This window comes from Microbacterium telephonicum, from assembly GCF_003651225.1.
Lineage (GTDB): Bacteria > Actinomycetota > Actinomycetes > Actinomycetales > Microbacteriaceae > Microbacterium > Microbacterium telephonicum.
The window spans coordinates 571302-801254 of sequence record NZ_RCDB01000002.1 but is presented as its reverse complement, the minus strand read 5'-3'; the positions used below and the strand labels follow the sequence as shown (position 1 = coordinate 801254).

Sequence of the window (229953 nt, the reverse complement as noted above, 5' to 3'; positions counted from 1 at the left end):
CGAGGCCCGGCACACGACGACCGTCATGAGCTTCGGCTTCAAGTACGGCATGCCGCCGGACGCCGACCTCGTCGCCGACATGCGCTTCCTGCCGAACCCGTTCTGGGTTCCCGAACTGCGCGCGCACACCGGCGAAGCCCCCGAAGTGCGCGACTACGTGCTGGCGCAGAACGGCGCGACGGAGTTCATCGACGCGTACGCCGCCGCGCTGCGACCGGTGCTGCTGGGCTACCAGAGCGAGAACAAGCGCCACTCCGTCATCGCGGTGGGCTGCACCGGAGGCAAGCACCGGTCGGTCGTGACGGCGCTCGAGCTCGCCACACGGCTGCGGGAGGTGCCCGGGGTCGCCGTCAACGTGAAGCATCGCGACCTCGGCCGCGAGTAGGCTGGGATCTTCCCCCTCCACCCGACAGAAGGATCGCTGTGTCGCTGACCGCCGACGTGAAGACGGAGCTGGCAGCCCTCCGCGACCCCCGCCCCTCGGCCCGGATCGCCGAGGTGACCGCGCTCCTGCGGTTCTCCGGCGGACTGCACTCCATCGCCGGCCGCGTCGCCGTCGAAGCCGAAGTGGAGACCGACGTCCTGGCCCGTCGCGTGGCGCGCGACCTCGTCGAGATCTACGGGGTTCGCCCTGAGATCGCGCACGTGCAGGCCTCCGGCGGCCGTGCCGGCGGGCACTACGCCGTCCGCGTGATCGACGGCGGCGAGACGCTCGCGCGGCAGACGGGTCTGCTCGACCAGCGTCGACGCCCCGTCCGCGGGCTCCCCAACAAGCTCACCACGGGCGCCCGGCATGACCTCGCCGCCATCTGGCGCGGCGCGTTCCTCGCCGCCGGCACCCTCAGCGACCCGGGTCGTTCCGCCGCGCTCGAGATCGCCTGCCCGTCCGGCGAAGCAGCGATGGCCCTCGTCGGGGCGGCACATCGCCTCGGCGTCGCCGCGAAGGCCCGCGAGGTGCGCGGTGCGCCCCGCGTGGTCGTACGCGACGGCGAGGCGATCCGCGCCGCGCTCGCGGAGATGGGCGCCGCCCGCACCGCCGGCGCCTGGGAGCAGCTGCGTCAGCGACGCGAAGTGCGCGCCGGCGTCAACCGGCTCGTGAACTTCGACGATGCAAACCTCCGCCGCTCCGCGCAGGCGGCCGTCGCCGCGTGTGCGCGCGTCGAGCGCGCCCTCGAGATCCTGGGCGACGAGGTGCCCCCGCACCTCAAGCAGGCGGGCGATCTGCGCCTCGCGCACCGCGACGCGAGCCTCGACGAGCTCGGGCACCACGCCGACCCGCCGCTGACCAAGGATGCCGTCGCCGGCCGCATCCGCCGACTGCTCGCGATGGCCGACAAGAAGGCCGCCGTGGACGGCATCCCCGACACCGAGTCGGCGGTCCCCGCGGGCCTCGAGGACTGAGCCGGCAGCGGCGGCAGCCCGATTCATCGACTCTTCACGTCATCCGGGAAGTCAACCCCTGGCGTGCGCGTTGCACGTCAATAGGATGAAAACGTCGTGCACGTGCGCGACGCCGAAAGGAAGAAGAGAACATGGCGAAGTACACGCTCCCGGAACTCCCGTACGACTACGCGGCCCTCGAGCCGTCGATCAGCGGCAAGATCATGGAGCTGCACCACTCGAAGCACCACCAGGCGTACGTGACGGGTGCGAACACCGCGCTCGAGCAGCTCGCCGAGGCGCGCGAGTCGGGCAACCTCGCGAACGTCAACAAGCTCGAGAAGGACTTGGCCTTCAACCTCGGCGGCCACGTCAACCACTCCATCTTCTGGACCAACCTGGCCCCGGCGGGCAACGGTGGCGGCGGTGAGCCCGAGGGCGAGCTCCGCGCGGCGATCGATGAGTTCTTCGGCGGGTTCGAGAAGTTCCAGGCGCACTTCACGGCCGCGGCGACCGGCATCCAGGGCTCGGGCTGGGCAGTGCTCAGCTGGGACCCGATCGGCGCGCAGCTGATCATCCAGCAGCTGTTCGACCAGCAGTCCAACACGGCTCAGGGCACGGTGCCGATCTTCCAGCTCGACATGTGGGAGCACGCGTTCTACCTGGACTACCTCAACGTGAAGGCGGACTACGTCAAGGCGGCCTGGAACATCGCCAACTGGCAGAACGTCGCTCAGCGCTTTGAAACGGCTCGTGAGAAGACCTCGGGGCTGCTGGTACTGTCATGATCGAGACGGCCGCCCGGTCTCGGGCGGCCACTCTGGACGCCGTTGTCCAAGTCTGAAACCGCAATAACCGCGCACTCGCGCACGACACACTCAGGAGAATTTCCGTGGCTGTCAAGATCGGAATCAACGGCTTCGGCCGCATCGGACGCAACTTCCTCCGCGCCGCCCTCGAACAGGGCGCGGACCTCGAGATCGTGGCGGTGAACGACCTCACCGACAACAAGACCCTCGCCCACCTCCTCAAGTACGACTCCGTGGGCGGCCGTCTCGACGCCGAGGTCTCGTACGACGCCGACTCGATCACGGTCGACGGCAAGGCCATCAAGGTCTTCGAAGAGCGCGACCCCGCCAACCTGCCCTGGGGCGACCTGGGCGTCGACATCGTCATCGAGTCGACCGGTCGGTTCACCAAGGCGGTCGATGCCAAGAAGCACATCGCCGGCGGCGCCAAGAAGGTCATCATCTCCGCGCCCGGCACCGACGTCGACGGCACGTTCGTCATGGGCGTCAACGACGGCGACTACGACTCGGAGACGATGCACGTCATCTCCAACGCGTCCTGCACGACGAACTGCCTCGCGCCCCTCGCCAAGGTCTTCAACGACAACTTCGGCATCGAGCGCGGCTTCATGATGACGGCGCACGCCTACACGGCCGACCAGAACCTGCAGGACGGTCCCCACAGCGACCTGCACCGCGCCCGCGCGGCCGCGCTGAACATCGTCCCCGCCTCGACCGGCGCCGCCAAGGCGATCGGCCTCGTGCTGCCCGAGCTCAACGGCAAGCTCTCGGGCTCGTCGTACCGCGTCCCGGTTCCCACCGGCTCGATCGTGGACCTCACGATCATCACGCCGACCGAGGGCCTCACCAAGGAGGTCATCAACGAGGCGTACAAGAAGGCTGCGGCCGAGGGTGAGCTCGTGGGCTACCTGAAGTACAACGAGGACGCCATCGTCTCGACCGACATCCAGCTCGACCCGCACTCGTCGGTCTTCGACGCGGGCCAGACCAACGTCTCGGGCAACCTCGTCAAGGTGTCGTCCTGGTACGACAACGAGTGGGGCTACTCGAACCGTCTCGTCGACCTCACCGAGCTCGTCGCCGAAAAGCTCTGAGGTAGACCCATGGCTTTGCGCACCCTCGATTCGCTGGGTTCGCTGGCCGGTAAGCGCGTCATCGTCCGTGTTGACTTCAATGTCCCTCTCAAAGAGGGCGTCATCACGGACGATGGTCGTGTCCGGGCAGCACTTCCGACCCTGAACCACCTCATCAACCAGGGCGCCCGCGTCATCGCGTGCTCCCACCTCGGCCGCCCCGACGGCGAGCCGAACCCGAAGTACAGCCTCGAGCCTGTCGCCCAGCGACTGTCCGAGCTGCTCGGCAAGCCGGTCGCGTTCGCGTCCGACACCGTCGGCACCTCCGCTCAGGAGGCCGCCGCAGCGCTCGAGGACGGCGAGGTCGCGGTCATCGAGAACCTCCGCTTCAACGCGGGCGAGACGGCCAAGGACGCGGGGGAGCGCCGCGCGTTCGCGGAGCAGCTCGCCGCGCTCGGCGACGCGCTCGTCTCCGACGGGTTCGGTGTCGTGCACCGCAAGCAGGCGTCGGTGTACGAACTGGCCGAGATCCTGCCGTCCGCCGCCGGCTTCCTCATCGAGAAAGAGGTCGACGTCCTCGACCGCCTCACCGAGAACCCGGAGCGGCCCTACGCCGTCGTCCTCGGCGGCTCGAAGGTCAGCGACAAGCTGGGCGTCATCGAGCACCTCCTTCCGCGCGCCGACAAGATCCTCGTCGGCGGCGGGATGCTGTTCACCTTCCTCGCCGCACAGGGCCACAAGGTCGGCAAGAGCCTGCTCGAGGCCGACCAGATCGACACGGTCAAGGGCTACATCGCGACGGCCGCCGAGCGCGGCGTCGAGCTCGTGCTCCCCGTCGACGCGGTCATGGCCTCCGGGTTCGCCGCCGACGCCGACCACGTCGTCGCAGCCGCCGACGCGCTGGAGGACACCGCCTTCGGCGCCGACGGCATGGGCCTGGACATCGGGCCCGAGACGGCGAAGATCTTCGCCGCCGCGATCCGCGACTCGAAGACCGTGTTCTGGAACGGCCCCATGGGCGTGTTCGAGATGCCGGCGTTCGCGGCGGGTACGAAGGCCGTCGCGCAGGCGCTCACCGAGGTCGACGGTCTGTCGGTCGTCGGCGGCGGCGACTCCGCTGCGGCCGTGCGTCAGCTCGGCTTCGCAGACGACCGGTTCGGGCACATCTCCACCGGTGGTGGCGCGAGCCTGGAGTTCCTGGAGGGCAAGAAGCTGCCCGGTCTCGAGATCCTGGGATGGGAGAACTGATGGCGCGCACACCGCTCATCGCCGGCAACTGGAAGATGAACCTCGACCACCTGCAGGCGGTCGCGTTCGTCCAGAAGCTGCACTGGACGCTGAAGGACGCCGGTCACGAGGACGGCTCCGTCGAGGTCGCGGTCTTCCCGCCGTTCACCGACATCCGCACCGTGCAGACTCTCATCGACGCCGACAAGATCCCGTTCGCCCTGGGCGCGCAGGACCTGTCGACGAAGGATGCCGGCGCGTACACGGGGGAGATCTCCGGCGCGTTCTTGAAGAAGCTCGACTGCGGCTACGTCATCATCGGCCACTCGGAGCGTCGCGACTACCACGGTGAGACCGACGAGATCGTCGCCGCCAAGGTGCAGGCCGCGCTGAAGCACGGGCTCGTCCCCGTCATCTGCGTGGGCGAGACGCTCGAGCAGCGCGAAGAGTCCGGTCCGACCGCGGTCTCGGTCGCGCAGCTCACCGTCGCGCTGGAGGGCGTGCCCGCCGACGCCGAGTTCGTCGTCGCGTACGAGCCGGTCTGGGCGATCGGCACCGGACAGGTCGCTTCGCCCGAGCAGGCGCAGGAGGTCTGCGCCGCGCTGCGCGCCGTCATCGCCGACACGCTCGGTGCCGACGCCGCCGAGCGCACCCGCGTGCTCTACGGCGGATCGGTGAAGTCCGGCAACATCGCGAGCTTCATGCGCGAGCCCGACGTCGACGGTGCACTCGTCGGCGGCGCGAGCCTCGTCGCCGAGGAGTTCGCGGCGATCATCCGCTACCAGAAGCACGTCGGCGTCTGACGCACGTGTGATGCCGTCGGCGCGGCGCGGGCCTGAGGGACCGCGCCGCGCCGGCCGGTATACTCGAACCTTGTGCGCCGCAGTCGGCGCCGCGAAAGGCTTTCATCCACCGTGGACATCCTCGAGCTCGTGCTGCAGGTGCTGCTGGGCATCACCAGCCTCCTGCTGACCCTCCTGATCCTCCTGCACAAGGGCCGCGGTGGTGGCCTGTCCGACATGTTCGGCGGCGGCATGAGCTCCGCCATGGGCTCGTCGGGCCTGGCCGAGCGCAACCTCAACCGTTTCACGATCGTGCTCGCGCTGGTGTGGTTCGTCGCCATCGTCGCGCTCGGTCTGATCACCAAGTTCCAGGGGATCTGATGGCCACCGGAGGAAACGCGATCCGCGGCACCCGCGTCGGTGCCGGCCCGATGGGCGAGCAGGACCACGGTCACCACGCGGACCGCGTCGCGATCTCGTACTGGGACGCCCTCGGCAACGAGACGGTGCGCTACTTCGCCGCCGGCATCGCCGAGGAGGAGATCCCCGAGACGATCGACTCCCCGCACTCCGGCCTGCCCGCCGGCCGCGACAAGGACAACCCGCCGGCCGTCGCCAAGACCGAGCCGTACAAGACGCACCTCGCCTACGTGAAGGAGCGCCGCACCGACGACGAGGCCGAGCAGCTCCTCGACGACGCGCTGCAGCAGCTGCGCGAACGTCGCGGTCAGGCCTGACCCGTCGCATCGCAGACACAAGAAAGAGGGCGCCCCGAGGGGGCGCCCTCTTCTGCATTTCGGCGCGGTCAGTACTCCTGGTCGATGAGCTCTTCCGGAACCTTCGCCGCGGCATCCTGGTCGACGAAGAGGATCGTGCGCTTGCGTCCCTTCGCGCCGGCGGCGGGCACGCTGTCGTAGCTGGCACCGGCGAGGGCGAGCCCGAGCGCGCCCGCCTTGTCGACGCCGGAGACGACCATCCACACCCGCTTCGACGAGTTGAGCACCGGCCGGGTCAGTGTGATCCGCTCCGACGGCGGCTTCGGCGAGTTGCGCACCGGCACGACGGCGCGGTCGCGCACCTGGATCTCGGGCCGGTCGGGGAACAGTGAGGCGATGTGGGCGTCGGGTCCGACTCCCAGGAAGCACACGTCGAACGACGGCCAGGCGGTGTCGCCCTTGGCGAAGCGTGCGAGCTCGGCGGCATACGCCTCCGCGGCCTCCTCCATCGTGAGGCCGTCGTCGGACGACGCGATCGTGTGGATGTTCGCCTCGGGCACGGCGATGCGCGACAGCAGCGCCTCGCGTGCGCCGCGCTCGTTGCGCTCGTCGCTTTCCCGCGGCACGAACCTCTCGTCGCCCCACCAGAAGTGCACCCGCGACCAGTCCACGCCCTCGCGTGCCGGGTCGGCGCCGATCGCGCGCAGCACCTCGGTGCCGATGACGCCGCCCGTCAGGGCGATGTGCGCCTTCTTGCCCTCGGACAGACGACTCGTCACGCGCTCGAGGAAGCGTCGGGCGACGGATGCGGTGAGCGTGTCGGCGTCGGGACTGACGACGACCCGCTTCTCGGTCCAGAACTCGGCCATCGCGCCATCGCCTCCTAGGACACGTGCGGGCCGAGGAGCTTCCAACCCTCCGTGATGACTCGACCATACAGGAGGTCCGGATCAAGCCTGCGCAGCTCCTCCGCAAGGCACTCCCGCAGCGTGCGGCGGGGCAGGACGACGTCGTGCGACGGCTGCCCGGGCTGCGTCAGCGTCGCGTTGACGTCGTCGCGACGGGCGAGCTCGATGACCCCCGAGGCGCGCGTGAGCCGCACGAGCTGGATGCCGTGCGCCCAATCGGCGGGGTCGGCGTAGCGCCAGGTCACCGGCACCTCGAGCTTGAGGCGCAGCCACGCCGCCAGCAGCGCGGTCGACGGGGAGGTGCCGCTGCCGATGACCTCGACGGCGGTGATCTCCTCGTACGGCGGCTGGTCGAGCACGGCCGCCAGCTGCTCGCGCCAGTGCGTGAGACGCGTCCACGCCAGATCGGTGTCGCCGGGGGCGTAGGTCTGGCCGAGCAGGCTCAGCCGGTCCTTCTGATACGGCTTCGTGGCGGCATCCGTGATGCGCCGCGCCGCGATCGCGCCGATGGGCGAGGTCGACGGGTCGGCCGGCGGGAAGTCGGGCCACCATGCGACGACGGGGGCGTCGGGCAGCAGCAGACCGGTGATGAGGCCCTCCGCATTGCCGGCGGCCGCGCCGCTCGCGCGCAGCACGATGACCTCGCTCGCGCCGGCGTCGCCGCCGACGCGGATCTGCGCGTCGAGCTTGGCGTCGCCCTCGCCGTTGGCGATCAGCACGATCACGCGCATCGGATGCTCGCGCGACGCGTCGTTGGCGGCCTCGATGGCCTCCTCCTCGAGCCCGTGCGTCGTCGCGATGACGAGGGTGAGGACGCGTCCGAGGGCGACCGCGCCGCCCTCCTCGCGCACGCTCACGAGGGAGCGGGCGATCTTGGACACGGTGGTGTCGGGCAGATCGACGATCACGGGCGCCTCCAGACGCGGCCGTCGCGGGCCAGGAGCTCATCGGCGGACGGGGGACCCCACGATCCGGGGGAGTACTGCTCGAGCGGTCCGCCCTGGGCGCTCCAGTACTGCTCGATCGGGTCGAGGATCCGCCAGGACAGCTCGACCTCCTCGTGGCGCGGGAACAGCGGCGGGTCGCCCAGCAGCACGTCGAGGATGAGACGTTCGTACGCCTCCGGGCTCGATTCGGTGAAGGCGTGCCCGTAGCCGAAGTCCATCGTGACGTCGCGCACCTCGGTGGCCGCGCCCGGCACCTTCGAGCCGAAGCGGATCGTGACGCCCTCATCGGGCTGGATGCGGATCACGAGCGCGTTCTGGCCCAGCTCGTGCGTCTGCGTGCGCAGGAACAAGTGCTGCGGCGTGCGCTTGAAGACGACGGCGATCTCGGTGACGCGGCGGCCGAGACGCTTGCCGGTGCGCAGGTAGAACGGCACGCCGGCCCAGCGGCGCGTCGCGATGTCGAGCTTGACGGCCGCGTAGGTCTCGGTCGTCGAGTCGGCCTTCATGCCGTCTTCGTCGAGGAAGCCGGTGACCTCTTCGCCGCCCTGCCAGCCGCCCGCGTACTGCCCGCGCGCCTGCGCGGTGGCGAGGTCCTCGGGCAGCCGGACGGCGGCGAGCACCTTCTCCTTCTCGGCGCGCAGGTGGGTCGCGTCGAGCGAGATCGGCTCCTCCATGGCGGTGAGGGCGAGCAGCTGCAACAGGTGGTTCTGGATGACGTCGCGCGCAGCGCCGATGCCGTCGTAGTAGCCCGCACGACCGCCGACGCCGATGTCCTCGGCCATCGTGATCTGCACGTGGTCGACGTAGTTCGCGTTCCAGATCGGCTCGAACATCTCGTTCGCGAAGCGCAGCGCGAGGATGTTCTGCACCGTCTCCTTGCCGAGATAGTGGTCGATGCGGAAGATCGAGTCGGCGGGGAAGGCCACTTCGAGGGCGGCGTTGAGCTCGCGGGCCGACTGCAGGTCGTGGCCGAACGGCTTTTCGATGACCACGCGGCGCCAGCAGTCCGGGTCGTCGCTCTCGCCGACGAGGCCCGAGTCCTTCAGCTGCTTCGCGACGATCGGGAAGTCCTTCGGCGGGATCGACAGGTAGAACGCGTGGTTGCCCATCGTGCCGCGGTCGCGGTCGAGTTCCTCGACGGTCGCGCGCAGGCGCGCGAACGCGTCGGCGTCGCCGAACTCGCCGGAGACGAACCGGATGCCCTGCAGCAGCTGCTTCCAGGTCTCCTCGCGGAACGGGGTGCGCGCGTGCGCGCGGACCGCGTCGTGCACGACCTGGGCGAAGTCCTGGTCCTCCCAGTCGCGGCGGGCGAACCCGACGAGCGCGAAACCGGGTGGCAGGAGGCCGCGGTTGGCCAGGTCGTACACCGCGGGCATGAGCTTCTTGCGGGACAGGTCGCCGGTCACACCGAAGATCACGAGGGCGCTGGGCCCGGCGATGCGGTTGAGGCGGCGGTCGTCCGGGTCGCGCAGCGGGTTGCGGGCGCGCGAGATCTCGGCGGTCATCAGACGGGTGCTCCTATTGGGCGGCTTCGAAGACGGTGAGGACGTCTGCGGCCGGGTCGGGAAGGACGAAGGTCACCACGGGGCGACCGTGGGCGGCGAGCACCTGGGCGTCGCCGCTGGCCTGCGCGGCGATCAGCGCGCCGAACGTGAACGGCAGGCCGGGGATCTCGAGATCCGTCTCGGTGGCCTCGACCAGCTGCAGGAACACCCCGGTGGCGGGGCCTCCCTTGTGGTACTGCCCGGTCGAGTGGAGGAAACGCGGTCCCCAGCCGAACGTGACCGGGCGGCCGGCCTCGGCGGCGACGAGCTCGCGCAGACCCGCCAACTGTGGGACGACGGTGCGGTCGACGTACGCCTGGATGGCGAGGTACCCGTCGGCCGGGACCGCGGCCTCGATCGCGGCGAACACGCCGGACAGCGTGCCGGAGGCGACGAGGGCGGGGTCCGTGGAGCGCACCCCGATGCCGTCCTCGGTGAACGCGACGGGGGAGGGTTCGGGGCGCGCGTCGAGCAGTCCGCGCGCCGCGGCCTTGGCCGCCTCGACGTCGGGCTGGTCGAACGGGTTGATGCCGAGCATCCGGCCGGCGATCGCGGTGGCGAACTCCCAGACGACGAACTGGGCGCCGAGCGAGCCGCTCACGAGGATCTCGCCGGGATTCTGCTCGAGCAGGCGGAAGTGCTCGGCGTCGTCGACGAGACGCAGCACCTGCACATCGGGCAGGTCGGCGTCGAGCTCTGCCGACAGCGGCTGCACGACGACCGGCAGGATGCCGGTGCCGAGCTTGCCGGTCGATTCGGCGACGAGCTGCTCGATCCAGTCGGGCAGCCCCACGATGTGGGTGCCGTCGCTGACGAGCGCGAGCTTGTCGCGGCGCGGCGATCCGCCGGCGATCGCGGCGGCCAGCACGAGGGCCGGGTTGCGCGGGTCGTCGATGGCGACTTCGAGCAGCGTCGCCTCGGCTTCGTCGAGCAGCTCGGCGATGTCGGCGCCGGCGAGGCCCGCCGGGACGAGTCCGAACGCGGTGAGGGCGGAGTAGCGGCCGCCCACGGTCGGGTCGGCCGACACGACGCGGTAGCCCGCCTCGCGGGCGGCGGCGTCCAGCGGCGACCCGGGGTCGGTCACGACGACGATGTGCTGGGCGGGGTCGATGCCCAGGTCGGTCCAGGCGGCCTCGAACGCGCGGCGCGCGGCATCCGTCTCGACCGTCGAGCCCGACTTGGAGGCGACGACGAGGACCGTCTCGGCGAGGCCGCCGGTCTCGTCGCCGTCGATCGCCGCGAGCACCTGGCTCGGGGCCGTCGAGTCGAGGATGACCAGCGGCACGCCGGCGGTCTGCGCGATGACCTCCGGCGCGAGCGACGAGCCGCCCATGCCGGCGAGGACGACGCGGGTCACGCCGCGGGCGGCGAAGTCGCCGCGCAGCGCCTCGACCTCGGCGACGAGCGGCCGCGAGACGGCGACGGCCTGCGTCCAGCCGAGGCGCCGGGACGCCTCATCCGCGGCGTCCGGCCCCCACAGGTCGGCGTCGCCGGCGGTGATGCCGCTGGCGACGAGGCTGTCGACGAGCCCCGGGAGCGTGTCGCGGACGACGTCCGCGACACGACCCGAGACGTGGATCTCGAAGCTCACCGGGTGGTCTCCGGTGCGGCGGCGAGGGCGGTGTCGACGGTGGCTTTGAGGTCCTGCCAGGAGGCGATGAACTTCTCGACGCCTTCGTCTTCGAGCAGCTGGGTGACGTCGGCGAGGTCGATGCCTGCGGCGGCGAGGTCGTCGAAGACCTGGTGCGCGTCGGCGTAGTTCCCGGTGATGGTGTCGCCGGTGATGACGCCGTGGTCGAAGGTGGCCTGGAGGGTTTTCTCGGGCATCGTGTTGACGGTGCCGCCGGCGACGAGCTCGGTGACGTAGAGCGTGTCGGGCAGGGCCGGGTCCTTGACACCGGTCGAGGCCCACAGCGGACGCTGCACGTTCGCGCCGGCGGCGATCAGCTCCACGGCGGTCTGCGACGCGAAGCGCTGCTCGAACAGCTCGTAGGCGAGGCGGGCGTTGGCGACGCCGGCCTTGGACTTCAGGCCGGTCGCGGCGGGGGTGCCGAGGGCGGTGAGGCGCTTGTCGACCTCGGTGTCCACGCGGGAGACGAAGAACGACGCGACGGAGTGGATCGTGGCGAGGTCGTGCCCGTTGCCCTTGGCCTGGGCGAGACCGGCCAGGTAGGCGTCGATGACCTCGCCGTAGCGCTCGAGCGAGAAGATCAGCGTGACGTTGACGCTGATGCCCTCCGCGATGACCGCGGTGATCGCGGGCAGGCCCGCCTTGGTCGCGGGGATCTTGATGAGCGTGTTGGGGCGGTCGACCTTGGCCCACAGCTTGACCGCTTCGGCGATCGTGGCGTCGGTGTCGTGGGCGAGGTCGGGGGAGACCTCGATCGACACGCGCCCGTCGACGCCGCCGGTCGCGTCGTAGATGGGCCGGAAGATGTCGGCCGCGTCGCGCACGTCGGTCGTGGTGATCTCGAAGATCGCCGTGTCGACGTCGGCGCCGGCCGTGGCCAGGGCGGCGAGTGGGGCGTCGTACGAGTCGTCGTCCTTGTTGCCGATCGCGGCCTGGAAGATCGACGGGTTCGTCGTCACGCCGACGACGCCCCGGGTGTCGATGAGTTCCTGCAGGTTGCCGGTCTCGATGCGGGTGCGGGACAGGTCGTCGAGCCAGATGCTGACGCCGGCGGCGGACAGGTCCTCGGTGGGGGTGGTCATGCGTTCTCCTTGATGGTCTCGCGCGCCGCTTCGACGACGTGGTCGGCGGTCACGCCGAACTTCTCGAACAGGGTCTTGTAGTCGGCGGACGCGCCGAAGTGGTCGATGCCGACGGTGCGGCCGCGGTCGCCGACGATCGTGCGCCACAGCGGCGTCGATCCCGCTTCCACCGAGACACGGGCGGTCACGGATGCGGGGAGCACGGACTCGCGGTAGTCGGCATCCTGCTCGGCGAACCACTCCAGCGACGGGGCGGAGACGACGCGCGCCTGCACACCGTCGGCGGCGAGGGTCTCACGGGCGGCGACCGCCAGCTGCACCTCGGACCCGGTAGCGATGAGGATGACGTCCGGGGCGCCGTTCTCGGCGTCGATGAGCACGTACGCGCCCTTGGCGACACCGTCGGTCGTGGCGAAGCCCTGCTCGCCACGCGGGAAGACCGGGATGTTCTGACGGGTCAGCGCGATACCGACCGGGCCGCCCGAAGTGCGGCGGACGATCTCGGCCCAAGCGGCGCTGGTCTCGTTCGCGTCGGCGGGACGGACGACGGTGAAGTTCGGGATCAGACGCAGCGTGGACAGCTGCTCGATGGGCTGGTGGGTGGGGCCGTCCTCACCGAGCGCGACGGAGTCGTGGGTCCACACGAACACCGACGGAATGTCCATCAGCGCGGCCAGACGCACCGCGGGACGCATGTAGTCGGAGAAGATGAGGAACGTTCCGCCGAACGGGCGGGTCGGACCGTGCAGCTTGATGCCGTTGACGATCGCGCCCATCGCGTGCTCGCGGATGCCGAAGTGCAGCACCCGACCGTACGGGTCACCCGACCACTCGTGTGTCGACCACTGCACGGGGATGAACGACTTCGCGTCCTTGATCGTGGTCAGGTTCGACTCGGCGAGGTCGGCCGACCCGCCCCACAGCTCGGGGAGCTGGGCGGCGAGGGCGTTGATGACCTGACCCGACGCGGCACGCGTGGACACGTCCTTGCCCGCCTCGAACGACGGAACCGCGAGGTCCTCGGGCAGCTGCCCCGCCTCGAGACGGTCCAGCAGCGCCTTGCGCTCCGGGTTCGCCGCCGCCCACGCGTCGAAGTCCGCCTGCCAGGCCGCCTTCGCCTCCGCGGCACGGTCGGCGAGGCTACGGGTGTGGGCGATCACGTCATCGGCGACCACGAAAGAGGCCTCCGGGTCGAAACCGAGCACCTTCTTCGTCGCGGCCAGCTCATCGCCACCGAGCGCGGAACCGTGGATCTTGCCCGTGTTCTGCTTCCCGGGCGAGGGCCACCCGATGATCGTCTTCAAGATGATCAGCGACGGCTTGTCGGTCTCGCCCTTCGCCGCCTCCACCGCGGCGAACAGCGCCGGAACGTCCTCGACGTACTCGCCCGTCGACTTCCAGTCCACCGTCTGCACGTGCCAGCCGTACGCCTCGTACCGCTTCGCGACGTCCTCGGTGAACGCGACGTTCGTGTCGTCCTCGATGGAGATCTGGTTGCTGTCGTAGATCGCGATCAGGTTCCCGAGCCCCTGGTGGCCGGCCAGCGACCCCGCCTCCGACGTCACACCCTCCTGCAGGTCGCCGTCACCGGCGATCACATACACGAAGTGGTCGAACGGCGACGTGCCCGCGGCAGCATCCGGGTCGAACAGGCCCCGCTCATACCGGGCCGCGTACGCGAACCCGACCGCGGACGCCAGACCCTGACCCAACGGACCCGTCGTGATCTCCACACCCTTCGTGTGGCCGTACTCCGGGTGACCCGGCGTCAACGACCCCCACGTGCGCAGCGCCTTCAGATCGTCCAGCTCCAGACCGAACCCGCCCAGGTACAGCTGCACGTACTGCGTCAGCGACGAGTGACCCGCCGACAGGATGAAACGGTCGCGACCGAGCCAATCGACATCCGACGGGTCGTGACGCAGCACCCGCTGGTACAGCAGATACGCCGCCGGAGCAAGGCTCATCGCCGTGCCCGGGTGGCCGTTGCCCACCTTCTCCACGGCATCCGCCGCAAGTACGCGAGCGGTGTCCACCGCGCGCCGATCGATCTCATCCCAGCGAAGTTCAGCCACGCGGCAGCCTTTCTCATGAAGAGCGCCCGACCGGCCGTGCCGCAGCCTTGTCCGGTGGTGGAGAAGGGGGGTCGGCTCGGACGCACGTATGGGTCCCAGCATAGTGCCGACGCCCCGACCGCAGGCGGCGCGGTGGCCCTGTGTGACACGAGTATGACGACCCCCGTCGCGGCGGAGGTGTCGGTGCGGTGTCGCCCGTGTCACCCGCCGCTCACCGCGCACCCCCGCCGAATGTGAGGCGTTCCACCGGGCCCGCGACCGGCCGTGCCGTAGACTGGGCCGGTCCGTGACGCGGGTGATTGTGGGGGAGATGGACACGACGACGACGGCCGGTGCCGAATCCGGAGTCCGTGCCTCCGCCGACCGCTCCTTCGGGCGCACCGTCCGGGCGTACGTGCAGCTGACCAAGCCGCGCGTCATGGAGCTGCTGCTGGTGACGACCGTCCCGGTCATGATCCTCGCGCAGGGCGGGATGCCGAACCTGTGGCTCGTGCTGGCGACGGTGATCGGCGGCGCGATGAGCGCCGGCTCGGCGGCGACGTTCAACATGTACATCGACCGCGACATCGACGCGCACATGCACCGCACCGAGAACCGTCCGCTCGTGACCGGCGAGGTCTCGCCCCGCGGCGCACTGATCTTCGCCTGGACGCTCGCGGTGCTCTCGACGGTGTGGCTGCTCGCCACGACCAACTGGGTCGCCGCGGCCTTCAGCGTCGTCGCCATCTTCTTCTACGTCGTGATCTACACGATGATCCTCAAGCGCCGCACCGAGCAGAACATCGTGTGGGGCGGCATCGCCGGCTGCTTCCCCGTGCTCATCGGCTGGACCGCCGTGACCGGCACGCTCGCGTGGGAGCCGCTGATCTTGTTCGTGCTGGTCTTCCTGTGGACGCCGCCGCACTACTGGCCGCTGTCGATGAAGTACAAGGGCGACTACGTCGAGGCCGACGTGCCCATGCTCGGCGCGACCCGCAACGGCACCCAGGTCGGCCTGCAGGTCATCCTCTACGCCTGGGCGACGGTCGCCTGCTCGCTGCTGCTGATCCCGGTCGGCGACATGGGGCTGGTCTACACCGTCTCGGCTCTCGTGTTCGGCGGCTGGTTCGTGTTCGAGTCGCACGTGCTCTACAACCGGGCCGTGCGCGGCGAGGGGGCGAAGCCGATGCGCGTCTTCCACGCCTCGATCACCTACCTGACGCTGCTGTTCGTCGCGATCGCCGTCGACCCGCTGCTCCCGTTCTGACGCGCTGATCTGCCGCGCGCTGCGGTGGCGCCGCATCCACTGCGGTTCTTCGGACATCCGCAGTTCTTCGGACCGTGCCGGGCGCGTGCGTCCGAAGATGTGCTGATCTCTGGAGAACGGATGCCACGACCTGCGTAGACCGGTTGTCCTCCCCAGCGTGGTGAACTGACGCATGCGTCCACGGATGCCGGGGGCGAAGGCCCGCGGTGAGGCTCCGCGTGGCACGGTGGCCGGCATGGATGCGCGCACAGTGGGGGAGTCGGTGGTCGCGGCGACCACGAGGCACGGTGGGGTCGCCCGGGTGTCGACGCTGCTCGCCGAGGGCTTCTCGCGACATCATCTCGACCGCACCCGTGCCGACGGGCGCCTCCTTCGCGTCCGTCGCGACTGGGTCGCCGTTCCGGGCGCCGATCCCGAATTGATCGCGGCGGCCCGTGCCGGCGTGGTGCTCTCGTGCGTCACCCTCGCGCGGCGACTCGGCCTCTGGGTGCTGCACGAACAGCATCCGCATGTCGCGGCGGATCCCGGCGGAGCTGGCGGGAAGCCCGCCGGCGTGCACGTGCATTGGGCGCGACCCCTGGTTCCGCGCGTTCCCGACGCGCTCGAAGACCGGACCGAGAACGCCCTCGCGCTCGTCGCCGCCTGCCGTCCGTTCGAGCAGGCCGTCGCCGTGTGGGACTCGGCGGTGCGACAGGGACGCGCGAGCCTGACCGAGATGCGCAGGCTGACGCTGTCGTCATCCGCCGTCGCCGTGCTCGACGCCGTCGACCCGTTCGCCGACTCGGGTCTCGAGAGCCTGTTCCGGGTGCGGCTGCGGTGGCTGCGGGTGCGCATCCTGTCGCAGGTGTGGGTCGAGGGGCGGCGCGTGGACTTCCTCATCGGGCGGCGCCTGATCGTGCAGCTCGACGGCGGCCACCACGTCGGGGCGCAGCGCGCCGACGACATCGCCCACGATGCGCGCCTCATGCTCCTGGGCTATCGCGTGCTGCGGTTCACGTACGCCCAGGTCGTCGACGATTGGCCGGCCGTGCAGGACGCGATCGCCCGCGCCGTCGGGCAGCGCCTCCACGAGGTGCCGTGAGCACGGCGCCCCCGCGCAACGACGGAGATCCGCGGTTCTTCGGAGCCCGCGGGAGCGGGTGGTCCGAAGAACCGCGGATCTCCGAAGAACTGCGGGAGCCGGATGCGCGGGGCGGGTGGCTCCTCGCGCGGGGGCGGTTCAGCGCGTGGGGGCGTCCTCGCGCGAGCGGCTGTGGCCGAGGTCGACGCCGTCGCCGTTGGTGTCGGTCGACTCGTGCGCGTCGGATGCGGCGGGCCCGGCATCCGGGGTCGCGTCGGCGATCTCGTCGGTGACCTCGTCGTCGGCGAACGCCGGCGCCTCGACGACCTCGGGGGCCTCGGCGGGACGGGCGGCGAAGGTCTTGAGCGACGCGACGGTCAGGGCGAGCAGCAGACCGACGATGCCGGCGCCGACGAGGATCGCGCCGAACACGCCCCAGATCTGGCCGACGTACACGTCGTTGCTCGTGGCCGAGCCGTCGGTGAGGCGCGCGTCCATGCCGCCGAGCTTGTCGAGCAGCAGCGCGGCGCCGGCCCCGGCGGAGGCGACCGAGCCGACGATGAGGCCCCAGAACGGGATGCTGCGGGTCAGACGGGGACGGGTGGTCATGCGGATGCTCCAGTGATCGGGTTCGCCGCATCCGGTCGGACGGGGCGCGCCCCACTCTCGCCCGTGCGGATCGGAGACCGCGATGCCTCGGCTATGAACCTGCTGTGTGCGCGGCGGGCGCCTTGAGTCGCAGGACGACGACGGTCATCGCGGCGGCGGTGAGCGCCGCCAGCACCATGTGCACGCCGACGGCCAGTTCGGGCAGCCCGTTGCGGGCCTGGTAGATCCCCACGGCGATCTGCACGAGCTCGACGCCCAGCAGCGCGGTGATCCACGGCCGCGTCGGCAGCGACGAGCGCCAGGCGACGACGGTCAGCACCACGGTGAGCGCGAGCAGGATGTACCCGGGCCAGGCGTGCACGTGCTCGAGCACCTCGGCGTCGAAGCCGTTGCGGCCGACCGCCGCGTCGCCCGAGTGGGGCCCTGCGCCGGTGGTGAGCACACCGAAGACGATCGTCACGGCCAGCACGAGCGTCGTCACGTGCGTCGCGATCGCGTACCAGCGTGGCACGGCGCGCACGCGCGGTCCCGGCTCGGTGTGCAGACGCACGAGCAGTGCGGCGGTGACGCAGACCAGCGTGAGGGAGGCGACGTAGTGGAAGCCGACGATGAAGGGGTTCAGGCCCGTCCACACCGTGATGCCGCCGACGAGGGCCTGGGCCAGGATGCCGCCCATGATGATCCAGCTGAGCACGAACACGTCGCGTCGCGCGGTGCGCAGGCGCCACACGAGCACGAGCAGCGCGAGGGCGAGCAGGCCCAGCACGGGGCTCATGAGGCGGTTGCCGAACTCGATGATCGAGTGGTAGCTCAGCTCTTCGGTCGGGACGAGCGAGTCGGGGGTGCAGGTCGGCCAGGTCGGGCAGCCGAGGCCCGAGCCGGTCAGGCGCACGGCGCCGCCCGTCGCGATGATCACGACGTTGCCGACGAAGTTCGCCCACGCCAGTGCGCGCACGCGCCCGTAGATCCGGGTCGGCAGCCAACCGCGCGCGGGGGCGACGGTGTCGGTCGTAGACGATGCGGACATGCGGCGGCTCCTGGCGGCGTCGGGTTGTCACGGCGCCGTGGTGCAGCGCCTCGGTCACGCCGGGTGTAGGGCGTTGCCTGTAGACTTGACGGGTTGTGACGGCCGGGCGCCGAGCGCCGGGCATCCACTCGAGTCTAGGCGCGGAGCACACCCGCACCGGACCGTGAAGCAAGCGACCCCCACAGCGACACGACGCCTCCCGCGGCCTCCAGCAGGCCGAGACGGGGACGGGAATGTCGGGACGGCTGACACCGTTTCGGGGTGCGAAGGAGGAATTGCGATGTCGGATGTGCTGATCGACCGCCCGGAGCTCGAAGGACTCGGTGTCTACGAGTTCGGATGGCATGACCCCGACGCCGCCGGCGCCAGCGCGAAGCGCGGCCTCAGCGAAGCCGTCGTGCGCGACATCTCGGCCCTCAAGGCCGAGCCGGAATGGATGCTGAAGACCCGTCTGAAGGGCCTTCAGCTCTTCGGCCGCAAGCCGATGCCGACGTGGGGCGCCGACCTCAGCGACATCGACTTCGACAACATCAAGTACTTCGTGCGCTCCACCGAGAAGCAGGCGCAGTCGTGGGAGGACCTCCCCGAGGACATCCGCAACACGTACGAGAAGCTCGGCATCCCCGAGGCCGAGCGCCAGCGCCTCGTCGCCGGCGTCGCCGCGCAGTACGAGTCCGAGGTCGTCTACCACCAGATCCGCGAGGACCTGGAAGAGCAGGGCGTCATCTTCATGGACACCGACACCGCCCTGCGCGAGCACCCCGAGTTCTTCGAGGAGTACTTCGGCACGGTCATCCCCGCCGGTGACAACAAGTTCGCGGCCCTCAACACGGCCGTGTGGTCGGGCGGATCGTTCGTGTACGTCCCGAAGGGCGTGCACGTCGAGATCCCGCTGCAGGCCTACTTCCGCATCAACACGGAGAACATGGGCCAGTTCGAGCGGACGCTGATCATCGCCGACGAGGACAGCTACGTCCACTACATCGAGGGCTGCACGGCGCCGATCTACAAGAGCGACTCGCTGCACTCGGCCGTCGTCGAGATCATCGTCAAGAAGAACGCCCGCGTGCGCTACACGACGATCCAGAACTGGTCGAACAACGTCTACAACCTCGTCACCAAGCGCGCCGTCGCCCACGAGGGCGCGACGATGGAGTGGGTCGACGGCAACATCGGCTCCAAGGTGACGATGAAGTACCCGTCGATCTTCCTCATGGGCGAGCACGCCAAGGGCGAGACCCTGTCGGTCGCCTTCGCCGGGCCCGGTCAGCACCAGGACGCCGGCGCGAAGATGATCCACATGGCGCCGTACACGCAGTCCTCGATCGTCTCCAAGTCGATCGCCCGCGGCGGCGGCCGCGCCGGCTACCGCGGCGAGGTCCGTGTCGACGCGAACGCGCACCACTCCGCCAACACGGTGCGCTGCGACGCGCTCCTGGTCGACACGATCTCCCGCTCCGACACGTACCCCGCGATCGACATCCGCGTCGACGACGTGCAGCTCGGCCACGAGGCGACCGTCTCGAAGGTCAGCGAGGAGCAGCTGTTCTACCTCATGAGCCGCGGCATGCCCGAAGACGAGGCCATGGCGATGATCGTGCGCGGCTTCATCGAGCCGATCGCCCGCGAACTGCCCATGGAGTACGCCCTCGAGCTGAACAAGCTCATCGAGATGGGCATGGAAGGATCCGTCGGCTGATGACGACAGCGACACAGGCCCCCGCCACCCGCGGCGAGGGTCACATCGACCCTGCCGCCGCGTTCGTTCCGGTGCAGACGCGCTCCGAGCGTCTCACCTCGTTCGACGCCGCCGACTTCGGGGTGCCGACCGGCCGCGAGGTCAACTGGAAGCACACCCCGGTCGACCGCGTGCGCGCGCTCCTGGCCGACGAGGCGGCGCCCCACGGCGTCATCGCCGTGGAGGTGTCCGCGCCGGACGCCGTCGAGCAGCGCCGCCTGGCCCCGGGCGAGGCGCCGCGGGGCGAGGTCTTCCGCCCCGAAGACGCGCCGGCCGCGATCGCCTGGACGCAGGAGGCCGAAGCCCCCCTCATCCGCATCCCCGCCGGGGTGGAGCTCGACGAGCCCGTCGTCGTCACCCTCACCGGAACCGGCGGCGTCGCGCACGCGCACGTCGTCATCGAGGCGCAGGCGAACGCCCGCGGCGTCGTACTGCTGCGCCACGAGGGCACCGCGCAGCAGGCGCAGAACGTCGAGATCATCGCCCGCGACGGCTCGGCGCTCACCGTCATCTCGCTGCAGCGCTGGGACGACGACGCCGTGCACCTCGCGTCGCATCAGGCGCGCGTCGACCGCGACGCGTCGCTCACCCACATCGTCGTCACCCTCGGCGGCGGCGTCGTGCGCGTGAACCCCTCGGTCGAACTCGCCGGCGCCGGCGCCGACGGCAAGCTCTACGGCCTGTCGTTCGCCGATGCCGGTCAGCACTTCGAGAGCCAGGTCTACCTGCACCACAAGGGGCCGCACACGACCGGAGACGTCCTGTACAAGGGCGCCCTGCAGGGCGAGAGCGCGCGCAGCGTCTGGATCGGCGACGTGCTCATCGGCCCGGATGCCGTGGGCACCGACTCCTACGAGGCCAACCGCAACCTGGTGCTCACCGATGGCGCCCGCGCCGACTCGATCCCGAACCTCGAGATCCAGACCGGCGACATCCTGGGCGCCGGGCACGCCAGCGCGACCGGACGTTTCGACGACGAGCAGCTCTTCTACCTGCAGGCGCGCGGCATCGCCGAGGACGAGGCGCGACGTCTCGTCGTGCTCGGCTTCCTCGCCGAGATCGTGCAGAAGACCGGGATCCCCGCCCTCGAGGACGAGCTCATCGCCGCCATCGAGACCGAACTGGCCGAAGGGAACCGCGCATGAGCGCGAAGAAAGTGCTGAGCCTGAGCGACCTGGAGCAGGACACCGCGGTGCGCGTCGAGATCGACGGTGTGCCGATGGCCGTGGTCCTCGACTCCAACGGCGAGGTGCACGCGATCGGTGACACCTGCACCCACGGCGACATCTCGCTGTCGGACGGCTTCGTCGAGGGGGAGACCCTTGAATGCTGGGCGCACGGTTCCGCGTTCTCGCTGCGCACCGGCCGTCCCCTGAACCTGCCGGCCTACGAGCCGGTCCCCGTGTACGAGGTCACCATCGACGGGGACGACGTCCTCATCGACCCCGCCGTGACCAAAGAAGTGAACTGAGGAATCCCGCATGACCGTTCTGGAGATCCGCGACCTGCACGTCACCGTCGAGACCGAGGCCGGCACGACCCCGATCCTCAACGGCGTCGACCTCACGGTGCGCACCGGTGAGACGCACGCCATCATGGGCCCCAACGGCTCCGGCAAGTCGACCCTGGCCTACACGATCGCCGGCCACCCGAAGTACACCGTCACGAGCGGCTCGATCACACTCGACGGCGAGGACGTGCTGGCGATGTCGGTCGACGAGCGCGCCCGCGCCGGACTGTTCCTCGCGATGCAGTACCCCGTCGAGATCCCCGGCGTCACCGTCACCAACTTCCTGCGCACCGCCAAGACCGCCGTCGACGGCGAGGCCCCCGGCATCCGCACGTGGACGAAGGACGTCAAGGAGGCCATGAAGAACCTCCGCATGGACCCGAAGTTCGCCCAGCGCAACGTCAACGAGGGCTTCTCGGGCGGCGAGAAGAAGCGCCACGAGATCCTGCAGCTCGAACTGCTGAAGCCGCAGATCGCGGTGCTCGACGAGACCGACTCGGGTCTGGACGTCGACGCGCTGAAGATCGTGTCGGAGGGTGTGAACCGCGCCAAGGAGGCCACCGGCCTCGGCGTGCTGCTCATCACGCACTACACCCGCATCCTGCGCTACATCCAGCCCGACTTCGTGCACGTCATGGTCGCCGGCCGCATCGCCGAGGAGGGGGGCCCGGAGCTGGCCGCACGCCTCGAGGACGAGGGGTACGACCGCTACCTGCAGGGCGAGCAGGAGCCCGCCGCTCCCGTCGAGGCTTAAGATCGAGCCATGACCGCGACTCTCACACCCGAGAAGTACGACGACGTCACGGAGGCCCTGAAAGACGTCATGGATCCCGAGCTCGGGATCAACGTCGTCGACCTCGGTCTGATCTACGACCTCAGCTGGGATGACGAGAACGACGCCCTCGTCATCCACATGACGCTCACTTCCGCCGGCTGCCCGCTGACCGATGTGCTCGAGGAGCAGACGGCGCAGGCGCTGGACGACGTCGTCGACCGGTTCCGCATCAACTGGGTGTGGATGCCGCCGTGGGGTCCCGAGCGCATCACCGACGACGGCCGCGACATGATGCGAGCCCTCGGGTTCGCGATTTGAGCCGAGCCGGAGCAATGCCGCGAAGCGGCGTTGATGCGGCTGCGGCTCAAGGTTGAGCGAGCGCAGCGAGTCGAAACCCGCGTTCGAGCGCAGTCGAGTCGAAACCTTCGTTCGCGCGCAGTCGACTCGACGCCCGACGTCATCCTGGCCGGCCCGCCCGCTCGGCGTCGATAGGCTCGACGGGTGAGCGTCACCCCCCTGGAAGCCCTGCCGCTGGAGACCCTTCGTCGCCGTTCGAGCACCAAGTGGCGCTCGTATCCCGAGGACGTGCTCCCGCTGTTCGTCGCCGAGACGGACTTCCCGCTCGCCGAGCCGATCCGTGCCGCGCTGGCGGATGCCGTCGAGATCGGCGACACCGGGTACACACCGCCGGACCCGGGCCTGCGCGACGCCTACGCGGCCTTCGCGCGACGTCGTTTCGGATGGGAGGTCGACCCCGCGCGGGTGAACTGGACGGGCGATGTCATGATGGGCGTCGTCGAACTGCTGCGGGCGACGGTCGCGCCGGGGGAGCGGGTCGTGATCACCCCGCCGGTGTACCCGCCGTTCTACATCTGCATCGAGGAAGCCGGTGGCGCCCCGCACGAGGTGCCGCTGCTCGAGGACGGGGCCGGCTGGTCGCTCGACCTGGACGGGATCGAGGCGGCCCTGGCCGCCGGGGCACGCGCCGTGCTGCTGTGCAACCCGCACAACCCGACCGGAACCGCGCACTCCCGCGAGAGCCTCGCCGCCCTCGCCGCGATCGCCCGACGCCACGGCGCCGTGGTCATCAGCGACGAGATCCACGCCCCGCTGGCCCAGCCGGGCGGCGGGTTCACGCCGTTCCTGGCCGTGTCGGAGGACGCCGCCGCCGTCGGCTTCGCCGTCACGAGCGCGTCGAAGGCCTTCAACCTGGCCGGTCTCAAGTGCGCGCTGCTGCTCACCGCCGCCGACGCGACCACCGCCGTCGTGCGGGCGCTGCCACGGGAGGTCGAGTGGCGCACCGGGCTGTTCGGCGCGATCGCGGCCGTCGCCGCGTTCGACGCCTCTTCCGACTCGTGGCTGGACAGCCTCCTCGCCCGACTCGACGCCAATCGCCGCCTGCTGGCGGGCCTCCTCGCCGAGCAGCTACCCCTCGCGCGCTACACGATCCCGGATGCCGGCTTCCTCGCGTGGATCGATCTGTCCGCGTACGGGTGGGGGGACGACCCGGCACGGACCGTGCTGACGCAAGCGCGCGTCGCATTGCATCACGGGCCCGAGTTCGGCGCCGGTGGCGCCGGACACGTGCGGCTCAACTTCGGCTGCGCGCCGGAGGTGATCACCGAGGCTGTCACCCGCATGGGCGCCCTGGCGCGGTCGTGACCGACGGCGGCATCTGGAGCGCCGGCCGCGGCTGGGTGACCGCGGGCGCGATCGCGCTGATCTTCCTCGCGGCGATGCAGTCGCTGGCCGTCACGACGGTCATGCCGGTCGTCAGTGCCGAACTCGACGGCGACGCGCTCTACGCGGTCGCCTTCGCCGGCACGCTCGCGACGAGCGTCATCGGCATGGTCGCCGTCGGCGCGTGGAGCGACCGCTCCGACCCGGTCTGGCCGTTGACGGTCGCCGTCGCCCTGTTCGTCGCCGGTCTGCTGGTGGCAGGCCTCGCCCCGTCGATGCCCGTGCTCGTCGCAGGCCGGCTCATCCAGGGACTCGGCACGGGCGGCCAGACGGTCGCCCTATACGTCGTCGTGGCCCGGGTGTACCCGGGTGCGCTGCACGGGCGCGTGTTCGCTGCGTTCTCGGCGGCCTGGGTGGTGCCCTCGCTCGTCGGCCCGTTCCTGGCGGGCGCGGTGACGGAGTACCTGCATTGGCGCTGGGTCTTCCTCGGCGTCGCCGTCCTCACCGTCGTCGCGTTCACCCTGGTCGCGGTGCGGCTGTGGGGGACGCCGCTGGCCACCGAGCATCCGTCGACCGCCCCCGTCGCGGCCCGCCTCGGATGCGCGGCCGCGGTCGCCGCCGGCGCGCTCGGCCTGAGCCTCGCCGGTGAGGCGGGAGGATGGGCGCCGGTCGTCATCGGCGCCTCGGTACTGCTCGTGGCGGTCGCGGTGCGCCCGCTGCTGCCGCCGTGCACCCTGCGCGCCGCGCGTGGCCTGCCCAGCGTCGTGCTCATGCGCGGGCTCATCGCGGCGGCGCTGTTCGGCGCGGAGATCTACGTCCCGTACCTGCTCATCGACGACTACGGGTTCTCGCCGGTGTGGGCCGGGATCGGCCTCACGGCGGCCGCCCTGACCTGGGCGGCTGGGTCGGCGGTGCAGGGAAGCCACGGCGACCGCATCGGGAACACCCGCATCACCCTCATCGGCTCGACGCTGCTCATCGCCGCGACGCTCGTCGCCGCGGCGACCGCGCTCTGGCACCTGCCGGCGGTCGTGCTGATCGCCGGCTGGTCGCTCGCCGGCGCCGGGATGGGCCTCATGTACCCGCGCCTGACCGTGCTGACGCTGGCCTACTCCAGCACGCGCGACCAGGGCTTCAACTCGTCGGCCCTCTCGATCTCCGAGAACGTCGGCTCGGCGGCAGCCATCGCCGTCATGGGTCTCGTCTTCACGGGCCTCGCGGGGGCGGATGCCGGATTCCCGGCGGTGTTCGCCCTCGCCGCCGCCCTCGCGATCGTCGCGCTCGTGCCCGGACTGCGGCTGGGACGGGCGAGGACGGCGACGGAGGCCTGACGCGAAGGATCAGACCTCGGCCTTGCCCAGTCGCCAGTAGCCCATGAAGGCGACCGCGCGACGGTCGACACCGTGACCGGTGACCAGATCACGGCGCAGGGTCTTGATCGCGCCCGCCTCGCCGGCCAGCCAGGCGTACAGCGGCGCCTTCTTCAGCGCTGCGCCGCCCTTCGCGGTGCGCGGCACCTCCCACAGGATGTCGGTGTCGATGTCGATCTCCTCGACGTCGGCGCCGCGTCCCGCCGGCACCAGCCGCGCGGCGGTGCGCTCGACGGCGGCGACGAGGTGCGCGTGCCGATCCCGGCCGGTGCGTGCCGAGACGTGGAACTCGAATCCCGGGTGGTCGGGCAGGTAGGCGGCGTCGGCCGCGTCGGGCACCTCGAGCACGACGACGCCGCGCGCGTCCCGCGGCAGCTGCTCGAGGATGACCGCGATGGCGGGGGCGGCGGTCTCGTCGCCGGCGAGGAGGATGTCGTCGGTCTCGGCGGGCGGGACGAAGTCGATGCCGTAGCTCACGCCGGTGTGGGCGGTCGTCGGCGCGTAGATCAGCACCTCGTCGCCGACCCGAGCCCGCTCGATCCACGCCGAGGCGGGACCGACGACGTCGTGGGCGACCATGTCGACGTCGACCTCCGACAGGTCGCGGCGCACGTACCGGGTCGTGTAGGTGCGGAACGGGGGACGACGGTCCTCGTCCATCTCCCGCCACTGGGTCCACCAGTCCTCACCCATCGGCATCGCGTCGATCGGGGTGCTCTCGGTGGGGAACACGATCTTGATGCGCTGGTCGAGCCCGGGGTCGCCGTAGTCGGCGAGGTCGTCGCCGCCGAACGTGAACCGCCGGAAGCTCGGCGTGAGGTCGGCGATCGCGGTGACGCGGGCGCGGAAGAAGCGGCTCGGCGGGCGCTCGTCGGTCATCGGTCGGCTCCTGTCGTGTCGGGAACGGGGGAGGGGACGGATGCCGGAGGGCCGGCATCCGGGGTCGGACGCACGTGGTGACGGCCGCGCGGGAGCACCATCGGAGATCCCGACACGGGGTCGGGGAGCACGACGGAGTCGAGGTCGAACACGTCGCGGATGAGCTCGCTCGTGACCACCTCGGCGGGCGCGCCGCTCGCGATCAGCGTGCCGCGGCGCAGCGCGAACAGATGGTCGGCGTAGCGCGCGGCGAGGTTGATGTCGTGCAGCACCATGACGATCGTCGTGCCGCGGGAGCGGTTCAGGTCGGTGAGCAGATCGAGAACCTCGATCTGGTGGGAGACGTCGAGGAACGTCGTCGGCTCGTCGAGCAGCAGCACATCGGTCTGCTGGGCGAGGGCCATCGCGATCCACACCCGCTGGCGCTGTCCGCCCGACAGCTCGTCGACGGCGCGGTCGGAGAGCTCGAGCACGCCGGTCGCCGCGAGCGCCTCGGCGACGGCGCGGTCGTCGGCGGCAGTCCAGGACCGGAACAGCTTCTGGTGGGGGTGGCGGCCGCGACCGACGAGGTCGGCGACGGCGATGCCCTCGGGCGCGACCGGCTGCTGCGGCAGGAGTCCGAGCGTGCGGGCGAGCTCCTTCGTCGGGATCTGGTCGATGCGGGTGCCGTCGAGCACGACGGTGCCGCGCTGGGCGGGGATGAGGCGGGCGAGGGTCTTCAGCAGCGTCGACTTGCCGCACGCGTTCGCGCCGACGATGACGCTGATGCTCCCGGCGGGGACGGTGAGGTCGATCCCGTCGACGACCGTGACCCCGCCGTATCCGGAGACGAGCCCCTCGGCGAGCAGGGTGTGCTGTGCGGTCATGACGATCCTCCGCGGCGGCTGGTCCGGATGAGCAGGTAGACGAGGTACGGCGCGCCCAGGATGCCGGTGATGACGCCGACGGGGAACTTGGTGCCGAACGCGAACTGACCGATGAGATCGGCCCCCATGACCAGGGTCGCCCCCGTCAGCGCGGCCGGGAGGATGACCGACGTGCCGGGGCCGACGATCCGCGCCGCAATGGGACCGGCCAGGAACGCGACGAACGCGATCGGCCCCGTCGTCGCGGTCGCGAAGCAGGCGAGGGCGACGGCGGCGACGACCAGCAGGATGCGGGTGCGGTCCACGCGCACGCCGAGCGCCGTCGCCCACGCGTCGCCGAGCTCGAGCGCGCCGAGATCGCGGGCGAGCACGAGCACGAGCGGGACGAGCACCACCACGGCCAGCAGCAGCGGGAGCACGTCCTCCATGCGGGAGCCGTTGAGGCTGCCGGTCATCCACCGGGCGGCGACGGTCACGTCGTACACGTTGGCGCGGACGATGAGGAACGCGACGACGGCGTCGAGCATGGCGCCGACGCCGATGCCGATGAGGATGAGCCGGCCGCCCGTCGACTCCCCGCCCCGCGCGGCCAGGTAGATGACGACGGCGGTGACGATGCCCGCGGCCAGCGCGAGCGCCATGGTCGCCGTGCTCGACCAGTGCAGGATGATGAGCGAGAGGATGGCGGCGGCGCTCGCCCCGGAGGTGATCCCGATGACGTCGGGGCTCGCGAGGGGGTTGCGCAGCATCGTCTGGAACGTCGAGCCCGCGACGCCGAACGCGATCCCGGCGAGCACCGCGACGATCGCGCGGGGGAGGCGGAGCGAACCGACGCTGAACGAGGCGCCCGGCACCTGCTGTCCGGCCAGGACGGCGAGCACGTCGGAGACCGGGTAGATCGTGTTGCCGAGCATGAGCATGGCGGCGAACAGCACCACGGTGAGCGAGGCGAGGACGGCGAGGGCGATCGTGCGCCGGCGACTGCGGCGCTGCCGGCCGGTGCGCACGCGGGCGAGCTGCGGCTCGGCGAGCGGGGGAAGAGCGGTGACGGTCATCACATCGCCTTCAATCGGGTGCGCCGAGCGATGGCGATCAGGACGGGGGCGCCGAGGAAGGCGGTGATGATGCCGGCTTCGACCTCGCCGGGGGAGCCGATGACCCGGCCGATGGTGTCGGCGAGGACGAGGAGGATCGCACCGCCGAGCGCCGAAAGCGGCAGCAGCCAGCGCTGGTCGGATCCGGCGAGCTGGCGCACGGCGTGCGGGATCATGAGCCCGACGAATCCGATGGGACCGGCGACGGCCGTGACGGCGGCGCACAGCGCGACGCCGGCGACGGCGGCGACGATGCGGATGCGACCGACCCGCACGCCCAGCCCGACGGCGACGTCGTCGCCGAGTCCGAGCGCGTTCAGCGACGAGGCGCACAGCAGCGCGACGACGGTGCCGATGACGAGCACCGGGGCGATGACGGCCATCGTGTCCCAGTCGGCGCGGCCCACGTTGCCGACCTGCCAGTAGCGGAACTCGTCCATGACGTTCTGGCGGGGCAGGAGGATCGCCGAGACGACGGAGCTGAGGGCGGCCGTGGTGGCGGCGCCGGCGAGGGCGAGCTTGATCGGTGTCGTTCCGCCGGGGCCGACCGAGCCGACGAAGTAGACGAAGAAGGCGGTGACGAACGCGCCGACGAGGGCCAGGCCCAGGTAGCCGAAGCCGCTCGAGACGCCGAGGAAGGCGATGCCGATGACGACGGCGAGGGCGGCGCCGGTGTTGACGCCGAGGATGCCGGGATCGGCGAGGGGGTTGCGGGTGATCGCCTGCATCAGCGCGCCGGAGAGGGCCAGGGCGGCGCCGGCGAGGAGGGCGAGCACGGTGCGGGGCACACGGCTCTGTACGGCGAGGGCTCCGATGTCACTGGCCGTCTCGCCGCGCAGCCACAGGCCGATGCCGTCGACGATCTCGGGGATCGACACCGGACGGGAACCGAACGAGAGCGAGATCACGATCGAGACGACGACGGCGGCGATCAGCCCGACGAGGACGACGACGCGGCGCCGCGCGCCCACCGGTGCGGTGGACGCGCGGCGCTGTGCGATCGGGGTGTCGGTCACTGCACCTTCGCGGCGGCCGCGTCGAGGTCGCCGACGTAGCGCTCGAGCACCCACGGGATGGACAGCGCGGTGGGGCTCACGGCGGCGCTGTACGCGTCGCCCATGCCGACCTCGATGACGGCGCCGTTCTTGACGGCGGGGATGGTGCTCCACAGCGGGTCGGCCTGGAGAGCGGCCAGGACGCTGCCGTCGCCGTAGGTGACGAGCACGTCGACGTCGGAGAGCCGGTCGGCGTTCTCGGCGCTGAAGTCCTCGTAGAAGGAGCCCGACTCGGCGCCCTCGGACGCGGCCTGCGGCATGTCGAAGCCGAGGTCGCCGAGGAACGCGGTGCGCGCGTCGCCGGACGTGTACAGCGAGACCGAGGAGAGGTCGGCCGGGCTGATCGAGAAGAACGCGGCGGTCTTGCCCGCGAAGTCGGAGTCGGCGGTGGCGTCGGCGATCTGCGCCTCGAGGTCGGCGACGAGCTGTTCGCCCTCGGCCTTCAGGCCCAGGCCTTCGGCGTTGAGCGTGATCGTGTCGCGCCACGAGGTGAACCAGGCGACGTCAGGGTAGGCGACGACGGGGGCGATCTCGCTGAGGGTCGCGTAGCTCTCCTCGTCGAGGCCGGACTGGGCGGCGAGGATGACATCCGGGGTGGTGTCGGCGATCGCCTCGAAGTCGGTGCCGGCCGACGTCGTGAACAGGGCCGGCTCGTCGCCGCCGAGCTCGTCGATCTTGTCCTGGCTCCACTCGTACAGACCCGGGTCCGCGTCGCCGGTCCAGTTCCACACCTGCGTGTCGGTGCCCACCGGGACGATGCCGAGGGCGAGCGCGACGTCCTGGTTGCTCCATCCGACGGTCGCGACGCGCTCGGGCTGGGCCTTGATGGTCGTCTCGCCGAGGGCGTGGGTGATCGTGATCGGGAACGCGCCGTCTCCCGCCGCGCCGGACGCGGAGGACTCGGGGGCGCTGCCGGACGAGGCGCAGCCGGTGAGCAGGAGCGCGGCGGCCGCGGTGAGGGCGGCCGCGGAGCGGAATCGGGACACAGGGTTCCTCCGTTGCTGTGGAAGTGGGGGTGCGCCTGAAGTAAGGGCAGGCTTACATTACGTCGCCGACCGCGTCGGATGCCAACTTCGCTGCAGTCCGCCTGAAGGTTTTCCGTCACATACGGAGACGGCCCCGCACCCGCCGTCGGGCGGATGCGGGGCCGTCGGATCGAGTGCGATCAGGCGTTCTTGGTGCGGTCCACCGCACGCACGCCCGCCCAGGCCAGCGGGAGCAGCGCGCCCGCGATCAGGGCCTTCACGACGTCGCCCAGCAGGAAGGGCAGGAGGCCGGCCTGCAGCGTCGCGCCGAACAGGGCAGAACCTTCCGCGACGCCGAGGGTCGACAGTACGGCGGCGAGCCAGGGCAGCCCGACGGCGTAGACGACGGCGGAACCCGCGGCGAAGGCGACGACGGCGCGCGGCACCGTGCGGTCCCAGCGCAGTTCGCACAGGCGTCCGACGACAAGCGCGGCGAGGATGAAGCCGGCGACGTAGCCGAACGACGGGGTGGCCAGCAGCGCGAGTCCCGTGATGTGGCCGCCGTCCGGCTGCGGTGCCATCACCGGCAGGCCCACGAGGCCCAGCGCCGCGTACAGCGCGAGGGAGGAGGCGCCGCGCACGGCGCCGAGGCTCGCGCCGACGAGCAGCACGCCGAGGGTCTGGCCGGTGATCGGGACGGGCCACATCGGCACGACGACCTGGGCGAGCACCGCCACGATCCCGGCGCCGACGGCGACGAGGGCGGCATCGGCGGCCAGGGCGCGGATGCGGGTGGACGGGCGCACGAGCGCGTCGGCGAGGACGCGCGGAGCGGGGGCGGCGATCGACATGCGGATCTCCTTCAGGGGTGTCGTTCCGGCACGTGCCGGTCGGGCGTTGCGCTCAGCCTATGGGCGGCATCCACGCCGCGCATGTGTGGACCTGCGACCAAGGATCCGTCGGAACGCTGTGCGGGCTCTACGACACGGGCGGCCGACGGTGCGCGGGCCGGATCTATACTGGGAGGCTGGCCCTTCGGCCCATTCCCATCCCTGCAGAGAACGGACGTCCGCTGTGCTCGCCGTGCACGACCTCGAGATCCGCGTGGGCGCCCGCACGCTCATGTCGGAGGTGTCGTTCCGCGTCTCCGACGGCGACAAGATCGGCCTCGTCGGCCGCAACGGCGCCGGCAAGACGACCCTGACGAAGGTGCTCGCGGGCGACCTGATCCCCGCCGACGGTCGCGTCGACCGCTCCGGTGAGCTCGGCTACCTGCCCCAGGACCCCCGCACGGGAGACCCGGAGATGCTCGCGCGCACGCGCATCCTCGACGCACGCGGCCTCGGCACCCTCGCCCTGCAGATGCACGAGGCGTCGCTGGCGATGGGCGATGCCGACACGAAGGTCGCCGACAAGGCGATGCGCCGTTACGGGAACCTCACCGAGCGCTTCGAGGCGCTCGGAGGCTACGCCGCCGAGGCCGAGGCGGCCTCGATCGCGCACAACCTGTCGCTGCCCGACCGCATCCTCGACCAGCCGCTGAAGACCCTCTCGGGCGGTCAGCGCCGCCGCATCGAGCTCGCCCGCATCCTGTTCTCGGACGCGGAGACGATGATCCTCGACGAGCCCACGAACCACCTCGACGCCGACAGCGTCGTCTGGCTGCGCGAGTTCCTGAAGAACTACAAGGGCGGGCTGATCGTGATCAGCCACGACGTCGAACTCGTCGGCGAGACCGTGAACCGCGTCTTCTACCTCGACGCGATGCGCCAGGTCATCGACGTCTACAACATGAACTGGAAGAACTACCTGCGTCAGCGGGTGGCCGATGAGGAGCGCCGCAAGAAGGAGCGCGTCAACATCGAGAAGAAGGCGACCGCGCTGCAGTTGCAGGCGGCCCGCTTCGGCGCCAAGGCGTCCAAGGCCGCGGCGGCCCACCAGATGGTCGCGCGCGCCGAGAAGATGCTGTCGGGCCTCGAAGAGGTGCGCCAGGAGGACCGTGTCGCGAAGCTGCGGTTCCCCAAGCCCGCCCCGTGCGGGAAGACGCCGCTCATGGCCTCCGGACTGTCGAAGTCGTACGGTTCGCTGGAGATCTTCACCGACGTCGACCTCGCGATCGACCGGGGCTCGAAGGTCGTCGTCCTCGGCCTCAACGGTGCGGGCAAGACGACGCTGCTGCGCATCCTCGCGGGCGTCGACAAGCCCGACACCGGGCAGCTCGAACCCGGCCACGGTCTCAAGATCGGCTACTACGCGCAGGAGCACGAGAACCTCGACGTGGGCCGCTCGGTGCTCGAGAACATGATGTCGGCCGCGCCCGACATCAACGCGACCGAGGCGCGGAAGGTGCTCGGCTCGTTCCTGTTCACGGGCGACGACGTGCTCAAGCCCGCGGGCGTGCTCTCGGGCGGCGAGAAGACCCGGCTGTCGCTGGCGACGCTCGTGGTGTCGTCGGCGAACATGCTGCTGTTGGATGAGCCGACCAACAACCTCGACCCCGCCAGCCGCGAGGAGATCCTCGGGGCGCTCGCGCACTACGAGGGTGCCGTCGTGCTCGTCTCGCACGATTCCGGCGCCGTCGAGGCACTGAACCCGGAGCGCGTGCTGATCCTGCCCGACGGCGTCGAGGACATCTGGGGTCGCGACTACGTCGACCTCATCGAACTGGCCTGACCGCAGGCCGGACTAGCGTCCGGCGTCGACGAGTTCGTCCTCTTCCTCCGCGTCGCGGTCGCGGCGCCGGCGCGTGCGCACCCGCGGCGCGGGAGTCTCGCCGGCGGCGACGGTCGCGGCATCCTCGGCGTCCTCCCGGCGGTGCCGGATCTCGGTGCGGATCATGTACCAGATGAACACGAAGCCCATGACGGCGAAGAGGATCCACTGGATCGCGTACGACAGGTGCGGTCCCGGATCGTCGGACGGGGCCTCGAGGGGCTGCGGGGAGGCGGCCGGCGCGGGGTCTTCCGACACCAGCAGACCGTAAGCGCCCGCAAGCACGTCGTCGCCGGCGTCGATCGCCTCGGCGATGAGCGGCACGTTGATGGTCGGCACCTGCCCCTCGGGCGCACTGCGCCCCGACGAGGGGAGCGGCTCGCCCGTCTTCAACCGGACCACGACGGTCGTTTCGCCGCTCGGCGGGGCCGGGATCTCGTCGGGCAGTGCCTGGTCGGCGCCGGGCGGGATCCAGCCGCGGTCGACGACGACGACGCGTCCGTCGTCGGTGCGGAACGGCACGAGCACTTCGAAGGCGCTCGTGCCGCCGTGGGCGCGGTTGCGCGCCAGCAGCGTGTCGTCGGGGAGGTACTCGCCGACGAGGGTCACCGGGTGCCACTGCAGACCGGGGGAGTACTCGTCGCCGGGCGGGATGAGCTCGTCCAGCGCCACAGCGTCGGCGTCGTAGTTGGTCGCGATGAGGCTGAGTTGCTCCTCACGACCGGCGTTGCGGTCGAACTGCCAGTGCGAGAGCCACGCGCACGCGATCGCGAAGACGACGGCGAACGCGACGTAGCCGCCCCAGCGCAGCGCGGTGCGGCGGTTCACGAGGCGGCCTCGTCGGCGAAGGCGACGACCTCGACGGGGAAATCGCGCGCGGCGAGGTAGCCCTGCAGATAGTCGACGTGGGCGTCGCAGGCGAGCCAGATCTTGCGGCGCTCTGGGCCGTGGATGCGGGGATTGCGCCAGACGACCTGCCACGCGGCGTCGTCCCGGCATCCGGCGCGCGAGCACATCCGTTCGCTCACGACGCGTCCGGCTTCGTGTCGGGCCGTGCGGCGTCGCCCTCCTGGATGCGGATGACGCCCGTCTCGGCGGCGGACGGCGGGGTGTCTGCGGCCGCGGCGGGGAGGGCGCGCTCGGGCGAGACGGCTCGTTCGGGGCGCCCGTCGACGCCGACGTTGGCGATGACGACCGCGATGTAGGGGAGGAAGACGGCACCGATCGCGAGCACGAACGTGTACCAGCCGTACGGGGTGATGACGACCATGAGCACGAAGCACACGACACGCACGCTCATCATGAGGAAGTACTTCGACATGCGCGTGTGGGCCTCGTCGCGCGGGGCGCGCGGCAACGAGGTCGCCGACTGGGCGGGGGTGTGCTTCACAGTGCTTCCAGCGTACGCGCGACCGGAGTGCCGCGGTCGCCGGTCATGTGTACGACGAGACCGATCCGACGGCGAACAGCATCGCGAAGGCGAGCACTGCGAGCACGCCGAAGCCGATCCCGACCCAGCCCACGATGACCCCGGCCAGGGCCATACCGCGCCCGGCCTCGCCGGTGCGCTTGATCTGTGCGAGCGCGAGGTGTCCCGTGATGACGCCCACGACGATCCCGACCGCGAGCACCCAGGTCCACGCCAGCACGAATCCGGCGACCGAGGAGATGAGGGAGACGACGGCCAGCACGTTGGTGCGGCGGGCGGGAGTGCCGTACGGCGGCTGCCCGTAGACCGGCTGCTGCCCGTACGCCGGGGCCTGCGCGCCGTACGCCGGCGGCTGCGCTCCGTATGCGGGGGGTTGCGCGCCGTATGCCGGAGGCTGTGCGCCGTAGGGAGGCTGTCCGTAGGACGGCGTCCCATAGGCGGGAGGCTGCGCTCCGTAGGCGGGAGGCTGGGCGCCGTACGCCGGCGGCTGCGCGTCGTATCCGGGCGGTCGTCCGTACGGCGATGCGGGCGGGGGCGTGAGGTCGGGGGAGGCCGGATGCGGCGGCAGCGGCTCGGTCGGCTGCGTGGCCGACGGGTCGTGGGTGTTCGAATCCGACACGGTGTCCTCCCCGGAGTGCGAGAGTCCAGGCTATCGGGTGCGCGGCGGACGCCCCGGCTAGGCTGGACCGGTTCCGCTCGTCGTCCCCGGGAGTTGTCATGTCCACCGAACGCGTCGTCCTCGTCACCGGCGGCAACCGCGGCATCGGCCGCGCCATCGCCGAGCGCTTCGTCGCCGCCGGCTACCGCACGGCCGTGACCGCCCGCTCCGGCGAGGGGCCGGAAGGCACGCTCACCGTCCGCGCCGACGTGACGGATGCGGCCTCGTTGGATGCCGCCTTCACCGAGGTCGAGAAGACGCTCGGTCCCGTCGAGGTGCTTGTGGCCAACGCCGGCATCACGAAGGACACGCTGCTGCTGCGCATGACCGAGGACGACTTCGACTCCGTCGTCTCGACGAACCTCGGCGGCACGTTCCGCGTCGTCAAGCGCGCCTCGAAGGGCATGCTGCGCGCGAAGTGGGGCCGCGTCATCCTCATCTCCAGCGTCGTGGGGCTCTACGGCTCGGCGGGTCAGATCAACTACTCGTCGTCGAAGGCGGCCCTCGTCGGGTTCGCCCGCTCGCTCACCCGCGAACTCGGCGCCCGCGGGATCACGGCCAACGTCGTCGCCCCCGGCTTCATCGAGACCGACATGACCGCCGCGCTCCCCGAGGAGACGCAGGCGGAGTACAAGCGCAACATCCCCGCCGGCCGCTTCGCCTCGGCCGACGAGGTCGCGGGCGTCGTGACGTGGCTCGCCTCGGATGACGCCGCCTACATCTCGGGTGCCGTCATCCCGGTCGACGGCGGCCTCGGCATGGGCCACTGACGCCGATCGGCCACCCACGCCGAAGGGCCTGCGCGCTCGGGCACTGAACGATCAGCCGGCGACGCGCGGCGTCAGTGCGACACGGCTTCGACGAGCGCGGTGGCGAGACGCTCCGGCTGCGTGAACTGCGGCCAGTGCGCGGTGTCGAGCTTGACCACCTCGGCGTCGGCGATCGCACCGAACTCGTCGCCGTACGCCCCCCACTTCGCGACCAGGTCGCGGAACGTGGGCTCGTCCAGCGGTCCCATCAACAGGGTCACCGGTACGGCATGCCGACGGGGATCGGTCAGCGCGACCTCGTCGGTGGGGACCCGCGCCGGCACGCTGCGGGTGAGGGGCAGCGTGCGCTCCCGGGTCTCGGCGTCGATGTCCCAGGTGTCCTCCTCGTCGAAGAAGTCCCACCCCGGGAACGGGATCACGCCGTCGACGACGTCGAACTCGGAGATCTGACCGCCCGGGTGCGGTGGGATCGTGTCGACGAACACGACGCGGGCGACGCGGTCGGGTCGGCGATCGGCCGCGCCCCAGACGACGTTGCCCCCGCCGGAATGCCCGACCAGCACGACCTCGCCCTCGCGCGCATCGATCTCGGCGACGACGGCGTCGACCCAGTCGGCGATGCCGATGTCGGCGCTCTCGGCGGCGGGTGCGCCGAGGCCCGGCATCGTCAGCGGATGCGGGGAGTGCCCCGCATCCCGCAGGGCCGGCAGCACCGGATCCCAGGAGGAGGCGTCGAGCCAGAGGCCGGGAGCGAGGATGATGTCCATCCCGTCACGCTACGCCGGGCCGCCGACATCCGGCAGGGCCGTCGTCAGGGGAGGACGGCGATGAGCTCGGCGAGGTCGACGGGGCCGACGACGATGTCGGCCTGCGCGCGCACGGCCGGCTTGGCGTTGAACGCGACGCCGAGGCCGGCGGCGGCCATCATGGCCAGGTCGTTGGCGCCGTCGCCGACCGCGATCGTGCGTCGTGTCGGCACGCCGTACTCGGCGGCCCACCGGCGGAGCGCGGCGGCTTTCCCCGCCGCATCCACGATGTCACCGTCGACGACGCCGGTCAGCGCACCGTCTTCGGCGACGAGGCGGTTCGCGTGCCAGACGTCCACGCCCAGTGACGGCGCCACCGTGTCGAGGATCTCGTGGAACCCTCCGGAGACGACGGCGGCGATCCCGCCGCGGTCGTGGATCGCGGCGATGAGTTCGCGCACGCCGGGCGTCGGCTCGACGCGCGCCAGCACGCGGGTGAAGCCCGTCACGGGGATGCCGCGCAGCTCGCCGACGCGGGAGCGCAGGCTCGTCGCGAAGTCGACCTCGCCGCGCATCGCGGCCTCGGTGGCCGCGGCCACTTCGGCGCCGCGTCCCGCCTCGTCGGCGATCAGCTCGATGACCTCGTTGCGGATCAGCGTGGAATCGGCGTCGAACACGACGAGGAAACGGGCGTCAGGCACCCCCCGAGCGTAACGGGCGCGCCGGCGTCGGCCTCACCGTGTGACGTGCGCGTTCTTCCCGACGACGGTGATCCCGCTGTCGGTCACGGTGTAGCCGCGCGCGAGATCCCGCTCGCGGTCGACTCCGACGGTGGCGCCGGCATCCAGTACGACGTTCTTGTCGAGGATCGCCCGGTGCACCCGGGCGCCCGCACCGACCGAGACGTGGTCGAACAGCACCGAGTCGGTGATGGTCGATCCGCCGCCCGACAGGGTCCACGGTCCGACCACGCTGCGCTCGAGATGCGTCCCCGAGAGCACCGACCCGAGCGAGACGATCGAGTCGATCGCGTTGCCGATGCGCCCCACGCCGTCGCGCACGAACTTCGCCGGCGGCGAGTTCAGCGCCTGGGAGTGGATCTGCCAGTCGGTGTTGTAGAGGTTGAACACCGGGAGGGTCGAGATCAGATCCATGTGGGCGTCGAAGAACGAGTCGATCGTCCCCACGTCGCGCCAGTAGTCGCGGTCGCGTTCGGTTGACCCCGGCACGTCGTTGCGCTTGAAGTCGTAGACGGCGGCCTCGCCGCGGCCCACGAAGTAGGGGATGATGTCGCCGCCCATGTCGTGGTTCGAGGTCGGCAGCTCGCCGTCGCTGTGAACCGCCTCGATGAGCGCGTCGGCGTCGAAGATGTAGTTGCCCATCGAAGCGAGGACCTCGTTCGGGTTGTCGGAGAGCCCGTTCGGGTTCTGCGGCTTCTCGAGGAACTCGCGGATTGTGACGTTGTCGGTGGGGTCGACGTCGATGACGCCGAACTGGTTGGCCAGCGAGATGGGCTGGCGGATGCCGGCGACCGTCGCCTTCGCCCCCGACTCGATGTGCGCGTCGAGCATCTGCTGGAAGTCCATGCGGTACACGTGGTCGGCGCCGATGACCATGACGATGTCGGGCTTCTCGTCGTGGATGAGGTTCAGCGACTGCAGGATCGCGTCGGCGGAGCCGGAGAACCACCGCTTGCCCAGCCGCTGCTGGGCGGGCACCGACGTGACGTACGCGCCGAGGAGGGCCGACATGCGCCACGTCTGCGAGATATGGCGGTCGAGGCTGTGCGACTTGTACTGGGTCAGCACGACGATCTGGCGCAGCCCCGAGTTGATGAGGTTCGAGATGGCGAAGTCGATCAGCCGGTACTGCCCGCCGAACGGCACCGCGGGCTTGGCCCGGTCGATCGTGAGGGGCATCAGGCGCTTGCCCTCTCCACCGGCGAGGACGATTCCGAACACCTTCGGCGCTGCTGGCATGGCACCACACTATGCCGGTTCCGGCACGTGTACTAGCGTTCGAGGCATGCGAGTCGACATCGTCACGAAGGAGTACCCGCCCGAGGTCTACGGCGGCGCGGGTGTGCATGTCACCGAACTCGTGAAGGCCCTCCGCACCGACCTCGAGGTGCAGGTGCGCGCATTCGGCGCCGAGCGGGACGAGACCGACACCACCGCCTACCGCACTCCCGCCGAACTCGAGGCCGCCAACGCCGCGATCCAGACCCTCGGCACGGATCTGGAGATCGTCGGCGACGTCGCCGGGGCCGACGTCGTGCACAGCCACACCTGGTACGCCAACTTCGCGGGTCACCTCGCGTCTCTGCTGCACGGCATCCCGCACGTCATCACGGCGCACTCGCTCGAGCCGCTGCGGCCGTGGAAGGCCGAGCAGCTCGGCGGCGGGTACGCCGTGTCGAGCTACATCGAGAAGACCGCGTACGAGGGGGCGGCGGCCATCGTCGCCGTCAGCGAGGGGATGCGCCAGGACATCCTGCGCAGCTACCCGGCGCTCGACCCCGACAAGGTGCGCGTCATCTACAACGGCATCGACGTCGAGGCGTGGCGGCCCGTCGAGAACCCCGACCTGCTCGCCCGGTACGGGATCGACCCGTCGCGTCCCTCGGTCGTGTTCGTCGGCCGGATCACGCGCCAGAAGGGTCTGCCGTACTTCCTCCGTGCCGCCGAGCGGCTTCCCGCCGAGGTGCAGTTGATCCTGTGCGCCGGCGCCCCCGACACCCCGCAGATCATGGACGAGGTCCGCGGGCTCGTCTCGGGCCTGCAGGCCGGTCGCGAGGGCGTCGTCTGGATCGAGGAGTTCCTCCAGCGCGACGAGCTGTGCGCCATCCTCGCGCAGGCGACGACCTTCGTATGCCCATCGGTGTACGAACCCCTCGGCATCGTGAACCTGGAGGCGATGGCCTGCGGCGCCGCAGTGGTGGGGACCGCCACCGGCGGGATCCCCGAGGTCGTCGTCGACGGCGTCACGGGGCGCCTCGTGCCCATCGAGCAGGTGCAGGACGGCACTGGCACGCCGCTGGACCCCGAAACCTTCATCGCCGACCTCGCCGCGGTGCTGACCGAGGTCGTGAGCGACCCCGAGAAGGCACGCGCCTACGGCGCCGCGGGACGCGAGCGCGCCGCCACCTCCTTCAGCTGGCGGGCGATCGCCGACGACACGGCCGCGCTGTACCGCGAGGTCGCCGGCGCCTGAGCGTCGCGGCGGTGAGGCCGACATCCACCGATAGGGTGGAGGGCATGCCGCAGGTCGTCTCGTTCGCCGATGTCGTCGTCCGTCGCAACACCCGGAACATCCTCGACCACATCGACTGGACCGTCGACGACGACCAGCGCTGGGTCGTGCTCGGGCCCAACGGCGCCGGCAAGACGACCATCCTCCAGCTCGCCGCGACGCTGCTGCATCCCACCAGCGGCACGGTGACCGTGCTCGACGAGCGCCTCGGCCGCACCGACGTGTTCGAGCTGCGTCCGCGCATCGGCTTCGCGTCGTCGGCGATGGCCCGCCGCGTGCCGCCGGAGGAGACGGTCATCGACGTCGTGCTCACCGCCGCGTTCTCCGTGCTCGGCCGCTGGAACGAGCAGTACGAGTCGATCGACGAGCGCCGCGCCCGCCGCGTGCTGTCGGCGTGGAAGCTCGACCACCTCGCGGAGCGCACCTTCGGGACCCTGTCGGACGGCGAGCAGAAGCGCGTGCAGATCGCCCGCGCGGTCATGACCGATCCCGAGCTGCTGCTGCTGGACGAGCCGACCGCGAGCCTCGACCTCGGCGCGCGCGAAGAACTGCTTCAGCTGCTCAGCGGCTACGCGTCGGAGCCGACCACGCCCGCGATGATCATGGTCACCCACCACGTCGAGGAGATACCGGTCGGCTTCACCCATGTGCTGCTGCTGAACGACGGCGGCGTCGTCGCGCAGGGGCCCATCGCCGAGACGCTCACCGCCGACGCGCTGAGCCGCACGTTCGGCCTGCCGATCGCGCTGGACGTCGTCGAGGGCCGGTACGCGGCACGAGCCGCATCCGTCTGATAGAATCGCTCTTTGGTGCGCTCGCACCGCAGACTTCCCTCGCCCTGGCAAAATCCAGGGCACCACGTAAGGAACCCCATGAAGACTGACATCCACCCCGAGTACCAGGCGGTCGTGTTCCGCGACCTCGGCTCCGGCGAGACCTTCCTCACCCGTTCGACGGTGGGCAGCGACAAGACGATCGAGCTCGACGGCGTGACCTACCCCGTCATCGACGTCGAGATCTCCTCCGCCTCGCACCCGTTCTACACGGGCAAGCAGCGCATCATGGACTCGGCCGGTCGCGTCGAGAAGTTCAACCAGCGCTTCAAGAACTTCGGCAGCAAGTAAGCAGCCGCACGCGAAGGCCCCGCTACGGCGGGGCCTTCGTCGTTGCGCGGGAGCGAAAGGACGAAGGCTGGTCCCTGAGCCTGTCGAAGGGTCGTCGTTGCGCGGGACGCGTCAGCGGATGGGCCAGCTGCCGTCGACGGGGTCGGCCGGGTCGATACGGCCGATGCGCACGAAGTACTCCGTGAGGCTCTCGGCCTGCGTGCGGGCCCAGCCGATCTGCTGCGTGTGCAGCTCCTCGAGCGGCTGCGTGAGGGCGAACCGCGCCGCGAGCGCCTGTGCGACGCGCCCCGCGGCGATCGCGTCGGCGGCGGCGTCGTGCGCACCGGTGAGCGTGACGGCGTAGTGGGCCGCGACGACCTCGAGCGTGCGCTTGCCCTTGCGGTAGCGGTCGTGGGCCTTGTCGAGCACGAGTGGGTCGATGACGGGAGCCGGCGCGGCGATCGGCTCGACCCCGTGGCGCAGGGCCTCGTGCTTGAGCAGTGAGAAGTCGTAGGGGGCGTTGTACGCGACGACGGGGATGCCGGCCGCGAAGAGGCCGCGCAACGCCGCGACGATCTCGGCGGTCACCTCCGCGGCCGGGCGGCCTTCGGCCCGCGCGCGCTCGGTCGTGATGCCGTGCACCGCCGTCGCCCCGGCCGGGATGTCGACACCGGGATCGGCCATCCAGCTGCGCGACTCGATCACGGTGCCGTCGGCATCCAGCACGCCGACGTGGGCGGTGACGATCCGGTCGGTCGTCACGTCGACCCCGGTCGTCTCCAGGTCGAACACGCCGACGCGGGCGGTCCACCCGGAGGCGTGCGGTGCGGGCGATGCAGGCGCGGGGGCGGGTGCCGTCGCGACCGGCGGACGGACCGGCGCGGTCGCGGGGGCGTTGTCGAAGAACGACTCGTCCCAGAGCGGAAGCGGCTCGGCCTGCCAGCGGTCCATGCCTTCGACGGTACGCGGCCCCGCCGACATCGCCCGGGTGCGGCGCGCCGCACTCGTAGACTCGACGGGTGAGTGCTCCCCATCCCTACGCCGACCGTCTCGCCCCGATCCCGGTCGAGCGCCGCGAGGCGCAGGTGCTGGGCGGGACGACCGCGTACTGGGTGTACGGGCCCGCAGATGCCGAGACCACGATCCTCGCCGCGCACGGATTCCGTGGCGAGCATCATGGACTCGAGCCCGTCGTCGCCTTCCTCCCCGGCATCAGCGTGATCATGCCCGACCTGCCGGGATTCGGCGAGACGGCCCCTATCGCGGGGCGCACGCACGACATCGACCTCTACGCACAGTGGCTCACCGATTTCGCGGCCGCCGTCGCCCCCGGAGCGGTGGTGCTGGGCCACTCGTTCGGCTCGATCGTCGCGTCGGTCGCGGTCGCGCGCGGTCTGCCGACGCCGAAGCTCATCCTCGTGAACCCGATCGGTGCGCCCGCGCTGGAAGGTCCCCGCGGCGTCCTCACCCGGCTCGCCGTCTTCTACTACTGGGCCGGCGCGAAGCTGCCGCGCCGGCTCGGCGAAGCGGTGCTGCGCAGCCGCCTCGTGGTCCGCGTCATGAGCGCGTCGATGGCGAAGACCCGCGATGCGCAGTTGCGTGCGTTCGTGCACGACCAGCACGACACCTACTTCTCGCGCTTCGCCGACCGCGACGTGTTGCACGACGCGTTCGTCGCGTCGGTGTCGAACGACGTGCGCGCCTCCGCCCCCGCGATCACGGTTCCGACCCTGCTCGTGGCCGCCCAGCTCGACGACATCACCCCGATCGAGGCCGAGCGGCACCTGCGCACCCTGTTCCCCGATGCCGATCTCGTCGAGATCCCCGCGGTCGGCCACCTCATCCACTACGAGACGCCGGCGGTGGCCGCCGAGGCGATCAGTCGGTTCCTTCGGCCTTTCGGCGCCGATACGCGTTGACGTTCATGCGGTTGCCGCAGTTGCCGGTGTCGCAGTAGCGCTTCGACCCGTTCTTGGAGAAGTCGATGTAGACGGCGTCGCAGTCGTCGGCCTCGCACACGCGCACGCGGTCCCACTGGTCGGAGCGGATGATGTCGACGAACGCCATCGCCGCCTCGACGAGCATGCGGGTCGCCAGCGGCGCGGAGGCCTCGGTGGCGTGGATGTGCCAGTCGTAGTCGTCGTGGATGACCAGTTGGGGGAGCGCGTGCCCGTCGCGGAGCATCGCGTTCACGAGCGGGACCGCCTCCTCGCGGGACACCGCCCAGAGCCCCCGCAGGCGCGGACGGATGGCGCGCAGCGAGGACAGCTCCGCGTCGTCGCGGTCGAAGGCCCCCGTGTAGGGGAACTCGGTGAAGAAGGCGTCGGCATCCGCCTGCGAGGAGAGCCGGTCGACGTCGTCGAGGCCGACGGTCGGCAGGGTGTTCACGAGCGCGGCGGCGGCCCGCAGCGACAATTCCGTGTCACGGATGAAAACCATCTTGACTCCTGACGGCTCGGGGCGTTACCGTCACCAGTGTAAGCAACTGTCACTCCTGACAGGGCACCTCTCCGACATCGAGGACCGCCGGTGACGCACACCGCCGCAGCGCCCGTGATCCCGGCCGGGATCCGGGTTCGCCCCGCTCCCTCCCACCGCACTGCCGGCATCGTCATGGCGGTCGTCTCCGCCCTCGCATTCTCCTCCAGCGGGCCGCTCGTGAAACCCCTTCTGGAGGCGGGCTGGTCGCTGTCGGCCGCCCTCGTCGTGCGCATGGGGCTCGCGGGGCTCATCCTCTCGCCCGCCCTTTTGCGTGCCGTGCGGCGCGAGCGCGGCTTCCTGCGGCGACACTGGCCCTCGCTCCTCGCGTTCGGCCTCATCCCCGTCGCGGGCTGTCAGCTGCTCTTCTTCTCGGCGATGCAGCGGATGCCGGTGGCCGTCGCCCTGCTCATCCAATACCTCGCCCCCGTGTTCCTCGTCGCGTTCGTGTGGCTGCGCACCAAGCGCGCCCCCGGCCCGCTCGTCCTCGCGGGGTCCGTCGTCGCGATCGCCGGCCTCGTGCTCGTCGTCGACATCTCCGGCGCCCGCTTCGACCTGCTCGGCACGCTCCTGGCGCTTGCCGCCGCCGTCACCGTCTGCGTCTACTTCGTCATGTCCGAGCGCACCGGCGACGACCTGCCTCCGCTCGCCCTCGCGTCGGGCGGGCTGCTCATCGGCGCCGTCTTCACGCTGCTGCTCGGGGTGAGCGGCATCCTGCCCCTGGCGGCGCCCGAGGTGAGCGTCGTCTTCCGCGGCGTCGAGGTGCCCGGATGGCTGCCGCTGCTGTGGGTCGGCGCGGTCGGCACGACGGTCGGCTATGCGCTGGGTGTCATGGCCGTGCCGCGCGTGGGCGCGCGGCTGGCCTCGTTCATCGGGCTGTCCGAGGTGCTCTTCGCGCTGATGTTCGCCTGGCTGCTGCTCGGCGAGACCCCCGCACCGATCCATTTCGCCGGCGGCGCGCTCATCCTCGTGGGGGTCGTGCTCGTGCGGCTCGCCCCTGCCGAGCAGGCCGGCGTCGGCGTCACGATTCCCGTCGAGCCGCTTCCAGCAGGGGACGCACCCGCGACCCGATGACCTCGCCCATCACGAGCGAGGTCTCGGTGCGCTCGACGCCCTCGATCCCGAGGATCCGCGCGTCGATCGCGAACAGGTGCTGGGTGTCGCGCGCCGCGACGCGCACGAGCAGATCCACCTGGCCGCTGAGACCGTGCGCCTGCAGCACCTCGGGGATGAGGGCGAGTTCTGCGGTGATGCGAGGCAGATCCGCCTGGCGCACGACGACGCTGACCATCGCCTCGATCGGGAAGCCCAGGGCCCGCGGCGACATCGCGCGGTCGAACGAGAGGAAGACGCCCGAGCGCTCGAGCTTCATCATCCGCGCCTGGACGGTGTTGCGCGAGAGGCCGAGGCGCTCGGCGATCGCGACGACTGTCGCGCGGTGATCCTCGGCGAGCACGCTCAGCAGTTCGAGGTCGACGTGGTCGAGAGGTCCCATAGTGCTGAACCATAGCAGTCGATGCCGCCTCTGATTGAGCAAGATGACTCACGGATGCCGGAATGCTTGAGCGAGGTGCCGTGTCGTCGTAGCCTCGCCCCATCGGCGACGAGGCCGATGACGACACCCCGCGTCGGCCGCGCCACAAGCGCCCCGGCGCCGTGGAGGGAGCGACGATGACGTCCACCGTGAACGAGGCGGCCGCGGCCGTGCAGGCCGAGCCCGTGCAGTTGCTGACACCGGATGGGGAACGTCGCACCGACCACCCTCTCGCCGCGAGCGTCGCCGACATCGATGATCACGCCCTCGCGCGGCTCTACCGTGACATGGTGCTCGTGCGCCGCATCGACGCGGAGGGTGTCGCGTTGCAGCGCCAAGGGCAGTTGGGGCTCTGGGCGCCGGCGGAGGGCCAGGAGGCGATCCAGACCGCGATGGTCCGCGCCTGTAACGACGACGACTTCTTCTTCACGAGCTACCGCGAACTCGGTGTGCTCGTCGCGCGCGGGGCGGAGCCGGCCCAGCTCGTGCTCGGCTGGCGCGGCGAGGTGTTCGGCACGTTCGACCCGCACGATCTGCACGTCGCGACGCCGCAGATCATCATCGGCGCGCAGACACTCCACGCCGTCGGCTACGCAATGGGCGTGCAGCGCGACGGCGGGGACCAGGTCGCCGTCGCGTGCTTCGGCGACGGCGCGACCAGCCAGGGCGACGTCAACGAGGCGATGGTGTTCGCCGCGTCCTTCGGCGCGCCCGTCGTGTTCGTCTGCTCGAACAACCAGTGGGCCATCTCGGAACCCGTCGGGCTGCAGGCGCATCGGCCGCTCGCCGACCGGGCGCCGGGGTTCGGCATCCCGAGCCTGCGCGTGGACGGCAACGACGTGCTCGCGTGTACGGCGGCGATGCGCTGGGCGCTCGAGCGCGCCCGCAGCGGCGAAGGCCCCGCCTACATCGAGGCGGTGACCTATCGATTGGGGCCGCACACGACCAGCGACGATCCCACCCGCTACCGCACCGCCGAGGAGGTGGCGCTGTGGCGCACCCGCGATCCGCTGCTGCGCGTCGCGGCCCTGCTGCGGGGGCGCGGTCTGCTCGAGCAGGCCGATGCCGAGGCGGATGCCGCGGCGGCCGAGTTCACCGCCGGGATGCGCCGCGCGGCCGTCGGTGCGACGACCCGGCCGCCGCTGGCGATTCTCGACCACGTCTACGCGGAGCCGCACACCGGCCTCGACCGGCAGCGCGAACAGTTCGCCGCGTACCTGGCCGGCTTCGACGAGGAGGCGGGGGCATGACCGAGCTCACGATGGGCAAGGCGCTCAATGCGGGACTGGCGCGGGCGCTCGCCGACGACGACCGCGTCGTCGTCATGGGGGAGGACATCGGCACGCTCGGCGGGGTGTTCCGCATCACCGACGGGCTGCAGAGCCGCTTCGGCGCGCAGCGCGTCGTCGACACGCCGCTGGCGGAGTCCGCGATCGTCGGCACCGCCGTCGGCCTGGCCTTCCGCGGCTTCCGGCCGGTGGTCGAGATCCAATTCGACGGGTTCGTATACCCCGCCTTCGACCAGATCGTGTGCCAGGTGGCGAAACTGCACTACCGCACCCGCGGCGCCGTGCGCATGCCGATCACGATCCGCATCCCGTGGGCGGGCGGTGTCGGTGCCGCCGAGCATCACTCCGAGTCGCCCGAGGCGTACTTCGTGCACACCGCGGGACTGCGGGTGGTCGCGGTGTCGAACCCGCAGGACGCGTACACGATGCTGCGTCAGGCGATCGCGAGCGACGACCCCGTCGTCTTCTTCGAGCCGAAACGGCTCTACCACGCGAAGGGCGAGGTCGACCTCGACGCCGACATCGCCGACGCCGCCCCGATGGGTGTGGCGCGCGTGGCCCGCCCCGGCACCGATGTCACGCTCGTCACCTACGGCGCCCAGGTACAGGTCGCGCTCGACGCGGCGACCGCGGCCGAGGACGAAGGCGTCTCGATCGAGGTCATCGACCTGCGCTCGCTGTCACCGGTCGACTACCGCACGGTGACGGCATCCGTCCGCGCCACCGGCCGGCTCGTCGTCGCCCACGAGGCGGCGCGGGAAGCAGGGGTCGGCGCGGAGATCGTCGCGAGCATCGCCGAGCAGTGCTTCGAGTACCTCGAGGCGGCGCCGCAGCGGGTCACCGGCTTCGACATCCCGTATCCGCCCGCGAAGCTGGAGCGGCACCACCTGCCCGATCTCGACCGGATGCTGGACGCCGTCGACCGCGTGCTCGGACGCGGCCACCGCGCGGAGGTGGACGCATGATCGCCGAATTCCGCCTGCCCGACCTGGGCGAGGGGCTGCCGGAGGCCGAGATCGTGAGCTGGCACGTCGCCGAGGGCGACACGGTCGCGCTCAACCAGACCATCGCCGACGTCGAGACCGCCAAGGCGATCGTCGAGATCCCGTCGCCGTACGCCGGCACCGTGACCGCACTGCGGCACGCCGAGGGGGACGTCGTGCCGGTCGGTGAGGTGATCCTCGCCGTCGAGGTCGCCGCCGGCGACGACGACGTGCTTCCCAATCTCGTGGGCTACGGCGCGGCGCCCCGGTCCGATGCGCGCCCGCGTCGTCGCGCACGCGGCGCCGGGGCGGCGACCGCTGTCGTGGAGGCGGGCTCCCGCGCCCCGCACGACGACCTGCCCCCTGACGCGTCGCCGCTCACCGGCCCCGTCGAGCGTCCGCGTTCGACGCCGCCGGTGCGCACGCTCGCCCGCGAGCTCGGCGTCGACCTCGCTGCGGTGGCCGGCACGGGGCCGGACGGCCTCATCGTGCGCGCCGACGTGGAGCGCGCCGCCGCGGCTGCGACGCCGGTGCGGACATCCGGTCCGGACTCCGTTGCCGGATCCGAGGTCGCGGCATCCGCTCGCTCGGAGCGCGAGGTACCCGTGGGGCCCGACGTGCGGGAGGTGCGCATCCCGGTGCGGGGCGTGCGCAAGCAGACGGCCGCCGCGATGGTCGCCTCGGCGTTCACCGCACCGCATGTGACGTGCTTCCTCGACGTCGACGTCACCGGGTCGCTGCGGCTGCTCGACGAGCTGCGCGCCGACCCGGCGCTGGAGGGGAGGCGCCTCGGCATCCTCGCGTTGGCCGCGCGGGCGACGTGTCTCGCGCTCGGCCGGCACGGCGACCTCAACGCGCGGTTCGAGGTGGAGGCGTCCGAGATCGTGCAGTACCGACACGTCGACCTCGGCATCGCGGTGGCCACCGAGCGGGGACTGATCGTCCCGCACATCCCCGATGCGCAGCGGCTCGGTCTCGTCGAGCTCTCCGATGCCCTCGGATCCCTCGCCGAACGTGCCCGAGCCGGTCGGTCCGGCGTCGCGGAGCTCAGCGGCGGCACGTTCTCGATCACGAACTTCGGCGTCTTCGGGGTCGACTCCGGCACGCCGATCCTGCCGCCGGGACAGTCCGGCATCCTGGGCCTCGGCGCCGTGCGGCGCCGGCCGTGGGAGCACGAGGGCGAACTGGCCCTGCGCGACGTCATGACGCTGAGCCTGTCGTTCGACCACCGCGTCGCCGACGGCGCCGAGGGGTCGAGGCTGCTCGCGGCGATCGGCGGGCTGCTGCGCGACCCCGCCCGCGCGCTCCTGTACGGCTGAGGCGGCGGCGGCGGCGCGCGCGTGTCACGCGAACGGTCGGCTTTCGGCCTCGGGGAGCGCCGTTCGTGTGACCCGGGCTGGGGGCATGTCACACGAGGTGTGCCCTGGGGCGGCTCGCACCGGCGCATCGTGGGACACGTCGGTGGCGGTGGCTTCTGGGGATGGCTGGCGGTGCCGTCTTGGGAGAGACCGCAGCTTGTGCGGCCAGCATCCGCGAAGAGCGCCTCGACGGCACCACGGATTCGAGGATCGGGTGCGGGGTTGTCCGGCGACGCGGGGTGACCATGTCACACGAACGGCACCTTCCGCGGGTCGTTGAGTGCACTCTCCGTGACACGGGCGAGAGGCGCGTCACACGAAGTGCGCCCCGGCACCGGCGGGACGCACCATTCGTGTGACACGGATGCGGGGCGTGTCACGGGTTGTGCCGTGCGGAGCCGGCGGGACGCACCATCCGCGTGACACGGGCCGGGCGCGGAGCGCCGAGGCCGGGGTCAGACGGTGAGGGCGGCGAGGGCCATCTCGCCGAGCACGGGGCGGGCGACCGCGGTGTCCACGCCCGTGTGCGGCGTCGAGTTCATGAGGCCGAACGCGGCGTGCGCGCGCACCCGGAGGTCCTCGCGCGTGCGCTGCGGGTCGCGGCGGGCCAGGACGTCGACCCACATGTCGACGTACTCGCGCTGCAGCCGCCGCACGGCGTGACGGTTGTCGTCGGCGAGGCTCGCGAGGTCGCGGTCCTGCACGCGGATGACGTCGGCCGCCGACACGGCGAAGTCGATGTGGAACGCGATGAGCGCACGCAGCTGCGCGTCGGCGTCGCTCTCGCCGGCGAGCACCGCGGCGCCGCCGTCGTGCAGGTGCCGGCTCGCGCCGAGCAGGATCTCGGCGAGCACGGCCTGCTTGCCGGCGAAGTGACGGTAGACGGCGGGCCCGGAGACGCCGACGGCGGCGCCGAGCTCTTCGAGGCTCACGCCCGCGAACCCGCGTTCGGCGAACAGGCGCGCGGCCTCCCGCACGAGGTCGTCGTGCCGTCGGGCCTTCGCGCGGTCGCGGGGGGTCGTGCCGCTTGTCATTCCAGTTAATCCTCGCTAACCTGAACGGGACTTCGGTTAGTGAACACTAACTGGTGGATCGGTGTCCGGCGGGCTCTCCGCGGGCCACCGTGACGAGATCGTGACGTCGAGGAGGACGGGCATGACGACGACGGCGCCCCCCGCACCGCACACCACACCAGGTGCCGAACCGGAGACGAACGGCGACGCGCAGCGGCGACTGGCGGCGCAGCTGCGCGAGCGCCTGGGCGTCGCGGCGCAGGGCGGCAGCGCGCGGGCACGCGAGCGTCACGTGGCGCGCGGCAAGCTGCTGCCGCGTGAGCGCATCACCCGCCTGCTCGACGAGGACAGCGCGTTCCTCGAGGTCGCCCCGCTCGCCGCCGACGGTGTGTACGACGACGAGGCACCCGGCGCGGGAGTCGTCGCGGGGGTCGGCCTGGTGCACGGACGCCACGTGATGGTGGTCAGCAACGACGCGACCGTCAAGGGTGGCACCTACTACCCGCTGACCGTCAAGAAGCACCTGCGCGCGCAGGAGATCGCGTTCGAGAACCGGCTGCCGTGCGTGTACCTCGTCGATTCCGGCGGCGCCTTCCTGCCCATGCAGGACGAGGTGTTCCCCGACCGCGATCACTTCGGGCGCATCTTCTTCCAGCAGGCGCGTCTGTCGGCCGCCGGCATCCCGCAGCTCGCGGCCGTGCTCGGCTCCTGCACCGCCGGCGGCGCGTACGTGCCGGCGATGTGCGACGAGACCGTCATCGTGCGCGGGCAGGGCACCATCTTCCTGGGCGGACCGCCGCTGGTGAAGGCGGCGATCGGCGAGGAGGTCACCGCCGAGGAGCTCGGCGGGGGAGAGCTGCACGCGCGCACGTCGGGCGTCGTCGACCATCTCGCCGACGACGACGCGCACGCGCTCGAGATCCTCCGCGACATCATCGCCACCCTGCCTCCGCCCGCATCCCCGGTCTGGGAGGTGCTCGCGTCCCGCCCGCCGGTGGCGGACCCGGCCGAGCTGTACGACCTCGTCCCCGTCGACCTCACCCGCCCGTACGACGTGCGCGAGGTCATCGCGCGTCTCGTCGACGCGAGCGCGTTCCACGAGTTCAAACGCGAGTACGGCGACACGCTCGTCACCGGCTTCGCGCGACTGCACGGTCACCCGATCGGCATCGTCGCGAACAACGGCATCCTGTTCCGCGAGTCGGCGCTGAAGGGCGCGCACTTCATCGAGCTGTGCGACCAGCGCGGCATCCCGCTCGTGTTCCTGCAGAACATCACCGGGTTCATGGTGGGTCGCGACGCCGAGGCCGGCGGCATCGCGAAGGACGGCGCCAAGATGGTCACCGCCGTCGCCACCACGCGGGTGCCGAAGTTCACCGTGATCGTCGGCGGGTCGTTCGGCGCCGGCAACTACTCGATGTGCGGCCGCGCCTACTCGCCCCGGTTCCTGTGGACGTGGCCCGCCAGCCGTATCTCGGTCATGGGCGGTCCGCAGGCGGCCGCCGTGCTCGCGACCGTCCGCGAAGACCAGCTCGCCGCCGCCGGAACCCCGTGGGACGACACCGAGCGCACCGCGTTCGAAGCGCCGATCCGGGAGCGCTTCGAGCGGCAGGGCGACCCGTACTACGCCACCGCCCGCCTCTGGGACGACGGCATCCTCGACCCCCTCGACACGCGCGACGCGTTGGGGTTGGCGTTGGACCTCGCCTCCCGCACACCGCTGCCCGAGCCGCGCTTCGGCCTCTTCCGGATGTGACCGTGACCGCCTCCCTGCACACCGTGCTCGTCGCCAACCGCGGCGAGATCGCCCGTCGCGTCATCCGCACCGTGCACCGCATGGGGCTGCGCGCCGTCGCCGTCTACAGCGACGCGGATGCCGACGCCCCGCACGTGCGCGAAGCCGACGCGGCCGTCCGCCTGGGGCCGGCATCCGCCGCCCGGTCGTACCTCGACGCCGACGCCGTGCTGCGCGCCGCCCGCGAGAGCGGCGCGGATGCCGTGCACCCCGGATACGGGTTCCTCTCCGAGAACGCCGCCTTCGCGCGGGCGTGCGCGGCCGCGGGCATCGTCTTCGTCGGTCCAGGGGAGGAGGCCCTGGCCGTCATGGGCGACAAGATCCACGCGAAGGCGCACGTCGCCGCCCACGGCGTGCCCACCGTTCCGGGCTTCAGTGCCGCCGGGATGGACGACGACGAGATCGCGGCGGCCGCCTCCCGCACCGGCTTCCCGCTGCTCGTGAAGCCGTCCGCCGGCGGCGGGGGCAAGGGGATGCAGGTCGTGCGGAGAGCCGACGAACTGCCGGCCGCGCTGGCCACCGCCCGCCGCATCGCCCGTGCCGCCTTCGGCGACGACACCCTGCTGCTCGAGCGCCTGCTCGAGCGCCCGCGCCACATCGAGGTGCAGGTGCTCGCCGACGCGCACGGGACGACCCTGCACCTCGGCGAGCGCGAGTGCACGCTGCAGCGTCGGCACCAGAAGGTCATCGAAGAGGCGCCGTCGCCGATCGTCGACGCGGCGCTGCGGGAGCGGCTCGGCGCCGCCGCATGCCGGGCGGCGGCCTCGGTCGGCTACGTCGGTGCCGGTACGGTCGAGTTCCTCGTGGCGGCCGCCCGTCCCGACGAGTTCTTCTTCATCGAGATGAACACGCGCCTGCAGGTCGAGCATCCCGTCACCGAACTCGTCACCGGCGTCGACCTCGTCGAGCAGCAGCTGCGCATCGCGGCGGGCGAGCCGCTGCGCATCCGGCAGGACGACGTGCGCCTGTCGGGCCACGCTGTCGAAGCGCGGGTGTACGCGGAGAGCCCGGCGACCGGGTTCCTCCCGGCCACGGGAACCGTGCGCGTGTGGCGCGCGGCGCCCGGGGTGCGCACGGATGCGGCGGTCGAGAGCGGATCGGTCGTCACCGCCGACTACGACCCCATGATCGCCAAGGTCATCGCGCACGCGCCCGAGCGGGAGGCCGCGCTCGCCGCACTCGACCGCGCGCTCGCCGACACCGTCGTGCTCGGCGTCGAGACCAACATCCCGTTCCTGCGCACCCTCGTGCAGGACGACGATGTGGTCCGCGGCGATCTGGACACCGGCCTCATCGAACGGATGCCGGCGCCGACCGTCGACGCGCCGACGCCCACGCAGCTGCGCCTCGCGGCCGCCGCGCTGCGGGCGGGCGGGGCACCGGGGGGCGCGGCGGGCGGAGTCTGGCCCGCGCTCGCGGGGCGCCGGTTCGGACGGCGCGACGCCGTCGTCGCCGTCCACCTGGAGGGCGCCGACGGCCACGTCCACCTCGTCACCTCCGATGACGCCCCCGACCCCACACCGGCCTCTCCCGACAGCGACGCCGACACCGAGGCCGCCGCTGTCGTCGAGGACGGCGTCGTGTGGGTGCACGCCGACGGAGCCACGGCATCCTTCGTCCCCCTCACGCGGCGGGCGGCGTGGGAGTGCGCGCACGCCGCGCGCGGACGCGACGCCGGTGCCGCGGCGCCGGAGCTCCCCGCACCCATGCCGGGGGCCGTCATCGCCGTCCACGTCGCCGACGGAGACGACGTCGTCGCGGGCGAGCGCATCCTCACCATCGAGGCCATGAAGATGGAGCACGCCGTCACCGCCCCCCACCCGGGGACGGTGCGGCTGCGGGTCGCCGCCGGTGCGCAGGTGCGCCGCGGCGACGTGGTGGCCGTCGTCGATCCGACCCCCACGGCTCCCGAGACCCGGGAGCCCACCGCATCCGGAGGAACCGCATGACCATCGACCTGTCCACTTACGACCTCGCCGACGAGCAGCTCGAGCTCGCGCGGATCGTGCGCACCTTCGCCGACGAGGTCGTCGCCCCGCGCGCCTACGAAGCCGACCGCACCAAGACCCTCCCGATGGACGTCGTGGCCGGAATGGGGGAGCTCGGTCTGTTCGGACTGCCCTTCCCCGAGGAGGTCGGCGGCCAGGGCGGCGATTACGTCGCACTGTGCCTCGCGATCGAAGCCCTCGGACGCGTCGACCAGTCGATCGCGATCACCCTGGAGGCGGCGGTCGGTCTCGGAGCGATGCCGCTGCATCTGTTCGGCAGCGACGCACAGCGGGCGGAGCACCTGCCCGATCTGCTCGCCGGCCGCGCGCTCGCCGCGTTCGGGCTCACCGAACCCGAAGCCGGGTCGGATGCCGGAGCCACCCGCACGACGGCGCGCCTCGACGGCGACGAGTGGGTGGTCGACGGTGCGAAGCAGTTCATCACCAACTCGGGCACGCCCATCACCCGGTTCGTCACGGTGACCGCGGTGACGGGGCGCGGCGAGAAGGGCCCGGAACTCTCGGCGATCCTCGTGCCGCACGGCACGCCCGGGTTCACGGTCGGACCGGCCTACGACAAGGTCGGCTGGCACGCCTCCGACACCCACCCGCTGACCTTCGACGGCGTGCGGGTGCCCGCCGAGAACCTCGTCGGGCAGCGTGGTCGCGGTTACGCGAACTTCCTCCACGTGCTCGACGAGGGACGCATCGCGATCGCCGCGCTCGCGACCGGCGCGGCCGAGGGATGCCTCGAAGCGGCGGTGGACTATGCGCGCAGCCGCACCGTGTTCGGCGCGTCGCTCGCGTCGCGCCAGAGCGCCCAGTTCCTGCTCGCGCGGATGCAGCTGCGTGTGCACGTGGCCCGGGTCGCGTGGCTGCACGCGGCGCGGCTGCGCGACGCCGGGCGTCCCTTCAAGACCGAGGCGGCGATCGCCAAGCTCACCGCGAGCGACGCCGCGATGGACAACGCCCGTGATGCGACCCAGGTCTTCGGCGGCAACGGCTTCATGAACGAGTACGCCGTGGGGCGGCACTTCCGCGACTCGAAGATCCTCGAGATCGGCGAGGGGACCAACGAGGTGCAGCTGCTCGTGGTGGCCCGGGCGTTGGGTGTGGCGTGAACGGTAGCGTGGCATCCGTGACCGAGATCGAGCAGCGCGGCCTTTGGTTCGAGGAGTTCGAGGCGGGCGCCGTGTTCGCGCACCGGCCGGGACGCACCGTCACCGAGGCCGACAACGTGATGTTCAGTGCCCTGACGATGAACTCGCAGGCGCTGCATCTGGATGCCGCGTATGCGCAGACCCAGCCGTTCGGGCAGCGCCTCATGAACTCGATGTGGACGCTTGCGACGATGGTCGGACTGTCGGTGACGCAGCTCACGCAGGGCACGCTCGTCGCCCAGCTCGGCCTCACTGACGTGCGTTTCCCGGCGCCCCTGTTCCACGGCGACACGCTCACGGTCTCGACGGAGATCGTCGAGACGCGACCGTCGGCGTCGCGGCCCGGCGAGGGCATCGTGACGATGCGCCACACCGGGCGCAATCAGCACGGCGAGACGGTCGCGGTCGCGACCCGCGCCGTGCTGATGCGCCGCCGGCCGACGGGGGAGGAGGCCGCATGAGTGCGTTCGGGTTCGGTCCCGCGCTGCTGTTCTGTCCGGCCGACCGCCCCGACCGGTTCGCGAAGGCGGCGGACCGGGCGGATGCCGTCATCCTCGACCTGGAGGACGCCGTCGCCGCGGACGCCAAGGTCGCCGCGCGCGGCAACGTCATCGACGCGCATCTCGACCCGGCGCGCACGATCGTGCGGGTGAACCCCACCGACTCCGCGGCGTTCGCCGCCGACATGGCGACGCTCTCGCAGACCGACTACCGCACCGTCATGGTCGCCAAGGCGGAATCGGCGAAGCAGCTCGCCCGCCTCGATCCGCGGTTCCGCATCATCGCGATCTGCGAGACCGCGCGCGGGGTGGCCGCCGCCGAGAAGATCGCCGCCGTCGAGGCCGTCATCGGTCTCATGTGGGGGTCGGAGGACCTCATCGCCTCGCTCGGCGGCACCTCGAGTCGCAAACCGCGCAGGCGGGATTCCGATCGCAGCGGCGAACCGGGACGATACCGCGACGTCGTGCGGTACGCCCGCTCCCGGGTGCTGCTGGCCGCCGGGGCACGGGGCAAGGCGGCGATCGACGCCGTGCACCTGGACATCGCCGACGTGAGGGGACTGCGCCGGGAGGCGACCGACGCCGCTGCGAGCGGCTTCGCCGCGACCGGCTGCATCCACCCTTCGCAGGTCGAGGTCGTGCGCGAGGCCTACCGCCCCGACCCGCAGACGGTCGCGTGGGCGCGGCGCCTGCTGGAGGCCGCCGACGGCGCGCCGGGCGTGTTCGCGTTCGAAGGGCGCATGATCGACGAGCCGCTGCTGCGGCACGCCCGCACCGTGCTGCGACGCGCCTGACCGTCGCCGGTGGCGGGGCTCAGCCCGCGACGGGGCTCAGCCGCTGATCGGGGCGTAGTCCAGCAGCCGCAGGCGCTCGCGCTCGAGCACGAACGTGTGGGTCGAGCCGTTCGCGAGGCGCTCGCCCGGAGCCGGGAACGCGCCGCCGGTCGCATGGCGGATGAGCTCGCGGATGAGCGCGCCGTGTGCGACGACGACGAGGGACGGCGCCGTCGGCGCGGTGCGGCGCCGCGCGTCGCGGACGGCGAGGCGCAGACCCGTGACCGCACGCGTGCGCACGTCCTCCCACGCTTCGGCGTCCGGCACCTCGGCGGTCGCCCACTCGCCCCAGCGAGCCGAGAACTGGTCGATCGTGGCGCCCTCCGCCTCCCCGTATCCGCGCTCGCGCAGTTCGGGATAGGTCTCCGGCTCGGCGGCGCCGAGTTCGGCCGCGATGATGCGGGCCGTCTCGTGGGCGCGGGACAGGTCGCTGGAGGCGACCAGCAGCGGCTCCTGGCCGGCGAGCTCGGTCCGCAACCTGCGGCCGGTCTCGAGCGCCTGGGCGCGGCCGGTGTCGTTGAGCGGGATGTCGGTGGAGCCCTGGATACGGCGGCTCTTGTTCCAGTCGGTCTCGCCGTGGCGCACGAGGGTGAGGGTCGTCACCCTTCGAGCCTACGTCGCGAGTGCGGCGGTGAGCGCCTGCAGCACCTCGGAGGTGCCGGCGTCGATCTTCACGGTCGCCTTCTTGTCCGCGCGCGTCTGCCCGCGGTTGACGATGACGATCGGCATCCGTGCGCGGCGTGCGCGCTCCACCAGCCGCACGCCCGAGTTGACGACGAGTGAGGACCCCGCCACGAGCAGCGCGTCGCTGCCGCGCACGAGCTGCTCCGCCTCGGCGAACTTGTCGACCGGGATGTACTCGCCGAAGAAGACGACGTCGGGCTTGAGCATGCCGTCGCACACACTGCAGGTCGGCACGACGAAGCCGTCGGAGCTGGCCGGCAGCACGTCGCCGTCGGGGCCGAGCTCGACGTTGTCGGGAACCGCGATCCAGGGATTGTCGGATTCGACGCGGGCTGCGAGGTCGCGGCGGTCGAACACCTGGCCGCAGTGGGTGCAGAACACGCGGCGCATCGTGCCGTGCAGCTCCACGACGCGGCGGCTGCCCGCGCGCAGGTGGAGGCCGTCGACGTTCTGCGTGATGACCCCGGTCGCGACGCCGCCCCGCTCGAGCGCGGCGAGCGCCTCGTGGCCGGGGTTGGGGTCGGCGGCGGCGAACGCCTTCCAACCGAGATGGCTGCCGACCCAGTAGCGCCGGCGCGCGGCATCCGAGTCGAGGAACTGTTGCGCGGTCATCGGCGTGCGCGTCGGCGCCCCCTTGCCGCGGTAGTCCGGAATGCCCGAGTCGGTCGACACGCCCGCCCCCGTGAGCACGGCGACCCGCCGCCCCGCGAGGGCGTCGACGGCGCGTCCGACGAGGGCCGTCGTGGCCTGATCGAACTGCAGCACCGTCGTCATGTCCCCTCGGTTCCTCTTCCCGGGCAGAGCCTACGCCTCCCGGTTTACCGGCTTGTTACGGGGTGCGTGGGAGAGTGGGGGCATGAGCGTCATCCGGATCGACGACCCCGCCGACCCCCGGCTCGCCGACTACCGCGACCTCACCGACGTGACGCTGCGCCGGGTGCTGGAACCGGCCGGCGGCCTGTACATCGCCGAATCGGCGAAGGTCATCGCGCGCGCCGTCGCCGCCGGTCACCGGCCGCGGTCGGTGCTCGTGCAGGAGAAGTGGCTCGCCGAGGTCGAGCTGCTGGCGGGGGAGGCGCCCGTCTACGTCGTGACGGATGCCGTCGCGGAGCGTCTCACCGGCTACACGGTGCACCGGGGCGCGCTGGCCGCGATGCACCGGCCGGTGCTGCCGGGCGTGGCCGAGGTCGTGGCGGGGGCACGGACCGTGCTGATCCTCGAGGACATCGTCGACCACACCAACGTCGGCGCAGCCTTCCGCGGCGCGGCCGGGCTCGGGGCGGACGCCGTGCTCGTCACACCGCGCTGCGCCGACCCGCTGTACCGACGGAGCGTGCGGGTGAGCATGGGCACGGTCTTCCAGGTGCCGTGGACCCGTCTGCCGGAGTGGCCCGAGGCCCGCGGCGTGCTGCACGAGGCGGGGCTGCATCTGGCGGCCCTCGCGCTCGCCGACGACGCCGTGCCGCTCGACGCGTTCGTCGCCGATCGTCCAGCCCGCGTCGGCCTGCTGCTCGGTGCCGAGGGCGACGGGCTGTCGCGGCGCGCGCTGGAGGCGGCCGACACGGTCGTGACGATCCCGATGGCCGGCGGCGTCGACTCGCTCAACGTGGCCGCCGCCAGCGCCGTCGCCCTCTGGGCCCTGCGCTGACGCGAGCCGCGTTCGGCGCGCTCGGCCCGGCGAACCTGCGCGACTTCGCCGCTGCGGTCGCGACCTCGCCGGCGAACTCGGCGCGTGACCGGCGAACTCGGCGCGGGACCGGCGAACTCGGCGCGTGACCGGCGAACTCGGCGCGTGACCGGCGAACTCGGCGCGGCCGCGTCGGTCAGGCCGGGTGGCCGGGGTCGGCGGCGCGGTCGGCGCCGGGCGCCTCGATGAAGACGGGCAGCGCGTCGGGGCGCTTCGCCGTGACGTGGTCGCCCGAGGACTGGTGGCGCACGCGGCGCAGCACCCACGGCACGAGGTACTCGCGCGCCCACACCAGGTCCCCGGCACGGGCCGCGCGCCACGTGCGCAGCGGCAGCGGATCGGGCTGCATCGGCTGCAGGTCGTTGGGCACGTTCAGGGTGCGCAGCACCATCCGGGCGATCTCGTGGTGCCCGAGCGTGTTGTAGTGCAGGCGGTCGTCGTCGAAGAAGCGCATGTCCTGCACCTCCTTGAGCGCCCACTGATCGGCGACGATGCAGTCGTAGCGGTCGGCGATCGCGCGGATGTTCTCGTTGTAGATCGCGACCCGGCCCCGGATGCCGCGGAACACCGGCGTGAAGTTCGTGTCAATCCCGGTGAACACGACGAGCGTCGCGCCCTGCGACGACAGGCGCACGACGGCGTCCTCGAACTGCTGGGCGACGTCATCCGGATCGGCGCCGGGGCGGATGACGTCGTTGCCGCCGGCGGAGAAGGTGACGAGGTCGGGCTGGAGGGCCAGCGCCGGCTCGATCTGGTCGGCGGTGATCTGTCCGATGAGCTTGCCGCGCACGGCGAGGTTCGCGTAGGCGAAGTCGTCGACCTGGCTCGCCAGCACCTCGGCGACGCGGTCCGCCCAGCCGCGCAGGCCGTTCGGGGCGTTCGGGTCGGGGTCGCCCACCCCCTCGGTGAACGAGTCGCCGAGGGAGACCATCCGGCGCCACGGATGGGCGGCGGCGTTGGGGACGTACGGCGAACGCCGGTCGTCGTGGGAGGGTTCGTTCCTGCGCATGATGCTCCTCGCCGTTGACACTGCCCTCCGAGGCTACCGTCCCGCGCCGACGGCGGCGCCGGTGTCGTCGGGAGCGTTTAGGGTGGTCACTCGTGACAGCGCCGGAGAGGGGGGACCAGAGCGTGGAGCAGACGCCGGAACAGCCCCACTTCGGAAGCTTCGCCGCCGAGCACCTCTCGCCCTCGTTCCCGCAGCGCGCGCCGTGGGGAACCGCCCAGAACCTGCGTGCCTGGCAGGCCGAGGCGCTCGAGGCGTACTTCGAGGCCGACGGACCCGACGGGCCCGGCGGCGGACCGCGTGACTTCCTCGCCGCCGCGACCCCCGGCGCCGGCAAGACGACCTTCGCGCTGCGTCTGGCCTCCGAGCTGCTGCGCCGTCATGTGGTCGAGCGCATCGTCGTCGTGGCCCCCACCGAGCACCTGAAGACGCAGTGGGCCGACGCCGCCGCCCGCGTCGGGATCCGGCTCGACCCCCGCTTCAGCAACCGGCACGGCGTGCCCTCCCGGCAGTATCACGGGGTCGCGGTGACGTACGCGCAGGTGGCGGTCAAAGCGTCGGTGCACACGCACATCACCGACAGCGCGCGCACGCTCGTGATCCTCGACGAGGTGCATCACGGCGGCGACGCGCTCAGCTGGGGCGACGCGCTGCGCGAGGCCTACGGCCGTGCGACCCGGCGCCTGCTGTTGTCGGGCACCCCGTTCCGCTCCGACACGGCGCCCATCCCGTTCGTCGAGTACCACCCGAACGAGAAGGGCATCCGCCTCTCGCGCACCGACTACAACTACGGCTACGGTCGGGCGCTCGCCGACGGCGTCGTGCGTCCCGTGCTGTTCCTCGTGTACGCCGGCAAGATGCGCTGGCGCACGAAGGCGGGCGACGAGTACGAGGCGCACCTCGGCCAGGACAACACGAAGGACATCAACGCGCAGGCGTGGCGCACGGCGCTCGACCCGGAGGGCGACTGGATCCCGGCGGTGCTCGCCTCGGCCGACAAGCGCCTCAGCGAGGTGCGGCAGGACGTGCCGGATGCCGGAGGTCTCGTCATCGCGACCGACCAGACCGCGGCACGCGCGTACGCGGCGATCCTGCGCGGGATCACCGGGGAGGCGCCCACCGTCGTCCTCTCCGACGACAAGGCCGCCTCGGGGCGGATCGAGCAGTTCGCCGGGGCCACGACCCGTTGGATGGTCGCGGTGCGCATGGTGTCGGAGGGCGTCGACGTGCCGCGGCTCGCGGTCGGCGTGTACGCCACGAGCGCCTCGACGCCGCTGTTCTTCGCGCAGGCGATCGGCCGCTACGTGCGCGCCCGGCGCCGCGGTGAGACGGCATCCGTCTTCCTGCCGCACGTGCCGCAGCTGATGAGCCTCGCCGGCGAGATGGAGCGTCAGCGCGACCACGCCCTCGACCGGGAGAGCGGTGACGACGACGGCCTCGAAGACACCCTGCTGGCCGAGGCGGAGCGCGAGGAGAAGGCCTCCGACGAGCTCACCGAGGAGTTCAGCTACCAGGCGCTCGGCTCGGTCGCCCACTTCGACCGCGTGCTGTTCGACGGCAAGGAGTTCGGCCAGCTCGCCGTGCCCGGCACGCCCGAGGAGGAGGAGTTCCTCGGCATCCCGGGGCTGCTCGAGCCTGAGCACGTGCATGAGCTGCTCATGCAGCGCCAATCCCGGCAGTCCCGGCACCGGCGCGCCCGCGAGGCCCGCGAGGGCGAGAGCGACGCGCCGATGGCGACGCCGGAGACCGGCATACCCGCCCCGTTGCACCGCACGTTGCGCGAGCAGCGGCAGCTGCTGAACAGCCTCGTCGGGCTCTACGCGCGGCAGTCGGGCGAGCCGCACGGGTCGGTCCACTCCGAGCTGCGACGCATCTGCGGCGGCCCCGAGGTGGCCCGCGCCACCGTCGCCCAGCTGCAGTCGCGCATCGATGTGATGCGCTCCCGCGTTCGCGCCTGACCCGCGTCCGCCCGCGCGGGAGGCCTCGCGCCCGTCGTCGCCGCGCGGGGCGGTTCGGAATCCCGAAATGCTGGCAATTCCGGCATCTGGGCCGTCCGCGGCGCGGCGCGCGGATACCGTAAGACGTCCCCCGAACCCCGCCGCAGGAGCATCGCCGTGATCGCCATCGCCCCCACCGAGCCGACGAGCCGCGACCGGCGTCGCTGGGCGCAGTACCTCGTCGACGAGCGCTCCGAGGCGCGCGTCTACCGTCAGCTCGCCGCGCGCCGCTCCGGCGAGGAGCGGGAGATCCTGCTGGCGCTCGCCGAGGCGGAGGGGCGCCATGAGGCGCACTGGCTCGAGCTGCTGGGTGAGGAGCCGGCGCGCCTGCCGCGCGCGAGCGCCGGCTCGGCTGTGCTCGGCTGGATGGCACGCCGGTTCGGCTCGATCTTCGTGCTCGCCCTCGCCCAGAACGCCGAGGGGCGCTCCCCGTACGACGACGAACCGTACGCGACGGCGCGGATGGCGGCCGACGAGAAGGTGCACCGCGAAGTGGTGCGGGGCCTCGCCGCCCGGGGGCGCCGGCGCCTGTCGGGCACGTTCCGGGCGGCGGTGTTCGGGGCCAATGACGGGCTCGTCTCCAACCTCGCCCTCGTGATGGGCATCGGCGCGACCGGGGTCGCCCCGCTGTTCGTGCTGTTCAGCGGTGTGGCAGGCCTGCTGGCGGGCGCCCTGTCGATGGGTGCGGGGGAGTACGTCTCGGTGCGCTCGCAGCGCGAGCTGCTCGATGCGACCGAACCCAGCAACTACGCTGACGCGGCCCTGCCCGACCTCGACCTCGACGCGAACGAGCTGGCGCTGGTCTACCGCACGCGCGGGATTCCGGCCGCCCAGGCGGAGGAGCGGGCGCGCGCCGTCGTCGCCCAGGCCCGCGCGTCCGACCGCACGACGCCGTACGCGCTTCCCGAGGCCGAGCGCGGCGACCACGAGACGGTCGGCAGCGCCCTGGGGGCAGCCGGCTCCAGCTTCCTGTTCTTCGCGTCGGGCGCGATCATCCCGGTGCTCCCGTGGCTGTTCGGCCTGCAGGGCCTGCCGGCCGTGCTGCTCGCGCTCGTGCTGGTGGGCCTCTCGCTGCTGGGGACCGGCGCCACCGTCGGGCTGCTCTCGGGGGCGCCGCCGCTGCGCCGCGGGCTGCGTCAGCTGGCGATCGGCTTCGGCGCCGCCGCCGTCACCTACGTGCTCGGCCTCGTCTTCGGCGTGTCGCTCGGCTGACGCCGTCCGGCGACGCGCCCGGGCGCCCGTCGCCGATTCGGGGTTGCGGCGCGGACGTGGTATCGTCGATCCTCGGTTGCGAAACCGGAAACACCACCTGCGCGGGTGGCGGAATAGGTAGACGCGCTAGCTTGAGGTGCTAGTGCCCGTATAGGGCGTGGGGGTTCAAGTCCCCCCTCGCGCACAGAAGAAAAGGGCCCCGTCAGGGGCCCTTTTCCTGTTTCTCCGGCGGATGCTGCGGCGGCGCCCCGGTACCGTTGAGGGCATGTCCGACGAGTCCTCCGTCCACCCCGAGGTCGTGCGCGTCGCGCGCGACCTCATCCGGTTCGACACCACCAACTGGGGCGAGGGGCGCTCCCGCGGCGAGCGCGAGGCGGCCGAGTACGTCGGCGCCTACCTCGAAGAGCTCGGACTGCCGGTCGAGTACTACGAGCCGGTGCCGCGGCGTACGAACCTCGTGACCCGCATCCCGGGGCGCAACCCCGACAAGCCCGCGCTCGTGCTGCACGGCCATCTCGACGTGGTCCCCGCCGTCGCCGAGGACTGGTCGGTCGACCCGTTCGAGGGTGTCATCCGCGACGGGCTGCTGTGGGGGCGCGGCGCCGTCGACATGAAGGACATGGACGCCATGATCCTCGCCTCCGTCGCCGAGCTGCTGCGCGCCGGCGAGCGGCCCGAGCGTGACATCGTGGTCGCCTTCTTCGCGGATGAGGAGAACGGCGGCGTGGAGGGGTCTCAGCTCGTCGTCCGGGATCGGCCGCACTGGTTCGCCGGGGCGACCGAGGCCGTCAGCGAGGTCGGCGGCTACTCGATCCCCGTCGGCGACCGCCGGGCCTACCTGCTGCAAGTGGGGGAGAAGGCGCTCGTGTGGCTGCGGCTGCGTGCCCGCGGCATCGCCGGGCACGGCAGCCGCTTCCACCCCGACAACGCCGTCACCCGCCTCGCCGAGGCCGTCGCCGCCCTCGGCCGCACCGAGTGGCCGATCGAGCTGACCGCCACGACGCGTCAGACCGTCGCGGGGCTCGCGGCGCTGTGCGGCGCCGACGCCGCCGACCCGGATGCCGTCGCCGAGGCGACCGGGCCGGCATCCGGATTCCTGCGCTCCACGTTCCGCACGACGACCAACCCTACCGGGCTCACCGCCGGCTACAAGCACAACGTCATCCCGGATGCGGCGAGCGCGACGATCGACGTGCGCACGCTGCCGGGCCAGGAAGACGCGGTGCTCGCCGAGATCCAGCGGATCGTCGGAGACGACGTCGTCGTCGAGATCAGCCACCGCGACATCGGCCTCGAGGTGCCGTTCGCCGGCGACCTCGTCGACGCCGTGGTCGGCGCCCTCGGCCGTCACGACCCGGGCGTGCCGGTGCTGCCGTACCTCATGGGCGGCGGCACCGACAACAAGGCCCTCGCCGAGCTCGGCATCGCCGGATACGGGTTCGCGCCGCTGCGCCTCCCCGACGGACTCGACTTCACCGGTATGTTCCACGGGGTGGACGAGCGCGTGCCGCTGGACGCGCTCGTCTTCGGGCAGCGCGTGCTGACCGACCTGCTGCGCACGTACTGACGCCCCGCACGACCCGAGCCCGGAAGGCCGCCATGCTGTTCGAAGCCATCATCCTCGGGATCGTCCAGGGACTCACCGAGTTCCTGCCGATCTCGTCGAGCGCGCACCTGCGTATCGTCGGCGAGTTCCTGCCCGCGGCGACCGACCCGGGCGCGACGTTCACGGCGATCACGCAGATCGGCACGGAACTCGCGGTGCTCGTGTATTTCTTCAAGAAGATCGTGCGCATCATCGGCCGCTGGTTCCGCTCGCTTACCGGCGCGGTACCGCGGAACGACCCCGACGCGCGCATGGGCTGGATCGTCATCATCGGCACGATCCCCATCGGCGTGCTGGGCTTCCTCTTCCAGGACGTCATCCGCGACACGTTCCGCAACCTCTGGCTCGTGGCGATCGTGCTGATCGTGTTCGGCCTCATCCTCGGCGCCGCCGACGCGCTCGGGCGCCGCACGCGCAACGAAGAAGACCTCACCTACAAGCACGGCCTGGCCCTGGGCTTCGCGCAGGCTCTGGCGCTCATCCCCGGCGTGTCACGCTCGGGGGCGACCACGACCATGGGGCTCGCACTCGGCTACACGCGGCCCGTCGCCGCCGAGGTCGCGTTCCTCCTCGCGGTGCCCGCCGTCTTCGGCAGCGGCTTCTACGAGCTGTACCACGCCATCAAGGAGCCGGGCTCGGCGGTGTTCACGATGGTCGAGACCGCCGTCGCCACCGCGATCGCGTTCGGCGTGGGGCTGGCCGTCATCGCGTTCCTCATGCAGTACCTCAAGCGCGGCAGCTTCCTGCCGTTCGTGATCTACCGGGTCGTGCTCGGCATCGCGCTCATCGTGCTGCTGAGCATGGGCGTGCTGCAGGCGTACTGACCCGCGCTCAGCCGCGCACGTCGACGCCGAAGGCGACGGCGAACGCGGCGGCATGCTGTTCCGCCTGGCGCAGATCCAGCGTCGCGCCGCGCAGCCCCCGCGGGTCGGTGAACGACACGGCCTCCAGCCCCCGAAGGTCGACGTCGGAGCACCGCAGCTCGCGGGTGTCGACCTCGTCGACGCGGGTGGACTCGAACCGCACGCGCGTCAGCCGTGCGTCGGGCAGATCGAGCGTGCCGATCTCGCAGTCGGTGAACGTGACGTCGTTCAGCCGCGCCGACGCGAGGGAGAGGTAGTCGACGCGCAGGCCTCGCAGCGCGACGCCGTCCCACTCCGCGCGCACCGCGTCGAGGGTCGCGATGCGCCCGCCGGCGACGACGCTCTCGCGCCAGGCGCCGTCGCGGGCGACGAGCTCCACCGCGCGGATGCCGGACACCACGGCGTCGACGAGGGTGGCGCCGGTGAGGTCGAACCGGTCGACGGATGCGGTCTCGACGCGCACCTCCACGAGACGCGCGTGCGCCGCATCCACATCGCCGGCGAGCGAGCCGAGTCGCGCCGCCTGCACGTCCGCGCGGGCGCGCAGCCCGGTCTCCTCCGCGAGGACGGCGGGGATGTCGGGCGCCACGGTGCGCGGCGGCTTCGGGGAGGAGGCGGGACGGGGCATACCGGCCAGCCTACGGCGCGGGTATCATGGAGCATCCAGCGTCGATCCGGCCATCACCGGGGAGCTCTCGGAAGAACGCCCCGGTCCGCCGGGGTCATTAGAACCGAGCGGGGCAGGCCCGTCACAGCCGCAGGAGAGAGGCCGTCGATCCTCACGAGGGAGCGGCGGCAAGCGGGGTGGTACCGCGGTCGACAGATCGTCCTCGCAGGAAGCATCGCAACCTGCTGGAGTGACAGATGGTCTACCCCCGAACCGACACCGGCCCCGTGGTCCCGAGCCCGCGCTTTCCCGACGTGGAGCGCGACGTCCTCGCCTTCTGGCAGCAGGACGACACGTTCCGCGCGTCGATCGCGCAGCGCGAGGGCGCCGAGGAATGGGTGTTCTACGACGGGCCGCCGTTCGCGAACGGCCTGCCGCACTACGGCCACCTGCTCACCGGGTACGCGAAGGACCTGTTCCCGCGTTTCCAGACGATGTGCGGCAAGAAGGTCGACCGCGTCTTCGGATGGGACACGCACGGCCTGCCCGCCGAGCTCGAGGCGATGAAGCAGCTCGGTCTCACCGAGAAGAGCGAGATCGTCGAAATGGGCATCGACGCGTTCAACGCGAAGGCCCGCGAGTCGGTGCTGGCCTACACGCACGAGTGGGAGGACTACGTCACCCGACAGGCGCGCTGGGTCGACTTCGAGCGCGGCTACAAGACGCTCGACACCGGGTTCATGGAGTCGGTGCTGTGGGCGTTCAAGGAGCTGTGGGACAAGGGCCTGGCCTACGAAGGCCACCGCGTGCTGCCCTACTGCTGGCGCGACGAGACGCCGCTGAGCAACCACGAGCTGCGCATGGACGACGACGTCTACAAGATGCGCCAGGACCCGTCGGTGACCGTCACCTTCCCGCTCGTGGGGGCCAAGGCCGAGGCGCTCGGGCTCACCGGAGTGCGCGCGCTCGCGTGGACGACGACGCCGTGGACCCTGCCGACCAACCTCGCCCTCGCCGTCGGGCCCGACATCTCCTACGTCGTCGTGCCGGGCGGTCCGAACGGCGCCGCCGACGTGCCCGCGGGCGGCGACGCCGAGGGCGCGACCGCGCACCGCTACCTGCTCGCGGCGGAACTGCTGGGAGGCCACGCGAAGGAGCTCGGCTACGACGACGCCGCCGCGGCGCAGGCCGCCGTGGAGCGCACGGTCGTCGGCGCCGAGCTCGCCGACGTCCACTACGACCGCCTGTTCGACTACTACGCGGATGCCGACACGTGGGGCACCGGCACCTCGTGGCGCATCCTCGTCGACGACTACGTCACCACGAGCGACGGCACCGGCATCGTGCACCAGGCCCCCGCCTACGGTGAGGACGACCAGCGCGTCACCGAGGCCGCCGGCATCCCGCTCATCATGAGCCTCGACGACGGCGGCCGCTTCCTGCCGCAGGCCACCGACGTCGCCGGCGAGCTGTGGATGGACGCCAACCGTCCGCTCATCCGCCTGTTGAAGGCGCAGGGGCGCCTGCTGCGCGAGGCCAGCTACGAGCACTCGTATCCGCACTGCTGGCGCTGCCGGAACCCCCTCATCTACAAGGCCGTCTCGAGCTGGTTCGTGCGTGTGACGCAGATCAAGGACCGCCTGATCGAGCTCAACGAGCAGATCACGTGGGCGCCCGAGAACGTCAAGCACGGGCAGTTCGGCAAGTGGCTCGAGGGTGCGCGCGACTGGTCGATCAGCCGCAACCGGTTCTGGGGCTCGCCGATCCCGGTGTGGAAGAGCGACGACCCCGAATACCCGCGCGTCGACGTGTACGGGTCGCTCGCCGACCTCGAGCGCGACTTCGGCCGCCTCCCCGTGAACGACGCCGGCGAGGTCGACCTCCACCGGCCCTACATCGACGACCTCACGCGGCCGAACCCGGACGACCCGACGGGGCGCTCCACGATGCGCCGCATCGAGGACGTCTTCGACGTGTGGTTCGACTCCGGATCGATGCCGTACGCCCAGGTGCACTACCCGTTCGAGAACCGGGAGTGGTTCGACTCGCACGCGCCCGCCGACTTCATCGTCGAGTACATCGGGCAAACCCGTGGCTGGTTCTACGTGATGCACGTGCTCTCCGGCGCGCTCTTCGACCGGCCGGCGTTCGCCGGTGTCGCCTGTCACGGCATCGTGCTCGGCAGCGACGGGCAGAAGATGTCGAAGTCGCTGCGCAACTACCCCGATGTCAGCGAGGTGTTCGACCGCGACGGTTCCGACGCGATGCGCTGGTTCCTCATGGCCTCGTCGGTGCTGCGCGGCGGCAACCTCATCGTCACGGAGGAGGGCATCCGCGCGGGCGTGCGGGAGTTCCTGTTGCCGCTGTGGAGCGCGTGGTACTTCTTCTCGACGTACGCCAACGCGGCGGGCGGAGCGGGCTGCGCGGGCTACACCGCGCGGTGGCGCACCGACTCGACGAACGTGCTCGACCGGTACATCCTCGCCCTCACCGGCGATCTCGTGCGCGGCGTCGCCGCCGACCTCGAGGCGCTGGACTCGACGACGGCCGCGGCCAAGCTCCGCGACTTCGCCGAGGCGTTGACCAACTGGTACATCCGCCGCTCCCGCGACCGGTTCTGGGGCAACGTCACCGACGACCCGGCATCCACCGAGGCGTTCGACACGCTCTACACCGTGCTCGAGACGCTCACCCGCGTCGCCGCGCCCCTCATCCCGCTGGTGGGCGAGCGGATCTGGCAGGGTCTCACCGGTGGGCGCAGCGTGCACCTGACCGACTGGCCCGACGCGGGAGCGTTCCCCGCCGCCACCGACATCCGCACGGCGATGGATGCCGTCCGCGAGGTGTCCAGCGTCGCCAACGCGCTGCGCAAGAAGGAGGGCAAGCGCGTGCGCCTGCCGTTGCCGCAGCTGACCGTGGCGGTGCCGGATGCGGCCGCGCTCGCGCAGTTCGAGGCGATCATCGCCGACGAGCTCAACGTCAAGCGCGTGAGCCTCGTCGAGTCGACCGAGGGCCTCGCCGAGCAGTACGGCATCAGCCAGCGCCTCGCCGTCAACGCGCGCGCCGCGGGCCCGCGCCTCGGCAAGCAGGTGCAGCACGTGATCGCCGGCGCCAAGGCAGGTCTGTGGACCGAGACCGACGGGGTCGTGGTCGTCGACGGCATCGCCCTCGAGCCGGGCGAGTACGACCTCACGCTCGAGGCGGGCGGGGTCGCCGAGGGCACCGCGATCGCGCTGCTGTCCGGCGGCGGCTTCCTGCTGCTGGACACCGCGACGACGCCCGAGCTCGAGGCCGAAGGGCTCGCCCGCGACGCCATCCGCGTCGTGCAGGAAGCGCGTCGCAGCGCCGGGCTCGAGGTGGGCGACCGCATCGTGCTCGCGCTCAACGTGACCCCCGCGGTCGCCGCGGCCATCGAGGCGCACGGGTCGCTGATCGCGGAGGAGACCCTCGCGGTCGCGTTCGCGGTGCAGGCCACCGACGACCTCGACGCGCTCGTCGACGAGGTCTCCTCGCCCGGCGACGGCGTGTTCCGCTCGGGGGCGCGCGCGCTCGGCACCGACAAGTCGCCGATCGTCGTGACGATCGACGGCAACGTGATCGCCGGGGGTGCCGTATGAGCGACCGCAGTCGCGCCGACGCCGTCTACGACGCACTCCTGGCCCGCGCCGGCGAGCGCTGGGTGCAGCCCCGCAAGGAGCGCACCGCGCGCCTGCTGGAGTACCTCGACGACCCGCAGCGCACCTACCGTGTGATCCATGTGACCGGGACCAACGGGAAGACGTCGACGAGCCGCCTCGCCGAGTCGATCGTGCGCGCCCACGGTCTGCGCACCGGACTGTTCACGAGCCCTCACCTGGAGCGGTTCACCGAGCGGATCATTATCGACGGCGAGCCGATCGACGACGCCGCCGTGAGCGCGGCGTGGGAGGAGATCGAGCCGTTCGTCGGCCTCGTCGACGGCGAGCTGGAGGCCGCCGGCGACGAGCCGCTCACGTTCTTCGAGCTGCTCACCGTGCTCGCCTTCGTCGCGTTCGCCGACGCGCCCGTCGACGTCGCCGTGATCGAGGTCGGCATGGGCGGAGCGTGGGATTCCACGAACACCGCCGACGGCGACGTCGCGGTGTTCGCCCCGATCGACATCGACCACGCCGACCGGCTCGGCGAGACGATCGCCGAGATCGCCGCGGTCAAGGCGGGGATCGTCAAGGACGGTGCGATCGCCGTCTCGGCGCGGCAGCACCCCGACGCCCTCGCGGCGCTGCGGGATGCGGCATCCGCGCGGCACGCGACCCTCGCCGTCGAGCCGGACGGCTTCGCGGTGACGGCCCAGCGCCTCGCGGTGGGCGGCCAGCAGCTCAGCGTGCGGGGGCTCGCGGGCACGTACGACGACCTCTACCTGCCGCTGTACGGCGCGCACCAGGGTCACAACGCCGCCCTCGCGATCGCGGCCGTCGAGGCCCTCATCGGCGGGGGAGCGCAGGCGCTCGCGCCCGACGTCGTCGCCGAAGGGCTCGCGCAGGTGACCTCGCCCGGACGCCTGCAGCTGCTCGGCGTCGCGCCGACCGTGCTCGTCGACGCGGCCCACAACCCGCACGGTGCGCGGTCGCTCGCGGCCGCCCTGCGGGAGTCGTTCGACTTCGACGAGTGGGGGCTCGTGCTCGGCGTCTTCGCCGACAAGGATGCCGACGGCATCGTCGCCGAACTCGCCGGCACCGCGACGCACGTCTTCGCGACGCAGCTGCAGTCCGATCGCGCCGAGTCCGCCGACCGCATCGCCGACCTCGTGGAGGAGCACGGCACCCCCGTCACGGTGCACGGCGACCTCGACGAGGCGGCCGAGGCCGCGCGCGCCTGGGCGGCTGCCGCCGACCGCAGGGCCGTCGTGATCGCCGGCAGCGTCGTGCTCGCCGGCGAGGCGATCCAGCTGGCGGGCGCGCAGACGTGGAAGGACGGGTGGCGTGATGAGTGAGGCTCGCGCGCCCCGGCAGCGACGCCGCCGCGGCGCCGCCGAGTCGCTCGCGTCGATCGTGCTCGGGTTCGAGTCGATCATCGTCTTCCTCGGCGGTCTCGTGCTGTTCGGCCTGAAGGCGACCCCGGCGGGGATCGAGCCGTGGTGGGGGATCGTCGCCGGTAGCGTGCTGGCGGTGCTGCTGGTGCTCACCTCCGGCGTCCTCCGGCACACGTGGGGGATCGCGCTCGGCTGGTTCTGGCAGCTGCTGATCGTGCTCGGCGGCCTGCTCGAGCCGGGGCTCGCCGTCGTCGGGCTCATTTTCGGTGCCATGTACGCGTATGCCACCATCAAGGGGGCGTCGCTGGACCGCCTGAACGCCCAGCGGGCGGAGCAGGCCCAGGATGCCGCGGACCACACGAACGGAGACTGACATGCCCACCGAAGAGACTCTCGTCCTCGTCAAGCCGGACGGCGTCGCGCGCGGGCTGACCGGCGCGATCCTCGCCCGCATCGAGGCGAAGGGGTACGCGCTCGTCGACATCCGCCTCGTCGAGCCCGACCGCGAGCTGCTCGAGCAGCACTACGCCGAGCACGCCGGCAAGCCGTTCTTCGAGCCGCTCGTCGAGTTCATGCTCTCTGGCCCGTCGGTCGCGATCCGCCTCGCCGGCAACCGCGTCATCGAGGGCTTCCGCTCGCTCGCCGGCACCACCGACCCGACGACCGCCGCGCCCGGTACCATCCGCGGTGACTTCGGCCGCGACTGGGGCCTGAAGGTGCAGCAGAACCTGGTGCACGGCTCCGACAGCCCCGAGTCCGCCCAGCGCGAGCTCGCCCTCTGGTTCTGAGCCAACGGCCTCGGCTGAAGGTCGGGTAGCCCGCGCCGCCGCGCCCGGTGGTCGAGTAGCGCGCGCAGCGCGCGTATCGAAACCTCCCGAATCCGGCATCGGATGGCGCCACTGTATCGGGTCGGGTTCTCCACAGGCCTCTCGGACTTTCGAATCAATGTCCGAGGCCGGTGGGAGAATCGGGGCATGTCGAAGTTCACGAAGATCATGACCCTGGAGGACGATCTCACCGTCCTGGGTGAGATGGTCGCGGGCTTCGAGTCGAACGCGGTGGAGTTGCGTCGGGCACAGATCGCGGAGGTGCGGCTGCTGGCGCGTGCCGGTCAGTTCGCCGACGCGCAGACCGCCGGTTCCCCTCTGCGGGTGCGGGAGCACGACATGGCGTTGCGGTCGATCGCGGCGGAGATCGGCGGTGTGTTGCATGTGACCGATCGGACGGTGCAGGCACGCATCGGGGATGCGCGGACGCTGGTGGAGATGTACCCGCTGACACTTCAGGCATGGGAGGCGGGTCGGATCACGAGGGGTCAGGTGCAGGTGATCACGGATGCCGGTGACGTCGTGCCGACGTCGCGACGCCCGGAGTTCGAGGCGGAAGCGATCATCCAGTGCGAGGGGCGCACCCCGAACCGGCTCCGCCCGATCCTGCAGCTCCTCGCGGAACGGTTCACCGACCGCAGCTTCACGGAACGCCATCAAGATGCGGCCGCCGGGCGGTGTGTGCGGGTGTTTCCGGGGAGGGATGGGATGTGCGATGTGGTCGCGACGGTGCCGACGGTGATCGGCGACGGGATCCTCGACCGCCTGACCCAGCAAGCGCAGGCCGTGATCGACGCGCGCGACCCGGGCGACGACGACGAACGCGGCATCGACGCGGTCCGCACCGACGTGCTCACCGACCTCCTCCTCGCCGGCGCCCCGGCTTTGGATCCGACTGCGACCGGTGACCAGCCCGGGACGTTGGGTGCGATTCGCGCGCAGGTGCAGGTGGTCGTCCCGGCGCTCACGTTGGTGGGTGCGGATGAGGGTCCCGCGGATCTGGTGGGTCGTTCCCCGATCGATGCCGACACGGCTCGGTGTCTTGCCTCACAGTCCCCGTCGTTGACGCGATTGCTCACCGATCCGGTGCGTGGGTCGGTGATCGCGATCGACGCGTACCGTCCCGCTTGGTCGCAGCGTCGGTTCCTGCGGGCGAGGGATCAGCATTGCCGGTTCCCGGGATGCCGGAGGGCGGCGATCCGCTGCGAGATCGACCACACCATCGACCACGCCCTCGGCGGCCCCACCACGTTGGGTAACCTCGCTCACCTGTGCCAACGGCATCACTCGATGAAGCAGTTCACCCGCTGGCGGGTCCGACAACTCCCGGGTGGCGTCCTGGAATGGACTTCACCCCTCGGCAGAACCTACCGCGAAGACACCTCACAACCCCCGGTCGCCTTCACCCCTGCCACCCCACCCGCCCCCGCCGAGTCCCTCGAGCCGGCACCCTTCTGACGCCCCGCACCCACCGGTGGTTGAGTAGCGCGCACAGCGCGCGTATCGAACCCGCGCACCCACCAACACCGCCGAGGCCCGGCGCGTTTCGACTCGTCGCGGAGCTCCTCACTCAACGACCGGAACTTCCCGGTGGTTGAGTAGCCGGCGGAGCCGGCGTATCGAAACCCGCGCACCCTCCATCGGCTGACGTGCTCGGGGCGTTTCGACTCGTCGCGTTGCTCCTCGCTCAACGACCGGGGGTCACCGCACCGCACACCCCCGGTGGTTGAGTAGCGCGCGCAGCGCGCTTATCGAAACCCGCGCACCCGCCGTCGACTGAGGAGCCCGGCGAGTTTCGACTCGTCGCTGCGCTCCTCACTCGACGACCGGAAGGTGTCGGGGGAGCGGTCAGAAGAGGATGCCGAGCAGCTGCGGCACCGCATCCAGACGCAGCTGCGCGAGCAGCAGCACGACGCCGTAGGTGACCAACGCCATGAGCGGCACCCACGCCATGAGCGCCGAGCCGACGGAGCGCACCCGCTGCGACGGAGAGACGACGCCCGCCCGCGCGAGGTGCACCCACACGGCGTAGGACGTCGGGATCGTCACGAGCCACGTCACCATGCACCACGGGCACAGCGTGCCGAGCACGAAGATGCTCTGGCCGATGAGCCACCACACGAACCCGTACGCGAAGGTGATCCCGGCCGCGAAGCACCACCAGAACCAGCGGGCGAACCTGGCCCCCGCCAGCAGTGCCATGCCCACGACGATCGGGGCGACCCAGCCGGTCAGGCCGAGGATCGGATTGGGGAAGCCGAACGCCGAACCCTGCGGCGAGTCGAGGTTCGCCGAGCACTGGACGATCACGCTGAAGTCGCAGGATGCCGCATCGCCGGGGTTCGTGAGGGCGTGGAACTTCTCGATCGTCAACGCGAACGCGGCGATCCAGCCGATCACGCCGGCGATTACCAGCCAGATCGCGAAGACGGTCGGACGGGGCTCGGCGGGGCGGGTCGACACCTCGTGATTATCGCATCGGCGCGTATGCGTCGACGCGGAGGGGCGCCGCATCCGCGCAATCGACACGCCGCGTGCGATAATGGTCCCCGACGTCTCCGCGGCCGCGCCGCGATCCACGTCACAGAAGACTTCGGGCGACGACAGCCCAGCGCGATGCGCACCCAGCCCTGGAGCGGGTCCATCGCAGACCGAGTGAATTCGCGGCTCCTCCGAACGGAGCAGCGCCGCCAGAGGTGAGCGGGACGGCACGCGGAGCCGTACCCGTGAGGATTGGGCCAGCGATGGCAGATGTACACGAACCGAACGACAGCACGGCCGCTGGGATCCCCGAGGAGCTCGACCTCCCGGTGGACGAGGCGCTGAGCACGCCCGCGCCGGCGGCGGATGACGCCCCGGTCGCCGACGAATCGGCCGTCGCCGAGGAGGCTCCGGTCGTGGACGAGGTCCCGGCCGAAGAGGCCCCCGTCTCGGAGGAGGCCCCCGTCTCGGTGGAGGCCCCCGTCTCGGTGGAAGCCCCCGTCGCGGAGGAAGCCCCCGTCGCGGAGGAAGCCCCCGTCTCGGAGGAAGCTTCCGTCGCCGAGGAGCCTCCGGTCGCCGAGGCCGCCGAGGAGGCGCCGACCGCTCCCGAGGCCCCCGCGGAGCAGACCCCCGCAGAGCAGACCCCCGCCGAGGAGGCGCCGCTCACCGCGGTGGCGCTCGGCCTGCTTCCCGAGGTTTTCGTCTCGCAGGTCACGACGCAGCTGCACTTCTACGCGCCGGAGGTCACCTTCCTCCCCGCCCTGCCGGGCGCCGCGTTCGACGACGAGCCCGCCGACGACGCGCAGCCGGCATCCGGCAGCAGCCGTCGGCGCAACCGTCGCCGCGGCGGACAGGCATCGGGCGAGGGCGACGACGCCGGCACCGCGCAGCCGCAGGGACGCCGTCGCGCCGTCGAGCTCATCACCGAGCCGCAGCGCATCAAGGGCTCCACGCGTCTCGAGGCCAAGAAGCAGCGCCGCCGTGACGGCCGCGAGGCCGGCCGCCGCCGCGCCGTCGTGACCGAGGCGGAGTTCCTCGCCCGACGCGAGGCCGTCGACCGCGTCATGATCGTGCGCTCCAAGAACGGTCGCATCCAGATCGCCGTGCTCGAGGACGGCGTACTCGTCGAGCATTACGTCGCCCGCAATCAGGACGCGTCGCTCATCGGCAACGTCTACCTCGGCCGTGTGCAGAATGTGCTGCCCAGCATGGAGGCCGCCTTCGTCGACATCGGCCGCGGCCGCAATGCCGTGCTGTACTCCGGCGAGGTCGACTGGGACGCCGTCGAGACCGGCAACCAGCCGCGCCGCATCGAGCTCGCGCTGAAGTCGGGCGACAAGGTGCTCGTGCAGGTCACGAAGGACCCGGTCGGGCACAAGGGCGCGCGGCTCACGAGCCAGATCTCCCTCCCGGGCCGCTACCTCGTGTACGTGCCCGGCGGCGCCATGAACGGCATCTCCCGCAAGCTGCCCGACACCGAGCGCGCGCGTCTGAAGAAGATCCTCAAGGAGGTGCTCCCGGAATCGTCCGGCGTCATCGTGCGCACGGCGGCCGAGGGCGCGACCGAGGACCAGCTGACCCGCGACGTGCAGCGTCTCACCAACCAGTGGGAGCACATCTCCACGCAGGTCTCCGCGATGCAGGCCCCCGCGCTGCTGCACTCCGAGCCCGACCTGCTCGTCAAGATCGTCCGTGACGTGTTCAACGAGGACTTCTCCCGGATGCTGATCCAGGGCGAAGAGGCGCACCACACGATCAGCCAGTACCTGACGGGTGTGGCCCCCGACCTGCTCGAGCGCGTCGAGCGTTACGAGGGCGACCACGACCCGTTCGACGAGTTCCGCATCACGGAGCAGATCGAGAAGGCGCTCGACCGCAAGGTGTGGCTGCCCTCCGGCGGGTCGCTCGTCATCGACCGCACCGAGGCGATGACGGTCGTCGACGTCAACACGGGCAAGTTCGTCGGCTCCGGCGGCAACCTGGAAGAGACCGTCACCAAGAACAACCTCGAGGCGGCCGAGGAGATCGTCCGTCAGCTGCGCCTCCGCGACATCGGCGGCATCATCGTCGTCGACTTCATCGACATGGTGCTCGAGTCCAACCGCGACCTCGTGCTGCGCCGCCTCGTCGAGTGCTTGAGCCGTGACCGCACGAAGCACCAGGTCGCCGAGGTCACCTCGCTCGGACTCGTGCAGATGACCCGCAAGAAGCTGGGCCTGGGCCTGTTGGAGACCTTCAGCGAGGCGTGCGAGGTGTGCGCGGGCCGCGGCGTCATCGTGCACCACGACCCCGTCGTGAAGCACCGCGCCCCGCAGCAGCAGGGCTCGTCCAACCGGCGCTCGCGCGGGAACGGCGGCGGCAACGCGAACGGCAACGGCAACGGCAACGGCGCGTCCGCCTCGACGGCACCCGGCGGCGGCACCCACACCATCACCGAGGGGGTGAAGTCGGCCCTCGCCCAGATCGCCGCCTCCACCATCCACCCGTCGCACGAGGATGCCGCCCCCGCCGTCGAGCCCGTCATCGAGCTCCCGGCCGCGCCGGCCGCGGAGGAGGCCCGTCCGCCCAAGGCGGAGCGCGCCTCGAAGCCGCGCCGCCGCAAGAGCGAGGCGGCGGCGCCGAAGACCGAGAAGGACATGCTGCTCGACTCGGTGCTCAACGCCCTCCCGGAGCCGAAGGCACCGGGCCAGGGCCGCGCGCGCCGTCGCGTCACGACCGCCGCGCTCAGCGGCACTCCGGTCGCCGCCACCCCCGAGGACTGAGCCCGAACCGCCCGGGTCAGCGGCCGCGCCGCTCCCGGGCGGTGACGCGCAGGCCCGACGCGATGAGCCGGCGCACCAGGTCGCGACCGGACACGTGCTCGGCGCCCGCCGCGATCAGACGGGCGACGGAGTCTTCGGGGACGTCGTAGTGGTCGCGGTCGAATCCGCGGCGCGGGATGCCGGCCGCCTCAGCGAAAGCGTGCAGCTCGTCGAGTGACGTGTCGCTCACGAGGTGCGCCCACAGCCGCCCGTGCGCCGGCCACCGGGCGTCGTCGATGAGGATGGCCATCCGCCGATCCTAGGCCGGGGGAGCGCGGTCGGCGCGCGGATCGGGGCGCTTTTGCCAGGACCGCCCCCCATCGGGTAAACTCGATCCTTGGTGCGTCGAGGTTCCGCCTCCGCATCGGACATTCTTCGGGACCACCGGTCCCATGAGACAACCGGAGCCGTGCGCTCCACTGAAGAAAACAGGTGTGAAGTGGTTTACGCAGTTGTGCGCGCCGGCGGCCGTCAGGAGAAGGTGGAGGTCGGCACGATCGTCGTCCTCGACCGTCAGCAGGCCAAGGTCGGCGACTCGATCGAGCTGCCCGCCGTGCTGTTCGTCGACGGCGACGCCGTGACGACCGACGCCGACAAGCTCGCGAAGGTCAAGGTCACCGCCGAGGTCCTCGGCGAGGAGCGCGGCCCGAAGATCGTCATCCAGAAGTTCAAGAACAAGACCGGTTACAAGAAGCGCCAGGGCCACCGCCAGGACCTCACGCGCGTCAAGGTCACCGGCATCAAGTAAAGCCAGGGAGAAACGCGAGATGGCACACAAAAAGGGCGCAAGCTCCACCCGCAACGGTCGTGACTCCAACGCACAGCGCCTCGGCGTGAAGCGTTTCGGCGGCCAGACCGTCAACGCCGGCGAGATCCTCGTCCGCCAGCGTGGCACGCACTTCCACCCCGGCGCCAACGTCGGCCGTGGTGGCGACGACACCCTGTTCGCCCTCGCCGCCGGTGCGGTCGAGTTCGGCCAGAAGGGCGGCCGCAAGGTCGTCAACATCGTGGCGGCTGCGGAGTAATCCACACCGAGCTGTGACAGCGAGGGGCGGGCGTGAGCCCGCCCCTCGCTTCATTCATCCCCCGAACCCGAGGAGACCGACATGGTGACCTTCGTCGACCGCGTCACGCTGCATCTGCGTGCCGGTAAGGGCGGCAACGGCTGCGTGTCGGTGCGTCGCGAGAAGTTCAAGCCGCTCGCCGGACCCGACGGCGGCAACGGCGGTCACGGCGGCGACGTCGTGCTCGTCGCCGATCCGCAGGTGACGACGCTGCTGTCCTACCACCACTCGCCGCACCGCTCGGCCGGCAACGGCGGGTTCGGCATGGGCGACAACCGCTCCGGCGCGGCGGGCGAGATCCTGGAGCTGCCGGTGCCCGTGGGCACGGTCGTGAAGGATGCCGAGGGCGAGGTGCTCGCCGACATGCTCACCCCGGGCATGCGCTACGTCGCCGCCCCCGGCGGTCTCGGCGGCCTCGGCAACGCCGCGCTCGCCAACCCCAAGCGCAAGGCGCCCGGCTTCGCCCTGCTCGGCACGCCCGGCTTCGAGGGCGACGTGTTCCTCGAGCTCAAGACCGTCGCCGACGTCGCCCTCGTCGGCTTCCCGTCGGCGGGCAAGTCGAGCCTCATCGCCGCGATCTCCGCCGCACGCCCGAAGATCGCCGACTACCCGTTCACGACGCTGCACCCGAACCTCGGCGTCGTGCAGGCCGGCGACGTGCGCTTCACCGTCGCCGACGTGCCGGGCCTCATCGAGGGCGCCAGCGAGGGCAAGGGCCTCGGGCTCGAGTTCCTCCGCCATGTCGAGCGCTGCACGGCCCTCGTGCACGTGCTCGACTGCGCGACCCTCGAACCCGGCCGTGACCCGCTGAGCGACCTCGACGTCATCCTGGCAGAGCTCGCCGCATACCCGGTGCCGGAGGGGCAGACTCCGCTGCTGGAGCGTCCGCAGCTGATCGCCCTCAACAAGGTCGACGTGCCCGAGGCGCGCGAGCTCGCCGAGTTCGTGCGCCCCGACCTCGAGGCCCGCGGGTTCGGCGTCTTCGAGATCTCCACCGTCAGCCACGACGGACTGCGCCCGCTCACCTTCGCACTCGGCGACATCGTCGCCCAGCACCGCGCCGCGCAGGCGGCCGCCCCCGCACCCGAGCGCGTCGTCATCCGCCCCGCCGGATCGCAGCGCGAGTTCGAGATCCGCGTCGAGGGCGGCACCTACGGCAACGTGTACCGCATTCTCGGCGCGAAGCCGGTGCGCTGGGTGCAGCAGACCGACTTCCAGAACGAAGAGGCCGTGGGCTTCCTCGCCGACCGCCTCGAGAAGCTCGGCGTCGAAGACGAGCTGTTCCGTCTCGGCGCGGTCGCCGGCTCCACGGTCGTCATCGGCCCCGGCGACGGCATCGTCTTCGACTGGCACCCGTCGCTGTCTTCCGCCGCGGAGCTCATGACGGCCCCGCGCGGCACCGACCCGCGTCTCGACCTCAACCCGCGCCGCACCACGTCGCAGCGTCGTGAGCGCTACCACGAGCGGATGGACGCGAAGGCCGAGGCCCGCGCCGAACTCGAGGCCGAGCGTCGCACCGAGCAGTCGTGGGACGAGGAGGACGAGGCGTGACCCTCGCCGGCCGCCACGAGCTCCCCGGGGCGCGGCGGCTCGTCGTGAAGGTCGGCTCCTCGTCGATCAGCGGCGATGGCGCCCACCGCATCGCGCCGCTCGTCGACGCCCTCGCCACCGCGCACGCGCGCGGCACGGAGGTCGTGCTCGTCTCCTCCGGTGCGATCGCGACCGGGATGCCGTACCTCGCGCTCGACGAACGCCCGACCGATCTGGCGACGCAGCAGGCCGCGGCGGCGGTGGGGCAGAACGTGCTCATCTACCGCTACCAGGAGGCGCTGCGGCAGTACGCGATCGTGGCCGGGCAGGTGCTGCTGACCGCCGGCGACCTCGAGAACCCGACGCACCGCTCCAACGCGCGCCGCGCGATGGAGCGTCTACTGGGCCTGCGGATCCTCCCGATCGTCAACGAGAACGACACGGTCGCCACGCACGAGATCCGCTTCGGCGACAACGATCGACTCGCCGCGCTCGTCGCGCAGCTGATCGGCGCCGACGCGCTCGTGCTGCTCTCCGACATCGAGAGCCTCTACACGCGCCCGCCCGGCGAGCCCGGGGCGCGCCCCATCCGTGACGTCGCACACGGTGACGACCTGTCGGGCTACGAGTTCGGATCGGTCGTCGTCAACAGCGTCGGCACCGGCGGGGCGGCCACGAAGGCCTCGGCCGCCAAGCTCGCGGCGGATGCCGGGGTCGGCGTGCTCGTCACGAGCGCCGACCTCGTCTCCGACGCGCTCGACGGCGCCGACGTCGGCACCTGGTTCGCGCCCAACCCGGCGCCCGCGCCGTCGGGGTTCACGGGTGCCGTCCGCACCGGCGTCGCGCACTGAGCCTCGGTAGACTGGCGCGATGAGCACGATCGCCGCCTCCCCCGTCACCGCCGAGGAGCGTGTCGCGGCCGCGCGCGAGCGCATGCTGCGGGCGAAGGAGGCCTCCCGGCAGGTCGCCCTGCTCGGCGACGACGCCAAGGCGGCACTGCTGACGGCCATCGCCGACGCGATCGACGCGGCATCCGCCGACATCGTCGAGGCCAACGCCGACGACCTCTCCCGCGGCGCCGTCGAAGGTCTGTCCACCGGACTCCTCGACCGGCTCCGACTCGACGACGCACGCGTGCACGCCCTCGCCGAGGCCGTCCGCGCCGTCGCCGCCCTGCCCGACCCGGTCGGGCGCGTGCTCGACGAGCGCACCCTCGACAACGGCCTGCGGCTGCAGAAGGTCGCCGTGCCGTTCGGCGTGGTCGGCTCGATCTACGAGGCGCGTCCCAACGTGACCGTCGACATCGCCGCGCTCGCGCTGCGCTCCGGCAACGCCGTCGTGCTCCGCGGCGGCACCGCGGCGGCATCCAGCAACGCGGCCCTCGTCGCCATCATGCGCGGCGCCCTCGCGGCCGCCGGCGTCGACCCCGAGGCGGTGCAGACCGTCGACGACTTCGGTCGCGACGGGGCCGCCGCGCTCATGCAGGCGCGTGGGATCGTCGACGTGCTCGTGCCGCGGGGGAGCGCACAGCTGATCGAAACCGTCGTCACGACCTCGCAGGTGCCCGTCATCGAGACCGGAGCCGGTGTCGTGCACATCGTGCTCGACGCGTCGGCGCCCACCGACTGGGCGCGCGAGATCGTCGTCAACGCGAAGGCGCAGCGCCCGAGCGTCTGCAACGCCGTCGAGACCGTCCTCGTCCATCGCGATGCCGCCGCGCACCTCGTTCCCGAACTCGGCGCCGCCCTCGCCGCCGCCGGCGTCACCGTCCACGCCGACGAGCGCGTGCGTACGCTGCTGCCGGATGCCGTCCCCGCGACCGAGGCCGACTGGGCCACCGAGCACATGAGCCTCGACCTGTCGATGCGCGTCGTCGACGACCTCGACGACGCGCTCGCCCACATCCGCACGTATTCGACCCACCACACCGAGTCGATCATCACGACCGACGACGCGAACGCCGAACGGTTCCTCGCCGAGGTCGACTCGGCGGTGGTCATGGTCAACGCCTCGACGCGTTTCACCGACGGCGGCGAGTTCGGCTTCGGCGCAGAGGTCGGCATCTCGACGCAGAAGCTGCACGCCCGCGGCCCCATGGGCCTGCCCGAACTCACCAGCACCAAGTGGCTCGCCCGCGGTGCCGGGCAGATCCGCCGCTGACCGCCTAAACTGGCCTCTGCGCACCCGAACCGAACGGAGTCCGAATGACCCTCGCCACCATCGTCGCCCTCGCCGGCGCGACGGAGCATCACGGCAACGCCCAGGCCGAGACCTTCCCGTTCTTCGTGATCGCCATCGTGGTCTTCCTCGCGCTGGGTCTGGTGACCCTCTCGTACCGCAACGTGGCCAACCGTCACGCGCACAAGGCCCAGGCCTACGCCGAGGCTCACCCCGTCGACCTGTCGCAGGCGGGCCACGGCCACCACTGAGGCTCCGATGACGACGGAGCGGACCCCGCGCATCGGGGTCATGGGTGGGACGTTCGATCCCATCCACCACGGACACCTCGTCGCGGCCAGTGAGGTCGCGCAGTCGTTCGACCTCGACGAGGTCGTGTTCGTGCCCACCGGGCGCCCCTGGCAGAAGCAGGAGGTCAGCCCGAGCGAGCACCGCTATCTGATGACGGTGATCGCGACGGCGTCGAACCCCCGCTTCACGGTGAGCAGGGTCGACATCGACCGCACCGGGCCCACCTACACGATCGACACGCTGCGCGACCTCAAGGCGCAGCGTCCGGATGCCGATCTGTTCTTCATCACCGGTGCCGACGCGATCGCGCAGATCCTCGGCTGGCGCGACCACGCCGAGCTGTGGGACCTCGCGCATTTCGTCGCGGTCTCGCGCCCGGGGCACGTCCTCAGCACCGCGGGCCTGCCCGACAAGAACGTCAGCCAACTCGAGGTGCCCGCGCTCGCCATCTCTTCCACGGACTGCCGCACCCGCGTACAGAGCGGATTGCCGGTGTGGTACCTCGTGCCCGACGGGGTCGTCCAATACATTGCGAAGCACCATCTGTATCGGAGCACGCCATGAGCACACCCGACCAGCCCGACCAGCCCGATGCGCCGCAGCTGACCCGACGTCAGCTGCGTGAACTGCGCAACACGGCCTCGACGCCGATCATCACGCCCGAGGAGGCCGCCGCGGCCGCCACCGAAGCGGAACCCGCCCCCGCGCCGGTCGCGCCGCTGCCGCGCGCCGCCGAACCGGTCGAACTGCCCGACGCCCCCACGGTCCCCGACGGGCCCGCCTCCGGCGCGGGCGACGCCGACGAAGGCCCCGTCCTCACCCGCCGACAGGTGCGCGACCGGGAGCGGCTGCGGACGGCATCCGTCCCGGTCATCGACGATGTCGAGGCGCAGGGCGAGCCCGAAGCCGCGGCGGAGGATGCGCCGGCGGACGAGGAGATCGTCGAACTCGACGTCGTCGACGTGGTCGATGACGAGGCGAGCGCCGATGACGCCGCGGTCGATGCGGTCGAAGCCGCCGAGCTCGCCGACGACGCCGCCGCCGAGACGGAGCCATCCGGTGACGTCGAGGACGAGGCTGCGGACACGGCGGAGGACGAGCCCGTCGAACTCGTGGCGCTGCCCGCCGACGAGACCTCGGGCGAGCCGGCCGACGACACCACGGACGAAGTCGCAGACGACACCGTGGACGAGGGTGCCGGCGAGTCGGATGCCGACGCCGATGACTCCGCACCGGTCGCCGCACCCGCGCCCGCGCGCGCCGAGGTGTCTTCGGCCTTCGGCGCCGGCCTGCTCGCCGGCGACGCCGTCGAGATCGACCTGCCGCCGTCGTTCGACCAGGTGCTCGGTCGCGGCAGCGGCGGCACGTCGTCGCCGGCGACCTCGAACGCCCTCATCCTGTCGCAGACGCCCGAGACCGGGGCGTTCACCGCGCCCGTCACGGCCACGGGGGAGGTGCTCGTGACCGGGACGTTCCTGCTGCCCGACTCGTACGGCTCCACCGGGTCCGCGCCCGGCACCGCCGACGGCAAGGACATCGACGCCGTGCTCGTCGACGGCGAACTGCCGGCGACGTCCTCGCCCACCCCGATCGCCGCGAGCTCGGCGATCAGCACCATCAAGGCCGCCGAGGACATCATCAAACCGCCCGCACCCGAGAAGGGGAGCCGGCTCATGATGGTGCTGGCGATCACGGCGGGCGTGCTCGCCGTCGCCCTCGCCGGTGTCCTCATCCTCGCTTTCGCCACTGGAGTCCTCTGATGACCGCCGCAGACACCACCCGCATCCTCGTCCAGCAGGCCGCCGATGCCGCCGCCGGGAAGGGCGGTGAGGATCTCGTCGCCTTCGACGTGTCCGAGCCGCTGCCGCTCGTCGACGCCTTCCTGCTCGTCACCGGCAACAGCGAGCGCAACGTCGCCGCCATCGCCGACGCGATCGAGGAGACGATGCTCGAGCAGGGCGTCAAGCGTCTGCGCCGCGAGGGCCGCGCCGAGTCACGCTGGGTGCTGCTGGACTTCGGCGACCTCGTCGTGCACGTCTTCCACTCCGAGGAGCGGGCCTTCTACAGCCTCGAGCGACTCTGGAAGGACTGCCCCGTCATCCGCATCGAGGCGCCCGTGGTTCAGAGCACGCCGGGAGATGTAGTAAGCTGAACAAGTTGCCGGAAACGGCGACGGAGGGCCTGTGGCGCAGCTGGTAGCGCACCTGCATGGCATGCAGGGGGTCAGGGGTTCGAGTCCCCTCAGGTCCACCAAAAACCCCCGGTCAACCCGGGGGTTTTTCCATTCCCGGTGGTGGTTTCCGGTCGTTGAGCGAGGAGCGCAGCGACGAGTCGCAACGCGCCGAGCTCGTCAGCCGACGGTGGGTGCACGGGTTTCGATACGCCGGCTGCGCCGGCTACTCAACCACCGGGAAGTTGCGGTCGTTGAGCGAGGAGCGCAGCGACGAGTCGAAATGCGCCGGACCTGGCAGCGATGGTGAGTGAGCGGGCTTCCGGGAAGAGCGGGCGATAACTATTTGTTAACCGTCCTGCGTTTCATCTGGCGAAAGCTGAGCGGACGCTGGGAAGGGGGAGTAGCGTACGACCGACCCGTACCCACGGGCGACCTCTCTCGGGTTGGAGTCCCTCATGAAGTTCTTCCAGAGGCTCGGCAGATCGATCATGCTCCCGGTGGCCGTGCTGCCGGTCGCCGCGATCCTGTCCGGCATCTCGTACTGGATCCAATCCGCCGCCGGCGGAGCGAACGTCGTCTCGACGTTCCTCGGCGCGGCCGGTGGGGCGCTGCTCGACAACATGCCGTTGCTGTTCGCGATCGGTGTGTCGATCGGCATGGCCAACAAGACCGACGGCACGTCCGCCCTCGCCGGCCTCGTGTCGTGGCTGACGATCACGACGCTGCTGAGCCCCGCGAAGGTGCAGGGGCTGTTCGGCATCGCCGACGTCGCCGACGTGAACCCCGCGTTCGGCAAGATCCAGAACGTCTTCGTCGGCATCATCGCCGGCCTCATCGGCGCCTGGTGCTACAACAGGTTCAAGGACACCAAGCTCCCCGACTTCCTGTCGTTCTTCTCCGGCAAGCGCTCCGTCGCGATCGTCACGGCGGGACTGTCCCTCGTCGTGGCCGTCGTGCTGTTGTTCGTCTGGCCGGTCATCTACACGGGCCTCGTGACCTTCGGCGAGTGGATCGCCACGATGGGGCCGTTCGGTGCGGGCCTGTACGGCTTCTTCAACCGCCTGCTCATCCCGACAGGCCTCCACCACGCGCTCAACTCGGTGTTCTGGTTCGACGTGGCCGGCATCAACGACCTGACGAACTTCCTCAACGGCACCAACGGCGACGGCGTCTACGGCGTCACCGGCCAGTACATGGCCGGCTTCTTCCCGGTGATGATGTTCGGTCTGCCCGGCGCCGCCCTGGCGATGTTCCTCACCGCCAAGACGACGCGCCGCAAGGTCACCTACGGCATCATGCTGTCGGCGGCCGTCGCCTCGTTCTTCGTCGGCGTCACCGAGCCGCTCGAGTTCTCGTTCATGTTCGTCGCGCCGTGGCTGTACCTCATCCACGCCGTCTTCATGGGCATCTCGGTGGGCGTCGCGGCGTTCCTGCCGACGCGACTGGGCTTCGGCTTCTCCGGCGGTTTCATCGACATGGTGCTGCAGTGGGCCAACCCCCTCGCGCAGAACCCGTGGATCCTGCTGCTGATGGGCGTCGCCTGGTTCTTCATCTACTTCTTCACGTTCTACTTCCTCATCAAGCGCTTCAACCTGAAGACGCCGGGACGTGAAGACGAGCTCGACACGCAGGATGCCGACAACATCGAGACGAGCCTCACCGGCTACCACGGCACCGCAGAGAAGTTCATCGCGGCCCTGGGCGGCAAGGACAACATCATCGACGTCGACAACTGCGCGACCCGCCTGCGCATGGAGATCGAGAACCCGGCCGTCATCGACGAGCACGCCCTCAAGCGTGCCGGCGCGGCCGGTGTCATCAAGCCGGGCGGCAAGTCCGTGCAGGTCGTCTACGGCCTGAACGTGCAGTTCGTCAAGGACGCGATGGAGGACATCATCAACGACCGGATGCCGCAGATCGAGGCGTTCGGACGTGCGACCGGTGTCGAGCCGCCACTGGCGACACAGACCGTGGCGACGGCGATCGCCTCGGCGACCGTCGTGCTGCGTCAGCCCGTCGCCGGCGCCGTCGTCCCCCTGTCCGAGGTGCCCGACCCGATGTTCGCCGAGGGCACGATGGGCCCGGGCATCGCGGTCGACCCGACCGGTGACACGATCGTGGCGCCGGCGGACGGCACCGTGGCGTCGGTGTTCCCCACCGGTCACGCCATCGGGCTCGCCCTGGCCGACGGCACGGAACTGCTCATCCACGTCGGGATCGACACCGTCAGCCTCAAGGGCGACGGCTTCGAAACGCTCGTGGCGGCCGGTCAGCAGGTGACGGCGGGGACGCCGCTGCTGCGCTTCGACGCCGCGAAGATCCGGGCGGCCGGCCTCTCGCCGATCACCCCGGTGATCGTGCTCAACAACGAGTCGGCGACCGTCTCGTTCCAGTGAGAACCGGGTGACGAACGAAGGGCCGGGGCGCACGCCGCCCCGGCCCTTCGTTCTCCCGTGCAGAAGGTCAGCCGACCCGCTCGATGAGCTGTGGGCCGTTGTTGCGCACGTTGCCGACGGCCCGGTCGACGACATACGCCTCCAGCGTGTCGGCGAGGGCGGGGGCCGCGTCGATCGCGGCGTCGAGCACGTCGCCCACGTTGTCGGTCGTCGGGTCGAGCCACGCGTCGGCGAAGTCCGGGTCGAGGAACAGCGGCATCCGGTCGTGGATCGAGCCGAGGCCGCCCACCGCGTCGCGCGTCATGATCGTGAAGCTCAGCATCCAGCGGGTCGGGTCTTCCTCCGCCTTCGACGGGTCCTTCCACCATTCGTACAGCCCCGCGAACAGCAGCGGTGAACCGTCGGCGGGACGGATGAAGTGGGGCGTCTTCACCCCGTCTTCGGTCTTCCACTCGTAGTAGCCGGTCGAGGGGACCACGGCGCGCCGCTTGATGAGCGCCTGCCGGAACATCGGCTTGTCCTCGACCTCTTCGGAGCGGGCGTTGAAGGCCCGCACGCCGATGCCGGGATCCTTCGCCCACGCCGGCACGAGGCCCCAGCGGGCCGCCTCGAGTCGTCGCGTCGGCGGCTCGGTCTTGGCGGAATCGAGCACGATCGCGACCCGGTCGGTCGGCGCGATGTTGAAGGAGGGCTCGGGGAGGTCGTCGCCGACGACGTCGACGCGCAGCACCCCCACGAGCTCGGACCCGGACTCGGCCACCACGAAACGCCCGCACATGCGTCACACCCTACGCGGGGGCACCCACACTCTTCGTGCGGATGCCGTCGCTCGGCGCCTCAGTCCTCGGCGATCACGCCGATCTCGGCGAGCCGGTCGAGCAGTCCCGCGCCGTCGACGTCGGTGACCCACGGGACCGCGGCGGCAGCGTGGTCGTTGACGGCCGTCCGACCGCCGGCGAGGACGGCCTCGGTCGGCGAGAGCTTGCGGATGGCGACCGCCGTCACCCGGTCGGGGAACTCGTCGGTGAAGGCCGTGTAGAGCTCGTCGTCGTGCTGGCCGTCGTCGCCGAGCAGCATCCACTTCACGTCGGGGAACTCCCGTGCCAGGCGTCGGAGGTTCTCCTCCTTGTGTGCCTTGCCGCTGCGGAACCAGCGGTCGTGCGTCGGTCCCCAGTCGGTGAGCAGGAGCGAGCCCGGCGGGAACAGGTGGCGGCGCAGGAACCGCACCAGCGTGGGCGCCACGTTCCAGGCGCCGGTCGAGAGGTAGATCACCGGTGCGCCGGGGTGGTCGCGCACGAGTCGTTCGAGCAGCACCGCCATCCCCGGCACGGGCTGGCGTGCGTGCTCGTTGAGCACGAACGAGTTCCAGAACGCCACGAACGGCCTCGGCAGGGCGGTCACCATGACGGTGTCGTCGATGTCGGAGATGACGCCGAAGCGTGTCCCGGCCGCCACGATGAACACGCGGGTCTCGATGGGTGCCGATCCCTCGACGGTCATCGTGACCGTCTGCCAGCCGGGGGACAGGCGCGCGGGGAGAACTGTGTCGAGCACGCCGCCCTGATCGGCGACCACGTCGTGCGCGACCCCGTCGATCGTGACGGTGACCGTCGCATGGGCGACCGCGACGGCCGCGAAGCTGCGCCATCCGCGCACTCCGGCGAACTCGCTGCGCTGACGGCGCTTGGACATCTTCGGGACGATGAGCACGCGGCCGAGGATGCGCACCCAGTCCTCACCGCCGTAGCCGGGGAAGGCGGCCACGGTCGGGCGCTGCCCGCGGGCGCGGGCGCGACGCTCGCGCCAGGCATGGAATCCGTGCTCCAGCCGCGCGAGCCAGAGCACCTTCGTCGGCGGCGTTTCGGGGGACGTCATCCGTTCCAGTCTTTCATGCCCCGCGCTCGACCGCCCAGGGAGCGAAGATCCGGGTCAGCCGGCCTCGTCTTCGAGGTGCAGATGGCGCGCCTCGCGGCGGTGGATGAGGCGCTTGACGACGAAGACGCCGACGAGGAACAGCACAATCACGCCGACGAAGACGTAGCCGGCGTAGTGCAATTGATCGCTCAGCTCGCGGTAGGTGCCCGCCGCCGCCGCCGTGACGCTCACATAGAGCGCCGCCCACACGACGCACGCCGGCGCCGTCCAGGCGAGGAAGCGCTTGTACGAGTACCCGCTCATCCCGACCGTCAGCGGCACGAGCGAGTGCAGCACGGGGAGGAAGCGCGACAGGAAGATCGCCGGTCCGCCGCGCCGTCGCAGGTACAGCTCCGCGCGCGTCCAGTTGTGTTCGCCGACCTTGCGGCCCACCCACGAGAACCGGATCTTCGGGCCCAGCCAGCGGCCCAGCCAGAACCCGATGCTCTCGCCCAGCAGTGCCCCGACCACCACGACGGCGGCGAGCACGATACCCTCCACCGGGGTCGCGACCGCGGTGCCGGCGATGATCACGATCGTGTCGCCCGGCACGATCAGGCCGACGAGCACGCTCGTCTCCAGCATGATCGCGACGCCGGCGAGCACCGTCCGCAGCACCGGGTCGACACTCTGCACGGTGTCGAGCAGCCACGTGAGGAACTCGTTCACGGTCTCAGACTAGGACGGCGTCCCCCTCTAGCCTGGGAGAGTGCCCGAACCCCTCGCCGCGCGCGCGCTGACGCGCTGGGTCGACCCCGCCGAGCGCTTCGCCGCGGGCACCGCCTCGGCCCCGGCCGCGTTCTGGCTCGACGCGGGACCGGACGCCCGGGACGGCTGGAGCTGGCTCGGCACCGGGGAGGCCGGAGCGGTCGTCCCGCGCGATCTCGCGTGCGCCGAGACGCCCGCAGTGCGCGAGTGGGGCCCCTTCGCCGGCGGCTGGATCGGCTGGCTCTCGTACGACGCCGCCGCCGGCCGCGCCGGGGCGCCCTGGCAGGGCGACGGTGCAGGCGCGGATGCCGGCATGCGCGTGGATCGGTTCGTCGCCATCGACCACGCCCGACGCCGACAATGGGCGGTCGCGCCGGCATCCGAGATCGACGCGTTCGCCGCCGAGGCCTCATCCTGGTGCGGCGCATCGCCGCTCGCGCCGGATCCCGCCCCGACCACCGCGGTCGCGCGGGATTCCGCACCGCACTACGCCGCGCTCATCGAGAGGTGCCGCGACGCCATCCGCGAGGGCGACGCCTATCAGCTGTGCCTCACGACACGGTTCGAGGTCGCCGGGGCGGTCGACGCGTTCGCGGCCTACCTGCGCCTGCGGGCGCAGTCACCGTCCCACCACGGCGGATTCCTGCGGCTCGGCGAGCGGGCGCTCGCCTCGTCGACCCCCGAACGCTTCCTCGAGATCGGCGGCGGCACCGTGCGCACCCGCCCGATCAAGGGCACGCGCCCCCGCGGGACGGATGCCGCCTCGGATGCCGGGCTCGCGCGCGAGCTGCGCGAGAGCGTCAAAGAGCAGGCCGAGAACGTGATGATCGTCGACCTCATGCGCAACGACCTGCAGCGCGTGTGCCGCCCCGGCACCGTCACCGCGGAGCGTCTGCTCGAGGTCGAGAGCTACCCCGCCGTGCACCAGCTCGTCAGCACCGTGGCCGGGCGCCTCAGCCCCGGCATCCGCATCGGCGACGTGCTCGACGCGGCCTTCCCGGCGGGGAGCATGACGGGAGCGCCGAAACTGTCGGCGATGACGATCCTGCACGAGCTCGAGAACGCCCCGCGCGGACTGTTCGCCGGCTGCTTCGGCTGGATCGGGGACGACGGGGCCGCCGACCTCGCGATGGTGATCCGCTCGATCGTCACCCACCCGGGAGGCGCCTACGTCGGCGCCGGGGGAGGGATCACCTGGCGCTCCGAGGCTGCCGCCGAAGTCGCCGAAGTCGCCCTCAAAGCGGCCCGTCCGCTCGCGGCGGTCGGGGCGCGGCTGCCGCCCGGCTGGTGAGGAGGCCGGTCCGGTAGTCTGGAAAGACACGCGCCCGCGCGCGTCCCCCGACTTTCCGCACGATTGGTTCCACCTCTCCATGAGCACTCCCGTCGACGACGCGCCCGCGCGCGGCACCTTCGATACCTACGCGATCCAGCAGAAGTGGCAGGAGCGCTGGGAGGCCGCCGACCCGTTCCGCGCCGGCGGCGCCGAGGACACACGCCCCCGCAAATACGTGCTCGGCATGTTCCCGTACCCGTCGGGCGACCTGCACATGGGCCACGCCGAGAGCTACGCGTACGTCGACATCGTCGCCCGCTTCTGGCGCCACCGCGGCTACAACGTGCTCAACCCGATCGGCTGGGACTCGTTCGGCCTCCCCGCCGAGAACGCCGCCATCCAGCGCGGCGCCGACCCGCGCGAGTGGACCTACGCGAACATCGCGCAGCACAAGAAGAGCTTCCGTCAGTACGGCTCCTCGTACGACTGGTCCCGCATCCTGCACACGAGCGACCCGGAGTACTACCGCTGGAACCAGTGGCTGTTCCAGAAGCTGTTCGAACGGGACCTGGCGTACCGCAAGGAGAGCCCGGTCAACTGGTGCCCCAACGACCAGACCGTGCTCGCGAACGAGCAGGTCGTCGACGGCCGCTGCGAGCGCTGCGGCGCCGAAGTCGTCAAGAAGAAGCTCACCCAGTGGTACTTCAAGATCACCGACTACGCCGACCGCCTGCTCGACGACCTGAACCAGCTCGAGGGCTTCTGGCCGCACAAGGTGCTGCAGATGCAGCGCAACTGGATCGGACGGTCGATCGGCGCCGACGTCGACTTCGAGATCGAGGGTCGTGACGGCAAGGTGACGGTCTTCACGACCCGTCCCGACACGCTGCACGGCGCGACCTTCATGGTCGTCGCCCCCGACTCCGACCTGGCGGCGGAACTGGCCGCCGGCGCGTCGGCCGAGGTGCGGATGCGGTTCCAGGACTACCTGGAGCAGGTGCAGAAGACGAGCGAGATCGACCGGCAGACCACCGACCGGCCGAAGACCGGCGTCTTCCTCGAGCGCTACGCCGTCAACCCCATCAACGGCGACCGCCTGCCGGTGTGGGCCGCGGACTACGTGCTCGCCGACTACGGCCACGGCGCCGTCATGGCCGTGCCCGCCCACGACCAGCGCGACCTCGACTTCGCCCGCGCCTTCGCCCTGCCGGTCAAGGTCGTCGTCGACACGACGGCCCCCGTCACCGGCGCCATCCCGGTCATCGAGGTCGACGAGCAGGGGGTGCCGATCGATCCGGGCAACCCGCAGCTCGACGAGCTCGACCCCGCCACGACGGGCGTCGCCCTGTCGGGCGACGGACGCATGGTCAACTCCGGTTCGCTCGACGGCCTCAGCAAGCGCAACGCGATCGCCCGCGCGATCGAGGAGCTCACGGCGTCCGGCACCGGACGGGCGGCGAAGACCTACCGCCTGCGCGACTGGCTCATCTCCCGTCAGCGCTTCTGGGGCACGCCGATCCCCATGATCCACACCGAGGACGGGCGCATCGTTCCCGTCCCCGCCGACCAGCTCCCGCTGACGCTGCCCGACGCGAAGGGCCTCGACCTCGCGCCGAAGGGTACGTCGCCGCTCGGCGGTGCGACCGACTGGATGCGCACCGTCGACCCCGAAACCGGCGAGCCGGCGCTGCGCGACCCCGACACGATGGACACCTTCGTCGACAGCTCGTGGTACTTCCTGCGCTTCCTCGCACCGCACGACGCCACCGAGGCGTTCCCGCGCGCCGAGGCAGACCGCTGGGCGCCCGTCGACTCGTATATCGGCGGCGTCGAGCATGCTATCCTGCACCTGCTGTACGCGCGCTTCATCACGAAGGTGCTGTTCGACCTCGGCGAGATCGACTTCACCGAGCCGTTCTCGAACCTCATCAACCAGGGCATGGTGCTGCTGGGCGGCTCGAAGATGTCCAAGAGCAAGGGCAACCTCGTCGAGTTCGAGGCGAGCATGGTCGACCCCGGCGCCGACGCGGTGCGCGTCGCGATCGCCTTCGCCGGCCCCGTCGAAGACGACATCGAATGGGAGGACGTCTCCACCACGGGCGCGCAGAAGTTCCTCGCCCGCGCCCTGCGGGTCGCCGCCGACGTCACGAGCGCGCCCGAGGTCGTGTGGGCCGACGGTGACACGGCGCTGCGCCGCGTGACCCACCGCCTCCTCGCCGATGCGCCGGGACTGGTCGAGCAGACCAAGTTCAACGTCGTCGTGGCGCGCCTCATGGAGCTCGTCAACGCGACCCGCAAGACGATCGACGCGGGCGCCGGTGCGGCCGACCCCGCCGTCCGCGAGGCGGCGGAGGCCGTCGCGATGATCCTCGACCTGTTCGCCCCGCACACCGCGGAGGAGATGTGGGAGATGCTCGGGTACGAGCCGTTCGTCGGCCTCGTGCCGTGGCGGCAGCCCGACCCGACGCTCCTCGTCGAGGAGTCGGTCACCGCGGTCGTGCAGATCGACGGCAAGGTGCGCGGCACCCTCACCGTGCCCGCGCGCATCACCCCCGATGAGCTCGAGGCGCTCGCCCGCGCCGACGAGAAGGTGCGCCGCTCGCTCGGGGACCGGCAGATCGTGCGCGCCGTCGTGCGCGCGCCGAAGGTCGTGAGCTTCACGACCGCCTGACCGGCACTTTTCCTCCACCTCGGGCCGGATGCGGCGAATCCTCCACGGATCGCCGCACCCGGCCCGAGGTCGAGGACGCCGTGGGCGTCATCCTGCCAGGGTCGTCGGGTGGAGACGGACGGACGGCGGCGCCGCACCCGCCTGGGGGCGGGTGCCGTGATCGTGCTCGTGCTCGCCGTCAGCGCGGTGACCGTGGCCGTCGGCGTCGTGCGGACACTCGCGGCGCCGACCGTGTCGGTGCAGCGGTCGGATGCCGGAGGTGGCGGCGACGAGGCCGGCTCCGGCACGGGAGCGGAGGGTTTGGAGGACGCGGGCGCTGCGGGCGGAGCGGCATCCGGGTCGGCCGACATCGAGGTGTCGGCGGGCACGCTGTACGTCCACGTCGCCGGCGCGGTCATGCGGCCCGGGCTGTACCGACTCGCGGCGGGTGCGCGCGTCGTCGACGGCGTTGCCGCCGCCGGCGGACTCGCGCCCGACGCGGATGCAGCTGCAATCAACCTCGCCCGCACGCTCGACGACGGCGAGCAGCTGCTCGTCCCACGTGTGGGGGAGGCGCCGCCGCCCGCATCCGGAACGGCCGCCGGCGGGGCCGGCGCGGCGGCAGGCGGGAAGATCGACCTCAACACGGCGGATGCGGCCGCGCTGGAGACGCTGCCGCGCATCGGCCCCGCGCTGGCCGAACGGATTCTGCAGTGGCGCGAGGACAACGGCCGGTTCACGAGCGTCGACGACCTGCTGTCCGTGCCCGGGATCGGCGACAAACTGCTCGCGGGACTGCGCGACCTGGTGCGTGTGTGAGCACGCGGTCGGTGCGCCGACGCGACCTGCGTCTGGTCCCGGTCGCCGCGGCCGCCTGGGCCGCGGCGGTGCTGGCGACCCTGGCGCCCGATGCAGCCGGTGGCGTCGCGGCGGGAGCGGGGGCGATGACGGTCGCGGGGCTGGTCGTCGTGTGCCTCGCGGCGCGCCGGGGCGGGCTCGTGGGTGCCGGGGTGGCACGCCGGGCGAGTCCGGGGAGGGCGCGCGTCGTCGCGGCCGCGGCACCCGTGCTGGCGGTCGTCGCCGTCGCCTGCGCGGCGATGACAGGCGTCGCCGTCCACGTCGCAGTGGCCGCGCCCGCCCGGGACGCGCTCGCGGCGCTGCCGGTCGACGGGGGGAGGTCGATCGTCTTCGACGCCCTCGTCGTCGGCAAAGCGGAGGGGGGAGCGATCGGCATCCGCTTCGATGCGATCGTGACACGGGCGACCGTCGGCACGCAGCCCCGCGAGGTCTCCGGACCGGTCCTGGTGCGCGCCGACCGCGTCCCCGCAGGCCTCGACGTCGGGGCGGACATCGAGCTGCGCGGCACCGCGTTCGCCGCCGACGCGGGCGAACGGGCCGTGCTGGTCGTGGACGCGACCGAGGTGTCGGTTCGCGCCCCTCCCGCCGGGGCGCTCGCGGCGGCCGCCGCGCTGAGACGTGGGCTCCACGACGTCGTCGACGGCCTCCCGCAGCCGGGCGCGGGACTCGTCGCGGGCCTCGCGGTCGGCGACACCGCGGGCGTCTCCGTCGACCTCGACGCGCAGATGAAGGCGTCCTCGCTGTCGCACCTGACGGCGGTGTCGGGCGCGAACTGCGCGCTCGTGGTGGGCCTGGCCTTCGCCGCGGCGGCGCTGTGCGGTGCGCGGCGCGGCGTGCGGGTCGCGGTCGCACTCGGTGCGCTCATCGGCTTCACCGTTCTCGTCACTCCGGAGCCGAGCGTCGTCCGCGCCTCCGCGATGGCCGCGATCGCGATGCTGGGACTGCTGCTGGGGCGCGTCGGCGCGGGACTGTCGCTGCTCACGGTGGCGGTGACGGTCATCCTGCTCCTCGATCCGTGGTTGTGCCTGTCGCTCGGCTTCGCCCTGTCGACGGCGGCGACCGCGGCCCTGCTGCTGCTCGCCGGCCCGCTGGCCGACGGACTGGCCCGGTGGATGCCGGCGCCGGTCGCGCTCGTCGTCGCGGTGCCGCTGTCGGCCCAGCTCGCCTGTGGGCCGTTGATCGTGCTCATCGCGCCGACGCTGCCGCTGCAGGGTGTGCTCGCGAACCTGCTCGCCGGCCCGGCCGCGCCCGCGGCGACGGTGCTGGGACTCGCGGCGTGCCTCACCGCGGGGATCCCGGTTCTCGGTGCGGGCCTCGCGGGCCTGGCCTGGCTCCCCGCCGCCTGGATCGCGGGCACCGCGCAGACCCTCGCCGCCGTCGCGGTGGTGCCGTGGCCGGAGGGCCCGTGGGGCGCGATGCTGCTGGCGGTGGTCGGCGCCGCCGTCGCGGTGTCGGTGATCGCCGTGCGGGGGCGGGTGCGCACGGCATCCGTCGTCTTCGTCTGCGCGGCCGCCGGGCTTCTGCTGGGGGTGGGACCGGGCGCCGTGGTCTCCGGACGCCTCACCGCGCCGACGTCGTGGGCGATCCTCGCGTGCGAGGTCGGTCAGGGAGACGCCGTGCTCGTGCGCAGTGCCGGGCGGGTGATGCTCGTCGACACCGGACCCGCGCCCGAGCCGCTCGCCGCGTGCCTCGACCGCTACGGCGTCGACCGGATCGACGTGCTCGTGCTCACCCACTTCGACCTCGATCATCGCGGCGGCATCGACGCCGTCGTCGGTCGCATCGGCGTCCTGGTGCACGGACCGCCCGCGGATGCCGCCGACGCGGAACTCCTCGCGCGCGTCGCCGCCTCGGGCGCAGACACCCGCGCGGTCGTGGCCGGCGCCTCGGGGATGCTGGGAGACGCGCACTGGCGGGTGCTCTGGCCGCGCCGCGGCGCGACGCCCGGCAACGACGCGAGTGTCGTCGTCGACGTCGCCGGGGGAGCGGTGCCCGCGACGCTGCTGCTCGGCGACCTGTCCGAGGAGCCGCAGCGCCTTCTCGCCGCCGGCGGTGCGCTGCGACCGCGCTACGACGTCGTCAAGGTCGCCCATCACGGCAGCGCCGACCAGTCCGCCGGCCTGTACCAGGCCACGCATCCGCGCATCGCACTCGTGACGGTCGGCGAGAACGACTACGGGCATCCGCGGGCCTCGATCCTCGCGACCCTCGACGCGGTGGGAGCCGTGACGGCGCGCACCGACCGCGGCGGCGATGCGCTGGTGTGGCTCGAGGACGACGCCCTGAAGGTGTGGCGGCCCCGCGCCGACGAGGTCGGACCCGATGGCTAGGCTGGATGCATGACCCCCGCCCCGCGCCGCACGGCTTCCCGCACGCCCGCGCGCTCGGCGATCCCGCAGGTCTCCTGGCGCGCCCCGCAGCCGGCGCCGATCGTGCTGGTGTCCGGACCCGAAGAGGTCTGCGCCGAGCGTGCGACCGCCGGCATCCGCGACTTCCTGCGCGCCGAGGACGCGAGTCTCGAAGTCAGCGACCTGCGCGCCGACGACTACGCCCCAGGCACCCTGCTGGCGATGACCTCGCCGAGCCTGTTCGGCGAGCCGCGTCTCGTGCGGGTCGGCGGCGTCGAGAAGTGCAGCGACGCGTTCCTCCTCGAGGCGATCGCCTACCTCGATTCCCCGCAGGACGGAGCGACGGTCGTGCTGCGCCACACCGGCGCCAGCGTGCGCGGCAAGAAGCTGCTCGACGCGATCCGCGCCGGTACCGGCGGCGGAATCGAGATCGCGTGCCCTGCGGTCAAGCGTGACTCCGACCGCTTCGACTTCGCGGCGGGGGAGTTTCAGGCGGCTCAGCGACGCATCGCGCCCGCCGCGCTGCGTTCGCTCGTCGGTGCGTTCACCGACGACCTGACCGAACTCGCGGCGGCCTGTCAGCAGCTCATCGCCGACGTCCCCGGTGACATCACCGAGCAGATCGTCGAGCGCTACTACGGCGGCCGGGTCGAGACGACGGCTTTCACCGTCGCCGACACCGCGATCGCCGGACGCTACGGCGACGCCCTGGTGGCCCTGCGGCACGCGCTCACCAGCGGTGCGGATCCGGTGCCGCTCGTCGCGGCGATCGCGTCGAAGCTGCGCACCATGGCGCGCGTGGCCGGTTCCCGCGAGCCTGCCGCGGCGCTGGCCGCCCGGCTGGGGATGAAGGATTGGCAGGTCGATCGGGCCCGCCGCGACCTCTCCGGCTGGAACGAGACGTCGCTCGGAATGGCGATCCAGGCCGCGGCCCGCGCCGACGCCGAGGTGAAGGGCGCGTCCCGCGATGCCGTGTTCGCGGTGGAGCGCCTCGTCACCGTCATCGCCACCCGCGCCCCCTACGGCCACTGACCCCCGCGGCGTGGTTCGGGCGGGCCCGCGATGGGGTTCCGCTGGCATCCGATGTGCGTGTGCAACGGGCGATCAGGTGGGCCGGTGCTCACCGCCAGGCATGTCACATGGACGGTCTGTCTCAGCGCGGATGGATGACCGTTCGTGTGACATGCGCGCGGGGCGTGTCACGCGAATGGCGGGTGCGAATCCTTCGGGACAGCCGTTCGTGTGACATGCGCGCCGGCGCCATGCGCGCCGACCCACCCGGCGAAACGACGAAGGCCCGCCCCAGAGGGGACGGGCCTTCGGAAGATCCGGTGGATCAGAGCGCGGCGACCTGCTTGGCAATCGACGACTTGCGGTTCGCGGCCTGGTTCTCGTGGATGACGCCCTTGCTCACGGCCTTGTCGAGCTTCTTGGACGCCTTGGCGAGGGCCTTCTCGGCGGCGGCCTTGTCGCCGGCGGCGATGGCCTCGCGGGTGCGACGCACCTCGGTCTTCAGCTCGCTCTTGACGGCCTTGTTGCGCTCGCGCGCCTTCTCGTTGGTCTTGTTGCGCTTGATCTGCGACTTGATGTTCGCCACGTTCGACGTATCTTTCGTTCGGAGTTATCGGTTGGATGTGCCGGGTGGGCGGTAGAGGGGCGCCTCCGGCGGTCGCACGGTGTGGGAACCGTACGCGCAAGCCAAACAGTGAGTCTACCAGGTTCCGGCGCGTCGCATCGAACGTCGCGGGCCGTCGCCGCGCGCTGCGGCATGATCATGCCATGCGCGTCGGCCTCCGCTGGTTCCTCCTGTTCACCCTCGCCTGGCTCGCCCTGTGGACAGTGCAGCTCACGCCGCTGCAGCTGCTGATCCCGCTGCAGCTCGATACCCCCGACGATGCGGACGGCTGGGTGTCGGGCGTCGTCTGGTCGGGCCTCATTCTCGCCGTCGGCGGCCTCGCCGGTGTCGTCGCGGCGCCCGTCGCCGGCGGGCTGTCCGACCGCACCCGCGGCGGGTTCGGTCGCCGTCGCCCCTGGGCGCTGGGCGGAACGGTGCTGGCGGCGGTCTCCCTCGTCGGCATCGCCACCGCGGAGGGACCGTGGGCGGTCGGTCTCGCCTGGATCGGCGTCTCGGTCGGCACGGCCGTGGCCTCCGCGGCGTTCACCGCACTCATCGCCGACCAGCTCACCGACCAGCGCGGGACGGCATCGGCGGTCGTGTCCTCGTCGCAGGCGCTCGGCATCGTGCTGGGGGTCGGGGCGATCGTCGTGTTCGGTCTCTCCGTGGCCGCCGGATACTGGCTGCTCGCCGGATTCCTCGTCGTCGCCGGCGCCGCGGCGGCCCTGCTCCTGCCCGACCCGCCCGAGCAGGCCGCCTCCCAGCGCGCCCGCTCGCCACGGCGCCTCGGCGAGCGGCTCGCGGCGCTGCGTGACCGCGACTTCGCGTGGCTGCTGGCGGGCCGGCTCATCGTCAACATCGGCAACGCGCTCGGCACGGGGCTGCTGCTGTTCTTCCTGCTCTACGGACTGGGCCTGGACGCCCAGTCCGCCGAAGAGGACCTGCTGCTGCTGATCGTCGTCTACACCGTGTTCGTCGTGGTCTCGTCGATCGTCGCCGGCGCGGTGTCGGACCGCACCGGGCGCCGCCGCGGCATCGTGCTGTGGGCGGCGATCGTGCAGGGTGGCGCGGCCCTGCTGCTGGCGGCCGTGCCGTCGCTCCCGATGGCGTTCGTCGCCGCCGCGCTGCTCGGCGTCGGTTACGGCGCCTACATGGCCGTCGGTCTCGCGCTCGGGACCGACCTGCTGCCCCACCCCGATGACCACGCGCGCGACCTCGGCTTCGTCAACGTCTCGGCGAGCCTCGGTCAGCTCCTCGGCCCGCTCGTCGGCGCCGGACTCGTCGCGGCCGTCGGAGGGTTCGCGCTCATGTTCGCCGTCGGCGGCGTGCTCTCGATCGTGGGCGGGGTGATGACGCTCGCCATCCGCCCGCGCGCCGTCAGCGCGGATCCGTCTCCCGCTCCAGCGTGAGCAGCGCGAGCTCGAGGAGCTTGTCGAACACTGCCGGCCGCATCGCGGTCACGAGGTGGCTCGTGCGCGGCACGACGTAGAGCTCCGACTGCGGCACGGCGGCCGCGAACATCTTCTCGTTGATGCGCAGCTGATCGAACTCGCCGTTGATGAACCACACCGGCACCTGGATGCGGTGCAGGGAGGCGAGCAGGTCGAGCGTCGACAGGGAAGCGAGCGCGACGTCCTGCGCGTCGTACGCGTACCCACCGGCGCCGAAGTCGGCGCGCGTCTCGGGCGGCAGCGTACGGTCGAGCACCCGGTCGGCGAGCCACTGACCCCGGTCGGGCAGGGCGTCGAAGCGCCGCGCGAGCAGTCGGTAGGCGGCGAGGGCGAGTCCGCGCGGGAAGGCCGTGCACGATGCGGCCACGAACCCGTCGACCGGCGGCGGATCGTCCCCGCCGACGTAGGACGTCGAGATCAGGCCGCCCATCGAGTGGGCCGCCAGCAGCACCTTGCCGCGGGTGGCCGCCTCACGCACGGCCGTGTCGATCGTCTCGAGCGCCCCCTCGAGGGTGAACGTCTCCGCCATGCGGGCACCGTGCCCCGGCAGGTCGAGCGCGACCGCATCCGTACCACGCGCGGCGAGGTACTCCAGCTGCGATCGCCACATCGTCGCCGATGTGCGGATGCCGTGCACGAAGACGACGGAGACCGACATGGCCCCAGCCTCTCAGAGAACCGGTGCGCCGCACCTGTGTGTTCTGCCGAGCGGCCGGGGCCGTGTCGATGGGGTCGGGGATCAGCGCAGCGCGTACACGCTCACCGCGCCGCTGACCGAGCCGGCGACGGTCGTGGGGTCGTCGGGCACGAAGACCGCCGTGTACGTGTGCGTCCCGCGGCTGAGGTTCCCCAGTCGCAGGGTCGCGATGCCGCGGCGCACCTCGGCGGTGCCGACGAGCGTGCCGCCCTCGCCGTTCTCGCGGAACTCGACGACGCCGTTCGGGCGGCCGCCGTCCTGCGTCACCGAGGCGAGCAGGGTCGTCGGCAGCAGGCGGTTGAGGTGCACGGGCAGCAGTGCGATCAGGCGCGTCGAGGTCTCGGCCTTCGGCGTCTGCTGTTCGACGGTGATCGGCACCTGCACCGTCGTCCCCGACGGCGCCGCGGTGAGGGTCAGCACCGCCGCGCCGGCCGGCGTTCCCGCGGGGAGCGTCACCGACACGGATGCCGCACCGCCCGTGACCGCGACCTCGCCGAGCGTCTGCTCCCCGAGCGAGACCGTCAGCGCGGTGTTCTCCGGGGCGCCGCGGCTGGTCAGGTTGAGGCCGGCGACCGAGAACGACACATTCCCGCCCGGCGCGACGGTCTCGGGCACTCCGGAGACCTGCACGGCGTGCTTGGCGTAGTCGGGGGCGACGGGGGAGCCGTCGGCGAGGTGGTCGATCCACTGCTCGTAGTCGAGCAGCCCGGTGTCGACGTAGTCGGTGCCCTCCGTGAAGATCCGGAAGTTGTCGCCGCCTGTCGCGAGGAACGAGAACGTGCCGACGCGGTACGACGCGTCCGGGTCGAGCGGGGCGCCGTCGATCGTCACCGACGTGATCCGCGAACCCTCGGGCAGAGCCGGGTCGTACGTGTACGACACGTTGTCCGAGAGCCCCAGCTGCAGGTACGGCCGTGAGGGCACGTTGCCGGCGGCGTCGCGCTGCCACTGCTGCTCGAGCATCGTCGTGAACTGCGCCCCGGTGAGGGTGACCAGCGCGAGCGTGTTGTTGAACGGCAGCACGGCGTTGGCCTGCGAGTACGAGATCGTGCCGTCGGGCATGCCCGGCACGGCGTTCGCCCCGAACTCCGCCTGCGTGTCCCACAGATCCGACCGGAGGCCGCCCGGGTTGGTGACGCCGATCTGCGCGCCGTTCGGCAGGGCCGACAGCGAGTCGCGCAACATCGTGCCGACCGCGTTGCCCAGGGCCGACTCGCTCGCGCGGTCGTCACGCGTGCCGCCGGTGTAGACGCCGTTCTGGTACGAACCGCCGCTGAAGGCCGTCGTGATGTCGCCCGAGACCTCCGCCACCGCGGTGTTGCCGATCTCGGCGGCCGCGGCGAGTGCGTCGGCGACGATCTGCCTCACCTCGGCCACGCGCGGGTAGGCCGCGACGAGGTCGGCGTCGGGAGTCGTCGTGCGCGCGATGTTCTCCTCGGTGTGCGCCGTCACCTCGCCGGAGGCGGGGTCGACGGAGAGCGTGATCTTCCCGAGGTTCGCGCCGTACGAGCCGGTCTGCACGACGGGGCGAGTGCGGTCGGTGCCGGGGACCGGGGCCGACCACGCGTACTCCTTGTGCGTGTGGCCGGTGAAGATCGCGTCGACGTCGGGCGTCGTGTCGTTCACGATGGCCGCGAACGCGCCGCCGGCGGCGAGCTCCTCGTCGAGGGTCGCGCCGTCGGGCGTGCCGGCCCCTGCACCCTCGTGGTAGAGGGCCACGAGCACGTCGGCCTCGCCGTTGGACGGGTCGCCGTCGCTCAGCTGCGCCGCGACGCGGTTGACGGCCTCCACGGGGTCGCCGAAGTCGAGGTCGGCGATGCCGGCGGGGGAGACGAGCGTCGGGGTCTCCTCGGTGACGGCGCCGATGACGCCGACGGTGAGGTCGCCGGCATCCAGCAGGGCGTACTCGTCGAGCGCGGGGGTCGTGGTGCCCTTCTCGTACACGTTGGCGCCGAGCTGCGGATAGTCGGATGCGTCGCTCACGCGCCCGGCGAGGTCGGCGAAGCCGCGGTCGAACTCGTGGTTGCCGACGGCCGTGGCCTGCAGACCGAGGGCGTTCAGCACGTCGATCGTGGGCTGGTCCTGCGCGACGGACGACGGGAACAGCGAGGCGCCGATGTTGTCTCCCGCCGACAGGAACAGGAGGGGTCCGGATGCCGCCTCGCGCTGCTGCTCGACGGTGCCGGCGAACTTCACCGTGTTGGCGTCGATGCGCCCGTGGAAGTCGTTGATCCCCAGCAGAGTGAGCTCGACGGGCGCGGCCTCGGCCGACAGCCCCACCACGACCGGGTCGTGGTCGCTGGAGCGGTAGGCGTCGGGGGCGTAGAACTCGGTGCCGTGGTAGCGGAACCGGCTGTACTCCAGCGCGAGCGACTCACCCGAGTTGATGTTCCAGATGTCGGCGCCGGTCGCCCGGGCGAGTGCCGCGTCGTTGAGCAGCACGTGGTCGAGCGATCCCGACAGGCCCTGGAAGCTGTACGACTGCGTGTCGACGCCCAGCGCCGACTCGACGTTCGTGTAGCCGGCGTCGTAGAGCACGCGCAGCGGGTCCTCCTGCGTGTAGGAGTTGAAGTCGCCGACGAGCGCGACGGCGTCGACGTCTCCGCGCACCTCGTCGACCCAGTCGCGCAGCGCCGTCGCCTGACGCACCCGCGACTCGTTCGAGGCGCCCTGCCCGTCGCCGGTGTCGGCGTCGCCGGGCCAGGGGCCCGCGGAGCCCTTCGACTTGAAGTGGTTGACCACGAACAGCAGCGGCGCGCCGCCGTCGGCGGGCTCGAAGACCTGCGCGATCGGCTCGCGGGCGTTGCCGAACGCCTGGTCGTCGCCGCTCTGGTCGCCGAGCGCGCGCGAGGCGCCGACGGGGGTGGCGGCATCCGCGCGGTAGATGATCGCGTTGGTGATGACGTCCTGACCGGATGCCGGCGGCAGGTCGCTCGAGGACGGCACGAAGGCCCACTCGTCGGTGCCGGCGGCGTCGTTGAGCGCTGCGACGAGGGTGGCGGTCGCCTCGTCGGGCTGTTCGCCGAGCGCGGCCGAGTTCTCGATCTCCATGAGCCCGACGACGTCGGCGTCCAGTGCCGAGATGGCCGCGACGATCTTGTCCTGCTGGCGCTGCAGGTCGGCGGCGTCCCAGGCGCCGCGCTGGTCGCAGCCCTCGCGCACGGTCACGCCGTCGCCGAAGCGGTCGGTGTAGGCGACGCAGGAGGCGGTGTCGGTGCCGAGCGTCGTGAAGTAGTTCAGCACGTTGAACGACGCGACGCTCAGGTCGCCGCCGACCGCGGCGGGCGCGTCGGTGCGGGTGTCGGCGAAGACGGCGGCGTCGGCGCCCGTGCCGTCGCCGACGAGGGCGGCGGTCGGGTTGAGCTTCCACGCGTTGTTGCGGTAGTCGACGATGAGCGGCGCGGTGAACGCGACGCCGGCGCCGACGATGATCGGCTCGGTCTGCGAGACGTATGCGGGGGTGAGCGCGGAGTTCGCGCCGGAGAGGAAGTTGGTCGATGCGCCGTCGTCGAGGACGACTGCGCGGGCGGCGTTGTCGGCGGCGGTCGCGGCGGCCTCCGCGGAGCCGGGGGCGCCGACGTCGGTGGGCTGGCGCAGCGGCGTCGACCCGGCGGCGAGGCCCACTTCGCCGTACTGGTTCGTGGAGTAGGTGTTCGACACCGTGAACGGACCGGTCGGGGCGACCAGCATCGATTCGAGCGACTCGCGGGCGGCGTCGGTCGTCGGCCACGCGACGGTCGCCGGGACCGGCGCGGCGGCGTCTGCGACGACGGTCGCGCCGCCGCTGCGCACGGTCAGCTGCGTCAGGCCGTAGTACTCCGAGACGACGCCGGTGACCTCGACGGTGTCGCCGGGGGCGACGTCGCCGACGAGACCCGGGGCGTAGACGAAGATCGCGTCGGAGGCGGTGTGCGTCGCGGGATCGAGCGCGCCCCCGGTGCCGGGCGTCTGGATGACGTAGCCGTTGAACCCGCCGGTGGGGTAGTGCGCCGTGACGACACCGGTCGTGGTGACGGTCTGACCGGCCAGCGGAGAGGTGTCACCGGTGCCCTGGATCTCGGCGATCGGGACGACCGCCGGTGTCGTCGGGGTGGGCGTCGGGGTAGGCGTCGGCGTCGCGGTCGCCGTCGGGGTGGGTGTGGGCGTTCCGCCGCCGAGTCCCTGCGGGGTGGGCGCCCCGACCGTGAAGTCCGCGGCGTTGTCGGCGGTGTTCGCCGCCGCCGCGTCGCGCGACACGCTCGTGGCGTTGGTCGTGGCCGGAGCGGGAGCCGTGCCCGCGTACGCGTTCGCGGCGCCCCAGCCGACGAGGTCGACGACGGCGGGGAGTTCGGCGATGCCGGTCGCTCCCGACAGCGCGGCGGTGCCCTGCACCAGGGCGACCTTGCCTCCGGTCCCGCTCATCGCGACGGTGCCGGTCACGTCGGCGGCGATGGCCGGCAGCGTCGTGTTCGATCCGAACGCCTGGCCGATCAGCAGGCGGCCCCCGGCGGGCAGTTCGATGTCGCCGAGTGCCGTGACCTGCCAGCTCGTCCCGCCCGCCGACGCGTACTGAACGCTGTAGTCGGTCAGCACAGCCGGGGCGTCGCCGACGTTCGCGAGCTCGATGAAGTCCTGGTTGAACGCGGCGCCGTTGTTGCCGCCGCCGCCGTAGACCTCGCTGATGACGAGGTCGGCATCCGCCGAGACGGCCGCCGAGGCCGGCAGCGGGGCGAGCGCGACGCCGGCGAGCGCCGTGACCGCGACGGTCACGGCGGCGATCGCACGGCGACGGGACCGCTGCGGGAGGAGGGGGGATTCGGGCAGGGCGGCGGGGCTGTGCGTCACGATGCGTCTCCGGGAGCGGTTCGGGCGCGACTGGGGGTTTCGCGCAGAAGCCGACCGCACCATTGAGCATTCGGTCTGATCCACCCCGCCGACAAGGGGCAGAACGGTTAACTCTTTCTCATGGAGTGCCGCTCTGGCGCGTCGCTGAGGTGGTCGGCTATTATTCCGCGCCGCCGTCGGCACCGGCGGTCGACGGGCTGCTTCGCCGGTAGACTTCCGGGGACATGTCCCCACGCGCCCTGAAGCCTCTCGAGCCGTCCGCGACCCCTCCAGAGCAGATCCGCAACTTCTGCATCATCGCCCACATCGACCACGGCAAATCGACCCTGGCCGACCGGATGCTGCAGATCACCGGCGTGGTCGCCGACCGCGACATGCGCGCGCAGTACCTCGACCGCATGGACATCGAGCGCGAGCGCGGCATCACGATCAAGTCGCAGGCGGTGCGGATGCCGTGGGCGGTTTCGACGGGCTCGACCAACGATCAGGTGTTCGCGCTCAACATGATCGACACCCCCGGACACGTCGACTTCACGTACGAGGTGTCGCGGTCGCTCGCCGCCTGCGAGGGCGCGATCCTGCTCGTCGACGCCGCCCAGGGGATCGAGGCGCAGACCCTCGCGAACCTGTACCTCGCCCTCGAGAACGACCTGCAGATCATCCCGGTCCTCAACAAGATCGACCTGCCGGCCGCCGACCCCGAGAAGTACGCCGCCGAACTCGCGAACCTCATCGGCGGCAGCCCTGACGACGTGCTGCGCGTGAGCGGCAAGACGGGCATGGGCGTCGAAGGCCTGCTCGACCGCATCGTGGAGCAGATCCCGGCACCGCGCGGCGACGCCGACGCTCCCGCCCGCGCCATGATCTTCGACTCCGTCTACGACTCCTACCGCGGCGTGGTCACCTACGTGCGCATGGTCGACGGCAAGCTCGAGCCCCGCGAGCGCATCCAGATGATGTCGACGCGCGCGCAGCACGACCTGCTCGAGATCGGCGTGTCCAGCCCGGAGCCGGTGCCCACCAAGGGCCTGGGTGTCGGCGAGGTCGGCTACCTCATCACGGGCGTGAAGGACGTGCGGCAGTCGAAGGTCGGCGACACGATCACCAACCACCGCAAGCCCGCCTCCGACGCGCTCGCCGGGTACACCGACCCGAAGCCCATGGTCTTCTCGGGCATCTACCCGATCGACGGCAGCGACTACGCCGTCCTGCGCGAGGCGCTGGACAAGCTCAAGCTGTCGGACGCATCGCTGCAGTACGAGCCGGAGACCTCGGTCGCTCTCGGCTTCGGGTTCCGCTGCGGGTTCCTGGGCCTGCTGCACCTCGAGATCATCACCGAGCGGCTCGCGCGCGAGTTCGACCTCGACCTCATCACGACGGCGCCCTCGGTGACCTACGAGGTCACGACCGACACCGGCGACACGGTCACCGTCACGAACCCGAGCGAGTACCCCGACGGCCGCGTCGCGGAGGTCTCCGAGCCGGTGGTCAAGGTCGGCATCCTGCTGCCGAAGGACTACGTCGGCACCGTCATGGAGCTGTGCCAGTCGCGGCGCGGAACACTGCTGGGCATGGAGTACCTCAGCGAGGACCGCGTCGAGCTGCGCTACAACATGCCGCTCGGCGAGATCGTGTTCGACTTCTTCGACCACCTGAAGTCGAAGACGCAGGGCTACGCGAGCCTGGACTACGAGCCCGCGGGATCGCAGACGGCCGACCTCGTGAAGGTCGACATCCTGCTGCAGGGTGAGAAGGTCGACGCGTTCAGCTCGATCGTCCACCGCGACAAGGCGTACGCCTACGGCACGATGATGGCCGAGCGGCTGCGCAAGCTCATCCCGCGTCAGCAGTTCGAGGTGCCCATCCAGGCCGCGATCGGCGCGCGGATCATCGCGCGCGAGACCATCCGCGCCATCCGCAAGGACGTGCTCGCGAAGTGCTACGGCGGTGACATCACCCGCAAGCGCAAGCTCCTCGAGAAGCAGAAAGAGGGCAAGAAGCGCATGAAGATGGTCGGCCGCGTCGAGGTGCCGCAGGAGGCGTTCATCGCCGCCCTGTCGGGCGACGTCGACGGCAAGGACAAGAAGTAATCACCACGGTTAGGCTGGAATCCATGCGCCGCGGAAGCTTCCAGGAGGGCACGGTCGACTACGCCGCGGTCGGCGCGACCCAGGCCGCCGACCTCATGGGCTACCCGCCCGAGAAGAGTCGTCCGGCCGAGCAGTCGTGGCGGATCGGCAGCGGTGAGGACCGCTTCGCCGCCGCCGCCGACGCCCTGCTGGCGTGGGGCGCGCTGCGCGGCGCCGGCCTCAGCGTGAGCGACGTGCGACCGGCATCCGGCCCGATGTACTCGGGGGTGAGCTTCGACGCCGAGGGCAACGCCGTGGCGCCCTCGCGCCTGGAGTCCGAGCAGCGCTTCGACGCCGACGGCGTGCCCTACGTCGGCGCCGGCAGCTCGGCAAGGCTGAGCGGTCGGGTCAAGGGGCTCAGCGCCGACGCGTCGGTGCGGGTCATCTTCGTCGTCGAGGAGCCGCGACGCGTCGGCTTCGCCCTGGGCACGATCGGCGACTCCGTCGTCTCGGGCGAGGAATCGTTCATGATCGAGTGGCACGACACCGACGAGGTGTGGTTCACGGTGCGCGCGTTCGACCGCCCCGTCGCGGCCCTCTACCGCCTGCTGCCGCCGCTGGTGACGCGCCGTCGGCGCGAACTCTTCCAGGGGTACCTGCGGGCGATCTCCCCGCTGTACACGACGACGGCCTGATGGGTTCCGCACTCCCGCTCGGCGATCCCGCACCGGCCGACGGCGCACTGCCGCACGACGTGCGCACCGATGCCGGCACCGACTTCGGCGTCTACCTGCACGTGCCGTTCTGCCGTGTACGGTGCGGCTACTGCGACTTCAACACCTACACCGCGACCGAGCTTCGCGGCGCCCGACAGGACGCCTACGCCGACGAGGTGCTGCGCGAGATCGCGCTCTCGCGCGCGGTGCTGGCGGACGCCGGTCCCCTGCGCCCCGCCGCGACCGTCTTCTTCGGCGGCGGCACGCCCACGCTCCTGCCCCCGGGCGACCTCGCGCGGATGCTCGCCGGCGTCCGCGACACCTTCGGTCTGACGCCCGGCGCCGAGGTCACCGTCGAGGCCAACCCCGACACCGTGACGGATGCCGTGGCCGCGAGTCTGGCCGAAGCCGGCGTGACACGGCTGTCGATCGGGATGCAGTCGGCCGTGCCGCACGTGCTGGCCGCCCTCGACCGCACGCACGACCCCGACCGTGTCGCCTCGGCCGTCGCCGCGGCGCGCCGGGCCGGACTCGACGTGAGCGTCGACCTCATCTACGGTGCGCCGGGCGAGTCCCTCGAGGACTGGCGCACGTCGCTGCGGTCGGCGATCGCGCTCGCGCCCGACCACATCTCGGCCTACGCGCTGATCATCGAGGACGGCACGGCGCTGGAGCGCCGCATCCGCCGCGGCGAGGTCGACGCGCCCGACGACGACCTGCAGGCCGACATGTACGAGCTCGCCGACGCGCTGCTGGGGGAGGCGGGCTACTCCTGGTACGAAGTGTCGAACTGGTCGCGCGGTGACGCGCACCGCTCGCGGCACAACCTCGCCTACTGGCGGGGGACCGACTGGTGGGGCTACGGTCCCGGCGCGCACAGTCACGTCGCGGGGCTGCGCTGGTGGAACGTGAAGCATCCCGCCGCCTACGCGCAGCGCCTGGACGCCGGGCAGTCGCCCGCCGCGGGACGCGAGCGTCCCGACGCGGAGGCCCGGCGGTTGGAGGGCGTACTGCTGCGCTCGCGCATCGTCGACGGACTCGCGATCGGCGACCTGCCCGAAGCCGCTCGACGCGCCGTCGCCGGCCTCATCGCCGACGGCCTCGTCGACCCGGCGGCCGCGCTGCGGGGCCGTCTCGTGCTCACCCTGAAGGGGCGTCTGCTCGCAGATGCCGTCGTCCGCGCCCTCACTGAGTAGAATTGGCACTCAGGGCTGACGAGTGCCAGTCGAAGCGGATGCGGTGAGGAGGGGTCATGGTCTCGGAACGCGGTCTGCAGGTGCTGCGGGCGATCGTGCAGGACTACGTCGACACCCGCGAGCCCGTCGGCAGCAAGTCGATCGTCGACCGCCACCATTTCGGGGTGTCGGCCGCGACCATCCGCAACGACATGGCGCTGCTCGAGGACGAAGACCTCATCGCCGCGCCCCACACCTCGTCGGGGCGCATCCCGACCGACAAGGGGTACCGGGTCTTCGTCGACCACCTCGCCGAGGTGCGGCCGCTGTCGCCGGCGCAGCGCGCGGCGATCACGTCGTTCCTCGACGAGCCCGCCGACCTGGACGACCTGCTCGTGCGCACCGTGCGGTCGCTGTCGCGCCTGACCGGCCAGGTCGCCCTCGTGCAGTATCCGTCGTTCGCGCGGGCGAACGTGTCGCACGTCGAGTTCGTGCATCTGGGCGGCGGCCGGATCGTCGTGATCGTCGTCACCGACACCGGACGCGTGTCGCAGCGCATGGGATTCCTGCAGGGCGACCTCGACGAGGCCGACGTCGCCCACGTCAAGGCCGCCATCGCGGGCCTGGTCACCGGGGCGAGCGTGCGCGACGGCCTGCAGGCGATCGGCGCGTTCCTCGCGGCGCCGGGGGACGGCGGCCGCGTCGACGCCGCCGTGCGCGGCGTCGCCCGCATCCTCGCCGAAGAGCTCGAGGAGTTCCGCCAGGACCGCCTCGTCATGGCAGGGACCGCCACCCTCGCCCGCAGCGAGGCCGACTTCCGCGGCAGCATCTACCCGGTCCTCGAGGCGATCGAGGAGCAGGTGACGCTGCTGCGCCTCATGAGCGAGATGGTCGCCGACGAGCAGGGGCTCGCGGCGAGCATCGGACGCGAGAACGAGCCGTTCGGCCTCGCCGAGGCGTCGGTGCTCACGAGCGACTACGACCCCGCCGGGTCGCCCGCACGCGTCGGCGTGCTGGGCCCGACCCGCATGGACTACCCGACGAATCTGGCGGCGGTGCGAGCCGTCGCCCACTATCTCGGCCGGCTGCTCGACGAAGACGAGCGGGCCCGCTGACATCGACCGCACCCCGGTGAGGGGTGGGAGAGGCGAAAGTGGCAGACCACTACGAGGTACTCGGCGTGTCGCGCGACGCGACCCCCGACGAGATCAAGAAGGCGTACCGCCGGCTCGCGCGAGAGCTGCACCCGGACGTGAACCCGGGCGAGGAGGCGTCGGAGCGCTTCAAGCTCGTGACGCACGCCTACGACGTGCTGAGCGACCCCGAGCAGCGTCAGCGCTACGACATGGGCGGCGACGGCGGGGCCTTCGGCGGCGCCGGGGGCTTCGGCGGCTTCGGCGACATCTTCGAGACGTTCTTCGGTGGCGGCGGCGGGCGGGGATCGCGCCCCCGCGACCGCCGCGAGCGCGGTCAGGACGCCCTCGTGCGGGTGACCCTCGATCTCGCCGACGTCGTGTTCGGTGCCCACCGCGACATCGAGGTCGACACCGCGGTGCTGTGCGAGAGCTGCCAGGGCTCGTGCTGTCAGCCGGGAACCCAGCCCGTGACCTGCGACATCTGCCACGGCGCGGGAAACGTGCAGCGCACCGTGCGGAGCCTGCTCGGCAACGTCGTCACCTCGCAGCCGTGCACGACGTGCCAGGGCTACGGCACGACCATCCCGTACCCGTGCACCACGTGCGCCGGGCAGGGTCGCGTGCGCGCGCGCCGCACCGTGTCGGTCGACATCCCCGCCGGCGTCGAGACGGGGCTGCGCCTGCAGATGCCGGGTTCCGGCGAGGTGGGCCCGGCCGGCGGACCGAACGGCGACCTCTACCTCGAAGTGACCGTCGCGCCGAACGAGGCGTTCAGCCGGGAAGGCGACGACCTGCTGGCCACCCTCGAGGTGTCGATGCCGGATGCCATCCTCGGCGCGTCGGCGACGATCACGTCCCTGGACGGCGACGTCGACCTCGACGTGAAGGCCGGCGCCCAGTCGGGCGACGTGCTGACCGTGAAGGGCCGCGGCATCACGCCGCTGCGCGGTGGCCAGCGCGGCGACCTGCGTGTCGGCATCCAGGTCGTGACCCCGACGCGGCTCGACGGCAAGGAGCGCGCCCTCATCGAGGAGTTCGCCAAGCGCACGAAGGCACCCGCCCCGCGCCTGGCCGAGTTCCACCAGGGCCTGTTCGCGAAGCTGCGCGACCGCTTCCGGGGCTGAGATGGCGCTGCACTTCCTCGCCGACGACGCCGCGACGCTCGCGCGCGCCGGTGTCCCCGACGCCGTGGCGGCGGAGGATGCCCTGCGCGGCACCGTCTCCGACGCGCGCGTCGGCGACGCGGTCGTGCTCACGGGGGCCGAGGCGCACCACGCCGTGGCGGTGCGCCGCGTGCGGGTGGGCGAGGAGGTGACCGTCGGCGACGGACGCGGCGCCTGGCTGTCGGGCGTCGTGGAGGAGCCGGTCGCTCCCAAGCGGCTCGTGGTGCGCATCACCGCGCGCCGTGATGAACCGGCATCCGTGCCGCGACTCGTGCTGGTGCAGGCCCTCGCCAAGGGCGACCGTGACGAACTGGCGATCCAGGCCGCGACCGAGCTCGGCGTCGACGAGATCGTGCCCTGGCAGGCGGCCCGCTCGGTGTCGCGCTGGGACGCGGCCAAGGCGGCCAAGGGTGTCGCCCGGTGGCAGACGATCGTGCGCGAGGCCGCCAAGCAGGCCCACCGCGCGTGGGTGCCCGAGGTGGCTCAGCCGGTGACGACGGCGCAGCTCGCGGCGCGGTGCGCCGACGCCGACGTGCTGCTGCTGGAGCCGACGGCATCCGTCGCGCTGTCCTCGCTCGTCCCCGACCTCGCCCGCGATCTCGTGCTCGTCGTCGGGCCCGAGGGTGGCATCGCCGCCGAAGAGCTCGACCGGCTCGCCGACGCGGGTGCCCGCGCGGTGCGCCTCGGCGACACCGTGCTGCGCACCTCGACGGCCGGCCCCGCGGCCCTCGCGCTCGTCAACGCCCGCCTCGGACGCTGGTGAAGCCCCGCCCCGTCGGCGCCCACCCCGGCGTCGAGGCCGGTCGATAGACTGGGGCGATGAGCGAACCGTCGGTCTTCACGCGCATCTACAACGGCGAGATCCCGTCCGAGATCATCGCCGAGACCGAGAACGCGTTCGCCATCCGCGACATCGCGCCCAAGGCGCCCGTGCACCTGCTCGTGATCCCCAAGACGCAGGACTACCGCGACGTCGTCGAGCTCGCCGCGGGCGATCCGGCGCTGCTGGCCGAGATGGTGGGGCTGGCCAACACGCTCGCGCACGAGCAGACCGGCGGCGACTTCCGTCTGGTCTTCAACACCGGCGCCGACGCCGGCCAGACGGTGTTCCACGTGCATGCGCACGTGCTCGGCGGCGGCCTCTCCGAGGGGAGTCTCGGTGCCTGACGGCGCGGAGCCGGTCACCCGGCGCATCTACGCCGACGGCATCGCGATGGTGCAGCTGCTCGGGCCGCAGGACCGCCTGCTGCGCGTCGTCGAGCGCGAGCATCCCGCCGTGCAGGTGCACGTGCGCGGCAACGAGATCACCCTGACCGGCGACGAGGATGCCGTCGCCGCCGCGAACGGTCTCGTCGACGAGCTGATCGCCCTCGCGCGGTCGGGCCAGGGGCTCGATCCCGCCGACGTGCACGCGTCCTCGCGCATCATCGACGCCGGGATGCGGCCCTCCGAGGTGCTCGGCGAGTCGATCCTCTCCTCGCGCGGCAAGGTCATCCGGCCCAAGACCGTGGGGCAGAAGGCGTACGTCGACGCGATCGAAGAGAACACGATCGTCTTCGGCATCGGGCCGGCCGGCACCGGCAAGACCTACCTCGCGATGGCCAAGGCCGTGCAGGCCCTGCAGCGCCGCGAGGTCAGCCGCATCATCCTCACCCGGCCGGCGGTCGAGGCGGGGGAGCGTCTCGGGTTCCTGCCCGGCACGCTCACCGACAAGATCGACCCGTACCTGCGCCCGCTCTACGACGCGCTCAACGAGATGATGGACCCCGAGCTGGTCCCCAAGCTCATGGCGTCGGGCACGATCGAGGTCGCGCCGCTGGCCTACATGCGCGGACGCACCCTCAACGACTCGTTCGTCGTCCTCGACGAGGCCCAGAACACCACGCCTGAGCAGATGAAGATGTTCCTCACGCGCCTCGGCTTCGGCACGCGCATGGTCGTCACCGGCGACATCACGCAGATCGACCTGCCACAGGGCGCGTCGGGGCTGCGCCTGGTCACCCGGGTGCTCAAGGACGTCGACGACATCCACTTCTCGTTCCTGACGAGCGCCGACGTCGTGCGCCACACGCTCGTGGGCCGCATCGTCGACGCCTACACCGAGTACGACGAGCAGCGCCTCGCCGCCCGCCGCGAGCGGGACGAGGCGAGCGAGTTCGCCAACCGCGCGGAGCGCCGGTCGGGCCTGCGGCCCGCCGGCCCCCGCGACCACCAGCCGAAGCGAGGACGGTCATGACGATCGAGATCACCAACGAGTCGGGCTTCGCCGTCGATGAGACGGTGCTGCTGCGCCTCACCGAGAACAACCTCGCCGAGCTGCACGTCAGCCCCGACGCCGACCTCGCGATCCTGCTGGTCGACGAGGGCGCCATGGAGGCGCTCCACGTGCAGTGGATGGACGAGCCCGGTCCGACCGACGTGCTGAGCTTCCCGATGGACGAGCTGCGCCCCGGCACCGAGGACCAGCCCACCCCGCCGGGACTGCTCGGCGACATCGTGCTGTGCCCGCAGGTCGCCGAGACGCAGGCCGCCGCCGCCAAGCACGCGACGATCGACGAGCTCATCCTCCTCACGACACACGGGCTGCTGCACCTGCTCGGCTACGACCACGCCGAGCCCGAGGACGAGCGGGAGATGTTCGGTCTGCAGCGCGAGCTCATCGCCGCCTTCCACGCGTCCGAGCGTCGACGGCGCGCATGACCGAAGCGCTGCTTCTCATCGCGGCGGCGCTGCTCGTCGCCCTCGGTGGTCTCATGGCCGCCCTCGACGCCGCACTCGGGGTCACCTCCCGCGCGGACCTCACCGACCTCGCCCTCACCGCGCGCAACCCTCGGCCGCTGGCCAGGATCGCCGCCGAGCCGGATCCGCACGCGAACGCCGTCGTGTTCATCCGCATCCTGGCCGAGACGACGGCGGCGGTGCTCGTGACGGTCGCCTTCACCATCCTGCTCGACAGTTACTGGTGGGCGATGCTCGTGGCCGCCCTGCTCATGACGGCGGTGTCGTTCGTGCTCGTCGGCGCGAGTCCGCGCAGCGTCGGCCGCCAGCACGCCAAGGGGCTGTTGCGCGCCTTCGCTCCGGTCGTGCGCGGTGCGCGCATCGTGCTCGGGCCGCTCGCGCACCTGCTCGTCGTCGTCGGACAGCGCCTCACCCCGGGCGTCTCGCGCACGGCGTCGTTCACCTCCGAGGAGCAGCTGCTCAGCATGGTCGACGAGGCCGCCTCGCAGGACCTCATCGAGGAGGACGACCGCGAGCTCATCCACTCCGTCTTCGACTTCACCGACACGTTCGTCCGCGCCGTCATGGTGCCGCGCACCGACATGGTGACGATGGATGCCGCCGCCACGACGCAGGAGGCGATGCACCTCTTCCTGGACAAGGGCGTCTCGCGCATCCCCGTGGCCGACGACGAGGCCGACGACATCACCGGCGTCGTCTACCTGAAGGACCTCGTGCAGTTCGCGTACCGCGACGAGACGGCGTGGCGCGACGTCCCCGTCGCCCAGATCGCGCGACCCGCCATCTTCGTGCCGGAGTCGATGAAGGCCGAGACGCTGCTGCAGCAGATGAAGCGCGAGGCCGTGCACGTGTGCCTCGTCGTCGACGAGTACGGCGGGGTCGCGGGTCTGGTGACCCTCGAAGACCTCATCGAGGAGCTCGTGGGCGAGATCGCCGACGAATACGACCCCCGCGCCGCCGAGGTCGTCGAGCTCGGTGAAGGCCGTTACCGCGTCAGCGCGCGGCTCGGCCTCGACGAGGTGGGGGAGCTGTTCGGCATCGAACTCGACGACGACGACGTCGACTCGATCGGAGGGCTGCTCGGCAAGGCGCTCGGCCGCATCCCGCTGCCCGGTGCGACCGTCGAGGTGCAGGGTCTCGTGCTCACCGGCGGCACCTCGCGCGGTCGCGGCCGGGGGCTTGCGACCGTGTTCGTCGAACGCTCCGAGGCGCTGAAGGCCGTCGAGGAGTCCCTCGGATCCCGCCCCCGCACCGGCGCGATCCCGATCGTGAAGGAGGACGCGCGATGAGCGACGCCCCTGTCCCCACCGATGGCCCTGTCCCGTCAGACGGTACCGTCCCGTCCGATTCGGCTGTCCCGTCCGACGCCGCGTTCCACAGCGGGTTCGTCACGTTCGTCGGCCGGCCCAACGTCGGCAAGTCGACGCTGACCAACGCGCTCGTCGGCGAGAAGGTCGCGATCACGAGCGACAAGCCGCAGACCACACGCCGCGCGATCCGCGGCATCCTGAACCGGCCGACGGGTCAGCTCGTCATCGTCGACACCCCCGGCATCCACAAGCCGCGCACGCTCCTCGGTCAGCGTCTGAACGACCTCGTCGAGCAGGTGCTCGGCGACGTCGACGTCATCGGATTCCTCGTGCCGGCCGTCGACAAGGTCGGCCCCGGCGACCGGCGCATCGCGGAATCGCTCGACGGCTACCGCCGCGCCAAGAAGGTCGCGATCGTCACCAAGACCGACATCGCGACGCGCGAGCAGATCACCGAGCGGCTCATGGAGGTCGACAGCCTGCGCGAGGACTGGGCCGCCGTGATCCCGCTGTCGGCCGTCGCCTCGACCGATGCGAAAGCGCACGAGCAGCTCGACGTGCTCGCCGATGAACTCCTGACTCTTATGCCCGAGGGTCCGGCGCTCTACGAAGCGGGCGTCGTCACCGACGAGTCGGTCGAGGACCGGATCGCCGAGATCATCCGCGAGGCCGCGCTGGAGGGCGTGCGCGACGAGCTGCCGCACTCCATCGCCGTCACCGTCGAGGACATCGCCGAGCGTGAGGATGCCGACATCACCGACATCCACGCGAACATCGTCGTCGAACGCGACAGCCAGAAGGGCATCATCATCGGCCACAAGGGTGCGCGCCTGCGCGATGTCGGCACCCGGGCCCGCGCGCAGATCGAGCCGCTCGTGGGCACGAAGGTGTTCCTCAAGCTGCACGTGCGCATCGCCAAGGAGTGGCAGCGCGACCCGAAGCAGCTGGGCCGCCTCGGTTTCTAGTCGGCTTCTAGTCCACCGGGTGCAGTGCGGAGCGGATGAGCACCACGTCGTCGCCGTAGGCCGCATCCGCCGCGTCCTGCACGGTGCCGTCGTCCCACACGACCTGCACCCACAGCCGCCCGTCCTGCGGCCACGACGACAGCACGTCGGCACCGAGATCGGCGTGCACCTGTTCCTGCACCAGCAGCGTCTCCTCGTCGGCGGGTCCGGGCTCGCCGTTCGTGGGGTCGTCGGGCACCATCGGGTCGTACAGCGCGAGCATCACCGGCGGCGCCGTCACGGTGAAGACGCTCCCGTCGTACACACCCTGCACCGCGTACGCGCCCCAGGTGACACCGGAGGCCGACTCCGATCCGTCCAGACCCTCCCAGGTCCAGTCGGCGAGCGGGATGCCGGTGCACTGCGGCGGGTACGACTCGGCGACGGCGCCGAGACACAGCTGCGGGTCGTCACCGGTGTCGAGCACCGTGCCCTGGGCGGTCACCTCGCCGTCCGGGAGGCCCGGCAGGGCCGCCCCGGGTGTCGCCGGGGGAGCCTCGCCCACGGGCGAACGCGGGCCCGTCGCGCAGCCGGCCGCCCCGGCCAGCACGACGCCCGTCAGGAGTGCTGCGGTGAGGATGCGGGATCTCATACCCCGACAGTGTCGCGGCGGCGGCATCCGTCTCACGGGAGACCCGCCGGGCGAGCGGGTGTAGCATGGGCGCATGCGTGCAGGCTCGCTCCTTCTTCTTAGCCGCCGCGACGAGACCTCGTAACCCAGGGCCTCCCTCGTCGCGGAGCTTGTCGTTGGCCCGCCCTTCCCGACGAAGAAGAGACGACCCCATGGACAACACCCAGAAGACCTCCGGGATGCCGGTGCACAAGTACCGCCCCTTCCACGAGCAGATCCGCGTCGACCTGCCCGACCGCACCTGGCCCGCCAAGCGCATCGAGACGGCGCCGCGCTGGTGCGCGGTCGACCTCCGCGACGGCAACCAGGCCCTCATCGACCCGATGAGCCCCGAGCGCAAGCGCGTCATGTTCGAGCTGCTCGTGTCGATGGGCTACAAGGAGATCGAGGTCGGCTTCCCGAGCGCGAGCCAGACCGACTTCGACTTCGTGCGCCAGCTGATCGAAGAGGACCTCATCCCCGATGACGTCACGATCCAGGTGCTGACGCAAGCGCGCGAGCACCTCATCGAGCGCACCTACGAGTCGATCCGCGGGGCCAAGCAGGCCATCGTGCACCTGTACAACTCCACGAGCGTGCTGCAGCGCGAGGTGGTGTTCCGCACCGATCGGCAGGGGATCATCGACATCGCGCTGGAGGGCGCGCGGCTGTGCCGCGAGTTCGAGAAGCGCATCCCCGAGACGACCGTGTACTACGAGTACTCGCCGGAGTCCTACACCGGCACCGAGCTGGAATTCGCCGTCGACGTCTGCAACCAGGTGATCGAGGTCTTCGAACCGACGCCCGAGCGCAAGGTCATCATCAACCTCCCCGCGACCGTCGAGATGGCCACGCCCAACGTCTACGCCGATTCGATCGAGTGGATGAGCCGCCACCTCGCGCACCGCGAGAACGTCATCCTGTCGCTGCACCCGCACAACGACCGCGGCACCGCCGTCGCGGCGGCCGAGCTCGGCTACATGGCCGGCGCCGACCGCATCGAGGGTTGCCTGTTCGGCAACGGCGAGCGCACCGGCAACGTCGACCTCGTCGCGCTGGGGATCAACCTGCTCACGCAGGGCATCGATCCGATGATCGACTTCAGCGACATCGACCACGTCAAGCGCACCGCCGAGTACTGCAACCAGCTGCCGGTGCACGAGCGCAGCCCGTGGGCCGGCGATCTCGTGTTCACCGCGTTCAGCGGATCGCACCAGGACGCCATCAAGAAGGGCTTCGAGGCGATGGAGGCCCGTGCCGCCGCCGCCGGCGTCACGGTCGACGAGATCCACTGGGCCGTGCCGTACCTGCCGATCGACCCGAAGGACCTGGGCCGTTCGTACGAGGCGGTGATCCGCGTCAACTCCCAGTCGGGCAAGGGCGGCGTCGCCTACCTGCTGAAGACCGACCACGCGATCGACCTGCCGCGCAAGCTGCAGATCGAGTTCTCCGGCGTCGTGCAGGCCAAGACCGATGCCGAGGGGGGCGAGGTCTCCAGCGACCAGATCTGGGCGATCTTCACCGACGAGTACCTGCCGGCATCCGTCGCCGACGACAAGTGGGGCCGCTTCGAGCTGCTGTCCACCCGCACGCAGAGCGACATGTCCGGCGAGGTGTCGCTGGAGGTGTCCCTGCGTGACGGTGAGCAGTCGGTGGCGACCCGCGGCGTCGGCAACGGCCCGGTATCGGCGTTCCTCGAGGTCGTGCGCGCGCAGGGCTTCGACGTGACGCTGTACGACTACGTCGAGCACACCCTCAGCGCCGGCGGCGACGCGCAGGCGGCCGCCTACGTCGAGCTGCAGGTCGACGACGTGCGCCTGTGGGGCGTCGGCATCGACGGTGACATCTCGACGGCGAGCCTGAAGGCGATCGTCTCCGCCGTCAACCGCGCGATCCGCACCCGCACCGCCCCCTCCGAGCTCGCCGCCGTCTGACCCGCCGCGCAGCGCCCGGGTCTGGGCCCGGGCCCGGCGTGACACGGGCTGCATCGTCGAGACCCACTCCACACACCGAAACCCCCCGTTCCCCACGGCGGTCTCGGCGTACGGGGCGGGTCTCGACGTTTTCCTCCCCACCCACGGCGAGAGCGGTGGATGGGAGGCGCCGCTGTGGATGGCGTATGGCGCGGACTTCGGATCTGGTTCGGTGGCGGCATGACGACCCCAGCGACGGACCCTCGGGCGCTGCGTGCCAGCCCTATCGCACTCTTCCGCGCCGACGAGATCTCGCACCCCGACCGTAGAGAGCGCGCAGGCGAGCTGCAGCGCGTCACGCGCGGTGTGTACGTGCCCGCCGACGCATGGCAGCGGTTGGCCCCGTGGGATCGGTACCTCGCACGGGTGCATGCCGTCGCGCGGAACCGACCGGATGCGGTGTTCGCGCTCGAGTCGGCGGCCGCTCTGCACGGTCTGCCCGTCTTCGGCGAACCGGCCGACGTGCACGTGGTCGTGGCGTCACCGGAGAAGTCGCGGGCGGTCGCAGGCGTGCGAGTGCACACCTCGGCGCAGATTCCGAGCGAGGATCACCGCGGCGGGATCCGGGTCGTGTCTCCCGAGGCCGCAGCCGTCGCGATCGCCTGCGCGCGACATCCGGCCGTCGGCCTCGCGGTCGCCTCGGCGCTCCTCCGCACGGACCGCTCACTCGGACCCGACGACCTGCATGCGCTGGCGCGCGACCGAGCGACCGCGCGCGGCATCCGCACCGCGCAGTGGGTCTTCGACCGGGCGACGGCGCAGACGGAGTCACCGCTCGAGGACGTGAGCCTCGCCGTGATCGAGTGGCTGGGCTTCGAGGCGCCGGAATTGCAGTGCTGGTTCCGGTCTCCTGGCGGCCACGACCGGGTCGATTTCCTGTGGCGACGGTCGGCCGTCGCAGGCGAGGCTGACGGCGAGGTGAAGTACAGCGGCGAGTACGGCGATGCGCGTGCGTCACTGCGTGAACGCAATGCGCGTGACGCGCGGCTGCGCACCACGCACGGGCTCAAGGCCGTGGCACATTGGGCGTGGGCCGACGTCGTCGCCTCCGACCAACTCGCTGCGATCCTCTGTACCGCGGGTCTCGCTCAGATGCGTCCCTCACAGCCGGCCCCACTCCTCGCCCTGCGTGCCGCGCTGTACCCGCAGACGCCGTCGTCCGTGGTCGCACGGCGAAGACGATGAACCGCCGAGACCCGGCTTACGCGCCGAGACCCCGGTTCTGGAGGCGGGTTTCGGCGTCAGATGCGGGTCTCGATGTGCTCAGGGGGCGGGAGGGCGGATGATCGGGATCGCGCTGGTCTCGACGGCGACCTTGCGGCGGTAGAGGGCGCGCTGCTCGGGCAGCGAGATGTCGAACACGACGGCGAGCACGCGGATGACGGTGGTCACCGCGACGCCGATCACCGCCGCCCACACGGCGTCGAGACCGAGGGTCTGGCTGACGGCGAGCACGAACGCGCCTCCGCCGGCGGCGACCGCGTACAGCGATCCGACGTGCATGATCGCCACCGGCAGTCCCATGAGCACGTCGCGCAGCACGCCGCCGCCGGCCGCGGCGCACACCCCGACGAACACGGCGGGGACGAGGGGCAGACCCAGGGCGAGCGCCTTGCTCGTGCCGAACGCGCCGAACAGGCCGATCACGAGCGCGTCGAGCCCGATGATCAGCTTCGACAGCCGCTCGAACATGCCGGCCAGCAGCATCCCGAACAGCGACGCGCCCGTCGCCGTCAACAGATACCAGTTGGTCTGCAGCGTCACGGGCGTCGTGTTCAGCAGCAGGTCGCGGATGAGGCCGCCACCCATGCCGATCATGATCCCGATGAGGGCGACGCCCAGGAAGTCCAGCCGCCGCTGCCCGCGGAACCCGGACGCGAACAGGGCGCCCTGGATGCCGCCGAGTGCGACGGCGAGGAGGTCGGCCCACAGCGGGATGACGAAGATCGGCTCGGTCACGTCCTCCATTGTCGGTGCCCCAGGGCCCCGGAGCGCGCACCGCCGCGCGCACCACCGCGCGCCTCGCCCCGCCGCACCGCCCGCCTCCGCGCCGGCGTCGGAGCCGGGACGGATAATGGACGGGTGCCCACCTATCGCGACGAGGTCGTGGTCCTGCGCACCCACAAGCTGGGGGAGGCCGACAGGATCGTGACCCTGCTCAGCCGCCGCCACGGTAAGGTGCGCGCGGTCGCGAAGGGCGTGCGGCGCACGTCGTCGCGCTTCGGCGCCCGGCTCGAGCCGTTCATGGTCGCCGACGTGCAGCTGTTCCAGGGACGCACCCTCGACATCGTGCAGCAGGCCGAGTCGCTCGGTGCGTACGGCGCCGAGATCGCCCTGCACTACGACCGTTACACCGCCGCCCACGCGATGGTCGAAGCGGCCGACCGGCTCAACGAGGCCGAGGCCACGCCGCAGCAGTACCTGCTGCTCGTCGGCGGTCTGCGCGCGCTCTCGCGCGGCGACCACGATTCGCGCGCCGTGCTGGATTCGTATCTGCTGCGCGCGATGGCCCTCTCGGGCTGGTCGCCCGGACTCGACGAGTGCGCCCGCTGCGGCGCCCCCGGCCCGCACGACTGGTTCGTCGCCCAGCTCGGCGGCACCGTGTGCGGCGACTGCGCCCCGGCCGGCTCCGCACGCCTGCGTCCCGACACCGGCGCCCTCCTACGCGCCCTCATGGCGGGGGAGTGGGACCTCGTCGATGCGGCACCCGCCCACGCGTCGGCGGCGGCATCCGGCCTGGTCGCGGCGTACGCGCAGTGGCATCTGGAGCGCGGCATCCGCTCGCTCTCGCACGTGGAAGGGACCCGATGAGTCCGAAGCCGTATACCCACCGCGACGCCGTGCCGTATCGGCCGCTGGACTGGACGGGCGTGTATCCACCCGCCTATCCGAAGGGCGGGGTCCCGAACCACATCGCGATCGTCATGGACGGCAACGGGCGGTGGGCGAATCGGCGCGGACTCACCCGCATCGAGGGGCACAAGGCGGGCGAGGAAGTGCTGCTCGACGTCGTCGCCGGCGGCATCCAGGCGGGGGTGAAGCACCTCAGCGTCTACGCGTTCTCGACCGAGAACTGGGCGCGCTCACCCGAGGAGGTGCGCTTCCTCATGGGGTACAACCGCGACGTGCTGCACCGCCGCCGCGACCAGCTCAACGAGTGGGGGGTCCGCATCCGCTGGGCCGGCCGCAAGCCGCGCCTGTGGGGCTCGGTCATCAAGGAGCTGCAGTACGCCGAGCAGCTCACCCGCGGCAACGACGTGCTGACCCTCACGATGTGCGTCAACTACGGCGGACGCCTCGAGATCATCGACGCGATGCGCCGCATGGGCGAGGAGATCGCCGCGGGCAGGCTCAAGCCCTCGGCGATCACCGAGAAGCTGCTGCGCAAGCACCTGTACGTGCCCGACATGCCCGACGTAGACCTGTTCCTGCGCTCGAGCGGCGAGCAGCGCACGTCGAACTTCCTCCTGTGGGAGGCGGCCTACGCCGAGATGGTGTTCCTCGACACGCTGTGGCCCGACTTCTCGCGCTCCGACCTGTGGCACGCGATCCAGGTCTACCTCGATCGCGACCGTCGCTTCGGCGGCGCCGTCGACACGCCCACGGCCTCCTGAGCGCGGACGAGGCTCACGCCCCGTTCGCGGCGAGCCAGCGCCGCACGTCCCGCGGATGCCGCAGCCGCACGATCACGAGATGCGGGTAGTCGCGCACGATCGACGGCATCCGCTCCCGCCATTTGCGGTGCGTGCGCATCTCCCAGCGCAGGATGTGCTCCTCGTCGTGCAGCACCGTCCACAGCGGCGGCTCGACGTTGCCGTTCCACAGCTCCTCACGGGTGAGGGCGCGCCGCACGGTGCGGCGCAGCAGGCGCGGCCACGCGATGCGCCGCGGGAGATCGAGCCACACGAGCACCTGCGCGCGCTCGCCGAGCAGCGCCGCGGCATCGGTGGAGAAGTAGCTCCACTCCGACACCCAGGCCTCGCCGGCGGCGATGGCGCGCACGTCGTCGACGAACTGCGGCCGCGGAGTCCAGTCCGATCCGTGGAACAGCGAATCCAACTCGGTGTACGACAGGTCCCACGCGGCCGCGAGGCGCCGGGCGAGCGTCGACTTGCCGACCCCGGACGTGCCCGCCACGAGCACGCGCCGGCGTGCGTCGCGGGGGAGCGGGGAGATATCGGGCATCGGATCAGCGTAGCCGTGCCGCATCCATGCCCCGACGGGAATAGACCGCCCGCCGCCGCGCGTTGCACCGGGTGTGACGGATGCCATCAAGATCGACGTGTGGAGTGACATCGCCTGCCCCTGGTGCTACATCGGCAAGCGCAATCTGGAGAACGGACTGGCCGCGACCGCGGACGACGCCGACGCTCCCCGGGTGGAGGTGACCTACCACTCGTTCGAGCTCTCGCCCGACACGCCGGTCGACTTCGAGGGCGACATCTCGGCGTTCCTCGCCGAGCACAAGGGCATCTCCCGCGAGCAGGCGGCGCAGATGCACGAGCACGTCACGGGCATCGCCGCGAAGTCGGGACTCGAGTACCACTTCGACATCCTGCAGCACACCAACACCGTCAAGGCGCACGAGCTGCTGCACTTCGCGAAGGAGCAGGGCCGCCAGCTCGAGATGAGCGAGCGCCTCATGTCGGCGTACTTCACCGAGGGCAAGCACGTCGGTCGCATCGACGACCTCGTCGCGCTCGCCGCCGAGGTCGGCCTCGACGCGGATGCCGCACGCACCGCGCTCGAGGAGGGCCGCTACCTCGCTGCGGTGCGCGCCGACCAGGCGCAGGCGCAGGCGTACGGCATCCAGGGCGTGCCGTTCTTCGTCATCGACGGCAAATACGGCGTGTCGGGCGCGCAGCCCGCCGAGGCGTTCTCGCAGATCGCCCGCCAGGTCTGGGCCGAGAAGCAGGGCTGACGGCCGCGCTTCAGACGGAGAGCACTCTCAGGCGAGGCTCTTCTCGATCGCCTCGACGACCTCGGGCGCGTCGGGCTTGGTCTGCGGCCGGAAGCGGTGCACGGCGCCGTCCGGCGTCAGCAGGAACTTCTCGAAGTTCCACATGACCGGGCCCTTCGCGCCCTCGGCGTTCTTCGCCTTCTTGAGCGCCTTGTAGAGCGGCGCGGCGTGGGCCCCGTTGACCTTGATCTTGTCCATGACCGGGAAGCTGACCCCCCACGTCATCGCGCAGTACTCGAGGATCTCCTCCATCGACCCCGGCTCCTGCCCCATGAACTGGTTGCAGGGGAAGCCGACCACCTGAAGCCCTCGCTCGCCGTAGGTGCGCTGCAGCTCCTCGAGCTGCTCGTACTGGGGCGAGAGGCCGCACTTGGAGGCGACGTTGACGACGAGCACGGCGCCGGCGCCGGCCACGTCGGAGAGGGTCGTCTCGCTGCCGTCGGCGGCGAGGAAGGGGATCGTGCGGATGTCCACAGCTGCGGTGTCGGCCATGTTCTCCACGATATGCCCGCCGCACGCGCCGGCGACCCGACCGACTCTGGGAGAATGGACAGGATGTCCGACACCCTCGCCCCCGCCCGCACCCTGCGCATCGGCTCGATCGAGCTCGACGCGCCGGTCGTGCTCGCGCCGATGGCGGGGATCACCAACACGGCGTTCCGCCGCTTGTGCCGTGAGTACGGGGCCGGGCTCTACGTCTCCGAGATGATCACGACCCGCGCCCTCGTCGAGCGCAACGCGACGACGATGCGCCTGATCACCCACCACGAGTCCGAGACGCCGCGCTCCATCCAGCTGTACGGAGTCGACCCGGCCACGACCGAGGCCGCGGTGCGGCTGCTCGTCGAAGAGGACCGCGCCGACCACATCGATCTCAACTTCGGCTGTCCCGTGCCCAAGGTGACCCGCAAGGGCGGTGGTGCGGCGCTGCCGTGGAAGCTCGGACTGTTCCGCGACATCGTGACACGCGCCGCGCGCGCGGCCGGCGACGTGCCGCTGACGGTGAAGATGCGCAAGGGCATCGACCACGGCCACCTCACCTTCCTGGATGCCGGACGCATCGCCGAGGACGCCGGCGTCGCCGCCGTCGCCCTCCACGCCCGCACGGCCGCGGAGTTCTACTCCGGCACGGCCGACTGGAGCGCGATCGCCGCGCTGAAGGAGGCCGTCACGAGCATTCCGGTGCTCGGCAACGGCGACATCTGGTCGGGCGAGGACGCGGTGCGCATGATGGCCGAGACCGGTTGCGACGGCGTCGTCGTCGGGCGCGGCTGCCTGGGACGGCCCTGGCTGTTCGGCGACCTCGCCCGCGCCGTCGGCACACCGGATGCCGCCCACGGCGATCCCGTCGATGCGACCCTCGGCTTCGTCGCGCAGGCGTTCCGTCGCCACGCCGAGCTGCTCGTCGACTTCTTCGAGGACGAGGGCCGCGGATGCCGCGACATCCGCAAGCACGTCGCGTGGTATTTCAAGGGCTACCCGGTCGGCGGCGACACCCGCGCACGCCTGGCGACGGCATCCTCGCTCGCGGAGATCGACGAGATCCTCGCCACGCTCGACCTCGACGCGCCGTATCCGGGCGCCGCCGCCGAGGGTCAGCGCGGCCGCGCGGGCACGCCGAAGCGTCCGGCGCTTCCCGACCGGTGGCTCGAATCGCGTGACCTCGACGCCGCGGAGACCTCCGCCATCGCCGAAGCGGAGCTCGACCACAGTGGCGGCTGAGGCAGGCGTCCGCGCCGCCGGGGTCTCCAGCGGCCGACCCGCCGGGTACGACGACCACGACGCCGAACGCTTCCACCCCGAGCAGCACCGCTCGCAGCGCGACGGGTTCGCCCGCGACCGCGCCCGCGTGCTGCACTCCGCGGCGCTACGACGCCTCGCCTCGAAGACGCAGGTGCTGAGCCCGGCGAGCCCGGCCGATTTCGCCCGCAACCGTCTCACGCACTCGCTCGAGGTGGCGCAGGTCGGCCGTGAGCTCGCGCTCGCGCTGGAGCTCTCGCCCGACGTCGTCGACACGGCGTGCCTGAGCCACGACATCGGGCACCCTCCGTTCGGCCACAACGGCGAGCGGGCGCTCAACGACTGGGCCGAGGACATCGGCGGCTTCGAGGGCAACGCGCAGACGCTGCGCATCCTGTCCCGCCTCGAGCCGAAGGTCATCGGCGAGGACGGCCGCTCGTTCGGCCTCAACCTCACCCGCGCGAGCCTCGACGCGTCGTGCAAGTACCCGTGGACGGCCGACCACGCCGTGCCCGACCCCGGCGGCCGGCAGAAGTTCGGGGTCTACCCCGAAGACGAGGCGGTCTTCCACTGGCTGCGCGAGGGCGCTCCGGGGCGGCTGCGGTGCATCGAGGCCGAGGTCATGGACCTGTCCGACGACATCGCCTACTCGGTGCACGACGTCGAGGACGCCATCCTCAACGGCTACCTCGATCCGCGTCGGCTCTCCGACCCGCGCGAGCGGGAGGCGCTGCTCACGGCGATCCAGAGCTGGGTGGGGCTCGGGTTCGGCCGCGACGAGCTCGAGGACGCGCTGTACCGGCTCACGCTCCTGCCGGAGTGGCTGGACGGCTACGACGGCTCCCGCGCCGACGTCGCGCACCTGAAGAACCTCACCTCCGACCTCATCGGCCGGTTCGCGCGCGCTGCGACCGCCGCGACCCGTGAGCACTTCGCGCGCCCCGTGCTCACCCGCTACCGCGGCCGTGTGATCGTGCCGCGGGTGATCGAGGCCGAGATGGCGGTGCTCAAGGGCGTCATCGGCGCCTTCGTCGTCTCCATCGACGGCCGGAAGGGGCTCTACAAGGAGCAGCGCCGGGTGCTCAAGCGGCTCGCCACCGCGCTGTGGGAGCGGCCCGAGCACCTCGACGCCCTCCACGCCGAGGACTTCGCCGCCGCCGGCTCCGATGCCGCGCGTCGCCGTGTCGTCGTCGACCAGGTCGCGACCCTCACCGATCGCTTCGCGATCGAGTGGCACGCGCGCCTGATCGGCCCGGTCGACCTGCGCGAGCTCGGGCTGTGGTCCAGCGACGGCAGGGCGACCATCCCGCCGCACTTCGCGCTCCCCGAACCGCTCGAGGGCCTCTGATGGCCCGCATCCGCCAGGCCGACGTCGAAGAGGTCAAGGCGCGCACGAACATCGCCGACATCGTGGGGGAGCGGGTCGCGCTCAAGTCGGCCGGAGTCGGGTCGCTGAAGGGCCTGTGTCCCTTCCACGACGAACGCAGCCCGAGCTTCCACGTGCGGCCCCAGGTCGGCTACTACCACTGCTTCGGGTGCGGCGAGTCGGGCGACGTCTACTCGTTCCTGCGGGCGATGGACCACCTGTCGTTCACCGAGGCGGTGGAGCGGCTGGCCGGTCGCATCGGGTTCGCGCTGCACTACGAGGACGGTGGTCCCGCGCCCGAGACGAGCGGGCGCACGCGCCTGTACGCCGCCAACACGGCGGCGGCGGAGTGGTTCCGTGCGCAGCTGTCGAGCGCCGAGGCCGACGCGGGACGCCGCTTCCTCGGCGAGCGCGGGTTCGACGCGGGCGCGGCCGCCCATTTCGGCGTCGGCTACGCGCCGAAAGGCTGGAACGGCCTGCGCGACGCACTGCGAGCGCAGGGCTTCAGCGACGAGGAGCTGACGACCGCCGGGCTGCTCTCGCAGGGTCAGCGCGGCGTCTACGACCGGTTCCGCGGGCGCGTCGTCTGGCCCATCCGCGACGTCACCGGCCAGACGATCGGCTTCGGAGCCCGGCGGCTGTTCGACGACGACAAGGGACCCAAGTACCTCAACACCCCCGAGACGCCGATCTACAAGAAGGCGCAGGTGCTCTACGGGCTCGACCTCGCCAAGAAGTCCATCTCACGCGACCACCGCGTCGTGGTCGTCGAGGGCTACACCGACGTCATGGCCTGCCATCTCGCCGGGGTCACCTCGGCGATCGCCTCCTGCGGCACGGCGTTCGGCACCGACCACATCACGGTGCTGCGCCGCGTCATGGGCGACGACGCGTCGGCCGCGGGCGAGGTCGTCTTCACGTTCGACCCGGATGCGGCCGGCCAGAAGGCGGCGCTGCGCGCGTTCGGCGAGGAGAAGAGGTTCGCCGCGCAGACCTATGTCGCGGTGGCGCCCGACGGCCTCGACCCGTGCGATCTGCGCCTCATGCGCGGCGACCAGGCGGTGCGCAGCCTCGTCGAGACCAAGGCGCCGATGTTCGAGTTCGTGATGGACCAGCGGCTGGCCGGATTCGACCTGGGCACGGTCGAAGGGCGGGTGGGCGCACTGCGCGCGGCCGCGCCGATCGTCGCCGACATCCGCGACTCGGCGCTGCGGCCCGGCTACACGCGCGTGCTCGCCCGAAAGCTCGGCCTCGACCTCGCCGAGGTCACGCCGGCCGTCGAGCGCGCCGCGCGCGCCTCCCGTGCCCCGCAGGATGCGCGCACGAACGCACCGCGCGCCGGAGGGTCGGCTCCGGCCGCGGCCGCCGACGTCGAGGCGCCCGCCGAGGCGAACGTGCGGGTGACGCTCGCGACGCTGCCACGCACCGCCGATGCCGCGACCGAGCGCGACGCGCTCATGGGCATCCTGCAGTACGGGCATCAGCTCGAGCAGGATGCCGTCGCGGCGGCGCTCGCGCTGCCGATGACGCACCCCGGGCTCGACGCGGTGCGTCAGGCGGTGCTCGCCCAGCCCGACCGCACCCGCATCGGATGGGCCTCGCAGGCGGCGGAGTCCACGCGGGAGCCGTACCGGTCGCTGGCCGTCGAGCTGCTGACCGGCTCGTTCCCGGCCCTCACCGAGGCCGAAGCGATCGCCTCCACGCGCGCGCTCTGCGTGCACCTGCAGGTGCGCGCCCTCGACCGTCGCAAGCACGAACTGCTCGGCGCGATCCAGCGCGTCCCCGCCGATTCCACCGAGGGGCGCGAGGTGCGCGTCGCGCTGCGCGACCTCGACCGCCAGCGCGCCGCGCTCGTCGAGACGCGCTGAGCCGGCATCCGCGAATCCGGCATCCGCTGGTCCGGCATCCGCGGGACATGCGGCGGGCGGTGCCGTTCAGCGCACGCGGTAGCGCAGCGCGATGATCCCGCCGTCGAAGCGTCGTTCGCCCGTCAACTCGAGATCCAGACGCAGGCCCGCCGGATACAGCGCAGTCCCGCCGCCGACGATCACCGGGACGACGCAGCGGTGGATCTCGTCGACCAGACCTGCGCGCAGCGCGTGCGCGGCGAGGGTCGGACCCTCGACGGTGACGTCGCCCGTCGCGGCGGCGGTGATGGCTCGCAGCGCCTCGGGGGTGAACTCGCGTTCGAGCCGCGTGCGGGTCGTCTGCACGGCCGGCAGCGTCCGGGAGAAGACCACCTTCTCGGCGCGCTGCCAGATCTCGGCGAACCGTGCGGACTGCGGTGACCAGGTCGGCGCCTCCGGGTCGGTCTCCCACACGTGCATCTGCTCGTACATGCGCCGGCCGTAGACGTACGTGCCGACGCCGGCGAGCTCGTCGTTGATGGCGGCGACGAGGTCTTCGCCCGGCGTCGCCCAGTCGTAGCGGCCTTCGGCGTCGTCGATGAAGCCGTCGAGCGAGCCGATGACGGAGTAGACGATCTTTCCCATGGGGCGATCGTCGCCTGCCCCGGCGGCGCGCGCCAGTGTCGGCGGATGGCAGGATGAACGCATGAGCCCCGCCGACGCCGATGTGCTGCGCGCCGACGACCTCTCCCTCGCCCGCGCCGGAGAGCGTGTCGTCGACGGCGTCTCGGTGCGGGTCCCCGCCGGCGGTGCCCTCGCCGTCATGGGCGGCACCGGGTCGGGCAAGTCGAGTCTCGCCGCCGCGCTGGCGGGGGACGATGACCCGACCCTGCAGGTCGTCGGCGGACGAGCCGAGGTGCACGGTGTCGACCTGCGCCGCGGCGGACGCAAGCTCCGCATCCGCCGCTACCTCACCGGCTACCTCCCGCAGGGGGCCGGTGCGGCACTGCCCGCGCGCCTCACGGTCTCGGAGGTCATCTCCGAACCCATCACGAGCCGCGACCGCCGCGTCAACCAGCGCGCGCTCGCACTGCGGGTCGCGAGCCTGCTCGACGAGCTGCAGCTGCCGATCGGCGCCGCTGCGAAGTATCCCTACGAGCTGAGCTCGGGCATGCGGCAGCGCGTCGCCCTGGCCCGCGCGCTCGTGCTCGACCCGAAGCTGTTCGTCGGCGACGAGCCGTACGGCTATCTCGACGTCGAGGTGCGCCTGGCCGCCCGCGACGCCCTGCTGCGCCGACGTGCGGAGGCCGGGATGGCCGTCGTGCTCGTCACCAACGACGAGACGACGATCGCCGAGCTCGACGCCGACGTGCTGGTGCTGCAGGCCGGGCGCGTCGTCGCCTCGGGGCGAGGCACCGCGGGACTGCTGTGGACGCCCGACGCCGACGGCAGGGCGGCGCGCTGACCGTCGCCGCGATCGCGATCCGTGGTCACGCGCACCCCTGGACGTTTGCTAAGCTTGTGGAGTTGTCCAGCGCAAGCCGGACTGATCCTCGGTAGCTCAATTGGCAGAGCAATCGGCTGTTAACCGATAGGTTCTTGGTTCGAGTCCAAGCCGGGGAGCGCAACGGCTCCGAGCTCCACCTCGGGGCCGTTCTTCTTTGCCCGGGATCAGGCGTCGATGTTGTCGACGCCCGGCATCCAGCTCGCGCCCGGCTTGCCCCAGCCGCGCTTGCGGGAGATCTTCTGCACGGTCTTCCAGTCGCCGTCGTCGAGCCGGTCGATGTAGAGGATGCCGTCGAGGTGGTCGAACTCGTGCTGCATGATGCGCGCGCGCCACCCGTCGACGTCGATGCGCACCGGGGCGCCGTCGAGGTCGGTGCCGGTCACGAGCACGCGCTCCGACCGTCGCAGCGGGAACCGTTCGCCGGGGAAGGAGAGGCATCCCTCCGACTCGTCGTCGGGGTCGGGCGCACCGGGTTCGAGCGGCACCATCCACAGCTCCGGGTTGATGATCACGCCGCGCCACGGCGCCCCGTCGTCGTCCTGATAGGTGTACGTGTAGATCCGCAGTCCCACCCCCACCTGCGGGGCGGCCAGGCCCACGCCTGGGGCGGCGTCCATCGTGTCGAACATGTCGGCCACGAGCGTGCGGACCTCGTCGGTCACCTCGTCGACGCGGGCGGCGGGAGCGTGCAGGACGGGATCGCCCATGATGCGAATCGGGAGAACAGCCACGTCCTGAGCCTATCGAGCGGGACCTGCGGATAGTGTCGAGGGGTGGATCCGGTCATGGCGCTTGACGAGATCACCGACGAGCTCGTCGGCATCTTCAAGGATCCCGCCATCCTCATCGGCATCCCGCTGGCCCTCCTCGGCGCCGTCTTCATGTCGTTCGGTGCGCAGTACCAGCACCGCGGCGTGCAGAAGGTCGAGCGTCTCACCGCCGTCTCGGGCAACACCGGGCTCACCGGCGGTCAGCTGATCAACCTGCTCCGGCGACCCTCGTGGGTGGCGGGCACGGTCATGCTGGGCCTCGCGATCGTCTGCCAGCTGGCGGCGATGTCGTTCGCGCCGCTCATCCTCGTGCAGCCGATCGGGGCGATCTCGCTGGTCATCACGACGCTGCTCAACGCCCGCATCAGCGGGCACAAGCCGACGAGGCGCTCGATCACCGCCATCGCGCTGTGCGTCGTCGGGATCTTCATCTTCGTCACGATCGCGGCGCTGTTCGCCACCGACACCGACGTGAGCGACCAGCAGCTGATCACCGTGCTGATCATCCTCGCCGCCGTCATCGTGGTGCTCGGCGGCACGTGGCTCTGGTTCCGCCAGCGCACCTCCGCGCTCTTCTACATCGTCGCGGCCGGCGTCATCTACGGATTCGTCGCCACCCTCGCGAAGATCGTCATCAGCCGCATCCAGTCGGGCGACTTCGATTGGCTCACGACGATCTGTCTCGTCGCCCTCATCGCCGGCACCGGCGCGGGCGCCTACTTCGTGCAGACCGCGTACGCCTCGGGACCGCCCGACCTCGTCATCGCGGGCCTCACGGTCGTCGACCCCATCGTGGCGATCGTCATCGGCCTCACGGTGCTGCACGAGGCCGCGAACGCGCCCTTCGGCGCGTACGTCGGCTTCGTCATCGCCGGTGCCCTCGCCGTCATCGGCGTCTTCCAGCTCGCGCGCCATCATCCGCAGGTCGTCAGCGAGAGCCAGGAGATCCCGATCCCGCGCGGCAGCGGCGGGGAGCCGGCGGCCAAGATCGGGTCGATCCGTCTCACCGAGGCGGTGTCGAAGGTGTGGCCGGAGCCGCCCGTCGACGACGACAGGCCGCGCGGGACGCACCGGTAGGCTGGAGCGCGCACCGGGGGCGGTGGCCAAGCTGGTCAAGGCAGCGGGCTCATAACCCGACGATCGTGGGTTCAAGTCCCACCCGCCCTACGCACGAGCGGCCGTCCTGAGGCGGCCGCTCCGCTGTTTCTGCACTCTTTACGAGATGGTGCAATAATGCACTACGTGATGGATAGTGCAATCACGGCGCGCGAGCGCCGTCGTCGGGACACGACTCGCACGCTCGTCTCGTTGACGCGCCGGGCCACGGCCGCGCACGGCCTCGCCGGCTTCACGATCGACGAGATCTGCGCCGAGGCCGACATCTCGCGCCGCACGTTCTTCAACTACTTCGCCTCGAAGGAGGATGCCGTCCTCGGCATCCCGCTCGGCACCGACACCGACGAGGCCGATGCCTTCTTCGTCGCGATGCGCCCGCGCACGCGTGCGGGGGAGCTGTCGGCGAACCTCGTCGACGATTACGCGACCCTCATCGCGGCGCGCTGGGCGAGGCTCGAGATCGACCGTGAGAGCGCGGCGGAGCTCATGGCCGCCGCGGCGCGCGAGCCTCAGCTCCTGCCGCACATGCTCGAGCGCGGGCGCCTCGACCAGGAGAAGGACGTCGGTCTCATCGAGCGCCGCGAGGGCCTCGCTCCCGGTGACGAACGGGCCCGGGTGCTCGTGCAGGTCGTCGTCCACCTCGCCCACCTCGCCGTGCCGCTCTCCCTGGAACCTGCCCATCCCGAACCGTTCCCCGACGTGCTGCGGCGCCTCGTAGCGACGGCATCCGACCTCTTCGCCCCGCCGCCGGCCGCGGCGCGCGCTCCCCACCCGACCACGAACGACTCCGGAACCCCCCGATGACCGCCACCGCTTCCGTCCCCACCGTCGCCGCCGGCGACGCACCGATGCTCCTGACCAGACGCCGCGTCTGGCTCATCTTCTCCGCCCTCATCGCCGGCATGCTCCTGTCGAGCCTCGACCAGACGATCGTCTCCACCGCGATGCCCACCCTCGTCGGCGAGCTCGGCGGCGTCGAGCACCAGGTGTGGATCACGAGCGCCTACATCCTCGCCACGACGATCGTCATGCCGATCTACGGCAAGTTCGGCGACATCCTCGGGCGGCGTTCCCTGTTCCTCGTGGCCATCGCGATCTTCACGCTCGCCTCGGTGGGCTGCGCGTTCGCCACCGACTTCTGGATGTTCGTCGTCTTCCGCGCGATCCAGGGGCTCGGCGGCGGCGGTCTCATGATCTTGTCGCAGGCGATCATCGCCGACATCGTGCCGGCCAACGAGCGCGGCAAGTTCCTCGGTCCGCTCGGCGCCGTCTTCGGCCTCTCGGCCGTCGCCGGACCCCTGCTCGGCGGCTTCTTCGTCGACCACCTCACGTGGCAGTGGGCGTTCTACATCAACATCCCCGTCGGCATCGCGGCCTTCCTCATCGCACTGTTCGCCCTGCAGCTGCCCAGCAAGCGCGCGACGAAGCCCATCGACTGGCTCGGTGTCGTGTTCCTGTCGACCGCGACCACCTGCCTCATCTTCTTCACCGACTTCGGCGGCGACCGCGACCACGGCTGGGGCGACCCGCTGACGTGGTCGTGGGGCGCCGGACTGATCGTCGCCGTCGCGCTGTTCATCCTCACCGAGTCGCGCGCCGCCGACCCGATCATGCCGCTGTCGCTGTTCCGCAATCCCGTGTTCGTCACCGCGACGGCCATCGGGTTCGTGATCGGCATCGGCATGTTCTCCGCGCTCGCGTTCGTCCCGACCTTCTTGCAGATGGCGTCGGGGACCTCGGCCGCGGTCTCGGGCCTGCTCATGATCCCGATGATGGTGGGCGTCATGGGCACCTCGATCGCGTCGGGACTGCTCATCACGAAGACCGGCAAGTACAAGATCTACCCGATCCTGGGCACGGCCATCACGGGCGCCGTCATGGCGGTCATGACGACGCTCACCGCCGACACCCCCGTCTGGCTCATCTGCGTCTATCTGTTCGCCCTCGGTGCGGGGCTGGGCCTCGTCATGCAGGTCGTCGTGCTCGTGGTGCAGAACGCCGTCCCCGCCGCCGAGCTCGGTACCGCCACCAGCGCGAACAACTACTTCCGCGAGGCCGGTGCGGCCCTGGGCATCGCGGTGTTCGGCGCGATGTTCACGTCGCGTCTCACCGACAACCTCACGAGCGCGTTCGCCGGTTCCGGGGCGACGGCGGAGCAGGCGGCGACCGCGACGGCGTCGATCGATCCGGCGACGCTGTCGCAGCTGCCGGAGGCGCTCCGCGACGGCATCGTCACCGCCTACGCCGACGCACTGGCCCCTGTGTTCTGGTACCTCGTGCCTTTCCTGGCGGTCGCCTTCGTGCTGGCGCTGCTGCTCAAGCAGATCCCGCTGTCCGATGTGGCCGGACTCGTCGCACGGGGCGAAGCGATCTCGGGGGACGAGGCCGAACAACTCGAGGTGCAGCAGCGCGAGCAGGCGCGAGCCTCCCGCGGCGCGCACCGCAGCGGCTCGTCGGGCGAGGCCCCGACCGGGCCGTCGGATGCCGACGCGCGCCGCTGAGGACCGCAAGACGGCGGCCGGGAATCACACGCTTGTGATTCCCGGCCGCCGTCGGCGATAATGGCCGCATAACCGCATAGCCCGCCGCACATCGGCGTCTCGCATCAGGTCGTAGGGGAAGACGTACCTGGACAACAAGGAGACGATGATGGCGACACCTCAGGCGCGTGGAGTGATCTACATCCACTCCGCGCCGCGTGCGTTGTGCCCGCACCTCGAATGGGCGGTGGGCCGCGCGATCGGCACGGCCGTGAACTTCGACTGGGCCGACCAGCCGGTGCTGGGCGGCAGCCGGCGTGCGGAGTTCTACTGGGAGGGGCCGGCCGGTACCGGCGCGGCGCTGGCGACCGCGATCCGCGGCTGGGAGCACCTGCGCTTCGAAGTGAGCGAAGACCCCACGCCCCGCAGTGACGGCGGACGCTGGATGCACACTCCCGACCTCGGCATCCACTTCGCGCAGACCGACACCGCCGGCAACGTCGTCATCCCCGAGGACCGCGTGCGCTACGCGATGGAGATCTCGGCCGGCGACGCGTTCGAGCTGCAGCGGGAGCTGCAGGTCGCGCTCGGATCGGCCTGGGACGAGGAGCTCGAACCCTTCCGTCACGCCGGCGACGACGCGCCCGTCGTCTGGCTGCACAAGGTGGGCTGACCACCCCACACGACTCGGGCGGCGCGTGGGCGCCCGTACCGGCCTCGGATGGCTTCCCGGGGACCGGGATCGCGGACCGCACCGCCCGACCCGAAGAAGACGCCCCCGGGGTCCATACCCGGGGGCGTCTTTCTCGTGTCAGGCGTCGGAGGTCACACCGACGCGAACACGGCGACGGCGTTGTGGCCGCCGAAGCCGAAGGAGTTGCTGATCGCGAGCTGCGCACCGGAGCCGAGCGGGGTCGGTGCGCCGGACAGCGCGAACGGCACGGCGGGGTCCGGCTCGGTGATGTTGATCGTCGGCGGGGCGACGCGGTCGCGCAGGGCCAGCACCGTGAAGATCGCCTCGAGGGCGCCCGTGCCGCCGAGCAGATGCCCCGTGGAGGCCTTCGTGGCGGAGACGGGGATCTCGTCGAGACGGTCGCCGAGTACGGCGCGCAGCGCGACGTACTCGTTCGGGTCGCCGACCGGCGTGGAGGTGGCGTGCGCGTTGATGTGGGTGATCTCGTCGGCACCGCGGCCGGCGGAGGCGAGGGCCAGCTCGACCGCGCGCGCGGCGCCGGTGCCCTCGGGGTCGTTGGCGGTGATGTGGTACGAGTCGGCGGTGACGCCGCCGCCGCACACCTCCGCGTAGATCTTGGCTCCGCGCGCCTTGGCGTGCTCCTCGGTCTCGAGGATGAGCACGCCCGCTCCCTCGCCCATGACGAAGCCGTCACGGTCGATGCTGCCGGGGCGCGATGCGGTCTCGGGGGAGTCGTTGCGCTTGGACAGCGCCTGCATCGAGGCGAACGACGCGACCGTGACGGGGTGGATGGCCGCCTCGGTGCCACCGGCGATCACGACGTCGGCGAGGCCGGCGCGCAGGTGCTCGACGGCGTTGACGATCGACTCCGTACTCGAGGCGCAGGCGCTGGCGACGGTGCGCGCGTACGCGCGGGCGCCGAAGTGCAGCGACAGGTTGCCCGCCGCCGCGTTGGGCATGAGCATCGGCACGGTCATCGGCAGCACGCGCCGGGGCCCCTTCTCCCGCAGCGTGTCCCACGCGTCGAGGAGGGTCCAGACGCCGCCGATGCCCGTGGCGAAGTCGACGCCGAGACGTTCCGGGGCGACATCGGGCGCACCCGCATCCGCCCAGGCCTCCAGGGCCGCGACGAGCGCGAACTGGGACGACGGGTCCAGGCGCTTGGCGACGGGGCGCTCCAGCACGGTGTCGGGGCGCACGACGGCCTGCGCGGCGAAGGTGACCGGCAGGTTGTACTGCTCGACCCACTCGTACTCGAGCGTGCGGGCACCGGACGCGCCGGCGAGGAGGGCGTCCCAGCTCTCGGGGGCCGTGCCGCCGATGGGCGAGGAGGCTCCGATGCCGGTGACGACGATGCGGGGAGTGCTCATGGGTGTGGGTGTCCTCGGAGGTCCTCCGGTGGGGGCGGACGCCCCCACCGGTGCGATTTCATGCGGTCCGACGCGGATGCCGCGTCGAGGGTGTCAGGCCTGGTTCGACGTGATGAAGGTGACGGCGTCGCCGACGGTCTTGAGGTTCTTGACCTCTTCGTCGGGGATCGTGACGCCGAACTTCTCCTCGGCGTTGACGACGATCGTCATCATCGAGATCGAGTCGATGTCGAGGTCGTCGGTGAACGACTTCTCCAGCGCGACCTCGTCGGCCGAGATGCCGGTCTCGTCGGTGATGAGCTCAGCGAGTCCGGCGAGGACCTCGTCGTTGCTGAATGCCATGGGTTTCTCCTTGTTTTCGGGGCGGAACGTGCCCGGCTGGGCCGTGTTCGAGTCTAGGGTCGGGTGTGCGTGCGCTGCGGGAGCGCGGGCCGGTCACGGCAGGACGATCACCTGGGCGCCGAAGACGAGCCCGGCGCCGAAGCCGATCTGCAGGGCGAGTCCGCCGCTGAGCTCGGGGTGTTCCTCGAGCAGGCGGTGCGTCGCGAGGGGGATGGAGGCGGCCGACGTGTTGCCGGTCGTCTCGATGTCGCGTCCCACGATGACGGTGTCGGGAAGGCCCAGCTGCTTGGCGAACTCGTCGATGATGCGCATGTTCGCCTGGTGCGGGACGAAGGCGGCGAGGTCGGAGGCTTCGACGCCGGCGGCCTCGAGCGCGCGGCGGGCGACCTTGACCATCTCCCACACCGCCCAGCGGAACACCGTGGGGCCCTCCTGACGCAGCGTCGGCCAGGGGGCCGTGCCGTCGCGGAACTCCACGAGCGTGTGGTTCATCCCGACGGCGTCCGCCTTCGATCCGTCCGAACCCCAGACGGTCGGGCCGATGCCGGGGAAGTCGCTCGGACCGACGACGGCCGCGCCCGCGCCGTCGCCGAGGAGGAAGGAGATCGAGCGGTCGGTGGGGTCGACGATGTCGCTGAGCTTCTCGGCGCCCACGACGACGGCGTAGTGCGCGGCACCGGCGCGGATGAGCGCGTCGGCCTGTGCGATGCCGTAGGCGAACCCCGCGCACGCGGCGTTGACGTCGTAGGCGGCGGCGGGGTTCGCGCCGATGCGGTCGGCGACGATGGCCGACACGGACGGCGTCTGCTTGGGGTTGGAGATCGTGGCGACGATCACGGCGTCTACGGCGCTCGGGTCGATCCCGGCCTTCGCGACGGCTTCGGCGGCCGCGGTCGCAGCCAGGTCGATCGCGTCGGTGCCGGCATCCGCCCGCACACGGGTGACGATGCCGGTGCGCTGGCGGATCCACTCGTCGCTGGAGTCGATCGGCCCGACGATGTCGTCGTTGGGCACGGCGTTCTCGCCGCGCGCCGCGCCGTAGGCGAGGACGCGCGTGTGGGCGGGGCCGGTGGGCTGGGTGAGGGTGACGGTCATGCGTCTTCTCCGGTCAGCAGGGCGGCGGCGGCCGCGAGGTCTTCGGGGGTCTTCACGGCGACGCTCGGGACGCCCCGCAGCGCCCGCTTGGCGAGTCCGGTGAGGGTGCCGGCGGGGGAGAGCTCGATGATGCCGGTCACGCCGTGCTCGGCGAACGACGCCATGCACAGGTCCCAGCGCACCGGGTTCGCGACCTGCTGCACGAGCTGGTCGACGGCGGTGCGGCCGTCGGCGACGACGCCGCCGTCGCGGTTGCTCCACAGCGTGAGCGCGGGATCGGCGACCGTCACCTCCGCCGCGGCGGCGGCGAGGGTGTCGACGGCCGGCGCCATGTACGAGGTGTGGAAGGCGCCCGCGACCTGCAGCGGGATGACGCGCGTGGCGGCGACCGGGGCGGCGGCGAGCTCGGCCAGCGCCGGGAGGGCGCCGGCGGCGACGATCTGACCGCCGCCGTTGTAGTTGGCGGGCGTGAGGCCGAGCTCGGTCAGCCGGGCGACGACCGCGTCCTGGTCGCCGCCGAGGATCGCGCTCATGCCGGTCTGCTCGGTGGCCGCGGCCTCGGCCATCGCCCGACCGCGCAGGCCGACCAGACGCATGCCGTCGGCGTCACCCAGCACCCCGGCGGCCACGAGTGCCGCGATCTCGCCGACGGAGTGCCCCGCGGCGCCCGTGGGGGCGGTCGTCGACGCGTCGGTCAGTGCCGCCCACGACAGCAGGCTCGCCGCGACGATGAGCGGCTGGGCGACCTGCGTGTCGCGGATGCGGTCGGCATCCCACTCGGTGCCGGCGGCGACGAGGTCGACCTGCGCCTGCTCGGAGTACCGCTCGAGACGCTCACGCGCCCCGTCGAGCTCGAGCCAGGGGGACAGGAAGCCGGGCGTCTGCGAGCCCTGGCCGGGGAAGACGGCGATGATCACTCGTCCTATCCTGCCAAACGCGGCGAGCACACCGCTGGCGAACACGTCACAAGAACCGCGAGTTCCTTTGTGCGTGCCTCACAGCGCACGTGCGCCGTGTGCCCATCGGCCGCCGGTTGCGGTCAGCCGCGGCGCTGCATCGCGGCGCGACGCCGCGTGACGTCGGTGCCGATCGAGCCCAGCACGAGCGCGGTCTGCAGGATCAGCGCCTCGCGCGGACCGGTCGCATCCCAGCCGATGACGTCGGAGACCCGCTTGAGCCGGTACCGCACCGTGTTGGGGTGCACGAACAGCTCGCGCGCGGTCGCCTCGAGGGACCGGCCGTTGTCGAGGTAGCTCCACAGTGTCGCGACGAGATCGGTCGAGTGCGCCAGGAGCGGACGGTAGATCCGCTCGACGAGCGTCGCCTTCGCGAGCGGGTCGCCGGCCAACGCGCGCTCGGGGAGCAGGTCGTCGGCCTCGACGGGGCGGGGCGCGTGCCGCCACGCCTTCGCGACGGCGAAGCCGGCCAGCGCGGCGCGGGCGCTCTGGCTCGCGTCGACGAGGGCGGGGACGGCGGGGCCGAGCACGAGGTGCCCGGGGCCGAAGCCGGGTTCGAGGCGTCGGGCGATCTCGGCGAAGGGGAGCGTCTCGGCATCCTCCTTCGCATCGGCGCGGCCGATGACGACCACGAGGCGCGAGCCCTGCACGCCGATGAGCACGTCGATCCCGAGCTTGCGCGCCAGGCGCCGCAGCTGGTCGACGTCGAACTGGGTGGGAGTGGTGCCCACGAGCACCGACACCTCGCCGTGGCCGTGCCAGCCGAGGGCGGCGATGCGGCTGGGGAGCTCCTCGTCGGCTTCGCCGGTGAGGATCGAGTCGACCACGAGCGCCTCCAGGCGCGCATCCCAGAGCCCACGGGCCTCGGCGGCGCGCGCGTAGACGTCGGCCGCCGCGAACGCGACCTCTCGCGAATAGAGCAGCATGCTTTCGCGGAGGTCCTCGGCACGCCCGGCGACACGTTCCTCGGTCACCTCGACGGTGACGCGGATGAGCTGGAGCGTCTGGGTGAGACTCACCGAGCGCAGCAGTTCGCGCGGTGCCGCGGCGAAGATGTCGGCGGCGATCCACGGCTGACCGCCGGGGTCGTCGTACCACTGGATGAAGGCCGAGATGCCGGCCTGGGCGACCAGTCCCACCGCGCTGCGACGCCCCGGGGGCATCTCGGCGTACCACGGCAGCGACTCCTCGAGTCGGTTGAGCGTGGCCGTCGCGAGATCCCCCGAGATGCGGCGGAGCCACGCGAGTGTCTCCGCCTTCTCCTGCGGGGTGGGACCGGTCGTCATCTCCGGGTCGTCAGCTCTCGCCGCCGGCGTTGCCGCTGGTGCCGGCGGTCACGTCGTGCAGGCGGTAGCGGTCGATCGCCTGCTGCGAGAGCGAGCGGTCGACGACGCCCTCGTCCGCGAGCGCCTGCAGGGTGCGCACGACGAGCGACGGGCCGTCGATCTTGAAGAACCGGCGGGCGGCGGCACGGGTGTCCGAGAAGCCGAAGCCGTCGGCGCCGAGGGTCGCGTAGTGGCGCGGCACCCACGGGCGGATCTGGTCCTGCACGGCGTGCATGTAGTCGCTGACGGCGACGACGGGGCCGGCGGTGTCCTGCAGCTTCTGCGTCAGGTACGCCGTGCGCGGCTCGGCGAGCGGGTTGAGGAAGTTGTGCTCGTCGACGGCGAGACCGTCGCGGCGCAGCTCCGTCCAGCTCGTGACCGACCACACGTCGGCCACGACACCCCAGTCGTCCTTCAGCAGCTTCTGCGCCTCGAGGGCCCACGGCACGCCGACGCCCGACGCGAGCAGCTGCGCGCGGTGGCCGTCGCCGGAGCCCTCCGAGATGCGGTGGAGGCCGCGCACGATGCCCTCGACATCCACGCCCTCCGGCTCGACCGGCTGCACCAGCGGCTCGTTGTAGAGCGTGATGTAGTACATGACGTTGGGGTCGGGGTGGTTGCCGCCGTACATCCGCTCGATGCCGGAGCGCACGATGTGGGCGATCTCGTAGCCGTAGGCCGGGTCGTACGACACGGTGGCGGGGTTCGTCGACGCGAGCAGGTGCGAGTGACCGTCGGCGTGCTGCAGGCCCTCGCCGGTGAGCGTCGTGCGTCCCGCGGTCGCGCCCATGATGAAGCCGCGCGCCATCTGGTCGCCGGCGGCCCACTGGGCGTCGCCGGTGCGCTGGAAGCCGAACATCGAGTAGAAGATGTACACCGGGATGAGCGGCTCGCCGTGCGTCGAGTACGCCGTGCCGGTGCCGGTGAACGCCGCGAGCGCGCCGGCCTCGTTGATGCCGACGTGCATGATCTGGCCCTGCGGGCTCTCCTTGTAGGCCAGGAGCAGCTCGCGGTCGACCGACGTGTAGTTCTGGCCGTTGGGGTTGTAGATCTTCGCCGTCGGGAAGAACGCGTCCAGACCGAACGTGCGCGCCTCGTCGGGGATGATCGGCACGATGCGGTGACCGAAGTCCTTCACGCGCAGCAGGTCCTTCAGCAGGCGGACGAACGCCATCGTCGTGGCGACCTCCTGCGTGCCCGAGCCCTTCTTCGGCAGCGCGTAGGCGTTGTCGTCGGGCAGCGCGATCGGCACGTGGTGCGTGCGACGCTCGGGCAGGAACCCGCCGAGGGCGCGGCGGCGCTCGACCATGTACTGGATGGTCTCGTCCTCCATACCCGGGTGGAAGTACGGCGGGGTGTACGGGTTCTCCTCGAGCTGCGCGTCCGTGATCGGGATGCGCATCGAGTCGCGGAAGTGCTTGAGGTCCTCGAGGGTCATCTTCTTCATCTGGTGGGTCGCGTTGCGGCCCTCGAAGTGGTGACCGAGGCCGTAGCCCTTGATCGTCTTGGCGAGGATGACGGTGGGCTGGCCCTTGTGCTCGGAGGCGGCCTTGTAGGCGGCGAAGAGCTTCTGGTAGTCCAGGCCGCCGCGGCGCAGCTTGCCCCAGATGTCGTCGTCCGACCAGTTCTCGACCATCTTGAGCGCGCGCTCGTCGCGGCCGAAGAAGTGGTCGCGGATGAACTTGCCGTCCTCGGCGCGGTACGTCTGGAAGTCGCCGTCGGGGGTCGTGTTCATGAGGTGGCGCAGCGCCCCCTCGTGATCGACGTTGAGCAGTTCGTCCCAGCCGCGGCCCCACACGACCTTGATGACGTGCCAGCCGGCTCCGCGGAAGAAGCTCTCCAGTTCCTGGATGATCTTGCCGTTGCCGCGCACCGGGCCGTCGAGGCGCTGCAGGTTGCAGTTGACGACGAACGTCAAGTTGTCCAGGCCTTCGTTGGCGGCGACCTGCAGCTGGCCGCGGCTCTCGACCTCGTCCATCTCGCCGTCGCCGAGGAACGCCCACACGTGCGAGTCGCCGACATCCTTGATGCCGCGGTTCGTGAGGTACTTGTTGGTCATCGCCTGGTAGATGGCGTTGATGGGCCCGAGGCCCATCGACACCGTCGGGAACTGCCAGTAGTCCGGCATCAGGCGCGGGTGCGGGTACGACGGGATGCCGAGCTCGCCCTTCGACTTCTCCTGGCGGAATCCGTCGAGCTGGTCGGCCGACAGTCGCCCCTCGAGGAACGAGCGGGCGTAGATGCCGGGGGAGGCGTGGCCCTGCACGAAGATCTGGTCGCCGCCGTTGGGGGCGTCCAGGCCACGGAAGAAGTGGTTGAAGCCGACTTCGTACAGCGACGCCGACGACGCGTACGTGGAGATGTGTCCGCCGACGCCGATGCCGGGGCGCTGCGCGCGGTGCACCGTGACCGCCGCGTTCCAGCGGATCCAGCGGCGGTAGCGGCGCTCGAGCTCCTCGTCGCCGGGGAACGCGGGCTCGTTCTCGGTGGCGATCGTGTTGATGTAGTCGGTCGTCGGCACCTGGGGCACGTTCAGGTGCAGGTCGCGCGAGGTCTGCAGCAGGCTGAGCATGATCTCGCGGGCGCGTCCGGCGCCCTTGCTCTCGACCAGCTGGTGGAGCGACTCCTGCCAGTCGGCAGTCTCGTCGGGGTCGCTGTCCAGCGGGCCCTGCGAATACGGATCCTGGTCGTTGACAGTCACAGAGAACCTTTCTTCGTCTGGCAGGTCGTGCCAGGGACAGGGTGTGCGGACGCGCACGGCTTTGTGGAGCACAGACAACGCATCCCGGATCAGCGTAGTCGCATCCGCGGGCTCGGGGCGCACCGCGCCGTGCCCGTAGACTGACCCGCGAGGGGCCTTTAGCTCAGTTGGTAGAGCGCCACGTTTACACCGTGGATGTCGTCGGTTCGAGCCCGGCAGGGCCCACCGTCCGTCTCACGTCACTCCTCGTCGCGGCCCACGATCTTCGGGGCCGCCGGGTTGAGGTACTCGCCGGCGTCACGGCCCAGCCGCGAATGGCGATGCCCGTACGCGAAGTAGATCGCGAACCCCAGTGCCAGCCAGATCAGGAAGCGCAGCCAGGTCTCCACCGACAGGTTGAGCGTGAGGTAGGTGCACACGATCGCCGACAGGATCGGCAGCACGGGGCTCCACGGCACCCGGAACCCGCGGCGCAGGTCGGGGCGGGTGCGGCGCAGCACGACGACGCCGATCGAGACGAGGATGAACGCCGACAGGGTGCCGATGTTGACCATCTCCTCGAGGATGCCGACGGGGGTGAGCCCGGCGACGAGGGCGACGATCACGGTGACGATGATCGAGATGACCCACGGCGTGCGGCGGGTGGGGTGCACCTTGGCCAGCGACTGCGGCAGCAGGGCGTCGCGCGACATCGCGAAGATGATGCGCGTGGCGCCGATGAGCAGGGTCAGGACGACCGTCGTGAGTCCGGCCACCGCACCGGCGGCGATGACGGTGCCCATCCACGGCTGCCCGTAGTGGACGAACGCGTTCGCGAGCGCCGCGGCGGGATCGAGGTCCTGGTAGGGGACCATCCCGGTGACCACGAGCGAGACGGCGCAGTAGAGCACGGTGCAGATCGCGAGCGAGGCGATGATGCCGATCGGCAGGTCCCGCTGCGGCTTCTTCGTCTCCTCGGCGGTCGTCGCGACGACGTCGAAGCCGATGTAGGCGAAGAAGACGAGTGCGGCGCCGGCGAAGATGCCGCCGATCCCGAACGCCATCGGCTCGACCCCGGAGAGGAACTGCAGCAGCGGCTGCGTCAGGCCCGACCCGGCGTCGCGCGGAGCGGCATCCGGCACGAACGGGGTGTAGTTGGCGGGGTTGACGAACATGAGCCCGGCCACGATGACGAACAGGACGATGAACAGCTTCACGGCGACGAGCACGATGTTCACCCGCATCGACTCGCGGATGCCGAGGGTGATGAGCCCGCCGAGCACGAGCACGAGCACGATCGCCGGCAGGTCGACGACGCCGCCGTAGGAGATCTCGGGCGGCAGGTCGATCCCGAACTGCCCGAGCAGCACGCCGAGATACGCGCTCCATCCCTGCGCGACCACGCCCGCGCCGAGGAACATCTCGAGGATGAGGTCCCACCCGATGATCCAGGCGAAAAGCTCACCCAGCGACGCGTAGGAGAACGTGTACGCGCTGCCGGAGACCGGAACCGTGGAGGCGAACTCGGCGTAGCACATCGCCGCGAGGCCGCACGCGATCGCGGCGACGACGAAGCTGATGGCGATGGCCGGGCCGGCGACCTCGTGGGCGGCGCGCCCGGTGAGGGTGAAGATGCCGGCGCCGATGACGACGCCGACGCCGAAGACGGTGAGGTCGAACGCGGACAGCGACTTCTTGAGGCGGAACTCCGGGTCCTCGGTGTCGGCGATCGACCGTTCGACGGACTTCGTGCGCATGACGCTCATGGGGACCTCCCGGCGGGACACATCGGCGGATGCCGCCGCAGAGCCCACATGGTAGCGACGAGCGGATGCCGCGCGATAGCGCCCGGGGTAGTTTTAAGAGCGTGAAAGCCAGCCCCGCCGACCAGTCGCGACTCCTCGAGCTCGCCCGCCTCGACCAGGACGTGCGCGCCGCGGACGCTGCCCGCCGCAACCCGCCGCAGACCGCCCGCGTGCAGGAGCTGCTCGCGCAGCGGCAGGCGCAGTCGGCCGAGTTGACGGGTCTGCTCGCCGCTCGCGACGACGCGCAGACGGAACTGTCGCGTCTGGAGTCGGACGTCGCCCTCGTCGAGGCGCGCGTGAAGCGCGACGAGCAGTTGCTGGCGGGCAGCAGCAACACGAAGGAAGTGCAGGGGCTCGAGCACGAGCTCGCCTCGCTCACCAAGCGCAAGAGCGACCTCGAAGACCTCGAACTGGAGATCATGGAGCGGCTGGAGGGGGCCGAGGCGGCCGTGCTCGCCCAGCAGTCCGTCATCGAGGCGACCAACCAGGAGGGCGCCCGGCTGAGCGCCGAGGGCAAGGCCGCGGTCGCCGAGGCCACGGCACGCATCGACGCCGCGACGCGCGACCGTGCCGCCGTGGCCGCGGCGCTGCCCGCCGACCTCGTGGGCTACTACGACCGTCTCAAGACGCGCAGCGCCGGCGCCGGCCTGCTGCGCCGGCGCACGTGCGAGGGCTGCCACATGGTGCTGTCGGGAACCGACCTGCAGGCGCTGCGTCAGGCGGCCGACGACGACGTGGTGACCTGTCCCGAGTGCGGCTGCATCCTCGTGCGCGACGGTGAGTCGGGTCTCTGACCGTCACGGTGTCGCCACGGTGATGACACCGTGACGCACCGGTGACACCGTGAGCGACGCGCCGCGGTGGCGGGTCGTCGGCCGGGGTCCGTCCGGAGGCGTCGTCGTCGTCGACCTCGCCGCCGACGGCTCCGAGGTCTCGCGCACGGCGGCGGACGACGCGGGGCTCACTGAGCTCGCGCGGACGGCATCCGCGTCACTGCGCTGGGTGTGGAACGACACCCGACGCTGGTACCGGATGCTGCTCGGCGGCGGTGTGCGCCTCATGCGCGCCCATGACCTGCGGCTGTGCCACGCGATCCTGCGCACCAGCGCCTGGGTCGACGCCCCCGCCCTGGGCGCCGCGCGCGGCTGGGACGCCGCCGCCCCCGAGGTCGAGCCGGGACCGCAGGCCCTGTTCGACCTCGAGACCCTCGCACCGACCCTTCCCGACGGGATCGACGAGGTCCTCGCGGAGTTCGCCCGGCACCGCGCCGCTGTCGACGCGTCCTCGCACGCCGCGCGTCTCACGCTGCTGCTGGCGGCGGAGTCGGCCGGTGCCCTGCTGGCCGAGGAACTGCACGCGGCCGGACTCCCGTGGAGCCGCGAGGTGCACACCCGCATCCTCGAAGACACGCTCGGCACCCGGCCGCTCGCCGGCGGCGTGCCGTCGCGCATCGCCGATGCGGGCGCCCGGGTGCGCGCGGCCCTGGGCGACGAGCGGGCGAGTCTCGACTCGCAGCCGAAGCTCCTGCGTGCCCTGCACCGCGCCGGCGTGCCGGCGACGTCCACGAACCGATGGGAGCTCGCGGAGTACGACCACCCCGTGATCGCACCGCTGCTGGAGTACAAGAAGCTCACGCGGCTCGCGAGCGCCAACGGGTGGGCGTGGCTGGAGGAGTGGGCCGGCGACGGGCGCTTCCGCCCGGTCTACGTCCCCGGCGGTGTCGTCACCGGGAGGTGGGCGTCCTCCGGCGGGGGAGCGCTGCAGCTGCCGCGACAGCTGCGCCCCGCCGTCCGTGCCGACCCCGGGTGGACCCTCGTGGTCGCCGACGTGGCACAGCTCGAGCCGCGGGTGCTCGCGGCGATGGCGGGCGACCTCGCGCTCGCCGACGCCGCGCGCGGCACCGACCTGTACGCCGGCATGGTCGGCGGCGGCGTCGTCGCGACGCGCCCCGAGGCGAAGGTGGCGATGCTCGGCGCGATGTACGGGGCGACGACGGGAGACAGCGGACGACTCGTGCCGGCGCTGCGCCGCGCGTATCCGCGCGCCATGGCGCTCGTCGACGAGGCGGCCGCGGTCGGCGAGGACGGCGGCGTCGTGACGACGTGGCTCGGCCGCAGCAGCCCGCCGCCGGGATCGTGGTGGACGTCGGTGCAGCAGGAGGCCAGCGGTGCCGACGCGTCGGCCGCCGAGGAGACGCGCGCCCGCCGCAGCGCCCGCGACCGCGGCCGGTTCACCCGCAACTTCGTGGTGCAGGGGAGCGCCGCCGAATGGGCGCTCGCGTGGCTCGCCGAGCTGCGCACGCGGCTGGCCGCGCTGCCCACCGCAGCGGTCCCGGCCGTGGCATCGGGAGCGGTGTTCGCCGAGCGGGCGCATCTGGCGTTCTTCCTGCACGACGAGATCATCGTGCACACCCCCGTGGCGTTGGCGGATGCTGTCGCCGACGCCGTGAGGGAGGCGGCGACGGCGGCGACCACGCTGCTGTTCGGCACCTTCCCGCTCGATTTCCCACTGGACCTGCGCATCCGCGAGGACGCGGCGAAGGACTGAGCCACCCGGCGGGTCAGCCGCAGTCGAGCACCGTGGTCGCCGCGGTGCGGATCGGATTCAGCAGCGGCGTGTGGACCACGACGGGATCCGCGCGCCCGGCGTCGGCGGAGACGAAACGGAACTCCACGACGTTGCGCTCGCCGGGAGAGAGGTTGACGCGCAGCAGGCTCGTCGGGCGGCCCATCTCGGTCGCCTGCGCGATGCGGGCGGGTGCCCCGGCTTTCGTGACCGAGGCGAGGAACGTGCCCGGGGGTGCGGCGACGGCGACGCTCGTGCCGATGTCGCCCACGCCGGTGCCGTACATCCCCCGGCCGGTGACGTCGCCGGGAAGAGCGGTGGCGGCATCCGCAGGTGCCGTGCTGGTCATCGTCAGGCGCACCACGACGTCGGCGCGGCCGTCGAGCCGGCACTGCGCGCTCGCGATCTGCATCCCGACGTCGAGGTAGCCGCCCATCTTGCCGCCGGTGCCGTCGTTGAACCAGACGCCGTAGGCCTGCGGGCCTGCCGCGTCGAGCCGGGCGGCGGGGCCGCCGAGCGGTCCGGCGGCGAGCGCCTGCGCGATGTCCGGGTCGGCGGCCCACGCCGAGATCCGGCCCTCGGCGACGGGGCCGGAGAGGGCCGCAGCCCAGGCGAGGGCGTCGGAAGGTGCGGCGGTGAGCTGCGCGAAGATGCGCGCCGCCGCATCCTGCATCAGGGCCGTCTGGCCGTCGGAGTCGAGCGTGCGGTACGGCTCGACCAGCAGCCGGGAGATCGCGTCGTCGGCGGTGAGCACCGATCCGTCGGCGAGGGCGACGGGACCGACGACGCGCAAGACGGAGACGAGCACGACGGGATCGAGCGACACGACGACGTCGGGGGCGGCGCCGCCCCGCTGCTGCCACCAGGCGGCCGCGAGAGTGGCCGTGACCTGGAAGTCGGCGGGCATCGAGGCATTCTGCGGGAACCGGCCGACGACGTCGCCGTACAGGGCGGTCATGGCGTCGGGCACGTCGGCGACGGGCGTGCGACGGGCGGTGAAGTCGGATGAGGAGGCCTGTGCGTCGAGCGAGAACGTTCCGCCGTCGGCCGTGATCTGAAGGTATGCGCCGGTGATGCCCCCTCCCGTGCGCAGCTCGGCGTTGTTCTGCAGCATGACCAGGATGCGGGTGGGCTCGTCCCCGGAGACGGCGGCGTTCAACGGCGCGAGGGCCGCGGCCGTGCGCAGCGCCGGCAGGGCGTCGGCCAGCAGCGTGCGGGTGCGCTCCACCGCGGCGGCGACGGGCGGCAGCAGGGCGGTCGTGTCGATGCTCCCGAGTGCGTCCAGAGCGTGCGAAGCCTGGTCGGACAGCGGCGCGAGCGCCGCGCCCAGAGCACGCGGGTCGGCGGCGTCACCCCGCAGTGCGGCCAGGAGGGGCTCGGTGTTCGGCAGCGCCGCGCCGAGAGCGCGGGCGAGTGTCTGCACGGCGTCGAAGTCACCGCCGAGCATCGGCGCCCGTGCGGCGACCGCCCAGGTGGGATCCGCCGCGGCGGCGTCGGCGGCGGCGAGCTGGCTCGTCAGGTCGGCGGCCGCGGCCACGAGGGCGCCGCGGTCGTCGGCGCCGTCCGCGGCGACGGCGCGCTCTCCCGCGTCGCGCGCGGCCTCGAGGTGACCGACCGTCGCCGCGACGCGGATCCCCGTCCACACGTAGGCCGCCGCGACGACAGCCAGCAGCAGCCCGCAGCCGAGCAGCACGAAGCGGAGGCCGCCGCCGGAGCGTCGGGTGGGGTTCGTCTCAGGCACGACGGCGACGGGCGACCAGCACGGTGGCGCCGACGGCGATCGCGGCCAGCGCCGCCCCACCGACGACGGCGATCGCCGTGGCGTCGCCACCGGTGGCAGCCAGCGGAGCGGAGCCCGCCGACAGCGGTGTGCCGGTGACGGTCGGGCCGGCGCACGCCGACGTCGCCGGCGGGTAGGCCATCGGCACCGGCATCTCGGGATTGACCTCGATGGTCGCCCGGATGTCGGCGCGCGTCCAGCCGAAGTTGCCGTCGGTCTCGACCCATTCGCCGTCGCGGAACACCCAGCCGGGCCAGCCCGTCCCGTTGCCGGCGGCGTCGACGCTCGCCCCGGGCCACAGCATCGAGCCCGACAGCTCGCCCGAGCTGACGTCGCCGAGCGGCAGCTCGACGCGGTTGACGCCGTCGGTGATGATCAGGAACGCGTCGTGGCTCGTCGACACTCCGCTCGGATCGGTGAGCACGACCCGGTACGTGATGACGGGCACGTCGCGCACGCACGCGACGTCGACCGACGATCCGACCAGGCTCAGCTCCGGCGGCGGGGGAGGCGGCGCGTAGGAGCCCACATCCTCCGGCGGCGGTGAGCTCTCCGCTGACGCCGGTGCCGCCCCGGCCCACATCACGGTCGTCCACAGCGCGGCCGCAACCACGGCGGTCGCGCGCACATGACGCTTTTCCATCGTTCTCCCCCAATGAGTCGGATGGCCACGGGCGCCCCAAACGCCCTATCCCCGAGGCTGACACTAGCCCGGTTCGCCGCCCACGACAATGGGGAACGGCATCCCGCCGTAGAATCGAGCCTGCGAATGGGTCGGCCGGACGGTCGCGTGGCGGGAGACCGCACCGAGGAACGTCCGGGCTCCGCAGGGCAGGGCGGTGGGTAACACCCACCCGGAGTGATCCGCGAGACAGTGCCACAGAGAGCAGACCGCCCCGGTTCACCGGGGTAAGGGTGAAAGGGTGGTGTAAGAGACCACCGGGGTCGTGGTGACGCGACCCGCACGGTAAACCTCGCCCGGAGCAAGGCCAGACAGGGGATGACGACGCGGCCCGCCGAGTCCCCGGGTAGGCCGCTGGAGCGGCACGGCAACGTGTCGCCGAGAGAGATGACCGTCGAAGGGACTCCGGTCCCGGAACAGAACCCGGCGTACAGGCCGGCCCATTCGCCTCATCGTCCGCCGGCCGTGGCCGGGGGATGCCGCTCAGTCGGTCGCGCGCGCCACCAGGGTCTCCGCCTCCGGAAGGGGTGCGGTGTCGCTGGAGTACGACAGCGCCGCGGCGCCGATGATACCCGCGTTGTTGCGGTGCACTGCGGGCACGATGGGCGTGGCGAGGTCCAGCAGGGGCAGGAACTTGTCGGCGTGCTTGGACACCCCGCCGCCGACGACGAACAGGTCGGGGCTGAACAGGAACTCCAGGTGCGCGTAGTACAGCTGCAGCCGCGCCGCCCACTGCTCCCAGGTCAGCTCGTCGCGCTCCATCGCCGAGTACGCCGCCACGCCCTCGAAGTCCTTCTTTTTCTCGGCGCGCTGCAGGTGGCCGAGCTCCGAGTTCGGGATGAGCACGCCGTCGTACAGCAGCGCCGTGCCGATGCCGGTGCCGAGGGTCGTGAGGATGACGAGACCGTCGACGTCCTTCGCCGCGCCGTAGCGCAGCTCCGCCACGCCGGCCACGTCGGCGTCGTTGGCGAAGTGGATCTCGCGACCGAGACCTTTCTCGAAGAACTGCTCCGCCTCGAACCCGATCCAGGTGTCCGACACGTTCGCGGCCGACATCGTGCGCCCCCGGCGGACGATGGCGGGGAAGGCGACGCCCAGCGGGATGTCGGACCCGGTGACCTCGAGGCGCTCGAGCACGACCTTGACGGCGGCCAGCACGTCGTCCGGCTCGGCGCCCACCGGGGTGGGTACCTTGATCCGGTCGGTGAGCAGTCCACCGGTCTCCAGGTCGACCAGCGCCCCCTTGATGCCGGTTCCGCCGATGTCCACACCGACCGCGTGCTGCGTCTTCGTCGCCATGCCCTCCAGCCTACCGACGCTCGCGGAGGGCTCAGTAGGATCGGGGCACCGGCATCCACACCTCGGAGAGGACGCACCATGGGCGGCGACGAGAAGTACTGGTACAACATGGCCACCGGCGCGGTGGAGAAGGGCTTCGAGTCGCCGGCGATCGACCGGGCCGGCCCGTTCGACACGGCCGAGGAGGCCGCGCGTGCACCGGAGATCCTCGCCGAGCGCTCCCGCGCATGGGCCGAGGAGGAGCGCGCCGAAGACGAGTGAGCGCGCGTCGCGTCGACGGCGACGCGGGCCGATAGGCTGGCGGAACCGGCTTTTCGAGAGGACGCCATGGACAAGCAGCGGGACTTCGTACTGCGCACGATCGAGGAACGGGGCGTCAAGTTCGTGCGCCTCTGGTTCACCGACGTCATCGGCACCCTGAAGTCGGTCGCGATCGCGCCCGCCGAGGTCGAGGGTGCGTTCAGCGAGGGCATCGGCTTCGACGGCTCCGCGATCGAGGGACTCACCCGCTCGTACGAGTCCGACCTGCTCGCCCACCCGGATCCCACGACGTTCCAGACGCTGCCGTGGCGCGGCGAGATCGACCCGACGGCGCGCATGTTCTGCGACCTCACGACGCCCGACGGCCAGCCCGCCGTCGCCGACCCGCGCCAGGTGCTCAAGCGCACACTCGCGAAGGCGGCCGACGCCGGTTTCACGTTCTACACGCACCCCGAGATCGAGTTCTACCTGCTGAAGTCCTCGTCGTACGGGGCGGAAGGCCCCGAGCCCGTCGACTCGGCCGGCTACTTCGACAACGTCCCCGGCGGCACGGCGCACGACTTCCGCCGCCGCTCGGTGCGGATGCTGGAGGACCTCGGCATCTCGGTCGAGTACAGCCACCACGAGGGCGGCCCCGGCCAGAACGAGATCGACCTGCGCTACGCCGACGCCCTGGCGACGGCCGACAACATCATGACGTTCCGCACGGTCATCAAGGAGGTGGCCATCGAGCAGGGCGTCTACGCGACGTTCATGCCGAAGCCGCTGTCGGGCAAGCCCGGTTCGGGCATGCACACCCACATGTCGCTGTTCGAGGGCGACACGAACGCCTTCTACGACGAGGGCGACCAGTACCACCTGTCCAAGACGGGGCGTCAGTTCATCGCGGGCCTGCTCACGCACGCCAACGAGATCTCCGCGGTGACGAACCAGTTCGTCAACTCGTACAAGCGGCTGTGGGGCGGCGACGAAGCCCCGAGCTTCATCTGCTGGGGCCTGAACAATCGCTCCGCCCTCGTCCGCCTGCCGCAGGCCAAGCCCAACAAGGGCCAGTCGACGCGGATCGAGTACCGCGCGCTCGACTCCGCCGCCAACCCGTACCTGGCCTTCGCGCTCATGCTGGCCGCGGGTCTCAAGGGCATCGAGGAGGGCTACGAGCTGCCCGCCGAAGCCGAGGACAACGTCTGGTCGCTCACCGACGCCGAACGTCGCGCACTGGGCTACTCGCCGCTGCCGGCGAGCCTCGACCACGCCCTCGAGTACATGGAGGACTCCGAGCTCGTGGCCGAGACGCTCGGTGAGCAGGTCTTCAACTATGTCCTGCTGAACAAGCGCAAGGAGTGGCAGGAGTACCGCTCGCAGGTGACGCCGTTCGAGCTGAAGAGCAACCTGGAGATGCTCTAAGGGTCATGGTCGCGCCCGAGCGCGCCTCGACGAGTCTCACGGCGCTCGCCCGTCTCGGCTTCGCCGAGCTGTCGCGGGCGGATGCGGGGCTCGACGAACTCGCCGAGCTGGTCGGCATCCCGCGCGACGAGCTGGTCGCGGACGCCGCCCGCGCCGCCGACCCCGACGAGGCCCTCGCCGCGCTCGTGCGGGTCGCCCGTCGCGACGCGGGCGCCGTCGGCGCGGCGCTGCGGCGCGCGTCGCTGCCGCTGTGGCTGCTGCTGGGCGCCTCCACCGGGTTCGCGGACTTCTACCTGCGCCATCCCACCGAACTGGCCGACGTCGCCGCGCACCCCACGCTGCCGGATGCGGACGAACTGCGCGCCGCGATGCTCGACGCCGTCGCGGTCGACGACGACGGGTTCGCGGCATCCGGCGACGAGGCGGCGTGGGTCGCGCTGCGGGTGCGCTACCGGCGCCTGCTCGCGCGGATCGCGGTCGTGGACCTCTGCGCGCCCGATCCGGTCGCCGTACTCGCCGACGTCGCGGCGGCCCTCGCCGATGCCGCCGGCGCGGCCCTCGAGGCGTCGCTCGCCGTCGCGCGCGCCCGCGTCGCGGGCGGGGGGATCGGGGCGGGACTGTTCCCCCGGGCCCAGGTCGCCGCGACCTCGCTCGCGATCATCGGGATGGGCAAGACCGGCGCACGCGAACTCAACTACGTGAGCGACGTCGACGTGATCTTCGTGGGCGGCGCCGACGAGCGCACCACCGACGAACTCGGCGAGAGCCGCGTGATCGACATCGCGACGCGGCTGGCGGTGCAGACGATGCGCGGCATCTCGGGTGCCGAGGTCGAGCCGCCGCTGTGGGAGGTCGACGCGAACCTGCGACCGGAGGGCAAGCAGGGCGCGCTCGTGCGCAGCCTCGAGTCGCATCTGTCGTACTACGACCGCTGGGCGAAGGGCTGGGAGTTCCAGGCCCTGCTGAAGGCGCGGCCGATCGCCGGCGACACCGCCCTCGGCGAGGCCTACGTCGCCGCCGTGCAGCCGAAGGTGTGGACGAGCGCGGCGCGCGAGAACTTCGTCGACAACGTGCAGCGCATGCGCGAGCGCGTTACGGAGCACATCCCGGCCGCCGAGGTCGCGTATCAGCTGAAGCTCGGGCCCGGCGGCATCCGCGACATCGAGTTCACCGTGCAGCTGCTGCAGCTCGTGCACGGGCTCGCCGACGACCGCATCCGGCAGCGCGGGACCCTTCCCGCCCTCGACGCGCTCGTGGCCGAGGGCTACATCGGCCGGGCCGAGGCGGGGACGTTCGCTCACGACTACCGCGTGCTGCGGGTGCTCGAGCACCGCCTGCAGCTGCGCGACCTGCGTCGCACGCACCTCATGCCCGAAGGAGAGCAGGCGCGGCGTGCGCTGGCCCGCGCATCGCGCCTGGCCGACACCGCCGGCGGCGTCTGGGACCTGTGGGAGTCGATCAAGCGCGAGGTGCGCGAGATCCACGTGCGCCTGTTCTACCGTCCGCTGCTGTCGGCGGTCGCGGCCCTGCCGGCGGGGGAGCAGACCCTGTCGGCGGAGCACGCGCGCGACCGGCTCGCGGCGATCGGCTTCCGCGACCCCGCCGGTGCGCTGCGGCACATGGCCGCCGTCACGAGCGGTCTGAGCCGCAAGGCGACGATCCAGCGCGCCCTCATGCCGGTCATGCTGCACTGGTTCGCCGACGGCGTCGACCCCGACTACGCGCTGCTCGCCTACCGCCGCATCAGCGAGCGGCTGGGGGACACCCCGTGGTTCCTGCGGATGCTGCGCGACTCGTCGGGTGCGGCCGAACGTCTCACCCGCGCCCTGTCGGGCTCCCGCTACATCGGCGAGCTCATGGAGTGGATCCCCGAGTCGGTCGCGTGGCTCGACGACTCCGCGCAGCTGCGACCGCGCACCGGCATCGCGCTGCAGGAGGAGGCGCGCGCGATCCAGGCCCGGCACGACACGATCGACGACGCGTCGCGCGCCGTGCGGGCGCTGCGCCGACGCGAACTGCTGCGCCTGGCGCTGGCATCCGTCATCGGCACCGTCACGATCGAGGAGCTCGCCCACGGCCTCACCGTCGTCAGCGAGGTCACGATCCAGGCGACGCTGCGCGCCGTCCGGCGTGACGTGGTGCCGCCGGAGGATGCCGCCCTCGACTTCTCCGTCATCGCGATGGGACGCTTCGGCGGCGCCGAGCTGGGATTCGGGTCGGATGCCGACGTGCTCTACGTCTACGACCCCAACGGGATCGATCCGCAGCGGGCCCACGAGCTGTCGATGAAGCTCGTCGCGGGTCTGCGCACGCATTCGGAGGACCACCGGGTGCCGTTCGAGCTCGACGCGGATCTGCGTCCGGAGGGGCGCAACGGACCGCTCGTGCGGTCGATCGAGGCGTACGCCGAGTACTACCGCCGCTGGTCGGTGTCGTGGGAGGCGCAGGCGCTGCTGCGGGCCCGCGGGGTGGCGGGGAGCGTCAAACTCATCCGCCGCTTCACGGCACTGGCCGACGAGGTGCGCTATCCCGTGCGCATCGACCCGCAGGATCTGCGTGAGATCAAGCGCATCAAGGCGCGGGTCGAGAACGAACGGCTGCCGCAGGGCGTCGACCGCTCCCGTCACCTCAAGCTCGGTCCGGGCGGACTCAGCGACGTCGAGTGGCTCGTCCAGACCTTGCAGCTCGAGCACGCGCATGCCGTGCCGGAGCTGCGGACGACGTCGACTACCTCGGCACTGGCCGCGGCCCGCGCCGAGGGGCTGCTGCCGGAATCGGCGGCCGAGCACCTCGCCGCATCCTGGCGTCTGGCGAGCCGGCTGCGCTCGGCGAACACGTTGCTGTCAGGGCAGACGAGCGATGTGCTCCCCACCGACCGCGGCCGCCTCGACGGCATCGGGCGTCTGCTCGAGTACGCGCCGAGATCGGCGACCGCGGTCGAGGAGGACTGGCTGCGCGCCGCGCGCCGCGCCCGCCGCGACTTCGAGAAGCTGTTCTACGGGTAGTCGCTGCCGCGGGCTGTGGCGGTGACCGTCGCGCGGACTGCGTGTCGCACGGGCTGCCTGTCACACGATGTGCCGGTGCTGCCGCGCTCGCACGGCATTTCGTGGGACACGCCCACCGGGCATGTCATGTACGTGGCGCCCTCCGGCGCCCGGATGCGGCACATCGTGTGACATGCCAAAAGGCACGCGCGCGAACGCACCCCGTGCCGGGAACGCCGAAGGGCTCCGGGACGGATCCCGGAGCCCTCCGAACAGGTGTCGTCGCTCAGACGCCGAAGTACAGCTCGTACTCGAACGGGTGCGGACGCGCGGCGAGCGGCTTGATCTCGTTCTCGATCTTGTACTCGATCCAGGTCTCGATCAGCTCGGGCGTGAAGACGCCGCCCGCGAGCAGGAACTCGTGGTCGGCGCGCAGCGCCTCCAGCGAGTCGAGCAGCGAGTTGGGCACCTGCGGGATGTTCTTGGCCTCCTCGGGCGGCAGCTCGTAGAGGTCCTTGTCGACCGGCTCGTGCGGCTCGATGCGGTTCTTGATGCCGTCGAGGCCCGCCATCATCTGCGCGGCGAACGCGAGGTACGGGTTGCCGGAGGCGTCGGGGGCGCGGAACTCGATGCGCTTGGCCTTCGGGTTCGACCCCGTGATCGGGATGCGGATGGCGGCGGAGCGGTTGCCGGCCGAGTACACCAGGTTGACCGGCGCCTCGTAGCCCTTGACCAGACGCTTGTACGAGTTGAGCGTCGGGTTCGTGAACGCGAGCACGGCGGGGGCGTGCGCGAGCAGGCCGCCGATGTACCAGCGGGCGATGTCGGACAGGCCGCCGTAGCCCTTCTCGTCGTAGAAGAGGGGCTTGCCGTCGAGCCACAACGACTGGTGCGTGTGCATGCCGGAGCCGTTGTCGCCGAAGAGCGGCTTGGGCATGAAGGTCGCGACCTTGCCCCACTGCTCGGCGACGTTCTTGACGATGTACTTGAACTTCAGGATGTCGTCGGCCGCGTGCACCATCGTGTCGAAGCGGTAGTTGATCTCCTGCTGGCCGCCGGTGCCGACCTCGTGGTGGGCGCGCTCGAGGATGAGGCCCGACTCGATGAGCTTGAGCGAGATGTCGTCGCGCAGGTCGGCCGTCTTGTCGACGGGGGAGACCGGGAAGTAGCCGCCCTTGTACGGCGTCTTGTTGCCGAGGTTGCCGCCCTCTTCGACGCGGCCGGTGTTCCAGGCGCCCTCCTCGGAGTCGACGCTGTAGAAGGAGCTGTTCTGCTTCACGTCGTAGCGCACGTCGTCGAAGATGTAGAACTCGGCCTCGGGCGCGAAGAACGCGGTGTCGGCGATGCCGGTCGACGCCAGGTACTTGATGGCCTTCTTCGCGACCTGACGCGGGTCCTTCGCGTAGATCTCGCCGTTGCGCGGGTTGTAGATGTCGAAGACCATGATCAGCGTCTTCGCCTCGCGGAACGGGTCGAGGTAGGCCGTCGTGACATCCGGGATGAGCTGCATGTCCGACTCGTGGATGTTCGCGAAGCCCCGGATCGAGGAGCCGTCGAACAGCTGGCCGACGGTGAAGAACTCCTCGTCGACCGTCGAGGCGGGGATGTTGAAGTGCTGCTGGACGCCGGGAAGGTCCGTGAAGCGGATGTCGAGGAACTTGACGTCCTCGTCCTTGATGTACTTCAGCACCTCGGATGAATCTTTGAACATGGAGTCTCCAAGATCGGGTGTGGAACAGCCTGAGCGGCTGGCTTGAACCTAGCCTCGCGGGGTTGCCCGGCAGTGTCCCGCATGTTTCCGGCGTGTTACGCGACCCCGGTTAGGCTTGTGCGGTGAGCGCGGCATCCGACTGGTCCTATCCCGGCGAACGACTCGGGATGCCGGAGTCCGGCAGCGGCAGCATCGCCCGGCCGGGACGCCGCATCGGAGCGCTGCTGATCGATTACGCCGCCGCGACGGTCATCGCGACCGCGTTCTTCGGCTACGACCAGTTCGCGCTGCCGGCCGAGGCCGGGCTGACGATGTTCGCGCCCATGATGGTCTTCGCCCTGCTGCAGGTGCTGTTCATCCCGACGATCGGCGGGAGCCCCGGGCATCGCATCCTCGGCATGCGCCTGCAGCTGGCCGGCGGCGGCTGGGTGGGACTGTGGCGACCGATCGTGCGCACGCTGCTGCTGCTCGTGGTGATCCCCGCCGTCGTCTGGGACGCCGATCAGCGGGGACTGCACGACAAGGCCGCGGGCACGGTGCTGCTGCGCGCCTGATCGCGGCGCGCGCGTGAGCGCGACGCGCGACGGATCAGCGGGGACGCGGAGCTCGAGCCTTCATCGGGTCGATGCCCTTGGGGATCGGCAGCGAGGTCACCGACTGCGACACCGAGTCGATGCGCTTGATGACCGCGCCCATCGTCCCGCGGTCGATCTTGGTCGGCAGCGACTTGATCGTGGAGGCGAGCTTGGCGATCGGGACATCTTCCGCGCCGTGGCCGATGTAGAAGACGTTGATCGGAACGCCGGTCGCGACGCGCTGCGCCTTCATCTTCTCGTCGGCGATGAGGCGGGTGAGGCGTCCGCGCGACCCCTCGCCGACGATCACGACGCCGCCGCGGCCGACGACGCGGTAGACGGCGTCCTGCGTCTTGGGGTTGACTCCGACCGGGGTGTCGGATGCCGACCACTTGCGGCCGAGGGCCGTCGACAGCACGTGTCCGGCGGCGCCGGGCATGCCGTCGATCTTCTTGTACATCGCCGTCGTGGACAGGCGGGTGAGGGTGATCATCGCGGCGAGGAAGCCGAACATGAGGCCGGTGACGCCCCACAGGATGATGCTCCAGATGGCCGCCGGCGGGATGAAGAAGCCGACGAGCACGCCGAGGGCGGTGACGACCACGATGATCGCGATCAGCACCCACGGCAGCCACGGGTAGACGTCCTTCGTGAAGGTCACGAGGGAGCGGAGCTGACGGAAGAAACCGGGACGCTTCTCCGGCGAGGTACTGCGCGATGACATGCCCTCCAGCCTACCGGCGCCGCGCGGGTGCCACAGGACGCTTCCTCCCCAGACGCGGCGATCGCCTCGCCCTCCCCGATCCGCGGTTCCGGCGTCCCGCGGCGGGGCCGGAGAGGGCACGCTGTCGGCATGCCTGCCCCGGATCCCCTCGAACCGCCCGTCGCGCTGCGCGTGCTCGACGGCGTGCAGGCGCCGTATCCGGGCACGCTGCGCGCCACCGACCCGCCGACGCTGTGGGTCGAGGACACCGAGTACGACATCGAGGCACTCGCATGGGACGCCGACGCCGACGAGCATCTGCTCGCGCCGCTGGATCTCGCGCGGACGCCGGCCGGAGTCGCGCTCGTGCTGCCCGCTTGTCCGACCCGCCTGAGCGAGTTCGTGGATCGGCGGGTCGCCGTCGGCGACGACGAGGCCGTGACCATCGCGGTCAGCCTTCTCCGCGGCTGCGCGGCGGTGCAGCGACGCGGGCGACGCGAGGGTGGCTGGTGGCTCACGGCGGATGGCCGGCCGGTGTTGGCCGTCGGTGGTTCGGCGGATGCGGCGGTGGGAGCGTCGCGACTGCTGACCGAGTTGGCCGTGGAGCGCGAGCCGACACTCGCGGCGGCGTTGACGCATGCGGCGTCGTTGGTCGTCGAGCCGCGGGCATTGCGGCGGGAGCAGGGAGAGGCGGAGCAGGCGCTGTTCCGTGCCGCGGCCCCCGGGCCGCTGCTGCTGGATGCGGCTCCGGTGCGCGCGCAGGCGTTGTCGGTCACCGCGCGCGTGAGCGCCGTCGAGGTCGGCGCTCACCTCGACCCGGGCATCGCGGACCGGATCCGTGTCGCGGCGGAGGGCGTGTGGTCGTCGATCGTCCGCCGCCGCGAAGGTCGACGCGCGACGCGCCCGGAGCGTGCGTCGTCGACCGCGGCGCCGCCGGCGGCATCGGCGCGCGGCGGCACCGCGGGCGCGCCCCTCGGGCCCGCGCGGCCGCAGCGCCGGCGCGCCCCACTGGTGGTGGGCGGTGCCGTGGCCGCCGTCATCGCGATCGTCGGGGTCGCGTGGCCGGCGCCCGCGGACGACGTCGCAACCGAGACGCCCATCCCCGCCGCCACGACCTCGCTGCCGCCTGAGGCGAATCCCGCTGAAGGGCTCGACGCGACACCGGCGCCGCCCTCCGATCCGGCGCCGACGCCGTCGGCGTCGGTCGGTCCGGGGGCCGCCGAAGTCGGCGCCGAGGCTCTCCTGGCCTACGCGGAGTGTGCCGATGACGCGTGTCGAGCCGCGCTGCAGGAGGATCCGTCGCGCGCGCTCCCGGCGGGTCCGGCCACCGTCGCCGCGGCGGGGCGCGTGATCGAACTGGTCGACGACTACGGCGGGGTCGCCGTTCTGCGTGCCCGGGGCGCCGACGGCCTCGCGCAGTTCGCGGTGATCGTCACCGATCCGGCCGACGGCGGCGGCACGCGGAAATGGCTGATCCGCGACGTCTACGACGCCGCGGATCAGCCATGAGCGGGGGTGCTGCGCGGGTCAGATCCCCAGGTTCGCGTCGAACTGCGCGCTCTCGAGACGGGCCTTCACGGCGCCCAGGAAGCGGGCGGCGTCGGCACCGTCGACGATGCGGTGGTCGTACGACAGCGCGAGGTACACGTACGAGCGGATGCCGATCGCCTCGACTCCGTCGACCTTCACGACGCCGGGCTCCTTGACGACGGCCCCGGTGCCCAGGATCGCCGACTGCGGGAGGAACACGACGGGCGTGTCGAACAGCGCGCCGCGCGAGCCCGTGTTGGTGACGGTGAACGTGCCGCCGGCCAGCTCGTCGGGCTTCAGCTTGTTGTCGCGCGTCCGGGCGGCGAGGTCGGCGATCTCGCTCGAGATCGCGGCGAGCGACTTGGCGCCCGCGTCGCGCAGCACCGGGGTGAGCAGCCCGCGCTCGGTGTCCACGGCGATCGAGATGTTCTCGGTCGGCGGGTAGACGATGTCGGTGCCGTTGACGGTCGCGTTGATGACCGGGAACGCCTGCAGCGCCTCGGACGCGGCCAGCACGAAGAACGGCAGGAACGACAGCTTGCCGCCGGTCTTGGCGACGAAGTCCTTCTGCACGGCCTGGCGGTACGCGGCCACCTTGGTGACGTCGACCTTGACCACGGTCGTCAGCTGCGCCGTCTGCTGCATCGAGGCGACCGCACGCTCGGCGAGCACCTTGCGCAGACGCGACATCGGCTGGGTCGTGCCGCGCAGCGGCGACACCTCGAGCGGAGCGGGCGCGGCGGCAGCGGCGGGTGCCGCCTCCGCCGGAGCCGACTTCGCGGCCTCGGCGGCCTTCAGCACGTCCTCCTTGCGGATGCGTCCGCCGACACCGGTGCCGGTGACCGACGCGAGGTCGACGCCCTGCTGCTGCGCCAGGCGGCGCACGAGCGGGGTGACGTAGGTGGGACCGTCATCGCCCGACAGCGACGCGGCCGGCGTCGCCGGAGCGGCCGGGGCGGCGGGGGCCTGAGCAGCGGGTGCGGCAGGAGCCGCAGGAGCGGCGGGTGCCTCGGCAGCGGGCGCTGCGGGGGCCTCGGCCGCGGGAGCCGGAGCAGCCGGTGCGGCGGGCGCCTCCGCAGCCGGCGCAGCGGGCGCCTCAGCAGCGGGAGACGCGGCCGGAGCACCCGACCCGATGCGCGCGAGCACGGCGCCGACGTTGACGGTCTCGTCCTCCGAGACGACGATCTCCTGCAGGATGCCGGCGACCGGCGACGGGATCTCGGTGTCGACCTTGTCGGTCGAGATCTCCAGGAGCGGCTCGTCGACGGCGACCTCGTCGCCGACGGACTTGAGCCAGCGCGTGACGGTGCCCTCGGTGACGCTCTCGCCCAGCTCGGGCAGCACGACGTCCTTCGCATCACCCGATGCGGCCGGAGCGGCCGGCGCCTCGGCGGCGGGAGCGGACTCGGCCGGAGCCGCGGGGGCGGGCTCGGCGGCGGGCGCCTCGGCCTGTGCGGGCTCGGCGGGCGCGGCTTCGGCGGGGGCGGAGGAGCCGTCACCGATCTTCGCGAGGACGGCGCCGACCTCGACGGTCTCGTCCTCCTGCACCAGGATCTCCTCGATCACGCCCGAGACGGGCGACGGGATCTCCGTGTCGACCTTGTCGGTCGAGATCTCGAGCAGGCCCTCGTCGGCCTGGACGGTGTCACCGACCTTCTTGAGCCAGCGGGTGACCGTTCCCTCGGTGACGCTCTCACCGAGCGCGGGGAGGACCACGGATGTGCTCATGGGTATGTCTCCTTCAGAAAGTTCGATTCGTGTCTAGCTTAGTGACCGGTCGGGCGGTCAGAGCGCGTGCAGCGGCTTGCCCGCCAACGCGAGGAACGCTTCGCCCAGAGCCTCGCTCTGTGTGGGGTGCGCGTGGAGGAACGGGGCGATGTCCTCGGGGTGCGCCTCCCAGCCGACGGCGAGCTGGCCCTCGGTGATCAGCTCGCCGACGCGGTCGCCGAGCAGATGCACCCCCAGGATCGGTCCGTCTTTCGCGCGGACGACCTTCACGAGTCCACCGGTTCCGATGATCTCGCTCTTGCCGTTGCCGGCGAGGTTGTACTCGTAGGCGACGACCGCCTCGCCGTGCACGGCGCGTGCCTGCGCCTCGGTGAGGCCGACCGATGCGGCCTCCGGGCTGGAGTAGGTGACGCGGGGGATCGTCGTCTCGGCGACGGCGACCGGGCGCAGCCCCGCGATCTCTTCGGCGACGAAGATGCCCTGCGCGAACGAGCGATGGGCCAGCTGCAGGCCGGGCACGATGTCGCCCACGGCCCAGACGTGCTCGGCACCGGTGCGGAGCCGCTCGTCCACGACGACGAAGCCGCGGTCGAGCGTCACGTCCGCCTCCTCGAGTCCCAGGCCCGTCGTGACGGGGCCGCGACCGACGGCGACGAGCAGGTAGTCCGCCTCCAGGCTCGTACCGTCCTCCAGCGACACCGACACCCCGGCATCCGTCTGCGTGGCGCCGGCGAACCGCACGCCGAGCTTCGCCTGGATGCCGCGCTTGCGGAACGCCCGCTCGAGACCCTTGCTGACGGCGAGGTCCTCGTTCGGCACGAGGTGCTCGAGTGCTTCGACGATCGTCACCTCGGCGCCGAACGAACGCCACACGCTCGCGAACTCGACGCCGATGACCCCGCCGCCGAGGATGATGACGCGCTGCGGCACCTCGGCCAGCTCGAGCGCGTGTTCGCTCGTGAGGATGCGGCCGCCGACGTCGAGGCCCGGCAGCGAGCGGCTGTACGAGCCCGTCGCGAGGACGACGTCGTCGCCCCGGTACACGTCGTCGCCGACGGCGACGGCGGGACCGCCCACGAGGCGGCCTTCGCCGGAGACCACGGTGATCTTGCGCGTGGCGAGGAGCCCCTGCAGACCCTTGAACTTCTTCGCGACGATGCCCTGCCGGTAGGAGGTGACGCCGGCGATGTCGATCCCCTCGAACACGGCCGACACGCCGACGTGCGCTGCATCCCGCACGTGGTCGGCGACCTCGGCGGCATGCAGGAGCGCCTTGGTCGGGATGCAGCCGCGGTGCAGGCAGGTGCCGCCGACCTTGTCCTTCTCGATCAGCGCGACGCTCTTGCCGAGCTCTGCGGCCCGCAGCGCGGCCGCGTAGCCGCCGCTGCCGCCGCCGAGCACGACGAGGTCGAAGGTGTGCTCGGTCATCGCGCACCACCGATGAACTCGAGGAGTGTGCGCACGGTCGCCGCCGTCGGGCCCTTGTCGACGGCGCCGAACGCGGCCTTCGTCGTGCCCGACCCGGCGATGTCCAGGTGCACCCACGGGATCCGCGGCGCATCGGCCTCGTCGGAGACACGGCCGACGAAGCGGCGCAGGAAGAGCCCCGCGAACAGCGATCCCGCCGATGTGTCCCCGATCTTCGCGTTCTGCAGGTCGGCGATCGGCGAGTCGAGCTCCTCCTCCATGTGGTCGGGGAGGGGGAGCTGCCACGCGGCCTCGCCCGCACGCTTCGCGGCGGAAAGGTAGTCGGCGACCGTCTCGTCGTCGCCCATGACGCCGGTGTGGCGATGGCCGAGGGCGACGAGGATCGCACCGGTGAGCGTCGCGACGTCGACGATGACGTCGGGGCGGGTACGGCTGGCGGCGACGAGGCCGTCGGCGAGCACCAGCCGGCCCTCCGCATCGGTGTTGAGCACCTCGACGGTCGTGCCGTCGAGAATGCGCACGACGTCACCCGGCCGGGTGGCGCGGCCCGACGGCATGTTGTCGGCGATGCACAGCCACCCCGTCACACGCACGGGCAGCGCGAGCTGCGCGGCGGCGCGCACGACCGCGAGGGCGGTGGCGGCGCCTGCCATGTCGTACTTCATTCCGACCATGGATGCCGGCGGCTTCAGCGACAGGCCGCCGGTGTCGAACGTGATGCCTTTGCCCACGATCGCGACGTGGTGGGTGGCGCCGGCGGGGGCGTAGTCGACCCGCACGAGACGGGGCGGCCGGTCGGAGCCCTGCCCCACGCCCAGGATCCCGCCGAAGCCCTGCGCGGCGAGCGCGTCCTCGTCGAGCACTTCGACCTCGACGGGAAGCCCGGCGACGGACTCGATCGCGCGCTCGGCGAAGTCCTGCGGGCCGAGCCATTCCGCCGGGGTGTGCACGAGGTCCTTGACGAGGGCAGCGGCGTCTCCCGCGGCCCGGGCGGCGGCGACGTCCTCCTCCGGAATGGGCGCGTCGCTCACGAGCACGACGCGCGCCGCGCGGGGGGCGCCGGGGTCGCTCTTGTACCCGGAAAAGCGGTACCCGCCGAGGGCGGCGCCCTCGGCGAGCGCACGGTACGCGTCGGCCGGGATGCCCGGGGCCGACACCGCGACCGTGTCGAAGCCGGTGATCGTGCGGACGGCCGCGCCGATCACGTCGCGCAGCCGATCCGCATCGGGGGCGGCGCCGGTGCCGACGACGTAGAGGGGGAGCGCGGTGACATCGGGGGCGTGCACGCGCAGGGTCTGGCCCGCGGCGCCGGTGAACCCGAGGGCGGCGAGCGCGTCGGCGGGCAGCGGGCCGGGGGAGGCCCCATCCTTCGACGGCGGGAGGGCGAGGATCAGGGCATCGGCGTCGATGTCCGAGAGGGGCGCGGTGGTGGACGACAGCTCCGGATACGGCATTCCTCCATCCTTCCACGCGTGTCTCGGCCGTGTTCGTCCCGCCTCGCCGCGCGTGTTCGCTGTCAGCATGACGGCGGCGGATCCGGTCCCCACCGGGGCTCGTAGAGTGAAGTCATGCCCTATTCCGGTCCGCTCTACGAACGTGTCGCCTCGGCGCCGCCGGTTCCGCCCGGCCTGCCGATGGTGATCGCCCTGACCGGGTTCACGGATGCCGGTGGCGCCGTCGCGCGCATGCAGGAGTACTTCAACGAGTCGTTGGAGCCGGCCCCGGTGGTGGCCTTCTCGTCCGATGTGCTGCTGGACTACCGCGCACGTCGCCCGATCATCACCTTCGAGGGCGACCACCTGTCGGAGTACCGTCCGGCACGGCTCGAGCTGTCGCTCGCGCACGACGCGATCGGCCAGCCGTTCGTGCTGCTGTCGGGGTACGAGCCGGACTTCGCCTGGGAGGCGTTCGCCGAGACGGTCGTGGGTCTCGCGGAGGGGCTCGAGGTCGCCACGGTCACCTGGGTGCACGCGATCCCCATGCCGGTGCCGCACACGCGGCCTCTCGGCACCACCGTCAGCGGCACCCGGCGCGAGCTGACAGAGGCGCATTCGGTGTGGAAGCCGCGCACGCAGGTGCCCTCCACGGTCGGCCACCTGCTGGAGTACCGGTTCGCGCAGGCCGGCGCCGACGTCGCCGGCTTCGTCCTGCTGGTCCCTCACTATCTCGGCGACACCGAGTACCCCGCCGCCGCGCTCGCGGGCCTGGACAGCATCAGCGTCGCGACCGGACTCGTCTTCGCGGTCGACGACGTGCGCGAGGAGAACCGCGAGTACCTCGCGAAGGTCGACGACCAGGTCGCCGGCAGCGATGAGCTGCAGACGATGCTTCACGGGCTCGAGGAGCGGTACGACGCCTACATGGCAGGGTCGACCCTCGGGCAGCCGATCATCCACGCCGGCGATCTGCCCAGCGCCGACGAACTGGCCGCGGAGCTGGAGCGCTTCCTCGCCGATCGCCGCTCCGACGACGACCGTCGCGGCCGCATCTGAGGCGTCGAGCGCCGGGCTCCCGGCCGAGGTCCGAGGGAATGCCCGTACGCCTCGTCGCGTTGTCTCGGGGTACGCGCTCTCGCTGCGCCGGAACGCCCGGCGATGTGTGCGAGAATGGATGTTCCGACCCGTTGTCGACCCCCGGATCGGCGTGTGAGCGCCGCGGGGGACTTGACAAGGGTCTTACTCCTGTCCGCGAACCCCGGCCAGAGTGCCGGTGAAAGGCGAACCGTGACGGCAGGCACGAAGACCACACGCAAGACCGACGACATCGACGCGCAGGCGGAGGAGGCCACGGCCTCCACCCCCGCGAAGACGACGGCCGCGAAGAAGGCGGCGGCGGCACCCGCAGCCAAGACGGCCGCGAAGAAGGCGCCCGCCAAGAAGGCGGCTCCGGCCAAGGCCTCCAAGGCCAAGGCCAAGGCGTCGGACGACGATGAGGCCGACGACGAGCTCGAGGACGTGCCCATCGACGAGGGCGACGACACCGCCGGTGACGAGGGCGCGGACGACGCCGCCCCCGCCAAGGGCGACAAGGACGACGACGAGTCCGACGACGAAGACGACAAGAAGCCCGCGTTCAGCGAGCCGTTGCCCACCGGCGCGATCGTCATCTCGTCCAACGACGACGAGGACGTCCCGGTCTACTCGACCCAGATCACCGGCGCGACCGCCGACCCGGTCAAGGACTACCTGAAGCAGATCGGCAAGGTCCCGCTGCTGAACGCGGCCGAAGAGGTCGAGCTCGCGATGCGCATCGAGGCGGGCCTGTTCGCCGAAGAGAAGCTGTCGCACATGTCGGCGGCGGAGAAGTCGTCGCAGCTCGGCCTCGACCTGCAGTGGGTCGCCCGTGACGGACAGCGCGCGAAGAGCCACCTGCTGGGCGCGAACCTCCGCCTCGTCGTCTCGCTCGCCAAGCGCTACACCGGTCGCGGCATGCAGTTCCTGGACCTCATCCAGGAGGGCAACCTCGGCCTCATCCGTGCGGTCGAGAAGTTCGACTACACCAAGGGCTTCAAGTTCTCCACCTACGCGACGTGGTGGATCCGCCAGGCGATCACGCGTGCCATGGCCGACCAGGCACGCACCATCCGCATCCCGGTGCACATGGTCGAGGTCATCAACAAGCTCGCCCGCGTGCAGCGCCAGATGCTGCAGGACCTCGGCCGCGAGCCCACCCCCGAGGAGCTCTCGCGCGAGCTCGACATGACCCCCGAGAAGGTCATCGAGGTGCAGAAGTACGGGCGCGAGCCCATCTCGCTGCACACGCCCCTCGGCGAGGACGGCGACAGCGAGTTCGGTGACCTCATCGAGGACACCGAAGCGGTCGTCCCGGCCGACGCGGTGGGCTTCACCATGCTGCAGCGCCAGCTCGAGTCCCTGCTGGACTCGCTCAGCGAGCGCGAGGCGGGCGTCATCCGCATGCGGTTCGGCCTCGGCGACGGCCAGCCCAAGACCCTCGACCAGATCGGCGACACGTTCGGCGTCACGCGCGAGCGCATCCGCCAGATCGAGTCGAAGACGATGGCCAAGCTCCGTCACCCGTCGCGGTCGCAGTCGCTGCGGGACTACCTCGAATGAACCCGGCGCCCAACGAGGGCAAAGCCCTCGAGGCGGTCGTCGACGGCACGGCGTGGGTGCGGATCCCGATCCGCACCCACGTCGTCATGCCCGGTGACGACCTCGACGCCTTCATCGCGCAGTATGCGCCCGAGGTCGTCCAGCCGGGCGACATCCTGTTCGTCACCGAGAAGATCGTCGCGATCACGCAGGGCCGGTCGTACCTCGTCGAGGACATCCACCCGCGAGGCCTCGCGCGCTTCCTCTCGCGCTACGTCGTGAAGACCAAGCACGGCATCGGCCTGGGCATGCCCGAGACGATGGAGATGGCGCTGCGCGAATGCGGCACGCCCCGCATCCTGTTCGCCGCCGCCGTCGCCGCCGTCACGAAGCTGTTCGGGCGTCGCGGCGACTTCTACCGCATCGCCGGCGACAAGGCGCGCGCGATCGACGGGCCGACCTCCGGGACGATCCCGCCCTACAACAAGGCAGTCGTGCTGGGTCCGACCGAGCCGGCGAAGGTCGCGGCGCGGCTGAAGTCCACGCTCGGCGTCGACGTCGCGGTGGTCGACATCAACGACATCGGCGGGAACATCCTCGGTTCCACGCTCGACCGCGCCGGCGAGCAGCGGCTCGTGCGCATCCTCAAGGACAACCCGCTCGGCCAGGGACACCAGTCCACGCCGCTGGGCGTCATCCGTCCCGCCGTCTGACCCTCGGGCGGCGGCGGACAGCGGCGGTGGGTCAGTCCAGACCCATCGCCGCTTTGTAGCGCGGCAGGTGCCCGTGGCGGATGCCGGTGGCCGACGGCTTGTTCTCGAACACGCCCGCGCCCCAGTTGCCCTCCAGCAGCACGGGGCCGTCCGGGCCCATGACGACGTCCCAGCCGACGTAGCGCACCTGCGGCACCACGAGAGCGACCTCGGTCATGAAATCCTGCAGTTTCTCGACGTGCGGCAGGCGGAAATCGGCGACGCGCGCCCCGCTCTCGGGGTGCGTGGGATAGATCTCGCCGTTGATGTCGTAGCCGTCGCCCATCGCGCGGCCGTCCTCGTGCAGGGCCACGTAGAACCCGCCGAACGCGCCCTGGTCGCTGACCTGCCCGCGACCGAACTTCTGGGCCATGTTGATGATCGCGACGGTGCCGTCGGAACGGACGAACGTCGTCACCCGGGTCGTGTTGACCGTGCCGGCGCAGTACGCCGCGATGTCGTCGTGCTGCACGATGGGCTCTTCGAGCAGCACCTCGTCCTTCTCGAGGAGGGCGGCGTGGAATGCGGCCCAGTCATCGATCTCGTCGGCGCGGTACCGGCGCACGCCGGCGCCGGACTTGCTCACCGGCACCTTCGCGATGAACACCGGATGGCGCTGCGCGAACGCCTCGACCTCGTCGGCGTTGCCGGCGACCACCTCGAGCCACTCGCGCTGCAGGAACCGATCGAAGTCGCGGTTGAAAGCGACCTTGTGGTGGAACCGGTGCACGTGGGCGGGGTCGTCGAACTGCCGGGAGAACTCCATCGCGAGCGGACTCGTGACCCAGGTCGCGCGCTCGGCGCGGGTGAGGATCGCGAAGTCGAACTCGATGTAGTCGTTGAAGCCGACGCGGTGGCGCGCGGCCGACCACAGCATGTCGGCCACCACGAGCGGATAGTTCTTGCCGTGGATGCGGGCGGTCTTGCGTGCCCGATCGGTCACCGCCGAGATGTCGATGCGGACCGCGCGCTGTCCGAGGACGCGCAGGCGGTGCAGCGGGGAGAGGCGTGACGACATGGAAGAGTCCTCCGGGGGTTTTCGGTACCGAGCCAGTCTAGATTCGACGGCGGCGGCGCCCTTCCCGGAGGATTCTTCGAGCGTCGGTGCGCGCGCCGATCAGCGCGCGTCGGCCAGACGCGCGGTCTCGTCGTGCCACGTCGTGGCGACGGCGCGGAGCTTCTCTTCGTACTTGCGGCCGTGGTGGGCGCAGAAGAGCAGCTCGGAGCCGTTGACCTCGGCGGCGATGTAGGCCTGCGCTCCACAGGAGTCGCAACGGTCGCCGGCCGTGAGTCGGTACTCGAGGACGGCGGGCTCTGCGGTGGTCGACATGCTCATTTCGGGTGCCTCCTCGTGCGTGTGGTTCCAGTGCGGGTGCATGCAATACAACCATGCGGTGGCATCGAGAATGCCCGGAGCAGGTCACATTTCGCTGTGCGCGTACGGCGTTTCGCCCCGTGTCCGCGCGGATCGGCCTCGCGCATCGGCGGTCCGGACGCCGTCCTGTGTGTCATCGGGGCGGTGTCCGACGCCGCGGCTACGCTGGAGGATTGTGACCGCCGAGTACTCCGCCCATCATCTGCAGGTGCTCGAGGGCCTCGAGGCCGTCCGCAAGCGCCCCGGCATGTACATCGGCTCGACCGATTCCCGCGGGCTCATGCACTGCGTGTGGGAGATCATCGACAACTCCGTCGACGAGGCCCTCGCCGGCTTCGGCACCCGCATCGACATCGTCCTGCATCCCGACGGCAGCGTGGAGGTGCGCGACCGCGCCCGCGGCATCCCCGTCGACGTCGAGCCGCGCACCGGGCTGACGGGCGTCGAGGTCGTCTTCACCAAGCTCCACGCCGGTGGCAAGTTCGGCGGCGGCTCGTATGCGGCATCCGGCGGTCTGCACGGTGTCGGCGCCTCGGTGGTGAACGCCCTGAGCGAGCGCCTCGACGTCGAGGTCGACCGGGGCGGCAAGACCCACGCGATGTCGTTCCACCGCGGCGAGCCGGGCGTCTTCGCGAACGGCGCGCCCGATTCGGCCTTCACGCCGTTCGAGGCGTCGTCGCAGCTGCGCGTGACCGGCAAGGTCGCCAAGGGCGTCACGGGCACCCGTATCCGCTACTGGGCCGACCGGCAGATCTTCACGAAGGATGCCGCCTTCCACCTCGCCGAGCTCGAACAGCGCGCACGGCAGACCGCGTTCCTCGTGCCCGGTCTCGAGATCGTCATCACCGATGCGCGCGGCGAGGAGACCACTGAGACGAGCTACCGCTTCGACGGCGGCATCTCGGAGTTCGCGGACTTCCTCGCGCCCGATGCGGCCATCACAGACACCTGGCGGCTCACCGGCTCGGGCACCTTCACCGAGACCGTGCCGGTGCTGCAGCCCAACGGTGCGATGGTGCCGACCGACGTGCAGCGCGAGTGCACCGTCGACATCGCGCTGCGGTGGGGGACCGGCTACGAGACGCTCACGCGCTCGTTCGTCAACATCATCGCCACCCCGAAGGGCGGCACGCACCAGGCCGGCTTCGAGCAGGGGCTCATGAAGGTGCTGCGCGCGCAGATCGATCAGAACGCCCGCCGCCTGAAGGTCGGCAACGACAAGATCGAGAAGGACGACATCCTCGCCGGCCTCACCGCCGTGCTCACCGTGAGCCTGCCGGAGCCGCAGTTCGAGGGTCAGACGAAGGAAGTCCTGGGCACCCCCGCCGTGCGCACGATCGTCGCCAACGTCGTCGCGAAGGAGATCGCGGCGCGCTTCGCCTCCACCAAGCGCGACGACAAGAACCAGACGGCGCTGCTGCTGGACAAGATCGTCTCGGAGATGAAGGCGCGCATCTCGGCGCGCACCCACAAGGAGACCCAGCGACGCAAGAACGCGCTGGAGTCCTCGTCGCTGCCGTCCAAGCTCGCCGACTGCCGCACGCAGGACGTGGCGCAGTCGGAGCTGTTCATCGTCGAGGGCGACTCGGCGCTGGGCACCGCCAAGCTCGCGCGCAACAGCGAGTATCAAGCTCTGCTGCCGATCCGCGGCAAGATCCTCAACGTGCAGAAGGCCTCGATCAGCGACATGCTCGGCAACGCCGAGTGCGCGGCGATCATCCAGACCATCGGAGCCGGCTCCGGTCGCTCGTTCGACATCGACGCCGCCCGCTACGGGAAGATCGTGCTGATGACCGACGCCGACGTCGACGGCGCGCACATCCGCACCCTGCTGCTGACGCTGTTCTTCCGGTACATGCGTCCCCTCATCGAGGCGGGCCGGGTGTACGCCGCGGTGCCGCCGCTGCACCGCGTCGTCGTCGTCAATCCGGGCAGCAAGCCGAACGAGACGATCTACACCTACACCGATCGCGAGCTGCAGGCGCTGCTGGCCAAGCTGGGCAAGGCCGACAAGCGGTGGCAGGAGCCGCTGCAGCGGTACAAGGGGCTCGGCGAGATGGATGCCGATCAGCTCGCCGAGACGACGATGGACCGCTCGGGGCGCTTGCTGCGCCGCGTGCAGGTGCAGGATGCGGATGCCGCCGCCCACGCGTTCGAGCTGCTGATGGGCAGCGACGTCGCGCCGCGCCGCGACTTCATCGTCTCCTCGAGCGACCGCCTGGACCGCGAGGCCATCGACGCCTGAGCCGCGCGGCGGGGCGTGCCCTCGGGCGCGTGCGCGTGCGCGTGGGTGCGTGCGCGCGCGCGGGACCCTGTGGCGCCCGCCCGGGGTCAGGAGACGACGGTTCCGACCGCGGCGACGACGGCGTCGAGCGGCTGACCCGAGGCGTCGCGCTTGGCGCCCGCGGCAGGGAGGTTGCGCACCGACCCGTCGGCGCCGACCGCGCGCGGCTCGTCGCCGACCCACGCGAGGGTGAGCGCATCCTCGCCCTTCAGGAACCGCTGCGCCCGCACGCCTCCGGTCGCGCGTCCCTTCGACGGGAACTCGGCGAACGGCGACACCTTGCCGGAGCCGGCGTCCGTCCCGGCGAGCGACTGCGTCGAGCCCGCGATGGTCACCACGACCGTCTCGTCGCCGGCGGCGACCGCGCCGAAGGCGATCACGCGCTCCCCGGCGCTCACGCGGATGCCGCCCATGCCGCCCGCGGCGCGGCCTTGGGGGCGCACCTGGTCGGCGCCGAAGCGCAACAGCTGCGCGTCGCTCGTGACGAAGACGAGCTCCACGTCGTCGGGCGCGGGCGCGGCGCCCACGACGCTGTCGCCCGGCTTGAGGGCGATGATCTCGACGTCCTGACGGTTGAGCGGCAGCTCGGTCGCCGCGACGCGCTTGACGACGCCCTGCGCGGTACCGAGGGCGATCGCCGGAGTCTCGACGAGCGGCACGATCGCGACGACGTGCTCGGATCCGGTGAGCCCGAGGTACTGGTCGACGCGCGCGCCGGCGGCCGGCTGCACGCTGTTGGCGGGCACCGACGGCAGGTCGACGGGGGAGAAGCGCACGAGACGGCCGGTGCTCGTCACGGCGCCCAGCTCGCCGCGGGTCGTCGTCGTCACGGCGGCGCGGATGGCGTCGTGCTTGGCGCGGCGCGCGGGCGGCACAACCGTGCCGTCCTCGCCGAGCTCGGCGCGCACCATCCGTCCGGTCGCCGACAGGAACACGCGGCACGGCGCATCCGCGATCTGCAGGTCGGCGGGGGCGGCGCTGCGCGAGCGCGGTGCGACGGGGCCACCGTTGAGCAGCAGGGTGCGCCGCGGCGTGCCGAACGTCTCGGCGGCGGCATCCAGCTCCCGGGCGACCTGGGCGCGCAGAAGGCTGTCGCTGGCCAGCAGCGCCTCGAGCTCGGCGATCTCGGCCTTGAGGGTGTCGCGCTCGTTCTCGAGCTCGATGCGGGAGAACTTCGTGAGGCGGCGCAGGCGCAGCTCGAGGATGTACTCGGCCTGCGGCTGGGACAGGTCGAACACGTCCATGAGTCGGCCGCGGGCCTGCTCGCCGTCGTCGGAGGTGCGGATGACCTGGATGACCTCGTCGATGTCGAGGATCGCGATGAGCAGACCCTCCACGAGGTGCAGGCGCTCCTGACGCCGCGCGAGGCGGTAGCGGCTGCGGCGCGTGACGACCTGCACGCGGTGACCGAGGTAGACGCTCAGCAGCTCCTTCAGACCGAGCGTCTGCGGGCGCCCCTCGACGAGGGCGACGTTGTTGATGCCGAACGAGTCCTCGAGCGGGGTGAGACGGTACAGCTGCTCGAGGACCGCGTTCGGGTCGAAGCCGGTCTTGATGCCGATCACGAGACGCAGGCCGTGATTGCGGTCGGTGAGGTCGTTGACGTCGGCGATGCCGGTGAGCTTCTTCGCCCCGACGGCGTCCTTGATCTTCTCGATGACGCGCTCGGCGCCGACCATGTACGGCAGCTCGGTCACGACAATGCCGGTGCGGCGCGGGCCGAGCGACTCGATCGAGGTCTTCGCGCGGGTGCGGAACGTGCCGCGGCCGCTCGCGTACGCCTCCTTGATGCCGTCGAGGCCGACGATCACGCCGCCGCCCGGGAGGTCGGGGCCGGGGACGAACTCCATGAGCTCGTCCAGGGTCGCCTCGGGGTGCTCGAGCAGGTGGATCGCGGCGGCGACGACCTCGATGAGGTTGTGGGGGGCCATGTTGGTGGCCATGCCCACCGCGATACCGGTCGTGCCGTTGACGAGCAGGTTCGGGAACGCGGCCGGCAGCACCTCGGGCTGCTGGAACTGGCCGTCGTAGTTGGGGATGAAGTCGACGACGTCCTCGTCGAGGTTCTCGGTGAGGGCGAGCGCGGCGGGGGCGAGGCGTGCTTCGGTGTAGCGCGCGGCGGCGGGGCCGTCGTCGAGCGAGCCGAAGTTGCCGTGACCGTCGACGAGGGGCACGCGCAGCGCGAACGGCTGCGCGAGGCGCACGAGCGCGTCGTAGATCGCCGAGTCGCCGTGGGGATGGAGCTTTCCCATCACCTCGCCGACGACGCGCGCGCTCTTGACGTGCCCGCGGTCGGGACGCAGGCCCATCTCGGCCATCTGGAACAGGATGCGGCGCTGCACCGGCTTGAGCCCGTCGCGCGCGTCCGGGAGCGCGCGCGAGTAGATCACCGAGTACGCGTACTCGAGGAACGAGTCCTGCATCTCCGACGAGACGTCGACGTCTTCGATCCGCTCGGGGACGGCGGGCGTGGAGTCGGTGCGGGAAGCTGCCATGCGGTCGGGTGATCCTCGGATGCGGCGGGCGGCCGCGGCTGCGGCGGGAAAGAAGGGGCCCTCCCGCCGTGTGCGAGACTGGCCCCGATGTCCCTCAGCCTACCCGTGGACCCGCCCACGGCCCGGAGCCTCACCGGTGTCGTCACCGAGTCGCTGCGCTCCCTGGGCGCCTCCTCGGAGTGGTTCGCGCCGGCCCGTTCGGCGGTCGTGGTGCTCGTCGACGGGCTCGGCCGGGGGAACCTGACCGCTCGTTCCGGCCACGCCCGATTCCTGGTGTCGGCGATGGCCAAGCGGGACGCCGCGCGCAGCACGTTCCCCACGACGACGGCGACCGCGCTCGCGTCGCTGCTGACCGGGACGGACGCCGGACGGCACGGCATCGTCGGCTATCGGCTGCGTGTGCCCGGCACCGAGCGCACGCCCGATCAGCTCGGCGGCTACGAGTCCGACGGCCTCGACCCGCTGACGTGGCAGCGGTCGACGCCGCTGCTGGCCGAACACACCGCCGCAGGCCGCCCGGCCTTCGTCGTCTCCCGTGCCCGGTACCGCACGACGGGATTCACGACCGCTCTCCAGCGCGGGGCGACGTTCGTCGCGGCCGAGACCGTCGCGGAGCGTCTCGCGGTGGCATCCGCCCTCGCCGACGCGCACGACGGCGCGCTCGTCTACGCATATCTGCCCGAGTTGGACGCGCTCGGACACAAGTGGGGGTGGGAGTCGGATCGCTGGCTGCACGGGCTCGAAGGGCTCGACCGCGATGTCGCCGCCTTCGCCGGCGCGCTGCCGCCCGGTGTCGGGGCCCTCGTGACCGCCGACCACGGCATGGTCGACGTCCCCGCGCACCGCCACGTGCTGCTCGGCGCGGGCGACCCGCTGCTGCACGGTGTGCGCCATGTCGCGGGCGAACCGCGGATGCTGCACCTGTACGCCGAAGAGGGGGCCGCGGATGCCGTCGCCACGGCGTGGCGGGACGCTGAGGGGCACCGCTCCTGGGTGCTCACCCGTGACGAGGCGATCGCGGCGGGCCTGTTCGGCGTCGTCGTCGATCCCGAGGTCGCCGTGCGCATCGGAGACGTGCTCGTCGCGGCCCGCGCGTCGATCGCGTACTACGACGACCGGCTCGCCGACAAACGTGCGCAGGGCATGATCGGTCAGCACGGGTCGCTCACCGATCAGGAGCGGATCGTGCCGCTCATCCGACTCGGCGCCTACGCGACGCCGCGCTGACGCTCCGGCGTGTGCTCAGGCGTCTTCGGTGCGGGCGCCGAAGACGATCTCGTCCCACGACGGCATCGACGTGCGCCCCTTCGTACGGCGCGTGGGCTCCTCGGTGGGCTCGTCGACCTCGTCGGCGGGGGCGGCGGGCGCCTCGTATCCCGGCTCGAGGGCGTCGAACAGCGCGACCGGCGATGCCGGCTCGGCGCCGCGGTCGTCCCCGTCGGTGGGCATCGGCTCGCGCTGGCCGCGTCGGCGACGCAGGGCCTCGAGCAGGTCGGCGGTCTCGGCCGAGGTCACCGCCTGATCGGGGGCGCGCTTGGTGGCCGCATCCCGCACCGCCGGCGCGACGGGTGTGCGCAGTTCGGGCACGCCCGGCTCGGCCTCGGCTTCGAGATGCCGGGGACCGAACGCGCCGCTGTCGAAGCGGCTGGCGTCCTTGCCGGGTGCGGAGTCGAGCGCGCGCAGGCGCGGGATGAGGCCTTCCGGCAGCGAGCCCTGCCGCGACAGCTGCACGGCGTCGGCGTTCTGCGGCGACAGCGTCGACCGGCGCGGGTCGAAGCCCCACCGTGCGTCGTGGTCGATCTCGTTCGCGGTGAACTCGACCTTCACGACCCAGCCGCTGCTCTCGCGCCAGCTCGTCCAGCGTTCGCCGACGGCGCCCGCCTCGGCGAGCTTCGCACGCACGGCCGCGCCGAAGGTGGGCTGCGCGTCGGGCTCGAGCTCGCCGCCCAGCAGCACCGGCACGGCGAGTGCCTGGCCGACGATGTGCTCGCGCTCGGCGAGGACGGGGCGCTCGTAGCGCTCGACGTCCTCCACGCGCACGCCGAGCAGCTCGGCCACCTCGGCGGCCGACAGTCCCGCGCGAATGTGCCCCTGGATCTCACGCGGCCCGGGGCGGGCCACCCGCGGTTCGTCGTCGCGCTGCGCCCGGCGCAGCTGCGCCTTGAGCGTCTCGTCGACGGCGAGGGTGAAGCGGTCCCCGGCTTCGGTGGCGAGCACGAGCGCGCCGTCTTCGAGGCCGATGACTTTGAGCTGTTCCATGCGAAACACCCTCCAGTTCCTGCGTACGCGGTTCATGGTGTCACAGCGTGCGCGCGGCGACGGGAATATCGAGGGCGTGCCGCGAGTTCGGGTGGATGCCGATCGGAGAGATCCCGCCCGAAGTGGGCGTCATTTGCGAAATCACACCGCGTCATGCAAACTATGGCCGCCCGATCACCGGCATGACGCATCACTGGGAAGAAGAGACGTTCGAGAATGGCTACCGATTACGACGCCCCCCGCAAGACCGAGGACGACAGCGAGTCGATCGAGGCCCTCAAGGAGCGCGTGCCCGACAAGCTGTCCGGCGCGGTCGACGTCGAAGATGCCGACAACCCCTCCGGTTTCGAGTTGCCGGGTGCCGACCTGTCGGACCTCGAGCTCGACGTCGTCGTGCTGCCGGCGCAGGAGGACGAGTTCACGTGCATCGAGTGCTTCCTCGTGAAGCACCGCACGCAGATCCACCACGAGAACGCGATCGGCGCCGTGTGCGTCGAGTGCGCCGCCTGAGCGGCCGACCCGCAGGATCCCGCCCCGTTCAGCCTTGCTGAGCGGGGCTCTCGGCGTTCTGCGCCCGGCGCAGCGCCGCGACCACACGGTCGGGCGTGCGGGTAGAGAACACCCACGCGCGCACCGGGTCGTCCGGGTCGTCGAGGGGGACCCGCACGAGGCCGTCGATGCCGCCGCGCAGCAGGTGCCACGAGTCGCGCCCGAGCCCGGGGCCCCGCGCCTCGCGTGCCTCGTCGCCGGTGAGGGCGATCGGCTCGCCGAGCAGCGACACGGGCACGTGCGCCCGCCCCAGGCGCAGTTCGCCCGCCTCGACGGCGACCACCGGCGAGGCGGCGACCAGCAGCGCGATCACGCCGATGCCCACCAGGATGCCGAGCACGAGACCGAGCGTGGCGTCCACGGGAGCGAGCACCAGCGCGACCATCGGTGCGCTCACGGCGGCGGAGGCGAGCACCCACAGCGACGGGCTGAGCCGTTCGCGATAACGGACGGTCGCCGGGGACAGGTCGCTCATGATGAAGTGCATTACCCTCGTGGAGTGATCGAAACCGTGGACGTCCCCATCATCGCATCGCAGGTTCCGGGGTACGCGCACCCCGGTGACGCCGGTGCCGATCTGGTCGCCGCCGAAGCGGTGCGACTGGAGCCCGGTCACCGCGCCCTCGTCGCCACCGGCGTGCGCATCGCGCTGCCGGAGGGATACGTCGCGTTCGTCGTCCCCCGCAGCGGTCTGGCGGCCAAGCACGGCATCACCGTCGTGAACTCTCCCGGCACCGTGGACGCCGGGTATCGCGGCGAGATCAAGGTCTCGCTGCTGAACACCGACATCGAGCAGGCCTACGACGTCGCCGTCGGCGACCGCATCGCCCAGCTCATCGTCATGCCCGTCTCCCGGGCGCGATTCATCCCGGTCGACGAGCTCGACGGCACCACCCGAGGTGACGGCGGCTTCGGATCGACCGGCTACCAGGCGGGAGGAGCGTCGTGAGCGACGACACCCAGAGCACCGAATCCACCGAATCCACCGACATCGAGGCGGCCCCCGCCGGCAAGGCGGCGCCGGCCGACCGGGCCACGGTGGGTCCGTTCGACGAGTCCGAGGCGAACCCGGTCCGTCCGTACATCGACCTCGGCGGCATCAAGATCCTGCCGCGCGAGGGTCTGAACCTGCGCCTCGAGGTCGAGGAGCAGACCAAGCGCATCGTCGCGGTCGGCCTCGACTACGCCGACTCCACGCTGCAGGTGCAGCCCTTCGCGGCGCCGCGCTCCAGCGGACTGTGGGACGAGACGCGCGAGCAGATCCGCCAGCAGATCCGCCAGCAGGGCGGCCGCGTCGAGGAGCGCGAGGGTCCGCTCGGTGCGGAGCTGCTCGCCGAGGTCCCGGTGGTCGCCGGTGCCGATGCGCAGGCGGGCAAGCGCATCGCCCGCTTCGTCGGGGTCGACGGTCCGCGCTGGTTCCTGCGCGGCGTGATCGGGGGAGCGGCGGCCGTCGACATCGAGGCGGCGGCGAAGGTCGAGGACCTGTTCCGTTCGATCGTCGTCGTCCGCGGCGGCACCCCCATGCCCCCGCGCGACCTCATCCCGCTCAAGATGCCGGCCTCTCCCGGCGCGGCCTGACCGTGACGAGCCCCGAGCGCCCCGACGAGACGGCATCCGACGAGCGGGCGCGCCCGTCGACGACGCCGCCGGCATCCGACCCCTCCGCCTCCGACCTGCTCAGCCAGGCGCTCGGTGGAGCCGCACGCCGCGCGGGGCTCGACCCCGCCAAGGAGCAGACCACCGGTCACGTCGTCTGGGCGGCGATGGGCGGCTGGCGCGGCGTGCTGGAGTCGGTGCTGCCGGGCCTGGTGTTCATCGTCGTGTTCACCGTCACGATGGATCCGGCCACCCGCGAGGGCAACCTGTGGCTGTCGCTCGGGCTGTCGGTCGGCATCGCCGCCGTCTTCACTCTCGTGCGGCTCGTGCAGCGCTCCACTCTCACCGCAGCCCTGGGTGGGCTCGTCGCGACGGCGGCGGCGGCGGCGCTGGCCCTGTTCACGGGGCGCGGGCAGGACAACTTCGTCCCCGGCCTGATCACGAACGCCGCGTACGGCACCGGGATGCTCGTCTCGGCGCTCGTGGGCTGGTCGATCATCGGTCTCGCGGTCGGCTTCCTCATGAACGAGGGCACCGCGTGGCGCAAGGACCCACGCAAGCGGCGGGTGTTCTTCTGGCTGACGATCGCGTGGGCGGCGCTGTTCTTCGCGCGTCTCGCCGTGCAGCTGCCGTTCTATCTCAACGGCGACGTGACGACCCTCGGCACCCTGAAGCTCATCATGGGCCTGCCGCTGTTCGCGCCCCTCGTCGCGGTCACCTGGTTGGCCGTCCGGGCGCTCTACCGCCGCACCGACGCCTGACGGCCGGATGGTATATTTATCTTGACATCAAGATAAATCATCCCCTCGCCGCGGTTAGGCGCACCTCACTAGCCGGTCGCGCGGCGCACGGGGATGATGGGGGAGACGGGCCGCAGTCCGTCCGCCGGCCGACGAAGGAGAGCAGACGTGTCCACAGTTGACAGCTTCGGTGCCAAGAGCACCCTGACGGTCGGAGACACCGACTACGAGATCTTCCGCATCGACACCGTGGCCGGCTACGAGAAGCTGCCGTTCAGCCTCAAGGTGCTGCTGGAGAACCTGCTGCGCACCGAGGACGGTGCCAACGTCACGCAGGCGCAGATCCAGGCGCTCGGGTCGTGGAACCCGGATGCCGAGCCCGACACCGAGATCCAGTTCACGCCCGCGCGCGTCGTGATGCAGGACTTCACCGGCGTCCCCTGCATCGTCGATCTCGCCACCATGCGCGAGGCCGTCACCGCCCTCGGCGGCGACCCCGACAAGATCAACCCGCTCTCGCCCGCCGAGATGGTCATCGACCACTCTGTCATCGCCGACCTCTTCGGCAGCGAGAACGCCCTCGAGCGCAACGTCGAGATCGAGTACGAGCGCAACGGCGAGCGCTACCAGTTCCTGCGCTGGGGCCAGACCGCCTTCCAGGACTTCAAGGTCGTCCCCCCGGGCACCGGCATCGTCCACCAGGTCAACATCGAGCACCTGGCCAAGGTCATCTACGACCGCACCGGCCGCGACGGCGTGCTGCGCGCCTACCCCGACACCTGCGTCGGCACCGACTCGCACACGACGATGGTCAACGGCCTCGGCGTGCTGGGCTGGGGCGTCGGCGGCATCGAGGCCGAGGCCGCGATGCTCGGCCAGCCCGTCTCGATGCTCATCCCGCGCGTGGTCGGCTTCAAGCTGACCGGCGAGATCCCCGCCGGTGTCACCGCGACCGACGTCGTGCTCACGATCACCGACATGCTCCGCAAGCACGGCGTCGTCGGCAAGTTCGTCGAGTTCTACGGCGAAGGCGTCGCCTCCGTGCCGCTGGCCAACCGCGCCACGATCGGCAACATGAGCCCCGAGTTCGGCTCGACGGCCGCGATGTTCCCGATCGACGACGTCACCCTCGACTACCTGCGCCTCACCGGCCGTGACGAGCAGGCGGTCGCCCTCGTCGAGGCGTATGCCAAGGAGCAGGCGCTGTGGCACGACCCGTCGCGCGAGCTCGTCTTCAGCGAATACATGGAACTCGACCTCGGCACCGTCGTCCCCTCGATCGCCGGACCCAAGCGCCCGCAGGACCGCATCCTGCTGAGTGAGGCGAAGAGCCAGTTCAACATCGACCTCACCAACTACGCCGACGCCGACCACGACCTCGTCGACCTCACGATCGCGGAGTCGTTCCCGGCGTCCGACCCGCCTGGACTGACCCCCGAGGACGAGCACTCGACGCACGAGCACCACCACCACTCGCACGCGCCGCAGTCGGTCTCCAAGCCCACGGCCGTTAAGACCTCCGCCGGCGACGCGTTCACGCTCGACCACGGTGCCGTCGCCCTCGCCGCGATCACCTCGTGCACCAACACGTCGAACCCGTCGGTCATGCTCGCGGCGGGCCTGCTCGCCAAGAAGGCCGTCGACAAGGGCCTCAAGCAGAAGCCGTGGGTGAAGACCACGCTCGGCCCCGGCTCGAAGGTCGTCACCGACTACTACGAGAAGTCCGGCCTCGACAAGGCGCTCGAGGGTCTCGGGTTCTACACCGTCGGGTACGGCTGCACGATCTGCATCGGCAACTCCGGTCCGCTGATCGAAGAGGTCTCGGCCGCGATCAACGAGAACGACCTCGCCGTCACGGCGGTGCTCTCGGGCAACCGCAACTTCGAGGGCCGCATCAGCCCCGACGTGAAGATGAACTACCTGGCGTCCCCGCCCCTCGTCGTCGCCTACGCGCTGGCCGGCTCGATGAACTTCGACTTCGAGACCGACCCGCTCGGCAAGGACCAGAACGGCGACGACGTCTTCCTCAAGGACATCTGGCCGACGCCCGAAGAGGTGCAGCAGGTCATCGACTCGTCGATCTCCCGCGACCAGTTCATCAAGCAGTACGCCACCGTCTTCGACGGCGACGAGCGCTGGACGAGCCTGCCGACGCCCGAGGGCCCCGTCTTCGAGTGGGACGCCGACTCCACCTACGTGCGCAAGGCGCCCTACTTCGACGGCATGTCGATGGACCTCACCCCGGTCGCCGACATCTCCGGCGCCCGCGTGATGGCGACCCTGGGTGACTCGGTCACGACCGACCACATCTCGCCCGCCGGCAACATCAAGGCGGGCACCCCGGCCGCGCAGTACCTCACGGAGCACGGCGTCGCGCAGAAGGACTTCAACTCCTACGGCTCGCGCCGCGGCAACCACGAGGTCATGATCCGCGGCACGTTCGCGAACATCCGCTTGAAGAACGAGCTCGTCTCGGCCGTCAACGACGGCCAGATCGTCGAGGGCGGCTTCACGCGCGACTTCACGCAGGAGGGAGGCCCGCAGTCGTACATCTACGACGCGTGCGAGAACTACGCCGCGCAGGGCACGCCGCTCGTCGTGTTCGGCGGCAAGGAGTACGGTTCGGGCAGCTCGCGCGACTGGGCGGCCAAGGGCACGTCGCTCCTGGGCGTGAAGGCCGTCATCACCGAGAGCTTCGAGCGCATCCACCGCTCCAACCTCATCGGCATGGGCGTCGTCCCGCTGCAGTTCCCCGAGGGCGAGAGCTGGAAGAGCCTCGGGCTCGACGGCACCGAGATCGTCTCGATCGAGGGTCTCGAGGAACTCAACAACGGCACGACCCCGAAGACCGTGAAGGTGACCGCGGCCCCGAGCGAGTTCTCGCCGGAGGGCAAGCAGACCGTCGTGTTCGACGCGAAGGTCCGTATCGACACGCCCGGTGAGGCCGACTACTACCGCAACGGCGGCATCCTGCAGTACGTGCTGCGCTCGCTCGTCTGACGGGTATGACCAGGCCCCGGCTCCCGACTCGGAGCCGGGGTCTTCCCGTCCGCGCCCGAGGACGCTCCGCCCGCTCCCGGGCGATTCGCATCGGACGCACCTAGACTGAGTCGTCTGCCGTCGGAAGGTCCATCGGATGTCATTGCTGTCGTCGATCACCGGTCCCCGAGACCTCGACGCGCTCACCGTGCCCCAGCTGCAGCAGCTCGCGCGCGAAGTGCGCGACTTCCTCGTCGAGAACGTCGCCCGCACGGGGGGACACCTGGGGCCGAACCTCGGCGTCGTCGAACTCACGATCGCGATGCACCGGGTGTTCGACTCGCCGCTGGACCCGTTCGTGTTCGACACGGGGCACCAGTCGTACGTCCACAAGCTGCTGACGGGGCGGCAGGACTTCTCGCAGCTGCGCTCCCGTGGCGGCCTCGCGGGCTACCCGCAGCGCGGTGAGAGCGAGCACGACGTCGTCGAGTCCTCGCACGCGTCGAGCTCGCTGAGCTGGGCCGACGGCATCTCGCGCGCGCTCATGCGCACCGGGCGCCGCGATCGGCACGTCGTCGCCGTCGTCGGAGACGGCTCGCTCACCGGCGGCATGACGTGGGAGGCGCTCAACAACATCTCCGACGACAACGACCGCAACCTCGTCATCGTCGTCAACGACAACGGGCGATCGTACGCGCCGACGATCGGCGGTATGGCGCGCTACCTCAACCGGGTGCGCACCACCGAGGGGTACGAGAGCCTGCGACGCGGCTCCGACAGCCTGTTCCGCCGGTTCGGCCCCGCGGGCCGCGCGCTGTATCGCGGCGTGCGCGGTGGCACGCACGGCTTCCTGTCGCGCTTCGTCAACAACGAGGCCCTCTACTCCAACCTCGACATCAAGTACCTCGGCCCCGTCGACGGACACGACCTGCCGACGCTCATCGAGACGCTGAAGATCGCGAAGTCGTACGGCCGACCAGTCATCGTGCACGCGATCACCGAGAAGGGGCGCGGCTACGAACCCGCCCGCAACGACGAGGCCGACCAGTTCCACGCCGTGGGCAAGATCGACCCGGCCACGGGACAACCGCTCAGCGGCGCGGATGCCGTCGCCTGGACCGACGTGTTTGCCGAGGAGCTCGCCCGCGCCGGCGGAGAGCGCGAGGACATCGTCGCCATCACCGCCGCGATGCTCCGGCCCACCGGTCTGCAGCCGTTCGCGCAGCTCTACCCCGACCGCGTCTTCGACGTCGGCATCGCCGAGCAGCACGCCGTCGCTTCGGCGGCCGGGCTCGCCTTCGGGGGTCTGCATCCGGTCGTCGCGATCTACGCGACCTTCATGAACCGGGCGTTCGACCAGGTGATGATGGATGTCGCGCTGCACAAGGCCGGCGTCACGTTCGTGCTCGACCGGGCGGGCGTCACCGGTCCGGACGGCCCCAGCCACCACGGCGTCTGGGATCTCGCGATGCTCCAGCTGGTGCCCGGCATCCGCATCGCCGCGCCGCGCGACGCCGCGCGGCTGCGGGAGGAGTTCGCCGAGGCGATCGCCGTCGAGGATGCGCCGACCGTCGTGCGCTTCCCGAAGGGCACCGTCTCCGCCGACGTGCCGGCGCTCGAGCGTCTCGCCGACGGTGTCGACGTGCTTGCCCGCGGCGACGAGGAGGACGTGCTCATCGTGGCGATCGGCCCGATGGTGCACACCGCCCTCGCCGTCGCGGAACGGCTCGAGGCGCAGGGGATCGGCGCGACCGTCGTCGACCCGCGGTGGGTGGTGCCCGTGCAGCCGTCCGTGGTCGCGCTGGCGGCGCGTCACCGGCTCGTGATCACGCTCGAGGACGGCATCCGCGTCGGCGGCATCGGCACACGCGTCCGGCAGGTGCTGCGCGAGGCGGGCGTCGACACGGCGGTCGACGAGCTCGGCGTGCCCGATGCGTTCCTCGACCACGCGACGCGCGAGCAGATCCTCGAGGACGCCGGTCTCACCCCCGCGAAGATCGCGCAGGACGTCGTCTCGCAGGTGCTGGGCACCCGCATTCCGGTGGCGCGGCCCTCGAGCGACACCGGCACCGTCTGGTCGGTGCCGGGGGAGTCTCAGCCGCGCTGAGCGCGGTCCGCGGTCGCGTCTTCCGCCGCCGCGTCCGGATCGGCGGGCTCGGGCGTGCGAGAGCGCAGTACGGCGCGGGCGCCGCGACGCCAGCCGAGCACCATCGCCAGCGCCGCGGCGAGCGCATTCGACATCGCGAGCGCGCCGAACGGAATGTAGCCCGCAGTGCCCGTCGCGACGAGTGCCGTGGTCGCGACGATGCCGATCACGACGCCGATCGTCGCGAGGGCGACGGTGTACACGGCCACCGAGGCCGCACGCCTCAGCGTGTGCGCGACGAACCACGTGGGTGCCGCGAAGACGACCAGCGCGATCGTCGCGGCGGGGAGCACGTAGATCGCCGACAGGAGCCCCCAGAACGGGATTGCCACCGTCCACCCCACGATCAGGATGCCGATCGCCCATAACCAGGCCGAGATGGCACCCCGCACGAACTCGCCCCGGGTGAAGGCCATGGGCTGGGCCACCGTGCGCGGGGACGGCTCGCCGCTCATCGCCCCGCCTCCGCGATCAGGTCGAGCAGCTCGCGCACGACGCCGCGGGCGAGCGGCAGCCGGGCGAGGGGGAGGGTCACGCGCAGGAGCGCGAGGCCCCGGTCGAGCAGTCGGGCCGTCCGCTCCTGCTGCGGCGACGTGTCGTAGGCCCAGAACAGCGCGAGCAGCAGGTGTCCGAGGAACAACGCCCCCGGCAGCGCGGCCGCCAGGTCGTCGGGCAGACCGCCGCGACGGGCACCGGTGACCGCGTGCGCGAACAGCGCGGTCGTGATCTCGCGCGCGGGCGACGAAGCGTCGGAGAGCGGGCTGATCTCCGACCTCGGCGACAGCGCGGCGGAGACGAACTCCGGCGCGTACGGATGATAGGGGGCGAGTTCGGCCAGGCCGGTGCGGTAGACCGCGCCGATGCGCTCGACGAGGTCGTCGGTGTCGCCCAGCACCGGCGTCGCCGCCTCCCGATGGCGCTCCTGCACGTCGAGGTACAGCTCCTGGACGAGGTCGTTCTTCGTCGCGAAGTGGTAGTACGCGTTGCCGACGGACACACCGGCCTCGCTCGCGATGCCGCGCATCGTCGTCGCGTCGTACCCCCGTTCGCGGAACGAGCGCAGGGCGGTGTCGCGCAGCAGCGCGCGGGTGCGTGCGCTCTTGGACGTCCTGCTCGCGTCGGCATCAGAACTGAACATGTTCAGAAAGTATCAGATCCGCCCCATCCGCGTGACAGCATGGAGGGATGAGTACCGCCAACCTCACCCGTGACGAGACCGCGGCCCGTGCCGCCGTGATCCGTGTGGAGACCGTCGAGGTGCACCTCGATCTGCGCGGCGCCCGCGACGCGGATGCCGACAGCTTCCCGACGGCGGCGACGCTGACGTTCGAGGCCGATGCGACGGAGACCTGGATCGACTTCCTCGGTGCGGGGGTCGACGAGGTCGTGGTCAACGGCAGCCCGCGCGCAGTGGAATGGGACGGGGCCCGCATCCGCATCGACGCCCTCGCCGCGCGCAACGTCGTAACGGTCCGCGCGCGTGGACGCTACAGCCGCTCCGGCGAGGGGCTGCACCGCTTCCGCGATCCCGTCGACGACGAGGTCTACCTCTACACGCAGTACGAGCCGGCCGATGCGCGGCGTGTGTACCCCGTCTTCGAGCAGCCCGACCTGAAGGCGCGCTGGCGGTTCGAGGTGTCGGCGCCCGCCGGCTGGACGGTGCTGTCCAACGGGGTCGAGACGGCGCGAGACGACGTGGCCGACGGCATCCGTGTCACCTTCGCCGAGACCCTGCCGCTCTCCAGCTATATCACCGCGGTGGCTGCGGGCCCCTACCATCGCGTCGACGGGACGTGGGAGGGTGACGGCGGTCCCGTCGCCCTGGGCGTGCTGTGTCGCGCGTCGCTCGCGTCGCACCTCGACGCCGACGAGATCCTCGAGGTGACCCGCCGCGGACTCACCTACTTCGGGGAGCGGTTCGCCGCCCCCTACCCCTGGGGGAAGTACGACCAGATCTTCGTGCCGGAGTACAACCTCGGCGCGATGGAGAACCCGGGACTGGTGACCTTCACCGAGGCCTACGTGTTCCGCGGGGCGGCCACAGCCGCGCAGCGCGACGCGCGGGCGAACACGATCCTGCACGAGATGGCGCACATGTGGTTCGGCGACCTCGTGACGATGCGATGGTGGGACGACCTGTGGCTCAAGGAGTCGTTCGCCGACTTCATGGGCGCCCATTCGTCGGTCGCGACCGGCCTGTATCCCGACGCATGGGTGACGTTCGCGAGCCGCCGCAAAGGCTGGGCGTACGAGCAGGATCAGCTGCCCACGACCCATCCCATCGTCGCCGACATCCCCGACCTCGAAGCGGCCAAGCTCAACTTCGACGGCATCACGTACGCGAAGGGCGCCTCGGTGCTCAAACAGCTCGTGGCGTTCGTCGGCGAGGAGGCCTTCTTCGCCGGCGCGCGCCGCTATTTCGCCGACAACGCCTTCGGTAACACGACCCTCGTCGACCTGCTCTCCGCCCTCGAGGCCGAGAGCGGGCGCGACCTCGCCGGCTGGAGCGATGCCTGGCTGCGTACGACCGGTGTGTCCGAGGTGCGGGCGCATCGCCGTGACGGTGGCCTCGAGATCACCCAGACCGACGTGCGGCCGCACCGGTTCACCGTCGGCTTCTTCGACCTCGAGGACGGCCGACTGATCAGGCGTGCGCAGCGTGACGTCGACATCGACGCCGATGCGCTTACCGTGGCCGGGCCGGAGGCGGCTCTCGTCGTGCCCAACGACGACGACAGCACGTACGCCAAGGTGCGGCTCGACGCGCGCTCGACGGATGCCGTCGCGGCGGCGCTGTCGACCGTCGACGACGCGCTGGTGCGGTCGGTCGTGTGGGCGGCGCTGTGGAACGCGGCGCGCGACGGCGAGCTCCCCGTCGAGCGGTACCTCGGGATCGTGACCGCGCACGCCGTCGCCGAGCCGAACGTCGGACTGCTCGCCGATGCGCTGGCGCGCACCGGCTTCGCCGTCGCGCACTACGCCGCACCGCACCGCCGGGACGCGCTGGCGTCGCAGTGGCTCGAGACGGCCTGGTCCGCGCTGCGCAGCGCCGAACCCGGCAGCGACGCGCAGCTGGCGTGGGCGCGCGCGGTCGGGGCCGCCGCGGCAGTGGCGCCGGGGCGGCACGACGAGCTGCGCGGCATCCTGTCGGGACGCATCGCGGCGCCGGAGCGGCTGCCGCTGGACCCGGAGCTGCGGTGGAGCTGGCTGCTCGCCCTCGCGGCGACGGGGCACGCGACGCCCGCCGATGCGGATGCCGAGCTCGCACGAGACGACACGGCCAAGGGGCGCCTGGCCCACCGCGCGATGCTCGCCGCCCGCCCCGACACCGCCGTGCGGGCGGCGGCCTGGACGCAGGCGTGGGACGACGCTCTGCTGTCCAACGACGAGCTCGACGCGGTCATCTCGGGCGTGCGCGCGGGCGGCCGCCGCGATCTGATCGCCGGGTTCGACGCGGACTACTACGCCCGCATCCTCCCGGTGTGGGAAGAGCGCAGCATCGAGATCGCGCGCCGGCTCGTGCGCGGGCTGTTCCCGGCCGCTGAGACGACCGACGACGCGGATGCCTGGCTGGCGGCGCACCACGACGCACCCCGCGCCCTGCGCCGCATCGTGATCGAGCAGCGCGACGGACTCGCCCGCGACCTGCGGGTGCGCGCAGCGCAACCGGACTGACCGGGGTGGCGGTCCGCTCCGGAGGCCAGACCGTCAGGCGCTACGGACGAGGGAGACGGCGGCGCCCCACTCCGCGGGCAGGGCCGACATCGCCTCGGCGGCCACGGAGCGTCCGCCGATCGCCTCGGCGAGCAGGTAGCCGTCGGTGAGGGCGTCGCCGGTGACGACGACCGAGAGCAGTTCGATTCCGCAGGCGGCGCGCACCTGCTCGGCGCACGCGGCCACGACCGCGGCCGACAGGTCGACGTTCGCCGGCAGTGCGGTGCCGCGCTGACCGCGCACGAGGTCGCGCAGGACCGCGCCGACGATGTTCCCGACGCGCTCCTTGACGTTCACGACGTCGAGTTCGAACACCCTCAGGTCGTGGCCGGTGACGATCGGCCGCCAGTCGAACGACGCGTGCACGAGATGCTGGTGCCCGGCGGCGCCGGTGAGCTGTCGCGGTGGCAGATCGGTGGAGCGCACGCGCGCATCGACCCGCCGGTACCACGCCAGGATCGGGAAGACCGGGTGGGAACCGGGACGCAGCACGACGACTTCGCCCGCCTCGCCGCGACCCGGGCGAGCGCGCCGCCGGATGATCGGCTTGCCGTTGCGGGTGCGGATCGCCGCCTCGCCCTCGTCGATCGTGACGACGAGCAGCTTGAACAGCGCCGGCACGACGAGCAGCACGGTGAGCACCGCGCCGCCGGTCTTGATCAGCGCGTTCATGTTGCCCGTGCCGAACAGGGACGTGATGGAGTCGATCATCCGGTCCGCCTCCGCGTGAGAGCACCGCTCATGAGCCCAGGATGCCGCTGCCCGCAGCGTCTGGATGACGAAACGACGCGACCGGGAGAAGAGTTCATCTCCCGGTCGCGTCGTATTCGCGAAGCTGTCGCTCAGGCCTCGACGCCACGGATCGGCGGCGTGTGGAAGGTCGTGCCGAACACGCGCTCCGATGCGCCCTCGCGATCGAGGTAGGGCGTCGCGCCACCGTCGATGAACGGCCAGCCGGCGCCGAGCAGCAGGCACAGGTCGATGTCCTGCACCTCGGGGACCACGCCCTCGTCGAGCATGATCTTGATCTCGTCGGCCAGACCGTCCTGCACACGGCGCAGGATCGTCTCGGCGGACGCCGGCGTGCTGCCGGTGTGGCCCTTCACGACCTTCTCGGCGGCCTTCGTGAAGCCGGTGACCCGACCGCCCTTGTCCTTCTCGACGACGGCATCCAGTTCGGAGAGGGCGTGGAAGTTCTCGTTCGCGTAGAAGCGCTCGGGGAAAGCGTGCACCATCGTGTCCTGCACGTGGGCGGCGACCTTCCAGCCGACGAGGTCGATGAGCTGGAACGGACCCATCGGCAGGCCGAGGGGAGCGAACGCCTTCTCGACGTCGGCGACCGGCGTGCCCTCGTAGACGGCGCGCGCCGCTTCGCCCATGACCTTGGCGAGCAGGCGGTTGACGACGAAGCCGGGCGCGTCGGCGGTCAGCACCGCGTTCTTCCCCAGCCCCTTCGCGACGACGAACGCGGTCGACAGCGCGGCCTCGTTCGTGGCGGGGGTCTTCACGATCTCGATGAGGGGCATGACCGCGACCGGGTTGAAGAAGTGGAAGCCCACGAGGCGCTCGGGGTGGGCGAGCTTCGCGCCGATCTCCTCGACCGACAGCGACGACGTGTTCGTGGCGAGGATGGCGTCTTCCGCGACGATCTGCTCGATCTCGCCGAAGACGGCCTGCTTCACGCCCACCTCTTCGAACACCGCCTCGATCACGAAGTCGCAGTCGGCGTAGCGGGTCTTGTCGGTCGTGCCGGTCACGAGTGCGCGCAGCTTGTTCGCGGTGTCGGCGTCGAGGCGACCCTTGCCCTCGAGCTTGCCGATCTCGTCGTGGATGTAGGCGACGCCCTTGTCGACGCGCGCCTGGTCGAGGTCGGTGATGAGCACCGGCACCTGGAGCTTGCGCACGAACAGCAGGGCGAACTGGCTGGCCATGAGTCCGGCGCCGATGATGCCGACCTTCGTGACCTTCTTCGCGAGCGCCTTGTCGGGGGCGCCGACGGGTCGCTTCGCGCGCTTCTGCACGAGGTCGAACGCGTACATCGACGCGGCGAACTGGTCGCCGGTGACGAGATCGGCGAGGGCCTCGTCTTCGCGTTCGAAGCCCTCGGCCTTCGTCCCACCCTTGGCCTTCTCGAGCAGTTCGAGCGCGACGTAGGGAGAGCGCGGCACGGTGCCGATCTTGGATTCGAGCATGCCGCGGGCCATCTTGATCGCGACGGGCCACTTCACGGTGCGCTCGATCTTGCCGGGCGCGTTCTTGCGCTCCACCTTGCGGGCGCCGGTGAGCACGCCGTCGGCCCAGCGCAGCGAATCCTCGAGGTACGTCGCCGCGGGGAAGATCGCGTCGACGATGCCGTAGTCGAACGCCTGCTGCGGCTTCAGCATCCGGTTCTGCTTGAGCGGGTTGGAGATCACGACCTCGAGGGCGTTCTCGATGCCGATGAGGTTCGGGAGCAGGTAGGCGCCGCCCCAGCCCGGGATGATGCCGAGGAACACCTCGGGAAGCGCGATCGCCGCCGCCGACGCGTCGACGGTGCGGTACGTCGAGTTGAGCGCGATCTCGAGGCCGCCGCCGAGCGCGAGGCCGTTGACGAACGCGAACGACGGCACACCCACGTCGCCGAGCTTGCCGAGCACGTGGTGGCCGAGCTGCGCGACCTTGCGGGCGTCGTCCTTCGACGAGACGAGCGTGATGTCGGACAGGTCGGCGCCGGCGGCGAGGATGTACTGCTTGCCGGTGATGCCGACGGCGTGGATCTCGCCGGCGGCGGCGCGGGCCTTCAGGTCGTCGAGGCGCGCGCCGAGGGCGGCAAGCGTCTTCGGTCCGAGGGTGTTCGGTCGGGTGTGGTCGCGCCCGTTGTCGAGCGTGATGAGGGCCATGACCTTGCCCGACGGCAGCGTGATGTCGCGCGACGGGGACTGGGTGACGACCTCGTCGTCGGACAGGTTCAGGATGGGGGCGAAGTCGATCGCGTCGTAGTTCGTCATCGTCGTCGTGCCTTACTTCCGCTTCTTGCCGTCGTAGAACGGGTTCTCCCAGATGACCGAGCCGCCCTGGCCAAGTCCGACGCACATCGCGGTCAGGCCGTAGCGCACGTCGGGACGCTCGGCGAACTGCGCGGCGAGCTGGATCATCAGTCGCACGCCCGAGGCGGCGAGCGGGTGGCCGAGGGCGATCGCGCCGCCCCACTGGTTGACGCGCGGGTCGTCGTCGGCGATGCCGAAGTGGTCGAGCAGGGAGATCACCTGGATCGCGAACGCCTCGTTGAGCTCGAACAGGCCGATGTCCGAGATCGTCAGCCCCGCCTTGCGGAGCGCCTTCTCGGTCGACGGGATCGGGCCGATGCCCATGATCTCGGGCTGCACGCCCGCGAACGCGAACGAGACGAGCTTCATCTTGGGGGCGAGCCCGAGTTCCTTCACCGCGCCGGAGCCGGCCAGCAGCGACATCGTCGCGCCGTCGGTGAGCGGCGACGAGGTTCCGGCGGTCACGCGACCGTGCGGGCGGAACGGCGTCTTCAGCGCGGCGAGGTCGGCCATCGTGGTCTGCGGGCGGCGGCCCTCGTCCTCGGTCGCCAGGCCCCACGCCCCGTCGGCGTCCTTGATCGCCACCGACACGAGGTCGGGCTGGAACTTGCCGGCGTCGTACGCGGCCTGCGCCTTGTGCTGGCTCAGCATGCCGAAGCGGTCGGAGCGCTCCTTGGTGAGGTGCGGGAAGCGGTCGAAGATGCGCTCCGCGGTCACGCCCATGTTCAGGGCGCCGGGGTCGACCATGCGTTCGGCGACGAAGCGGGGGTTCGGGTCGGCGTTGCCGCCGATGGGGTAGTGGCCCATGTGCTCGACACCGCCGGCCAGGGCGACGTCGTACATGCCGACGCCGATGGCGCCGGCCATCGTGGTGACGCTCGTCATTGCACCCGCGCACATGCGGTCGATCGCGAAACCGGGCACCGTCTGCGGCAGGCCGGCGAGGATCGCCACCGAGCGGCCGAGGGTCAGTCCCTGTTCGCCGGTCTGGCTCGTCGCGGCGATCGCGACGTCGTCGACGCGGTCGGCCGGCACGGCGGTGTTGCGCGCCATCAGCCCGATCGTCGCCTTGACCGCCAGGTCATCGGCTCGGGTGTTCCAATACATGCCCTTCTCGCCGGCGCGCCCGAAGGGGGTACGCACACCGTCGACGAAGTAGACGTCCGAGAGCTCGGCCACACTGCCTCCAGAGTTTGGGATTGCGTCCAGCCTAACGTGACACTCAGTCCCGCGTAATCGGTTGGGTCGTTCCTACGAAGCTGCTGCGACGCCCTCGGCGGCGCCGTGCACGGATCCGACAAACGCGTCGGAGATCACCTGCGCGGTGCGCTCGATCTGCCACGGACGGGCGCCGTGCGCCTCGAGCGCATCCGCGACGGATGCCGCATCCACCCGCTCCGGCGGGGTCCACGCCAAGCGGCGGAGCGTGTCGGGGGTGAGGAGGTTCTCGGTCGGCATCCGCAGGTCGATGGCGAGCTGCTCGACGCGCGGGCGGGCTGCCTTAAGGCGCGCATCCGCCTCGGGATTGCGGTCGGCCCACGCGCGCGGCGGGGGCATGCCGTCGCCGGGGGCGCGCTCGACCGGAAGGGCCGGGTCGGCGCGGCCGGCCTCGATCGCATTCCACCAGCGGTCGATCTGGCTGCGGCTGGCACGCCCGGTGAATTCCTTCACGCCCGCGAGGGCCTGCTTGGACTTCGGGTCGGCCAGCACCGCGGCCACGAGTGCCCGATCGGGCACGAGCCGCCCGGGGGAGACGTCGACCTCTCGGGCGTACTCCTCACGCGCGGTCCACAGTGCGCGCGCGACCGCCAGGGCGCGACGCCCCCGCACGGTGTGCAGGCCGCTGAGTCGGCGCCATGGTTCTTCGCGCGGCGGCTTCACGGGCCGCGTGCGCACGGCCTCGAACTCCTGCGCCGCCGCATCCGTCTTGCCGGACTCGGCGAGCTCGGCCACGAGGGCGTCGCGCACGTCGATGAGATGCAGCACGTCGAGGGCGGCGTACTCGAGCCACGGCTGGGGGAGCGGACGCGTCGACCAGTCCGACGCGGAGTGCGCCTTGGCCAGCGTGATGCCGAGGGTGTCCTCGACGACCGCGCCGAGGCCCACCTTGTCGTGTCCCAGCAGGCGTGCGGCCAGTTCGGTGTCGAAGATCACGGGCGGCTCGAGGCCCTCGTCTCGCAGAGACGGCAGATCCTGGCTGGCCGCGTGCAGCACCCATTCGACGTCGCCGATGGCCTCCTGCAGCGCCGTGAAGTCGCCGACGGCGGGCGGGTCGAACAGGAACACGCCCGCATCGCGGCGGAACACCTGGATGAGGTAGGCGCGCTGCGAGTAGCGGAACCCCGACGCCCGTTCCACGTCGACCGCGACGGGTCCGTGGCCTGCGGCGAGGGTCGCGGCGGCGTCGACGAGCCCCGCGAGGTCGTCGATGACGACGAATTCAGTCACGCGTCGACCTCGAAGATCCGAACACAGCGATTCCTTCCGAACCGGGCGGGAGACCCGCCAGCATGCACACCAGCTCCGCCCATGCGTCCAGGTGTGCCGCGAGGTCGCCGTCGGGCGACCAGGACGCCCGCAACTCTATCTGGGCGCCGTCTCCCTCGTCTGCGAGCGAGCCGAATCCCTTCGACAGGGTCTTGGTCGCCGTGCCGGATGCGGAGTGGAAGCGGGCGCCGCGCGCGTGCAGCGCGTCGACGAGCCACGACCACGCGACGTCGGCCAGGAGCGGATCGGTCCCGATCTCCGGCTCCAGCGGGGCCTGCGCGAAGCAGACGATCCGCCACGCGCCGTTCCAGGCGTCGGGAGAGTCCGCGTCGTGCAGCAGGATGAACCGGCCGGTGCCGTAAGCGGAGTCGACGCCGTCGGCCTCGGGGCGCACGTCGCCGGCGAACGCGACGGCGTCGGGCGCGAGGGAGCCCGGCGCGGCGATCTCCCGCACGACGAAGTCGGAGCGGAAGGGGAGCGCACGAAGATCGTCGGCCACGGCGCTGAAGGTCGACGGTGAGCGGTGTTCGTCCACGTCCACAGATTAGGATGGGCGCACGATGAACGGACCCAGGCGCGCCGACCCGCTCGGCGTCACCCCGGCCTCGTACCGGGCCTTCCGCGCGGCGCTGCTGGCGCTGGCCGCCGCCGTGCTGGCGCTCAGCTCGATGACCGCGCTGCTGTCGGTGCGGATGGCGCGGCGCGTCGTGCTGCCGGCGCGGCGCCGTGCCGACACCAAGATCGTCGGCGTCGACGTGACGGCGCAGACCATCACGCTGTCCCGCACGCCCGATACCGAGCTGCCCGGACGCTACGGGCTGTTCACCGCCGGCTCCGCCGACTACGTGAAAGTCGGGTCGGTGCTCTCCTCCGACGCCCACACCGTCACGCGCAAGCTCCTGACCCACATCCCCGCCGATGCGCGACTCGCACCCGACGCCGCGTTCTCGGGTTGGTACTACGACCACCCCGAGCAGCTGCACCTGCCCTTCCGGGCCGAGCTCGTCGGCGCGCCTGTCGGTCCGTGCCCGGCCTGGATCTTCCCGGCCGACGGCGGCGACGACACGTGGGTCATCCAGATCCACGGCCGCGGCACGACCCGCGCCGAGTGCCTGCGCGCCGTGCCGGTGTTCCAGGCCCGCGGCATCAGTTCGATGGTGGTGTCGTACCGCAACGACGGGCAGGCGCCCCGCAGTCGCTCCGGTTCCTACGCCCTCGGCGCGACCGAGTGGCGCGACGTCGACGCCGCCATCGGGCTCGCCCGTCGCCGCGGGGCCAGGCGCATCCTCCTCATGGGCTGGTCGATGGGCGGTGCGATCGCCCTGCAGCTCGCGCTCCAGTCGGCGCACCGCGACCTCATCCAGGGCGTCGTGCTCGAGTCGCCCGTCGTGGACTGGCGCATCGTGCTCGCCTTCCAGGCGAAGCTCAACCGCGTGCCGCAGCCGGTTGCCGAGATGGCGATCGGCGCGCTCGGAGCGGAGTGGGCGAGCCACGTGACGGGTGCGGGAGCGCCCATCCCGTTCGACCGGCTGGATGTGGTCGCGCGCGCAGGTGAGCTGCGGCATCCGATCCTGCTGCTGCACAGCGACGACGACGGCTTCGTGCCCTCGGACGCGTCGCACGAACTGCTCGCCGCGCGACCGGACCTGGTCGAGATGCAGGTGTTCGACGTGGCCCGGCACACGAAGCTCTGGAACTACGATCAGGACCGGTGGACCGCCGTGATCACGTCGTGGCTCGGCCGGCACGGCTTCGGGACGGCGCCCGCCGCACCGGCATCTAGGGTTGACGGGTGACCTCCGCCGCGCTCCACCTCAGCGAACGCAACCCGCAGGTGTCCGGCGACGAGATGGTCGCCGCGCTCGTCCCGCCGCCGCAGTTCGACGGCGCCACGTTCGACACCTACCGCGCCGACGCGCAGTTCCCGTCGCAGTCGCAGGTGAAGGAGCTGCTGCAGCAGTTCGCGACCGGCGGCGGTCCGGTCGCGCGCGGCGGTCTGTTCCGCCGCGCGAAGAAGGGTCCGGAGCTCAAGCCCGGCGTCTACCTCGACGGCGGCTTCGGCGTCGGCAAGACCCACCTCCTCGCGTCGATTTACCACGCGATGCCCGCCCGTCGGAAGTACTTCGGCTCGTTCATCGAGTACACGGCGCTCGTCGGGGCGCTCGGCTACCAGAAGACCGTCGAGCTGTTCCGTGGCGCCGATCTGCTGTGCATCGACGAGTTCGAGCTCGACGACCCGGGCGACACGATGGTGATGACCCGGCTGCTGGGCGAGCTGGTCCCCACCGGCACGAAGCTCGCGGCGACCTCGAACACCCCGCCCGGCGCGCTCGGCGAGGGCCGGTTTGCGGCACAGGACTTCCTGCGGGAGATCCACGCCATGTCGGCGAACTTCCAGACGCTGCGCATCGACGGCACCGACTACCGGCAGCGCGCCGTCGACGGGCACGCGGTCGTGCTGACGGATGCCGCCTACGCCGACGCCGTGGCATCCGGTGGCGCGACGGCATCCGATGACGCCTTCGCCATGCTCGTGCGCCACCTCGCGACGGTGCATCCGTCCCGCTACCTGCGGCTGCTGGACGGGGTGACCATGATCGGACTGCGCGACGTCGCCGCGTTCGACGACCAGTCGGCCGCGCTGCGCTTCGTCGCCTTCGTCGACCGCGCCTACGACGCCCAGATCCCGGTGCGTGCCACCGGCGTCGCCCTCGATCGCGTCTTCACCGAGGACATGCTCTCCGGCGGGTACCGCAAGAAGTACCTCCGCGCGATCTCGCGCCTCGTCGCCCTCACGCATTCCTGAGCCCTGCGCCACCCCAGTCGCCTGATCCGAGGCGGCCTCCCGGCGTGCCGAAACGTGATGTTTACGCCCGGGGCGGGCGTGTAACCAATGCGAAACACGACACGCATGCCGCTGGAAACCGTGCCTCGCGAAACTGGTCGCGCCCGAATCGCAGCAAACCCGACCTGCGGCGCGCCGGGACCGAGTTACACAACACATGAGTGAGGAACTTCATGGACAGCGGAAACCTCGCGTGGTCTGTCGCGGCGACAGCCCTCGTGCTCTTTATGACGCCGGGTGTGGCGTTCTTCTACGGAGGCCTCGTCAAGGCGAAGAGCGTCGTCAGCATGATGATGCTGAGCTTCGGTGCGATGGGACTCGTCGGCGTGCTGTGGATCCTGTACGGGTTCAACATGTCCGGCATCTCCGAGACCGACGGCTGGACGTTCACCTTCTCGGGTGACCCGTTCGCCGACTTCGCGCTCGCCGGCGCGAACAGCGACACCCTCGTGGGCGCGACCTTCGGCGCCACCTTCGCGATCATCACGGTCGCCCTCATCTCCGGTGCGATCGCCGACCGCGCGAAGTTCGGCGCATGGATGATCTTCGCCGGCATCTGGGCGACGGTCGTCTACTTCCCGGTCGCCGCGTGGGTGTGGGGCGCGGGTGGCTGGATCTACAACCTGGGCGCCGCGTTCGGCGTCGACTACAGCGTGATCGACTACGCCGGCGGCACCGCGGTGCACATCAACGCCGGTGCGGCGGCCCTGGCCCTCGCGCTCGTCCTCGGCAAGCGCGTCGGATTCCAGAAGGGCATGCACAAGCCCCACAATGTGCCGCTCGTCATGCTCGGCGCGGCCATCCTCTGGTTCGGCTGGTTCGGCTTCAACGCCGGCGCCGAAGGCACCTTCGGCCTGCTCGGCACCGAGGACCAGGCGGTCGGCACGATCGTCATCAACACGCTGGGCGCGACCGCGGCGGCCATCATCGGCTGGATCGTCGTGGAGAAGGTCAAGGACGGCAAGGCCACGTCCGTCGGCGCCGCCTCGGGCGCCGTCGCCGGTCTCGTCGCCATCACCCCGGCCTGCGCGGCGCTGACGCCCGGCTGGGCCCTGCTGCTCGGTGTTATCACCGGCGCCGTCTGCGCCCTGTCGATCGAGCTCAAGTGGAAGCTCGGCTACGACGACGCGCTCGACGTGGTGGGCATCCACCTCGTCGGCGGCCTCATCGGCACGATCTACCTCGGCTTCTTCGCCACCGGCACCGGCCTGTTCACGGGTGGCGACGCGACCCAGCTGATCATGCAGGTCGTCGCGGCGCTCGCGGTGCTCGTCTACTCCTTCGTCGTCGCCTACGTCATCGGCTTCGCGATCGAGAAGACGATCGGCTTCCGTGTCAAGAACGAGGACGAGATCGCCGGCATCGACACCGTCGTGCACGGTGAAGAGGGCTACGCCCTGGTCGACTGACCCGTCACTGCAACACACAGCACCGGAGGGCGCTGGGCTCCGGCCCGGCGCCCTCTGGCGTGCGCGGGCGGTGCGGCCGCGGGCGGTAGCATCCGTCGGGTGGGACTGTTCTCCTGGATCGGACGCCTCCTCGGCGGATCGCAGCGCGCCGCGCGGAACGCCGCGCGACGCTCGACGACAGTCGGGAGCGGCTCCGCGACGCGCCAGGTCACCGATCCCGGCAAGCTCGCCGTGCGCCTGCGCTACGCGCCGCTGCGCAACGGGGGAGCGGATGCGGGGGAGATCGTGTGGGGGTGGGTGCCGTTCGCGGAGTCGCCGTCCGAGGGGAAGGACCGGCCGCTGCTGGTCGTCGCGCCGCAGGACGCGTCGCGCGTGTACGCCGTGAAGCTCACGAGCAAAGCGCCGACCTCGCCCGCTGCGATCGCGCGGCACGTCAGCATCGGCACCGGGCCGTGCGACCGCCGGCGGCGCGAGTCGTGGGCGAACCTCGACCAGCTCTACAGCGTGCACGTGCGCGGCATCCGTCGGGAGGCGTCGGCGCTCGACAAGGGCACGTTCGCTCGGGTCGCCGCGACGCTCGCGAAGCGGTACGGGTGGCGCAACGAGGTCTGAGCCGCGGTGCTCGACGAGCAGTTGCAGCGGGCAGCGCGGGATGAACAGCGGCAGGAGCGCGACCAGCCGTCAGTCGGTGAGGGCTCGGACGCGGGTGACGGCGCGGACGAGAACGAGCGGCGCTGATCCGGCTCAGCCCTCTGTCGACGAGGCCGCCGGCGCGAAGATGATGATGGCGGCGCCGAGCAGAGCGACGCCGGAACCCACGTAGTCCCACGTCGTCGGTTTGAAGCCGTCGACGACGATGCCCCATGCCAGCGACCCGGCGACGAACACACCGCCGTACGCGGCGAGCACGCGTCCGAAATGCGCGTCGGGCTGCAGCGCGGCGATGAAGCCGTAGGCGCCGAGGGCGACGATGCCGAGGAGCGCGAAGAGCCAGCCGCGGTTCTCGCGCACGGCCTGCCAGATCAGCCACGCGCCGCCGATCTCGGCGACGGCGGCCAGGACGAACAGGATGATGATGCGCGCGGTGGTCATGCGCCGATTCTGTCAGCGCCGTGTTTCACCGAAACGACGAAGCCCCCGCCGAGGCGGGGGCTGTCGATGGTGGGCGATACCAGACTCGAACTGATGACCTCTTCCGTGTGAAGGAAGCGCGCTACCAACTGCGCCAATCGCCCGTCGACGCGGAATTTTCATCCGCGGCCGAGAGTCGATGCTACCGGATGCGGGCGCCCGCGACGAATCGGCGTCGGCGACACGCGCGGGGCGCATCCGGTTTTGCGCTGGGGTGAACCTCGGCTAAAGTCTTACGAGTGCCCGGATGAATCCGGAAACACGCGGATGTAGCGCAGTTGGTAGCGCATCACCTTGCCAAGGTGAGGGTCGCGAGTTCGAGTCTCGTCATCCGCTCGAGTGCGGGGATCTCTTTTCGAAGAGGTCACGACACGTGGGACGAACCCCACACGGTGGCGTGGCCGAGCGGCTAGGCACCGGCCTGCAAAGCCGTTTACACGGGTTCGAATCCCGTCGCCACCTCGCCTGACAACTGAACAGCCTTTTTAGGCGCGATTGGCGCAGCGGTAGCGCGCTTCCCTGACACGGAAGAGGTCACTGGTTCGATCCCAGTATCGCGCACCACCTGAAACCCCCGGTCCCACCGGGGGTTTTCCGCTTTCGGCGTGGGTACTCGGCGGGCCTCGCACGCGGTGTCGTGCCCGGCCGTGCCCGTGCGGGCGGAGTTCCACTCACCCGCGTCTCGCGACCGGTCATCGCCTGTGGCGGGCCGGTAGACATCGTCGCGTTCCACGTCGTCGGCGCGCGCTTCTACGGTCGACTCGTCCGCACGAGCAGAGGAGACGGGACATGAAGAGGCGCGCCAAGATCGCACTGGGTGTGGTGAGCGGGGTCGCCGCGATGGCCGTGGCCGCAGCAGGAGCCCTGGCGTATCTGAACAGACCGCTCTCGCGCGCAGAGCTCGACCGCGAGGTGGAGGCTCTGCTGCAGAAGGCCGTGGCCGAGGAGCCGACTCTGACAAGCGCCCTCCTGACCGTGCATCGCGACGGCGACGACCGTGCCCTGCAGTACGCGGTCGGCGTGCAGCGCGAGGGCGGTGAGGCGGTGACGGTGCACAGCGCGTACCACTCGGCCAGCGTGGGGAAGACGATGCTGGCGGTGGTGTACGGGCAGCTGGTCGATGAAGGGGTGATGAGCTTCGGCGACCCGATCACGGGGGTGCTCGATCCGAGCACGCTCGAGGGCCTCTTCGTCGTCGACGGCGTCGATCACGCCGCGGACGTGACCTTCGGTGCGTTGCTGGGACACACGTCCGGCGTCGCCGACTACTTCGAAGGCCCGGTGACCAGTGGGATGCCGATAATCGATGAGATCGCCGCAGACCCCGATCGTCGATACACCCCGGAGTCGCTGCTCGCGTTCTCGCGCGAGCGTCAGCATCCGGTCGGCGTCCCGGGAGAGAGGTTCTCGTACTCCGACACCGGCTACATCCTGCTGGGTCTCGCGCTCGAACGGATCGAGGGGAAGCCTTACGCGCAGATCCTGGAGGACCGTCTGTTCGCGCCGCTCGCGATGGAATCGAGCCGGCTCATGACCGAGTTCGGTCCCGGCTCCGGAATCGTCGCGCTCCGCAGCGGCGACCTGGATCTGAGCGAGCGCGGCGCTCTGTCGGTCGACTGGTCCGGGGGCGGGGTCGTGACCACGATGGACGACCTGCTGTCCTTCTCACGAGCACTGCACGGCGGCGTGCTCGTCTCCGAACGGGTGCGGCGACATCTCACGGACTTCGCGAGCGAGATGGATACGGGCATCCGCTACGGGATGGGGATGATGCAATTCCGGTTCAGTGAGCTCTCCCCGTTGCTGTTCACCATGTCGGACGTGCACGGTGCCGTCGGAGCGACCGGCACGTTCGCCCTGTACGATCCGAGCAGCGGCACCCACTACATCGCGAACTTCGGTTCTCTCGACTACGCCGAGAAGGCGATCGAGAAGCTCGTGGAGATCCGCCTGCTCGTCGATCGACTCCGGTGAGAGGGACCCATGGTGCGGCTCGTGTGCTCGCCGCAGATCGATGAGCGCGTGCGCCGCGCCCTGGCCGAAGCAGGGCTGGAGGACGACGGCACGGGATGGGCGCTCGTCGAGCGCGGGCTCCCCGTGCCCGAAGGGACTCCGGCAGTCGTGTTCGACCCGGTCGACCACGTCGAGGCGGTGCGGATGCTCGCCGCGGGGCTGCGCCTGCCCCCTGATGCTCCACGGATGCTGACGGGGCAGCGAGGGACGGGTTTCACTGTGATCGCTCCGCGCGACGTGCACTACTTCGAGGCGGGCTCGGAGGGCATCGTCGCCGTGACCGCCGCGGGGGCCTTCCGGGTGAGGGAGACCCTGCAGCATTACGAGAACACGTGGAGCGGCCTCGGGTTCTTGCGAATCAACAAGTCTCAGCTGGTGAGTCTGCGGCATGTCAATGAGATCGTGCCCTGGTTCAACTCCCGTTACGTGCTGCGTCTCACCGGCGGCGCGGAGCTCGAAGTCTCGAAGACCTACGCCAAGCACCTGCGCGGTGCGCTGAGGATGTGACGGCCGTGAACTACGCCAATGTGGGGAAGTCGCTGCTGCTGGGTCTCGGGATCGGCGTCGTGCTGATCGTCGTGACCCCCGGTGAGGGGACCGCGCTGCTCCGTGTCGCGTCCGTGCTGGCCAGTGGCGGGATCGGCCTCGCCGTGGGCCTCGTCACCGAGTGGGTGACCTCGCTTCTGCCGATCCGCCTGGCGCGCCCGGCGTTGTACTTCGCCATCAACGGAGCGATCGCGGTCATCACGACCGCTGTCATCCTCGGGACGCTGCTCCTCGTTGCGGGGGGATCCGCCGCGGAAGGGTGGGGGTCGGTGCTGGCGCTGGTCGTCGGGATCGTGGTGGTTGCCAACGTCGCGGACTACCTGCTGTACCGTCGCACCCTCCGGCGCCTGCGGCGCCTTCAGGCCGGCCTGGAAGACGGCGGCGCGGGGGAGTAGTTCCCGGTCGTCGAGTGAAGAGCTTGACAGCGATGGTGGATGCGCGGGTTTCGATAAGCGCGCTGCGCGCGCTACTCAACCACCGGGAAGTTCCGGTCGTTGAGCGAGGAGCGCAGCGACGAGTCGAAACGCGCTGGGCTTGGCGGCGTCAGTGGGTGCGGGGGTTTCGATACGCCGGCTGCGCCGGCTACTCAACCACCGGAGGCTCCCGGTCGTTGAGCGAGGAGCGCAGCGACGAGTCGAAACGCGCCGAGCCCGGCATCGATGTGGGGTGCGGGGGTTTCGATACGCCGGCTGCGCCGGCTACTCAACCACCGGTGGGTGCGGGGCGTCAGAAGGGTGCCGGCTCGAGGGACTCGGCGCTGGCGGGTGGGGTAGCAGGGGTGAAGGCGACCGGGGGTTGTGGGGTGTCTTCGCGGTAGGTTCTGCCGAGGGGTGAGGTCCATTCCAGGACACCACCCGGGAGTTGTCGGACCCGCCACCTCGTGAACTGCTTCATCGAGTGATGCCGTTGGCACAGGTGAGCGAGGTTGCCGAGGGTGGTGGGGCCGCCGAGGGCGTGGTCGATGGTGTGGTCGATCTCGCAACGGATCGCCGCCCTCCGACATCCCGGGAACCGGCAATGCTGATCCCTCGCCCGCAGGAACCGACGCTGCGACCAGGCCGGACGGTACGCGTCGATCGCGATCACCGACCCGCGCACCGGATCGGTGAGCAACCGCGTCAGCGACGGGGCCTGCGCGGCCAGGCACCGAGCCGTGTCCGCATCGATCGGAGAACGACCCACCAGATCCGCCGGACCCTCATCCGCACCCACCAACGTGAGCGCCGGGACGACCACCTGCACCTGCGCGCGAATCGCACCCAACGTCCCGGGCTGGTCACCGGTCGCCGTCGGATCCAAAGCCGGCGTCCCGGCGAGGAGCAGGTCGGTGAGCACGTCGGCGCGGACCGCGTCGATCCCCCGTTCGTCACCGTCGCCCGGGTCGCGCGCGTCGATCACGGTCTGTGCTTGTTGGGTGAGGCGGTCGAGGATCCCGTCGCCGATCACCGCCGGGACGGTCGCGACCACGTCGCACATCCCATCCCGTCCCGGGAACACCCGCACGCACCGGGCCGTGGCGGCATCCCTGTGGCGTTCCGTGAACGTGCGGTCGGTGAACCGTTCCGCGAGCAGCTGCAGGATGGGGCGCAGCCGGTTCGGGGTACGCCCCTCACACTTCTCGATCGCCTCAGCCTCGAACTCCGGGCGGCGGGCGGCGGGCACGACGTCACCGGCATCCGTGATCACCTGCACCTGACCCCTCGTGATCCGACCCGCCTCCCATGCCTGAAGTGTCAGCGGGTACATCTCCACCAGAGTCCGCGCATCCCCGATGCGTGCCTGCACCGTCCGATCGGTCACATGCAACACACCACCGATCTCGGCCGCGATCGACCGCAACGCCATGTCATGCTCCCGCACCCGCAGAGGCGAACCTGCGGTCTGAGCGTCGGCGAGCTGACCGGCACGCGCGAGGACCTTCACCTCACGGATCTGCGCGGCACGCAACTCCGCGGCCACCGTTTCCACGTCCGCGACGATCTCACCCAGGACGGAGAGATCGTCCTCCAGGGTCGTGATCTTCGTGAACTTCGACATACCCTGATTCTCCCACTGGCCTCGGACATTGATTCGAATGTCCGAGAGGGGTGTGGAGAACCCGAGCCCCGGTTCGGCCCCGGCCGACGCTCACCCCGTCGTGAAGCGTGCCTCGACGGCCGCGCCGATGACCACGTCCTCCGGGCGGAGATCGATCGCCGGTGCCGCGTCGGATGCCGACCCCGCGAAGGACGCGCGCGCCATCATCGGGACCGGCTCGGGGTGCAGCAGACCGACATCGGCGATCTCGACCGGAACCACCGTGTCGCGTCCGATCGCGGAGGCGTACGCCGACGCGCGCAACACCGCGGACGCCACAGCGGCCGCCGCGGTCTCCCGCTCGACGGTGACGCGGGTGTCGGGGGTCAGCATCCATTCGACGTGATCGATCTGCACACCGTCGAGAGACGCGACGGTGTCGAGCCAATGCGAGAGGGCTGGGAAATCGTCGAACAGCGCGGTGATGCGCACAGACGCGTGGTGCACCAGGGGGAGCTGCTGACCCGCATCATTCCAGGGGCGGTTCGACCAGACCGACGCCTGCCCGCTGCTCCACTCCACGATCCGTCCGTCGTCGAGCCGACCTTTGAGATCGGTGCGCAAAGGCTCCGCCGCCGTCGCGAGCGCCTCGACCACGCCACCACGTGTCGGGCCGTCGACGGCGACAGTGACGTGTGCTCTGGCCTGCTCGGGCGCGACGCGCGTCTCGTGACTGCCTCGGACGGTGATGACGACCTCGCTCATGTGGCGACCCTACCCGTCGCGTGCGCGCCGGTGCGGAATGGCGGAGGTCCGGCATCCGTTGTAAGCTGTAATGCTCGGATGCCACGGCGTCCGAGTTGACAACTCCACAGCGTGACAGTGGCCCACCTGCCGCACGGCGCACGGGGATGATCGGTTTCGACATCGCCTGTGATGCATCGGGAAGCGGGCCGAGGATGCAGGGTTATCTCGTAAACGATCTCTGCGAACCAATAACTGCCGAAAAGAAGCAGTCCGACTTCGCCCTCGCTGCCTGAGCAGCGAGCCCGAGTCCGTCAATCCGTGACTGATCCCGTCACGGTCCTTGGCGTCATCTGAGGGATCTCGCTGCGTGACGGCGTCCGGACGTCACGCGGGACTTTTCCCGGGCTGGGCTCGTCGCCTCCGTTGTCTGTGACCAAGGGGCGGGGCCGAGTAGAACGAACTGCACAGACTGCGCCCGGAGAAGACGACGCTTTTCAGCGATGGACGGGGGTTCGATTCCCCCCATCTCCACGACCACTGTCACCAGACGAAGGCCCCGAGACTCGCGTGATTCCGCGGATATCGGGGCCTTCGTCGTACGTAGCAACGGCCGACTCCGGTGCTGACCTGGTAGCCGGGTCGGGCGGACTCGGGTCGTCCGTGGTGTTCGGCGCAGTGGTGTTGATGATCGCCGCCGTCGGCGAGATCACCCGGCGGACGCTGCGCCCCGCGATATCTGAGGGCGACCCGTCCGGTACCCGCCCGCGCCGTGGCGAACGCGACACCTTCGTCGCTCGCGCGTGCGGCGACCAAATCGGCGCGCGGTCATGGCCACCTCGTGCACCAGGATGGACGACATGAGATCCGCCATCCGCTCGCTGACCGTCATCGTCGCGTGCTCGGTCGCCGTGGGGGCCGCGGGGTGCTCCGCGAGTCCCGACGTCGGTTCGGTGCGGCCGGGAGTTCCTGACGGCATCACGGTGGACCCGATGACCGGCGCACCGGCGGCGGGCTGGATCGAACGGGGAGAGACCTTCGCGGTGGTGACCATGGGCAGCTCGAGCTGCCCGCCGGTCGCGACGGCGGTCGACGCAGACGGCGACGACCTCGTCTCGGTCACGCTCGCGTCGTCACCGAACGATCCGTGCACCGCCGACATGGCGCCGACCACGCACGAGTTCGATCTGCCCGCGGGCGTCACCGCGGGCGCGATCAGCGTGCGAGTCCGATTCGAGGACTGGCCCGACGAGTACCGCATCCCGCTGGACTGAGTCTCGCGGCCGTGCGGACGCCGCCCCGCCGGGTCCCGATGTCAGCCGACGCGCGCGGTGAGGATCTCCGAGCTGAACGACCGCCCGTTCACGTCGAGGTACAGGCGGCCCTCGGTCAGTGAGACGGTGACGGTGTTGCGGCGCTCGATCGCCGCTGCGGCATCGTCGAGGAAGCCGGGCTCGAATCCCCGCACGACGATGTCGTCGGCGCGATGGATCTTCTTGCCGGCGTAGAGCGTCACGAGCTTCGCGGGCTCCCGCAGCGTGTACACCGCGACGCGCTCGGACTGCAGCGAACCGGTGTGCAGGCGCGCGGCATCCGGGGCGCCCACCTCGATCCATGCCTGCAGGGCTCCGGTGAGGTCGCGCACCATGACGGCGGGCTGGTCCGTCGCCGAGATCCCTTCGCTGAAGACGATGCCGTCCTCGAACTCGAGGCAGTACGCCAGCACCCGCATCAGCAGGAACGGTGCGGTCTCGGACGGATGCCGCGCGAGGCGCAGCTCCAGATCCTCGTACATGCCGCGGTCGATGTCGGCGAGCTGCGCTGTGAAGGTGTGGACGGTCGCTCCGGCCGCCATGGTCAGGAGGCGGGGCGTTCGATGAGCAGCAGGTTCTGCTTGGTGTCGGCCATCGTGACCCAGCCGTCGCCGAAGAGGTACGTCATGCCGTACCCGTTCTCGTCGAGGGTGAGTGACTGGTTGGGGTCCTCGGTGAGGTAGTCCCCGTCGGGGCCTTCTTCGATGCGCCACCCCTCGGCCTGCAGCGCCGCGCGCGCAGCCGTGGCCTCGTCGGCGTCGATGGGGGCCCAGCCGAAGATGATCACGTTCCCGCTCGCGACGGTGAAGTCGCCCCACGTGCACGCGATGCCGTCGTCGTACTCGACGTCGCCGATCGCGAACGCGCCCTGCTGGGAGGTCCACTTCTGCGCCTCGAACTGCGCGAGCGTGTCGGCGGCGATGAGGGTGTCGCAGGTGAGGTCGCCGGCCGCGACCGCGGTCGAGGTGGCAGTCGGGGTGGAGGTGGGCCCGATGGCCGACACCGACGGCGTCGGCGAGCCGGCCGTCTCGGCGGGGGCCGGGGCGGTCGTGGCGCAGGCGGCGAGGGAGCCGACGAGCACGGCGGATGCCGCGGCGGCGAGGACGAGACGGGGCAGCGAAGGCATGCGGGTGGGTGCTCCGGTTCAGCGCGAAGGGTGGAGGAGGGAGAGGAACGGGTCGTGCAGGATGCCGTTGGTCGCCAGCGACGAGAGTCCTGCGATCGTGTCGGCCCCGGTGAAGTCGGTGAAGCGGCCGCCGGCCTCGTGGATGATCGGCACGAGCGCGGCCACGTCGTACTCCTTCACGTCGAACTCGGCGACGAACTCGAGGCGCCCTTCCGCGAGCAGCATGTACGGCCACGCGTCGCCATAGCCGCGATCGCGCCAGACCGACTCGGTCAGGCGCAGCAGCGCATCGACATGCCCGGCGTCACGCCACTGGCTGATGCTCTGGAAGCTCGCGCTCGCCTCGTCGATGCGATCCACGTCGGACGTGCGGATGCGGCGTGGCGCGGCATCCGGCACATTCGTCCATGCGCCCTGACCGCTGGCCGCCCACCAGCGGCGACCGATCGCGGGCTGGCTCGCGACGCCGACGCGGGGCACGCCGTCGACCTCGAGCGCGATGAGGGTCGTCCACATCGGGATGCCCTTGAGATAGTTCGCCGTGCCGTCGATCGGGTCGATGATCCAGCGGCGCGACGCGGCGCCGTCGGACCCGAACTCTTCGCCGAAGATCCCGTCCTCGGGGCGCTCGGCGGCCAGCAGCGAACGGATGGCCCGCTCGGTCGCGAGGTCGGCCTCCGTCACGTGCGACGCGTCGGCCTTCGTGCTCACCTCGAGGTCGGGCGCGTCGAAGCGCGACATGCTCACCGCGTCGGCGGCATCCGCGAGGCGTAGGGCGAGCGCGAGGTCGTCGGTCAGGTCGCCGTCGAACGGCGCGCTCCAGGGCGACGTGGCGGCGGGGGAGGTCACCTGACCAGGATAGTCAGCGCCCGACGCCCCGATTGGCGGTGAACGGCATCGGGATGGTAACGTTGACCCTCGTTGCCCCACAGTGAGCAACGAGCACCTCTAGCTCAATCGGCAGAGCAACTGACTCTTAATCAGTGGGTTCTGGGTTCGAGTCCCAGGGGGTGCACCACACCTCGAAGACCCCCGGCGCGTCCGGGGGTCTTCGGCTTTCCCGGCGCGGCGCTGCGCCGGGGTTCGGCTCCTGAATCGCCGAGACCCGCCTCCCGCGTCGAGACCCGCGATACGGATGCGGGTCTCGACGCGAAAGGCGGGTCTCGAGTGTGGGGGTCGGCGTCAGGCGGCGTCGCCCACGAGGATCGCGGCGGCCTCGTCGGCTTCGTCGACCTCGGCGTGGTCGATGCGCGCGAGCGCGCGACGGCCGGCGAGGATGGTGCCCGCGGCGATGAGCACCGACAGGGCCGCGACGGCGAACGGGACCCAGGCGCCGAAGGCGTGCCACAGCAGGGCGGCGAGCGGGGGCGCGGCGGCGCCGCCGAGGAAGCGCACGGCCGAGTATGCGGACGAGGCGACCGAACGGGGGAGGTCGGTGGCCTCCATCACCGACTCGGTGAGGATCGTGTTCATGAGCCCGAGCAGTAGGCCGCCGACGACGATGCAGACGACGAGGCCGGCGGGGGAATCGACGACGATCGCGGCGGCGATGAGGTCGAGGGCGAGCAGCGGCAGCACCGCGAGCATGGCCGTGGTGCGCCGCATCCGCCGCAGCAGGATCGGGGCGACCCACACGCTCGTGATCGCGAGGGCCACCCCCCACCCGAAGAACGTGAGTCCGATGCCCATCGCCCCGAACCCGAGCGGGAAGGGCGTGAAGGCGAGCAGGACGAAGAACCCGATGTTGTAGAAAAGTGCGGCGACGGCGAGCACCGCGAGGGCGGGCACCCGGAGCGCCTTCAGCGGCGCCGACAGCGGGATGGGCTGCCGCGTCTCGTTCGGGGTGCGCAGCAGCACGAGGATCGCGATGAACGCGATCGCCATGAGCGCCACGACGCCGAAGAACGGTCCGCGCCAGCTCACTTCGCCCAGGATGCCGCCGATGAGCGGGCCGATCGCGATGCCGAGCCCCAGGGCCGCCTCGTAGAGGACGATGGCCGCGGCGCTGCCGCCGGATGCCGATCCGACGATCGTCGCGAGCGCGGTGGAGATGAACAGGGCGTTGCCCAGGCCCCAGCCGGCGCGGAAGCCGATGACGGCTTCGACGGACCCGGAGACCGCGCACAGCAGGGCGAAGACGACGATGAGGGCGAGCCCGACCAGGAGGGTCTTCTTGGCGCCGATGCGACTGGAGACCCAGCTGGTGACGAGCATCGCGAGCCCGGTCACGACGAGATAGCTCGTGAACAGCAGCTCGGTCTCGACCGGCGTCGCCTGCAACGACTCGGCGATCGCGGGGAGGATCGGGTCGACCAATCCGATCCCCATGAAGGCGACCACGCACGCGAAGGCAACGGCCCACACCGGCGCCGGCTGACGCCAGACGTTCAGTTTCTCTCCCGAGCTCATCGGGCTCCCTTCTCTGCGGTCGTCGCGACCGTCTCGTCGGCACCGGGTGCGGCATCCGCCGTCGCGCCGATGCGTTCCTCGAGGATGTGCGCGGCGCGGCGCAGCACCGTGCGGTCCACGTCATCGAGTTCGGCGAACCTCGGCTGCAGGGCGGTGGCGAGATCGACCCGCCACTGCCTGAGCGCCGCCAGCCCGGCCGGTGTCGCCGAAAGCACCGTCGCCCGAGAGTCGGCGGGATCGGCGCGTCGCTCGAGCAGTCCGTCCTCGGCCATCTGGCGCGCGAGGCGGGTCATCCCGGGCTGACTCACACGACTGAGGTGGGCGAGGTCGCCGAGCCGCTGCGGGCCGTGCGTCTGCAGCAGGGTGAGCGTCCGCCACTGCGCGGAGGGTGTCTCGGATGCCGTCTCGAGCGCCGCCACGCGGGTGAGCGTGTGCGCGGCGAACAGGAGGCGCAGGAGATCGTCGCTGTCGGTCACCCGAAAAACGATAACAGAGGTATATAACTCCGGTATCTAAATGTGGGTCATCAGCCCTTGAGGCGGCGCTTCAGCAGCTTCTGCTCGTCGCCGGCGACGGCGGAGTCGGATGCGACCAGTCGCCCGCGCGACGCGTTGCGGGTGTCGACGATCGCGCCGACCGCGAGAGCCAGGCTGATTCCCCATGACAGCCACGCGAGCGCCGTGCGCCACGTGAACGGCTCGTCGCTCTCGCGCAGCGCCTTCAGCAGCGTGAAGCCGCTCGTGATCGTTCCGATGAGGCCGGTCCCGAACAGGTACTTGCGCATCCCGACACGCTACCCGAGCGATCCTGCGGGCGGGTACCCCCGGGAGGGTTCGCGGCGCGGCCGATAGCCTGGAAGCTCGGACAGGGATGCGGGTGCGCAAGTGAATACAGCAGATTTCGTCGTGGTGGCCAATCGACTTCCCGTCGATCGGGTGGGCGAAGACGAGTGGCGACCGTCCCCCGGAGGGCTGGTCGCCGCGCTCGAGCCGGTCATGCAGCGCAGCGACGGCGCGTGGGTCGGCTGGCCGGGACAACCGGACCTCGAGCTCGCCCCGTTCGACGCCGACGGCATCCATCTGGTCCCGATCTCCCTGAGCGAGAGCGAGGTCGAGCACTATTACGAAGGCATGTCGAACGACACCTTCTGGCCGCTCTATCACGACGTCATCGCCGAGCCGCGATACCGCCGCATGTGGTGGGACACCTACGTGAAGGTCAACGAACGGTTCGCCCGCGCCGCCGCCGACGTCGCCGCCGAGGGGGCGACGGTGTGGGTGCAGGACTACCAGCTGCAGCTCGTGCCGCGGATGCTGAGGGAGCTGCGACCCGACCTCACGATCGGCTACTTCCATCACATCCCGTTCCCGGCATACGGCCTGTACTCGCAGCTGCCGTGGCGTCGGCAGGTGCTCGAGGGCCTGCTCGGGGCCGATGTCATCGGCTTCCAGCGCGTCGCGGATGCCGGCAACTTCGCACGGGCGGTGCGGCGACAGCTCAAGTACCCCACGAAGGCGAGCGGCATCGCGGTGCCGACCGCCGACGGCGGCACGCGGTCGGCGATCGCGCGCGCCTTCCCGATCTCGATCGACGCCGAGATGTACGAGGAGCTCGCGCAGCGACCCGACATCCAAGCGCGCGCCGCCGAGATCCGCGAGAGCCTCGGCAACCCCAAGACCATCCTGTTCGGCGTGGACCGGCTGGATTACACGAAGGGGATCCGCCACCGCATGAAGGCGTTCGGCGAACTGCTGGAGGACGGCCGCATCGACGTGGCCGACGTCACCCTCGTGCAGGTCGCGAGCCCCAGCCGTGAACGGGTCGATGCGTACCAGCACCTGCGCGACGAGATCGAGCTGACGGTGGGGCGCATCAACGGCGACCACGACACGGTCGGTCACACCGCCATCCGCTACCTGCACCAGGCGTTCCCCCGCGAGGAGATGGTCGCGCTCTACCTCGCCGCCGACGTCATGCTGGTGACGGCGCTGCGCGACGGCATGAACCTCGTCGCGAAGGAGTACGTCGCCAGCCGGGTCGACAACCGCGGCGTGCTCGTGCTGAGTGAGTTCGCCGGCGCCTCAGACGAACTCACGACGGCCGTGAAGATCAATCCGCACGACATCGACGGGATGAAGGACGCGATCGTGCAGGCGATCGAGATGTCCGGCGTCGAACAGGGTCGCCGCATGCGGGCCCTGCGCCGCAAGGTGCGCGAGAACGATGTCACGGCGTGGTCGACCTCGTTCCTGGAGGCGTTGACACAGGCCCGCGCGGAGTCGCAGCGGTGAGCCTCGACCCGAAGATCGCGCGGGTCGCCGCGACACCCCGGCTGCTCGTCGCCCTCGACTTCGACGGGACGTTGGCGCCCCTCGTCGACGAGCCGATGTCGGCGCGCATGACCCCTGAGGCGCGCGCGGCCGTCGCCGCGCTGCAGGCCGCACCGGAGACGACGGTCGCGTTCGTGTCGGGACGCAGCGTCGCCGATCTGCGGGTCATCTCCGAGTTCGACCCGGCCGCCGGCATCCGCCTGGCCGGGTCGCACGGCGCCGAGTTCTACCCGGCCGAGTCGGACACCGATGCCCCGGACCCCGACGCGGATGCCGATGCCCCGGATGCCGACGAGACCGACGCCGCGGAGCGGCTGACCGCGCTCGCCGCTGCAGCCCGCGAGGCGATCGCCGGGCGCGAGGGCGTCTGGCTCGAAACGAAGCCCTACGGGTTCGCGGTGCACACCCGCCTCGCGGCCCCCGCCGACGCGGAGCACGCCCACGCCGCCGTGGCGAGACTCGTCGCAGAGCGCGCGCCGGGGTGGCGCAGCCGACGGGGGCACGACCTCACCGAGTACTCGGCGCGTGCGGCCGGCAAGGACGACGCGGTCGCGCACCTGCGGGCCGTGACCGGCGCGACCGCCGTCGTCTTCGCCGGCGACGACGTCACCGACGAAGACGCACTGCGCAGCCTCGGACACGGCGACCTCGGCATCCGCGTGGGGGCGGGGGAGACGGCGGCGGCGATGCGTGTCGATGACATCCAAGAATTGGCGTCGGTCCTGATGGCACTGGCGCACGAGCGGGCCACCGGGCGGGAATAGACTTCGAGAATGCCTGCGTCCGACGAAACCATCGACATCAAGCCCCGCAGTCGTGCGGTCACCGACGGCATCGAAGCCACCACCTCGCGCGGCATGCTGCGCGCCGTGGGCATGGGCGACGAAGACTGGGACAAGCCGCAGATCGGCATCGCCTCGAGCTGGAACGAGATCACGCCCTGCAACCTGAGCCTCGACCGGCTCGCGCAGGGAGCCAAGGAGGGCGTGCACGCCGGCGGCGGCTATCCCCTGCAGTTCGGCACCATCTCGGTCTCGGACGGCATCTCGATGGGCCACGAGGGCATGCACTTCTCCCTCGTCAGCCGTGAGGTCATCGCCGACTCGGTCGAAGCGGTGATCATGGCCGAGCGTCTCGACGGCACCGTGCTGCTCGCCGGCTGCGACAAGTCGATCCCCGGCATGATGATGGCCAGTGCCCGCCTCGGCCTGTCGAGCGTCTTCCTCTACGCCGGATCGACGATGCCCGGCTGGGTCAAGCTCAGCGACGGCACCGAGAAGGACGTCACGATCATCGACTCGTTCGAAGGCGTCGGCGCCTGCCGTGCCGGCAAGATGAGCGAGGCCGACCTCAAGCGCATCGAGTGCGCGATCGTCCCCGGCGAGGGCGCGTGCGGCGGCATGTACACCGCCAACACGATGGCCTCCGTCGGCGAGGCGCTGGGACTCAGCCTGCCCGGCTCCGCGGCGCCGCCGTCGGCCGACCGTCGCCGCGACTACTACGCGCACCGCTCCGGCGAGGCGGTCGTGAACCTGCTCCGTCAGGGCATCACGACGCGCGACATCCTCACGAAGGAGGCGTTCGAGAACGCCATCGCCCTCGTCATGGCACTGGGCGGCTCGACCAACGCCGTCCTGCACCTGCTCGCGATCGCCCGCGAGGCCGAGGTCGACCTGTCGCTGCACGACTTCAACCGCATCGGCGACAAGGTGCCGCACGTGGCCGACATGAAGCCGTTCGGCAAGTACGTCATGAACGACGTCGACCGTCACGGCGGCATCCCGGTCGTCATGAAGGCGATGCTCGACGAGGGCCTGCTGCACGGCGATGCGCTCACCGTCACCGGCAAGACGCTCGCCGAGAACCTGCGCGACCTCGACCCCGAGCCCATCGACGGCGAGGTCATCCACACCTTCGACAACCCGATCCACGCCAGCGGCGGCATCACGATCCTGCACGGCTCGCTCGCCCCCGAGGGCGCGGTCGTGAAGACCGCCGGATTCGACGCCACCGTCTTCGAGGGCCCCGCCCGCGTGTTCGAACGCGAGCGTGCCGCAATGGATGCCGTCGCGAACGGCGACATCGCCCCCGGCACCGTCATCGTCATCCGCTATGAAGGCCCCAAGGGCGGTCCCGGCATGCGCGAGATGCTCGCCATCACGGCGGCCATCAAGGGCGCGGGCCTCGGAAAAGATGTACTACTCTTGACGGACGGACGATTCTCAGGCGGCACAACCGGCCTGTGCATCGGCCACATAGCACCCGAAGCGGTGGACGCTGGTCCCATCGCCTTCGTGCGCGATGGTGATCTGATACGGGTCGATATCGCGGCTCGCACTCTCGACCTACTCGTCGACGACGCAGAGCTGAGCTCCCGCCGCTCGGGCTGGGAGCCCCTTCCCCCGCGCTATACCCGTGGCGTCCTGGCCAAGTACTCGAAGCTCGTGCACTCCGCTGCGGAGGGCGCGATCACCGGGTAAGGCTTCCGACACAGTCAGATCCCCTGCGAGGTCATCATCATGTCTTCCGACATCTCCGCGGCCCTGCCGCGACCGCCGGCCCGCGGCGCCGGAACGGCGTCCGCACCCACTCTCACGGGAGCGCAGGCGATCGTCCGCTCCCTCGAACTGCTCGGCGTGAAAGACGTCTTCGGTCTGCCCGGCGGCGCCATCATGCACGTGTACGACCCGCTGCTGGATTCCACGGAGCTGCGGCACATCCTCGTGCGTCACGAGCAGGGCGCCGGACACGCGGCCGAGGGGTACGCCTCGGCATCCGGCAAGGTCGGCGTCGCGATCGCCACGAGCGGTCCCGGCGCGACGAACCTCGTCACCGCGATCGCCGACGCCTACATGGACTCCGTGCCGATGCTGTGCATCACCGGACAGGTCTTCTCGACCCTCATGGGCACCGACGCCTTCCAGGAGGCCGACATCGTGGGGATCACGATGCCGATCACGAAGCACTCCATTCTCGTGAAGGACGTGAACGAGATCCCCGGCGCCATCGCGGCCGCGTACGAGATCGCCTCGACCGGCCGTCCCGGCCCCGTGCTCGTGGACATCACGAAGGACGCCCAGCAGGCCTCCGCGCCGTTCGTGTGGCCGCCGAAGATCGACCTCCCCGGCTACCGCCCGGTGACCAAGGCCCACGGCAAGCAGATCCAGGCGGCGGCGCAGCTGCTCGCGGCGGCCAAGAAGCCCGTGCTCTACGTCGGCGGCGGCGTCATCCGCGCGCAGGCCTCGGCGGAGCTGATCCGCCTGGCGGAGGCGACCCACGCGCCGGTCGTGACGACTTTGATGGCGCGCGGCGCGTTCCCCGACTCGCACCCGCAGCACCTCGGCATGCCCGGCATGCACGGCACCGTTCCGGCGGTGCTCGCGCTGCAGGAGGCCGACCTGCTCGTCGCCCTCGGCGCCCGCTTCGACGACCGCGTCACCGGCAAGGCGGCCCTGTTCGCCCCGAACGCGCAGGTCGTGCACGTCGACATCGACCCCGCCGAGATCTCCAAGATCCGCACCGCCGACGTGCCCATCGTGGGCGACGTGCGCGACGTGCTCATCGACCTGGATGCCGCCTACTCGGCGACGTCCGAGAAGGCCGACACGAGCGAGTGGTGGTCGTACCTCGACGGCCTGCGCGAAGAGTTCCCGCTCGGCTACACACAGCCCAGCGACGGACTCATGTCGCCGCAATACGTGATCTCGCGCATCGGTGAGCTCACCGGCCCGGAGGGCGTCTACGCCGCCGGCGTCGGCCAGCACCAGATGTGGGCGTCGCAGTTCATCAAGTACGAGCGGCCCAACGCGTGGCTCAACTCCGGCGGCGCCGGCACGATGGGCTACGCGGTGCCGGCGGCGATGGGCGCCAAGGTGTCGCAGCCCGACCGCCCGGTGTGGGCGATCGACGGCGACGGCTGCTTCCAGATGACCAACCAGGAGCTCGCCACCTGCGTCATCAACGACATCCCGATCAAGGTCGCGATCATCAACAACTCGAGCCTGGGCATGGTGCGCCAGTGGCAGACGCTGTTCTACGACGGCCGCCACTCGCACACCGACCTCAACACCGGGCACGGCACGATGCGCGTCCCCGACTTCGTCAAGCTCGGCGAGGCCTACGGGTGCCTCGCGATCCGCGTCGAGAAGGAGGAGGACGTGGATGCCGCGATCGAACTCGCCCTCGCGACCAACGACCGTCCGGTCGTGATCGACTTCGTCGTCTCGGCCGACGCCATGGTGTGGCCGATGGTGCCGCAGGGCGTGAGCAACAGCTACGTGCAGTACGCCCGCGACCACGCGCCGTCGTTCGACGAGGAGGCTTGATGAGCCGTCATGTCCTGAGCCTCCTCGTGGAGGACAAGCCCGGCCTGCTCACCCGTGTCGCGGGCCTGTTCGCCCGCCGTGGCTTCAACATCGAGTCGCTCGCGGTGGGTGTCACCGAAGTGCCGGGCCTGTCGCGCATCACGGTCGTCGTCGACGTGGAGAGCCTGCCTCTGGAGCAGGTGACCAAGCAGCTGAACAAGCTCGTCAACGTCATCAAGATCGTCGAGCTGGAGAACGCGGCCTCCGTGCAGCGCGAGCACATGCTCATCAAGGTGCGCGCCGACAACCAGACCCGCTCGAACGTCATCGAGGTGGTGAACCTCTTCCGCGCCTCGGTCGTCGACTACGCGACCGATGCGCTCGTGGTGGAGGTCACCGGCGACCGCGGCAAGATCGACGCGATCCTGCGCGCGCTCGAACCGTTCGGCATCAAGGAGCTCGCCCAGTCGGGCCTGCTCGCCATCGGACGCGGCGGAAAATCCATCACCGAGCGCGTGCTGCGCGGCTGACCGCACTTTCAACGACCGGAATACAGAAAGAGAACAACACACATGGCCGAGATCTTCTACGACTCCGACGCCGACCTGTCGCTCATCCAGGGCAAGAAGGTCGCGATCGTCGGCTACGGCTCGCAGGGCCACGCCCACGCGCTCAACCTGCGCGACTCCGGCGTCGAGGTCGTCATCGCGCTCAAGGACGGCTCCGCCTCGACGCAGAAGGCGCAGGACGAGGGCTTCGAGGTCAAGAACGTCGCCGACGCGACCGCCTGGGCCGACCTCATCATGATCCTCGCGCCCGACCAGCACCAGCGCGGCATCTACAACGACCACGTGAAGCCGAACCTCGCCGACGGCAAGACCCTCGCCTTCGCGCACGGCTTCAACATCCGCTTCGGCTACATCGAGGCGCCCGAGGGCGTCGACGTCATCCTCGTCGCCCCGAAGGCCCCCGGCCACACGGTGCGTCGCGAGTTCGTCGCCGGTCGTGGCATCCCCGACATCATCGCCGTCGAGAAGGACGCGTCCGGCCAGGCCTGGGACGTCGCCCTCTCGTACGCGAAGGCGATCGGCGGCACCCGTGCCGGCGTCATCAAGACGACCTTCACCGAGGAGACCGAGACCGACCTGTTCGGCGAGCAGGCGGTGCTGTGCGGCGGCGTCTCGCAGCTGATCCAGTACGGCTTCGAGACGCTGACCGAGGCCGGCTACCAGCCGCAGATCGCCTACTTCGAGGTGCTGCACGAGCTCAAGCTCATCGTCGACCTCATGTGGGAGGGCGGCATCGCCAAGCAGCGCTGGTCGATCTCCGACACCGCCGAGTACGGCGACTACGTCTCGGGCCCGCGCGTCATCGACCCGCGCGTCAAGGAGAACATGCAGGGCGTGCTCGCCGACATCCAGTCGGGTGCGTTCGCCGAGCGTTTCATCGGCGACCAGGATGCCGGCGCCCCCGAGTTCCTCGCCCTGCGCGAGAAGGCCGCCCAGCACCCGATCGAAGAGGTCGGCAAGGAGCTGCGCGCGCTGTTCGCCTGGAAGCAGCAGGACGCCGACTACACCGAGGGATCCGCCGCGCGCTGATCCCGTCGCGCCCCGCGCGTCAGACTCCCGGCGATCCGCCGGGGACGGCTGTCAAGAGCCATCCGGAGCCCGGTCCCCACAAGGGGCCGGGCTCCTTCTCGTACCGGCGCGCTTCTTCCGGCCGGCTGACCGCGGTCGACGGCGCGCCGGGGCGTACGCTGACCCGGTGAGCATCACCGTGGAGATCGCCGTTCAGGACGCCGCCGGTGCGGCCCTCGCCATCGCGGGCGGCGCCGACCGCTTGGAGCTGTGCCAAGCCCTCGAGATGGGAGGGATCACCCCGTCTCTCGGCATCCTGGAGTCGGTCTTCGCCGCCGTCGACCCGGCGCTCGTCAATGTGCTCGTGCGGCCTCGCGGCGGCGGGTTCGTCTACGACGCCGACGAGGTCGCCGTCGTCGCCGCCGACATCGCGGCGTGCGTCGCGCGCGGTGCCGGGGGCGTCGTCGTGGGGGCGCTCGATGCGGACGGCGGGCTGGACCGCGACACCCTCCGGCGGTGGCGGGACGCCGCGGCGGGCGCGACCGTGACGTTCCATCGGGCGATCGACGCCGCCGCCGATCCGGCCGCCGTCTTCGACGCCCTCCTGGCCGAGGACGTCGACCGCGTTCTCACCTCGGGCGGCGCGCCGCGCTCCGTCGACGGGATCCCGGCGCTGCGCGACTTCGTCGAGCGGGCCGCGGGCACCCTCGAGGTGCAGGCCGGCGGGGGAGTGCAGCCGGGCGACATCGCGGCGCTGCGTGCGGCCGGCGTCGACGCGGTGCACCTGTCCGCACGCACCCGCGCGGGCTCCGCCTCGCCCTCAGGCCCCGGTGGGGGCGCAACGGGACACGATGCGACCAGCGCCGCGATCGTGGCCGCGGCGGTCGCCGCCGCCCGCGGCTGAGCCGCCCTCCCGGCGCCGGGTAGGCTGTCGGGGTGCACAGGGACGGGGACGACGACGCGCTCAGCTGGGACGGCGACGACGACCCGACCCTCCACACCCGGGCCGCAGGCGCGGCGCTTCCGACCGGATTCACCGCCGTCGGCAAGGGCAGTGACGATCTCGCCACCACCCCGCCCGCGTCCGGATCCGCGCACACCGACGGTGCGGCATCCGACGCCGACGAGGAGCGGGAGGACGCGCCGCAGCTGAGCAACGCCGCCCTCATCGGTCTCGGCCTGCTCGGCGGCGTCTACCTGCTCTACACGATCGGGTGGATCATCGGCGGGCTGCGGCTGCAGGGCGTCGCGCGCTTCCTCGTGACGGATGCCGCCTTCGCGCCGTTCCTGTGGGTCGCCGTCGCCGCACCCGTGCTGTGGTTCGCGACGGTGTACCTGCTCACGCGCGCCGGGAAGGCGTGGGTGCGCTTCGCGTGGCTCATCGGGGGAGCGCTCCTGCTCGTGCCGTGGCCGTTGCTCATGATCGGAGTCGTCGCGTGAGCGCCCCCGCATCCGCCACCACCGCGCCGCGCACGCCGGTATGGCTCGTCGTCACCATCGCGGGGCTGTTCGGTCTGCTCTACGCGTACGCCGTCTGGAACGCCGTCGCCTTCCTCGTCGCCCAGGCATCGGGTGCGCTCGGCCTCAACGTGCTCGGCTGGGGCGTGCTGCTGTTCGCCGCCGTGCTGCCGGTGCTCGTCTTCGGCGCCGCCTTCGCCCTGGGCTGGCGACGCACGCCCGGCCGCTTCGCCCTCGTCCTGCTCGCCGGGCTCGGCGTCGTCGCGGTGTTCTGGCTCGACGTGCTCGCCTACTCGGTGGTCTCCGGCGCGTCGATGCTCGGCGGCTGACGGCCGCACGCGCGGCGCACCGGCATCCGATTTCGCACGGCGTCACACGGTTCGGCGGCTCCGACACCGGCCGGTAGGCTGTCCTCACCCGCCCCGACGTCGTGCGGCGTGGCCTCTCCCAGCACCAAACACGAAGGTTCTGCCGTGTCCAAGCCCGTCGTCCTCATCGCCGAAGAACTCTCTCCCGCCACCATCGACGCCCTCGGTCCCGATTTCGAGATCCGTCACGTCGACGGCGCCGACCGCGGCCTGCTGCTGCCGGCCCTCGCCGACGTCGATGCCGTCCTGATCCGCTCGGCGACGAAGATGGATGCCGAGGCGATCGCCGCCGCGCCGTCGCTCAAGGTCATCGCCCGCGCCGGTGTCGGCCTGGACAACGTCGACATCAAGTCGGCCACGGCGGCCGGCGTCATGGTCGTCAACGCCCCGACCTCCAACATCATCTCCGCCGCCGAGCTCACCGTCGGCCACATCCTGAGCCTCGCGCGCCACATCCCGGCGGCGCACGCGTCGCTGGCCGCGGGCGCGTGGAAGCGCAGCTCGTTCACGGGCACGGAGCTGTTCGAGAAGACCGTCGGCATCATCGGCCTCGGCCGCATCGGCGCGCTCATCGCGGCCCGCCTGCAGGCCTTCGGCGTCTCGGTCATCGCCTACGACCCGTACGTGACGCCCGCCCGCGCCCAGCAGCTCGGCGTGCAGCTGCGCGAGCTCGACGACCTGCTGCGCGAGAGCGACTTCGTCACGATCCACATGCCGAAGACCCCCGAGACGACGGGGATGATCGGCGCGGAGCAGTTCGCGATCATGAAGCCGACCGCCTACGTCGTCAACGTCGCCCGCGGCGGGCTCATCGACGAGGCCGCCCTGCACGCGGCGCTCACGACCGGGGAGATCGCCGGCGCCGGCCTCGACGTCTTCACCTCGGAGCCCCCCAAGCCCGACGGCACCGCCTTCCCGCTGCTCGAGCTGCCCAACGTCGTCGTCACCCCGCACCTGGGGGCGTCCACGGACGAGGCGCAGGAGAAGGCGGGCGTCTCCGTCGCGCGTTCGGTCAAGCTCGCCCTCGAAGGCGATCTCGTGCCGGATGCCGTCAACGTCGCGGGCGGCATCATCGACCCGTTCGTGCGCCCCGGCATCGCCCTCGTCGAGCAGCTCGGTCAGATCTTCACGGGGCTCGCGACGAGCGCGCTCACGAGCCTCGACATCGAGGTTCGCGGCGAACTCGCCGAGTACGACGTCAGCGTCTACAAGCTCGCCGCGCTCAAGGGCATCTTCACGAACATCGTCAGCGAGAAGGTCTCGTACGTCAACGCGCCGCTGTTCGCCGAGCAGCGCGGCATCGAGACGCGTCTGGTCGTCGAGGCCGAGAGCCCGCTGTACCGCAACATCACCATCCTGCGCGGCACCCTCGCCGACGGGTCGGAGCTCACCGTCTCGGGCACCCTCGCCGGCACCCGCATGGTGCCGAAGGTCGTCGGCATCAACGGCTACGAGCTCGAGGTGCCCATCGAGCGCCACCACGTCGTGATGCGCTACGCCGACCGCCCCGGCATCGTGGCGATCTACGGTCAGAAGCTCGGCGAAGCGGGCATCAACATCGAGAGCCTGCAGGTCGCGCGTCCCGACGCCAGCGGGCGCGCCCTGTCGGTGCTGACGGTGTCGTCGCCGGTGCCCGACGAGATCCTCGAGCAGATGCGCGAGGCCGTCGCGGGCGACATCTTCCGTCAGATCGAGCTCACTGAGGACTGACCGTCCCGACGATCCCCGTTCACTCGGGAGGAGATCTGCGTTCGGGAGGATGAAGGGCGGCGATCCGCCCTCCCGAATGCACATCTCCTCCCGAACGCGCGGATGCCGAGCGTCGAACGCGGATGCCGGAGCGTCAGGGCGCGGTGGTGCGCGTCACGAGCGCGATGAGCGCGTCGAGGTCCGCACCTTGCGGCACGAGGGCGGCCGCTTCGGCCACGCCGAGCGCGTTGTTGAAGTACAGGCCGTCGCTCACCAGGATGACGAGGTCGAGGGCCGCCTGATCGCGCACGTGCGGGCGGAGGGTGCGCTCCCAGCGCTCGCGCATGTCGCGCAGCGCCGTGTTCGCCCCGGCGCTGCCGGCCTGCGCCAGGCGTGAGACGGCGACGATCGCGCGGTCGAGCGGGTCGTCGTCCATGACCGACGAGCGCAGGAAGTAGGCGACGGGCCCCTCCGGCGCCGACTTGATCTCGGCGATGTCGGCGGTCACGAGTGCGTCCAGGCGGGCGACGATGCCGGCCTCGAGCGCGTCCTTGCTGGGGAAGTGGTAGAGCAGACCGCCCTTGGAGACGCCGGCGGCGTGCGCCGCGGCATCCATCGTCGCCGACTTGGCGCCCTCGCCCAGCAGCAACCGCTCGAAGGCGTCGAGCACCAGTTCGCGGGCGCGTGGGGGACGGCTCATGACTCCATCATCCTTCCGAACGGCGGGTTCTCCGTGTTACTATACCGGCTGGACGGTTAAGAAACTCGCCGTCCGACCTCGAGAGCGATGTGACGACGTGACCCTGACCGAAGAGATCCAGTTGGCCGAATCCGCCGGGAGGCGCGTCGGCGTACGCGGCTGGCTCGCGCTGATCGTGCTGATGCTGCCCGTGCTGCTCGTCTCGGTGGACAACACCGTGCTGAGCTTCGCGCTGCCCGACATCGCGCGAGACCTGCAGCCGACCAGCATCGAGCAGCTGTGGATCATCGACGCCTACCCGCTCGTGCTCGCCGGCCTCCTCGTCACGATGGGGACCCTGGGTGACCGGTTCGGCCGCCGTCGGATGCTGCTGATCGGCGCGACCGGATTCGCCGCCGTCTCGGTGCTCGCCGCGTTCGCCCCGACGGCGACCGCGCTCATCGCCGCACGCGCCGCGATGGGCGTGTTCGGCGCGATGCTCATGCCCTCGACCCTTTCGCTGCTGCGCTCGATCTTCACCGACCGCGACCAGCGCCGGCTCGCGATCGCCGTCTGGGCGTCGATGTTCTCGGCCGGTGCGGCGCTCGGCCCGATCGTCGGCGGGCTGCTGCTCGAGCACTTCGCGTGGGGATCGGTGTTCCTCATGTCGGTGCCCGTGCTCATCCCGCTGCTGGTGTGCGCGCCGTTCCTCGTGCCCGAGAGCCGCGACCCGAAGCCCGGACGCATCGACCCGGTCAGCATCGTGCTGTCGATGCTCACGATGATCCCGGTCGTCTACGCGATCAAGGAGACCGCCGTGCACGGCGTCGGCATGCTGCCGCTCGTGCTCGTCGTGGTCGGTGTCGGCTTCGGGGTGCTGTTCGTCCGCCGTCAGCTCGCCTCGCCGGCGCCGATGCTCGACATGCGGCTGTTCACCCGCGGCGCGTTCACCGGCGCGCTCCTGGTGAACCTGCTCAGCGTCATCGCGCTCGTCGGGTTCCTGTACTTCGTCTCGCAGCACCTGCAGCTCATCGTCGGCCTGTCGCCGATGGCCGCGGGGCTCGCGCTCGTCCCGGGCATGGCGGCGATGATCGTCGCCGGGCTGCTCGTCGTGCCGATCTCGCGTCGCGTGTCGCCCCGGGTCGTGGTGCCGTCGGCGCTCGTGCTGTCGGTGTCGGCGTATCTGATCATCCCGTTCGCCGTCGAGTCGCTCCCGCTGCTGGTGGGCGCCTTCACGCTGCTGGGCATGGGGATCGGCGCCGCCGAGACGGTCTCGAACGAGCTGGTGCTGGCCACGGCGCCGCCCGCGAAGGCGGGTGCGGCCAGCGCCGTGTCGGAGACCGCCTACGAGCTCGGCGCCGTGCTCGGCACGGCGGTGCTGGGCGGCATCCTGACGGCGGCCTACCGGAACGGGCTCGTGCTGCCGGGCGGCCTGCCCGCGGCCGCCGAAGCCGCCGCGCGCGAGACCCTCGCCGGTGCGATGACGGTCGCCGACACGCTCGCCCCGGCCGCCGCCGAGGCCCTGCGCACCGCCGCCGCGCACGCCTTCGACTCGGGTGTGGTCATCACGGCGCTCATCGGCGCCGCGCTCGTCGCCGTGGCCGGCGTCATTGCGGCCACTACGCTGGGAGGCACGCGGGAGTCGTCCCGCACCGCGCCGCCCACGCACTGATCGGCGACGCGTCCCCGACCCCGAGGAGAGCAATGTCGCGCGTCGTCACCCTGGCCGTCATCCCCGGCGACGGCATCGGCCCCGAGGTGGTCGCCGAAGCCGAGAAGGTGCTCGACGCCGTCACCGCCGGCGGCGACGTCGTCTTCGAGCGCACACGTTTCTCGCTCGGCGCGGGCCGCTATCTCGACACCGGCGACACGCTGACGGATGCCGACCTCGAGGCGATCGCCGGCCACGACGCGATCCTGCTCGGCGCGGTCGGCGGCGTGCCGGGCGACCCGCGGCTGAAGGACGCCAACATCGAGCGCGGCCTGTTGCTGAAGCTGCGCTTCGCGCTGGACCACTACGTCAACCTGCGTCCCTCGAAGCTGTATCCGGGCGTGCCGGGACCCCTCGCCGCCCCCGGCGACATCGACTTCGTCGTGGTCCGCGAAGGCACCGAGGGCCCCTACGTGGGCAACGGCGGCTCCATCCGCACCGGAACACCGCACGAGATCGCCAACGAGACCAGCGTGAACACCGCCTACGGCATCGAGCGCGTCGTGCGCTACGCGTTCGCGCAGGCGCAGCGCCGCCGGCAGAAGCTCACGCTCGTGCACAAGACGAACGTGCTCGTGCATGCCGGCGGCATGTGGAAGCGCATCGTGGATGCCGTGGCCGCCGAGCACCCGGACGTCGCCGTAGACTATCTGCACGTCGACGCGGCGACGATCTTCCTGGTCACGAACCCGGGCCGCTTCGACGTGATCGTCACCGACAACCTCTTCGGCGACATCCTCACCGACTTGGCCGGCGCCGTCACCGGAGGCATCGGCCTCGCCGCTTCGGGGAACATCAACCCCGACGGCGCGTTCCCTTCGATGTTCGAGCCCGTGCACGGCTCCGCGCCCGACATCGCAGGACAGCAGAAGGCCGACCCCACGGCCGCGATCCTCTCCGTCGCCCTCATGCTCGACCACCTCGGGCTCGGCGACGAGGCCAGCCGCGTCACCCGCGCGGTCGAGGCCGACATCGCCACGCGGGGTTCGGCCACCCGCACGACCGCCCAGGTCGGCGACGCCATCGCCGCGGCCGTTCAGGCGTAGCCTGGACCCGCCCGCAGAAGTCAGGAACGACACATGAGCCTCACCTACGACCCCGACGCCGCTCTCGCCCCGCTCGAGTTCGCGGTCACCAAGAACCTCGCCGCGAAGTCGCCCGCCGAGCGCGACGCGCTGCTGGCCGCACCGGCCTTCGGCACCGCGTTCACCGACCACATGGTCGACATCTGCTGGTCGGTGCGCGGCGGCTGGCACCGCCCGCGCGTGCAGCCGTACGGTCCGATCTCGCTCGACCCGGCCGCCGCCGTGCTGCACTACGGTCAGGAGATCTTCGAGGGCATCAAGGCCTACCGTCACGCCGACGGCTCGATCCACACGTTCCGTCCCGACCAGAACGGCCGCCGTCTGCAGCGCAGCGCCCGTCGCCTGGCTTTGCCGGAGCTGCCGGTGGAGTACTTCCTGCAGTCGATCAAGGAACTGATCGCCGTCGACGGCGCGTGGGTGCCCTCCGGCGAAGACCAGAGCCTGTACCTGCGGCCGTTCATGTTCGCCAAGGAGGCGTTCCTCGGCGTGCGGCCCGCCAACAAGGTGGCCTATTACCTCATCGCCTCTCCGGTCGGCGCCTACTTCAAGGGCGGTGCGAAGCCCGTCTCGATCTGGCTCAGCGAGGACTACGCGCGCGCCGGCAAGGGCGGCACGGGCGCCGCCAAGACCGGCGGCAACTACGCGGCGAGCCTGCTGCCGCAGGCGGAAGCCTACGAGCAGGGCTGCGACCAGGTCGTCTTCCTCGACCAGGACCGCAACGTCGAGGAGCTCGGCGGCATGAACGTCGTGTTCGTCTACAAGGACGGCACGATCGTCACGCCGCAGTCGGATTCGATCCTCGAGGGCATCACGCGCGACTCGATCCTGCAGCTGGCCGCCGACCGCGGTCACAAGGTCGAGGGCCGCGCCGTCTCGCTCACCGAGTGGCGCGAGGGCGTCGCCTCGGGCGACATCGTCGAGGTGTTCGCGTGCGGCACGGCCGCCGTCGTCGCCCCGATCGGCGAGTTGAAGGGCACCGACTTCATCGACGAGCAGCCGCTGGGCGAGCTCGCGCTGTCGCTGCGCGAAGAGCTGACCGACATCCAGTACGGCCGTCGCGAAGATCGCCACGGCTGGCTCGTCCGCCTCGACGAGGCGTGAGGGCGGCCGCGTGAGGATCGCCCGTTTCAGCCACCAGGAGCGGATCGGTTTCGGCATCGTCGACGGCAGCGACCTCGTCGTGCTCGCCGGCGACCCGCTGTTCGCCGGATTCGACACGACGGGGGAGCGCGTCCCGCTCGGCGAGGTCGCGCTGCTGGCCCCCGTCATCCCGCGCTCGAAGATCATCGGCATCGCCCGCAACTACCGTGACCACGCCGCCGAACTCGGCAACGCGGTGCCGGCCGAGCCGATGATGTTCCTCAAGCCCAACACGTCCGTCATCGGACCGGGGGACACCATCGTGCGCCCCCGCCAATCCGAGCGCGTCGACTACGAGGGCGAACTGGCCGCCGTGATCGGCCGCGTGGCCAAGAACGTCTCGGTGGACGACGCGCTGGACTACGTCTTCGGCTACACGATCGGCAACGACGTGACCGCGCGCGATCTGCAGAAGGCCGACGGCCAGTGGGCGCGTGCCAAGGGCTTCGACACCTTCTGCCCGCTCGGCCCCGCGATCGAGACCGAGTTCGAGCCGACGGCCGACGTGCGCATCATCACGCGCGTCGACGGCGAGGTGCGGCAGGACGGCACGCTGGGGGAGATGGTGCACTCGGTCGCCGAGTTCATCTCCTACGCCTCGCAGGCCTTCACGCTGCTGCCGGGCGACGTCATCCTCGCCGGGACGCCCGCCGGGGTCGGTCCGATCGTGGCCGGGGAGAGCGTCGAGGTCGAGATCACGGGGCTGGGCGTGCTGCGCAACCCCGTGCGCGATGCCTGAGGCGGCCGGGACCGCCGTCACCGAGCCCGAGCTCGCCCGCATCCGCCGGCGCACGCTGTGGGTGCTCTCGCTCGGACAGGTGCTCGGCGGTGTCGCGTTCGGCGCGACGATCTCGCTCGGCGCGATCCTCGCGACCGACATCTCGGGCGACGAGACCTTCTCGGGGCTCGCGACGGCCCTCGTCACGCTCGGGACGGCGGCGTTCGCCGTGCCCCTGGCCTCGTTCGCGCGGCGCCGGGGACGTCGTCCCGCGCTCGCGTCGGGGATGCTGCTGGCGCTGACCGGTGTGCTCGTCGTCGTGCTGGCGGCCGGCATCCGCTCCTTCCCCGTGCTGCTGCTGGGATTCGCGCTGATCGGGGCGGGGCAGGCCGCGAACCTGCAGTCCCGGTTCGCGGCGGCCGACCTCGCGACGGTGTCCTCACGCGGCCGCGACCTGTCGATCGTCGTCTGGGCGACCACGATCGGTGCCGTGCTGGGGCCGAACCTCGTCGGTCCCGGGCAGGCGCTCGGCGATTCTCTCGGCATGCCGGCCCTCACGGGCCCGTATCTGTTCACCGTCGTCGCGCAGGTGCTCGCCGTGGCCCTGTACCTCGTCGCACTGCGCCCCGATCCGCTGCTGCTGGCGCAGCGCATCGCCGCAGCGCCCACCACGGTCGCGGCGCGTGTCGCGGGGCCGGACCGGCCGCTGCTCGCGCGCTACGCGATCGTCGCGATCGCCGGCGCCCACGGCGTCATGGTGGCGGTCATGGCCATGACCCCCGTGCACCTGATGCACCACGGCGCGTCGATCGAGGTCGTCGGCCTCACCATCAGCCTGCACATCGCCGGGATGTACGCGCTGTCGCCGGTGTTCGGCGTCCTCGCCGACCGGTGGGGGCGCATCGCGACGGTGCTGCTCGGTCAGGGTGTGCTCGCGGCGTCGTTGCTGGCGGCGGCGCTCGGGCAGGCATCGACGGTCGCCGTCACAGTGGCCCTGGTGCTGCTGGGCCTCGGCTGGAGTGCGTCGACCGTCGCGGGCGCGGCGCTGCTGGTCGAGGCGTCCTCCGAAGACCGCCGCACGCGCCGGCAGGGGCGCAGCGACCTCGCGATGAGCCTCGTCGGCGGCGTGGGTGCGATCCTCGCGGGGGTCGTGCTGTCGTGGATCGGGTACGGCGGGTTGGCGCTGGTCGCGCTCGTGATCGTCGTCGCCGTGCTCGTGCTGACGCCGTACGCCCGTCGCGCCTCGGCCTGAGCGGGGCGGGGTCCGGCCGACGCGGACGGGCGCGAAGGGTCAGAAGCGGGTCTCGACGAGTCCGACGACCGGCGGATCCACCTCGGTGAACGAGCGGACCACCGGGATCAGCCGCCATTTGTCGAACATCGTGCACGGATGCGACAGCCCGAGCATCACGGTCGCGCCCACGGGCGGCGCCGGGTTCCCCGCCGGCATCCGCAGGAACGCGTGCTGGTCGTTGAGAGCCGTCACCTGCGCCGCGGGAAGGCCGAGCGGCGTCGGCAGGTCGAGGTCGTACGGCACGTCGCGGCGTCCCGCGTCGAGGAGGGCGAGCCCGACGTCGGGCGACGAGACCACCCGCGTCACGGCCCGCGCCGCCGGGGCGAGCCCGGCGCCCTCGAACGGTGAGACCGAGGCGTAGTACCCCTCGTCGTGGATGAGGGAGGCGCCCGAGCGCAGGACGTACCGTCCGGGACCGGATGCCGCGGCCTCGGCCAGAACGTCGGCGACGACGTCGGGGAACGCGCTACCGCCCGCCGTGACCAAGAAATCGGCCGGATCGTCGGCATGGTCCCGCAACTCGGCGTGGAGCGTCAAGAGATCGCGGGTGAACCGCTCGGCGGCCTCGAGGGCCGCCGCCTCACGCCCGTGCGCGACGGCGCCCTCGTACCCGGCGACACCCGCGAGCACGAGGCCCGGACTGTCCTGCACCATCGCGGCGAGCTCCCGCGCGTGCGCGAGATCACGGGCGCCGGTGCGTCCGCCGGGTCGGCCGAGCTCGACGAGCACCTCGAACGGCCGCGCGCCGGCGTGGGCCGCGAGCAGCCGGATACCGACCGCGTCGTCGACCCACGACCACACCCGGCCCGGACGCGCCTCGAGGTCGGCGGCGAGCCAGCGCGCCGCGTGCGGGTCGGCGATCTGGTTCGCCAGCATGACGTCGCCGATGTCGGCGCCGCGGGCGACGCGCAGCTGCCACGGCGTCGCGACGGTCAGCCCGGTGGCACCGGCGTCCCGCTGCAGCCGCCACAGCTGCGGCGCCATCGTCGTCTTGCCGTGCGGCATGAGCTCGAGGCCGCGGGCGGCGGTCCAGTCGGCGAGGAACGCCGCGTTGCCGAGCAGCGCCGCCTCGTCGAGGACGAGCGCAGGCGTCCACAGGTCGCTCAGCCGCGGCCCGCGCTGCACGAACTCGGCCGCGGTGAGGCCCTCGGCCCAGGCGGGCAGCGCCTTGTCGTCGCCGCGCAGCATCCGGCCCTCGGGGAGGCGCTGCCACGTCATCGTCAGGCCTCGGGGAGGTGGGCGACCACGTCGATCTCGACCAGGATGTCGGCGAGGGTCGAGCCGACGGTCGTGCGCACCGGGTAGGGCGCGGTGAAGAACTCGCCGTACGCGCGGTTGTACTCGGCGAAGTCGGCGTTCAGGTGCTCGAGGTGCGCCGTCACCTTCACGACGTCGTCCATCGTCGCGCCGCGCGCGGCCAGCACCGACTCCACATTGCGCAGCACCTGCTGCGTCTGCTCGTAGACGCCGCCGGGGACGACCTGTCCGGTGGCCGGGTCCTGCGGTCCGAAGCCGGCGGTGAACAGGAAGCCGCCGGCGACGACGCCGTGGCTGTACGGACCCGCGGGGTTCGGGGCGTCCTCGATCATGACGGCGTCACGGGGCATGGGGGTTCCTCTCGATGGGGTGGTGGTGCGGGGATGCGGCGGAGACGGTCGAGGTGCGGCGTGCGGCGCCGCCGGGCAGCGCGCCGGTGAGCGCGCCGCCGGCGAGCACCGGCACGCCGGCCACGAGCACGTCGTCGATGCCGACGGCCAGGGCGGTCGGATCGTCGTAGGTGGCGCGGTCGGTGGCGACGGCGGGGTCGACGACGGCGAGGTCGGCGCGCATCCCGGCGGTGACGGTGCCGCGATCGTGCAGGCCGAACCGGCGCGCCGGACCCGCCGCGAGGTGGCGCGCGGCATCCTGCCAGCTCAGGGCCCCCGTCTCACGCACGTACGTGCCGAGGAAGCGCGCGAACGTGCCCCGCGCGCGCGGATGCGGCGCCGAACCGATGAAGATCCCGTCGGAGCCCCCGGAGTGGGCGGGGTGGGCGAACAGGCGACCGAGGTCGCTCACGGGCCGCTCGTCGCGCACCGCCATGACCGCGCTCACCTCGAGGCGGTTGCGCGCGAGCAGGTCGAGGGTCGCGGCCACGACGTCGCCGTCGGGAGCCGCGCCGCCCACCCCGGCGGCGGCGAGCTCGGCGAGGGTGCGCCCCTCGGCCTGCGCCGTCATGGGGGCGTGCGCGATCCGGATCATGGTCGGCCACGGCGGTCCGAGGCTCGGCTTGTCGGCGACGCTCGGGAACCAGTCGCGTCGCAGCCGCGCACGCTCGGCGGGGTCGCGCAGCAGCGCCACGGCCGCGTCGACCTCGAGCGCGCTGTACGAGGGCGGCAGCACCGCCATCGCGAGGATCGTGCACCCCCGCGTGTACGGGTACATGTCGTAGCTCACGTCGATGCCCTCGTCGAGCAGGGCGTCGACGAGTCGGATGCCGTCGTCGGCGGCGACGTGGAAGTGCGACACGTGCACGCGCACGCCGCTGCGGCGGCCGATCTCGGCGACTTCGGCCAGGCCCGCGGCCGTGTTGGTCTCGTAGCCGCCGCGCATGTGCGTG

At 71.3% G+C, this 229953-nt stretch carries 208 protein-coding genes, 10 tRNA genes and 2 other RNA genes (2 of these 220 running past the window's edge); 136 read left to right on the top strand and 84 right to left on the bottom strand.

Annotated features, from left to right (window positions below):
- The 8 genes from rapZ to C7474_RS08740 all read left to right on the top strand — a co-directional run.
- Window positions 1-385, top strand: the 3' end of a protein-coding gene (gene rapZ / locus C7474_RS08775; protein ID WP_277870593.1) for an RNase adapter RapZ. It extends 527 nt beyond the left edge of the window; only the last 385 of its 912 coding nucleotides appear in the window; its start codon lies off the left edge, out of view; its stop codon occupies window positions 383-385.
- A 38-nt stretch (window positions 386-423) separates the two neighbouring features.
- The gene (gene whiA, locus C7474_RS08770; protein ID WP_121058992.1) at window positions 424-1401 is read left to right on the top strand and encodes a DNA-binding protein WhiA; all 978 of its coding nucleotides are present in this window, start codon (window positions 424-426) and stop codon (window positions 1399-1401) included.
- A gap of 131 nt (window positions 1402-1532) precedes the next feature.
- Complete coding sequence (locus C7474_RS08765; RefSeq protein ID WP_121058990.1) at window positions 1533-2168, top strand: superoxide dismutase; 636 nt, start codon at window positions 1533-1535, stop codon at window positions 2166-2168.
- Window positions 2169-2272: 104 nt separating this feature from the next.
- A complete protein-coding gene (gap, locus tag C7474_RS08760) occupies window positions 2273-3283 on the top strand; it encodes a type I glyceraldehyde-3-phosphate dehydrogenase (protein WP_121058988.1) in 1011 nt (336 codons plus the stop codon).
- Window positions 3284-3292: 9 nt separating this feature from the next.
- Entirely contained in the window at window positions 3293-4510 is a 1218-nt protein-coding gene (locus C7474_RS08755; RefSeq protein WP_121058986.1) for a phosphoglycerate kinase, read from the top strand.
- Complete coding sequence (gene tpiA / locus C7474_RS08750) at window positions 4510-5292, top strand: triose-phosphate isomerase (RefSeq protein ID WP_199692402.1); 783 nt, start codon at window positions 4510-4512, stop codon at window positions 5290-5292. Before C7474_RS08755 ends, tpiA begins: the two co-directional genes overlap by 1 nt.
- A gap of 111 nt (window positions 5293-5403) precedes the next feature.
- On the top strand, window positions 5404-5652 hold the full coding sequence (gene secG / locus C7474_RS08745) for a preprotein translocase subunit SecG (protein WP_121058978.1): 249 nt from the start codon (window positions 5404-5406) through the stop codon (window positions 5650-5652).
- On the top strand, window positions 5652-6008 hold the full coding sequence (locus tag C7474_RS08740; protein ID WP_121058976.1) for an RNA polymerase-binding protein RbpA: 357 nt from the start codon (window positions 5652-5654) through the stop codon (window positions 6006-6008). The genes secG and C7474_RS08740 overlap by 1 nt, the downstream gene beginning before the upstream one ends.
- A gap of 68 nt (window positions 6009-6076) precedes the next feature.
- Here C7474_RS08740 and pgl read toward each other — a convergent pair whose 3' ends face one another.
- Genes pgl through tkt form a run of 6 tightly spaced genes read right to left on the bottom strand, consistent with a single transcriptional unit; the run spans window position 6077 to window position 14173 of the window.
- Entirely contained in the window at window positions 6077-6856 is a 780-nt protein-coding gene (pgl, locus tag C7474_RS08735) for a 6-phosphogluconolactonase (protein WP_121058974.1), read from the bottom strand.
- 14 nt (window positions 6857-6870) lie between these two features.
- The gene (locus C7474_RS08730) at window positions 6871-7803 is read right to left on the bottom strand and encodes a glucose-6-phosphate dehydrogenase assembly protein OpcA (protein WP_121058972.1); all 933 of its coding nucleotides are present in this window, start codon (window positions 7801-7803) and stop codon (window positions 6871-6873) included.
- The gene (gene zwf, locus C7474_RS08725) at window positions 7800-9347 is read right to left on the bottom strand and encodes a glucose-6-phosphate dehydrogenase (protein ID WP_121058970.1); all 1548 of its coding nucleotides are present in this window, start codon (window positions 9345-9347) and stop codon (window positions 7800-7802) included. Before zwf ends, C7474_RS08730 begins: the two co-directional genes overlap by 4 nt.
- Window positions 9348-9360: 13 nt before the next feature.
- Window positions 9361-10977, bottom strand: coding sequence for a glucose-6-phosphate isomerase (locus C7474_RS08720; protein WP_121058968.1), 1617 nt, complete (start codon window positions 10975-10977; stop codon window positions 9361-9363).
- A complete protein-coding gene (gene tal / locus C7474_RS08715; RefSeq protein WP_121058966.1) occupies window positions 10974-12098 on the bottom strand; it encodes a transaldolase in 1125 nt (374 codons plus the stop codon). Before tal ends, C7474_RS08720 begins: the two co-directional genes overlap by 4 nt.
- Window positions 12095-14173 (bottom strand): transketolase, encoded by a 2079-nt coding sequence (tkt, locus tag C7474_RS08710; RefSeq protein ID WP_121058964.1) that lies wholly within the window; start codon window positions 14171-14173, stop codon window positions 12095-12097. The genes tal and tkt overlap by 4 nt, the downstream gene beginning before the upstream one ends.
- A gap of 310 nt (window positions 14174-14483) precedes the next feature.
- Here tkt and C7474_RS08705 point away from each other — a divergent pair, with 310 nt between their 5' ends.
- Together C7474_RS08705 and C7474_RS08700 are read left to right on the top strand one after the other, a co-directional pair.
- On the top strand, window positions 14484-15419 hold the full coding sequence (locus C7474_RS08705; RefSeq protein WP_121058962.1) for a heme o synthase: 936 nt from the start codon (window positions 14484-14486) through the stop codon (window positions 15417-15419).
- Window positions 15420-15654: 235 nt separating this feature from the next.
- Window positions 15655-16500 (top strand): endonuclease domain-containing protein, encoded by an 846-nt coding sequence (locus C7474_RS08700; RefSeq protein ID WP_121058960.1) that lies wholly within the window; start codon window positions 15655-15657, stop codon window positions 16498-16500.
- A gap of 138 nt (window positions 16501-16638) precedes the next feature.
- On the opposite strand, the gene C7474_RS08695 is transcribed toward C7474_RS08700, so the two are convergent.
- Together C7474_RS08695 and C7474_RS08690 are read right to left on the bottom strand one after the other, a co-directional pair.
- A complete protein-coding gene (locus tag C7474_RS08695) occupies window positions 16639-17088 on the bottom strand; it encodes a dinucleotide-utilizing enzyme (RefSeq protein WP_121058958.1) in 450 nt (149 codons plus the stop codon).
- A 91-nt stretch (window positions 17089-17179) separates the two neighbouring features.
- On the bottom strand, window positions 17180-18115 hold the full coding sequence (locus C7474_RS08690; RefSeq protein WP_121058956.1) for a COX15/CtaA family protein: 936 nt from the start codon (window positions 18113-18115) through the stop codon (window positions 17180-17182).
- A gap of 280 nt (window positions 18116-18395) precedes the next feature.
- Between C7474_RS08690 and sufB the strand changes: the two genes are divergently transcribed.
- The 7 genes from sufB to C7474_RS08655 all read left to right on the top strand — a co-directional run bounded on the left by sufB (window position 18396) and on the right by C7474_RS08655 (window position 25149).
- Window positions 18396-19814 carry a Fe-S cluster assembly protein SufB gene (gene sufB, locus C7474_RS08685; protein ID WP_121058954.1) on the top strand — a complete coding sequence of 473 codons (1419 nt, stop codon included), beginning with the start codon at window positions 18396-18398 and terminating at the stop codon, window positions 19812-19814.
- Window positions 19814-20998 (top strand): Fe-S cluster assembly protein SufD, encoded by a 1185-nt coding sequence (gene sufD / locus C7474_RS08680; RefSeq protein ID WP_121058952.1) that lies wholly within the window; start codon window positions 19814-19816, stop codon window positions 20996-20998. The genes sufB and sufD overlap by 1 nt, the downstream gene beginning before the upstream one ends.
- The gene (locus C7474_RS08675; protein ID WP_121058950.1) at window positions 20995-21324 is read left to right on the top strand and encodes a non-heme iron oxygenase ferredoxin subunit; all 330 of its coding nucleotides are present in this window, start codon (window positions 20995-20997) and stop codon (window positions 21322-21324) included. Before sufD ends, C7474_RS08675 begins: the two co-directional genes overlap by 4 nt.
- Before the next feature lie 10 nt (window positions 21325-21334).
- Window positions 21335-22117, top strand: a complete 783-nt coding sequence (gene sufC / locus C7474_RS08670) for a Fe-S cluster assembly ATPase SufC (protein WP_121058948.1) — start codon at window positions 21335-21337, stop codon at window positions 22115-22117.
- A gap of 9 nt (window positions 22118-22126) precedes the next feature.
- Entirely contained in the window at window positions 22127-22456 is a 330-nt protein-coding gene (locus tag C7474_RS08665; RefSeq protein WP_121058946.1) for a metal-sulfur cluster assembly factor, read from the top strand.
- A gap of 183 nt (window positions 22457-22639) precedes the next feature.
- Window positions 22640-23800 carry a MalY/PatB family protein gene (locus C7474_RS08660; RefSeq protein ID WP_121058944.1) on the top strand — a complete coding sequence of 387 codons (1161 nt, stop codon included), beginning with the start codon at window positions 22640-22642 and terminating at the stop codon, window positions 23798-23800.
- Entirely contained in the window at window positions 23797-25149 is a 1353-nt protein-coding gene (locus C7474_RS08655; protein ID WP_241965168.1) for an MFS transporter, read from the top strand. Before C7474_RS08660 ends, C7474_RS08655 begins: the two co-directional genes overlap by 4 nt.
- A 9-nt stretch (window positions 25150-25158) precedes the next feature.
- Here C7474_RS08655 and C7474_RS08650 read toward each other — a convergent pair whose 3' ends face one another.
- The 6 genes from C7474_RS08650 to C7474_RS08625 form a co-directional block, all read right to left on the bottom strand.
- Window positions 25159-26067, bottom strand: a complete 909-nt coding sequence (locus C7474_RS08650; protein WP_121058942.1) for a siderophore-interacting protein — start codon at window positions 26065-26067, stop codon at window positions 25159-25161.
- The gene (locus C7474_RS08645) at window positions 26064-26933 is read right to left on the bottom strand and encodes an ABC transporter ATP-binding protein (protein WP_121058940.1); all 870 of its coding nucleotides are present in this window, start codon (window positions 26931-26933) and stop codon (window positions 26064-26066) included. The genes C7474_RS08650 and C7474_RS08645 overlap by 4 nt, the downstream gene beginning before the upstream one ends.
- A complete protein-coding gene (locus tag C7474_RS08640) occupies window positions 26930-27988 on the bottom strand; it encodes a FecCD family ABC transporter permease (protein WP_121058938.1) in 1059 nt (352 codons plus the stop codon). The genes C7474_RS08645 and C7474_RS08640 overlap by 4 nt, the downstream gene beginning before the upstream one ends.
- Window positions 27988-29043, bottom strand: coding sequence for a FecCD family ABC transporter permease (locus C7474_RS08635; RefSeq protein WP_199692401.1), 1056 nt, complete (start codon window positions 29041-29043; stop codon window positions 27988-27990). Before C7474_RS08635 ends, C7474_RS08640 begins: the two co-directional genes overlap by 1 nt.
- Window positions 29040-30068: an iron-siderophore ABC transporter substrate-binding protein gene (locus C7474_RS08630; RefSeq protein ID WP_121058936.1), complete on the bottom strand. Its 1029-nt coding sequence runs from the start codon at window positions 30066-30068 to the stop codon at window positions 29040-29042. The genes C7474_RS08635 and C7474_RS08630 overlap by 4 nt, the downstream gene beginning before the upstream one ends.
- Window positions 30069-30247: 179 nt before the next feature.
- Entirely contained in the window at window positions 30248-30898 is a 651-nt protein-coding gene (locus C7474_RS08625) for a biotin transporter BioY (RefSeq protein ID WP_121058934.1), read from the bottom strand.
- A 223-nt stretch (window positions 30899-31121) separates the two neighbouring features.
- Between C7474_RS08625 and abc-f the strand changes: the two genes are divergently transcribed.
- Window positions 31122-32720 carry a ribosomal protection-like ABC-F family protein gene (gene abc-f, locus C7474_RS08620; protein ID WP_121058932.1) on the top strand — a complete coding sequence of 533 codons (1599 nt, stop codon included), beginning with the start codon at window positions 31122-31124 and terminating at the stop codon, window positions 32718-32720.
- A 12-nt stretch (window positions 32721-32732) separates the two neighbouring features.
- Here the strand turns inward: abc-f and C7474_RS08615 are convergent, their stop codons facing one another.
- The 4 genes from C7474_RS08615 to C7474_RS08600 are packed head-to-tail and all read right to left on the bottom strand — an operon-like array spanning window position 32733 to window position 34807.
- Window positions 32733-33587, bottom strand: coding sequence for an SURF1 family cytochrome oxidase biogenesis protein (locus C7474_RS08615; RefSeq protein WP_121058930.1), 855 nt, complete (start codon window positions 33585-33587; stop codon window positions 32733-32735).
- Window positions 33584-33775 carry a hypothetical protein gene (locus C7474_RS08610; protein WP_199692418.1) on the bottom strand — a complete coding sequence of 64 codons (192 nt, stop codon included), beginning with the start codon at window positions 33773-33775 and terminating at the stop codon, window positions 33584-33586. The genes C7474_RS08615 and C7474_RS08610 overlap by 4 nt, the downstream gene beginning before the upstream one ends.
- A gap of 8 nt (window positions 33776-33783) precedes the next feature.
- Entirely contained in the window at window positions 33784-34149 is a 366-nt protein-coding gene (locus C7474_RS08605) for a DUF3099 domain-containing protein (protein ID WP_121058926.1), read from the bottom strand.
- Window positions 34150-34192: 43 nt separating this feature from the next.
- Window positions 34193-34807: a DUF4190 domain-containing protein gene (locus C7474_RS08600; RefSeq protein WP_241965167.1), complete on the bottom strand. Its 615-nt coding sequence runs from the start codon at window positions 34805-34807 to the stop codon at window positions 34193-34195.
- Window positions 34808-34905: 98 nt separating this feature from the next.
- Here C7474_RS08600 and fabG point away from each other — a divergent pair, with 98 nt between their 5' ends.
- Entirely contained in the window at window positions 34906-35616 is a 711-nt protein-coding gene (fabG, locus tag C7474_RS08595) for a 3-oxoacyl-ACP reductase FabG (protein ID WP_121058924.1), read from the top strand.
- Between the two features lie 71 nt (window positions 35617-35687).
- Here fabG and C7474_RS08590 read toward each other — a convergent pair whose 3' ends face one another.
- Genes C7474_RS08590 through glgC form a run of 3 tightly spaced genes read right to left on the bottom strand, consistent with a single transcriptional unit; the run spans window position 35688 to window position 38341 of the window.
- On the bottom strand, window positions 35688-36383 hold the full coding sequence (locus C7474_RS08590) for an alpha/beta fold hydrolase (protein WP_121058922.1): 696 nt from the start codon (window positions 36381-36383) through the stop codon (window positions 35688-35690).
- 44 nt (window positions 36384-36427) lie between these two features.
- The gene (gene serB, locus C7474_RS08585) at window positions 36428-37063 is read right to left on the bottom strand and encodes a phosphoserine phosphatase SerB (RefSeq protein ID WP_121058920.1); all 636 of its coding nucleotides are present in this window, start codon (window positions 37061-37063) and stop codon (window positions 36428-36430) included.
- 33 nt (window positions 37064-37096) lie between these two features.
- Complete coding sequence (gene glgC, locus C7474_RS08580) at window positions 37097-38341, bottom strand: glucose-1-phosphate adenylyltransferase (protein WP_121058918.1); 1245 nt, start codon at window positions 38339-38341, stop codon at window positions 37097-37099.
- Between the two features lie 46 nt (window positions 38342-38387).
- Between glgC and glgA the strand changes: the two genes are divergently transcribed.
- From glgA to C7474_RS08565, 3 genes are all read left to right on the top strand, one after another.
- Entirely contained in the window at window positions 38388-39575 is a 1188-nt protein-coding gene (gene glgA / locus C7474_RS08575) for a glycogen synthase (protein WP_121058916.1), read from the top strand.
- A 44-nt stretch (window positions 39576-39619) separates the two neighbouring features.
- The gene (locus tag C7474_RS08570; protein ID WP_121058914.1) at window positions 39620-40408 is read left to right on the top strand and encodes an ABC transporter ATP-binding protein; all 789 of its coding nucleotides are present in this window, start codon (window positions 39620-39622) and stop codon (window positions 40406-40408) included.
- Window positions 40409-40486: 78 nt separating this feature from the next.
- Window positions 40487-40738, top strand: coding sequence for a type B 50S ribosomal protein L31 (locus tag C7474_RS08565; RefSeq protein ID WP_121058912.1), 252 nt, complete (start codon window positions 40487-40489; stop codon window positions 40736-40738).
- 111 nt (window positions 40739-40849) lie between these two features.
- Here the strand turns inward: C7474_RS08565 and C7474_RS08560 are convergent, their stop codons facing one another.
- Window positions 40850-41668 (bottom strand): exonuclease domain-containing protein, encoded by an 819-nt coding sequence (locus C7474_RS08560; protein ID WP_422385785.1) that lies wholly within the window; start codon window positions 41666-41668, stop codon window positions 40850-40852.
- Between the two features lie 68 nt (window positions 41669-41736).
- Here C7474_RS08560 and C7474_RS08555 point away from each other — a divergent pair, with 68 nt between their 5' ends.
- Window positions 41737-42636 carry an alpha/beta fold hydrolase gene (locus tag C7474_RS08555; RefSeq protein ID WP_121058908.1) on the top strand — a complete coding sequence of 300 codons (900 nt, stop codon included), beginning with the start codon at window positions 41737-41739 and terminating at the stop codon, window positions 42634-42636.
- Here C7474_RS08555 and C7474_RS08550 read toward each other — a convergent pair.
- Window positions 42596-43156 (bottom strand): CGNR zinc finger domain-containing protein, encoded by a 561-nt coding sequence (locus tag C7474_RS08550; protein ID WP_121058906.1) that lies wholly within the window; start codon window positions 43154-43156, stop codon window positions 42596-42598. The two genes, C7474_RS08555 and C7474_RS08550, sit on opposite strands and share 41 nt — an antisense overlap.
- A 90-nt stretch (window positions 43157-43246) precedes the next feature.
- Here C7474_RS08550 and C7474_RS08545 point away from each other — a divergent pair, with 90 nt between their 5' ends.
- Window positions 43247-44269 (top strand): EamA family transporter, encoded by a 1023-nt coding sequence (locus tag C7474_RS08545; RefSeq protein ID WP_241965166.1) that lies wholly within the window; start codon window positions 43247-43249, stop codon window positions 44267-44269.
- Here the strand turns inward: C7474_RS08545 and C7474_RS08540 are convergent.
- Entirely contained in the window at window positions 44217-44690 is a 474-nt protein-coding gene (locus C7474_RS08540; protein ID WP_121058904.1) for an Lrp/AsnC family transcriptional regulator, read from the bottom strand. The two genes, C7474_RS08545 and C7474_RS08540, sit on opposite strands and share 53 nt — an antisense overlap.
- A gap of 176 nt (window positions 44691-44866) precedes the next feature.
- Between C7474_RS08540 and C7474_RS08535 the strand changes: the two genes are divergently transcribed.
- The 3 genes from C7474_RS08535 to C7474_RS08525 are packed head-to-tail and all read left to right on the top strand — an operon-like array spanning window position 44867 to window position 48320.
- On the top strand, window positions 44867-45979 hold the full coding sequence (locus C7474_RS08535) for a thiamine pyrophosphate-dependent dehydrogenase E1 component subunit alpha (protein ID WP_121058902.1): 1113 nt from the start codon (window positions 44867-44869) through the stop codon (window positions 45977-45979).
- Window positions 45976-46983 carry an alpha-ketoacid dehydrogenase subunit beta gene (locus C7474_RS08530; protein WP_121058900.1) on the top strand — a complete coding sequence of 336 codons (1008 nt, stop codon included), beginning with the start codon at window positions 45976-45978 and terminating at the stop codon, window positions 46981-46983. Before C7474_RS08535 ends, C7474_RS08530 begins: the two co-directional genes overlap by 4 nt.
- Complete coding sequence (locus C7474_RS08525) at window positions 46980-48320, top strand: dihydrolipoamide acetyltransferase family protein (protein WP_121058898.1); 1341 nt, start codon at window positions 46980-46982, stop codon at window positions 48318-48320. The genes C7474_RS08530 and C7474_RS08525 overlap by 4 nt, the downstream gene beginning before the upstream one ends.
- Window positions 48321-48814: 494 nt before the next feature.
- Here the strand turns inward: C7474_RS08525 and C7474_RS08520 are convergent, their stop codons facing one another.
- Window positions 48815-49393, bottom strand: coding sequence for a TetR/AcrR family transcriptional regulator (locus C7474_RS08520; RefSeq protein WP_121058896.1), 579 nt, complete (start codon window positions 49391-49393; stop codon window positions 48815-48817).
- A 121-nt stretch (window positions 49394-49514) separates the two neighbouring features.
- Here C7474_RS08520 and C7474_RS08515 point away from each other — a divergent pair, with 121 nt between their 5' ends.
- Genes C7474_RS08515 through C7474_RS08495 form a run of 5 tightly spaced genes read left to right on the top strand, consistent with a single transcriptional unit; the run spans window position 49515 to window position 55609 of the window.
- Complete coding sequence (locus tag C7474_RS08515; RefSeq protein ID WP_121058893.1) at window positions 49515-51128, top strand: carboxyl transferase domain-containing protein; 1614 nt, start codon at window positions 49515-49517, stop codon at window positions 51126-51128.
- 2 nt (window positions 51129-51130) lie between these two features.
- Window positions 51131-53116, top strand: a complete 1986-nt coding sequence (locus tag C7474_RS08510; protein WP_121058891.1) for an ATP-binding protein — start codon at window positions 51131-51133, stop codon at window positions 53114-53116.
- The gene (locus C7474_RS08505) at window positions 53113-54276 is read left to right on the top strand and encodes an acyl-CoA dehydrogenase family protein (protein WP_199692400.1); all 1164 of its coding nucleotides are present in this window, start codon (window positions 53113-53115) and stop codon (window positions 54274-54276) included. The genes C7474_RS08510 and C7474_RS08505 overlap by 4 nt, the downstream gene beginning before the upstream one ends.
- Before the next feature lie 17 nt (window positions 54277-54293).
- Complete coding sequence (locus C7474_RS08500; protein ID WP_241965165.1) at window positions 54294-54776, top strand: MaoC family dehydratase; 483 nt, start codon at window positions 54294-54296, stop codon at window positions 54774-54776.
- On the top strand, window positions 54773-55609 hold the full coding sequence (locus C7474_RS08495) for an HpcH/HpaI aldolase/citrate lyase family protein (protein WP_121058887.1): 837 nt from the start codon (window positions 54773-54775) through the stop codon (window positions 55607-55609). The genes C7474_RS08500 and C7474_RS08495 overlap by 4 nt, the downstream gene beginning before the upstream one ends.
- Window positions 55610-55645: 36 nt before the next feature.
- On the opposite strand, the gene C7474_RS08490 is transcribed toward C7474_RS08495, so the two are convergent.
- Both C7474_RS08490 and C7474_RS08485 read right to left on the bottom strand, forming a co-directional pair.
- Window positions 55646-56251 (bottom strand): histidine phosphatase family protein, encoded by a 606-nt coding sequence (locus tag C7474_RS08490; protein ID WP_121058885.1) that lies wholly within the window; start codon window positions 56249-56251, stop codon window positions 55646-55648.
- A 9-nt stretch (window positions 56252-56260) separates the two neighbouring features.
- Complete coding sequence (locus C7474_RS08485; protein WP_121058883.1) at window positions 56261-57106, bottom strand: Sir2 family NAD-dependent protein deacetylase; 846 nt, start codon at window positions 57104-57106, stop codon at window positions 56261-56263.
- Window positions 57107-57188: 82 nt separating this feature from the next.
- On the opposite strand from C7474_RS08485, the gene C7474_RS08480 reads away from it, so the two are divergent.
- Window positions 57189-57980, top strand: a complete 792-nt coding sequence (locus C7474_RS08480; protein ID WP_121058881.1) for a TrmH family RNA methyltransferase — start codon at window positions 57189-57191, stop codon at window positions 57978-57980.
- A gap of 175 nt (window positions 57981-58155) precedes the next feature.
- Here the strand turns inward: C7474_RS08480 and C7474_RS08475 are convergent, their stop codons facing one another.
- Window positions 58156-59028 carry an SGNH/GDSL hydrolase family protein gene (locus C7474_RS08475; protein WP_121058879.1) on the bottom strand — a complete coding sequence of 291 codons (873 nt, stop codon included), beginning with the start codon at window positions 59026-59028 and terminating at the stop codon, window positions 58156-58158.
- 122 nt (window positions 59029-59150) lie between these two features.
- On the opposite strand from C7474_RS08475, the gene C7474_RS08470 reads away from it, so the two are divergent.
- The 5 genes from C7474_RS08470 (at window position 59151) to C7474_RS08450 (ending at window position 64664) form a co-directional block, all read left to right on the top strand.
- Window positions 59151-60983, top strand: coding sequence for a DEAD/DEAH box helicase (locus C7474_RS08470; RefSeq protein ID WP_121058877.1), 1833 nt, complete (start codon window positions 59151-59153; stop codon window positions 60981-60983).
- Between the two features lie 156 nt (window positions 60984-61139).
- Window positions 61140-62234, top strand: coding sequence for a VIT1/CCC1 transporter family protein (locus C7474_RS08465; protein ID WP_241965164.1), 1095 nt, complete (start codon window positions 61140-61142; stop codon window positions 62232-62234).
- A gap of 99 nt (window positions 62235-62333) precedes the next feature.
- Window positions 62334-62418 (top strand) — tRNA-Leu (locus tag C7474_RS08460).
- 81 nt (window positions 62419-62499) lie between these two features.
- Window positions 62500-63801 (top strand): M20/M25/M40 family metallo-hydrolase, encoded by a 1302-nt coding sequence (locus C7474_RS08455; protein WP_121058875.1) that lies wholly within the window; start codon window positions 62500-62502, stop codon window positions 63799-63801.
- Between the two features lie 32 nt (window positions 63802-63833).
- Complete coding sequence (locus C7474_RS08450) at window positions 63834-64664, top strand: undecaprenyl-diphosphate phosphatase (RefSeq protein WP_121058873.1); 831 nt, start codon at window positions 63834-63836, stop codon at window positions 64662-64664.
- A gap of 7 nt (window positions 64665-64671) precedes the next feature.
- Here the strand turns inward: C7474_RS08450 and C7474_RS08445 are convergent, their stop codons facing one another.
- Window positions 64672-65331, bottom strand: a complete 660-nt coding sequence (locus C7474_RS08445) for a pentapeptide repeat-containing protein (protein ID WP_241965163.1) — start codon at window positions 65329-65331, stop codon at window positions 64672-64674.
- Window positions 65332-65567: 236 nt separating this feature from the next.
- Between C7474_RS08445 and ileS the strand changes: the two genes are divergently transcribed.
- The 5 genes from ileS (at window position 65568) to C7474_RS08420 (ending at window position 72603) form a co-directional block, all read left to right on the top strand.
- A complete protein-coding gene (gene ileS, locus C7474_RS08440) occupies window positions 65568-68927 on the top strand; it encodes an isoleucine--tRNA ligase (RefSeq protein WP_121058868.1) in 3360 nt (1119 codons plus the stop codon).
- Window positions 68924-70279 (top strand): bifunctional folylpolyglutamate synthase/dihydrofolate synthase, encoded by a 1356-nt coding sequence (locus C7474_RS08435; protein WP_121058866.1) that lies wholly within the window; start codon window positions 68924-68926, stop codon window positions 70277-70279. The genes ileS and C7474_RS08435 overlap by 4 nt, the downstream gene beginning before the upstream one ends.
- Window positions 70272-70691, top strand: coding sequence for a DUF4233 domain-containing protein (locus C7474_RS08430; RefSeq protein ID WP_121058864.1), 420 nt, complete (start codon window positions 70272-70274; stop codon window positions 70689-70691). Before C7474_RS08435 ends, C7474_RS08430 begins: the two co-directional genes overlap by 8 nt.
- A 1-nt stretch (window position 70692) precedes the next feature.
- Window positions 70693-71106 carry a nucleoside-diphosphate kinase gene (gene ndk / locus C7474_RS08425; RefSeq protein WP_121058862.1) on the top strand — a complete coding sequence of 138 codons (414 nt, stop codon included), beginning with the start codon at window positions 70693-70695 and terminating at the stop codon, window positions 71104-71106.
- A gap of 186 nt (window positions 71107-71292) precedes the next feature.
- Window positions 71293-72603 carry an HNH endonuclease signature motif containing protein gene (locus C7474_RS08420; RefSeq protein WP_121058860.1) on the top strand — a complete coding sequence of 437 codons (1311 nt, stop codon included), beginning with the start codon at window positions 71293-71295 and terminating at the stop codon, window positions 72601-72603.
- A 390-nt stretch (window positions 72604-72993) separates the two neighbouring features.
- Here C7474_RS08420 and C7474_RS08415 read toward each other — a convergent pair whose 3' ends face one another.
- The gene (locus tag C7474_RS08415) at window positions 72994-73608 is read right to left on the bottom strand and encodes a vitamin K epoxide reductase family protein (RefSeq protein ID WP_121058858.1); all 615 of its coding nucleotides are present in this window, start codon (window positions 73606-73608) and stop codon (window positions 72994-72996) included.
- A gap of 281 nt (window positions 73609-73889) precedes the next feature.
- Here C7474_RS08415 and C7474_RS08410 point away from each other — a divergent pair, with 281 nt between their 5' ends.
- A complete protein-coding gene (locus tag C7474_RS08410) occupies window positions 73890-76388 on the top strand; it encodes an Rne/Rng family ribonuclease (RefSeq protein WP_241965162.1) in 2499 nt (832 codons plus the stop codon).
- A 16-nt stretch (window positions 76389-76404) separates the two neighbouring features.
- Here the strand turns inward: C7474_RS08410 and C7474_RS08405 are convergent, their stop codons facing one another.
- A complete protein-coding gene (locus C7474_RS08405; RefSeq protein ID WP_121058855.1) occupies window positions 76405-76677 on the bottom strand; it encodes a DUF4031 domain-containing protein in 273 nt (90 codons plus the stop codon).
- A gap of 189 nt (window positions 76678-76866) precedes the next feature.
- Between C7474_RS08405 and rplU the strand changes: the two genes are divergently transcribed.
- From rplU to nagE, 11 genes are all read left to right on the top strand, one after another.
- Window positions 76867-77175: a 50S ribosomal protein L21 gene (gene rplU / locus C7474_RS08400; protein ID WP_121058853.1), complete on the top strand. Its 309-nt coding sequence runs from the start codon at window positions 76867-76869 to the stop codon at window positions 77173-77175.
- Between the two features lie 19 nt (window positions 77176-77194).
- On the top strand, window positions 77195-77452 hold the full coding sequence (gene rpmA / locus C7474_RS08395; protein ID WP_121058852.1) for a 50S ribosomal protein L27: 258 nt from the start codon (window positions 77195-77197) through the stop codon (window positions 77450-77452).
- Window positions 77453-77533: 81 nt separating this feature from the next.
- Complete coding sequence (gene obgE / locus C7474_RS08390; protein ID WP_121058850.1) at window positions 77534-79042, top strand: GTPase ObgE; 1509 nt, start codon at window positions 77534-77536, stop codon at window positions 79040-79042.
- Entirely contained in the window at window positions 79039-79872 is an 834-nt protein-coding gene (gene proB / locus C7474_RS08385) for a glutamate 5-kinase (RefSeq protein WP_121058848.1), read from the top strand. The genes obgE and proB overlap by 4 nt, the downstream gene beginning before the upstream one ends.
- 19 nt (window positions 79873-79891) lie before the next feature.
- Entirely contained in the window at window positions 79892-81181 is a 1290-nt protein-coding gene (locus C7474_RS08380; RefSeq protein WP_121058846.1) for a glutamate-5-semialdehyde dehydrogenase, read from the top strand.
- A 44-nt stretch (window positions 81182-81225) separates the two neighbouring features.
- The gene (locus C7474_RS08375) at window positions 81226-81450 is read left to right on the top strand and encodes a hypothetical protein (protein ID WP_121058844.1); all 225 of its coding nucleotides are present in this window, start codon (window positions 81226-81228) and stop codon (window positions 81448-81450) included.
- A gap of 7 nt (window positions 81451-81457) precedes the next feature.
- Window positions 81458-82054 (top strand): nicotinate-nucleotide adenylyltransferase, encoded by a 597-nt coding sequence (nadD, locus tag C7474_RS08370; RefSeq protein ID WP_121058842.1) that lies wholly within the window; start codon window positions 81458-81460, stop codon window positions 82052-82054.
- Window positions 82051-83250 carry a hypothetical protein gene (locus C7474_RS08365; RefSeq protein ID WP_121058840.1) on the top strand — a complete coding sequence of 400 codons (1200 nt, stop codon included), beginning with the start codon at window positions 82051-82053 and terminating at the stop codon, window positions 83248-83250. Before nadD ends, C7474_RS08365 begins: the two co-directional genes overlap by 4 nt.
- On the top strand, window positions 83250-83642 hold the full coding sequence (gene rsfS, locus C7474_RS08360; RefSeq protein WP_121058837.1) for a ribosome silencing factor: 393 nt from the start codon (window positions 83250-83252) through the stop codon (window positions 83640-83642). Before C7474_RS08365 ends, rsfS begins: the two co-directional genes overlap by 1 nt.
- 25 nt (window positions 83643-83667) lie before the next feature.
- Window positions 83668-83743: transfer RNA gene (locus C7474_RS08355), tRNA-Ala, on the top strand.
- A gap of 375 nt (window positions 83744-84118) precedes the next feature.
- Window positions 84119-86059, top strand: coding sequence for an N-acetylglucosamine-specific PTS transporter subunit IIBC (gene nagE / locus C7474_RS08350; protein WP_121058835.1), 1941 nt, complete (start codon window positions 84119-84121; stop codon window positions 86057-86059).
- 67 nt (window positions 86060-86126) lie between these two features.
- Here nagE and C7474_RS08345 read toward each other — a convergent pair whose 3' ends face one another.
- From C7474_RS08345 to C7474_RS08335, 3 genes are read right to left on the bottom strand one after another with little or no spacing between them, the layout of a single operon-like run.
- Window positions 86127-86837, bottom strand: coding sequence for an SOS response-associated peptidase (locus tag C7474_RS08345; RefSeq protein ID WP_121058833.1), 711 nt, complete (start codon window positions 86835-86837; stop codon window positions 86127-86129).
- A 59-nt stretch (window positions 86838-86896) separates the two neighbouring features.
- Window positions 86897-87934: an App1 family protein gene (locus tag C7474_RS08340; protein WP_121058831.1), complete on the bottom strand. Its 1038-nt coding sequence runs from the start codon at window positions 87932-87934 to the stop codon at window positions 86897-86899.
- 54 nt (window positions 87935-87988) lie between these two features.
- Window positions 87989-88642 carry a DedA family protein gene (locus C7474_RS08335; RefSeq protein WP_121058829.1) on the bottom strand — a complete coding sequence of 218 codons (654 nt, stop codon included), beginning with the start codon at window positions 88640-88642 and terminating at the stop codon, window positions 87989-87991.
- A 40-nt stretch (window positions 88643-88682) separates the two neighbouring features.
- Between C7474_RS08335 and C7474_RS08330 the strand changes: the two genes are divergently transcribed.
- The 5 genes from C7474_RS08330 (at window position 88683) to holA (ending at window position 96842) form a co-directional block, all read left to right on the top strand.
- Complete coding sequence (locus C7474_RS08330) at window positions 88683-89972, top strand: anthranilate synthase component I family protein (RefSeq protein ID WP_121058827.1); 1290 nt, start codon at window positions 88683-88685, stop codon at window positions 89970-89972.
- Between the two features lie 79 nt (window positions 89973-90051).
- The gene (gene leuS / locus C7474_RS08325) at window positions 90052-92625 is read left to right on the top strand and encodes a leucine--tRNA ligase (RefSeq protein WP_121058824.1); all 2574 of its coding nucleotides are present in this window, start codon (window positions 90052-90054) and stop codon (window positions 92623-92625) included.
- A 108-nt stretch (window positions 92626-92733) separates the two neighbouring features.
- Window positions 92734-93423 (top strand): ComEA family DNA-binding protein, encoded by a 690-nt coding sequence (locus C7474_RS08320; protein WP_121058822.1) that lies wholly within the window; start codon window positions 92734-92736, stop codon window positions 93421-93423.
- Window positions 93420-95792, top strand: coding sequence for a ComEC/Rec2 family competence protein (locus C7474_RS08315; protein ID WP_121058820.1), 2373 nt, complete (start codon window positions 93420-93422; stop codon window positions 95790-95792). Before C7474_RS08320 ends, C7474_RS08315 begins: the two co-directional genes overlap by 4 nt.
- A 9-nt stretch (window positions 95793-95801) precedes the next feature.
- Window positions 95802-96842: a DNA polymerase III subunit delta gene (gene holA / locus C7474_RS08310; RefSeq protein WP_121058818.1), complete on the top strand. Its 1041-nt coding sequence runs from the start codon at window positions 95802-95804 to the stop codon at window positions 96840-96842.
- A 304-nt stretch (window positions 96843-97146) separates the two neighbouring features.
- On the opposite strand, the gene rpsT is transcribed toward holA, so the two are convergent.
- Window positions 97147-97407 (bottom strand): 30S ribosomal protein S20, encoded by a 261-nt coding sequence (rpsT, locus tag C7474_RS08305; RefSeq protein ID WP_036285140.1) that lies wholly within the window; start codon window positions 97405-97407, stop codon window positions 97147-97149.
- Window positions 97408-97442: 35 nt separating this feature from the next.
- On the opposite strand from rpsT, the gene C7474_RS08300 reads away from it, so the two are divergent.
- Window positions 97443-98834 carry an MFS transporter gene (locus C7474_RS08300; protein ID WP_338418401.1) on the top strand — a complete coding sequence of 464 codons (1392 nt, stop codon included), beginning with the start codon at window positions 97443-97445 and terminating at the stop codon, window positions 98832-98834.
- Here C7474_RS08300 and C7474_RS08295 read toward each other — a convergent pair.
- Together C7474_RS08295 and C7474_RS08290 are read right to left on the bottom strand one after the other, a co-directional pair.
- Window positions 98803-99534, bottom strand: a complete 732-nt coding sequence (locus C7474_RS08295; protein WP_121058814.1) for an alpha/beta fold hydrolase — start codon at window positions 99532-99534, stop codon at window positions 98803-98805. The genes C7474_RS08300 and C7474_RS08295 overlap by 32 nt on opposite strands.
- 81 nt (window positions 99535-99615) lie before the next feature.
- A complete protein-coding gene (locus tag C7474_RS08290) occupies window positions 99616-104397 on the bottom strand; it encodes an ExeM/NucH family extracellular endonuclease (protein WP_422385784.1) in 4782 nt (1593 codons plus the stop codon).
- A 224-nt stretch (window positions 104398-104621) separates the two neighbouring features.
- On the opposite strand from C7474_RS08290, the gene lepA reads away from it, so the two are divergent.
- From lepA to era, 11 genes are read left to right on the top strand one after another with little or no spacing between them, the layout of a single operon-like run.
- The gene (gene lepA / locus C7474_RS08285; protein ID WP_121058810.1) at window positions 104622-106487 is read left to right on the top strand and encodes a translation elongation factor 4; all 1866 of its coding nucleotides are present in this window, start codon (window positions 104622-104624) and stop codon (window positions 106485-106487) included.
- Window positions 106488-106510: 23 nt separating this feature from the next.
- Window positions 106511-107161, top strand: coding sequence for a DUF1990 family protein (locus tag C7474_RS08280; RefSeq protein WP_121058808.1), 651 nt, complete (start codon window positions 106511-106513; stop codon window positions 107159-107161).
- The gene (hemW, locus tag C7474_RS08275) at window positions 107161-108378 is read left to right on the top strand and encodes a radical SAM family heme chaperone HemW (RefSeq protein ID WP_121058806.1); all 1218 of its coding nucleotides are present in this window, start codon (window positions 107161-107163) and stop codon (window positions 108376-108378) included. The genes C7474_RS08280 and hemW overlap by 1 nt, the downstream gene beginning before the upstream one ends.
- Before the next feature lie 56 nt (window positions 108379-108434).
- A complete protein-coding gene (gene hrcA / locus C7474_RS08270; RefSeq protein ID WP_121058804.1) occupies window positions 108435-109472 on the top strand; it encodes a heat-inducible transcriptional repressor HrcA in 1038 nt (345 codons plus the stop codon).
- Window positions 109473-109510: 38 nt separating this feature from the next.
- A complete protein-coding gene (gene dnaJ / locus C7474_RS08265; protein ID WP_121058802.1) occupies window positions 109511-110617 on the top strand; it encodes a molecular chaperone DnaJ in 1107 nt (368 codons plus the stop codon).
- A gap of 1 nt (window position 110618) precedes the next feature.
- The gene (locus C7474_RS08260) at window positions 110619-111419 is read left to right on the top strand and encodes a 16S rRNA (uracil(1498)-N(3))-methyltransferase (protein WP_121058799.1); all 801 of its coding nucleotides are present in this window, start codon (window positions 110619-110621) and stop codon (window positions 111417-111419) included.
- Between the two features lie 56 nt (window positions 111420-111475).
- A complete protein-coding gene (locus tag C7474_RS08255) occupies window positions 111476-111823 on the top strand; it encodes an HIT domain-containing protein (RefSeq protein ID WP_121058797.1) in 348 nt (115 codons plus the stop codon).
- 46 nt (window positions 111824-111869) lie between these two features.
- Window positions 111870-112892: a PhoH family protein gene (locus tag C7474_RS08250; RefSeq protein ID WP_121059377.1), complete on the top strand. Its 1023-nt coding sequence runs from the start codon at window positions 111870-111872 to the stop codon at window positions 112890-112892.
- Entirely contained in the window at window positions 112889-113356 is a 468-nt protein-coding gene (gene ybeY, locus C7474_RS08245) for an rRNA maturation RNase YbeY (RefSeq protein WP_121058795.1), read from the top strand. Before C7474_RS08250 ends, ybeY begins: the two co-directional genes overlap by 4 nt.
- Complete coding sequence (locus C7474_RS08240) at window positions 113353-114684, top strand: hemolysin family protein (RefSeq protein ID WP_121058793.1); 1332 nt, start codon at window positions 113353-113355, stop codon at window positions 114682-114684. Before ybeY ends, C7474_RS08240 begins: the two co-directional genes overlap by 4 nt.
- Window positions 114681-115670 carry a GTPase Era gene (era, locus tag C7474_RS08235; protein WP_121058791.1) on the top strand — a complete coding sequence of 330 codons (990 nt, stop codon included), beginning with the start codon at window positions 114681-114683 and terminating at the stop codon, window positions 115668-115670. Before C7474_RS08240 ends, era begins: the two co-directional genes overlap by 4 nt.
- Window positions 115671-115677: 7 nt before the next feature.
- Here the strand turns inward: era and C7474_RS08230 are convergent, their stop codons facing one another.
- Entirely contained in the window at window positions 115678-116301 is a 624-nt protein-coding gene (locus C7474_RS08230; protein ID WP_121058789.1) for a hypothetical protein, read from the bottom strand.
- Window positions 116302-116492: 191 nt separating this feature from the next.
- Here C7474_RS08230 and leuA point away from each other — a divergent pair, with 191 nt between their 5' ends.
- Together leuA and C7474_RS08220 are read left to right on the top strand one after the other, a co-directional pair.
- Entirely contained in the window at window positions 116493-118253 is a 1761-nt protein-coding gene (gene leuA / locus C7474_RS08225) for a 2-isopropylmalate synthase (RefSeq protein ID WP_121058787.1), read from the top strand.
- Between the two features lie 219 nt (window positions 118254-118472).
- Window positions 118473-119477, top strand: coding sequence for a type IV toxin-antitoxin system AbiEi family antitoxin (locus C7474_RS08220; protein WP_158597316.1), 1005 nt, complete (start codon window positions 118473-118475; stop codon window positions 119475-119477).
- A 78-nt stretch (window positions 119478-119555) separates the two neighbouring features.
- On the opposite strand, the gene C7474_RS08215 is transcribed toward C7474_RS08220, so the two are convergent.
- Window positions 119556-120251 (bottom strand): trimeric intracellular cation channel family protein, encoded by a 696-nt coding sequence (locus tag C7474_RS08215; protein ID WP_121058783.1) that lies wholly within the window; start codon window positions 120249-120251, stop codon window positions 119556-119558.
- A gap of 123 nt (window positions 120252-120374) precedes the next feature.
- Here C7474_RS08215 and recO point away from each other — a divergent pair, with 123 nt between their 5' ends.
- Entirely contained in the window at window positions 120375-121103 is a 729-nt protein-coding gene (gene recO / locus C7474_RS08210) for a DNA repair protein RecO (protein ID WP_121058781.1), read from the top strand.
- A complete protein-coding gene (locus tag C7474_RS08205; RefSeq protein WP_121058779.1) occupies window positions 121100-121906 on the top strand; it encodes an isoprenyl transferase in 807 nt (268 codons plus the stop codon). The genes recO and C7474_RS08205 overlap by 4 nt, the downstream gene beginning before the upstream one ends.
- 13 nt (window positions 121907-121919) lie before the next feature.
- On the opposite strand, the gene C7474_RS08200 is transcribed toward C7474_RS08205, so the two are convergent.
- Window positions 121920-122477, bottom strand: coding sequence for a P-loop NTPase family protein (locus tag C7474_RS08200; RefSeq protein WP_121058777.1), 558 nt, complete (start codon window positions 122475-122477; stop codon window positions 121920-121922).
- A 73-nt stretch (window positions 122478-122550) separates the two neighbouring features.
- Between C7474_RS08200 and C7474_RS08195 the strand changes: the two genes are divergently transcribed.
- A complete protein-coding gene (locus C7474_RS08195; RefSeq protein ID WP_121058775.1) occupies window positions 122551-123213 on the top strand; it encodes a DsbA family oxidoreductase in 663 nt (220 codons plus the stop codon).
- A gap of 27 nt (window positions 123214-123240) precedes the next feature.
- On the opposite strand, the gene C7474_RS08190 is transcribed toward C7474_RS08195, so the two are convergent.
- The gene (locus C7474_RS08190) at window positions 123241-123744 is read right to left on the bottom strand and encodes a glutathione peroxidase (RefSeq protein ID WP_121058773.1); all 504 of its coding nucleotides are present in this window, start codon (window positions 123742-123744) and stop codon (window positions 123241-123243) included.
- A gap of 63 nt (window positions 123745-123807) precedes the next feature.
- Here C7474_RS08190 and dusB point away from each other — a divergent pair, with 63 nt between their 5' ends.
- From dusB to dnaG, 3 genes are read left to right on the top strand one after another with little or no spacing between them, the layout of a single operon-like run.
- Complete coding sequence (gene dusB / locus C7474_RS08185) at window positions 123808-124974, top strand: tRNA dihydrouridine synthase DusB (RefSeq protein WP_121058770.1); 1167 nt, start codon at window positions 123808-123810, stop codon at window positions 124972-124974.
- Window positions 124964-126340, top strand: coding sequence for a deoxyguanosinetriphosphate triphosphohydrolase (locus C7474_RS08180; protein WP_121058768.1), 1377 nt, complete (start codon window positions 124964-124966; stop codon window positions 126338-126340). Before dusB ends, C7474_RS08180 begins: the two co-directional genes overlap by 11 nt.
- The gene (gene dnaG, locus C7474_RS08175; protein WP_121058766.1) at window positions 126340-128226 is read left to right on the top strand and encodes a DNA primase; all 1887 of its coding nucleotides are present in this window, start codon (window positions 126340-126342) and stop codon (window positions 128224-128226) included. The genes C7474_RS08180 and dnaG overlap by 1 nt, the downstream gene beginning before the upstream one ends.
- A gap of 66 nt (window positions 128227-128292) precedes the next feature.
- On the opposite strand, the gene C7474_RS08170 is transcribed toward dnaG, so the two are convergent.
- Complete coding sequence (locus C7474_RS08170) at window positions 128293-128850, bottom strand: dihydrofolate reductase family protein (protein WP_121058764.1); 558 nt, start codon at window positions 128848-128850, stop codon at window positions 128293-128295.
- 61 nt (window positions 128851-128911) lie between these two features.
- Between C7474_RS08170 and C7474_RS08165 the strand changes: the two genes are divergently transcribed.
- Both C7474_RS08165 and C7474_RS08160 read left to right on the top strand, forming a co-directional pair.
- Window positions 128912-129670, top strand: coding sequence for an ATP-binding cassette domain-containing protein (locus C7474_RS08165; protein WP_121058762.1), 759 nt, complete (start codon window positions 128912-128914; stop codon window positions 129668-129670).
- An 85-nt stretch (window positions 129671-129755) separates the two neighbouring features.
- A tRNA-Asn gene (locus C7474_RS08160) sits at window positions 129756-129828 on the top strand.
- Window positions 129829-129876: 48 nt separating this feature from the next.
- Here C7474_RS08160 and def read toward each other — a convergent pair.
- Complete coding sequence (gene def, locus C7474_RS08155) at window positions 129877-130443, bottom strand: peptide deformylase (protein WP_121058760.1); 567 nt, start codon at window positions 130441-130443, stop codon at window positions 129877-129879.
- Between the two features lie 54 nt (window positions 130444-130497).
- Between def and C7474_RS08150 the strand changes: the two genes are divergently transcribed.
- The 5 genes from C7474_RS08150 (at window position 130498) to C7474_RS08130 (ending at window position 134751) form a co-directional block, all read left to right on the top strand.
- Entirely contained in the window at window positions 130498-131559 is a 1062-nt protein-coding gene (locus tag C7474_RS08150; protein ID WP_121059375.1) for a DMT family transporter, read from the top strand.
- 16 nt (window positions 131560-131575) lie between these two features.
- Window positions 131576-131649, top strand: a tRNA-Ile gene (locus C7474_RS08145).
- Between the two features lie 78 nt (window positions 131650-131727).
- Window positions 131728-132402 (top strand): TetR/AcrR family transcriptional regulator, encoded by a 675-nt coding sequence (locus tag C7474_RS08140; RefSeq protein WP_158597315.1) that lies wholly within the window; start codon window positions 131728-131730, stop codon window positions 132400-132402.
- Complete coding sequence (locus C7474_RS08135) at window positions 132399-134099, top strand: MDR family MFS transporter (RefSeq protein ID WP_121058756.1); 1701 nt, start codon at window positions 132399-132401, stop codon at window positions 134097-134099. Before C7474_RS08140 ends, C7474_RS08135 begins: the two co-directional genes overlap by 4 nt.
- A 148-nt stretch (window positions 134100-134247) precedes the next feature.
- Window positions 134248-134751, top strand: coding sequence for a DUF3145 domain-containing protein (locus tag C7474_RS08130; protein ID WP_121058754.1), 504 nt, complete (start codon window positions 134248-134250; stop codon window positions 134749-134751).
- A 152-nt stretch (window positions 134752-134903) separates the two neighbouring features.
- Here the strand turns inward: C7474_RS08130 and C7474_RS08125 are convergent, their stop codons facing one another.
- The 6 genes from C7474_RS08125 to aceE form a co-directional block, all read right to left on the bottom strand.
- Window positions 134904-136142: a beta-ketoacyl-[acyl-carrier-protein] synthase family protein gene (locus tag C7474_RS08125; RefSeq protein ID WP_121058752.1), complete on the bottom strand. Its 1239-nt coding sequence runs from the start codon at window positions 136140-136142 to the stop codon at window positions 134904-134906.
- Window positions 136143-136235: 93 nt separating this feature from the next.
- Window positions 136236-136484, bottom strand: coding sequence for an acyl carrier protein (locus tag C7474_RS08120; protein ID WP_121058750.1), 249 nt, complete (start codon window positions 136482-136484; stop codon window positions 136236-136238).
- A gap of 93 nt (window positions 136485-136577) precedes the next feature.
- Window positions 136578-137579 carry a beta-ketoacyl-ACP synthase III gene (locus C7474_RS08115; RefSeq protein ID WP_121058748.1) on the bottom strand — a complete coding sequence of 334 codons (1002 nt, stop codon included), beginning with the start codon at window positions 137577-137579 and terminating at the stop codon, window positions 136578-136580.
- Entirely contained in the window at window positions 137576-138496 is a 921-nt protein-coding gene (locus C7474_RS08110; RefSeq protein WP_121058746.1) for an ACP S-malonyltransferase, read from the bottom strand. Before C7474_RS08110 ends, C7474_RS08115 begins: the two co-directional genes overlap by 4 nt.
- A gap of 122 nt (window positions 138497-138618) precedes the next feature.
- Complete coding sequence (locus tag C7474_RS08105) at window positions 138619-139821, bottom strand: PucR family transcriptional regulator (RefSeq protein WP_121058744.1); 1203 nt, start codon at window positions 139819-139821, stop codon at window positions 138619-138621.
- Between the two features lie 10 nt (window positions 139822-139831).
- A complete protein-coding gene (gene aceE / locus C7474_RS08100) occupies window positions 139832-142561 on the bottom strand; it encodes a pyruvate dehydrogenase (acetyl-transferring), homodimeric type (RefSeq protein ID WP_121058742.1) in 2730 nt (909 codons plus the stop codon).
- Window positions 142562-142713: 152 nt separating this feature from the next.
- Here aceE and C7474_RS08095 point away from each other — a divergent pair.
- Window positions 142714-142786: transfer RNA gene (locus C7474_RS08095), tRNA-Val, on the top strand.
- Between the two features lie 14 nt (window positions 142787-142800).
- On the opposite strand, the gene C7474_RS08090 is transcribed toward C7474_RS08095, so the two are convergent.
- Complete coding sequence (locus tag C7474_RS08090; RefSeq protein WP_121058740.1) at window positions 142801-144306, bottom strand: amino acid permease; 1506 nt, start codon at window positions 144304-144306, stop codon at window positions 142801-142803.
- A 101-nt stretch (window positions 144307-144407) separates the two neighbouring features.
- Here C7474_RS08090 and C7474_RS08085 point away from each other — a divergent pair, with 101 nt between their 5' ends.
- Both C7474_RS08085 and C7474_RS08080 read left to right on the top strand, forming a co-directional pair.
- Window positions 144408-145139 (top strand): zinc ribbon domain-containing protein, encoded by a 732-nt coding sequence (locus C7474_RS08085; RefSeq protein WP_121058738.1) that lies wholly within the window; start codon window positions 144408-144410, stop codon window positions 145137-145139.
- 49 nt (window positions 145140-145188) lie between these two features.
- On the top strand, window positions 145189-146892 hold the full coding sequence (locus C7474_RS08080; RefSeq protein ID WP_121058736.1) for a bifunctional 3'-5' exonuclease/DNA polymerase: 1704 nt from the start codon (window positions 145189-145191) through the stop codon (window positions 146890-146892).
- A 13-nt stretch (window positions 146893-146905) separates the two neighbouring features.
- On the opposite strand, the gene C7474_RS08075 is transcribed toward C7474_RS08080, so the two are convergent.
- Together C7474_RS08075 and C7474_RS08070 are read right to left on the bottom strand one after the other, a co-directional pair.
- The gene (locus C7474_RS08075) at window positions 146906-148651 is read right to left on the bottom strand and encodes a DUF4012 domain-containing protein (protein ID WP_147436693.1); all 1746 of its coding nucleotides are present in this window, start codon (window positions 148649-148651) and stop codon (window positions 146906-146908) included.
- On the bottom strand, window positions 148644-149333 hold the full coding sequence (locus tag C7474_RS08070) for an LPXTG cell wall anchor domain-containing protein (RefSeq protein WP_121058732.1): 690 nt from the start codon (window positions 149331-149333) through the stop codon (window positions 148644-148646). Before C7474_RS08070 ends, C7474_RS08075 begins: the two co-directional genes overlap by 8 nt.
- A 127-nt stretch (window positions 149334-149460) precedes the next feature.
- Here C7474_RS08070 and rnpB point away from each other — a divergent pair.
- An RNA gene (gene rnpB, locus C7474_RS08065) (RNase P RNA component class A) lies at window positions 149461-149819 on the top strand.
- Between the two features lie 36 nt (window positions 149820-149855).
- On the opposite strand, the gene ppgK is transcribed toward rnpB, so the two are convergent.
- Complete coding sequence (ppgK, locus tag C7474_RS08060) at window positions 149856-150671, bottom strand: polyphosphate--glucose phosphotransferase (protein ID WP_121058730.1); 816 nt, start codon at window positions 150669-150671, stop codon at window positions 149856-149858.
- A gap of 78 nt (window positions 150672-150749) precedes the next feature.
- Here ppgK and C7474_RS08055 point away from each other — a divergent pair, with 78 nt between their 5' ends.
- The 3 genes from C7474_RS08055 to C7474_RS08045 all read left to right on the top strand — a co-directional run bounded on the left by C7474_RS08055 (window position 150750) and on the right by C7474_RS08045 (window position 155341).
- Window positions 150750-150932: an SPOR domain-containing protein gene (locus tag C7474_RS08055; protein WP_121058728.1), complete on the top strand. Its 183-nt coding sequence runs from the start codon at window positions 150750-150752 to the stop codon at window positions 150930-150932.
- Window positions 150933-150998: 66 nt separating this feature from the next.
- Window positions 150999-152336: a type I glutamate--ammonia ligase gene (gene glnA / locus C7474_RS08050; RefSeq protein WP_121058726.1), complete on the top strand. Its 1338-nt coding sequence runs from the start codon at window positions 150999-151001 to the stop codon at window positions 152334-152336.
- A 5-nt stretch (window positions 152337-152341) separates the two neighbouring features.
- The gene (locus C7474_RS08045; protein ID WP_121058724.1) at window positions 152342-155341 is read left to right on the top strand and encodes a bifunctional [glutamine synthetase] adenylyltransferase/[glutamine synthetase]-adenylyl-L-tyrosine phosphorylase; all 3000 of its coding nucleotides are present in this window, start codon (window positions 152342-152344) and stop codon (window positions 155339-155341) included.
- A gap of 265 nt (window positions 155342-155606) precedes the next feature.
- Here the strand turns inward: C7474_RS08045 and glnA (C7474_RS08040) are convergent, their stop codons facing one another.
- Window positions 155607-157031, bottom strand: coding sequence for a type I glutamate--ammonia ligase (gene glnA, locus C7474_RS08040; RefSeq protein WP_121058722.1), 1425 nt, complete (start codon window positions 157029-157031; stop codon window positions 155607-155609).
- Window positions 157032-157198: 167 nt separating this feature from the next.
- Between glnA (C7474_RS08040) and C7474_RS08035 the strand changes: the two genes are divergently transcribed.
- Window positions 157199-157585: an RDD family protein gene (locus C7474_RS08035; RefSeq protein WP_121059373.1), complete on the top strand. Its 387-nt coding sequence runs from the start codon at window positions 157199-157201 to the stop codon at window positions 157583-157585.
- Between the two features lie 34 nt (window positions 157586-157619).
- On the opposite strand, the gene C7474_RS08030 is transcribed toward C7474_RS08035, so the two are convergent.
- Window positions 157620-158330, bottom strand: coding sequence for a DUF4191 family protein (locus C7474_RS08030; protein WP_121058720.1), 711 nt, complete (start codon window positions 158328-158330; stop codon window positions 157620-157622).
- A 129-nt stretch (window positions 158331-158459) separates the two neighbouring features.
- Here C7474_RS08030 and C7474_RS08025 point away from each other — a divergent pair, with 129 nt between their 5' ends.
- Complete coding sequence (locus tag C7474_RS08025) at window positions 158460-159818, top strand: hypothetical protein (protein ID WP_121058718.1); 1359 nt, start codon at window positions 158460-158462, stop codon at window positions 159816-159818.
- Window positions 159819-159836: 18 nt separating this feature from the next.
- Here C7474_RS08025 and sucB read toward each other — a convergent pair whose 3' ends face one another.
- Genes sucB through C7474_RS08010 form a run of 3 tightly spaced genes read right to left on the bottom strand, consistent with a single transcriptional unit; the run spans window position 159837 to window position 164449 of the window.
- On the bottom strand, window positions 159837-161567 hold the full coding sequence (gene sucB, locus C7474_RS08020; protein ID WP_121058716.1) for a 2-oxoglutarate dehydrogenase, E2 component, dihydrolipoamide succinyltransferase: 1731 nt from the start codon (window positions 161565-161567) through the stop codon (window positions 159837-159839).
- A gap of 57 nt (window positions 161568-161624) precedes the next feature.
- Window positions 161625-162995, bottom strand: a complete 1371-nt coding sequence (gene lpdA / locus C7474_RS08015; protein ID WP_121058714.1) for a dihydrolipoyl dehydrogenase — start codon at window positions 162993-162995, stop codon at window positions 161625-161627.
- Window positions 162992-164449, bottom strand: a complete 1458-nt coding sequence (locus tag C7474_RS08010) for a leucyl aminopeptidase (protein ID WP_121058712.1) — start codon at window positions 164447-164449, stop codon at window positions 162992-162994. Before C7474_RS08010 ends, lpdA begins: the two co-directional genes overlap by 4 nt.
- A 114-nt stretch (window positions 164450-164563) precedes the next feature.
- On the opposite strand from C7474_RS08010, the gene C7474_RS08005 reads away from it, so the two are divergent.
- The 3 genes from C7474_RS08005 to C7474_RS07995 all read left to right on the top strand — a co-directional run bounded on the left by C7474_RS08005 (window position 164564) and on the right by C7474_RS07995 (window position 167760).
- On the top strand, window positions 164564-165487 hold the full coding sequence (locus C7474_RS08005) for a proteasome assembly chaperone family protein (protein WP_121058710.1): 924 nt from the start codon (window positions 164564-164566) through the stop codon (window positions 165485-165487).
- Window positions 165488-165718: 231 nt separating this feature from the next.
- A complete protein-coding gene (locus C7474_RS08000; protein ID WP_121058708.1) occupies window positions 165719-167068 on the top strand; it encodes an RNA polymerase sigma factor in 1350 nt (449 codons plus the stop codon).
- On the top strand, window positions 167065-167760 hold the full coding sequence (locus C7474_RS07995; protein WP_121058706.1) for a coenzyme F420-0:L-glutamate ligase: 696 nt from the start codon (window positions 167065-167067) through the stop codon (window positions 167758-167760). Before C7474_RS08000 ends, C7474_RS07995 begins: the two co-directional genes overlap by 4 nt.
- Window positions 167761-167791: 31 nt before the next feature.
- Here C7474_RS07995 and C7474_RS07990 read toward each other — a convergent pair whose 3' ends face one another.
- Window positions 167792-168817: a sugar-transfer associated ATP-grasp domain-containing protein gene (locus C7474_RS07990; protein WP_121058704.1), complete on the bottom strand. Its 1026-nt coding sequence runs from the start codon at window positions 168815-168817 to the stop codon at window positions 167792-167794.
- A 99-nt stretch (window positions 168818-168916) separates the two neighbouring features.
- Entirely contained in the window at window positions 168917-169135 is a 219-nt protein-coding gene (locus C7474_RS07985; protein WP_121058702.1) for a DUF7455 domain-containing protein, read from the bottom strand.
- A gap of 214 nt (window positions 169136-169349) precedes the next feature.
- Here C7474_RS07985 and C7474_RS07980 point away from each other — a divergent pair, with 214 nt between their 5' ends.
- Window positions 169350-171419 (top strand): DNA gyrase/topoisomerase IV subunit B, encoded by a 2070-nt coding sequence (locus C7474_RS07980; protein WP_422385783.1) that lies wholly within the window; start codon window positions 169350-169352, stop codon window positions 171417-171419.
- 86 nt (window positions 171420-171505) lie between these two features.
- Here C7474_RS07980 and C7474_RS07975 read toward each other — a convergent pair whose 3' ends face one another.
- Window positions 171506-173953 carry a DNA gyrase/topoisomerase IV subunit A gene (locus C7474_RS07975; RefSeq protein ID WP_121058700.1) on the bottom strand — a complete coding sequence of 816 codons (2448 nt, stop codon included), beginning with the start codon at window positions 173951-173953 and terminating at the stop codon, window positions 171506-171508.
- 87 nt (window positions 173954-174040) lie between these two features.
- On the opposite strand from C7474_RS07975, the gene C7474_RS07970 reads away from it, so the two are divergent.
- Window positions 174041-175180 (top strand): alkaline phosphatase family protein, encoded by a 1140-nt coding sequence (locus tag C7474_RS07970; protein WP_199692398.1) that lies wholly within the window; start codon window positions 174041-174043, stop codon window positions 175178-175180.
- 15 nt (window positions 175181-175195) lie between these two features.
- On the opposite strand, the gene sepH is transcribed toward C7474_RS07970, so the two are convergent.
- Window positions 175196-176212, bottom strand: a complete 1017-nt coding sequence (gene sepH / locus C7474_RS07965) for a septation protein SepH (RefSeq protein ID WP_121058696.1) — start codon at window positions 176210-176212, stop codon at window positions 175196-175198.
- Window positions 176213-176428: 216 nt separating this feature from the next.
- Here sepH and C7474_RS07960 point away from each other — a divergent pair, with 216 nt between their 5' ends.
- Entirely contained in the window at window positions 176429-176722 is a 294-nt protein-coding gene (locus tag C7474_RS07960) for a DUF4193 domain-containing protein (RefSeq protein ID WP_121058694.1), read from the top strand.
- A 28-nt stretch (window positions 176723-176750) separates the two neighbouring features.
- Here the strand turns inward: C7474_RS07960 and C7474_RS07955 are convergent, their stop codons facing one another.
- Window positions 176751-177236: a DUF3093 domain-containing protein gene (locus C7474_RS07955; protein WP_241965161.1), complete on the bottom strand. Its 486-nt coding sequence runs from the start codon at window positions 177234-177236 to the stop codon at window positions 176751-176753.
- A gap of 24 nt (window positions 177237-177260) precedes the next feature.
- Between C7474_RS07955 and dut the strand changes: the two genes are divergently transcribed.
- From dut to dxs, 5 genes are all read left to right on the top strand, one after another.
- Window positions 177261-177710 (top strand): dUTP diphosphatase, encoded by a 450-nt coding sequence (gene dut / locus C7474_RS07950; protein ID WP_199692397.1) that lies wholly within the window; start codon window positions 177261-177263, stop codon window positions 177708-177710.
- A 41-nt stretch (window positions 177711-177751) separates the two neighbouring features.
- Window positions 177752-178339: a DUF3710 domain-containing protein gene (locus C7474_RS07945; RefSeq protein ID WP_121059367.1), complete on the top strand. Its 588-nt coding sequence runs from the start codon at window positions 177752-177754 to the stop codon at window positions 178337-178339.
- A 2-nt stretch (window positions 178340-178341) separates the two neighbouring features.
- Window positions 178342-179118 (top strand): DUF3159 domain-containing protein, encoded by a 777-nt coding sequence (locus C7474_RS07940; protein ID WP_121058690.1) that lies wholly within the window; start codon window positions 178342-178344, stop codon window positions 179116-179118.
- 147 nt (window positions 179119-179265) lie between these two features.
- Window positions 179266-182097, top strand: a complete 2832-nt coding sequence (locus C7474_RS07935; protein WP_121058688.1) for an aconitate hydratase — start codon at window positions 179266-179268, stop codon at window positions 182095-182097.
- A 136-nt stretch (window positions 182098-182233) separates the two neighbouring features.
- Entirely contained in the window at window positions 182234-184183 is a 1950-nt protein-coding gene (gene dxs / locus C7474_RS07930) for a 1-deoxy-D-xylulose-5-phosphate synthase (protein ID WP_121058686.1), read from the top strand.
- On the opposite strand, the gene C7474_RS07925 is transcribed toward dxs, so the two are convergent.
- Both C7474_RS07925 and C7474_RS07920 read right to left on the bottom strand, forming a co-directional pair.
- Window positions 184171-184677, bottom strand: a complete 507-nt coding sequence (locus tag C7474_RS07925) for a hypothetical protein (RefSeq protein WP_121058684.1) — start codon at window positions 184675-184677, stop codon at window positions 184171-184173. The two genes, dxs and C7474_RS07925, sit on opposite strands and share 13 nt — an antisense overlap.
- A complete protein-coding gene (locus tag C7474_RS07920; RefSeq protein ID WP_121058682.1) occupies window positions 184674-185360 on the bottom strand; it encodes a TetR/AcrR family transcriptional regulator in 687 nt (228 codons plus the stop codon). The genes C7474_RS07925 and C7474_RS07920 overlap by 4 nt, the downstream gene beginning before the upstream one ends.
- Window positions 185361-185407: 47 nt before the next feature.
- Here C7474_RS07920 and pepN point away from each other — a divergent pair, with 47 nt between their 5' ends.
- Window positions 185408-187897 carry an aminopeptidase N gene (gene pepN, locus C7474_RS07915; protein ID WP_121058680.1) on the top strand — a complete coding sequence of 830 codons (2490 nt, stop codon included), beginning with the start codon at window positions 185408-185410 and terminating at the stop codon, window positions 187895-187897.
- A 33-nt stretch (window positions 187898-187930) separates the two neighbouring features.
- On the opposite strand, the gene C7474_RS07910 is transcribed toward pepN, so the two are convergent.
- The 5 genes from C7474_RS07910 to C7474_RS07890 form a co-directional block, all read right to left on the bottom strand.
- Complete coding sequence (locus C7474_RS07910; protein WP_241965160.1) at window positions 187931-188647, bottom strand: SPFH domain-containing protein; 717 nt, start codon at window positions 188645-188647, stop codon at window positions 187931-187933.
- Window positions 188648-188778: 131 nt separating this feature from the next.
- The gene (locus C7474_RS07905) at window positions 188779-190923 is read right to left on the bottom strand and encodes a 3-hydroxyacyl-CoA dehydrogenase NAD-binding domain-containing protein (RefSeq protein ID WP_121058678.1); all 2145 of its coding nucleotides are present in this window, start codon (window positions 190921-190923) and stop codon (window positions 188779-188781) included.
- A 12-nt stretch (window positions 190924-190935) separates the two neighbouring features.
- On the bottom strand, window positions 190936-192141 hold the full coding sequence (locus tag C7474_RS07900; protein ID WP_121058676.1) for a thiolase family protein: 1206 nt from the start codon (window positions 192139-192141) through the stop codon (window positions 190936-190938).
- Between the two features lie 72 nt (window positions 192142-192213).
- Window positions 192214-193410 (bottom strand): ribonuclease D, encoded by a 1197-nt coding sequence (locus C7474_RS07895; protein WP_121058674.1) that lies wholly within the window; start codon window positions 193408-193410, stop codon window positions 192214-192216.
- A complete protein-coding gene (locus tag C7474_RS07890) occupies window positions 193403-193984 on the bottom strand; it encodes a DUF3000 domain-containing protein (protein WP_121059363.1) in 582 nt (193 codons plus the stop codon). The genes C7474_RS07895 and C7474_RS07890 overlap by 8 nt, the downstream gene beginning before the upstream one ends.
- A 25-nt stretch (window positions 193985-194009) precedes the next feature.
- On the opposite strand from C7474_RS07890, the gene C7474_RS07885 reads away from it, so the two are divergent.
- The 4 genes from C7474_RS07885 to C7474_RS07870 all read left to right on the top strand — a co-directional run bounded on the left by C7474_RS07885 (window position 194010) and on the right by C7474_RS07870 (window position 198315).
- Complete coding sequence (locus C7474_RS07885) at window positions 194010-195245, top strand: alpha/beta hydrolase family protein (protein ID WP_121058672.1); 1236 nt, start codon at window positions 194010-194012, stop codon at window positions 195243-195245.
- A gap of 53 nt (window positions 195246-195298) precedes the next feature.
- A complete protein-coding gene (gene zapE, locus C7474_RS07880) occupies window positions 195299-196255 on the top strand; it encodes a cell division protein ZapE (RefSeq protein ID WP_121059361.1) in 957 nt (318 codons plus the stop codon).
- A 212-nt stretch (window positions 196256-196467) separates the two neighbouring features.
- Window positions 196468-197703, top strand: coding sequence for an ammonium transporter (locus C7474_RS07875; protein WP_121058670.1), 1236 nt, complete (start codon window positions 196468-196470; stop codon window positions 197701-197703).
- Window positions 197704-197802: 99 nt separating this feature from the next.
- The gene (locus tag C7474_RS07870; RefSeq protein WP_158597314.1) at window positions 197803-198315 is read left to right on the top strand and encodes a type II toxin-antitoxin system PemK/MazF family toxin; all 513 of its coding nucleotides are present in this window, start codon (window positions 197803-197805) and stop codon (window positions 198313-198315) included.
- A gap of 132 nt (window positions 198316-198447) precedes the next feature.
- On the opposite strand, the gene C7474_RS07865 is transcribed toward C7474_RS07870, so the two are convergent.
- Together C7474_RS07865 and C7474_RS07860 are read right to left on the bottom strand one after the other, a co-directional pair.
- A complete protein-coding gene (locus C7474_RS07865; protein WP_121058666.1) occupies window positions 198448-198795 on the bottom strand; it encodes a YnfA family protein in 348 nt (115 codons plus the stop codon).
- 67 nt (window positions 198796-198862) lie between these two features.
- Window positions 198863-198938, bottom strand: a tRNA-Val gene (locus C7474_RS07860).
- Between the two features lie 159 nt (window positions 198939-199097).
- Here C7474_RS07860 and C7474_RS07855 point away from each other — a divergent pair.
- The 6 genes from C7474_RS07855 (at window position 199098) to C7474_RS07830 (ending at window position 201788) form a co-directional block, all read left to right on the top strand.
- Window positions 199098-199170 (top strand) — tRNA-Gly (locus C7474_RS07855).
- 55 nt (window positions 199171-199225) lie between these two features.
- Window positions 199226-199296, top strand: a tRNA-Cys gene (locus tag C7474_RS07850).
- A gap of 27 nt (window positions 199297-199323) precedes the next feature.
- Window positions 199324-199398: transfer RNA gene (locus C7474_RS07845), tRNA-Val, on the top strand.
- Between the two features lie 225 nt (window positions 199399-199623).
- Window positions 199624-200808 carry a serine hydrolase domain-containing protein gene (locus tag C7474_RS07840; RefSeq protein ID WP_121058665.1) on the top strand — a complete coding sequence of 395 codons (1185 nt, stop codon included), beginning with the start codon at window positions 199624-199626 and terminating at the stop codon, window positions 200806-200808.
- 9 nt (window positions 200809-200817) lie between these two features.
- Window positions 200818-201354 carry a LytTR family DNA-binding domain-containing protein gene (locus tag C7474_RS07835; protein WP_121058663.1) on the top strand — a complete coding sequence of 179 codons (537 nt, stop codon included), beginning with the start codon at window positions 200818-200820 and terminating at the stop codon, window positions 201352-201354.
- A 5-nt stretch (window positions 201355-201359) separates the two neighbouring features.
- Window positions 201360-201788 carry a hypothetical protein gene (locus C7474_RS07830; protein ID WP_147436692.1) on the top strand — a complete coding sequence of 143 codons (429 nt, stop codon included), beginning with the start codon at window positions 201360-201362 and terminating at the stop codon, window positions 201786-201788.
- A gap of 331 nt (window positions 201789-202119) precedes the next feature.
- On the opposite strand, the gene C7474_RS07825 is transcribed toward C7474_RS07830, so the two are convergent.
- Entirely contained in the window at window positions 202120-203430 is a 1311-nt protein-coding gene (locus C7474_RS07825; protein WP_121058659.1) for an HNH endonuclease signature motif containing protein, read from the bottom strand.
- Window positions 203431-203520: 90 nt separating this feature from the next.
- Window positions 203521-204174 carry an SIMPL domain-containing protein gene (locus tag C7474_RS07820; RefSeq protein ID WP_121058657.1) on the bottom strand — a complete coding sequence of 218 codons (654 nt, stop codon included), beginning with the start codon at window positions 204172-204174 and terminating at the stop codon, window positions 203521-203523.
- A gap of 142 nt (window positions 204175-204316) precedes the next feature.
- Between C7474_RS07820 and ssrA the strand changes: the two genes are divergently transcribed.
- Window positions 204317-204690: a transfer-messenger RNA gene (ssrA, locus tag C7474_RS07815) on the top strand.
- A gap of 323 nt (window positions 204691-205013) precedes the next feature.
- Window positions 205014-205427 carry a hypothetical protein gene (locus C7474_RS07810; protein ID WP_121058655.1) on the top strand — a complete coding sequence of 138 codons (414 nt, stop codon included), beginning with the start codon at window positions 205014-205016 and terminating at the stop codon, window positions 205425-205427.
- A gap of 41 nt (window positions 205428-205468) precedes the next feature.
- On the opposite strand, the gene C7474_RS07805 is transcribed toward C7474_RS07810, so the two are convergent.
- From C7474_RS07805 to C7474_RS07795, 3 genes are read right to left on the bottom strand one after another with little or no spacing between them, the layout of a single operon-like run.
- Window positions 205469-206008, bottom strand: a complete 540-nt coding sequence (locus C7474_RS07805) for a YaeQ family protein (protein ID WP_121058653.1) — start codon at window positions 206006-206008, stop codon at window positions 205469-205471.
- A gap of 2 nt (window positions 206009-206010) precedes the next feature.
- The gene (locus C7474_RS07800; protein WP_121058651.1) at window positions 206011-206592 is read right to left on the bottom strand and encodes a hypothetical protein; all 582 of its coding nucleotides are present in this window, start codon (window positions 206590-206592) and stop codon (window positions 206011-206013) included.
- An 18-nt stretch (window positions 206593-206610) separates the two neighbouring features.
- Window positions 206611-207441, bottom strand: coding sequence for an inositol monophosphatase family protein (locus tag C7474_RS07795; RefSeq protein ID WP_121058649.1), 831 nt, complete (start codon window positions 207439-207441; stop codon window positions 206611-206613).
- A gap of 93 nt (window positions 207442-207534) precedes the next feature.
- On the opposite strand from C7474_RS07795, the gene C7474_RS07790 reads away from it, so the two are divergent.
- Window positions 207535-207610: transfer RNA gene (locus tag C7474_RS07790), tRNA-Lys, on the top strand.
- A gap of 164 nt (window positions 207611-207774) precedes the next feature.
- Here C7474_RS07790 and C7474_RS07785 read toward each other — a convergent pair.
- The 3 genes from C7474_RS07785 to C7474_RS07775 are packed head-to-tail and all read right to left on the bottom strand — an operon-like array spanning window position 207775 to window position 209785.
- Complete coding sequence (locus C7474_RS07785) at window positions 207775-209001, bottom strand: MFS transporter (protein WP_121058647.1); 1227 nt, start codon at window positions 208999-209001, stop codon at window positions 207775-207777.
- Window positions 208998-209477, bottom strand: a complete 480-nt coding sequence (locus tag C7474_RS07780; RefSeq protein ID WP_121058645.1) for a MarR family winged helix-turn-helix transcriptional regulator — start codon at window positions 209475-209477, stop codon at window positions 208998-209000. The genes C7474_RS07785 and C7474_RS07780 overlap by 4 nt, the downstream gene beginning before the upstream one ends.
- 50 nt (window positions 209478-209527) lie before the next feature.
- Window positions 209528-209785, bottom strand: a complete 258-nt coding sequence (locus tag C7474_RS07775) for a cytochrome c-type biogenesis protein (RefSeq protein ID WP_121058644.1) — start codon at window positions 209783-209785, stop codon at window positions 209528-209530.
- Window positions 209786-209885: 100 nt separating this feature from the next.
- On the opposite strand from C7474_RS07775, the gene C7474_RS07770 reads away from it, so the two are divergent.
- The 10 genes from C7474_RS07770 to serA all read left to right on the top strand — a co-directional run bounded on the left by C7474_RS07770 (window position 209886) and on the right by serA (window position 220748).
- Entirely contained in the window at window positions 209886-211292 is a 1407-nt protein-coding gene (locus C7474_RS07770; protein ID WP_199692396.1) for an alpha,alpha-trehalose-phosphate synthase (UDP-forming), read from the top strand.
- Window positions 211289-212095: a trehalose-phosphatase gene (gene otsB / locus C7474_RS07765; RefSeq protein WP_199692395.1), complete on the top strand. Its 807-nt coding sequence runs from the start codon at window positions 211289-211291 to the stop codon at window positions 212093-212095. The genes C7474_RS07770 and otsB overlap by 4 nt, the downstream gene beginning before the upstream one ends.
- A gap of 9 nt (window positions 212096-212104) precedes the next feature.
- A complete protein-coding gene (gene ilvD / locus C7474_RS07760; protein ID WP_121058642.1) occupies window positions 212105-213811 on the top strand; it encodes a dihydroxy-acid dehydratase in 1707 nt (568 codons plus the stop codon).
- A gap of 39 nt (window positions 213812-213850) precedes the next feature.
- Window positions 213851-215656, top strand: a complete 1806-nt coding sequence (locus C7474_RS07755; protein WP_121058640.1) for an acetolactate synthase large subunit — start codon at window positions 213851-213853, stop codon at window positions 215654-215656.
- On the top strand, window positions 215656-216165 hold the full coding sequence (ilvN, locus tag C7474_RS07750; protein WP_121058638.1) for an acetolactate synthase small subunit: 510 nt from the start codon (window positions 215656-215658) through the stop codon (window positions 216163-216165). Before C7474_RS07755 ends, ilvN begins: the two co-directional genes overlap by 1 nt.
- A gap of 42 nt (window positions 216166-216207) precedes the next feature.
- Entirely contained in the window at window positions 216208-217233 is a 1026-nt protein-coding gene (gene ilvC, locus C7474_RS07745) for a ketol-acid reductoisomerase (protein ID WP_121058636.1), read from the top strand.
- A 166-nt stretch (window positions 217234-217399) separates the two neighbouring features.
- Window positions 217400-218116, top strand: coding sequence for a copper homeostasis protein CutC (locus C7474_RS07740; protein WP_121058634.1), 717 nt, complete (start codon window positions 217400-217402; stop codon window positions 218114-218116).
- Between the two features lie 32 nt (window positions 218117-218148).
- Window positions 218149-218652, top strand: a complete 504-nt coding sequence (locus tag C7474_RS07735; protein ID WP_121058632.1) for a DNA polymerase III subunit gamma/tau — start codon at window positions 218149-218151, stop codon at window positions 218650-218652.
- Window positions 218649-218999, top strand: coding sequence for a bacitracin resistance protein (locus C7474_RS07730; RefSeq protein WP_121058630.1), 351 nt, complete (start codon window positions 218649-218651; stop codon window positions 218997-218999). Before C7474_RS07735 ends, C7474_RS07730 begins: the two co-directional genes overlap by 4 nt.
- A gap of 144 nt (window positions 219000-219143) precedes the next feature.
- A complete protein-coding gene (gene serA / locus C7474_RS07725) occupies window positions 219144-220748 on the top strand; it encodes a phosphoglycerate dehydrogenase (protein WP_121058628.1) in 1605 nt (534 codons plus the stop codon).
- Between the two features lie 133 nt (window positions 220749-220881).
- On the opposite strand, the gene C7474_RS07720 is transcribed toward serA, so the two are convergent.
- Entirely contained in the window at window positions 220882-221427 is a 546-nt protein-coding gene (locus tag C7474_RS07720; protein WP_121058626.1) for a TetR/AcrR family transcriptional regulator, read from the bottom strand.
- Window positions 221428-221524: 97 nt separating this feature from the next.
- Between C7474_RS07720 and C7474_RS07715 the strand changes: the two genes are divergently transcribed.
- From C7474_RS07715 to C7474_RS07695, 5 genes are read left to right on the top strand one after another with little or no spacing between them, the layout of a single operon-like run.
- On the top strand, window positions 221525-223078 hold the full coding sequence (locus tag C7474_RS07715) for an MFS transporter (RefSeq protein ID WP_121058624.1): 1554 nt from the start codon (window positions 221525-221527) through the stop codon (window positions 223076-223078).
- Window positions 223079-223110: 32 nt separating this feature from the next.
- Entirely contained in the window at window positions 223111-224163 is a 1053-nt protein-coding gene (locus C7474_RS07710) for a 3-isopropylmalate dehydrogenase (protein WP_121058622.1), read from the top strand.
- Between the two features lie 33 nt (window positions 224164-224196).
- Window positions 224197-225303 (top strand): branched-chain amino acid aminotransferase, encoded by a 1107-nt coding sequence (locus C7474_RS07705; RefSeq protein ID WP_121058620.1) that lies wholly within the window; start codon window positions 224197-224199, stop codon window positions 225301-225303.
- 10 nt (window positions 225304-225313) lie between these two features.
- Window positions 225314-226081, top strand: a complete 768-nt coding sequence (locus tag C7474_RS07700) for a fumarylacetoacetate hydrolase family protein (protein ID WP_121058618.1) — start codon at window positions 225314-225316, stop codon at window positions 226079-226081.
- Window positions 226074-227312, top strand: a complete 1239-nt coding sequence (locus C7474_RS07695) for an MFS transporter (protein WP_121058616.1) — start codon at window positions 226074-226076, stop codon at window positions 227310-227312. Before C7474_RS07700 ends, C7474_RS07695 begins: the two co-directional genes overlap by 8 nt.
- Before the next feature lie 39 nt (window positions 227313-227351).
- Here C7474_RS07695 and C7474_RS07690 read toward each other — a convergent pair whose 3' ends face one another.
- The 3 genes in view from C7474_RS07690 to C7474_RS07680 are tightly spaced (at most 2 nt apart) and all read right to left on the bottom strand, a layout consistent with a single transcriptional unit that may run on beyond the window.
- Window positions 227352-228572, bottom strand: a complete 1221-nt coding sequence (locus C7474_RS07690) for an alanine racemase (protein WP_121058614.1) — start codon at window positions 228570-228572, stop codon at window positions 227352-227354.
- 2 nt (window positions 228573-228574) lie between these two features.
- Window positions 228575-228961, bottom strand: a complete 387-nt coding sequence (locus tag C7474_RS07685) for a RidA family protein (protein ID WP_121058612.1) — start codon at window positions 228959-228961, stop codon at window positions 228575-228577.
- A protein-coding gene (locus tag C7474_RS07680) for an N-acyl-D-amino-acid deacylase family protein (RefSeq protein ID WP_121058610.1) crosses the window boundary here: on the bottom strand, window positions 228951-229953 show its 3' portion. Its footprint extends 635 nt past the window's final position; 1003 of the gene's 1638 nt are visible here — the last part of the coding sequence; its start codon lies beyond the right edge, outside the window — the gene reads right to left on this strand; its stop codon occupies window positions 228951-228953. The genes C7474_RS07685 and C7474_RS07680 overlap by 11 nt, the downstream gene beginning before the upstream one ends.

Coding starts and splice junctions, on each gene's coding strand:
- C7474_RS07710 (WP_121058622.1), top strand. CDS start 223,111: ATGTCGCGCGTCGTCACCCTGGCCGTCATCCCCGGCGACGGCATCGGC.
- sepH (WP_121058696.1), bottom strand. CDS start 176,212: ATGGAACAGCTCAAAGTCATCGGCCTCGAAGACGGCGCGCTCGTGCTC.
- holA (WP_121058818.1), top strand. CDS start 95,802: ATGACCCCCGCCCCGCGCCGCACGGCTTCCCGCACGCCCGCGCGCTCG.
- C7474_RS08135 (WP_121058756.1), top strand. CDS start 132,399: ATGACCGCCACCGCTTCCGTCCCCACCGTCGCCGCCGGCGACGCACCG.
- C7474_RS08010 (WP_121058712.1), bottom strand. CDS start 164,449: ATGCCGTATCCGGAGCTGTCGTCCACCACCGCGCCCCTCTCGGACATC.
- C7474_RS08570 (WP_121058914.1), top strand. CDS start 39,620: ATGCCGCAGGTCGTCTCGTTCGCCGATGTCGTCGTCCGTCGCAACACC.
- C7474_RS07960 (WP_121058694.1), top strand. CDS start 176,429: ATGGCTACCGATTACGACGCCCCCCGCAAGACCGAGGACGACAGCGAG.
- C7474_RS08610 (WP_199692418.1), bottom strand. CDS start 33,775: ATGTGCTCGCGCGCCGGATGCCGGGACGACGCCGCGTGGCAGGTCGTC.
- hemW (WP_121058806.1), top strand. CDS start 107,161: ATGGGTTCCGCACTCCCGCTCGGCGATCCCGCACCGGCCGACGGCGCA.
- C7474_RS07985 (WP_121058702.1), bottom strand. CDS start 169,135: ATGAGCATGTCGACCACCGCAGAGCCCGCCGTCCTCGAGTACCGACTC.
- C7474_RS08205 (WP_121058779.1), top strand. CDS start 121,100: ATGAGTCCGAAGCCGTATACCCACCGCGACGCCGTGCCGTATCGGCCG.
- C7474_RS08650 (WP_121058942.1), bottom strand. CDS start 26,067: ATGACCGACGAGCGCCCGCCGAGCCGCTTCTTCCGCGCCCGCGTCACC.
- C7474_RS08070 (WP_121058732.1), bottom strand. CDS start 149,333: ATGGAAAAGCGTCATGTGCGCGCGACCGCCGTGGTTGCGGCCGCGCTG.
- C7474_RS08430 (WP_121058864.1), top strand. CDS start 70,272: ATGAGTGAGGCTCGCGCGCCCCGGCAGCGACGCCGCCGCGGCGCCGCC.
- C7474_RS08495 (WP_121058887.1), top strand. CDS start 54,773: ATGAGTGCGTTCGGGTTCGGTCCCGCGCTGCTGTTCTGTCCGGCCGAC.
- C7474_RS08045 (WP_121058724.1), top strand. CDS start 152,342: ATGGTCGCGCCCGAGCGCGCCTCGACGAGTCTCACGGCGCTCGCCCGT.
- C7474_RS08700 (WP_121058960.1), top strand. CDS start 15,655: ATGGATGCGCGCACAGTGGGGGAGTCGGTGGTCGCGGCGACCACGAGG.
- sufD (WP_121058952.1), top strand. CDS start 19,814: ATGACGACAGCGACACAGGCCCCCGCCACCCGCGGCGAGGGTCACATC.
- C7474_RS08550 (WP_121058906.1), bottom strand. CDS start 43,156: ATGGTTTTCATCCGTGACACGGAATTGTCGCTGCGGGCCGCCGCCGCG.
- glnA (WP_121058726.1), top strand. CDS start 150,999: ATGGACAAGCAGCGGGACTTCGTACTGCGCACGATCGAGGAACGGGGC.
- C7474_RS07685 (WP_121058612.1), bottom strand. CDS start 228,961: ATGCCCCGTGACGCCGTCATGATCGAGGACGCCCCGAACCCCGCGGGT.
- pgl (WP_121058974.1), bottom strand. CDS start 6,856: ATGGCCGAGTTCTGGACCGAGAAGCGGGTCGTCGTCAGTCCCGACGCC.
- C7474_RS08380 (WP_121058846.1), top strand. CDS start 79,892: ATGAGCACGATCGCCGCCTCCCCCGTCACCGCCGAGGAGCGTGTCGCG.
- C7474_RS08645 (WP_121058940.1), bottom strand. CDS start 26,933: ATGACCGCACAGCACACCCTGCTCGCCGAGGGGCTCGTCTCCGGATAC.
- era (WP_121058791.1), top strand. CDS start 114,681: ATGAGCGACGCCCCTGTCCCCACCGATGGCCCTGTCCCGTCAGACGGT.
- C7474_RS08435 (WP_121058866.1), top strand. CDS start 68,924: ATGAGCGACCGCAGTCGCGCCGACGCCGTCTACGACGCACTCCTGGCC.
- glgC (WP_121058918.1), bottom strand. CDS start 38,341: ATGCCAGCAGCGCCGAAGGTGTTCGGAATCGTCCTCGCCGGTGGAGAG.
- C7474_RS08220 (WP_158597316.1), top strand. CDS start 118,473: ATGACGACCCCAGCGACGGACCCTCGGGCGCTGCGTGCCAGCCCTATC.
- C7474_RS08260 (WP_121058799.1), top strand. CDS start 110,619: ATGGCGCTGCACTTCCTCGCCGACGACGCCGCGACGCTCGCGCGCGCC.
- C7474_RS08055 (WP_121058728.1), top strand. CDS start 150,750: ATGGGCGGCGACGAGAAGTACTGGTACAACATGGCCACCGGCGCGGTG.
- C7474_RS08125 (WP_121058752.1), bottom strand. CDS start 136,142: ATGAGCACTCCCCGCATCGTCGTCACCGGCATCGGAGCCTCCTCGCCC.
- C7474_RS08665 (WP_121058946.1), top strand. CDS start 22,127: ATGACCGCGACTCTCACACCCGAGAAGTACGACGACGTCACGGAGGCC.
- C7474_RS08640 (WP_121058938.1), bottom strand. CDS start 27,988: ATGACCGTCACCGCTCTTCCCCCGCTCGCCGAGCCGCAGCTCGCCCGC.
- ileS (WP_121058868.1), top strand. CDS start 65,568: ATGGTCTACCCCCGAACCGACACCGGCCCCGTGGTCCCGAGCCCGCGC.
- fabG (WP_121058924.1), top strand. CDS start 34,906: ATGTCCACCGAACGCGTCGTCCTCGTCACCGGCGGCAACCGCGGCATC.
- C7474_RS07820 (WP_121058657.1), bottom strand. CDS start 204,174: ATGAGCGAGGTCGTCATCACCGTCCGAGGCAGTCACGAGACGCGCGTC.
- C7474_RS08240 (WP_121058793.1), top strand. CDS start 113,353: ATGACCGAAGCGCTGCTTCTCATCGCGGCGGCGCTGCTCGTCGCCCTC.
- C7474_RS08030 (WP_121058720.1), bottom strand. CDS start 158,330: ATGTCATCGCGCAGTACCTCGCCGGAGAAGCGTCCCGGTTTCTTCCGT.
- C7474_RS08410 (WP_241965162.1), top strand. CDS start 73,890: ATGGCAGATGTACACGAACCGAACGACAGCACGGCCGCTGGGATCCCC.
- sucB (WP_121058716.1), bottom strand. CDS start 161,567: ATGAGCACATCCGTGGTCCTCCCCGCGCTCGGTGAGAGCGTCACCGAG.
- rpmA (WP_121058852.1), top strand. CDS start 77,195: ATGGCACACAAAAAGGGCGCAAGCTCCACCCGCAACGGTCGTGACTCC.
- C7474_RS08405 (WP_121058855.1), bottom strand. CDS start 76,677: ATGGCCATCCTCATCGACGACGCCCGGTGGCCGGCGCACGGGCGGCTG.
- C7474_RS08105 (WP_121058744.1), bottom strand. CDS start 139,821: ATGACGACCGGTCCCACCCCGCAGGAGAAGGCGGAGACACTCGCGTGG.
- C7474_RS07775 (WP_121058644.1), bottom strand. CDS start 209,785: ATGCGCAAGTACCTGTTCGGGACCGGCCTCATCGGAACGATCACGAGC.
- C7474_RS08280 (WP_121058808.1), top strand. CDS start 106,511: ATGCGCCGCGGAAGCTTCCAGGAGGGCACGGTCGACTACGCCGCGGTC.
- C7474_RS08170 (WP_121058764.1), bottom strand. CDS start 128,850: ATGGGAAAGATCGTCTACTCCGTCATCGGCTCGCTCGACGGCTTCATC.
- C7474_RS08625 (WP_121058934.1), bottom strand. CDS start 30,898: ATGTCGATCGCCGCCCCCGCTCCGCGCGTCCTCGCCGACGCGCTCGTG.
- C7474_RS08520 (WP_121058896.1), bottom strand. CDS start 49,393: ATGACAAGCGGCACGACCCCCCGCGACCGCGCGAAGGCCCGACGGCAC.
- C7474_RS07825 (WP_121058659.1), bottom strand. CDS start 203,430: ATGTCGAAGTTCACGAAGATCACGACCCTGGAGGACGATCTCTCCGTC.
- dusB (WP_121058770.1), top strand. CDS start 123,808: ATGTCCGACACCCTCGCCCCCGCCCGCACCCTGCGCATCGGCTCGATC.
- C7474_RS08150 (WP_121059375.1), top strand. CDS start 130,498: ATGGCGCTTGACGAGATCACCGACGAGCTCGTCGGCATCTTCAAGGAT.
- C7474_RS08375 (WP_121058844.1), top strand. CDS start 81,226: ATGACCCTCGCCACCATCGTCGCCCTCGCCGGCGCGACGGAGCATCAC.
- glgA (WP_121058916.1), top strand. CDS start 38,388: ATGCGAGTCGACATCGTCACGAAGGAGTACCCGCCCGAGGTCTACGGC.
- leuA (WP_121058787.1), top strand. CDS start 116,493: ATGGACAACACCCAGAAGACCTCCGGGATGCCGGTGCACAAGTACCGC.
- C7474_RS07875 (WP_121058670.1), top strand. CDS start 196,468: ATGGACAGCGGAAACCTCGCGTGGTCTGTCGCGGCGACAGCCCTCGTG.
- zwf (WP_121058970.1), bottom strand. CDS start 9,347: ATGACCGCCGAGATCTCGCGCGCCCGCAACCCGCTGCGCGACCCGGAC.
- C7474_RS08255 (WP_121058797.1), top strand. CDS start 111,476: ATGAGCGAACCGTCGGTCTTCACGCGCATCTACAACGGCGAGATCCCG.
- C7474_RS08035 (WP_121059373.1), top strand. CDS start 157,199: ATGCCGGAGTCCGGCAGCGGCAGCATCGCCCGGCCGGGACGCCGCATC.
- C7474_RS08130 (WP_121058754.1), top strand. CDS start 134,248: ATGGCGACACCTCAGGCGCGTGGAGTGATCTACATCCACTCCGCGCCG.
- hrcA (WP_121058804.1), top strand. CDS start 108,435: ATGGTCTCGGAACGCGGTCTGCAGGTGCTGCGGGCGATCGTGCAGGAC.
- C7474_RS07840 (WP_121058665.1), top strand. CDS start 199,624: ATGAAGAGGCGCGCCAAGATCGCACTGGGTGTGGTGAGCGGGGTCGCC.
- C7474_RS07970 (WP_199692398.1), top strand. CDS start 174,041: ATGTCCCTCAGCCTACCCGTGGACCCGCCCACGGCCCGGAGCCTCACC.
- C7474_RS08560 (WP_422385785.1), bottom strand. CDS start 41,668: ATGGACCGCTGGCAGGCCGAGCCGCTTCCGCTCTGGGACGAGTCGTTC.
- C7474_RS08695 (WP_121058958.1), bottom strand. CDS start 17,088: ATGACCACCCGTCCCCGTCTGACCCGCAGCATCCCGTTCTGGGGCCTC.
- tal (WP_121058966.1), bottom strand. CDS start 12,098: ATGACCACCCCCACCGAGGACCTGTCCGCCGCCGGCGTCAGCATCTGG.
- C7474_RS08740 (WP_121058976.1), top strand. CDS start 5,652: ATGGCCACCGGAGGAAACGCGATCCGCGGCACCCGCGTCGGTGCCGGC.
- C7474_RS07755 (WP_121058640.1), top strand. CDS start 213,851: ATGTCTTCCGACATCTCCGCGGCCCTGCCGCGACCGCCGGCCCGCGGC.
- C7474_RS08565 (WP_121058912.1), top strand. CDS start 40,487: ATGAAGACTGACATCCACCCCGAGTACCAGGCGGTCGTGTTCCGCGAC.
- C7474_RS07990 (WP_121058704.1), bottom strand. CDS start 168,817: ATGTCGTCACGCCTCTCCCCGCTGCACCGCCTGCGCGTCCTCGGACAG.
- C7474_RS08765 (WP_121058990.1), top strand. CDS start 1,533: ATGGCGAAGTACACGCTCCCGGAACTCCCGTACGACTACGCGGCCCTC.
- dnaG (WP_121058766.1), top strand. CDS start 126,340: ATGGCCCGCATCCGCCAGGCCGACGTCGAAGAGGTCAAGGCGCGCACG.
- C7474_RS08505 (WP_199692400.1), top strand. CDS start 53,113: ATGACCATCGACCTGTCCACTTACGACCTCGCCGACGAGCAGCTCGAG.
- C7474_RS07810 (WP_121058655.1), top strand. CDS start 205,014: ATGAGATCCGCCATCCGCTCGCTGACCGTCATCGTCGCGTGCTCGGTC.
- C7474_RS08455 (WP_121058875.1), top strand. CDS start 62,500: ATGTCCGACGAGTCCTCCGTCCACCCCGAGGTCGTGCGCGTCGCGCGC.
- tpiA (WP_199692402.1), top strand. CDS start 4,510: ATGGCGCGCACACCGCTCATCGCCGGCAACTGGAAGATGAACCTCGAC.
- ybeY (WP_121058795.1), top strand. CDS start 112,889: ATGACGATCGAGATCACCAACGAGTCGGGCTTCGCCGTCGATGAGACG.
- C7474_RS08165 (WP_121058762.1), top strand. CDS start 128,912: ATGAGCCCCGCCGACGCCGATGTGCTGCGCGCCGACGACCTCTCCCTC.
- C7474_RS07920 (WP_121058682.1), bottom strand. CDS start 185,360: ATGTTCAGTTCTGATGCCGACGCGAGCAGGACGTCCAAGAGCGCACGC.
- C7474_RS08200 (WP_121058777.1), bottom strand. CDS start 122,477: ATGCCCGATATCTCCCCGCTCCCCCGCGACGCACGCCGGCGCGTGCTC.
- C7474_RS08535 (WP_121058902.1), top strand. CDS start 44,867: ATGACGTCCACCGTGAACGAGGCGGCCGCGGCCGTGCAGGCCGAGCCC.
- C7474_RS07995 (WP_121058706.1), top strand. CDS start 167,065: ATGAACCCGGCGCCCAACGAGGGCAAAGCCCTCGAGGCGGTCGTCGAC.
- C7474_RS07695 (WP_121058616.1), top strand. CDS start 226,074: ATGCCTGAGGCGGCCGGGACCGCCGTCACCGAGCCCGAGCTCGCCCGC.
- C7474_RS08690 (WP_121058956.1), bottom strand. CDS start 18,115: ATGTCCGCATCGTCTACGACCGACACCGTCGCCCCCGCGCGCGGTTGG.
- C7474_RS07905 (WP_121058678.1), bottom strand. CDS start 190,923: ATGACGAACTACGACGCGATCGACTTCGCCCCCATCCTGAACCTGTCC.
- C7474_RS08675 (WP_121058950.1), top strand. CDS start 20,995: ATGAGCGCGAAGAAAGTGCTGAGCCTGAGCGACCTGGAGCAGGACACC.
- C7474_RS08445 (WP_241965163.1), bottom strand. CDS start 65,331: ATGCCCCGTCCCGCCTCCTCCCCGAAGCCGCCGCGCACCGTGGCGCCC.
- C7474_RS08480 (WP_121058881.1), top strand. CDS start 57,189: ATGAGCGTCATCCGGATCGACGACCCCGCCGACCCCCGGCTCGCCGAC.
- sufB (WP_121058954.1), top strand. CDS start 18,396: ATGTCGGATGTGCTGATCGACCGCCCGGAGCTCGAAGGACTCGGTGTC.
- C7474_RS07955 (WP_241965161.1), bottom strand. CDS start 177,236: ATGAGCGACCTGTCCCCGGCGACCGTCCGTTATCGCGAACGGCTCAGC.
- C7474_RS07805 (WP_121058653.1), bottom strand. CDS start 206,008: ATGGCGGCCGGAGCGACCGTCCACACCTTCACAGCGCAGCTCGCCGAC.
- ilvN (WP_121058638.1), top strand. CDS start 215,656: ATGAGCCGTCATGTCCTGAGCCTCCTCGTGGAGGACAAGCCCGGCCTG.
- C7474_RS07910 (WP_241965160.1), bottom strand. CDS start 188,647: ATGATCGACTCCATCACGTCCCTGTTCGGCACGGGCAACATGAACGCG.
- sufC (WP_121058948.1), top strand. CDS start 21,335: ATGACCGTTCTGGAGATCCGCGACCTGCACGTCACCGTCGAGACCGAG.
- nagE (WP_121058835.1), top strand. CDS start 84,119: ATGAAGTTCTTCCAGAGGCTCGGCAGATCGATCATGCTCCCGGTGGCC.
- glnA (WP_121058722.1), bottom strand. CDS start 157,031: ATGTTCAAAGATTCATCCGAGGTGCTGAAGTACATCAAGGACGAGGAC.
- C7474_RS07885 (WP_121058672.1), top strand. CDS start 194,010: ATGAACGGACCCAGGCGCGCCGACCCGCTCGGCGTCACCCCGGCCTCG.
- C7474_RS08005 (WP_121058710.1), top strand. CDS start 164,564: ATGCCCTATTCCGGTCCGCTCTACGAACGTGTCGCCTCGGCGCCGCCG.
- C7474_RS08365 (WP_121058840.1), top strand. CDS start 82,051: ATGAGCACACCCGACCAGCCCGACCAGCCCGATGCGCCGCAGCTGACC.
- C7474_RS07785 (WP_121058647.1), bottom strand. CDS start 209,001: ATGAGCTCGGGAGAGAAACTGAACGTCTGGCGTCAGCCGGCGCCGGTG.
- C7474_RS08140 (WP_158597315.1), top strand. CDS start 131,728: ATGGATAGTGCAATCACGGCGCGCGAGCGCCGTCGTCGGGACACGACT.
- C7474_RS07690 (WP_121058614.1), bottom strand. CDS start 228,572: ATGACGTGGCAGCGCCTCCCCGAGGGCCGGATGCTGCGCGGCGACGAC.
- C7474_RS08345 (WP_121058833.1), bottom strand. CDS start 86,837: ATGTGCGGGCGTTTCGTGGTGGCCGAGTCCGGGTCCGAGCTCGTGGGG.
- pepN (WP_121058680.1), top strand. CDS start 185,408: ATGAGTACCGCCAACCTCACCCGTGACGAGACCGCGGCCCGTGCCGCC.
- C7474_RS08755 (WP_121058986.1), top strand. CDS start 3,293: ATGGCTTTGCGCACCCTCGATTCGCTGGGTTCGCTGGCCGGTAAGCGC.
- lpdA (WP_121058714.1), bottom strand. CDS start 162,995: ATGACCGAGCACACCTTCGACCTCGTCGTGCTCGGCGGCGGCAGCGGC.
- C7474_RS08120 (WP_121058750.1), bottom strand. CDS start 136,484: ATGGCATTCAGCAACGACGAGGTCCTCGCCGGACTCGCTGAGCTCATC.
- C7474_RS08090 (WP_121058740.1), bottom strand. CDS start 144,306: ATGAGCGTCATGCGCACGAAGTCCGTCGAACGGTCGATCGCCGACACC.
- C7474_RS07800 (WP_121058651.1), bottom strand. CDS start 206,592: ATGCCTTCGCTGCCCCGTCTCGTCCTCGCCGCCGCGGCATCCGCCGTG.
- ilvD (WP_121058642.1), top strand. CDS start 212,105: ATGCCTGCGTCCGACGAAACCATCGACATCAAGCCCCGCAGTCGTGCG.
- dxs (WP_121058686.1), top strand. CDS start 182,234: ATGTCATTGCTGTCGTCGATCACCGGTCCCCGAGACCTCGACGCGCTC.
- leuS (WP_121058824.1), top strand. CDS start 90,052: ATGAGCACTCCCGTCGACGACGCGCCCGCGCGCGGCACCTTCGATACC.
- C7474_RS08115 (WP_121058748.1), bottom strand. CDS start 137,579: ATGACCGTCACCCTCACCCAGCCCACCGGCCCCGCCCACACGCGCGTC.
- C7474_RS08295 (WP_121058814.1), bottom strand. CDS start 99,534: ATGTCGGTCTCCGTCGTCTTCGTGCACGGCATCCGCACATCGGCGACG.
- C7474_RS08230 (WP_121058789.1), bottom strand. CDS start 116,301: ATGAGATCCCGCATCCTCACCGCAGCACTCCTGACGGGCGTCGTGCTG.
- C7474_RS08540 (WP_121058904.1), bottom strand. CDS start 44,690: ATGGGACCTCTCGACCACGTCGACCTCGAACTGCTGAGCGTGCTCGCC.
- C7474_RS07705 (WP_121058620.1), top strand. CDS start 224,197: ATGAGCCTCACCTACGACCCCGACGCCGCTCTCGCCCCGCTCGAGTTC.
- C7474_RS08475 (WP_121058879.1), bottom strand. CDS start 59,028: ATGCGCAGGAACGAACCCTCCCACGACGACCGGCGTTCGCCGTACGTC.
- C7474_RS08250 (WP_121059377.1), top strand. CDS start 111,870: ATGGTGCAGCTGCTCGGGCCGCAGGACCGCCTGCTGCGCGTCGTCGAG.
- C7474_RS08525 (WP_121058898.1), top strand. CDS start 46,980: ATGATCGCCGAATTCCGCCTGCCCGACCTGGGCGAGGGGCTGCCGGAG.
- C7474_RS08705 (WP_121058962.1), top strand. CDS start 14,484: ATGGACACGACGACGACGGCCGGTGCCGAATCCGGAGTCCGTGCCTCC.
- nadD (WP_121058842.1), top strand. CDS start 81,458: ATGACGACGGAGCGGACCCCGCGCATCGGGGTCATGGGTGGGACGTTC.
- C7474_RS07925 (WP_121058684.1), bottom strand. CDS start 184,677: ATGAGCGGCGAGCCGTCCCCGCGCACGGTGGCCCAGCCCATGGCCTTC.
- obgE (WP_121058850.1), top strand. CDS start 77,534: ATGGTGACCTTCGTCGACCGCGTCACGCTGCATCTGCGTGCCGGTAAG.
- C7474_RS08590 (WP_121058922.1), bottom strand. CDS start 36,383: ATGGACATCATCCTCGCTCCCGGCCTCTGGCTCGACGCCTCCTCCTGG.
- rsfS (WP_121058837.1), top strand. CDS start 83,250: ATGACCGCCGCAGACACCACCCGCATCCTCGTCCAGCAGGCCGCCGAT.
- C7474_RS08340 (WP_121058831.1), bottom strand. CDS start 87,934: ATGACGTCCCCCGAAACGCCGCCGACGAAGGTGCTCTGGCTCGCGCGG.
- C7474_RS07975 (WP_121058700.1), bottom strand. CDS start 173,953: ATGGCAGCTTCCCGCACCGACTCCACGCCCGCCGTCCCCGAGCGGATC.
- C7474_RS07835 (WP_121058663.1), top strand. CDS start 200,818: ATGGTGCGGCTCGTGTGCTCGCCGCAGATCGATGAGCGCGTGCGCCGC.
- C7474_RS08300 (WP_338418401.1), top strand. CDS start 97,443: ATGTGCCGGGTGGGCGGTAGAGGGGCGCCTCCGGCGGTCGCACGGTGT.
- C7474_RS08530 (WP_121058900.1), top strand. CDS start 45,976: ATGACCGAGCTCACGATGGGCAAGGCGCTCAATGCGGGACTGGCGCGG.
- C7474_RS08515 (WP_121058893.1), top strand. CDS start 49,515: ATGACGACGACGGCGCCCCCCGCACCGCACACCACACCAGGTGCCGAA.
- ppgK (WP_121058730.1), bottom strand. CDS start 150,671: ATGGCGACGAAGACGCAGCACGCGGTCGGTGTGGACATCGGCGGAACC.
- C7474_RS08420 (WP_121058860.1), top strand. CDS start 71,293: ATGTCGAAGTTCACGAAGATCATGACCCTGGAGGACGATCTCACCGTC.
- ilvC (WP_121058636.1), top strand. CDS start 216,208: ATGGCCGAGATCTTCTACGACTCCGACGCCGACCTGTCGCTCATCCAG.
- C7474_RS08190 (WP_121058773.1), bottom strand. CDS start 123,744: ATGGCCGACACCGCAGCTGTGGACATCCGCACGATCCCCTTCCTCGCC.
- zapE (WP_121059361.1), top strand. CDS start 195,299: ATGGTCGCCGCGCTCGTCCCGCCGCCGCAGTTCGACGGCGCCACGTTC.
- C7474_RS08025 (WP_121058718.1), top strand. CDS start 158,460: ATGCCTGCCCCGGATCCCCTCGAACCGCCCGTCGCGCTGCGCGTGCTC.
- C7474_RS07720 (WP_121058626.1), bottom strand. CDS start 221,427: ATGAGCCGTCCCCCACGCGCCCGCGAACTGGTGCTCGACGCCTTCGAG.
- ndk (WP_121058862.1), top strand. CDS start 70,693: ATGCCCACCGAAGAGACTCTCGTCCTCGTCAAGCCGGACGGCGTCGCG.
- lepA (WP_121058810.1), top strand. CDS start 104,622: ATGTCCCCACGCGCCCTGAAGCCTCTCGAGCCGTCCGCGACCCCTCCA.
- C7474_RS07865 (WP_121058666.1), bottom strand. CDS start 198,795: ATGACCACCGCGCGCATCATCATCCTGTTCGTCCTGGCCGCCGTCGCC.
- C7474_RS08450 (WP_121058873.1), top strand. CDS start 63,834: ATGCTGTTCGAAGCCATCATCCTCGGGATCGTCCAGGGACTCACCGAG.
- C7474_RS08485 (WP_121058883.1), bottom strand. CDS start 57,106: ATGACGACGGTGCTGCAGTTCGATCAGGCCACGACGGCCCTCGTCGGA.